The 213,037-nt window shown below is 70.7% G+C and carries 178 protein-coding genes, 14 tRNA genes, 3 rRNA genes, 1 other RNA gene and 1 pseudogene (1 of these 197 cut by a window edge); 93 read left to right on the top strand and 104 right to left on the bottom strand.

Annotated features, from left to right (window positions below):
- Window positions 1–218: 218 nt before the first annotated feature.
- On the bottom strand, window positions 219–1,481 hold the full coding sequence (locus tag OHA81_RS17145; RefSeq protein WP_329196950.1) for an MFS transporter: 1,263 nt from the start codon (window positions 1,479–1,481) through the stop codon (window positions 219–221).
- Between the two features lie 337 nt (window positions 1,482–1,818).
- Here OHA81_RS17145 and OHA81_RS17140 point away from each other — a divergent pair, with 337 nt between their 5' ends.
- Complete coding sequence (locus OHA81_RS17140) at window positions 1,819–2,370, top strand: YceI family protein (RefSeq protein ID WP_329196948.1); 552 nt, start codon at window positions 1,819–1,821, stop codon at window positions 2,368–2,370.
- Here OHA81_RS17140 and OHA81_RS17135 read toward each other — a convergent pair.
- The 7 genes from OHA81_RS17135 to OHA81_RS17105 all read right to left on the bottom strand — a co-directional run bounded on the left by OHA81_RS17135 (window position 2,357) and on the right by OHA81_RS17105 (window position 9,932).
- Window positions 2,357–2,866 (bottom strand): NUDIX hydrolase, encoded by a 510-nt coding sequence (locus OHA81_RS17135; protein ID WP_329196946.1) that lies wholly within the window; start codon window positions 2,864–2,866, stop codon window positions 2,357–2,359. The genes OHA81_RS17140 and OHA81_RS17135 overlap by 14 nt on opposite strands.
- 66 nt (window positions 2,867–2,932) lie before the next feature.
- A complete protein-coding gene (locus OHA81_RS17130; RefSeq protein ID WP_329196944.1) occupies window positions 2,933–3,223 on the bottom strand; it encodes a hypothetical protein in 291 nt (96 codons plus the stop codon).
- Entirely contained in the window at window positions 3,220–3,576 is a 357-nt protein-coding gene (locus OHA81_RS17125; RefSeq protein WP_329196942.1) for a hypothetical protein, read from the bottom strand. The genes OHA81_RS17130 and OHA81_RS17125 overlap by 4 nt, the downstream gene beginning before the upstream one ends.
- Before the next feature lie 155 nt (window positions 3,577–3,731).
- Window positions 3,732–3,848 (bottom strand): 5S ribosomal RNA (rrf, locus tag OHA81_RS17120).
- A 73-nt stretch (window positions 3,849–3,921) separates the two neighbouring features.
- Window positions 3,922–7,044, bottom strand: a 23S ribosomal RNA gene (locus OHA81_RS17115).
- Between the two features lie 285 nt (window positions 7,045–7,329).
- Window positions 7,330–8,854, bottom strand: a 16S ribosomal RNA gene (locus OHA81_RS17110).
- The 16S, 23S and 5S rRNA genes sit together here, the layout of an rRNA operon.
- A gap of 544 nt (window positions 8,855–9,398) precedes the next feature.
- Window positions 9,399–9,932 carry a MarR family winged helix-turn-helix transcriptional regulator gene (locus tag OHA81_RS17105; RefSeq protein WP_329196939.1) on the bottom strand — a complete coding sequence of 178 codons (534 nt, stop codon included), beginning with the start codon at window positions 9,930–9,932 and terminating at the stop codon, window positions 9,399–9,401.
- 124 nt (window positions 9,933–10,056) lie between these two features.
- Here OHA81_RS17105 and OHA81_RS17100 point away from each other — a divergent pair, with 124 nt between their 5' ends.
- A complete protein-coding gene (locus OHA81_RS17100) occupies window positions 10,057–11,358 on the top strand; it encodes an MFS transporter (protein ID WP_329202341.1) in 1,302 nt (433 codons plus the stop codon).
- A 107-nt stretch (window positions 11,359–11,465) separates the two neighbouring features.
- Here OHA81_RS17100 and OHA81_RS17095 read toward each other — a convergent pair whose 3' ends face one another.
- Window positions 11,466–13,196: an ATP-binding SpoIIE family protein phosphatase gene (locus OHA81_RS17095; RefSeq protein WP_329202339.1), complete on the bottom strand. Its 1,731-nt coding sequence runs from the start codon at window positions 13,194–13,196 to the stop codon at window positions 11,466–11,468.
- A gap of 156 nt (window positions 13,197–13,352) precedes the next feature.
- Entirely contained in the window at window positions 13,353–14,780 is a 1,428-nt protein-coding gene (locus OHA81_RS17090; protein WP_329196937.1) for an NAD(P)/FAD-dependent oxidoreductase, read from the bottom strand.
- A gap of 342 nt (window positions 14,781–15,122) precedes the next feature.
- Here OHA81_RS17090 and OHA81_RS17085 point away from each other — a divergent pair, with 342 nt between their 5' ends.
- Complete coding sequence (locus OHA81_RS17085; RefSeq protein WP_329196936.1) at window positions 15,123–15,887, top strand: TetR/AcrR family transcriptional regulator; 765 nt, start codon at window positions 15,123–15,125, stop codon at window positions 15,885–15,887.
- Between the two features lie 271 nt (window positions 15,888–16,158).
- Entirely contained in the window at window positions 16,159–18,102 is a 1,944-nt protein-coding gene (locus tag OHA81_RS17080; protein WP_329196934.1) for a sigma-70 family RNA polymerase sigma factor, read from the top strand.
- On the opposite strand, the gene OHA81_RS17075 is transcribed toward OHA81_RS17080, so the two are convergent.
- Together OHA81_RS17075 and OHA81_RS17070 are read right to left on the bottom strand one after the other, a co-directional pair.
- Window positions 18,089–21,259, bottom strand: a complete 3,171-nt coding sequence (locus OHA81_RS17075; protein ID WP_329196932.1) for a BTAD domain-containing putative transcriptional regulator — start codon at window positions 21,257–21,259, stop codon at window positions 18,089–18,091. The two genes, OHA81_RS17080 and OHA81_RS17075, sit on opposite strands and share 14 nt — an antisense overlap.
- 432 nt (window positions 21,260–21,691) lie before the next feature.
- Complete coding sequence (locus OHA81_RS17070) at window positions 21,692–23,950, bottom strand: asparagine synthase-related protein (RefSeq protein WP_329196929.1); 2,259 nt, start codon at window positions 23,948–23,950, stop codon at window positions 21,692–21,694.
- A gap of 654 nt (window positions 23,951–24,604) precedes the next feature.
- Between OHA81_RS17070 and OHA81_RS17065 the strand changes: the two genes are divergently transcribed.
- The 4 genes from OHA81_RS17065 (at window position 24,605) to OHA81_RS17050 (ending at window position 29,983) form a co-directional block, all read left to right on the top strand.
- On the top strand, window positions 24,605–26,281 hold the full coding sequence (locus OHA81_RS17065) for a sporulation protein (RefSeq protein ID WP_329196927.1): 1,677 nt from the start codon (window positions 24,605–24,607) through the stop codon (window positions 26,279–26,281).
- Window positions 26,282–26,348: 67 nt separating this feature from the next.
- Window positions 26,349–27,551, top strand: a complete 1,203-nt coding sequence (lhgO, locus tag OHA81_RS17060) for an L-2-hydroxyglutarate oxidase (RefSeq protein WP_329202337.1) — start codon at window positions 26,349–26,351, stop codon at window positions 27,549–27,551.
- 170 nt (window positions 27,552–27,721) lie between these two features.
- A complete protein-coding gene (gene trmB / locus OHA81_RS17055; protein ID WP_443056564.1) occupies window positions 27,722–28,534 on the top strand; it encodes a tRNA (guanosine(46)-N7)-methyltransferase TrmB in 813 nt (270 codons plus the stop codon).
- 66 nt (window positions 28,535–28,600) lie between these two features.
- Window positions 28,601–29,983, top strand: coding sequence for a PrsW family intramembrane metalloprotease (locus OHA81_RS17050; RefSeq protein WP_329202333.1), 1,383 nt, complete (start codon window positions 28,601–28,603; stop codon window positions 29,981–29,983).
- On the opposite strand, the gene OHA81_RS17045 is transcribed toward OHA81_RS17050, so the two are convergent.
- The 3 genes from OHA81_RS17045 to OHA81_RS17035 all read right to left on the bottom strand — a co-directional run bounded on the left by OHA81_RS17045 (window position 29,892) and on the right by OHA81_RS17035 (window position 32,694).
- Window positions 29,892–30,938 (bottom strand): M23 family metallopeptidase, encoded by a 1,047-nt coding sequence (locus tag OHA81_RS17045; RefSeq protein WP_443056563.1) that lies wholly within the window; start codon window positions 30,936–30,938, stop codon window positions 29,892–29,894. The genes OHA81_RS17050 and OHA81_RS17045 overlap by 92 nt on opposite strands.
- Before the next feature lie 338 nt (window positions 30,939–31,276).
- Window positions 31,277–32,449 (bottom strand): PP2C family protein-serine/threonine phosphatase, encoded by a 1,173-nt coding sequence (locus tag OHA81_RS17040; RefSeq protein ID WP_329196925.1) that lies wholly within the window; start codon window positions 32,447–32,449, stop codon window positions 31,277–31,279.
- A 171-nt stretch (window positions 32,450–32,620) separates the two neighbouring features.
- Window positions 32,621–32,694: transfer RNA gene (locus OHA81_RS17035), tRNA-Met, on the bottom strand.
- 279 nt (window positions 32,695–32,973) lie between these two features.
- Between OHA81_RS17035 and OHA81_RS17030 the strand changes: the two genes are divergently transcribed.
- Window positions 32,974–33,046, top strand: a tRNA-Lys gene (locus OHA81_RS17030).
- A 144-nt stretch (window positions 33,047–33,190) separates the two neighbouring features.
- Here OHA81_RS17030 and OHA81_RS17025 read toward each other — a convergent pair.
- The 5 genes from OHA81_RS17025 to OHA81_RS17005 all read right to left on the bottom strand — a co-directional run bounded on the left by OHA81_RS17025 (window position 33,191) and on the right by OHA81_RS17005 (window position 37,561).
- Window positions 33,191–35,497, bottom strand: a complete 2,307-nt coding sequence (locus tag OHA81_RS17025; RefSeq protein ID WP_329196923.1) for a DEAD/DEAH box helicase — start codon at window positions 35,495–35,497, stop codon at window positions 33,191–33,193.
- Window positions 35,498–35,744: 247 nt separating this feature from the next.
- A complete protein-coding gene (locus OHA81_RS17020) occupies window positions 35,745–36,281 on the bottom strand; it encodes a hypothetical protein (protein ID WP_329196921.1) in 537 nt (178 codons plus the stop codon).
- An 88-nt stretch (window positions 36,282–36,369) separates the two neighbouring features.
- Window positions 36,370–36,744 (bottom strand): fluoride efflux transporter FluC, encoded by a 375-nt coding sequence (locus OHA81_RS17015; RefSeq protein ID WP_329196919.1) that lies wholly within the window; start codon window positions 36,742–36,744, stop codon window positions 36,370–36,372.
- Complete coding sequence (locus OHA81_RS17010) at window positions 36,741–37,214, bottom strand: FluC/FEX family fluoride channel (RefSeq protein ID WP_329196917.1); 474 nt, start codon at window positions 37,212–37,214, stop codon at window positions 36,741–36,743. Before OHA81_RS17010 ends, OHA81_RS17015 begins: the two co-directional genes overlap by 4 nt.
- On the bottom strand, window positions 37,211–37,561 hold the full coding sequence (locus tag OHA81_RS17005) for a metallopeptidase family protein (RefSeq protein WP_190185446.1): 351 nt from the start codon (window positions 37,559–37,561) through the stop codon (window positions 37,211–37,213). The genes OHA81_RS17010 and OHA81_RS17005 overlap by 4 nt, the downstream gene beginning before the upstream one ends.
- Window positions 37,562–37,672: 111 nt before the next feature.
- Between OHA81_RS17005 and OHA81_RS17000 the strand changes: the two genes are divergently transcribed.
- The 3 genes from OHA81_RS17000 (at window position 37,673) to OHA81_RS16990 (ending at window position 37,956) form a co-directional block, all read left to right on the top strand.
- Window positions 37,673–37,745 (top strand) — tRNA-Glu (locus OHA81_RS17000).
- Window positions 37,746–37,783: 38 nt separating this feature from the next.
- Window positions 37,784–37,857, top strand: a tRNA-Asp gene (locus tag OHA81_RS16995).
- Between the two features lie 22 nt (window positions 37,858–37,879).
- Window positions 37,880–37,956: transfer RNA gene (locus OHA81_RS16990), tRNA-Phe, on the top strand.
- A 38-nt stretch (window positions 37,957–37,994) separates the two neighbouring features.
- Here the strand turns inward: OHA81_RS16990 and OHA81_RS16985 are convergent.
- The 3 genes from OHA81_RS16985 to OHA81_RS16975 are packed head-to-tail and all read right to left on the bottom strand — an operon-like array spanning window position 37,995 to window position 40,026.
- Entirely contained in the window at window positions 37,995–38,834 is an 840-nt protein-coding gene (locus OHA81_RS16985; protein WP_329196915.1) for a cytochrome c biogenesis CcdA family protein, read from the bottom strand.
- A complete protein-coding gene (locus tag OHA81_RS16980; protein ID WP_329196913.1) occupies window positions 38,831–39,550 on the bottom strand; it encodes a DsbA family protein in 720 nt (239 codons plus the stop codon). Before OHA81_RS16980 ends, OHA81_RS16985 begins: the two co-directional genes overlap by 4 nt.
- A gap of 59 nt (window positions 39,551–39,609) precedes the next feature.
- Complete coding sequence (locus tag OHA81_RS16975; RefSeq protein WP_329196911.1) at window positions 39,610–40,026, bottom strand: hypothetical protein; 417 nt, start codon at window positions 40,024–40,026, stop codon at window positions 39,610–39,612.
- Window positions 40,027–40,144: 118 nt separating this feature from the next.
- Between OHA81_RS16975 and hrpA the strand changes: the two genes are divergently transcribed.
- Window positions 40,145–44,077 carry an ATP-dependent RNA helicase HrpA gene (gene hrpA, locus OHA81_RS16970; protein ID WP_329196909.1) on the top strand — a complete coding sequence of 1,311 codons (3,933 nt, stop codon included), beginning with the start codon at window positions 40,145–40,147 and terminating at the stop codon, window positions 44,075–44,077.
- 71 nt (window positions 44,078–44,148) lie between these two features.
- A tRNA-Asp gene (locus OHA81_RS16965) sits at window positions 44,149–44,222 on the top strand.
- A 693-nt stretch (window positions 44,223–44,915) separates the two neighbouring features.
- Here OHA81_RS16965 and bldC read toward each other — a convergent pair.
- On the bottom strand, window positions 44,916–45,122 hold the full coding sequence (gene bldC, locus OHA81_RS16960; RefSeq protein ID WP_003949541.1) for a developmental transcriptional regulator BldC: 207 nt from the start codon (window positions 45,120–45,122) through the stop codon (window positions 44,916–44,918).
- Between the two features lie 674 nt (window positions 45,123–45,796).
- The gene (locus OHA81_RS16955; RefSeq protein ID WP_329196908.1) at window positions 45,797–46,651 is read right to left on the bottom strand and encodes a hypothetical protein; all 855 of its coding nucleotides are present in this window, start codon (window positions 46,649–46,651) and stop codon (window positions 45,797–45,799) included.
- A 195-nt stretch (window positions 46,652–46,846) separates the two neighbouring features.
- Here OHA81_RS16955 and OHA81_RS16950 point away from each other — a divergent pair, with 195 nt between their 5' ends.
- Complete coding sequence (locus tag OHA81_RS16950; RefSeq protein ID WP_329196906.1) at window positions 46,847–47,956, top strand: Leu/Phe/Val dehydrogenase; 1,110 nt, start codon at window positions 46,847–46,849, stop codon at window positions 47,954–47,956.
- Between the two features lie 312 nt (window positions 47,957–48,268).
- On the top strand, window positions 48,269–48,532 hold the full coding sequence (locus OHA81_RS16945; protein WP_136210589.1) for a DUF3073 domain-containing protein: 264 nt from the start codon (window positions 48,269–48,271) through the stop codon (window positions 48,530–48,532).
- Between the two features lie 93 nt (window positions 48,533–48,625).
- Here the strand turns inward: OHA81_RS16945 and purM are convergent, their stop codons facing one another.
- Window positions 48,626–49,696 (bottom strand): phosphoribosylformylglycinamidine cyclo-ligase, encoded by a 1,071-nt coding sequence (gene purM / locus OHA81_RS16940; RefSeq protein ID WP_329196903.1) that lies wholly within the window; start codon window positions 49,694–49,696, stop codon window positions 48,626–48,628.
- Between the two features lie 133 nt (window positions 49,697–49,829).
- Complete coding sequence (purF, locus tag OHA81_RS16935; RefSeq protein WP_329196901.1) at window positions 49,830–51,347, bottom strand: amidophosphoribosyltransferase; 1,518 nt, start codon at window positions 51,345–51,347, stop codon at window positions 49,830–49,832.
- Window positions 51,348–51,494: 147 nt separating this feature from the next.
- Here purF and OHA81_RS34620 point away from each other — a divergent pair, with 147 nt between their 5' ends.
- Together OHA81_RS34620 and OHA81_RS16930 are read left to right on the top strand one after the other, a co-directional pair.
- Window positions 51,495–51,590, top strand: a complete 96-nt coding sequence (locus OHA81_RS34620) for a putative leader peptide (RefSeq protein ID WP_352211348.1) — start codon at window positions 51,495–51,497, stop codon at window positions 51,588–51,590.
- A gap of 163 nt (window positions 51,591–51,753) precedes the next feature.
- Window positions 51,754–53,199, top strand: coding sequence for a sulfatase family protein (locus OHA81_RS16930; protein WP_329196899.1), 1,446 nt, complete (start codon window positions 51,754–51,756; stop codon window positions 53,197–53,199).
- A 4-nt stretch (window positions 53,200–53,203) separates the two neighbouring features.
- Here OHA81_RS16930 and OHA81_RS16925 read toward each other — a convergent pair whose 3' ends face one another.
- From OHA81_RS16925 to purS, 5 genes are all read right to left on the bottom strand, one after another.
- Window positions 53,204–53,716 (bottom strand): META domain-containing protein, encoded by a 513-nt coding sequence (locus OHA81_RS16925; RefSeq protein ID WP_329196897.1) that lies wholly within the window; start codon window positions 53,714–53,716, stop codon window positions 53,204–53,206.
- Window positions 53,717–53,754: 38 nt separating this feature from the next.
- A complete protein-coding gene (locus OHA81_RS16920) occupies window positions 53,755–54,546 on the bottom strand; it encodes a maleylpyruvate isomerase family mycothiol-dependent enzyme (protein WP_329196894.1) in 792 nt (263 codons plus the stop codon).
- A gap of 82 nt (window positions 54,547–54,628) precedes the next feature.
- A complete protein-coding gene (purL, locus tag OHA81_RS16915; protein ID WP_329196892.1) occupies window positions 54,629–56,878 on the bottom strand; it encodes a phosphoribosylformylglycinamidine synthase subunit PurL in 2,250 nt (749 codons plus the stop codon).
- Window positions 56,875–57,555 carry a phosphoribosylformylglycinamidine synthase subunit PurQ gene (purQ, locus tag OHA81_RS16910; protein ID WP_329196890.1) on the bottom strand — a complete coding sequence of 227 codons (681 nt, stop codon included), beginning with the start codon at window positions 57,553–57,555 and terminating at the stop codon, window positions 56,875–56,877. The genes purL and purQ overlap by 4 nt, the downstream gene beginning before the upstream one ends.
- A 2-nt stretch (window positions 57,556–57,557) precedes the next feature.
- Entirely contained in the window at window positions 57,558–57,803 is a 246-nt protein-coding gene (gene purS / locus OHA81_RS16905) for a phosphoribosylformylglycinamidine synthase subunit PurS (RefSeq protein ID WP_042801325.1), read from the bottom strand.
- Between the two features lie 327 nt (window positions 57,804–58,130).
- Here purS and OHA81_RS16900 point away from each other — a divergent pair, with 327 nt between their 5' ends.
- From OHA81_RS16900 to OHA81_RS16875, 6 genes are all read left to right on the top strand, one after another.
- Window positions 58,131–58,448: a histone-like nucleoid-structuring protein Lsr2 gene (locus tag OHA81_RS16900; protein ID WP_329196887.1), complete on the top strand. Its 318-nt coding sequence runs from the start codon at window positions 58,131–58,133 to the stop codon at window positions 58,446–58,448.
- 87 nt (window positions 58,449–58,535) lie between these two features.
- A tRNA-Gly gene (locus OHA81_RS16895) sits at window positions 58,536–58,607 on the top strand.
- Between the two features lie 80 nt (window positions 58,608–58,687).
- Window positions 58,688–58,760 (top strand) — tRNA-Gly (locus OHA81_RS16890).
- A gap of 68 nt (window positions 58,761–58,828) precedes the next feature.
- A complete protein-coding gene (locus OHA81_RS16885; RefSeq protein WP_443056562.1) occupies window positions 58,829–60,085 on the top strand; it encodes a sensor histidine kinase in 1,257 nt (418 codons plus the stop codon).
- Window positions 60,082–60,693, top strand: coding sequence for a response regulator transcription factor (locus tag OHA81_RS16880; RefSeq protein WP_329196885.1), 612 nt, complete (start codon window positions 60,082–60,084; stop codon window positions 60,691–60,693). Before OHA81_RS16885 ends, OHA81_RS16880 begins: the two co-directional genes overlap by 4 nt.
- 22 nt (window positions 60,694–60,715) lie before the next feature.
- Window positions 60,716–60,788: transfer RNA gene (locus tag OHA81_RS16875), tRNA-Gly, on the top strand.
- Between the two features lie 45 nt (window positions 60,789–60,833).
- Here the strand turns inward: OHA81_RS16875 and OHA81_RS16870 are convergent.
- The 6 genes from OHA81_RS16870 to ffs all read right to left on the bottom strand — a co-directional run bounded on the left by OHA81_RS16870 (window position 60,834) and on the right by ffs (window position 69,145).
- Window positions 60,834–61,778 carry a phosphoribosylaminoimidazolesuccinocarboxamide synthase gene (locus OHA81_RS16870; protein WP_329196883.1) on the bottom strand — a complete coding sequence of 315 codons (945 nt, stop codon included), beginning with the start codon at window positions 61,776–61,778 and terminating at the stop codon, window positions 60,834–60,836.
- 77 nt (window positions 61,779–61,855) lie between these two features.
- Window positions 61,856–63,334, bottom strand: a complete 1,479-nt coding sequence (locus OHA81_RS16865; protein WP_329196881.1) for a N,N-dimethylformamidase beta subunit family domain-containing protein — start codon at window positions 63,332–63,334, stop codon at window positions 61,856–61,858.
- Window positions 63,335–63,645: 311 nt separating this feature from the next.
- The gene (locus OHA81_RS16860) at window positions 63,646–65,241 is read right to left on the bottom strand and encodes a hypothetical protein (RefSeq protein WP_329196880.1); all 1,596 of its coding nucleotides are present in this window, start codon (window positions 65,239–65,241) and stop codon (window positions 63,646–63,648) included.
- A 277-nt stretch (window positions 65,242–65,518) separates the two neighbouring features.
- Window positions 65,519–66,772, bottom strand: coding sequence for a phosphoribosylamine--glycine ligase (purD, locus tag OHA81_RS16855; RefSeq protein WP_329196878.1), 1,254 nt, complete (start codon window positions 66,770–66,772; stop codon window positions 65,519–65,521).
- Window positions 66,773–66,832: 60 nt separating this feature from the next.
- Complete coding sequence (locus OHA81_RS16850; protein WP_329196876.1) at window positions 66,833–68,980, bottom strand: DNA polymerase III subunit gamma and tau; 2,148 nt, start codon at window positions 68,978–68,980, stop codon at window positions 66,833–66,835.
- Between the two features lie 66 nt (window positions 68,981–69,046).
- Window positions 69,047–69,145: signal recognition particle sRNA small type (ffs, locus tag OHA81_RS16845), an RNA gene on the bottom strand.
- Between the two features lie 108 nt (window positions 69,146–69,253).
- Between ffs and OHA81_RS16840 the strand changes: the two genes are divergently transcribed.
- Window positions 69,254–69,341 (top strand) — tRNA-Ser (locus OHA81_RS16840).
- 724 nt (window positions 69,342–70,065) lie between these two features.
- Entirely contained in the window at window positions 70,066–70,764 is a 699-nt protein-coding gene (locus OHA81_RS16835; RefSeq protein ID WP_329196874.1) for a scabin-related ADP-ribosyltransferase, read from the top strand.
- 120 nt (window positions 70,765–70,884) lie between these two features.
- On the opposite strand, the gene OHA81_RS16830 is transcribed toward OHA81_RS16835, so the two are convergent.
- Entirely contained in the window at window positions 70,885–71,697 is an 813-nt protein-coding gene (locus tag OHA81_RS16830) for a VOC family protein (RefSeq protein WP_329196872.1), read from the bottom strand.
- Window positions 71,698–71,808: 111 nt separating this feature from the next.
- Here OHA81_RS16830 and OHA81_RS16825 point away from each other — a divergent pair, with 111 nt between their 5' ends.
- A complete protein-coding gene (locus OHA81_RS16825; protein WP_329196870.1) occupies window positions 71,809–72,423 on the top strand; it encodes an HhH-GPD-type base excision DNA repair protein in 615 nt (204 codons plus the stop codon).
- A gap of 125 nt (window positions 72,424–72,548) precedes the next feature.
- The gene (locus OHA81_RS16820; RefSeq protein WP_329196868.1) at window positions 72,549–73,022 is read left to right on the top strand and encodes a cupin domain-containing protein; all 474 of its coding nucleotides are present in this window, start codon (window positions 72,549–72,551) and stop codon (window positions 73,020–73,022) included.
- On the opposite strand, the gene opcA is transcribed toward OHA81_RS16820, so the two are convergent.
- Complete coding sequence (gene opcA, locus OHA81_RS16815) at window positions 72,971–73,903, bottom strand: glucose-6-phosphate dehydrogenase assembly protein OpcA (protein WP_329196867.1); 933 nt, start codon at window positions 73,901–73,903, stop codon at window positions 72,971–72,973. The two genes, OHA81_RS16820 and opcA, sit on opposite strands and share 52 nt — an antisense overlap.
- A 109-nt stretch (window positions 73,904–74,012) precedes the next feature.
- Window positions 74,013–75,593 (bottom strand): helicase HerA-like domain-containing protein, encoded by a 1,581-nt coding sequence (locus OHA81_RS16810; RefSeq protein WP_329196866.1) that lies wholly within the window; start codon window positions 75,591–75,593, stop codon window positions 74,013–74,015.
- Between the two features lie 89 nt (window positions 75,594–75,682).
- Between OHA81_RS16810 and OHA81_RS16805 the strand changes: the two genes are divergently transcribed.
- Both OHA81_RS16805 and OHA81_RS16800 read left to right on the top strand, forming a co-directional pair.
- A complete protein-coding gene (locus OHA81_RS16805) occupies window positions 75,683–75,979 on the top strand; it encodes a type II toxin-antitoxin system VapB family antitoxin (RefSeq protein ID WP_008740979.1) in 297 nt (98 codons plus the stop codon).
- 135 nt (window positions 75,980–76,114) lie between these two features.
- Window positions 76,115–76,759 (top strand): LytR C-terminal domain-containing protein, encoded by a 645-nt coding sequence (locus OHA81_RS16800; RefSeq protein ID WP_329196865.1) that lies wholly within the window; start codon window positions 76,115–76,117, stop codon window positions 76,757–76,759.
- Between the two features lie 51 nt (window positions 76,760–76,810).
- Here OHA81_RS16800 and upp read toward each other — a convergent pair whose 3' ends face one another.
- Window positions 76,811–77,446, bottom strand: coding sequence for a uracil phosphoribosyltransferase (gene upp, locus OHA81_RS16795; protein ID WP_190185477.1), 636 nt, complete (start codon window positions 77,444–77,446; stop codon window positions 76,811–76,813).
- 188 nt (window positions 77,447–77,634) lie between these two features.
- Between upp and OHA81_RS16790 the strand changes: the two genes are divergently transcribed.
- From OHA81_RS16790 to OHA81_RS16745, 9 genes are all read left to right on the top strand, one after another.
- Complete coding sequence (locus OHA81_RS16790) at window positions 77,635–78,567, top strand: universal stress protein (RefSeq protein WP_329196862.1); 933 nt, start codon at window positions 77,635–77,637, stop codon at window positions 78,565–78,567.
- 761 nt (window positions 78,568–79,328) lie between these two features.
- A complete protein-coding gene (locus OHA81_RS16780) occupies window positions 79,329–79,877 on the top strand; it encodes a tRNA adenosine deaminase-associated protein (RefSeq protein WP_329196858.1) in 549 nt (182 codons plus the stop codon).
- Window positions 79,878–79,942: 65 nt separating this feature from the next.
- Entirely contained in the window at window positions 79,943–80,371 is a 429-nt protein-coding gene (tadA, locus tag OHA81_RS16775) for a tRNA adenosine(34) deaminase TadA (protein WP_329202327.1), read from the top strand.
- A gap of 81 nt (window positions 80,372–80,452) precedes the next feature.
- A tRNA-Ser gene (locus OHA81_RS16770) sits at window positions 80,453–80,539 on the top strand.
- Window positions 80,540–80,792: 253 nt separating this feature from the next.
- Window positions 80,793–81,080, top strand: coding sequence for a hypothetical protein (locus tag OHA81_RS16765; protein WP_329196856.1), 288 nt, complete (start codon window positions 80,793–80,795; stop codon window positions 81,078–81,080).
- A 463-nt stretch (window positions 81,081–81,543) separates the two neighbouring features.
- Window positions 81,544–81,705 (top strand): hypothetical protein, encoded by a 162-nt coding sequence (locus OHA81_RS16760; protein WP_329202660.1) that lies wholly within the window; start codon window positions 81,544–81,546, stop codon window positions 81,703–81,705.
- A gap of 240 nt (window positions 81,706–81,945) precedes the next feature.
- A complete protein-coding gene (locus OHA81_RS16755; RefSeq protein ID WP_443056561.1) occupies window positions 81,946–82,890 on the top strand; it encodes an RNA polymerase sigma factor SigF in 945 nt (314 codons plus the stop codon).
- A gap of 224 nt (window positions 82,891–83,114) precedes the next feature.
- On the top strand, window positions 83,115–83,954 hold the full coding sequence (locus OHA81_RS16750) for an RNA polymerase sigma factor SigF (protein WP_329196854.1): 840 nt from the start codon (window positions 83,115–83,117) through the stop codon (window positions 83,952–83,954).
- Between the two features lie 70 nt (window positions 83,955–84,024).
- Window positions 84,025–84,771 carry a hypothetical protein gene (locus OHA81_RS16745; protein ID WP_329196852.1) on the top strand — a complete coding sequence of 249 codons (747 nt, stop codon included), beginning with the start codon at window positions 84,025–84,027 and terminating at the stop codon, window positions 84,769–84,771.
- 109 nt (window positions 84,772–84,880) lie between these two features.
- Here OHA81_RS16745 and OHA81_RS16740 read toward each other — a convergent pair whose 3' ends face one another.
- Window positions 84,881–85,108, bottom strand: coding sequence for a hypothetical protein (locus OHA81_RS16740; protein WP_329196851.1), 228 nt, complete (start codon window positions 85,106–85,108; stop codon window positions 84,881–84,883).
- Between the two features lie 116 nt (window positions 85,109–85,224).
- Between OHA81_RS16740 and OHA81_RS16735 the strand changes: the two genes are divergently transcribed.
- The gene (locus OHA81_RS16735; protein ID WP_329196850.1) at window positions 85,225–85,674 is read left to right on the top strand and encodes a MarR family winged helix-turn-helix transcriptional regulator; all 450 of its coding nucleotides are present in this window, start codon (window positions 85,225–85,227) and stop codon (window positions 85,672–85,674) included.
- 15 nt (window positions 85,675–85,689) lie between these two features.
- Window positions 85,690–87,324, top strand: coding sequence for an MDR family MFS transporter (locus OHA81_RS16730; RefSeq protein ID WP_329196848.1), 1,635 nt, complete (start codon window positions 85,690–85,692; stop codon window positions 87,322–87,324).
- 108 nt (window positions 87,325–87,432) lie between these two features.
- Here OHA81_RS16730 and OHA81_RS16725 read toward each other — a convergent pair whose 3' ends face one another.
- From OHA81_RS16725 to OHA81_RS16690, 8 genes are all read right to left on the bottom strand, one after another.
- Entirely contained in the window at window positions 87,433–89,628 is a 2,196-nt protein-coding gene (locus OHA81_RS16725; protein WP_329196846.1) for a glycosyltransferase family 39 protein, read from the bottom strand.
- Window positions 89,625–90,899 (bottom strand): glycosyltransferase, encoded by a 1,275-nt coding sequence (locus OHA81_RS16720; RefSeq protein WP_329196844.1) that lies wholly within the window; start codon window positions 90,897–90,899, stop codon window positions 89,625–89,627. The genes OHA81_RS16725 and OHA81_RS16720 overlap by 4 nt, the downstream gene beginning before the upstream one ends.
- Window positions 90,900–90,924: 25 nt before the next feature.
- Window positions 90,925–92,481, bottom strand: coding sequence for a sensor histidine kinase (locus OHA81_RS16715; RefSeq protein ID WP_329196842.1), 1,557 nt, complete (start codon window positions 92,479–92,481; stop codon window positions 90,925–90,927).
- A 98-nt stretch (window positions 92,482–92,579) separates the two neighbouring features.
- The gene (locus OHA81_RS16710) at window positions 92,580–93,347 is read right to left on the bottom strand and encodes a response regulator transcription factor (RefSeq protein WP_329196840.1); all 768 of its coding nucleotides are present in this window, start codon (window positions 93,345–93,347) and stop codon (window positions 92,580–92,582) included.
- Window positions 93,348–93,441: 94 nt separating this feature from the next.
- Window positions 93,442–94,323, bottom strand: coding sequence for an amidohydrolase family protein (locus OHA81_RS16705; protein WP_329196838.1), 882 nt, complete (start codon window positions 94,321–94,323; stop codon window positions 93,442–93,444).
- Window positions 94,304–94,645, bottom strand: a complete 342-nt coding sequence (locus OHA81_RS16700) for an antibiotic biosynthesis monooxygenase family protein (RefSeq protein WP_329196836.1) — start codon at window positions 94,643–94,645, stop codon at window positions 94,304–94,306. Before OHA81_RS16700 ends, OHA81_RS16705 begins: the two co-directional genes overlap by 20 nt.
- 105 nt (window positions 94,646–94,750) lie before the next feature.
- On the bottom strand, window positions 94,751–95,629 hold the full coding sequence (locus tag OHA81_RS16695) for a DUF2797 domain-containing protein (RefSeq protein ID WP_329196833.1): 879 nt from the start codon (window positions 95,627–95,629) through the stop codon (window positions 94,751–94,753).
- Window positions 95,626–96,060, bottom strand: coding sequence for an Lrp/AsnC family transcriptional regulator (locus OHA81_RS16690; RefSeq protein WP_329196831.1), 435 nt, complete (start codon window positions 96,058–96,060; stop codon window positions 95,626–95,628). The genes OHA81_RS16695 and OHA81_RS16690 overlap by 4 nt, the downstream gene beginning before the upstream one ends.
- Window positions 96,061–96,168: 108 nt before the next feature.
- Between OHA81_RS16690 and OHA81_RS16685 the strand changes: the two genes are divergently transcribed.
- On the top strand, window positions 96,169–97,086 hold the full coding sequence (locus tag OHA81_RS16685; protein ID WP_329196828.1) for an SMP-30/gluconolactonase/LRE family protein: 918 nt from the start codon (window positions 96,169–96,171) through the stop codon (window positions 97,084–97,086).
- A 50-nt stretch (window positions 97,087–97,136) separates the two neighbouring features.
- Here OHA81_RS16685 and OHA81_RS16680 read toward each other — a convergent pair.
- Together OHA81_RS16680 and OHA81_RS16675 are read right to left on the bottom strand one after the other, a co-directional pair.
- Window positions 97,137–97,209 (bottom strand) — tRNA-Arg (locus OHA81_RS16680).
- Between the two features lie 231 nt (window positions 97,210–97,440).
- Window positions 97,441–97,531: transfer RNA gene (locus tag OHA81_RS16675), tRNA-Ser, on the bottom strand.
- Window positions 97,532–97,779: 248 nt separating this feature from the next.
- Between OHA81_RS16675 and OHA81_RS16670 the strand changes: the two genes are divergently transcribed.
- From OHA81_RS16670 to OHA81_RS16660, 3 genes are all read left to right on the top strand, one after another.
- Window positions 97,780–98,205: an SSI family serine proteinase inhibitor gene (locus OHA81_RS16670; protein WP_329196826.1), complete on the top strand. Its 426-nt coding sequence runs from the start codon at window positions 97,780–97,782 to the stop codon at window positions 98,203–98,205.
- 119 nt (window positions 98,206–98,324) lie between these two features.
- Window positions 98,325–101,774, top strand: a complete 3,450-nt coding sequence (locus OHA81_RS16665; RefSeq protein WP_329196824.1) for a PAS domain-containing protein — start codon at window positions 98,325–98,327, stop codon at window positions 101,772–101,774.
- Window positions 101,775–101,787: 13 nt separating this feature from the next.
- Window positions 101,788–102,363, top strand: coding sequence for an antibiotic biosynthesis monooxygenase (locus tag OHA81_RS16660; protein WP_329196822.1), 576 nt, complete (start codon window positions 101,788–101,790; stop codon window positions 102,361–102,363).
- Window positions 102,364–102,381: 18 nt separating this feature from the next.
- Here the strand turns inward: OHA81_RS16660 and OHA81_RS16655 are convergent, their stop codons facing one another.
- The 14 genes from OHA81_RS16655 to OHA81_RS16590 form a co-directional block, all read right to left on the bottom strand.
- On the bottom strand, window positions 102,382–104,031 hold the full coding sequence (locus OHA81_RS16655) for a long-chain fatty acid--CoA ligase (RefSeq protein WP_329196819.1): 1,650 nt from the start codon (window positions 104,029–104,031) through the stop codon (window positions 102,382–102,384).
- A 177-nt stretch (window positions 104,032–104,208) separates the two neighbouring features.
- The gene (locus OHA81_RS16650; protein ID WP_329196817.1) at window positions 104,209–104,742 is read right to left on the bottom strand and encodes a SigE family RNA polymerase sigma factor; all 534 of its coding nucleotides are present in this window, start codon (window positions 104,740–104,742) and stop codon (window positions 104,209–104,211) included.
- A 135-nt stretch (window positions 104,743–104,877) separates the two neighbouring features.
- On the bottom strand, window positions 104,878–106,044 hold the full coding sequence (locus OHA81_RS16645; protein WP_329196815.1) for a lipid-transfer protein: 1,167 nt from the start codon (window positions 106,042–106,044) through the stop codon (window positions 104,878–104,880).
- Entirely contained in the window at window positions 106,041–106,439 is a 399-nt protein-coding gene (locus OHA81_RS16640; protein WP_329196813.1) for a MaoC family dehydratase, read from the bottom strand. Before OHA81_RS16640 ends, OHA81_RS16645 begins: the two co-directional genes overlap by 4 nt.
- A complete protein-coding gene (locus tag OHA81_RS16635) occupies window positions 106,436–107,512 on the bottom strand; it encodes an acyl-CoA dehydrogenase family protein (RefSeq protein WP_329196811.1) in 1,077 nt (358 codons plus the stop codon). Before OHA81_RS16635 ends, OHA81_RS16640 begins: the two co-directional genes overlap by 4 nt.
- Window positions 107,512–108,447: a bifunctional MaoC family dehydratase N-terminal/OB-fold nucleic acid binding domain-containing protein gene (locus tag OHA81_RS16630; RefSeq protein WP_329196808.1), complete on the bottom strand. Its 936-nt coding sequence runs from the start codon at window positions 108,445–108,447 to the stop codon at window positions 107,512–107,514. The genes OHA81_RS16635 and OHA81_RS16630 overlap by 1 nt, the downstream gene beginning before the upstream one ends.
- Entirely contained in the window at window positions 108,444–109,604 is a 1,161-nt protein-coding gene (locus tag OHA81_RS16625; protein WP_329196806.1) for an acyl-CoA dehydrogenase family protein, read from the bottom strand. Before OHA81_RS16625 ends, OHA81_RS16630 begins: the two co-directional genes overlap by 4 nt.
- Before the next feature lie 319 nt (window positions 109,605–109,923).
- Window positions 109,924–110,343 (bottom strand): DUF6344 domain-containing protein, encoded by a 420-nt coding sequence (locus OHA81_RS16620; protein WP_329196804.1) that lies wholly within the window; start codon window positions 110,341–110,343, stop codon window positions 109,924–109,926.
- 231 nt (window positions 110,344–110,574) lie between these two features.
- Window positions 110,575–110,659 (bottom strand) — tRNA-Ser (locus tag OHA81_RS16615).
- Between the two features lie 45 nt (window positions 110,660–110,704).
- On the bottom strand, window positions 110,705–111,661 hold the full coding sequence (locus OHA81_RS16610; protein ID WP_329196802.1) for a trypsin-like serine peptidase: 957 nt from the start codon (window positions 111,659–111,661) through the stop codon (window positions 110,705–110,707).
- Between the two features lie 172 nt (window positions 111,662–111,833).
- Window positions 111,834–112,916 carry a YeiH family protein gene (locus tag OHA81_RS16605; RefSeq protein WP_329196800.1) on the bottom strand — a complete coding sequence of 361 codons (1,083 nt, stop codon included), beginning with the start codon at window positions 112,914–112,916 and terminating at the stop codon, window positions 111,834–111,836.
- Window positions 112,916–113,470, bottom strand: a complete 555-nt coding sequence (locus tag OHA81_RS16600; RefSeq protein ID WP_329196799.1) for a cysteine dioxygenase family protein — start codon at window positions 113,468–113,470, stop codon at window positions 112,916–112,918. Before OHA81_RS16600 ends, OHA81_RS16605 begins: the two co-directional genes overlap by 1 nt.
- A gap of 100 nt (window positions 113,471–113,570) precedes the next feature.
- A complete protein-coding gene (locus OHA81_RS16595) occupies window positions 113,571–114,476 on the bottom strand; it encodes a LysR family transcriptional regulator (protein ID WP_329196797.1) in 906 nt (301 codons plus the stop codon).
- Window positions 114,477–114,713: 237 nt separating this feature from the next.
- Window positions 114,714–116,246 carry a S1C family serine protease gene (locus OHA81_RS16590; RefSeq protein ID WP_329196795.1) on the bottom strand — a complete coding sequence of 511 codons (1,533 nt, stop codon included), beginning with the start codon at window positions 116,244–116,246 and terminating at the stop codon, window positions 114,714–114,716.
- A gap of 245 nt (window positions 116,247–116,491) precedes the next feature.
- Here OHA81_RS16590 and OHA81_RS16585 point away from each other — a divergent pair, with 245 nt between their 5' ends.
- From OHA81_RS16585 to OHA81_RS16575, 3 genes are all read left to right on the top strand, one after another.
- Window positions 116,492–117,280, top strand: a complete 789-nt coding sequence (locus tag OHA81_RS16585) for a glycerophosphodiester phosphodiesterase (RefSeq protein WP_329202323.1) — start codon at window positions 116,492–116,494, stop codon at window positions 117,278–117,280.
- Window positions 117,281–117,365: 85 nt separating this feature from the next.
- Window positions 117,366–117,968, top strand: coding sequence for an ATP-binding protein (locus OHA81_RS16580; protein WP_329196793.1), 603 nt, complete (start codon window positions 117,366–117,368; stop codon window positions 117,966–117,968).
- A 132-nt stretch (window positions 117,969–118,100) separates the two neighbouring features.
- Window positions 118,101–119,075, top strand: a complete 975-nt coding sequence (locus tag OHA81_RS16575) for a DUF5926 family protein (protein ID WP_190185513.1) — start codon at window positions 118,101–118,103, stop codon at window positions 119,073–119,075.
- A gap of 183 nt (window positions 119,076–119,258) precedes the next feature.
- On the opposite strand, the gene OHA81_RS16570 is transcribed toward OHA81_RS16575, so the two are convergent.
- Both OHA81_RS16570 and OHA81_RS16565 read right to left on the bottom strand, forming a co-directional pair.
- Window positions 119,259–119,819 (bottom strand): hypothetical protein, encoded by a 561-nt coding sequence (locus OHA81_RS16570; RefSeq protein WP_329196790.1) that lies wholly within the window; start codon window positions 119,817–119,819, stop codon window positions 119,259–119,261.
- 108 nt (window positions 119,820–119,927) lie between these two features.
- The gene (locus OHA81_RS16565; protein WP_329196788.1) at window positions 119,928–120,644 is read right to left on the bottom strand and encodes a bifunctional DNA primase/polymerase; all 717 of its coding nucleotides are present in this window, start codon (window positions 120,642–120,644) and stop codon (window positions 119,928–119,930) included.
- Window positions 120,645–121,051: 407 nt separating this feature from the next.
- On the opposite strand from OHA81_RS16565, the gene OHA81_RS16560 reads away from it, so the two are divergent.
- Both OHA81_RS16560 and OHA81_RS16555 read left to right on the top strand, forming a co-directional pair.
- The gene (locus OHA81_RS16560) at window positions 121,052–122,617 is read left to right on the top strand and encodes a PP2C family protein-serine/threonine phosphatase (protein WP_329196785.1); all 1,566 of its coding nucleotides are present in this window, start codon (window positions 121,052–121,054) and stop codon (window positions 122,615–122,617) included.
- 91 nt (window positions 122,618–122,708) lie between these two features.
- Window positions 122,709–124,175, top strand: coding sequence for an aminopeptidase P family protein (locus OHA81_RS16555; protein ID WP_329196783.1), 1,467 nt, complete (start codon window positions 122,709–122,711; stop codon window positions 124,173–124,175).
- 79 nt (window positions 124,176–124,254) lie between these two features.
- Here the strand turns inward: OHA81_RS16555 and OHA81_RS16550 are convergent, their stop codons facing one another.
- On the bottom strand, window positions 124,255–124,737 hold the full coding sequence (locus tag OHA81_RS16550; protein WP_329196782.1) for an ATP-binding protein: 483 nt from the start codon (window positions 124,735–124,737) through the stop codon (window positions 124,255–124,257).
- A gap of 242 nt (window positions 124,738–124,979) precedes the next feature.
- On the opposite strand from OHA81_RS16550, the gene OHA81_RS16545 reads away from it, so the two are divergent.
- From OHA81_RS16545 to OHA81_RS16505, 9 genes are all read left to right on the top strand, one after another.
- Complete coding sequence (locus OHA81_RS16545; RefSeq protein WP_329196781.1) at window positions 124,980–125,771, top strand: hypothetical protein; 792 nt, start codon at window positions 124,980–124,982, stop codon at window positions 125,769–125,771.
- 112 nt (window positions 125,772–125,883) lie between these two features.
- The gene (locus tag OHA81_RS16540) at window positions 125,884–126,597 is read left to right on the top strand and encodes a YcnI family copper-binding membrane protein (protein WP_329196779.1); all 714 of its coding nucleotides are present in this window, start codon (window positions 125,884–125,886) and stop codon (window positions 126,595–126,597) included.
- 66 nt (window positions 126,598–126,663) lie between these two features.
- Window positions 126,664–127,317: an SCO family protein gene (locus tag OHA81_RS16535; protein WP_329196777.1), complete on the top strand. Its 654-nt coding sequence runs from the start codon at window positions 126,664–126,666 to the stop codon at window positions 127,315–127,317.
- Window positions 127,314–127,799, top strand: coding sequence for a copper chaperone PCu(A)C (locus OHA81_RS16530; RefSeq protein ID WP_329196775.1), 486 nt, complete (start codon window positions 127,314–127,316; stop codon window positions 127,797–127,799). Before OHA81_RS16535 ends, OHA81_RS16530 begins: the two co-directional genes overlap by 4 nt.
- Window positions 127,800–127,821: 22 nt before the next feature.
- A complete protein-coding gene (locus OHA81_RS16525) occupies window positions 127,822–129,876 on the top strand; it encodes a copper resistance CopC/CopD family protein (protein ID WP_329196773.1) in 2,055 nt (684 codons plus the stop codon).
- Window positions 129,873–131,168, top strand: a complete 1,296-nt coding sequence (gene efeB / locus OHA81_RS16520; RefSeq protein ID WP_443056773.1) for an iron uptake transporter deferrochelatase/peroxidase subunit — start codon at window positions 129,873–129,875, stop codon at window positions 131,166–131,168. The genes OHA81_RS16525 and efeB overlap by 4 nt, the downstream gene beginning before the upstream one ends.
- A gap of 42 nt (window positions 131,169–131,210) precedes the next feature.
- Window positions 131,211–132,146: a prephenate dehydratase gene (pheA, locus tag OHA81_RS16515; RefSeq protein WP_329196769.1), complete on the top strand. Its 936-nt coding sequence runs from the start codon at window positions 131,211–131,213 to the stop codon at window positions 132,144–132,146.
- Between the two features lie 536 nt (window positions 132,147–132,682).
- Window positions 132,683–133,960, top strand: coding sequence for a serine--tRNA ligase (serS, locus tag OHA81_RS16510; protein WP_329196767.1), 1,278 nt, complete (start codon window positions 132,683–132,685; stop codon window positions 133,958–133,960).
- Entirely contained in the window at window positions 133,957–134,769 is an 813-nt protein-coding gene (locus OHA81_RS16505) for an HAD family hydrolase (protein WP_329196765.1), read from the top strand. Before serS ends, OHA81_RS16505 begins: the two co-directional genes overlap by 4 nt.
- A 149-nt stretch (window positions 134,770–134,918) precedes the next feature.
- Here the strand turns inward: OHA81_RS16505 and OHA81_RS16500 are convergent, their stop codons facing one another.
- The 5 genes from OHA81_RS16500 to OHA81_RS16480 all read right to left on the bottom strand — a co-directional run bounded on the left by OHA81_RS16500 (window position 134,919) and on the right by OHA81_RS16480 (window position 139,173).
- The gene (locus tag OHA81_RS16500; protein WP_329196763.1) at window positions 134,919–135,584 is read right to left on the bottom strand and encodes a rhomboid-like protein; all 666 of its coding nucleotides are present in this window, start codon (window positions 135,582–135,584) and stop codon (window positions 134,919–134,921) included.
- 84 nt (window positions 135,585–135,668) lie between these two features.
- Window positions 135,669–136,388 carry an ABC transporter permease gene (locus OHA81_RS16495; protein WP_329196761.1) on the bottom strand — a complete coding sequence of 240 codons (720 nt, stop codon included), beginning with the start codon at window positions 136,386–136,388 and terminating at the stop codon, window positions 135,669–135,671.
- Window positions 136,389–136,401: 13 nt separating this feature from the next.
- Window positions 136,402–137,313, bottom strand: a complete 912-nt coding sequence (locus OHA81_RS16490) for an ABC transporter ATP-binding protein (protein ID WP_329196760.1) — start codon at window positions 137,311–137,313, stop codon at window positions 136,402–136,404.
- Window positions 137,310–138,197: an ABC transporter permease gene (locus OHA81_RS16485; protein WP_329196759.1), complete on the bottom strand. Its 888-nt coding sequence runs from the start codon at window positions 138,195–138,197 to the stop codon at window positions 137,310–137,312. Before OHA81_RS16485 ends, OHA81_RS16490 begins: the two co-directional genes overlap by 4 nt.
- Window positions 138,187–139,173 carry an ABC transporter ATP-binding protein gene (locus tag OHA81_RS16480; protein ID WP_329196757.1) on the bottom strand — a complete coding sequence of 329 codons (987 nt, stop codon included), beginning with the start codon at window positions 139,171–139,173 and terminating at the stop codon, window positions 138,187–138,189. Before OHA81_RS16480 ends, OHA81_RS16485 begins: the two co-directional genes overlap by 11 nt.
- A gap of 245 nt (window positions 139,174–139,418) precedes the next feature.
- On the opposite strand from OHA81_RS16480, the gene OHA81_RS16475 reads away from it, so the two are divergent.
- The 4 genes and pseudogenes from OHA81_RS16475 (at window position 139,419) to OHA81_RS16460 (ending at window position 143,188) form a co-directional block, all read left to right on the top strand.
- On the top strand, window positions 139,419–140,309 hold the full coding sequence (locus OHA81_RS16475; protein WP_329196756.1) for a M24 family metallopeptidase: 891 nt from the start codon (window positions 139,419–139,421) through the stop codon (window positions 140,307–140,309).
- Between the two features lie 5 nt (window positions 140,310–140,314).
- Entirely contained in the window at window positions 140,315–142,087 is a 1,773-nt protein-coding gene (locus tag OHA81_RS16470; RefSeq protein WP_329202321.1) for an SDR family oxidoreductase, read from the top strand.
- 32 nt (window positions 142,088–142,119) lie between these two features.
- A pseudogene (locus OHA81_RS16465) lies at window positions 142,120–142,260 on the top strand (metal-dependent hydrolase); the annotation flags it as partial.
- 10 nt (window positions 142,261–142,270) lie between these two features.
- Window positions 142,271–143,188: a MerR family transcriptional regulator gene (locus OHA81_RS16460; protein WP_329196752.1), complete on the top strand. Its 918-nt coding sequence runs from the start codon at window positions 142,271–142,273 to the stop codon at window positions 143,186–143,188.
- Between the two features lie 104 nt (window positions 143,189–143,292).
- On the opposite strand, the gene OHA81_RS16455 is transcribed toward OHA81_RS16460, so the two are convergent.
- A complete protein-coding gene (locus tag OHA81_RS16455; RefSeq protein WP_329196750.1) occupies window positions 143,293–144,105 on the bottom strand; it encodes an aquaporin in 813 nt (270 codons plus the stop codon).
- Between the two features lie 132 nt (window positions 144,106–144,237).
- Between OHA81_RS16455 and OHA81_RS16450 the strand changes: the two genes are divergently transcribed.
- The 3 genes from OHA81_RS16450 (at window position 144,238) to OHA81_RS16440 (ending at window position 149,831) form a co-directional block, all read left to right on the top strand.
- Window positions 144,238–144,777: an RNA 2'-phosphotransferase gene (locus OHA81_RS16450; RefSeq protein ID WP_329196749.1), complete on the top strand. Its 540-nt coding sequence runs from the start codon at window positions 144,238–144,240 to the stop codon at window positions 144,775–144,777.
- A gap of 144 nt (window positions 144,778–144,921) precedes the next feature.
- Window positions 144,922–146,790 carry an HSP90 family protein gene (locus OHA81_RS16445; RefSeq protein WP_329196747.1) on the top strand — a complete coding sequence of 623 codons (1,869 nt, stop codon included), beginning with the start codon at window positions 144,922–144,924 and terminating at the stop codon, window positions 146,788–146,790.
- Window positions 146,787–149,831 (top strand): hypothetical protein, encoded by a 3,045-nt coding sequence (locus tag OHA81_RS16440; protein ID WP_329196745.1) that lies wholly within the window; start codon window positions 146,787–146,789, stop codon window positions 149,829–149,831. Before OHA81_RS16445 ends, OHA81_RS16440 begins: the two co-directional genes overlap by 4 nt.
- 85 nt (window positions 149,832–149,916) lie before the next feature.
- On the opposite strand, the gene OHA81_RS16435 is transcribed toward OHA81_RS16440, so the two are convergent.
- Window positions 149,917–150,822, bottom strand: coding sequence for an LLM class flavin-dependent oxidoreductase (locus tag OHA81_RS16435; RefSeq protein WP_329196744.1), 906 nt, complete (start codon window positions 150,820–150,822; stop codon window positions 149,917–149,919).
- A gap of 153 nt (window positions 150,823–150,975) precedes the next feature.
- Between OHA81_RS16435 and OHA81_RS16430 the strand changes: the two genes are divergently transcribed.
- Window positions 150,976–151,866 (top strand): Cof-type HAD-IIB family hydrolase, encoded by an 891-nt coding sequence (locus OHA81_RS16430; protein ID WP_329196742.1) that lies wholly within the window; start codon window positions 150,976–150,978, stop codon window positions 151,864–151,866.
- Between the two features lie 54 nt (window positions 151,867–151,920).
- On the opposite strand, the gene OHA81_RS16425 is transcribed toward OHA81_RS16430, so the two are convergent.
- The 4 genes from OHA81_RS16425 to OHA81_RS16410 are packed head-to-tail and all read right to left on the bottom strand — an operon-like array spanning window position 151,921 to window position 159,862.
- Window positions 151,921–153,657 carry a sensor histidine kinase gene (locus tag OHA81_RS16425; RefSeq protein ID WP_329196740.1) on the bottom strand — a complete coding sequence of 579 codons (1,737 nt, stop codon included), beginning with the start codon at window positions 153,655–153,657 and terminating at the stop codon, window positions 151,921–151,923.
- 24 nt (window positions 153,658–153,681) lie between these two features.
- The gene (cydD, locus tag OHA81_RS16420) at window positions 153,682–157,284 is read right to left on the bottom strand and encodes a thiol reductant ABC exporter subunit CydD (RefSeq protein WP_329196738.1); all 3,603 of its coding nucleotides are present in this window, start codon (window positions 157,282–157,284) and stop codon (window positions 153,682–153,684) included.
- A gap of 52 nt (window positions 157,285–157,336) precedes the next feature.
- A complete protein-coding gene (gene cydB / locus OHA81_RS16415) occupies window positions 157,337–158,338 on the bottom strand; it encodes a cytochrome d ubiquinol oxidase subunit II (protein WP_329196736.1) in 1,002 nt (333 codons plus the stop codon).
- 18 nt (window positions 158,339–158,356) lie between these two features.
- Window positions 158,357–159,862: a cytochrome ubiquinol oxidase subunit I gene (locus tag OHA81_RS16410; protein WP_329196734.1), complete on the bottom strand. Its 1,506-nt coding sequence runs from the start codon at window positions 159,860–159,862 to the stop codon at window positions 158,357–158,359.
- A 193-nt stretch (window positions 159,863–160,055) separates the two neighbouring features.
- On the opposite strand from OHA81_RS16410, the gene OHA81_RS16405 reads away from it, so the two are divergent.
- Window positions 160,056–160,424: a cyclophilin-like fold protein gene (locus OHA81_RS16405; protein ID WP_329196732.1), complete on the top strand. Its 369-nt coding sequence runs from the start codon at window positions 160,056–160,058 to the stop codon at window positions 160,422–160,424.
- Between the two features lie 26 nt (window positions 160,425–160,450).
- Here OHA81_RS16405 and hisC read toward each other — a convergent pair whose 3' ends face one another.
- Window positions 160,451–161,533 (bottom strand): histidinol-phosphate transaminase, encoded by a 1,083-nt coding sequence (gene hisC / locus OHA81_RS16400; protein WP_329196731.1) that lies wholly within the window; start codon window positions 161,531–161,533, stop codon window positions 160,451–160,453.
- Window positions 161,534–161,896: 363 nt separating this feature from the next.
- On the opposite strand from hisC, the gene OHA81_RS16395 reads away from it, so the two are divergent.
- The 3 genes from OHA81_RS16395 (at window position 161,897) to OHA81_RS16385 (ending at window position 165,433) form a co-directional block, all read left to right on the top strand.
- Window positions 161,897–163,012 (top strand): LacI family DNA-binding transcriptional regulator, encoded by a 1,116-nt coding sequence (locus OHA81_RS16395; RefSeq protein ID WP_190185544.1) that lies wholly within the window; start codon window positions 161,897–161,899, stop codon window positions 163,010–163,012.
- 234 nt (window positions 163,013–163,246) lie between these two features.
- Window positions 163,247–164,470: a metallophosphoesterase gene (locus OHA81_RS16390; RefSeq protein ID WP_443056772.1), complete on the top strand. Its 1,224-nt coding sequence runs from the start codon at window positions 163,247–163,249 to the stop codon at window positions 164,468–164,470.
- 147 nt (window positions 164,471–164,617) lie between these two features.
- The gene (locus OHA81_RS16385) at window positions 164,618–165,433 is read left to right on the top strand and encodes a hypothetical protein (protein WP_329196726.1); all 816 of its coding nucleotides are present in this window, start codon (window positions 164,618–164,620) and stop codon (window positions 165,431–165,433) included.
- A 122-nt stretch (window positions 165,434–165,555) separates the two neighbouring features.
- Here OHA81_RS16385 and thiC read toward each other — a convergent pair whose 3' ends face one another.
- Window positions 165,556–167,343 carry a phosphomethylpyrimidine synthase ThiC gene (gene thiC, locus OHA81_RS16380; protein ID WP_329196724.1) on the bottom strand — a complete coding sequence of 596 codons (1,788 nt, stop codon included), beginning with the start codon at window positions 167,341–167,343 and terminating at the stop codon, window positions 165,556–165,558.
- 179 nt (window positions 167,344–167,522) lie between these two features.
- Between thiC and OHA81_RS16375 the strand changes: the two genes are divergently transcribed.
- Entirely contained in the window at window positions 167,523–169,007 is a 1,485-nt protein-coding gene (locus tag OHA81_RS16375; RefSeq protein WP_443056559.1) for a YibE/F family protein, read from the top strand.
- Window positions 169,008–169,046: 39 nt separating this feature from the next.
- Here the strand turns inward: OHA81_RS16375 and OHA81_RS16370 are convergent, their stop codons facing one another.
- From OHA81_RS16370 to OHA81_RS16355, 4 genes are all read right to left on the bottom strand, one after another.
- Complete coding sequence (locus OHA81_RS16370) at window positions 169,047–169,496, bottom strand: SsgA family sporulation/cell division regulator (protein ID WP_190185547.1); 450 nt, start codon at window positions 169,494–169,496, stop codon at window positions 169,047–169,049.
- 99 nt (window positions 169,497–169,595) lie between these two features.
- Window positions 169,596–170,342 carry an IclR family transcriptional regulator gene (locus tag OHA81_RS16365; protein WP_329196720.1) on the bottom strand — a complete coding sequence of 249 codons (747 nt, stop codon included), beginning with the start codon at window positions 170,340–170,342 and terminating at the stop codon, window positions 169,596–169,598.
- 277 nt (window positions 170,343–170,619) lie between these two features.
- The gene (locus OHA81_RS16360) at window positions 170,620–170,847 is read right to left on the bottom strand and encodes a DUF5326 family protein (RefSeq protein WP_443056558.1); all 228 of its coding nucleotides are present in this window, start codon (window positions 170,845–170,847) and stop codon (window positions 170,620–170,622) included.
- A 126-nt stretch (window positions 170,848–170,973) separates the two neighbouring features.
- The gene (locus OHA81_RS16355) at window positions 170,974–171,291 is read right to left on the bottom strand and encodes a cupin domain-containing protein (RefSeq protein WP_329196718.1); all 318 of its coding nucleotides are present in this window, start codon (window positions 171,289–171,291) and stop codon (window positions 170,974–170,976) included.
- A gap of 87 nt (window positions 171,292–171,378) precedes the next feature.
- Here OHA81_RS16355 and OHA81_RS16350 point away from each other — a divergent pair, with 87 nt between their 5' ends.
- From OHA81_RS16350 to OHA81_RS16335, 4 genes are all read left to right on the top strand, one after another.
- Window positions 171,379–171,762 carry a phage holin family protein gene (locus tag OHA81_RS16350; protein WP_329196716.1) on the top strand — a complete coding sequence of 128 codons (384 nt, stop codon included), beginning with the start codon at window positions 171,379–171,381 and terminating at the stop codon, window positions 171,760–171,762.
- Between the two features lie 39 nt (window positions 171,763–171,801).
- A complete protein-coding gene (locus OHA81_RS16345) occupies window positions 171,802–172,959 on the top strand; it encodes a cystathionine gamma-lyase (RefSeq protein ID WP_329196714.1) in 1,158 nt (385 codons plus the stop codon).
- 176 nt (window positions 172,960–173,135) lie between these two features.
- Window positions 173,136–174,041, top strand: coding sequence for a LysR family transcriptional regulator (locus OHA81_RS16340; RefSeq protein WP_329196713.1), 906 nt, complete (start codon window positions 173,136–173,138; stop codon window positions 174,039–174,041).
- A gap of 86 nt (window positions 174,042–174,127) precedes the next feature.
- On the top strand, window positions 174,128–174,607 hold the full coding sequence (locus tag OHA81_RS16335; RefSeq protein WP_329196711.1) for an NUDIX hydrolase: 480 nt from the start codon (window positions 174,128–174,130) through the stop codon (window positions 174,605–174,607).
- Between the two features lie 34 nt (window positions 174,608–174,641).
- On the opposite strand, the gene OHA81_RS16330 is transcribed toward OHA81_RS16335, so the two are convergent.
- Together OHA81_RS16330 and OHA81_RS16325 are read right to left on the bottom strand one after the other, a co-directional pair.
- Complete coding sequence (locus OHA81_RS16330) at window positions 174,642–175,829, bottom strand: globin domain-containing protein (protein ID WP_329196709.1); 1,188 nt, start codon at window positions 175,827–175,829, stop codon at window positions 174,642–174,644.
- Between the two features lie 139 nt (window positions 175,830–175,968).
- Window positions 175,969–176,619: an HAD family hydrolase gene (locus OHA81_RS16325; RefSeq protein WP_329202318.1), complete on the bottom strand. Its 651-nt coding sequence runs from the start codon at window positions 176,617–176,619 to the stop codon at window positions 175,969–175,971.
- Window positions 176,620–176,795: 176 nt separating this feature from the next.
- Between OHA81_RS16325 and OHA81_RS16320 the strand changes: the two genes are divergently transcribed.
- From OHA81_RS16320 to OHA81_RS16310, 3 genes are read left to right on the top strand one after another with little or no spacing between them, the layout of a single operon-like run.
- The gene (locus tag OHA81_RS16320; RefSeq protein WP_329196708.1) at window positions 176,796–177,701 is read left to right on the top strand and encodes a GNAT family N-acetyltransferase; all 906 of its coding nucleotides are present in this window, start codon (window positions 176,796–176,798) and stop codon (window positions 177,699–177,701) included.
- A gap of 13 nt (window positions 177,702–177,714) precedes the next feature.
- Entirely contained in the window at window positions 177,715–178,176 is a 462-nt protein-coding gene (locus tag OHA81_RS16315) for a GNAT family N-acetyltransferase (RefSeq protein WP_329196706.1), read from the top strand.
- Between the two features lie 53 nt (window positions 178,177–178,229).
- Window positions 178,230–179,405: a winged helix DNA-binding domain-containing protein gene (locus tag OHA81_RS16310; RefSeq protein ID WP_329196704.1), complete on the top strand. Its 1,176-nt coding sequence runs from the start codon at window positions 178,230–178,232 to the stop codon at window positions 179,403–179,405.
- A gap of 62 nt (window positions 179,406–179,467) precedes the next feature.
- Here OHA81_RS16310 and OHA81_RS16305 read toward each other — a convergent pair whose 3' ends face one another.
- The gene (locus OHA81_RS16305) at window positions 179,468–180,865 is read right to left on the bottom strand and encodes a serine hydrolase domain-containing protein (protein WP_329196702.1); all 1,398 of its coding nucleotides are present in this window, start codon (window positions 180,863–180,865) and stop codon (window positions 179,468–179,470) included.
- 9 nt (window positions 180,866–180,874) lie between these two features.
- Window positions 180,875–182,350, bottom strand: coding sequence for a replicative DNA helicase (gene dnaB / locus OHA81_RS16300; protein ID WP_329196701.1), 1,476 nt, complete (start codon window positions 182,348–182,350; stop codon window positions 180,875–180,877).
- Between the two features lie 434 nt (window positions 182,351–182,784).
- On the opposite strand from dnaB, the gene OHA81_RS16295 reads away from it, so the two are divergent.
- On the top strand, window positions 182,785–184,122 hold the full coding sequence (locus OHA81_RS16295) for an MATE family efflux transporter (protein WP_329196699.1): 1,338 nt from the start codon (window positions 182,785–182,787) through the stop codon (window positions 184,120–184,122).
- 133 nt (window positions 184,123–184,255) lie between these two features.
- Here the strand turns inward: OHA81_RS16295 and rplI are convergent, their stop codons facing one another.
- The 4 genes from rplI to rpsF form a co-directional block, all read right to left on the bottom strand.
- Window positions 184,256–184,702 (bottom strand): 50S ribosomal protein L9, encoded by a 447-nt coding sequence (gene rplI / locus OHA81_RS16290; protein WP_136210369.1) that lies wholly within the window; start codon window positions 184,700–184,702, stop codon window positions 184,256–184,258.
- A gap of 18 nt (window positions 184,703–184,720) precedes the next feature.
- Window positions 184,721–184,957, bottom strand: coding sequence for a 30S ribosomal protein S18 (gene rpsR, locus OHA81_RS16285; RefSeq protein ID WP_005315025.1), 237 nt, complete (start codon window positions 184,955–184,957; stop codon window positions 184,721–184,723).
- 43 nt (window positions 184,958–185,000) lie between these two features.
- Window positions 185,001–185,591, bottom strand: a complete 591-nt coding sequence (locus OHA81_RS16280) for a single-stranded DNA-binding protein (protein WP_329196696.1) — start codon at window positions 185,589–185,591, stop codon at window positions 185,001–185,003.
- Between the two features lie 73 nt (window positions 185,592–185,664).
- Complete coding sequence (gene rpsF / locus OHA81_RS16275) at window positions 185,665–185,955, bottom strand: 30S ribosomal protein S6 (RefSeq protein WP_004950685.1); 291 nt, start codon at window positions 185,953–185,955, stop codon at window positions 185,665–185,667.
- A 251-nt stretch (window positions 185,956–186,206) separates the two neighbouring features.
- On the opposite strand from rpsF, the gene OHA81_RS16270 reads away from it, so the two are divergent.
- From OHA81_RS16270 to OHA81_RS16260, 3 genes are all read left to right on the top strand, one after another.
- Window positions 186,207–186,521 (top strand): hypothetical protein, encoded by a 315-nt coding sequence (locus OHA81_RS16270; protein ID WP_329196694.1) that lies wholly within the window; start codon window positions 186,207–186,209, stop codon window positions 186,519–186,521.
- Window positions 186,522–186,649: 128 nt separating this feature from the next.
- Entirely contained in the window at window positions 186,650–187,768 is a 1,119-nt protein-coding gene (locus tag OHA81_RS16265) for a lipid II:glycine glycyltransferase FemX (protein WP_329196693.1), read from the top strand.
- 70 nt (window positions 187,769–187,838) lie between these two features.
- Window positions 187,839–188,870, top strand: a complete 1,032-nt coding sequence (locus OHA81_RS16260) for an alanine racemase (RefSeq protein ID WP_329196691.1) — start codon at window positions 187,839–187,841, stop codon at window positions 188,868–188,870.
- Between the two features lie 6 nt (window positions 188,871–188,876).
- Here the strand turns inward: OHA81_RS16260 and OHA81_RS16255 are convergent, their stop codons facing one another.
- Window positions 188,877–190,337, bottom strand: coding sequence for a glycosyltransferase family 87 protein (locus tag OHA81_RS16255; RefSeq protein WP_329196690.1), 1,461 nt, complete (start codon window positions 190,335–190,337; stop codon window positions 188,877–188,879).
- 85 nt (window positions 190,338–190,422) lie between these two features.
- The gene (locus OHA81_RS16250) at window positions 190,423–193,020 is read right to left on the bottom strand and encodes a transglycosylase domain-containing protein (RefSeq protein WP_329196689.1); all 2,598 of its coding nucleotides are present in this window, start codon (window positions 193,018–193,020) and stop codon (window positions 190,423–190,425) included.
- Window positions 193,021–193,292: 272 nt separating this feature from the next.
- Here OHA81_RS16250 and OHA81_RS16245 point away from each other — a divergent pair, with 272 nt between their 5' ends.
- From OHA81_RS16245 to OHA81_RS16235, 3 genes are all read left to right on the top strand, one after another.
- Window positions 193,293–193,895, top strand: a complete 603-nt coding sequence (locus tag OHA81_RS16245; RefSeq protein WP_136210355.1) for a PadR family transcriptional regulator — start codon at window positions 193,293–193,295, stop codon at window positions 193,893–193,895.
- A 49-nt stretch (window positions 193,896–193,944) separates the two neighbouring features.
- Window positions 193,945–195,027: an inositol-3-phosphate synthase gene (locus tag OHA81_RS16240; protein WP_136210353.1), complete on the top strand. Its 1,083-nt coding sequence runs from the start codon at window positions 193,945–193,947 to the stop codon at window positions 195,025–195,027.
- Window positions 195,028–195,164: 137 nt separating this feature from the next.
- Entirely contained in the window at window positions 195,165–196,451 is a 1,287-nt protein-coding gene (locus OHA81_RS16235; RefSeq protein WP_329196685.1) for an MFS transporter, read from the top strand.
- Between the two features lie 106 nt (window positions 196,452–196,557).
- On the opposite strand, the gene OHA81_RS16230 is transcribed toward OHA81_RS16235, so the two are convergent.
- Window positions 196,558–198,024, bottom strand: coding sequence for a CCA tRNA nucleotidyltransferase (locus OHA81_RS16230; protein ID WP_329196683.1), 1,467 nt, complete (start codon window positions 198,022–198,024; stop codon window positions 196,558–196,560).
- A gap of 187 nt (window positions 198,025–198,211) precedes the next feature.
- Here OHA81_RS16230 and OHA81_RS16225 point away from each other — a divergent pair, with 187 nt between their 5' ends.
- From OHA81_RS16225 to trxA, 7 genes are all read left to right on the top strand, one after another.
- The gene (locus OHA81_RS16225) at window positions 198,212–200,476 is read left to right on the top strand and encodes a DUF6049 family protein (RefSeq protein WP_329196681.1); all 2,265 of its coding nucleotides are present in this window, start codon (window positions 198,212–198,214) and stop codon (window positions 200,474–200,476) included.
- Window positions 200,477–200,523: 47 nt separating this feature from the next.
- The gene (gene murJ, locus OHA81_RS16220) at window positions 200,524–202,704 is read left to right on the top strand and encodes a murein biosynthesis integral membrane protein MurJ (RefSeq protein WP_329196679.1); all 2,181 of its coding nucleotides are present in this window, start codon (window positions 200,524–200,526) and stop codon (window positions 202,702–202,704) included.
- Between the two features lie 123 nt (window positions 202,705–202,827).
- On the top strand, window positions 202,828–204,549 hold the full coding sequence (locus OHA81_RS16215) for a protein kinase family protein (protein WP_329196677.1): 1,722 nt from the start codon (window positions 202,828–202,830) through the stop codon (window positions 204,547–204,549).
- A gap of 102 nt (window positions 204,550–204,651) precedes the next feature.
- Window positions 204,652–205,344 (top strand): RNA polymerase sigma factor SigM, encoded by a 693-nt coding sequence (sigM, locus tag OHA81_RS16210; RefSeq protein ID WP_329196675.1) that lies wholly within the window; start codon window positions 204,652–204,654, stop codon window positions 205,342–205,344.
- Window positions 205,341–206,270 carry an anti-sigma factor family protein gene (locus tag OHA81_RS16205; RefSeq protein WP_329196673.1) on the top strand — a complete coding sequence of 310 codons (930 nt, stop codon included), beginning with the start codon at window positions 205,341–205,343 and terminating at the stop codon, window positions 206,268–206,270. Before sigM ends, OHA81_RS16205 begins: the two co-directional genes overlap by 4 nt.
- 125 nt (window positions 206,271–206,395) lie before the next feature.
- Entirely contained in the window at window positions 206,396–207,361 is a 966-nt protein-coding gene (gene trxB / locus OHA81_RS16200) for a thioredoxin-disulfide reductase (RefSeq protein WP_329196671.1), read from the top strand.
- 53 nt (window positions 207,362–207,414) lie between these two features.
- On the top strand, window positions 207,415–207,756 hold the full coding sequence (trxA, locus tag OHA81_RS16195) for a thioredoxin (RefSeq protein ID WP_329196669.1): 342 nt from the start codon (window positions 207,415–207,417) through the stop codon (window positions 207,754–207,756).
- A 63-nt stretch (window positions 207,757–207,819) separates the two neighbouring features.
- Here trxA and OHA81_RS16190 read toward each other — a convergent pair whose 3' ends face one another.
- The 6 genes from OHA81_RS16190 to yidC form a co-directional block, all read right to left on the bottom strand.
- On the bottom strand, window positions 207,820–208,443 hold the full coding sequence (locus tag OHA81_RS16190; RefSeq protein WP_190185576.1) for a GNAT family N-acetyltransferase: 624 nt from the start codon (window positions 208,441–208,443) through the stop codon (window positions 207,820–207,822).
- 90 nt (window positions 208,444–208,533) lie between these two features.
- On the bottom strand, window positions 208,534–209,634 hold the full coding sequence (locus OHA81_RS16185) for a ParB/RepB/Spo0J family partition protein (RefSeq protein WP_329196667.1): 1,101 nt from the start codon (window positions 209,632–209,634) through the stop codon (window positions 208,534–208,536).
- Window positions 209,631–210,740: a ParA family protein gene (locus OHA81_RS16180; RefSeq protein ID WP_329196666.1), complete on the bottom strand. Its 1,110-nt coding sequence runs from the start codon at window positions 210,738–210,740 to the stop codon at window positions 209,631–209,633. Before OHA81_RS16180 ends, OHA81_RS16185 begins: the two co-directional genes overlap by 4 nt.
- A 265-nt stretch (window positions 210,741–211,005) precedes the next feature.
- Complete coding sequence (gene rsmG / locus OHA81_RS16175) at window positions 211,006–211,722, bottom strand: 16S rRNA (guanine(527)-N(7))-methyltransferase RsmG (RefSeq protein WP_190185579.1); 717 nt, start codon at window positions 211,720–211,722, stop codon at window positions 211,006–211,008.
- A 109-nt stretch (window positions 211,723–211,831) separates the two neighbouring features.
- Window positions 211,832–212,344, bottom strand: coding sequence for a Jag family protein (locus OHA81_RS16170; RefSeq protein ID WP_136210325.1), 513 nt, complete (start codon window positions 212,342–212,344; stop codon window positions 211,832–211,834).
- A gap of 30 nt (window positions 212,345–212,374) precedes the next feature.
- Window positions 212,375–213,037: the 3' portion of a membrane protein insertase YidC gene (gene yidC / locus OHA81_RS16165; RefSeq protein ID WP_329196662.1), read on the bottom strand. It continues 444 nt past the right edge of the window; 663 of the gene's 1,107 nt are visible here — the last part of the coding sequence; its start codon lies beyond the right edge, outside the window — the gene reads right to left on this strand; its stop codon occupies window positions 212,375–212,377.

The following is a 213,037-nucleotide window of genomic DNA, read 5'->3' as shown; positions in this document are numbered from 1 at the left end:
ACTCTATCAGACTCTTTCGTGTCCGATTCCCGGTCGAAGCGGGTTCCTTCCAGGAATTCGCTTTCGCGTTTCCCTTTCCGGCGAGACCGACTCTATCAGAACTTTTCCACCGGATTTCCCGGCTTCTGAATCCCGATTGAGGAGTCGAGGTGCCCCGGTCGGAATTGCGTCCTCGGGGGCGTGTGCCGAGCCGTTCAGCTCCAGGCAACCGTTCTACTCTACAGCTCCCCCGCCACACCGTCAAAACGGCTCGGCTCCTCCTCGGCCCGGGGCGTCCGGTCCTGCCGGGGCAGCAGGAAGGGGGTCGTCATGATGAGGAGTCCGGCGAGCGCGATCGCGAGGCGCGGGCTGGTGAGCCCGGCCAGCAGCCCCCAGAGAGCGGTCAGTGCGGCGATCGTGGCCTTGCTGGAGACGGACCACGCGGACAGGGTGCGGGCGACCCGGCCTGCCGGGGTCCGCTCGAGCCGGAAGGTGGCGAACACCGGGTTGAACACTCCCATGCAGGTGATCAGCCCGAACTCGACGACCATGACGAGCACCAGCCCGGCCGTGCCGGGGCCGATGAAGACCAGCCCGAGCAGCCAGCACGCCCTCAGCACCCCGGTCGTGAACATGACCCTGTGGCGCCCGTACCGGGCGACGAGCCGCGGGGCGAGGCGTGAGCCGATCAGACCGCCGATGCAGGGCACGGCGAAGGCCAGACCGTACTGCCAGGGTGCGAACCCGAGGCGTCCGAGCATGAGGACGGCGAGCAGCGGCTGGGTCGCCATGATCAGGCCGCTGACCAGGATGGTGTTGGCGAACAGCGGCCGCAGCGCGGAGTCGCGCAGGATGTACCGCCACCCGTCGAGCAGGTCGCCGACGCGCAACCGCGGTGGTACCGCGGTCTGCCTGGGCGGCGGCTCCTGGCCGCCGATCGCGCGGATCCCCACCGCCGAGAGCAGGTAGCTCACCGCGTTGGCCGTCACGGTCATCACCGGACCGAGCAACCCGATCGCGGCACCACCGAGGGGCGGACCGAGCACGGAGGCGGTCCAGTTCGTCGACTCGAACCGCCCGTTGGCAACGAGCAGGTCCTCCGGCCCCACGAGCGATTTCAAGCATGCGCCGCCGGCCGCGGTGAAGGCGATGTCGGCCGCCCCGACGAGGATCGACACGACCAGGAGCTGGGCGAAGCTCAGCCAACCGAGCGCGAACGCCGCGGGGACACTCATCAACGCCGCGAACCGGACCAGGTCCATCGCGACCATCACCGGCCGCTTCCGCCGGAACTCCACCCACGGGCCGAGCGGCACCGCCACCACCGCACCGACCGCCAGTCCCGCGGCCGCCAGCACCGACACCTGGGTCGTCCCGGCGTGCAGAACGAGGACCGCGATCAGGGGAAACGCGTCGAACGCGAGCCACGTCCCGAGGGTGCTGACCGCGTACGCCGCCCACAACCACCCGAACTGCCGCCCCAAAGCCCGCCCGGCCCCCATGCCCCACACCCCCGTCGCCTCACGCAGTTGGCCATCATGGCACTGCACCGCACCCCGTCGCTGCACACGCCGGCCGACCGGGCGGCCCCAGCAGTCGTACCGGTCGTCCGCGGACGACAGCGACCCGCTCGACCCGCTCGACCCGCTAGGCCGGACGGGCGCACTGGACGGCTGGTTCGTCGTACCGGCGTGACGTCCCGGGTCGCTGGTCTGAGTGCACTCTGCCGTCGCCCCGTGCGTCCGACGCGGACCGGTACCGGTTGCGCCCTAGCGTGGGTCCGGAACAATCCGGGCATACCGCGCCCGGAGATCCCGGGCTTTCGGAGGCACCCTCACCATGACCACCGGCATCGCAGAGCTCACCGGGGACTACGTCCTCGACCCGGCCCACACCCGAATCGGCTTTGTCGCCCGCCACGCCATGGTGACGAAGGTCCGCGGAGCATTCCACCAGTTCGAGGGCACCGCTCACCTGGACGGCACCGATCCGGCCCGCTCCAGTGGCCAGGTGGCGGTGAAGGTCGAGAGCATCGACACCGGCGTCGAACAGCGCGACCAGCACCTGCGCACCAACGACTTCCTGGACGCTCCCAACTACCCCGAGATCACGTTCCGCAGCACCTCGGTCGAGCCGCGCTCCGACAACGAATACCGCGTCACCGGCGACCTGACCATCAAGGACACCACCCGCCCGGTCACCATCGACTTCGAGTACACCGGCCATGCCGTCGATCCCTACGGCAACCTCCGCGTCGGCCTGGAGGGATCGGTGACCATCTCCCGTCAGGAGTTCGGGGTGACCTGGAACGCGGCCTTGGAAGGCGGCGGTGTCCTGGTCGGCGACAAGGTCGTCCTGGAGTTCGACATCTCCGCGATCAAGCAGGGGTAACAGCCCTGCGGAACCCGGCTAGGGGCTTGTGCGGGCGACCTTGCAGGGCTCGGGCGATGAGATCATGGACCAGGAACTCTCCGGGCAGGCGGTTCTCCTTGAGCGGTTCAAGGTTGTCGGGGCCGAACCACCCGTAGGCGGAGTGCTTGGACCATTCCAGCCTGGGATGGTCCAGGTCGCCCTCGACCTCGACGAGATAGTCGGCTTCGTGACGGACTCCGGCGCCGTCGTCTCCGGTCCAGGTGCTGGTACCGAGGAAACGCCGCACGTGGCGAAGGCGCCAACCGGTCTCTTCCTCGATCTCCCGCGCCAGAGCCTCCAGCAGGGTCTCGCCGTCCTCGACGTGACCTCCCACGATGTCCCAGGTATGGGGGAAGAGCCGGCGATGGGGACTTCGCCTTTGGGCGAAGGCTTTGCCGCTGTGATTGAGGATGACGGCCCCTACGGTCCAGACCTCCCCAGGTACGCCGAGGGGTAGCTCGACGTCGTGTTCCACGCTGAACGACCGTTTGTGTCCGGGCACGGTCGACAGGGTAGGCCGGGTGTTCCCGTCGGACGGGTGCTACAGGTTGACCCGTTTGAGGTACACGCGGCTGCGGTGCGGGACGGTCTGGTACCAGAGCAGCAGGTGCTCGTCCTCGTACGTACGCAGCCGCATCGGGTGGGGGTCCTCGTAGAGGCTGCCGTCCTTGGGGTCGATGGCCAGGGAGGCCAGGTCGACCAGGCCGTCCATGACGGCCTCGACGAGGCTCAACTGCTCCGCCGGCATGTCGCCGAGCACCCACACCCGGCCGGGATCGCACTCCCACGCCCAGCCGCCGTCGTTCTCGACGCCCTCGCCGCGCGAGGTCACTGACCGATCTCCGCCTGGGCCTCGGCGAGGATGCGGCTGCTCGTCTCCATGGCGGTCCGGAACTCCTGTTCCGTCGCTCGCGGATCACCGGCGACGCGTTCCGCCTCCAGGAGCGCCGCGGACCGCGCCGGCCATCGATGGATCGCCACGTGTGTGGCCCACTTGATCAGGAAGAACCGCAGCGGGTTGATCCCGCCGGTCTCCGCGGCCCGGTCGAACGCCTCGTTGCATTCCTTGTCGAGCACGGGGAGGCTCGCCATGTCGATCCGCCGCACGGCATCCCGCAGCGCTTCGCGCGTCATGGCCGGCTGGGGAATGAGCGGACCGCCGGCATCCAGCTGCTGTGCTGTCATCTGCCCTCCAGGGGAACGCGGCCAGGATACCCAGCCCGACCCACGGCCGAGCGGTTTCGGCCCCGTACGTCCGGGGAACTCGGGCGAACTCCGGTAAACGCAGAAAAGCCCCGCACCGGCCCCGAAGGGCTGGTGCGGGGCTTCCCGCAATGATTGTTCGGCGGCGTCCTACTCTCCCACAGGGTCCCCCCTGCAGTACCATCGGCGCTGAAAGGCTTAGCTTCCGGGTTCGGAATGTAACCGGGCGTTTCCCTAACGCTATGACCACCGAAACACTATGAAGTTGACCAACCGGATGACAACACGGTCGTTACTTCAGAACTAACACAGTGGACGCGAGCAACTGAGGACAAGCCCTCGGCCTATTAGTACCAGTCAGCTCCACCCGTTACCGGGCTTCCACATCTGGCCTATCAACCCAGTCGTCTACTGGGAGCCTTACCCTCTCAAGGAGGTGGGAATACTCATCTTGAAGCAGGCTTCCCGCTTAGATGCTTTCAGCGGTTATCCCTCCCGAACGTAGCCAACCAGCCATGCCCTTGGCAGGACAACTGGCACACCAGAGGTTCGTCCGTCCCGGTCCTCTCGTACTAGGGACAGCCCTTCTCAATATTCCTACGCGCACAGCGGATAGGGACCGAACTGTCTCACGACGTTCTAAACCCAGCTCGCGTACCGCTTTAATGGGCGAACAGCCCAACCCTTGGGACCGACTCCAGCCCCAGGATGCGACGAGCCGACATCGAGGTGCCAAACCATCCCGTCGATATGGACTCTTGGGGAAGATCAGCCTGTTATCCCCGGGGTACCTTTTATCCGTTGAGCGACGGCGCTTCCACAAGCCACCGCCGGATCACTAGTCCCGACTTTCGTCCCTGCTCGACCCGTCGGTCTCACAGTCAAGCTCCCTTGTGCACTTACACTCAACACCTGATTGCCAACCAGGCTGAGGGAACCTTTGGGCGCCTCCGTTACTCTTTGGGAGGCAACCGCCCCAGTTAAACTACCCATCAGACACTGTCCCTGATCCGGATCACGGACCGAGGTTAGACATCCAGCACGACCAGAGTGGTATTTCAACGGCGACTCCACCATGACTGGCGTCACGGCTTCAAAGTCTCCCACCTATCCTACACAAGCCGAACCGAACACCAATATCAAACTGTAGTAAAGGTCCCGGGGTCTTTCCGTCCTGCTGCGCGAAACGAGCATCTTTACTCGTAGTGCAATTTCACCGGGCCTATGGTTGAGACAGTCGAGAAGTCGTTACGCCATTCGTGCAGGTCGGAACTTACCCGACAAGGAATTTCGCTACCTTAGGATGGTTATAGTTACCACCGCCGTTTACTGGCGCTTAAGTTCTCAGCTTCGCACGCCCGAAAGCGCACTAACCGGTCCCCTTAACGTTCCAGCACCGGGCAGGCGTCAGTCCGTATACATCGCCTTACGGCTTCGCACGGACCTGTGTTTTTAGTAAACAGTCGCTTCTCGCTGGTCTCTGCGGCCACCCCCAGCTCAGGAAGCAAGTTCCTTCACCAGTGATGGCCCCCCTTCTCCCGAAGTTACGGGGGCATTTTGCCGAGTTCCTTAACCATAGTTCACCCGAACGCCTCGGTATTCTCTACCTGACCACCTGAGTCGGTTTAGGGTACGGGCCGCCATGAAACTCGCTAGAGGCTTTTCTCGACAGCATAGGATCATCCACTTCACCACAATCGGCTCGGCATCAGGTCTCAGCCTTAATGAGGGACGGATTTGCCTACCCCTCGGCCTACACCCTTACCCCGGGACAACCACCGCCCGGGCTGGACTACCTTCCTGCGTCACCCCATCGCTTACCTACTACAAGTCTGGTTCGTCGGCTCCACCACTTTCCTTTCCCCGAAGGGTCCGGAACGGCTTCACGGACTTAGCATCGCCTGATTCGATATTGGGCGTTTCAAAGCGGGTACCGGAATATCAACCGGTTGTCCATCGACTACGCCTGTCGGCCTCGCCTTAGGTCCCGACTTACCCTGGGCAGATCAGCTTGACCCAGGAACCCTTAGTCAATCGGCGCACACGTTTCTCACGTGTGTATCGCTACTCATGCCTGCATTCTCACTCGTGAACCGTCCACAACTAGCTTCCGCTGCTGCTTCACCCGGCACACGACGCTCCCCTACCCATCACAGCGGGCGTTGGCCCTATTGCTGCAATGACACGACTTCGGCGGTACGCTTGAGCCCCGCTACATTGTCGGCGCGGAATCACTTGACCAGTGAGCTATTACGCACTCTTTCAAGGGTGGCTGCTTCTAAGCCAACCTCCTGGTTGTCTCTGCGACTCCACATCCTTTCCCACTTAGCGTACGCTTAGGGGCCTTAGTCGATGCTCTGGGCTGTTTCCCTCTCGACCATGGAGCTTATCCCCCACAGTCTCACTGCCGTGCTCTCACTTACCGGCATTCGGAGTTTGGCTAAGGTCAGTAACCCGGTAGGGCCCATCGCCTATCCAGTGCTCTACCTCCGGCAAGAAACACACGACGCTGCACCTAAATGCATTTCGGGGAGAACCAGCTATCACGGAGTTTGATTGGCCTTTCACCCCTAACCACAGGTCATCCCCCAGGTTTTCAACCCTGGTGGGTTCGGTCCTCCACGAAGTCTTACCTCCGCTTCAACCTGCCCATGGCTAGATCACTCCGCTTCGGGTCTAGAGCGTGCAACTCAATCGCCCTATTCGGACTCGCTTTCGCTACGGCTTCCCCACACGGGTTAACCTCGCTACACACCGCTAACTCGCAGGCTCATTCTTCAAAAGGCACGCAGTCACGACCCATTGGGTAAACCCAATGAGCGACGCTCCCACGGCTTGTAGGCACACGGTTTCAGGTACTATTTCACTCCGCTCCCGCGGTACTTTTCACCATTCCCTCACGGTACTATCCGCTATCGGTCACCAGGGAATATTTAGGCTTAGCGGGTGGTCCCGCCAGATTCACACGGGATTTCTCGGGCCCCGTGCTACTTGGGAGATGAGCAAGCAAGCCGCTGATGTTTCGTCTACGGGGGTCTTACCCTCTACGCCGGACCTTTCGCATGTCCTTCGACTACATCAACGGTTTCTGACTCGCCGACCGGCCGGCAGACCGATCAAGCTCATTCCCACAACCCCGCATGCGCAACCCCTGCCGGGTATCACACGCATACGGTTTGGCCTCATCCGGTTTCGCTCGCCACTACTCCCGGAATCACGGTTGTTTTCTCTTCCTGAGGGTACTGAGATGTTTCACTTCCCCTCGTTCCCTCCACACTGCCTATGTGTTCAGCAGTGGGTGACAGCCCATGACGACTGCCGGGTTTCCCCATTCGGACACCCCCGGATCAAAGCTCAGTTGGCAGCTCCCCGGGGCCTATCGCGGCCTCTCACGTCCTTCATCGGTTCCTGGTGCCAAGGCATCCACCGTGCGCCCTTAAAAACTTGGCCACAGATGCTCGCGTCCACTGTGTAGTTCTCAAGCAACGACCAGCCACCCATCACCCTGCACTCGAAAGCACAAGTTCACTGGGGCCGGCATCGCAGAAGGACAGCCATACGGCCGTACCCTCAGACACCCAACAACGTGCCAAGCACGATCATTTGAGATCCGCACACTTTCCACGCCGAAGCAGTACTCGTGAGGGCCTTCCATGACCGTGCCAACTAATCAACGTTCCACCCATGAGCTGACCGTGCAGAACATTTGCCTGCAATCGGTACTGTGCTCCTTAGAAAGGAGGTGATCCAGCCGCACCTTCCGGTACGGCTACCTTGTTACGACTTCGTCCCAATCGCCAGTCCCACCTTCGACAGCTCCCTCCCTTACGGGTTGGGCCACCGGCTTCGGGTGTTACCGACTTTCGTGACGTGACGGGCGGTGTGTACAAGGCCCGGGAACGTATTCACCGCAGCAATGCTGATCTGCGATTACTAGCGACTCCGACTTCATGGGGTCGAGTTGCAGACCCCAATCCGAACTGAGACCGGCTTTTTGAGATTCGCTCCACCTCACGGTATCGCAGCTCATTGTACCGGCCATTGTAGCACGTGTGCAGCCCAAGACATAAGGGGCATGATGACTTGACGTCGTCCCCACCTTCCTCCGAGTTGACCCCGGCGGTCTCCTGTGAGTCCCCATCACCCCGAAGGGCATGCTGGCAACACAGGACAAGGGTTGCGCTCGTTGCGGGACTTAACCCAACATCTCACGACACGAGCTGACGACAGCCATGCACCACCTGTATACCGACCACAAGGGGGGCACTATCTCTAATGCTTTCCGGTATATGTCAAGCCTTGGTAAGGTTCTTCGCGTTGCGTCGAATTAAGCCACATGCTCCGCCGCTTGTGCGGGCCCCCGTCAATTCCTTTGAGTTTTAGCCTTGCGGCCGTACTCCCCAGGCGGGGAACTTAATGCGTTAGCTGCGGCACCGACGACGTGGAATGTCGCCAACACCTAGTTCCCAACGTTTACGGCGTGGACTACCAGGGTATCTAATCCTGTTCGCTCCCCACGCTTTCGCTCCTCAGCGTCAGTAATGGCCCAGAGATCCGCCTTCGCCACCGGTGTTCCTCCTGATATCTGCGCATTTCACCGCTACACCAGGAATTCCGATCTCCCCTACCACACTCTAGCTAGCCCGTATCGAATGCAGACCCGAGGTTAAGCCTCGGGCTTTCACATCCGACGTGACAAGCCGCCTACGAGCTCTTTACGCCCAATAATTCCGGACAACGCTTGCGCCCTACGTATTACCGCGGCTGCTGGCACGTAGTTAGCCGGCGCTTCTTCTGCAGGTACCGTCACTTTCGCTTCTTCCCTGCTGAAAGAGGTTTACAACCCGAAGGCCGTCATCCCTCACGCGGCGTCGCTGCATCAGGCTTTCGCCCATTGTGCAATATTCCCCACTGCTGCCTCCCGTAGGAGTCTGGGCCGTGTCTCAGTCCCAGTGTGGCCGGTCGCCCTCTCAGGCCGGCTACCCGTCGTCGCCTTGGTGGGCCATTACCCCACCAACAAGCTGATAGGCCGCGGGCTCATCCTTCACCGCCGGAGCTTTCAACCCCCGCCCATGCAGGCAGGAGTATTATCCGGTATTAGACCCCGTTTCCAGGGCTTGTCCCAGAGTGAAGGGCAGATTGCCCACGTGTTACTCACCCGTTCGCCACTAATCCACCCCGAAAGGCTTCATCGTTCGACTTGCATGTGTTAAGCACGCCGCCAGCGTTCGTCCTGAGCCAGGATCAAACTCTCCATGAATGTTTACCCGTAATCGGGTGAAACACACACTTAGAGCGGGTCAGCCAAGGTCGGAATAAGACCGGCTGACCACAACGTCCTCGCTGTGTTCATTGCCTGCCCCGAAAGGCAGGACTTTTTCAAAGGAACCTCATCCACCGGAGTGGACGGGGTATCAACTTCTGGCGTTGATTTTTGGCACGCTGTTGAGTTCTCAAGGAACGGACGCTTCCTTCGTACTCACCCTCGCGGGTTTTCCTCCGGGCGCTTCCTTTGTTCTTCTTTGTTCTTGCGTTTCCGACTCTATCAGATCCTTTCGGGCCTGACCCCCAGTCAGCGGGGTTTGTCTTCCGGGCTGTTGGGCCCTTCCGACTCCCCAAACTCTAGTGGATTTCCCCGGCGATTCATAATCGGCCTTCGGGAATTCATTTCGGGCATGCCGAAATCGTTCCCAGTGGGTGATCGTGCTGAGTTGGATGCCGCAACGAGGCGGCGGGATGTGCTGTCGCCGAACCTTCCGGTCCAGGGACAACTCGAAGAACCTTACGGATCCGTGGGGGGCGTGTCAACCCCTGGCTTGGAGGTCCTCCACGCGGTCCAACAGGCGGGTGAGCATGTCGCCCAACACGCCGCGTTCGGCCGTCGAGAGGTCCTGGAGCAAGTCCTCTTCGAAGACCGTGGCCGCCCGCATCGCGTCGAGCCACTTGCTGCGGCCCTCGTCCGTCAGCTCCACGATCACGCGGACGCGGTTCGACTCGTCCCGCTCCCGGGTGACGAGTCTCTCCGCCGTCATGCGGTCGATCCGGTGCGTCATCGCCGCCGGGGTCAGTCCCAGCTGCTTCGCGAGCTCGCTCGGGCCCATCCGGTACGGGGCTCCGGAGATGACGAGGGCCTTGAGGACCTCCCACTCCGCGTTGCTGATGCCCAGGGCCGCGGTCTGGCGTCCGTACGCGACGTTCATGCGGCGGTTCAGCCGGCTCAGTGCCGAGACCACCTTCTCGACCTGGGGGTCGAGGTCCTGGAACTCGCGCTGGTAGACGGCGATCTGCTCGTCGAGGCTCGGCTCGTGGACGGGGGTCGTGCCGTCGGTTTCACCCATGCCCCGAAGTATCGCACGAGGCCGTTGGCGTCTAACTCCTTCGATGTGTAGAGTTAAGCATCGAACTTTAGGCATGAAGTCTTGAGGCTTCAGTTATCGAGGCAGGTGAGAAGTGACCAAGGTGATGGGCGCTGCGATGCGGCGGATCCAGGCCGGCAACGCGTTGATCGCGTTCGGCATCGGCTTCACGGTTCCGTTCCTCTACATCTATGTGGCGCAGGTGCGAGGTCTGGGCTCCATGGCCGCCACGAGCGCGTTCGTGGCCTTTGCTCTGGGTGCTCTGATCGCGCTGCCCTTCACCGGTCGCGTCATCGACCAGCGAGGGCCGGTCCCGGTCGTGATGGGGGCGGCGGTGGCCGCGTCCGCCGGTGCGCTGTCGCTGGGGCTGTCCACCGGGGTCGTGCCGATCCTGCTGTCGGCCCTGGCGCTCGGCGCCGGGCAGGCCGTGATGCAGCCCGCGCTGGCCACGATGATCGTGTGGTGCTCGACCCCGTCCACCCGGACGCGGGCCTTCGCCCTCCAGTTCTTCATGCAGAACCTGGGGCTGGGCATCGGCGGTCTCATCGGTGGCCAGATCGTGGATGTCGGCCACCCGGACAGCTTCACCCTGCTCTTCGGCATCGAGGCCGTGATGTTCCTGGTGCTGGCGGGCGTGATCGCCACCGTGCGGATGCCGCACGCGCCGAGCATCAAGGACGCCGTGCCGAAGGACCCGGGGGCCGGGGGCGGCTGGAAGCGGATGCTGCGGCACAGGGCCATGGTCAAGCTGCTGGTGCTGGGCTTCGTGATCTTCTTCGCCTGTTACGGGCAGTTCGAGTCCGGGCTCGCCGCCTTCGGGACCGAGGCCGCCGGTATCTCCCCGTCGACCCTGGGCTTCGCGCTCGCCGCCAACACGGGGGCGATCGTCGTCGCGCAGTTCGTGGTGCTCAAGCTGGTCGAGAAGCGCCGCCGTTCCCGGGTCATCGCGCTGGTCGGTGTGATCTGGACCGGGGCCTGGGTCATCGCCGGGTTCTCGGGGCTGGGGCACGGCAGTGCGCTGATGGCAGCCGGTGCGTTCGTCGCGACGTACGCGCTCTTCGGCATCGGTGAGGCCATGCTGTCGCCGACGCTGGCGCCGCTGGTGGCGGATCTGGCGCCGGAGGGTTCCGTGGGTCAGTACAACTCGGCGTTCGCGCTGGTCAAGCAGATGGCGTTGGCGCTCGGGCCGCTGGGTGTACCGCTGGGTGCGGGCGTGCCGATGCTGTACATCGGGGTTTTCATCGCCGTCTCGCTCGGGATCGCGTGGCTGGCGCTGCGGATCGGCACGCAGCTGACTCCGGTGCAGGACAACCCGTCGCTGGCCAAGGTCGCGGTGCCGGCCGGGCCGGTCGTCGATCCGGTCGCCGTGCCGGTCGCCGTGCAGGTGTCCGAGCGCGTGACTGCGTAGGACGTGGTCGTAGAGGTAGACGTGGAGAAGTAGGGGAAGGGCCCGGTCCGTGGGGGACCGGGCCCTTTTCGTTCTGTGCGGTCGGCTGATGGCCGGCTGATGGCCGGCTATTTGTCCGGCAGGGCGAATTCGCACCAGACGGCCTTGCCGCCGCCGGGGGTGCGGCGGGTGCCCCAGCTGGAGGCGATCGTGGCGACGATGGAGATGCCGCGGCCGGTCTCGTCGCCCGGTTCGGCGCGGCGGCGGCGCGGGAGGTGGTCGTCGCCGTCGGTGACCTCGACGATCAGGCGGCGGTCGGTGCGGCGCAGCCGCAGGCGCATGGGTGGGGTTCCGTGCTGGAGGGAGTTGGCCACGAGTTCGCTGGCGGCCAGGACCCCGAGGTCGCACAGCTCGACGGGGAAGCGCCAGGAGGCCAGGACGCCCTGGGCGAAGGCGCGGGCGCGGGGGGCCGCCTCGACTCCGCCGAGCAGTTCGAGGGCGGCGTTGTGGAAGAGCTCGGCGTCCGCGCCGGTGCGGGCGGGCTGCTGGAGGACCATGACGGCGACGTCGTCGTCGTGGTCGGCGTCGACGCCGAGGGCGCGCATCAGGCGGTCGCAGATGACGGCCGGGGTGCCCTGGGCGCCGGAGAGGGCGCGTTCGAGGGCGGCGACGCCCTCGTCGATGTCCTCGCCGCGGCGTTCGACGAGGCCGTCGGTGTAGAGGACGGCGGTGGAGCCGGGGCCGAGCGCGATGGTGCCGGAGGTGTGCAGCCAGCCGCCGGTGCCGAGCGGCGGGCCGGTGGGGTCGGCGGCGCGGCGTACGGTGCCGTCCTCGTCGCGGACCAGGAGGGGGAGGTGGCCGGCGGAGGCGTAGGCGAGCAGGCCTTCGTTGGGGTCGTGGACGGCGTAGACGCAGGTGGCGATCTGGCTGGCGTCGATCTCGGCGGCGAGGCCGTCGAGGAGCTGGAGCACCTCGTGGGGCGGCAGGTCGAGGCGGGCGTAGGCGCGGACGGCGGTGCGCAGCTGGCCCATGACGGCTGCGGCGCGGACGCCGCGGCCCATGACGTCGCCGATGACGAGGGCGGTGCGGCCGGCGCCGAGGGTGATGACGTCGTACCAGTCGCCGCCGACGGCGGCTTCGGTGCCGCCGGGCTGGTAGGTGGCGGCGATGCGCAGGTCGTCGGGCTGTTCCAGTTCCTGGGGGAGGAGGGAGCGCTGGAGGGTGACGGCGGCCTCGCGCTGGCGTCGTTCGCTGGCGCGCAGGCGTTCGGCGGCTTCGGCGTGGTCGGTGACGTCGGCGAGGTGGACCAGGACACCGGTGTGGTGGGGGTCGGTTTCGCCGTCGGGGCCGGCTTTGGGGAAGGCGACGGGGGTGCAGGTGACGGTGTACGAGCTGGCGCCGCCCGGCGCGGAGCGGTTCTTGGCGGTACGGGGCTTGCCGCTGCGCTGGACCTGGTCGAGGAGCGGGAGCAGGCCGAGCTCGCCGAGTTCGGGGAGGGCGACGTGGGCGGGGGCGCCGGTGGTGCGGGCGCCGAAGCCGGTGGTGTAGGCGTCGTTGACGTAGGCGACGCGGTGTTCGGGGCCGTGGACCAGCGCGACGAGGGCGGGGAGCAGGCCGAGGACTTCCCGCGCGGAGAGTTCGTCGAGGGACGGCACGGCGGTGAGGGGGGCGGTTCCGGTACCGCGGACGGTGGGTTCGGCGGGGGCTCCGTCCGGGGGCGCAGGGGAGTGGGCGGCCGCGCCGCGGGCCGCCGGGACGGAGCCCTCACCCCGTTTGGCCTGGGCGGCGGCGTGTTCGGTCCGGGCGGCGGCGCGGCGCTGCGTTCCGGGGAACCGTGCGCTCCAGCGCGTGAAGTTCACTGCGTTCAAGCCTCGTGGTGTCGCAAGTGGTCGCTGTGTCTGCCCCGGCAACGGCCGGGGGCTGCCCCCAGGGTCGAGCGTTGGACGGTGTCACTCTGTGCAGGTGTGAGCCCACCTATGGTCACACGTCCAGTGTGGCCGAGCGCACTGACAGCGTCAGTCCCCTTTGTCCTTCGGGGGGTTGGCGGCGGGGCCGGGCGGGGGCGCGTGCCGGCCCTTGGGGGTGCCACCTGCGGCGAGTTCGAATTCCGCGCGGGGGTGTTCCAGGGAGCCGAGGGAGACGATCTCGCGTTTGAACAGGCCGGAGAGGGTCCATTCGGCGAGGACGCGCATCTTGCGGTTGAAGGTGGGGACGCGGCTGAGGTGGTAGGCGCGGTGCATGAACCAGGCGGGGTATCCCTTGAGCTTGCGGCCGTATACGAACGCGACGCCTTTGTGGAGGCCGAGGGAGGCGACGGAGCCGACGTACTTGTGTGCGTACTCGGTCAGGACTTCGCCGCGCAGTGCGGCGGTGAGGTTGTCCGCGAGGGCCCTGGCCTGGCGGACCGCGTGCTGTGCGTTGGGGGCGCAGTCGCGGCTGTGCTCGCCGGCGGTGATGTCGGGGACGGCGGCCGCGTCGCCGGCGGCCCAGGCGTTCTCGACGCCTTCGACGGTGAGGAAGGCGGTGCAGGCGAGGCGGCCGCGTTCGTTCTTGGGGAGGTCGGTGGCGGCGAGGATCGGGTGCGGTTTGACACCGGCGGTCCACACGACGGTGCGGGTGGGGAAGCGGGAACCGTCGCTGAGGACGGCGACGCGGTCCTCGCAGGATTCGAGGCGGGTTTCGAGGCGGACGTCGATGTTGCGTCTGCGCAGTTCACGGACCGTGTAGACGCCCATCTCGGTGCCGACTTCGGGGAGGATCCGGTCGCTGGCCTCGACCAGCACCCACTTCATGTCCTCGGGCTTGATGTTGTGGTAGTACCGGGCCGCGTAGCGGGCCATGTCCTCCAGTTCGCCGAGGGCCTCGACGCCTGCGTAGCCGCCGCCGACGAAGAGGAAGGTGAGGGCGGCGTCGCGGATCGCGGGATCGCGGGTGGAGGAGGCGATGTCCATCTGTTCGATGACGTGGTTGCGCAGGCCGATGGCTTCTTCGACGCTCTTGAAGCCGATGCCGTAGTCGGCGAGCCCCGGGATGGGGAGCGTGCGGGAGATGGAGCCGGGCGCGAGGACGAGTTCGTCGTACTCGATCTGCAGGGGGCCGGTTCCCTCGTCGGCGGTGGCGAGGGTCGACACGGTCGCGGTGCGCTTGGCGTGGTCGATGTGCTCGGCCTCGCCGATGACGATGCGGCACTTGTCCAGGACGCGGCGCAGCGGGACGACGACGTGGCGGGGGGAGATGGCGCCGGCCGCCGCTTCGGGGAGGAAGGGCTGGTACGTCATGTAGGGGTCCGGGGTGACCACCGTGACCTCGGCCTCGCCCGGTCTGAGCTTCCGCTGGAGCCGGAGGGCCGTGTACATGCCGACGTAGCCGCCGCCGACGACGAGGATGCGCGTGCGGGGCGGGGTGCCGGGTGCCGTGCCCGGGGAGTTAGCAGCCTTCACCATCCCATGACGCAACGTGGCTGGGAGTTTGTCCACAGGCTCTGCAAATTGTGTGACTGGGGGGAGGGGTGGGGCGGGGCTGTTGAGGCCTCCGGATCCGGGTGAAGCGCCGCAGGTCAGGCGGTACGGAGGGGGTGATTCCGGAGGCTTCTGGCGGAAAAGTGGGGGTGAATGCTCCGATCGGGCGGCGCTCCATGGGGGGCTGCCTCTTCTGAATTGACTCTGGCTCAACTATGTTCGTATCTCGTCGAGGAGCAGGACCGGGGCCCACTGACCGTGGCCCACCCTCGGCACGAAGGCGGGGAGTGTCTCCGGGGGGAGACAAATGATCACCGGGGGAAACATATGAACATGTCCGATTTCCATGGTTCTGCGACCGCTCTGTCGACCGACGGCGGCCGCGTGATGACCGGCGCGACGACGCACGGTGTGGGCCGTTCCACGCCCCTGCGCGTCGACGCCCAGCGCAACCTCGAACACGTCCTTCGCGCGGCGCGCGAGGTGTTCGGCGAGCTGGGCTACGGGGCGCCGATGGAAGACGTGGCGCGACGGGCGCGGGTCGGTGTCGGCACCGTGTACCGGCGTTTCCCGAGCAAGGACGTACTGGTCCGGCGGATAGCCGAGGAGGAGACCGCCCGGCTGACCGACCAGGCGAAGGCCGCGCTGGGACAGGAGGAGGAGCCGTGGCAGGCCCTCTCCCGCTTCCTGCGCACCTCGGTGGCCTCGGGGGCGGGGCGGCTGCTGCCGCCGCAGGTGCTACGGGTCGGCTCGGCCGAGGAGGACGGGGTCGAGGAGGCGGAGACCGCCCGCGTCCCGCACCAGCGCCAGGCCGTCGGGACCGGCGGCCCGGACCTGCGTGTCGTCGGTTCGCGCACCGCTCAGGACGAGCCGTCCGAGGACTCCGGGGCGGGCGCGCTGCTGGAGGTCGTGGGCCGGCTCGTGGACCGCGCCCGGGAGGCGGGTGAGCTGCGCGCCGATGTCACGGTGGCCGATGTGCTGCTGGTGATAGCCACCGCCGCTCCGGCGCTGCCGGACCCGGCGCACCAGGCCGCCGCTTCCTCGCGGCTGCTCGACATCCTGCTGGAGGGGCTGCGCTCGCGGACCGCGTGAGCGGGCGGCCGGGCGGCCCGTCACTCTGACGCCGGTCGCCCCGACGCCGGTCACTCGGTCGCCGGTCGCCCTGACGTCGGTCGCCTGACGTCGGCTCCGCGGGCGCCGGTCACTCGAACGTCAGCCACTCGAACGGGTGGGGCACCGTACGGTGATTCGCCGGATCGTCCCCGGATGAGTGGATGGTGCGCGCAGCGGCCCGGGGGTGTACCCGCCGTGTGCCACGCTGAATCGGTGTACCGGTTGAGTGTGGCGTGCGGGGGCTTCCGCGATGGGCGTTGACGGGCGGGGCGAGTCACTCGGTGACGCCGGTGGCAAGGCCGAGGTGGGCGGGTTGCCCGCCCGGCAGGTACCGGCGCAGCGCGACCCCGCCGGCCGGCACGCCGCCGGCGTGTCCGGTGCGGAACTTCCTCCGTCGGACGCCGACCTGGTGGCCCGGATGCGCGGCGGGAACGACAGTGCCTACGAGGAGCTGTACCGCCGGCACGCCGATGCCGTACGGCGCTACGCGCGCACCTGCTGCCGGGACGCGCACACCGCCGACGACCTGACCGCCGAGGTGTTCGCGCGGACGCTGCAGGCAGTACGGGGCGGGGCCGGGCCGGACCACTCGGTGCGGGCGTACCTGCTGACGACCGTGCGGCGGGTCGCCGCCGCCTGGGCGAAGACTGCCAGGCGGGAGCAGCTGGTCGAAGACTTCGCCGTGTTCGCGGAGCAGGCGGCGGCCGGTACGGAGAGCGGCGGGCTGGGCGGGCTGTCGGGGGACGACACCCTTGAGCTGGGCGCGGACGTGCGGGCCATGCACGAGGCGGAGCAGTCGCTGGCGATGCAGGCGTTCCGCAGCCTGCCCGAGCGGTGGCAGGCCGTGCTCTGGCACACCACCGTGGAGGAGTCCTCGCCGAGCGCGATCGCCCCGCTGTTCGGGTTGAGTGCCAACGCGACCGCGGTGCTGGCCAGCCGGGCGCGTGAGGGGCTCAAGCAGGCCTACCTCCAGGCGCACGTGAGCGCGGCGCTGGGTGAGGGCGGCGACTGCGCCCGGTACGCGGACCGGCTGGGCGCGTACGCGCGGGGCGGTCTGCGGATGCGGGCGGAGCGTGGGCTGCGGGGGCACTTGGAGGAGTGCGCCAAGTGCCGGCTGGCCGCGCGGGAGCTCAAGGACGTCAACGCGGGGATTCCCGCGCTGCTGCCGGTCGCGGTGATCGGGTGGTTCGCCGCCGGGTACGCGGCGAAGGCGGCGGGTGTGGTGGCCGGCGGGGCATTTGCCGCCGGTGGGGCCGGGGCCGCCGCCGCGGTGGCCGGGGGGACGGGTGCGGCGGCGGGGGCTTCGGGCGCCGGAGCTGCGGGAGCGGCCGGTTCGGCGGGCGCAGCAGGGGCGGGAGGGGCCGGGGCGGGGGGCGGGCCCGGAGGGGCGGTGCTCTCGGAAGGGCTGGGGATGCCCGCCAAGGCCGCCATCGCCGCGGGGCTCGCGGTGGCAGCGGCCGCGGGGGTGGTGTTCGCCCTCGTCGGGGACGATGCCGGGCAGCAGGCCGGGGCGCAGCCGGTGCCGGGGGTGGTGGCGCCGGTGCGGCCGCTGCCCGGGTCCGCCGCGCCGCCCGTGGCGGAGCCGGAGCCGCCGGAGGCGAAGTCGCCGGTGGTGGAGGCACCCGTACCCGTACCGCCGCGGCGCAGCAGTCCGGCTCCGTCCCGGACGCCGGTGTCCGCGCGGCCGGCCTCCCCGTCACCGCCTGCTTCGACGCCGCCTGCCCCCACCCGGCCCCCGAAGCCCGCGCCGAAGCCGCCGCAGGGGTTCCCGCTGGCCCGGCTGGAGCACTCCGCGTACGGGGAGCACGCCGGTCCCGAGCTGGAGACCTGGCGCAGCAGCTGGGTGTGGCAGCGCTGGGGGCTGGTGGTGGGCGGACAGCGGTTCGGGCAGGGGATCACGGTGAACTCCCGTTCCGCGGTGGAGATCGGCCTCAACCGGCAGTGCGGGGCCTTCTCGGCGCGGGTCGGGGTGGACGGCATGTCCCTGGTGACCGACGCCGAGGTGCGGTTCTCCGTGTACGGGGACGGCCGGCGGCTGTGGCAGTCGGGAGCCCTCGGGTACGACGACGCCCCGGTGCGGGTCGACGTGTCCCTGGCCGGGCACACGACGCTGCGGCTGGTGGTGGAGCGGGCCGGGCCGGGCCGCCTGCCGGCGCTCGTGAGCTGGGCCGACGCGGTGGTCAGCTGCGGGTGAGCAGCGCCGCGACCTCCTGCGGCGTCAGCGCGGCGCCCGCCGTCTCCTCCTCGCCGTAGCGGGCCGGCCCGAGCGCGGCGAGGTTGTCGCCCGGGAGCGCGTGCAGGGCGGCGGTCTCCGGGACCGACCGCGGGTAGCCCGCGCGCCAGGCGGTGGCGGCCGCGAGGACCCGGACGGATGCGGCGTGGTGCCCGGCCGAGGCCAGCATGACGGCCGCGGTCTCGGCGAGCGAGGCCAGTACGCGTTCGGCGCAGTGTGCGGTGACGGCCGCGTCCAGGGCCGGCCCGATACGGTCCAGTCCGGCCTGCGGGCCGTGCTCGCGGGCGGTCAGCATGGCCTCGACGTTGTCGAGTCCGGTGGTGAGCTGGGGGAGCGCCGAGGTCTTCGCGGCTTCGGCGCGGGCGAGCGCGATCAGGCTCCTGGCGTGGTCCTCCTGGCCGCGGAAGAGGGCGATCAGGGCGGTGAGGAGGTGGATGTAGGCCCGTACGTCGTGCATGGCCCCGTACCGCTCGACCTCCCCGGCGGCTTCGGTCAGCGCGCCCTCGGCGCTCACGAAGTCACCGGCGCAGAAGTCGCATTCGGCGAGCCGGGTGAGGACGAAGGGGACTTCGCTGTCCGCCCCGGCCTCGCGGGCGAGGTGCAGGCACTCCTCGTACGTGGTGCGGGCGAGGGCGTACTGACCTCGGGACAGCGCGAACTCACCGGTGACGCCCGCCACTTGGGAGCGGGTCCAACGGTCGCCGACGCGGCGGGCGATGTCGTGGAGCTCGGCGAGGTCGTTTTCGACGGTGGGCAGGCCGCCTGTGGTGTCGATGGCGAAATGGGCGCGGACCAGGAGGGTGACGCCCAATTCCCAGGGTGTGCCGTGACGGCGGCAGTTCTCCACGCTCTCGTCGAGATTGCGCAGGAAGTCGGTGGTGGGGCCGGTGAAGTGGGCCGTCATGGGCCAGAGCATGGCGGGGAAGCGGGTGGACTCCGGTCCGCCGTCCCGCAGGACGCCGGTGGTACGGGCGGCGCGGTCGGCGTATTCGGGGGTGTGGAACTCCTGCGGCGGGTGGCTCTCGGAGGTCAGGAACAGCTCGAGCATGGCGAGGCGGGCTCGGGCGCGGTACGCGGGAGAGCCCTCGGGCACGGCGGTTTCCGGGGTGAGGGCGAGCACCCGGGTGGCCCATTCGGCGCCTTCGGCGCGGTAGTGGCGCAGCCACCAGAACCAGGCGAGGGCGAAGGTGAGGCGCTGTGCGGTCTCGGCGTCGGCGGCGCCCACGGCGTGTTCGAGGGCGGCGCGCAGGTTGTCGAGCTCGGTCTCGATCCGCCGGATCCAGGGGATCTGGGCGGCGGAGCGCAGGTGCGGTTCGGCTTCTTCGGCGAGGGCGAGGAAACGGGCGGTGTGGCGGCGGGCGGTGGCCTCGGCGTCGCCGGGGGCGGCGAGGGCGCGTTCGGCGGCGTACTCGCGGATGGTTTCGAGCATGCGGTAGCGCATGCCGTCGGGGCCGGGTTCGGCGAGGACCAGGGACTTGTCCACGAGGGAACCGAGGGCGTCGGCCACGTCCAGGCCGGGCCCGGCGCAGACGGCCTCGGCCGCGGCGAGGTCGCAGCCGCCGGAGAAGACCGACAGGCGGCGCAGGACGGTGCGCTCGGGCTCCGTGAGGAGTTCCCAGGACCAGTCGACGACGGCGCGCAGGGTCTGCTGGCGGGGCAGGAGGGTGCGGCTGCCGCCGGTCAGGAGCCGGAAGCGGTCGTCCAGGCGGTCGGCGATCTGGCGCGGGGTGAGCAGGCGCAGGCGGGCGGCGGCGAGTTCGATGGCGAGGGGGAGGCCGTCGAGGCGGGCGCAGATCTCGGTGACGGCGTCCGGGTCGTCGGCGGGGTCGAAGCCGGGGCGCGCGGCGGTGGCGCGGTCGGCGAAGAGGCGGTGCGCGGGGGCGGGCGGCAGGGGTTCGAGGGGGCGCAGGGCCTCGCCGGGGACGCCGAGGGGTTCGCGGCTGGTGGCGAGGACGCGCAGGCCGGGGCAGTGGGTGAGGAGCCGGTCGGCGAGTTCGGCGGCGGCGTCGATGACGTGCTCGCAGTTGTCGAGGACGAGGAGCATGCGGCGCTCCGCGCAGTGCTCCACGAGGAGGGTGGCGGGGTCGGCGGAGGCGGTGCCCGTGTCGTGGGCGACCAGGGTGTTCTCGCGCAGGCCGAGGGCGCTGAGGACGGCTCCGGGTACGGCGGCGGGGTGGTCGAGGCGGGCGAGTTCGACGAGCCAGCCGGGTTCGGGGTGGGCGGCGGCGGCGTGCTCGGCGAGGCGGGTCTTTCCGGAACCACCGGGTCCGGTGAGGGTGACCAGGCGGAAGCGGGCCAGGTCGGTGCGGAGCGCGGCGAGTTCGGGTTCCCGACCGACGAAGGAGGTGAGGCGGGGGCGGAGGTTGCCGGTGGGGCGCCGCTGCGCGGGCGGGGGCGGGCTCAGGAGTTCGGCGTGCAGGGCGCGCAGTTCCGGGCCGGGGTCCGTACCGAGGCCTTCGGCGAGGGTGCGGCGGGTGTCCTCGTAGGCGGCGAGGGCCTCGGCGGGGCGGCCGGCGGCGCGCAGGGTGCGCAGGCGCAGGGCGTGGAGGGGTTCGTCGTACGGGTTCTCGTGGATCAGCGCCTCCAGTTCCGGGAGGAGCGTGGCCGGGGCGGGGGTGCCGGCGGCGAGGTCGGCGGCGATCCGGTCGCGGAGGGCGGCGACGCGCAGGGCCTCGGGGGCGGCGGCGTGGGAGGTACGGGCGGGTTCGGGGAGGTCGGCGAGGGCGGGGCCGCGCCAGAGGGCGAGGGCGGAGCGGAGGGTGGCGGCGGGGTCTTGGTGGCGGGCGGCTTCGCGGGTGAGGCGGGTGAAGCGGTGGAGGTCGACGTCGTCGCGGGTGGCGGCGAGGCGGTAGCCGCCGGTGGGGTCGGCGAGGACGGCGTCGCGGGAGCCGAGGGCGCGGCGGAGCCGGGAGACGAGGGCCTGGAGCGCGGCGGGGGCGTCTTGGGGCGGGTCGTCGCCCCAGACCTCGTCGACGAGGTCGGCGACCGGGGCGGCGGCGGGGGCGCCGGCGCGGAGGGCGAGGGCGGCGAGGAGGGCGCGCAGGCGGACGCCGCCGATGGGGAGGGGGGCGCCGGTCGCGTCGTGTGCCTCGGTGGGGCCGAGGATGAGGTACCGCACCGGGCAATTCTGCCTTGCCCCTGGCCGGGGTGGGTGGGGGTTTTTTGGGGGGCCGGGACGGGGTCGCGCCTGGCGGGCACAGGCGGCGGCGGGGCCGGGCCGGGGGTCGCGCCTGGCGGGCACAGGCGGCCGGGTCGGCTGCGGCGCCGCCCCGCGGAGCGGCCCCGGCTGCGCCGGGCTTTCTGGGGCTCCGCCCCAGGCCCCGCGCCTCAAACGCCGGCGGGGCTGAATGTGGTGGCCCGCGCCTCGAACGTCGGCGGGGCTGGATGTGGTGGCTCTGGTCTCAAACGCCGGCTGCATGTGGTGGCCCCGCGCCTCTGACGCGGGGGATGCGGTGGCCCCGCGCGATCGAACGCCGGCGGGCTGGATGTGGGGGCCCTGGTCGGACTTGGTGGGGTGGCGAGGGGGGGCGGCTGGTGGGGTTCCGGGCGGTCAGGAGAGGGCCGGGCGGCGGTCGGGGAGGCCGGTGGGGACGGCGCGGCGGCGGGGGGTGGAGGTGCCCGTCCAGCAGGTGCCGCGGCGGGCCAGGAGGCGGCGGAGCCACAGTTCCATCGAGACGAGTTCCGCCAGCCCGTCCAGCGGGACCGGCCGGCCGTCCGCCGCGTCGAGCAGGGCCTGCCGCACGACCCGGGCCTCGATCAGCCCGGCGTCGGCCAGCAACGGCGCGGTGAACAGGGACAGCAGTGAGGTCAGGGCCGCGCGCAGCCCCAACCGGGTCGCCGTCTCGTGGGGCTCGGGGGAACTCACCCCCCAGCCCGGCGGGAGTTCCCGTACCCCCGAGGCCGACAGCACGCTGCGCAGGATCGCCGCCCGGGCCCCGGGCTGCACCCGCAGGGACTCCGGCAGGGCGCGCGCGGCCCGTACGACCTGGTTGTCCAGGAACGGGGCGTGCAGGCGCTGGCTGCGGACCTCCACGGCCTGCTCGAAGACCCGGTGGTCGGCGGCGTGCCGGGTCAGGGCGGCGCGGGCGCGGGCCTCGCCGGGGCGCAGGGACAGCGGGGGCCGGCCCGCCGCGGTGGCGAGCCGGATCGATACTTCCGCCAGGGCCTCGCCGGTCAGCCAGCCCGCCGCCGGGCCCGGGCGGCACCAGGTCAGGGCGGCCAGCGAGGCGTCCACCGGCCCGGCGGCGGCCGCCGCGACGGCCCCTTCGCGCAGCCGGGCCGCGGCGGTTTCCATGCCCGCCCGGTATGACGTACGGGCGAGCCGTCGGGCCGCCGCGTACACGGTCAGCGGCACCAGCAGGGAGTGGGAGTCCGCGGACGCGGTGCGCGCCAGCGCGGCCACCGGGCGCAGCAGGTGGCGTCTGCGGCGGTCCATCAGGAGGTCGGCCAGCCGGGCGGGGTGCGCGTCGAGGACCTGGCGGGCGCCGTGGCCGGTGAAGTGGTCGGCTGAACCGGCCGCCAGCCGGCGCCGCTCGCGGGCGGCGAACACGAGCGAGGGACCCGGTTCGTCGGTCAGCGGCCCGTCGAGGTCCGCGTACGGGAGCGCTTCCTCGGCGGCGGCCACGACGACGTGGTGCAGCCGGGGATCGGTCGCGAGGGCGTGGGCCCGTTCCAGTTCGGCCTCGCGCCCCTGGGGCGTGGCGAGGTCGTTGAAGGTGACGGCGAGGAGCCGTGAGCCGGATCCGGGCAGGGTCCCCGGTACGCCGGGCAGGCCCGCCGCGAGCAGGGCCAGCGTCGCGGAGGCGCTGCCGCCGGAGAGGTCGGAGCCCACTCCGGGCACCGGGGCGGGGGCTCCGCGCGCCGCGCGCCGGTCGGCGGGGCCCATTCCCGGTACCGGTCCGGGGTCGGGGACCAGGGCGTCGGGGGCATGCCGGGGAGCCGTGAGCCGGGCGCGCACCGCGTCGACCAGTGCTTCCCGTACGCCCTCCACCGCCCGCTCGGGGTCGGCTTCCGGGGCGGCGACCGCGAGGGAGGCGACCGGTTCGTAGCCGGTGATTTCCCGGGAGCCCTCGCGCAGGATCAGCGTGTGGCCGGGCGGGATGCGCCGGACGCCGACGTACGGTGTGCCGTCGCCCAGTGCCTCCGGGCTGTCGGGGCAGGCCAGGAGGGCGGCGAGGTGGCCGATGTCGAGCTGCGCCTCGATGAGGTCGGCGAGCGGGAGCGCGGCGGTGGCGTAGGCGGTGCCGCCCGCCCAGGGCGTGTAGAAGACGGGCCGGGCGCCGGCGAGGTCGCCGAGGACGGTGATGCGGCGGCCGGCCTGGACGACGGCGGTGTAGCTGCCGGACCACTGGGTGAGGTGGCGCAGCGCCCCGCCGCGGGCGGCGTACAGCGCGCGGCGCAGTTCGGCGTCGGTGGCGCCGCAGCAGCCGAGGACGGCGAGCCGGGTGAAGGGGTCGGCGGGGTCGGCGGTGATGGTGCGGATCTCGTCGGGGCGCCAGTCGCCGACGGCCCAGAGCGGGTCGGGGTCGCCCCACAGGAGTTGCGCCCCGACGGGGTGCACCGTGCGCTCGGCGTCCTGGGCGGCCGGGTCGTCGGGGTAGGCGGCGTCCGCGAGGCCGCCGCGGGGGGTGTCCGAGTAAGGGGTCCCGGCGGTGGAGTCGTACGCGGTGGAGGTGTGGGCCGTCGATCCGTACGGGGACCCGCCCGCGGCCCCGTATGTGGACGCGGAGCCGGAAACGCCCTGGCCGGAGACCCTTCCGGCCGTGCCGAAGCTCGCGGCGATACTGCTCCACCCGACCAACCAGCGCACCGCCGCCGCCTCCCCAGCCTGTGGGCAAATGACCGGGGCACGGGCAGTGCGGTCGGCATGCGGGCGCGACCGTCCGGGGCCCCGGGTGGCTCGGGGTCCATGCTGCCACGAGAGAGGGCATGCGAGAGGGGTTCGGGGGGCGCACATGCAGACGAACACGCCCCCGACACACGGTATTTGGCGTTCCGTTCCCACCGCCCCATAGGTCGCTTTCAGCCATTCTTCGGCCGTACTGAGGGTCGGTGACGGCCCGCGACAGCCCCTCGGGGCCGCCGGCGGGGCGCGGCCCGAGGGGCGTGAACCACCCCCCGGACCGTTCCGCCACCCGCGGGGATTGAGGCAGCGGCATCCCCCGGCCCGCCCGGCTCCCACGGGATCCGCGCGACGGGCCGACCCACGCACCGCACATCGAATCGCCGGGCCCGGCGGGCGGCCAGAGCGCACGGCCGGGCGCACGGCACCACGGGCGGAGCACGCGCTGACACGTGCGCCCCGGGCGCGGGACCCTCCCGACTGTGCGTACGGACAACAATCTCGCCATACGGAAGTCGAGGCCTTAACGCTTGGGAGGCGGGGAACTACGCTGGGTTTACGAAATGCCGGGCGCCTATGCCCCGGCGGCGTCTGCGTTCCGCGTGTGACGAGGGGTGGCGCATGTCCAGGGAGCTCCGCGAGCCCAATGAGAAGCTCGGCGCCGTGCTCGCCCTGGCGGGCATCAGCAACGCCGGGCTGGCCCGGCGGGTGAACGACCTCGGCGCGCAGCGCGGCCTGACGCTCCGGTACGACAAGACGTCGGTGGCCCGGTGGGTGTCGAAGGGGATGGTGCCGCAGGGCGCGGCGCCCCATCTGATCGCCGCGGCCATCGGGGCGAAGCTGGGGCGTCCGGTGCCGTTGCACGAGATCGGCCTGGCGGACGCGGACCCGGCGCCGGAGGTCGGACTGTCGTTCCCGCGCGAAGTGGGGGCGGCGGTGCGGTCGGCCACCGATCTGTACCGGCTGGACCTGGCGGGGCGGCGCGGGGGCGGCGGGATCTGGCAGTCGCTGGCCGGTTCGTTCGCCGTGTCGGCGTACGCGACGCCGGCCTCGCGCTGGCTGATATCGCCCGCCGACAGTTCCGTGGCGCGCGAGCCGGGCGGGGCGGGGGTGGCGCGGGAGGCGGCGGAGGCCGCCGTGGCGGCCGGCCCCGCGGCGCCGGCCCGGCAGAGCCCGGGCACCGCACACTCCCCGCGGGAACCGGGCGCCGGGGCGGGCGGCACGGCGGGTACGGGAGCCCCGGCCCCGAACGCGGTACCCCCGAACGCGCCGACGCCGGGCACCGCGACGCCGGGCGTGCCGGTGCCCGGCGTGCCGACGCCGGGCACCACGACGCCGGGCACCACGACGGCGGCCGGCGGCATCCCGGACGCCTCCCCGCAGCGCGTCGGGCACAGCGACGTGGCCAAGCTGCGCGAGGCCGCCGAGGACGCCCGCCGCTGGGACTCCAAGTACGGCGGCGGCGACTGGCGTTCCTCGATGGTGCCGGAGTGCCTGCGCGTGGACGCCGCGCCGCTGCTGCTGGGCTCCTATACGGACGAGGTGGGCCGCGCGCTGTTCGGTGCGACCGCCGAGCTGACCCGGCTGGCCGGGTGGATGGCGTTCGACACCGGCCAGCAGGAGGCCGCCCAGCGCTACTACATCCAGGCGCTGCGGCTGGCCCGCGCGGCCGCCGACGTGCCGCTCGGCGGGTACGTCCTCGCCTCGATGTCCCTCCAGGCCACCTACCGGGACCACCCCGACGAAGGCGTGGACCTCGCGCAGGCGGCGGTGGAACGCAACCGCGGGCTGGCCACCGCCCGCACCATGAGCTTCTTCCGGCTCGTGGAGGCCCGGGCGCACGCGAAGGCGGGTGATTCGGCGGCCGCCGGGTCCGCGCTGCGGGCGGCCGAGGGGTGGCTGGAGCGTGCCCGGGACGGCGACCCGGACCCCACCTGGCTGGGTTTCTACTCGTACGACCGTTTCGCGGCGGATGCGGCGGAATGCTACCGGGACCTCAAACTCCCCCGGCAGGTGCGCCGCTTCACCGAGCAGGCCCTGTCCCGCCCCACGGAGGAGTACGTGCGCTCCCACGGGCTGCGCCTGGTGGTGAGCGCGGTCGCCGAGCTGGAGTCGGGCAACCTCGACGCGGCGTGCGCGGCGGGCACCCGGGCGGTGGAGGTCGCGGGCCGGATCTCCTCGGCCCGGACGAACGAGTACGTACGGGACCTGCTGCACCGGCTGGAACCGTACGGGGACGAACCGCGCGTCGCGGAGCTGCGCGAACGGGCCCGGCCGCTGCTGGTGACACCCGCGTAGCCGCGCTGTCGGTGGCGGGGTGCAGTATGCAGGGGTGGGAGGTGTCGGCTTGGGCGGCGGCGTGGGCATGGGCGTGGGCGTGGACTGTGACGTGCTGGTGATCGGCGGCGGGATCGTCGGTCTGTCGACAGCGCATGCCTTGTCGCGCCTGGCTCCGGGCACCCGGGTGACCGTCCTGGAGAAGGAAGCCGGCCCCGCCCGGCACCAGACGGGCCGCAACAGCGGCGTGATCCACAGCGGCATCTACTACCGCCCGGGCTCGTTGAAGGCGCGATTCGCGGTGCGCGGGGCGGCCGAGATGGTCAAGTTCTGCGCGGAGTACGGCATCGCGCACGAGGTGACCGGGAAGCTGATCGTCGCCACCGAGCGGGAGGAGCTGCCGCGGCTGCACGCGCTGGTGCAGCGGGGTCGCGAAAACGGCATCCCGGTGCGGGAGCTGGGCCCGGCGCAGATCGCGGAGTACGAGCCGGAGGTACGCGGCCTGGCCGCGATCCACGTCGGCACGACCGGGATCGTGGGCTACGGGCAGGTCACGGCGCAGCTCGCGGAGTCCTCGGGTGCGCAGATCGTCTACGGCGGGGCGGTGGACCTGATCTCGCGCCGCCCGGCCGGCGTCGCGGTCCGTACGACGGCCGGCGCGGTGGTGCGCTCCCGGGTGCTGGTGAACTGCGCGGGCCTGCAGTGCGACCGGATCGCCCGGCTGGCCGGCGACGAACCCGGGATGCGGATCATCCCGTTCCGGGGCGAGTACTACGACCTGGCCCGGCCATCGCTGGTGCGCGGCCTGGTCTACCCGGTGCCGGATCCGGCGTTCCCGTTCCTCGGGGTGCACCTGACCCGGGGCATCGGGGGCGGGGTCCACGTCGGGCCGAACGCGGTGCCGGCCCTCGCGCGGGAGGGGTACGGCTGGGGCACGGCCTCGCCGCGGGACCTCGCCGACGAGCTGGCCTGGCCGGGGTCCTGGCGGATGGCCGCGCGGCACTGGCGGTACGGAGCAGGGGAGATCCGCCGCTCCCTGTCGAAGCGGGCCTTCACCGAGGCGGTACGGCGCCTGCTGCCGGAGGTCTCCTCGGCGGACCTGGTCCCGGCGGCGGCCGGGGTGCGGGCGCAGGCCGTCCTGCGGGACGGGACGCTGGTGGACGACTTCCTGATCCGGGAGGCGCCCCGCACGGTGCACGTCCTGAACGCACCCTCACCGGCGGCGACCGCGTCCCTGCCGATCGGGCGCGAGGTCGCCCGCCGCGCCCTGGCGGCCCTCGCGGCGGTCTGACCCGCGGCAGCGGCCCGGCACGCCTGACGCCGCACGCCCGACCACCCCCGACCCGGCACACCCGACCCCGCACGCCTCATCACGCCTCACCACGCCTGACGTCGCTCGACGGGAGCGGTCGCCCGCCGACGCGGAGCGGGCTCGTGCCCGGGTCGTAGAATCGGCACATTGTGTCTGAGTCCCTGAACCCCCAGCCGCCGAGCGCCAGCGCCCCCGCAGAGGGCGCCGCCTCGTACACGCCCCCGAAGTGGCGCACCGAGCCCCGCTTCCCCGACGGGCCCGCCCCCGACCCGGCCGGCTCGCACCACGAGCGCCGCATCCGCAGCTTCCAGCCGCGGCGCAGCCGGGTGACCACCGGTCAGGGCGAGGCCTTGAAGCGGCTCTGGGGCACTTGGGGCCTGGACATCGACGGCCACGAGGTCATCGACCTCAAGGCCATGTTCGACGGCCTCCCGGTCGTCCTGGAGATCGGCTTCGGCATGGGCGAGGCCACCGCCCAGATGGCCGCCGCCGACCCGGACACCGGCATCCTCGCCGCCGACGTTCACACCCCCGGCCAGGGCAACCTCCTCGCGCTGGCCGAGCGGAACGGGCTGACCAACGTCCGCGTGGCCAACGGCGACGCCATCATCCTGCTCCGCGAGATGCTGCCGCCGGACTCCCTCGCCGGGCTGCGCGTCTACTTCCCCGACCCCTGGCCCAAGGCCCGCCACCACAAGCGGCGCCTGATCCAGCCGGAGTTCCTCGACCTGGCCGCCACCCGCCTGGCCCCGGGCGCCATCCTGCACTGCGCGACCGACTGGGAGCCGTACGCCGAGCAGATGCTCGAAGTGCTCAGCGCGCACCCGCGGTTCGAAAACACGCAGCCCGAGGGCGGTTTCGCGCCCCGCCCCGACTTCCGCCCCCTGACCCGCTTCGAGGGCCAGGGCCTCGACAAGGGGCACGTCGTACACGACTTGCTCTTCCGTCGCACGGAGAACTGAGCGACAACCGACCGAACGGGAAACGTCACTCCCCGTGTCAGAGCGGCTCGCTAGGGTGATGACGTGGTGTACCGAGCGCTCTCAGGTGTGCTCGCACGTCCGTCGGACCCGGTCCGGACGCGCGTGCTCGTCGTCCTGCTCGCCGCGCCCGGCGTCGCGATCCTCGAACTCGTACGGCAGCAGACCGGCACGGCCGGCTTCTGCGTGGGGCTCGCACTGGCCGTGCTGCCGGTGCCGCCGCTCATGGCGGCGTTCCGGTGGCTCGGCCGCGCCGCGCCGGGCCCCTGGCGGCAGTTGCTGCTCTGCTGCGGCTGGGGAGCCTGCGCCGCGGCGCTGATGGCCATACTGGCCAACAGCTTCGCCACCCAGTGGATAGCCGCGGCCACCGCCGACCCCTCCGATGCCGACCAGCTCGGCTCGGTGGTGATCGCCCCCGTGGTCGAGGAAAGCGCCAAAGCGGCGGCCCTGCTGCTGGTCTTCGTGTTCAGGAGACGACGGCTGGCCGGGCCCGCCGACGGCTTCGTCATCGCCGGTTTCACCGCCACCGGCTTCGCCTTCACCGAGAACATCCTCTACTTGGGCAACGCCTTCGACGAGGACCTGGCCGACGGTACCGGCGTGCTCGACTCCGTCACGGCGGCGACCTTCTTCGTACGGATAGTGCTCTCGCCGTTCGCGCACCCGCTGTTCACGGTGCTCACCGGACTCGGTTTCGGGCTGGCCGCGCTCAGCCGCCGCAGGCGCGGCCGGATCGGCCTGCCGCTGCTCGGACTGGCCGCCGCCATGGGCCTGCACGCGTTGTGGAACAGCTCCTCCCGCTACGGGGAGTACGGGTTCTACGTGGTCTACGGCTGCGTGATGGTCCCGGCGTTCGGCCTGCTGCTGTGGCTGGCCGTGCGGATACGGCAGCGCCGGCTGCGGGCCGTCGCCGCCGAGCTGGCGGTGTACGCGGCCGCGGGCTGGCTCGGTCCGGCGGAGGTCCCGGCCCTGGCTTCGATCCCGGCCCGCTCGCTGGCGCGTTCCCTGGCCCGGCGCACCGGTGGCCGGGCCGCGGGCAGAGCCGTCGCCCTGTACGAGGCGGACGCGGCCGCCCTGGCCCTCCTGCGCCACCTCGCCCGCCGCGGCGGCCCCGTCCGGGAGCGTGACTTCGTGCTGCACGAGCGGGAGTTGCTGCGCGGCCTGTGGCTGCGCCGGGCGACCGCGGGGCCCGCCCTCTCCCGGGCGGCGGTGATGGAGGAACTCCTGCCGCCGTGGTTCGACCCCGTCCCGGTACCGGCCCGTCCGGGCGTCGTACCGAGCCCCAGGCCGGCGCAGGCCAGGTCCCCGGGCGCCGGCACCCCGGACACCCGGACGGTGTCTAGACGTTCAGGCCCTTGTCGGTCAGCCACGCCAGCGGGTCCATGGTGGAGCCGCCCCGGCGTACTTCCAGGTGGAGATGGGCGCCGGTGACGTTGCCGGTCGCACCGACCCGGCCGATGGTGTCACCCGCACCGACCGGGCCGGAGGTCACCGACATCGAGGACAGGTGGCAGTACCAGATCTCCGTGCCGTCATCGAGGCGGAGCACGATCCGGTAGCCGTACGCGCCGGACCAGCCCGCGGAGATGACGGTCCCGCCGCCCACGGCCTTGACGGGGGTGCCGGTCGGTGCGGCGAAGTCGAGGCCGGTGTGGTGGCCGGAGGACCACATGGAGCCGGAGTCGCCGTAGTGGGAGGTGAGGGTGTAGGCGGAGGTCGGCAGGGCGTAGACCCCGGCGGCCTTCGCCGCCGCGCCGCCCGCGCGGGCCGCTCCGGCTTCGGCCCCGGCCGCCTCCTGCGCGGCGGCAGCCTTCTCCGCGGCCGCCTTCCGGGCCGTTTCCTTCTCCGCCGCCGCCCGCGCTTCCGCCGCCGCCCGGGCCTCGTCGGCCGCCTTCTGGGCCGCCTCCCGCTGCGCCTTGGCCTCCTGGGCGGCCGCCTCGCGCGCCACCCGCTCGGCTTCCGCCCGCGCCTGGTTCTCGGCGGCGTCCTGCTGCGACTCGGCCTGCTGGAGGATCCGGTGGCGCAGCGCCTCGCCGGCGTCGGCGTGCCCGAGACCCTGCGCCGCGGCCGGCGCGTCCGCCACGGCGGCGTGGCCTCCGCCCTGTCCGCTACCGCCGCCGCCCAGCAGATCCGGCAACGAGGGCAGGGACACGGCGGCTTGGGGCCGGTCCTGAGCGGTGGCCATGCCGCCCGCGCCGACCGCCGCTATGACGCCGACGCCGAGCACGGTCGAGCTGCGGGCCAGTCCGCCGCGCGGCTTGGCCACCCGGTGCTTGCCGCGGACCGGGCGGGCCGAGTCCTCGGTCGGGTTCCACTCGCCCCAGGCGCCGGCGGTGGGCGTCTCCTGGATGTCGGTGCCTTCGTGGGCAGGCGAGTTGGAGGCCACGGGGGCACACTCCTCATGAGCGGGAACGCGCACGGCGCCGTCTCTTGCGACGGCTGGGACGACCGCGCTGCGTTATCGAACGGTAATAGACTCGGGGGAGTGATTCCAAGCTGTAGCGATTGATCGTTAATCCCAATCGGCCACCCCCCGCACGGCTTTGGCCTGGACATTAAACCCAATAATGATCATCTCGGGCAAATTTCGGGACAGGGGCAGTCACTTCACGCCACAGCGGCCGAACGGCGCCCCACGCGGAGCCCTCACGCAAGGACGCCGGTCCCCTACGGAGAGCGATCACAGCACCTCGGAACCGGACCTCCACACCGGGGCGCCACCGCCTACACACCGGTGCGCGGCACCACCGGCACCGTGCGGCGGCGCTCCGGCTGGCCCTGCGCCGGGCGGCCCACGGCCAGCAGCGCCATGTCGTCCGTGGCTCTCCCGCCCGTGTGCCGGTGTACGTCGTCGGCCAGCGCGGCCAGCAGCTCGTCCGGCCCCGAGAAGACCCGGCCACGCAGCCGGGCCGCCGGATCGTAGAACTCCCCCGCCGCGTCCCGGGCCTCCGTCAGCCCGTCCGTGTACAGCAACAGCGTGCTGCCCGCCGGGAAGGGCCACTCGTCCGTCCGGTCGGGCCAGCCGCCCAGCTCCCCCATCCCCAGCGGCAGCGCGGGTTCGCTCGGCGCGAGCACCAGGAGACGGCCGTCCGGATGGAGCAGCAGCGGCTCGGGGTGCCCCCGGTTGACGGTCCGCAGCACCGCCGCGTCCGGCGGGACCTCCCCCAGCACGCCCGTCGTGAACCCCTCCACCGCGTCGAGGCGCTCGCGCCGCACGCCCTCACGGGCCAGGGCCCGTTCCAGCCGCCGCGCGAGCGCCTCCAGCGTCGGCTCGGTCTCCGCCGCCTCCCGGAAGGCGCCGAGCACCACCGCCACGGCCTCCACCGCCTCCAGCCCCTTGCCCCGCACGTCGCCCACCACCAGCCGCACCCCGTACGGGGTGTCCTGCACGGCGTAGAGGTCCCCGCCGATGAAGGCGTCGGCCTGCGCGGCCTCGTACCGGGCGGCCACCTGCAACCCCCCGATCCGCTCGGCCGGCACCGGCAGCACGGCCCGCTGGGCGGCCTCGGCGATCTCACGCGCCGAGGCGAGCCGTTCACCGCTGCGCCGCACGACCCGGTTGATCAGCAACGCCAGCCCGGACACGGTGATCACGGTCGCCACCTCCGTCAGCGCCTCTGCCCGCCAGCCGGTGTCGGCGCCGCCGCGCAGCACGACGACGGCGAGCGAGGCGGCACATCCCGTCAGCGCGGTCGTCCTGAACGAGAAGAGCGGAGCCGCGATCAGCGGGGCGGCGGAGAAGAACGGCGAGCCCGTGTAGCTCGGCGGCGAGGTCAGGTCGAAGACGAACCCCAGGGCGAGCAGCACGAACGGCAGCGTCCGGACCACCCGCCGGGCCGTACCGCCACCGGAGCCCGTCGCGCGCCCCTCGCTGCCCTGCCGGCTCCGCCCCGCCACGTCGCTCTCCTGCCGCCCGGTCCCTCGCGGGGCGCGGGCCCACTGCCGCCTCGCCCCCCAAGGCTCGCGCCGGGCAACCCCGTACGGCGACCCGGCCGGGCCGTCCGGGTGACGGCGACGGGGAACGACGAAGGCCCGGCTCCCCAAGGGGAACCGGGCCTTCGTACGGAGTAGCGGGGGCAGGATTTGAACCTACGACCTCTGGGTTATGAGCCCAGCGAGCTACCGAGCTGCTCCACCCCGCGTCGGTAAACACAACTCTACGTCATTCGGGGGACAGCTCCCGCCAATTAGCCTCCGCAACCCCTCTCAACCACCTATCACCGCAGGTCAGAGCCGTATAGAAAGCTTTCGGCGGCCCCGATCACCCCTCCCCGGGACGCCGAACACCGCTCGGCCGGACACGACTTCCCACCCCAGCCGCCCGTCACCACCCCCCACGGGACACCGCCGGGTGCCACTCCGGTCGATACCCGATCGGCCTCGCGCCCCTCTGCGGCTATGCTCTGGGGTGAGCACGCCGAGGGCCATTAGCTCAATTGGCAGAGCAGCGGACTTTTAATCCGTTGGTTGTCGGTTCGAGTCCGACATGGCCTACTGCTCGACGCAGCGCCCCGTCCGGTCCACACCGGGCGGGGCGCTGCGTCGTTTCCCGGCACCTGCGGGGCGCGGGAACGGGCTCGGCCCCCGCAGCACCGGGGTGCTGCGGGGGCCGAGCCTGGGTCAGGGGGCCGTCAGGCCTTAGCCGTTGCGCTTCCAGCGGGGCTTGTCGTCACGACGGCCGCCGAAGGAACCGGTGGAACCGGAGCCGGAGGGGCGGTTGTCGTCACGGCGGCCGTAGGGGCGGTCGCCGCCGCCGGAGCGGAAGCCACCGGACGGGCGGTCGTCACGGCGGAAGCCACCGGAGGGACGGTCGTCGCGGCGGAAGCCACCACGGTCACCGCCACGCTCGCCACCGCGGTCGTCACGGTTGAAACCACCCGACGGACGGTCATCACGACGGAAACCACCGGACGGACGGTCACCACCGGAACGGAACCCACCCGACGGACGGTCATCGCGGCGGAAGCCACCACGGTCACCGCCACGCTCGCCACCGCGGTCGTCACGGTTGAAACCACCCGACGGACGGTCATCACGACGGAAACCACCGGACGGACGGTCACCACCGGAACGGAACCCACCCGACGGACGGTTATCGCGGCGGAAGCCACCACGGTCACCGCCACGCTCGCCACCGCGGTCGTCACGGTTGAAACCACCCGACGGACGGTCATCACGACGGAAACCACCGGACGGACGGTCACCACCGGAACGGAACCCACCCGACGGACGGTCATCGCGGCGGAAGCCACCACGGTCACCGCCACGCTCGCCACCGCGGTCGTCACGACGGTTGTCGCGACGCTCGTAGTTGCCACGCTCGTCACGGCTCTGGAAGGCCGGACGCTCCTCGACGACCGGCTCGGCCGCGACGGCGGCCGCGACCTCGGCGACGGCGGCCTCGGCCACCTCGGCGACAGCGGCCTCCGGGTCCTCGCCGCGCTCACGGGCGGAACGGGCGACGAGGCGGTCGGCCTCCTCGCGCAGCTCGGCGGCGCGACGGGTCGCGCGCTCCAGCTGCTTGGTGAGGTCGGCGACCTCGCGCTCGGCCTGCTTGGCGGCGTTGTTCGCGGAGTCGGCCTGGACCTGCGTCAGCGAACGCGCACCGGTGATCTCGGCGACCTCGGGGTCGAAGGCACCGACGCCCTGGACGATGTGGCGCGAGGCGTCGACGCCCGCGTCCTCCATCAGGCGGAAGATCTGGCGGCGCTGGTGCGGGAGCGCCAGCGACACGACGACACCGGACTTGCCGGCGCGGGCGGTACGGCCCGAGCGGTGCAGGTAGTCCTTGTGGTCACCGGCCGGGTCCACGTTCAGGACCAGGTCGATGCCGTCGACGTGGATGCCGCGGGCGGCGACGTCGGTGGCGACGAGCGCGTTGACGTAGCCGTCCTTGAAGTCGGCGAGGACGCGGGTACGGGCGCCCTGCGTCATGCCGCCGTGCAGCGCGTCGGCCTTCACGCCGGCCTCGATGAGCTGCTCGGCGATGCGGTCGGCGCCCAGCTGGGTGCGGACGAAGATGATGGTGCGGCCCTTGCGGGCGGCGATGGCGGCCGTGACCGGCGCCTTGTCCTTCGGCTTCACGACGAGCACGTGGTGCGTCATGGTCGTGACGTTGCCCTGGGCGCTGTCGACCTCGTGCGTGACGGGGTTGGACAGGTAGCGCTTGACCAGGGTGCCGATCTCGTTCTCCATGGTGGCGGAGAAGAGCATGCGCTGGCCGCCGCCGGGGATCTGGTCGAGCAGCTCGGTGACCTCGGGCAGGAAGCCCAGGTCGGCCATCTGGTCGGCCTCGTCGAGGACGGCGATCTTGACGTTCTCCAGGGAGCAGGCGCCGCGGTTGATGATGTCGCGCAGGCGGCCGGGGGTGGCGACGAGGACGTCGACACCGCGCTCCAGGGCGTAGATCTGGTTGCCCATGGAGGTACCGCCGCAGACGACCTTCATCTTGAGGCCGAGGACGTCGCCGTAGGGCTGGAGGGCGTCCGCGACCTGCATCGCGAGCTCACGCGTCGGCGTGAGGATGATCGCGCGGGGCTTCTTCTTCTCGGTGTGCCCGCCGGCCAGGGAGGCCAGGGTCGGCAGACCGAAGGAGAGGGTCTTGCCGGAGCCGGTGCGGCCACGGCCGAGGATGTCCTTGCCGGCCAGGGCGTCCGGGATCGTCGCGGCCTGGATCGGGAAGGGGGCGGTGACACCGTTCTGGGCGAGCTTGCGCACGATGCCCTCGGGCAGACCGAGGTCGCCGAAGGTGATGGTGGGCTCGGCGTCGCCGGAGGCGGCGTCGGAGGACTGGTCGGTCGTCACATCAGCCTCAAGAGCCTCGATGATGTCGTTCGCCTCGGCGGCCTCGATGGCCTCGGTGACCACAAGGGCCTCAACGGCGTCGACGATCTCGTTGGAGTCGTTCTCGGGCATGACGGCACGGTCAGAACTGGAAATGGACATGCGAAATGCGAAACCTTCCGGAGTCTCGGCACGCGCCCAAACTCCGTGAATCGCAAATCGACCGCCTCAATGCGGTCAGCCACGGCTAGGGAGAGTACGCGCCACACGGCGCTCTTCGGATTCGGCGCCGGGCAATGGGATCAAACGATCTATAACCATACGCACCCTCCCCGGGGTCTGGCAAGTTTCCCCCGAAGAAAGGTTCTGACCTGCGACGATGAGCCGGGGCCGAGTACGGTCGACCCGGCTACTGCGCCGCCGACGTGCTCGGCTCGGGCTGCGGGGAACTGGTGGGCGTCGGAGTGGGTTCCGTCACAGGCGGGCTGCTGGGTGACGGCGTGGGCGGCGTCACGACGGGCCCGCCGGACCCCGACCCCGACCCGCCCGAACCGGAACCGCCCCCGGCTCCCGACCCGCCCCCCGACGGCACCTGCGACCCCTGCCCGCCCGCTCCGCCGCCCGGCCCGGCCGACGGCGAGGGCACCCCGGGCTTCCCCGCCGGCGCACCCGGGCTCGGCGAGGCCCCGGCCCCGCCGGCGGCCTTCCCCGGCTCCCCGGGCTTGCCCGGCGCGTTGCCGACCGCGTCCTTCGTACCGTGGCCGTCGCCGTGCACCCCGGACCCCCGCCCGGTGGTGGTGCCCCCGACGGCGGTGAGGCCCTTGTCGCCCGCCGAGGAGGAAGGACCGGGCTTGGCGGCGTCCTCGCCGACGCTCATGCAGCCGGCCGACGCCGCGACCGCGAGCACGGCGGCGGCCAGTCGGAGGGAAGCGGACAACTGGCGCACGGGGCACCTCCGGAAGGGGACGGGGAGCACGGCCCGCACCGGGCGGGTCAATGTGCCCAACTCCCTTTACCCCATAAGAGACACGCCCTCAGGCGAACAGCGCTCGCGCCACCTGCGACCCGAGGTGTACGGACCCGAGCCCCACCAGCACCGAGGCCGCCACGTTGGCCGCGGCCAGGAACCTCCAGCCGCGCTCGGCCAGCCGCAGCGTCTCGTACGAGAACGTCGAGTACGTGCTGAGCGCCCCGCACAGCCCCGTGCCGAGCAGCAGACCGAGCCGCGAGGAGGCCGCCCCGGTCAGCAGCGCCCCCGTCAACAGGCCGAGCACCAGGCAGGCTCCGGCGTTCACCACGAAGGTCCCCCACGGGAAGACCGAGTCGTGCCGGGCCTGCACGGCCCGGTCGGTGAGGTAGCGCAGCGGGGCCCCGACCACCGCGCCCGTGACCACGAGCAGCCAGTTCACCCGCGCCCCCGCACGGCGAGACGGGTCACCGACGCCGCCGCCCAGACCGCCCCCAGCGCGGCCACCACCGTCAACGCGGCGTACCCGAGCGCGGTGCCGGCCGCCCCCTCGTCCAGCAGCCGCGAGACCTCGACCGCGTAAGTGGAGAAGGTGGTGAAGCCGCCCAGCACCCCCACCCCCAAGAAGGGCCGGACCAACGGGTGCGGCGGCGTCCGGCCGCCCTCGCTGATGAGCACCATGAGCACGCCGATCAGCGCGCAGCCCACCACGTTGGTCCAGAAGGTGGCCCACGGAAAGGCCCCGGGACCGGCCGGCCAGAGCAGGGCGAGCCCGTACCGCGACGACGCGCCCACGGCCCCGCCCGCCGCGACGGCGGCGAGCACCCGCCCCTGCGGCTCGGTGCGCTGCCCCGGCACATGGAGGTCGACGTCCGGGTCGATGGCCTCGACGCCGCGGACCGGCCGGGTCATCCGTACCCCAGGTCGTGGAGTCGCTCGTCGTCGATGCCGAAGTGGTGGGCGATCTCGTGCACGACCGTGACCTCCGTCTCCGCGACCACGCTCTCCCTGTCCTCGCACATCCGCAAGGTGGGGTTGCGGTAGATCGTGATGCGGTCGGGGAGGACCCCGGCGTACCACTCTCCGCGGTCGGTGAGGGGGGTGCCCTCGTAGAGACCGAGCAGCTCCGGGTCCTGCGCGGGCGGCTCGTCCTCGACGAAGACCGCCACGTTGTCCATGAGTCGGGTGAGCTCGGGAGGGATCCGGTCCAGGGCCTCTGCGACGAGTTCCTCGAACTCCTCGCGCGTCATCTCCAGCACCCGGTCATTGTCCCTCGGGGACACTCGCGGAAACCGTTTTGGCGATAGGTCCCGACATCCCATATGCTTCTCACGTCCCCGACGCGCTGAAAAGTGCCCGGCGGGCCTTTAGCCCTCATCGTCTAGTGGCCCAGGACGCCGCCCTTTCAAGGCGGTAGCACGGGTTCGAATCCCGTTGGGGGTACGCAACACCATGTGCAAGACTTGTTCTTGCACAAACCAGGTCCTGTGGAGCAGTTGGTTAGCTCGCCACCCTGTCAAGGTGGAGGTCGCGGGTTCAAGTCCCGTCAGGATCGCTGAGGCTGGAAACAGTCTCGTGGCTGGGTAGCTCAGTTGGTACGAGCGATCGCCTGAAAAGCGATAGGTCGCCGGTTCGACCCCGGCCCCAGCCACCACACGGAAGGCCCCGTCCCTCGGACGGGGCCTTCCTGCGTCACCCGGCCGCCTCCCGGGCCTCCCGGGCCTTGCGGCGCCACCGCGCCAGAGCGGCCGCCGGTGCTCCTACGGCGACCAGCGCCAGCACCGCCCGGTCCGGTACGGCCCGCGCCACCGACTGCACCCACCGCTCGACGGCGAACGAGTCGTCCACGTCCAGCAGCCCGGGCAGGGCGCTCGCCCCGTCGTACAGCAGGAACAGCGCGCCCAGGGTGATGAAGAACAGCCCGGACAGCAGCGAGGTGGTGTGCAGCCGGAGCCGGCCGCACCGGACGGTCCGCCCGCGCAGCCAGCGCCGGCCGCCCAGGTCGAAGCGCTCCCACAGCAGCGCCAGCAGGAACAGCGGCACCGCCATGCCCAGCGCGTACACCGCCAGCAGCAGTCCCCCGTAGACCGGGCTGCCGCTGACCGCCGCCACCGTCAGCACGCTGCCCAGGATCGGCCCGGCGCAGAACCCGGCCAGTCCGTAGACCGCGCCCAGCGCGTACACCGACAGGGCGGTGGTCGGCCGGATCCGCCCCGAGAGCCGCGCGGCCCGCTTGGAGGCGAAGCCGAGGCCCAGGATCTGGGCGAGACCGAGCGCGACGATCAGCCAGCCACCGGCCAGGACGAGCCCGTCCCGGTGGCCGTGGAAGAACCGGCCCGCGTACGAACCGGCCGCGCCCAGCGGTACGAGGGTGCTCGCGAGGCCCGCGTAGAAGATCCCGGTCCGGGCCAGCAGCCGGGAGGCGGAGTCGATCGAGTACGCGAAGAAGGCGGGCAGCAGCAGCGCACTGCAGGGGCTGAGCAGCGCCAGCAGGCCGCCCAGCAGGGCGGCGAGGTATCCGATGCCGTTCACTTCGAGACCTGCGCCCGGGCCTTGGCGCGGGCGATCGCCGCTTCGAAGGCGTCGAGCGGCTGCGCGCCGGCCAGGGGCTCTCCGTTGACCAGGAAGGACGGCGTGGAGGCGACCCCGATGCGGTAGCCCTCCTCCTGGTCCGTGCGCAGGGCGGCCGAGGCCTCCGCGCCGGCCATGTCCTGCCGGAACCGGTCGAGGTCGGGTACGCCGGCCACGCGGGCCAGCTCGGTCAGGCGTTCCTCGCCGAAGCCCTTCTCCTTGGACCCTTCGGCGTACGCGGCCGCGTGGAACTGCGCGAACCGGTCCTGCCGGCCCGCGGCCCAGGCGGCTTTCGCGGCGGCCTCCGACTCGGCGCCGAAGATCGGGAAGTTGCGCCACTCGATGCGCAGGGTGCCGTCCTCGACGTACTTGCGCATCAGCGCGGGTTCGGTGTCGCGGGCGAACTTGCCGCAGTAGCCGCACTTGAAGTCGGAGTACTCGATCAGCACCACGGGAGCGTCGGCGCGCCCGGCGGCCAGCTTGTCGCCGGTGTCCCGGCGGGCGAGCGCCGCCAGCGGGTCCGGGGCCCCGGCGGGTCCGGGCGCGGAGGCCGCCGGAGAGGAGGCGGGCGCGTCCCGGTCCGCGGTGGCCTGCCAGGACACGATCCCGAGGGTGATCGCGGCGAGGGCGGTGGCGGCGGAGTACAGCAGGGGCTTGCGGGAGGGTGCGGAAGGCATACGGGTGCTCCAGAGCGGTGGTACGGGTGGTGTGGGGGACCGGCGTGGGGGCCGGTCCGCTACACCCGCATCACGGACAGCTCCGGCGGTCCCGGTGCGGGGCGGTCCGGGCCGCGTACGCGCACTCCCGCCGGCAGCGTCCGTCCGGCGGTGTCCGGCCCGGCCGGGAGCCGGACCGCCGGGGCGCAGGCGTGGTCCCGCCCGTCGCGCGGCGGCACGGCGGGGGCCTGACCGTGGTCCCCGGCGCCGGGCGCGCAGGCCGGGCCCCGGCCCTCGTCCGCCACGGCGGCGGCCTCCGCGTCCCGCACTGCGGCGGAAGCGGTTCGAGCCGTGGCGACCACGGAAGCGGTTCGAGCCGCGGACGCCGTGGGATGCGCAGGGGCCCCGGACGCCCCGGTGGCCCCCGGCGCCGTCGTCGCCTGCAGCACCGCGAGCACGGCGCCGAGCAGCCACCACACTCCACGGGCGCGGGACATGGCGGGCCTCTCACTCGCGGAACGATGGGTTTAAGGTGATCTCGTCCCGAAATGGTACGGGTAGGTGCGACAAATGCGTTCGCCACCCGACGCTCCCGGGTGAGATCCTCGATCAGGTATGTCTACTTCCTTCGCCGCCCTGCAGACGCTTCTCGGTGAGATCCCCCTCCGTGACGCGCACCGCCTCGGCCGCCGCCTCGAAGGCGCCCGCCGCATCCGCAAGCCCGAGGCCAAGCAGGCCGTGCTCGACGAGATCGCCGCGGAGGCCGAGAAGGCCGCCGCGCGTCTGGCCGACCGTGCCTCGCGCAGACCTGCGGTCACGTATCCCGAGAACCTTCCCGTCAGCCAGAAGAAGGACGAGATCGCCGAGGCGATACGCGACCACCAGGTCGTGATCGTCGCGGGCGAGACCGGCTCCGGCAAGACCACCCAGATCCCCAAGATCTGCATGGAGCTCGGCCGCGGTGTCCGGGGCATGATCGGCCACACCCAGCCCCGCCGGATCGCCGCCCGCACCGTCGCGGAGCGCATCGCCGAGGAGCTGAGGTCCGAGATCGGGCAGACCGTCGGCTGGAAGGTCCGCTTCACCGACCAGGTGGACCAGGACGCCACTTTCGTGAAGCTGATGACGGACGGCATCCTGCTCGCCGAGATCCAGACGGACCGCGAGCTGCGCGCGTACGACACGATCATCATCGACGAGGCGCACGAGCGGTCCCTGAACATCGACTTCCTGCTGGGCTACCTCTCCCAGCTGCTGCCGAAGCGTCCCGACCTCAAGGTCGTGATCACCTCGGCGACCATCGACCCGCAGCGCTTCTCCCGCCACTTCGGGGACGCGCCGATCGTGGAGGTCAGCGGCCGTACGTACCCGGTGGAGGTGCGCTACCGGCCGCTGCTGGAGGAAGCCGACGAGGACGCTGCGGACGCCGACCGCGACCAGATCACCGCGATCTGCGAAGCCGTCGACGAGCTCCAGTCCGAGGGCCCGGGCGACATCCTCGTGTTCCTCTCCGGCGAGCGCGAGATCCGCGACACGGCGGACGCGCTGAACAAGCGGAACCTCAGGTTCACCGAGGTCCTGCCCCTCTACGCCCGCCTCTCGCACGCCGAACAGCACCGCGTGTTCCAGCAGCACACGGGCCGGCGGATCGTCCTCGCGACCAACGTCGCCGAGACCTCCCTCACCGTCCCCGGCATCAAGTACGTGATCGACCCGGGCACCGCCCGGATCTCCCGCTACAGCCACCGCACCAAGGTGCAGCGGCTCCCCATCGAGCGGATCTCGCAGGCCAGCGCCAACCAGCGCAAGGGCCGCTGCGGCCGTACGTCCGACGGCATCTGCATCCGGCTGTACTCCGAGGACGACTTCAACGCCCGCCCGGAGTTCACCGACGCCGAGATCCTGCGCACCAACCTGGCCTCCGTCATCCTGCAGATGACCGCGGCCGGCCTCGGCGAAATCGAGAAGTTCCCCTTCATCGACCCGCCGGACCACCGCAACATCCGCGACGGCGTCCAGCTCCTCCAGGAGCTCGGCGCGCTCGACCCGTCCGAGAAGGACGCGCGCAAGCGGCTCACGCCGATGGGCCGCCAGCTCTCCCAGCTGCCGGTCGACCCGCGCCTGGCCCGCATGGTCGTCGAGGCGGACAAGAACAACTGCGTCCGCGAGGTCATGGTCATCGCGGCGGCCCTGTCCATCCAGGACCCCCGCGAGCGGCCCTCGGACAAGCAGACGCAGGCCGACCAGAACCACGCCCGCTTCAAGGACGAGACGAGCGACTTCCTGTCGTTCCTGAACATGTGGCGCTACATCCGCGAACAGCAGAAGGAGCGCGGCTCCTCGTCCTTCCGCCGGATGTGCAAGCAGGAGTACCTGAACTTCCTGCGGATTCGCGAATGGCAGGACATCTACTCGCAGCTGCGCACGGTCGCCAAGACGATGGGCATCCACGTCAACGAAGCGGACGCCCCCGAGCACAGCGTCCACGTCTCGCTGCTGGCCGGTCTGCTCTCGCACATCGGGCTCAAGGACACCGACAAGAACGAGTACCTCGGGGCCCGCGGCGCCAAGTTCGCGGTCTTCCCCGGTTCGGCGCTGTTCAAGAAGCAGCCCCGGTTCCTGATGTCCGCGGAGCTGGTGGAGACCTCCCGCCTGTGGGCCCGGGTGAACGCCAAGGTGGAGCCGGAGTGGGTGGAACCGCTCGCGCAGCACCTGATCAAGCGCACGTACAGCGAGCCGCACTGGGAGAAGGACCAGGCCGCCGTGATGGCGTACGAGAAGGTCACGCTGTACGGAGTACCGATCGTCGCCCAGCGGAAGATCAACTACGGCCGGATCGACCCCGAGGTCTCGCGGGAGCTGTTCATCCGCAACGCGCTGGTCGAGGGCGACTGGCGCACCCACCACAAGTTCTACGCCGACAACCGCAAGCTCCTCACCGAGGTGGAGGAGCTGGAGAACCGGGCGCGGCGCCGGGACATCGTCGTGGACGACGAGACCCTGTTCGACTTCTACGACCAGCGCATCCCCGAGCACGTGGTGTCGGGGGCGCACTTCGACTCCTGGTGGAAGCACAAGAAGCGCGAGGAGCCCGAACTCCTCGACTTCGAGCGCGAGATGCTGCTGACGGAGAAGGCCGCCGGGGTCACCAAGGCGGACTACCCGGACACCTGGCGGCAGGGGCAGCTGAAGTTCCGGGTGACGTACCAGTTCGAACCGGGTGCGGACGCGGACGGCGTGACCGTGCACATCCCGCTCCAGGTGCTGAACCAGGTCACCGACGAGGGCTTCGACTGGCAGATCCCGGGTCTGCGGGAAGAGGTCGTCACCGAGCTGATCCGCTCGCTGCCCAAGCCGATCCGTCGGCACTACGTACCCGCGCCGAACTTCGCGGCCCGTTTCCTGGCGACGGCTCAGCCCCTCCAGGAGCCGCTGCACGTGACGCTGGCCCGCGAGCTGCACCGGATGGTCGGGGTACCGGTCTCGGCCGAGGACTTCGACCTGAGCCGCATCCCGGACCACTTGAAGATCACCTTCCGGATCGTCGACGAGCGGCGCAAGAAGCTGGCCGAGGCCAAGGACCTGGAGGCGCTGCGCCTCCAGCTGCGGCCGAAGGCCCGTCAGGCGCTGTCCCAGGCCGCGGCGGCCACGGCCGAGCGGGCGGGCGGGGAGTCGGTGGAGCGGACCGGGCTGACGGACTGGACGATCGGGACGCTGAGCAAGGTCTTCGAGACCCGGCGCGCGGGGCAGCCGGTGAAGGCCTACCCGGCGCTGGTGGACGCGGGGGAAAGCGTGTCCGTACGGCTCTTCGACACCGAGGCCGAGCAGCAGCGGGCGATGTGGCTCGGCACCCGGAAGCTGATCCTCCTCGGCATCCCGGTCAACCCGGCCAAGTTCGCCTCGGACAAGCTGACCAACCAGCAGAAGCTGGCCCTCTCGCGGAACCCGCACGGCTCGGTCCAGGCGCTCTTCGACGACTGCGCGACCGCGGCGACGGACAAGCTGATCGCCGACCACGGCGGCCCGGCATGGGACGAGGCCGGCTTCCGGAAGCTGTTCGACGCCGTTCGGTCCGATCTGGTGGACACCACCGTCCGGACCGTCGGGCAGGTGCAGCAGATCCTGGCGGCCTGGCAGGCCTGCGAGCGGCGCGTGAAGTCCACCAACAGCCTGGCGCTGATGGCGAACGTCCAAGACGTGAAGGCGCAGTTGGCGGCGCTGATGCCGGCCGGCTTCGTGACGCTGACGGGGCTGCGGCGCCTCCCGGACCTGATGCGGTACCTGGTGGCGATCGACCGGCGGCTCCAGCAGATGCCCACGGCCGTCCAGCGGGACACCACCCGCATGGAGAAGGTCCACGAGATGCGGGACGAGTACCTGTGGCTGCTGGAGCAGCTGCCCAAGGGCCGTCCGGTGCCGGAGGCGGTCACCGAGATCCGCTGGATGATCGAAGAACTGCGGGTCAGTTACTTCGCGCACGCGCTCGGCACGGCGTACCCGATCTCCGACAAGCGGATCGTGAAGGCGGTGGACGCCGCGGCCCCCTGATCGGTTCGACTGCACCCCCTGAGCTGCTGTACAGTCTGATTCGCAGCCGCCCACCGGGCAGCGCGCATCGAGGACCTGTGGAGCAGTTGGTTAGCTCGCCACCCTGTCAAGGTGGAGGTCGCGGGTTCAAGTCCCGTCAGGTTCGCAGAAACGTCAGGGCCCGCATCCCCCAGGGGATGCGGGCCCTGACGCGTTGTCGGGTCCGGGTGCACGGCGCTGCGGCTCCTGCCGCGGGAGGGCGGCCCGCAGTGCCCGAGGACGGCGGGGAACGGCGGGGAACGGCGGGGGCCGGCCCTGAACGCCTGGGAGTGCCGAAACGGCCGTGAACGCCGCCGGGAGGGCTCGTGGGGATCTTCGGGCGCCCGGAGCGCCGTACGGGCCCCTCCCGGGGCCTGGCGCGCGCAGGGGGCGGACGAGCGGCGTCGCGCTCCCGGACCGCCCCTTCGTGTGAGGCCGGCGAGGGTGACACGTCCCCTTGCGGGTGCATTGCCGGATGTACAAGGGACATCAACTGTGACGGGTGTCACCCCATGAGTTTTCGGGAGTCGTACTTTTATCACACTCATATGCCGACTCAATTTAATATGTGCAATGGCACCTGCCCGGCCGGATCCTCGGACGCCGGCGATTCGGGCCCCTGCTGCGCGCCTTCCGGGCACAAAAAAGATCGCGCTGGACCCGGCGGAGTCCAGCGCGATCGAACGGCGAAACCTGTTGGGGCAGGTTCCACCGTTTGAAGCCTTGTGGGTTTCATCGGATTGGGGGATCCGTTTCATGCCCTCCCCCGGCCGTCAGCCGGGAGCTGCCCCCAAAGGGAATGGGGGTGGTGCTGCGAGCCTCAGGCCTCGCTGCGCTGCTGCGGAATTCCCGCGAGCAGTGCGCGGACCTCAGCCTCGCGGTAACGGCGGTGTCCACCCAGGGTGCGGATGGACGTGAGCTTGCCAGCCTTGGCCCAGCGGGTGACCGTCTTCGGGTCCACGCGGAACATCGTGGCAACCTCAGCCGGGGTCAGCAGCGGCTCGGCATCAGGGGTGCGAGCGGTCATGAGCGGCCTCCTCGGGAGAACCGAACCATCTCGGTTCTTTCCTCTAAATTCTGCACCTTGGCCCACGTTGCCCGAAATGGACACACGCAGGCCGAGTCGGTTATAGGACGAACGGCTTGTCCTCGGCACTACAACTACACCATCCGTCCAGCCTCGACGGCCAAACCGATGGAATTGCCCTCCGAGGTGTTCATCAGCGGCGGAAGCCGATGGACCGTCCCATAACGGACAGTCACCCCACTGTGACGATCAGTCACAGAGCGATCAGGAGTCGTCAGACCCCCCGTAGAGTGCAATACCGAGCATTCCGCCCAAAGTTGGGTGGAAGGAACCCTCCCCGGACTCCTTGTCCTATTTTGGCACGAGGGTAGGGGAAGGGCGCAAGGGTGTGGTTAGTGCGGTCCGTCACGCTTGAGTCAATGGCCCGGATCGGGACGTAGGTCCTGGAACAAAGACCCAAATGCCGCGATCAAGCCGCTGATCTGCGTTTTATGGCCGATCGGACGATACGGGTGACCCGGCGGCCTCCGCTAGGGACATTCCGGGCCGGTTCGGCCGATGCCGCCCCCGGAGGCAGGTCCGGCGGGCGGAACGGACACCTCCACCCGCTTCCGGGGCCGGTTGCGACCCGCCCGGTCCGCCGGATCCCGTCCGGGCGGACCTCCGGACCTGCCCTAGTTCGCGAACAGTCGCTCCCGGACCGCCTTCCAGCGCTCCGCCAGGTCCGTGTACGCGTCGGTCGCGCCCTCCGCGTCCCCCGCCCGCAGCGCCGCGATGCCCATCGCCAGGTCACGGGCCGAGCGGTCGCCGGCCAGGGCGGCCTCCGGCAGCGCGTGCAGCAGCCCGCCGTAGTCCAGCTCCACCATCGAGCGCGGGTGGAACTCCTCCAGCCAGCTCCCGACCTCCACCAGCCCCTCCGCGAGCATCCCGTAGCCCTCGGCGGCCCGCAGCGTCCGCAGCCCGCGCGCCAGCCGCCGCCTGGCCTGCACCATCGGCGTCCGGTAGCGCAGCCGCTCGCCCGGCAGGTACTCCCGCTCCTCGTCCGCCACCAGCACGAACCACCGCAGCGGGACCTGCCACACGGCGGTGCGGATCCACGGCCGCCCGTCCGGGTTCCGCTCCCGCCAGGCCTCGTACTCCTCGGCCGCCCGGCGGCGGGCCGACGGCGGCAGCGCCGCGTCCAGCACCGGACGGGGGAACTCCGCCTCCAGCTCCTGGAGCGCCAGCCAGCCGCGCAGCCTGGTCCGCCACGGGCAGACCAGCAGCACCCCGTCCCGCTCCGCCGTGAACGCGTCCCCGCTCTCGTGCGCCGGGACCCCGACCACCGGAACCCGGACCAGGTCCGACAGCGACCTGCGCAGTTCGTCCTGGGCGGTCGGGGCGTCCCCGCGCTTGGCGTAGCCGGACCAGTGCGCCCGTTCGGCCACGGGGAAGGCCGCCAGGGGCTCGTAGACCCGCAGGTAGGACGCGTACGGCACGGTCGGACCGGTGCGGGCGGAAGGCAGTCGGCGCTCGGGGGATTCGCTCACGTTCTCGTACTCCCCCGACCTGCCCGGCCGTACTCCGGACGAGGGTCCCCAGGTCACGCATAACACGGGAGTGTTCCGATCTACGGACGGGGAGTTCCCATCCGCCTCCCAGGTCTTACGCTGCTCCCAGCGCGCCCTCCCCCACCCGCAGGGCGGGCGTCTTTCCGCCGCATCTCTTCCATGGGAGTCACCACCGTGACCGAAATGACCGACGGCGTCCTGCACACCCTGTTCCGTACGGAACAGGGTGGCCACGAGCAAGTCGTGCTGTGCCAGGACCGGGCCACGGGCCTCAAGGCCGTCATCGCCATCCACTCCACCGCCCTGGGCCCCGCCCTCGGCGGTACGCGCTTCCACGCGTACGCCTCGGACGAGGAAGCAGTCCGCGACGCGCTGAACCTCTCGCGCGGCATGTCGTACAAGAACGCCCTCGCCGGTCTCGACCACGGCGGCGGCAAGGCCGTCATCATCGGTGACCCGGACACCCTCAAGAGCGAGGAACTGCTGCTGGCCTACGGCCGGTTCGTGGACTCCCTCGGCGGCCGTTACGTGACCGCGTGCGACGTCGGCACGTACGTCGCGGACATGGACGTGGTCGCCCGCACCACCCGCTGGGCGACCGGCCGCTCCCCCGAGAACGGCGGCGCCGGCGACTCCTCGGTGCTCACCTCCTTCGGCGTGTTCCAGGGCATGCGCGCCAGCGCCCAGCACCTGTGGGGCGACCCGACGCTGCGCGGCCGCAAGGTCGCCGTCGCGGGGGTCGGCAAGGTCGGCAAGCACCTGGTCGAACACCTGCTGGAGGACGGCGCCGAGGTCGTGATCACCGATGTCCGCCAGGAGTCGGTGCAGGCCATCCTCGACAAGCACGCCACCGGCAAGTACGCGGGCAAGGTCACCGCCGTCGCCGGCACCGACGCACTGATCCGCGTCGAGGGCCTGGACATCTACGCACCGTGCGCGCTGGGCGGTGCGCTGAACGACGAGTCGGTGCCCGCCCTGACCGCCAAGGTCGTGTGCGGCGCCGCGAACAACCAGCTCGCGCACCCGGGCGTGGAGAAGGACCTCGCGGACCGCGGGATCCTCTACGCCCCCGACTACGTGGTGAACGCGGGCGGTGTCATCCAGGTCGCGGACGAGCTGCACGGCTTCGACTTCGACCGCTGCAAGGCGAAGGCGACGAAGATCTTCGACACCACGCTCGCCATATTCGCACGTGCGAAGGCGGACGGTATCCCGCCGGCCGCCGCGGCCGACCGGATCGCCGAGCAGCGGATGTCGGACGCCCGCGCCGCCCGCGCGCTCTGACCCGTCCCCGCCGGGCCCGGGGGACCCTCCGCCACCGCCGGAAGGGTCCCCCGGGCCGCAGGGGAGACGGAACTCACTGCGCTTCGGCGGGTCGCGAGCCGGGAAAGGGCTAAAATCGCAGCTGACCAGCGAGTACGGGGTGTCTCGTTGGTCCTGCACCGGGGCGCGTCATGCGGGCGGCGTACCGTATGGCCGCGGAAGCAGGTACCGTTGAACCCCTACGGACGGTCTCTTCGCGGAGAGCCCGCTCCGAACCATGAACGCGTGTCAGACTCTGGGGCCGTCGAGCCCCGTCACCGAGGGGGTCGAGCCATGGGGCGCGGCCGGGCCAAGGCCAAGCAGACAAAGGTCGCCCGCCAGCTGAAGTACAACAGCGGCGGGACTGACCTCTCGCGTCTGGCCAATGAGCTGGGCGCATCGCCGACAGAGCCGCTGCCTATCAGCGCGCCGGTCGAAGTCGATGACGATCTGGACGACGACGACCCGTACGCCAAGTACGCGGAGCTGTACAACAGCGATGACGACGAGGACGAGGACGAAGAGTCCGGTCCGTCGGCGCACCGTCGCGGCGCTTGACGCACACCGCGTCTGCCACGCTCAGAGTCTTGAGCGACTCGAAGTAGTGAAACCCGGTCCAGGGCATCGCCCCGGACCGGGTTTCAGTGCTGCTCAGCTCGCGTAGGAACCGGTGAGGGTCGCGCCCTCGGAGTGGTCGCCGCGGTCCAGGATCTCGCCGGCGACCCAGGCGTCGACGCCCCGGTCGGCCAGCGCGGTCAGGGCCACGTCCACCGACTCCTGCGGGACGACGGCCATCATGCCGACGCCCATGTTCAGGGTCTTCTCCAGCTCCAGCTGCTCCACCCGGCCGGTCCTGCCGGCCAGGTCGAAGATGGCGCCGGGGGCCCAGGTCGAGCGGTCGACCGTGGCGTGCAGGTGGTCCGGGATCACCCGGGCGAGGTTGGCCGCGAGGCCGCCGCCGGTGATGTGCGAGTACGCGTGGACCTCGGCCGTACGGGTGAGGGCCATGCAGTCCAGCGAGTAGATCTTGGTCGGCTCCAGCAGCTCCTCGCCGAGGGTCCGGCCGAGCTCCTCGACGTGCTGCTCCAGGGCCATCCCCGCCTGGTCGAGCAGGACGTGACGGACCAGCGAGTACCCGTTCGAGTGAAGGCCGGACGATGCCATGGCGATGACGGCGTCACCCGTACGGATGCGATCCGCGCCCAGCAGCCGGTCGTACTCGACCACACCCGTGCCCGCGCCCGCCACGTCGAAGTCGTCCGGGCCCAGCAGACCCGGGTGCTCGGCGGTCTCGCCGCCCACCAGGGCGCAGCCGGCGAGGACACAGCCCTCGGCGATGCCCTTGACGATGGCCGCGACACGCTCGGGGTGCACCTTGCCGACGCAGATGTAGTCGGTCATGAAGAGCGGCTCCGCGCCGCAGACGACGATGTCGTCCATGACCATCGCGACCAGGTCGTGGCCGATGGTGTCGTACACGCCGAGCCGGCGGGCGATGTCCACCTTGGTGCCGACGCCGTCGGTGGCGGAGGCGAGCAGGGGGCGCTCGTACCGCTTGAGGGCGGAGGCGTCGAAGAGGCCGGCGAAACCGCCGAGGCCGCCGAGGACCTCGGGGCGCTGCGTCTTCTTCACCCACTCCTTCATGAGTTCGACGGCGCGGTCTCCCGCTTCGATGTCGACACCTGCTGCTGCGTAGCTGGCACCGGTGGTCTTCTCTGTCATGACAGGAGAGAGCTTTCGTGTCGTTACTGCGGGTGGTGCACGGCCCTGGGAAAAGCCTGAAAGACAGGGCCGGGCGCAGGTTGAACGGGATGGGGCGGGGCGGACCCGTCCGGGGGGACGGGTCCGGCGCGTCCTACGGGCGCCGGAGCGCGTCGGCGGCGTCGGTGCCGCCCGCGAGCTCGGACTCCAGGAGCTGCTTGCCGAGCAGCTGCGGGTCGGGCAGCTCCATCGGGTACTCGCCGTCGAAGCAGGCACGGCAGAGGTTGGGCTTCTGGATGGTGGTCGCCTCGACCATCGCGTCGAGCGAGATGTACGAGAGCGAGTCGGCGCCGAGCGACGTGGCGATCTCGTCGACCGTCATGCCGTTGGCGATCAGCTCGGCCCGGGTGGCGAAGTCGATGCCGAAGAAGCACGGCCACTTCACCGGCGGCGAGGAGATCCGGATGTGGACCTCGGCCGCGCCGGCCTCGCGGAGCATCTTGACCAGGGCGCGCTGGGTGTTGCCGCGGACGATCGAGTCGTCGACGACCACGAGGCGCTTGCCGCGGATGACTTCCTTGAGCGGGTTGAGCTTGAGGCGGATGCCGAGCTGGCGGATCGTCTGCGAGGGCTGGATGAAGGTCCGGCCGACGTAGGCGTTCTTGACCAGGCCGGACCCGTACGGGATCCCGCTGGCCTCCGCGTAGCCGACCGCGGCGGGCGTGCCGGACTCCGGCGTCGCTATCACCAGGTCCGCTTCGACCGGGGCTTCCTTGGCCAGGCGCCGGCCCATCTCGACACGCGAGAGGTAGACGTTCCGGCCCGCGATGTCGGTGTCCGGGCGCGCCAGGTAGACGTACTCGAAGACACAGCCCTTGGGCTTCGCTTCCGCGAATCGGGAGGTCCGCAGGCCGTTCTCGTCGATCGCGATGAGCTCACCCGGCTCGACCTCGCGGACGAAGCTGGCGCCGCAGATGTCGAGGGCGGCGGTCTCGCTGGCGACCACCCAGCCGCGCTCCAGGCGGCCGAGGACCAGCGGGCGGATGCCCTGCGGGTCACGGGCGGTGTAGAGGGTTCCCTCGTCCATGAAGACGAGCGAGAACGCGCCCTTGACCTGCGGGAGGACCTTGGCGGCCGACTCCTCGATGGTCAGGGGCTTGCCGTCGTCATCGGTCTGGCCGGCCAGCAGGGCGGTGACCAGGTCGGTGTCGTTGGTGGCTGCGACCTGGGTGGCACGGCCGTCCTGACGGGGAAGGTCGGCGACCATCTCCGCGAGCTCGGCGGTGTTCACCAGGTTGCCGTTGTGACCCAGGGCGATCGAGCCGTGGGCGGTCGCGCGGAAAGTGGGCTGCGCGTTCTCCCAGACCGAAGCCCCGGTGGTCGAATAGCGGGCGTGACCGACCGCGATATGACCTTGGAGCGATCCGAGAGAGGTTTCGTCGAAGACTTGGGAAACGAGGCCCATGTCCTTGAAGACGAGGATCTGGGAACCGTTGCTCACAGCGATTCCCGCGGACTCTTGTCCACGGTGCTGCAGCGCATACAGTCCGAAGTAGGTGAGCTTGGCGACCTCTTCACCCGGAGCCCAGACACCGAAGACGCCGCAAGCGTCCTGGGGGCCCTTTTCGCCGGGGAGCAGGTCGTGGTTGAGTCGTCCATCACCACGAGGCACGCTTCCGAGTGTAGGCGAGATCGACCACTGGTCCGAATTGGGGACGGCCGGGAAATCTCACAGCACACAGGGTGACCGGACGCTTCCGTCTCGGTATCCGGAACTCATTGTTGACAGGTACGCGGGCATTCGACAGGCTCTCGGCCCATGCAGCCCCTCGGTGACCGCGCCGTCACCCTCGTCGAGCGCCGACACGTGGACCTGGTCCGTGTCGCGAGCGCCATCTGTCGCTGCTCCGCGTAGTCACACGCCGCTGACCCGCGCGCTTCCCTCGCCGCCTTCCGATTCCCTTCGCGCTCCCGTCCGCGCGCCCCCTTACCGCTCCCCGCCGGAGCCCGTTCCGCCGTGCCGTGCGCCGTCCCGCGCCGCCCGGAGCCGGGCCGGCGGGCCGTGCCTTGGAGTACTTGTGACCACGTACGAATCCCCCCTGTCCCGGCGTGCCTTCGGCGGCGCGGTGGGTGTGAGCGCGGCCGCCGCCGCGGTGGGCCTGGGCTCGGCGCCCGCCGCGGCCCGGGCGCGGCAGGACACCGCCGCCGGGACCCCGGAGACCGACCGCGGCGAGCAGGAGTTCCGGGCGGCGCGGGGACGTCACTCCCGGCGCCCGAACATCCTGTTCATCCTCGGTGACGACCTCGGCTGGGCGGACCTGTCCTCCTACGGCTCCCCGCACATCAAGACCCCGAACCTGGACCGGCTGGGCCGCCAGGGCGTCCGCTTCACCGACGCCTACTCGGGCTCCGCGACCTGCTCCCCGACCCGGTTCAGCCTGTACACGGGCCGCTACCCGGGCCGTACGAAGGGCGGCCTGGCGGAGCCGATCGCGGACAAGTCGGCCGGACTGGAGCCCACGCACCCCACGTTGGCCTCGCTGCTGCGCGACCGCGGGTACGCCACGGCGCTGATCGGCAAGTGGCACTGCGGCTACCTGCCCGACTACAGCCCGACCCGTTCGGGCTGGGACGAGTTCTTCGGGAACTTCGGCGGGGCGCTGGAGTACTACTCCAAGCTGGGCCTGAACGGCGAGTACGACCTGTACGAGGGCGACGCCGAGTACAAGGACCTGCGCTACTTCACGCGGATCATCACCGAGCGGGCGAGCGAGTACGTCTCCCGCGACCACCACGGCAAGCCCTGGCTGCTGAACCTCAACTTCACCACCCCGCACTGGCCGTGGATCGCGGAGGGGGACACCGCGGAGAGCGCCGAGATCGTCAGGCGGATCAAGGCGGGCGACCCCCGGGCGCTGTGGCACCAGGACGGCGGGTCGGTCGAGAAGTACCGGCAGATGGTGGAGGACCTGGACCGCTCCGTCGGCGAGGTGTTGAAGGCACTCGAACGGTCGGGGCAACAGGAGGACACCCTGGTCGTCTTCGCCAGCGACAACGGCGGCGAGCGCTTCTCCTACAACTGGCCGCTGTCGGGCAACAAGGCGTCCTTGCAGGAGGGCGGCATCCGGGTGCCGACGCTCGTGCGCTGGCCCGCCCGGCTGGACGGCGGTCAGGTCAGCCGCGTCCCGGTGTTCAGCCCGGACTGGACGGCGACGCTGCTGGAGCTGGCGGGCGCCCGACCGCACCCGGCGTATCCGCTGGACGGGGTGAGCCTCGCCGGGTACCTGCTGCGCGGGGAGCGGCTCGCGGAGCGGGACCTGTTCTGGCGGGTGCGCGGGGAGCGGGCGCTGCGCCGCGGGGACTGGAAGTACTACCAGGGCAAGAGCGGGCGCGACCAGCTCTTCAACCTGGCCGGGGACGTGCGCGAGCAGGCCGACAAGGCGGCCGTGGAACCGGAGCGGCTGGCCCGGTTGCGGGCGGCGTGGGAGAAGACGAACGCGGGGCTGCTGCCGTACCCGGGGTGAGGCGTCACTCCGCCGCGGAGGCCGCCTCGGCGATCAGGCCGGAGCCGTCGGCGCCGGTGAGGGTCAGGGTCCGGCCGTGGACCTGCCAGCCGAGCGGGCCGCCGCCGAACAGGGCGGTCAGGGCCCGTTCGACCTCGCCGGCGCCTCCCGCGCAGGCCATGCGGGTCGAGGCGATCGGCCCGAAGGTGAGGGAGGCGCCCTCGACGGTGGCCTTCGCCGTGAACCGGTTGCAGCCGAGACCGCCGCTCGCCGCGCCGTCGGGGGCGAGGGTGAAGCGGGCCTTCCCGGCGGCTTCGGCGGACACGGGGGAGGCCGCTCCGCCCCGGGTCAGGGCCGTGACGGTCCACCCGGTGGCGGTCAACGGGGCGTCGGCCGGGGGCTCCGGGGAGGATTTCCCGTCGACGGTCCCGGTGTGGACGGGCCGGGGCGCGGCGTCCTGCGCACCGCAGGCGCAGACTCCGACGAGCGCGAGGACGGCGGCCAGGGCGGCGGGGAGCGCGGGACGTTGCGTACGCATGCCCCTGGGACGGACGGCACGCCCGGCCGGTTCCCCGCTCAGCTCATCAGGGGCAGCAGCGCCGACAGGTCCGCCCGCTCACCGCTGGCCCGTACCCGGGCTTCGCGCACCTCCTCGGCCCAGCCGGTCCGGCCCGTCGCCAGCCGCAGCCAGGTCAGCGGGTCGGTCTCGACCACGTTCGGCGGGGTGCCCCGGGTGTGGCGGGGCCCCTCGACGCACTGGACCACCGCGAAGGGCGGGATCCGCACCTCGACCGAGCCGCCGGGCGCGGTGACGGCGAGGGCGTCGGCGAGCAGCCGGGTGCAGGCGGCGAGGGCCTGCCGCTCGATCGGGACGTCCAGTCCGGCGGCCCGGTTCAGGTCATCGGTGTGCACCACGAGTTCAACGGTCCGGGTGACCAGGAAGTCCCCGAGGGTCATGGCCCCGATCCACAGGCTCAGCACCCGGCGGTCCGGGTTGGCTTCGAGCGCCTCGGCCAGCCGCGCCCCGGCGCGCTCGTACAGCTCAGGCAGCGGCGCCCCGGCCAGGGTCTCCTTCGCCGCCTCGGCGATCTTCCCGGCGAGCGACGCGGTGGCGGAGGGCCATTCGACGGCCGTCAGCTCCGGGACGGCGGCGGGCGGCCGGGCCAGACCCGCGGCCAGCGAGTCCGCGATCCACGCGATGTGCGCGGCCAGGTCCCCGACCGTCCACCGGCCGAGCGTGGTGGGCCGGGCCAGCTGCTCGGGAGTCAGCTCCCGTACGGCGTCCGCGACATGGCCGAATTGGGCCGTGACGGCGGCGCGGATCTTCGCGGGGTCGTAGGTGCGCGTTTTCCTCTTCGCGGGCGGCATGGCCCGACCCTACTCGGGGCGGCCGACGCACGAGCCCCCGCCCGCAGGGCGCGGGCGGGGGCTCGTGGGGAAGACGACGGGATCAGGCGAGGAGCGCCGGGATCGTCGCCTCGTGGGCGGTACGCAGTTCCGCGAGCGGGATGGTGAACTCGCCCTGGACCTCGATCTCCTCGCCGTCGACCACGCCGATGCGGGTGGCCGGCAGGCCCCGCGCACCGCACATGTCGGTGAAGCGGAGTTCCTCGCTGCGCGGGACCGCCACGATGGCGCGGCCCGCGGACTCGGAGAACAGGAAGGTGAAGGCGTCCAGGCCTTCCGGGACCACGACCCGCGCGCCGTTGCCGCCGCGCAGGCAGGACTCGGTGAGCGCCTGGATCACGCCGCCGTCCGACAGGTCGTGCGCGGCGTCGATCATGCCGTCGCGCGAGGCCGAGATCAGGATCTCGCCGAGCAGCTTCTCGCGGCCGAGGTCCACCTTGGGCGGCATGCCGCCGAGGTGCTGGTGGACGACCTCGGACCACGCCGAGCCGCCGAACTCCTCGGCCGTGTCGCCGAGCAGGTAGAGCAGCTGGCCGGCCTCCGCGAACGCCATCGGCGTACGGCGGTTGACGTCGTCGATCACACCGAGGACCGCCACGACCGGGGTCGGGTGGATCGCGATGTCACCGGTCTGGTTGTAGAGCGAGACGTTGCCGCCGGTCACCGGCGTGCCCAGCTCCAGGCAGCCGTCGGCGAGACCGCGGGTGGCCTCGGCGAACTGCCACATGACGCCCGGGTCCTCGGGGGAGCCGAAGTTCAGGCAGTCGGAGATGGCCAGCGGCTTGGCGCCGGTCGCGGCGACGTTGCGGTACGCCTCCGCCAGGGCCAGCTGCGCGCCCGTGTACGGGTCGAGCTTCGCGAAGCGGCCGTTGCCGTCGGTGGCCATCGCGACGCCGAGGCCGGTCTCCTCGTCGATGCGGACCATGCCGGCGTCCTCGGGCTGTGCGAGCACCGTGTTGCCCTGCACGAAACGGTCGTACTGGTCGGTGACCCAGGACTTCGAAGCCTGGTTCGGCGACGAGACCAGCGCCAGGACCTGCGCGCGCAGTTCCTCGGAGGTCGCCGGCCGCGGCAGCTTGCCCGCGTCGTCGGCCTGGAGCGCGTCCTGCCACTCGGGGCGGGCGTAGGGGCGGTGGTAGACCGGTCCCTCGTGGGCGACGGTGCCCGGGGGCACGTCCACGATCTGCTCGCCGTGCCAGAAGATCTCCAGGCGTTCGCCGTCGGTGACTTCACCGATGACGGTGGCGATGACGTCCCACTTCTCGCAGATCTCCATGAAGCGGTCGACGTGCTGGGGCTCGACGATCGCGCACATGCGTTCCTGCGACTCGCTCATGAGGATCTCCTCGGGCGAGAGGGTCGCGTCGCGCAGCGGGACGGTGTCCAGCTCGACGCGCATGCCGCCGGAACCGGCGGAGGCCAGCTCGCTCGTGGCGCAGGACAGCCCGGCGCCGCCGAGGTCCTGGATGCCGGCGACCAGCTTCTCCTTGAAGATCTCCAGGGTGCACTCGATGAGGAGCTTCTCCTGGAAGGGGTCGCCGACCTGGACGGCGGGGCGCTTGGTCGGCTTGCTGTCGTCGAACGTCTCGGACGCGAGGACCGAGACGCCGCCGATGCCGTCGCCGCCGGTGCGGGCACCGTAGAGGACGACCTTGTTGCCGGGGCCGGAGGCCTTGGCGAGGTGGATGTCCTCGTGCTTCATCACGCCGATGCAGCCGGCGTTGACCAGCGGGTTGCCCTGGTAGCAGGCGTCGAAGACGACCTCGCCGCCGATGTTGGGCAGGCCCAGGCAGTTGCCGTAGCCGCCGATGCCCGCGACGACGCCCGGCAGTACGCGCTTGGTGTCGGGGTGGTCGGCCGCGCCGAAGCGCAGCGGGTCCACCACGGCGACGGGGCGGGCGCCCATGGCGAGGATGTCGCGGACGATGCCGCCGACGCCGGTGGCCGCGCCCTGGTAGGGCTCGATGTACGAGGGGTGGTTGTGCGACTCGACCTTGAAGGTGACCGCGTAGCCCTGGCCGACGTCGACGACACCGGCGTTCTCGCCGATGCCGACGAGCATGGCCGTGTTCTCGGGGGCCTTGTCGCCGAACTGCTTCAAGTGGACCTTGCTGCTCTTGTACGAGCAGTGCTCGGACCACATGACGGAGTACATGGCGAGCTCGGCGCCGGTGGGACGGCGGCCGAGGATCTCCCGGATCCGGGCGTACTCGTCCTCCTTGAGGCCGAGTTCCTTCCAGGGCTGCGCCGCGTCCGGGGTCTCGGTGGCGTTCTTGATGGTGTCGAGGCTCATGCGCTGACCAGCTTCTTCAGGACCGACGTGAAGAACGGGAGGCCGTCGGTGCGGCCCGTCCCGATCAGCGGCTCGACCGCGTGCTCGGGGTGCGGCATGAGGCCGAGGACGTTGCCGGCGGCGTTGGTGATGCCGGCGATGTCCCGCAGCGAGCCGTTCGGGTTCCCGTCGAGGTACCGGAAGGCCACTCGGCCTTCGGCCTCCAGTTCGTCGAGCGTGCGCTCGTCGGCGGTGTAGCGGCCGTCCATGTTCTTGAGCGGGATGGAGATCTCCTGGCCGGCTTCGTAGTCGCCGGTCCAGGCACCTCCCGCGTTCTCCACGCGCAGCTTCTGCTCGCGGCAGATGAAGTGCAGGTGGTTGTTGCGGAGCATCGCCCCCGGCAGCAGGTGGGCTTCGGTCAGGACCTGGAAGCCGTTGCAGATGCCGAGGACCGGCATGCCGGCCTTGGCCTGCTCGATGATGGTCTCCATCACCGGCGAGAACCGGGAGATGGCCCCGGCGCGCAGGTAGTCCCCGTAGGAGAAGCCGCCCGCGAGGACGACCGCGTCGACCTGGTGGAGGTCCTTGTCGCGGTGCCACAGCGAGACGGGCTCGGCTCCGGCGAGGCGCACGGCGCGCAGTGAGTCACGGTCGTCGAGCGTTCCGGGGAACGTGACGACTCCGATGCGAGTGGTCACCGTCAGGCCTCGACCTTCACGGTGAAGTCTTCGATGACGGTGTTGGCGAGGAACGTTTCGGCCATCTTGTGGATGCGGTCGAGGGCGGCCTGGTCGACCGGTCCCTCCACCTCCAGTTCGAAGCGCTTCCCCTGGCGGACGTCGGCGATCCCGTCGAATCCCAGGCGCGGCAGTGCACGCTGCACCGCCTGGCCCTGGGGGTCGAGGATCTCCGGCTTGAGCATGACGTCGACTACGACGCGTGCCATCGGGCACTCCCGTGTGGTGGTTGGTGCGAAGGCGGTTCCTCCAGCGTACCCGCCCGAAATTTCTACGCGGGTAGATATCCCGGCGCCCCCACAGGTGTGCCGTTTCTGCTTCACCAACGCTTCGCAAAATCCACCGGAAAACCACTCGCCCGCCATTGCGGCCGGACACGCGGAGACAATTAACTGGGCTTCGCAATTCAATGAGAATCGCGGTACAAAGGATTCAGTCGGGATTCCGACCGATTGACGCATTGCTCCGAAACATCCACACAGGCGACATCCCCGCACGTCAGTACGCGGTGACCTCGCACGAAGGGACCGATATCCGTGGCGCAGCGCGTAGTAGTCACGCTCTCCGATGACATCGACGGCGGAGAAGCGGCGGAAACGGTCTCGTTCGCCCTGGACGGTAAGTCGTACGAGATCGACCTCAATCCGGCCAACGCAAAGAAACTGCGGAAGGGCCTGGCGCCTTACGTGGCCGCCGGCCGCCGGCAGGCCCGCTCGGGCAAGGCGTACCGGCACACCAGCATCGCCCCCGACCCGGCCGCCGTACGCGCCTGGGCCCGGTCGAACGACCACGACGTGCCGCCGCGCGGCCGGATCCCGAAGCGGGTCTACGAGGCCTACAACGCTGCCCACTGACCCCGGATTTGCCATCCACCCCCTCTGATCGGCTAGTGTGTGGATCACGCCGAGGGGCCAGACCGCAGGTCAAAGCCCCGAAGTCGTGCGGGTGTAGTTCAGTAGCAGAACACCCCCCTTCCAGGGGGGAGGCGCAGTGTGCAATCCCTGTCACCCGCTCTGCACGCTTTACCGGCCACGGTCGTGGATCAGGTAGAGTGATGCACGCACCGCAACGGCACGTGTGTCGGAGCGAGCATGCGGACGTAGCTCAGTTGGTAGAGCACCACCTTGCCAAGGTGGATGTCGCGCGTTCGAGTCGCGTCGTCCGCTCAGAAGACGAAGGCCCTGATCATCGATCAGGGCCTTCGTCGTTCGTCCAGCAAGCCGGGGGCCCAGACGTGCCGATGATGACCGGGTGGTGGCGCAGCCGCGGCACCGCGGGCAAGGTCGAGCTGTACACCCGCTGGTCGTTCCACTCCTTCGTGGTGCTCGAAATCGCTTCGTTCGGCCTCGGCGCGCTCGCGTCCGCCACCGGGGACGGTCCCGAACGGTCCCCCTGGGCCGTCGCCCTCGCCCTGTTCCTCCTGGTGTGCGTCCAGTCCGTCCTCGTCGGCGCCCTCTCCTCCCAGGCCCTGGACTGGCTCACGGAACGCCGCGACCGCCCCGTACGGCTCGCGGTCTTCACGGCCGCCTTCACGGGCGCGGCCTGCCTGACCACCCTCGTCCTGGTGAGGACCGGGCAGGTGGACGCGGCCGTGGCCCCGCCCCCGGTGCTCGGCATGACCGGATTCGCCTGCGGATCGTTCGCCCTGTGCGTCAGGCGCGTCCGGCACGTGACCTACGGCCCCGTGGCCGCGGCGGCCTTCACCGGCGCGGCGGTGCTCGCCCTGGGCCTCCCGGCGGGCGATGCGCTCGGGTACGTCATAGGGGTGCTGGGCGCCGGATTCTTCCTCTGCGTCACCTGCCGGTTCTCCGCGTGGCTGCTGCAGACCGTGCACGAGCTGGACCGCTCACGGGAGTACCAGGCACGCCTGGCGGTGGCGGAGGAGCGGCTGCGGTTCGGGCGGGACCTGCACGACGTGATGGGCCGCAACCTGGCGGTGATCGCGCTCAAGAGCGAGCTCGCCGTGCAGCTGGCGCGGCGCGAACGTCCCGAGGCGGTGGAGCAGATGATCGAGGTTCAGCGGATCGCGCGCGAGTCCCAGCGGGAGGTACGGGACGTCGTGCGCGGGTACCGGGAGGCAGACCTCGCGGTGGAACTGGAGGGCGCCCGGGGGGTGCTGAGCGCCGCGGGGATGGACTGCCGGGTCGAGTTCGAGTCCGGACGGGCGCTGCCGCCCGAGGTGCAGTCCGCGCTGGGCTGGGTGGTCCGGGAGGCCACCACCAACGTACTGCGGCACGGTGACGCCCGCAGCTGCCTGATCCGGCTGACGGCCGGCGAGGGACCGGACGGCCCCCTGACGCTGCTGGTGGAGAACGACGGCGCCCCGGCCGCGGCTCCCTCCGGGCCGCCCGGGTCGGGCCTGGCCGGGCTGCGCGAGCGGCTCGCGGTCGTCGACGGCTCCCTGCGGGCCGGGCCCGTGGAAGGCGGCCGGTTCCGGCTGGTCGCGCAGGTCCCCGGCCCGCGGACGCGGACGGCGGAGGTGGGTGCGTGAACCCCGTGCGCGTGCTGCTGGCCGACGACGAGCACCTGATCCGCGGGGCGCTGGCCGCGCTGCTGGCCCTGGAGGACGACCTGCTGGTCGTCGCCGAGGCGGCAACGGGGCCGGAGGCGCTCGCCATGGCCCGGGCCCACCGGCCGGACGTGGCGGTCCTGGACCTCCAGATGCCGGGGGCGGACGGTGTGAGCGTGGCCACATCGCTGCGGTCCGAACTCCCGGACTGCAAGGTCATGATCGTGACGAGCCACGGGCGTCCCGGCCACCTCAAGCGGGCCCTGGCGGCGGGCGTACGGGCCTTCGCGCCGAAGACCGTCTCGGCGCAGCGGCTGGCCGAACTGATCCGGACCGTGCACGCCGGAGGGCGTTATGTGGACCCGGAGTTGGCGGCCGACGCGATCAGCGCCGGGGACTCCCCGCTGACCGCGCGCGAGGCGGAGGTCCTGGAACTGGCCGGGGACGGGGCGCCGGTCGCGGAGATCGCGGAGCGGGCGCACCTGTCCCCGGGGACGGTACGCAACTACCTGTCCTCGGCGGCGACGAAGCTGGGAGCGGAGAACCGGCACGCGGCGGTGCGTCTCGCACGCGAGCGGGGTTGGGTATAGTAGGTCTCGCGTTACGGCGCATGCGGACATAGCTCAGTTGGTAGAGCACCACCTTGCCAAGGTGGATGTCGCGCGTTCGAGTCGCGTTGTCCGCTCAGCGTGAGAAGCCCCCGGTCCTCGGACCGGGGGCTTCTTCGTGTTCAGGACTCGGTGGTCGCGGTCTGCGTCGGGGCGCCGTGCTGGGTCGCCCAGCTGAGGCCCGTGAGCCGCTCGTAGGCCTCGATGTACTTCGCGCGGGTCTGCTCGACCACCTCGCGGGGCAGCGGCGGCGGCGGGAGCTCGCCCTTCGGGTCCCAGCCGGATTCGGGGGAGTTCAGCCAGTTCCGCACGTACTGCTTGTCGTACGAGAACTGGGTGCGGCCCGGCTGCCACTGGTCGGCCGGCCAGAAGCGCGAGGAGTCCGGGGTCAGGACCTCGTCGGCGGCGACGAGCGTGCCGTCCGCCGCGTGGCCGAACTCGAACTTGGTGTCGGCGAGGATGATCCCGCGGTCGCGGGCGATGTCGCGGGCGCGGCTGTAAACGGCCAGGGTGAGCTGGCGCAGCGCCGCCGCGGTATCGGCGCCGGCGGTCCGCGCGACCTCCTCGTAGGACACGTTCTCGTCGTGCTCGCCGACCTCGGCCTTGGCCGCCGGGGTGAAGATCGGGGCGGGCAGCTCGGAGCCGTCCACGAGCCCCTCGGGGAGCGCGAGTCCGCAGACGGTACGGGTCTGGCGGTACTCGACGAGCCCGGAGCCGGTGAGGTAGCCGCGCGCCACGCACTCGACGGGGACCATGTCGAGGCTGCGGCAGACCATCGTGCGGCCGGCCCAGTCGGCGGGGGCGCCGGCGGGCAGCTCGGTGCTGATCACGTGGTTGGGGACGAGGTCGGCGAGCTGGTCGAACCACCACAGGGAGAGCTGGGTGAGGACCCGCCCCTTGTCCGGGATCTCGGTGGGCAGCACCCAGTCGAAGGCGGACATCCGGTCGCTGGCGACCATGACGAGGTTGCCGTCCTCGTTGCGGTAGAGGTCGCGCACCTTCCCGGTGTGGAGGTGGACGAGGCCGGGCACCTGAACCGGCTCGGGCTTTTCGACGAATCCGGACACGGGGTCTCCCTGTGGTTCTGTACGAGCGCGACCCCATTGTCCCGTATCCGGCGCAGCGGCCCGACTGCGGGGGCGGGTCAGTCCCGCTTGCAGATCCGGTCGAGGAGGTTGGCGGTGGCCCGCTGCACGCGCTCGTCGACGTGGCCCGGGCGGTCGAGGGCGGGGGACCAGGCGAAGGTGCCGGAGGCGAAGACGAGGGCCCCGCTGGGCGCCCGGTAGAGGGACGTCTCCTGGTGGCGCTTGGCGCCCTCGCTGTCGAGGTACGGGGAGTGCGCGAGCAGGATCCGGTCCTGGTGCTCGGGCAGTTGGGTGCGCGGGAAGTACCGGTCGGCCTCGCCGGCGACCAGGCCGTCGAGCTCGTCGTTCTCGGCGGCCCCGGTGGCGTCCCACAGCCAGTGACCGGCGTTGCGCACCACCAGGGGAGCGGGTTCCGGGACCCGGCCCGCGTACTGGATGCCGAGCAGCTGCTGCTCCGGGCGGTCGACCTCCCGCCAGAGGCTGGGGCGGCCCGGGCCACGGCGTTTTCGGCAGGTGAGGAGCCGGTCGGGGACCCCGGAGGGCGAGGGGCCGAGCTCGACCTGCCAGTACATGGTGTTGGCGGAGAGGAACACCAGGGACGTGCCGTGCTCGCGGGCGCGCTCGACGGTGCGGCGCATGGGGGCCGACCAGTACTCGTCGTGGCCGGGGAAGACCAGGCCCCGGTAGCGGGTCGGGTCGACGCGGCCGGCGTGCAGGTCGCGGGTGTCGGCGTAGGCGAGGTCGTAGCCGTAGCGCTCGGCCCAGCGGATGAAGTCGTAGGCGTGGCCCACGTGCAGGGGCAGGCCCGCGCCCGCGTACGGGCGGTCGAAGGACACGGTGATCGCCGCGTCCTGCTCGCCCAGCAGCCGGCCCTGCTCGTCCCAGGCGTGGTAGAGGCTCGCGCCGGTGTGGCCGTCCTCCGGGTAGAGGTTGTAGGCCTGCCAGGTGATGTCCGGGAGCAGCAGGAGCAGGTCGGCGCGGTGGTCGTCGCGGACCGTGAAGGGGATGTGGGAACGGTAGCCGTCGAGGGTGGTGAGGACGGCGACGTACGCGCCCAGGCGCCAGTACGAGGGCACCTGGAGCCGCCACGACAGCCACCAGTGGTGGCAGGAGACCGTGCGGTCGGCGGTGAGCGGGGCCGGCTGGACGATGCCGGAGAGCCGGGGGCTCGAATGGATCTTGCTGGCGCCGTCCCCGCCGTAGTGGCCGATGCGGTAGATGTCGACCGAGAACTGCTGGGGCGGATCGACGGTGATGTGGAAGTCGATGGCCTCGCCGGGGGCTACGGCTCCGGTGGAGGCGAAGCCCTTGATCTGCCGGTGCACGTCATCGGCGGTGCGCGGGCCGCCGTTGCTGCGGGCGCGGGGGATCTGGCCGGGGGCGACGGCCGGGTCGACGTACCAGGGCACCACGTGGCCGGTGTCGTCGAAGTACAGCTCGCTGCCCCGGAACCAGGGCAGCGGGCCCTGGCCGAAGGGGTCGGTCACCGCGTGCGCGAGCGCACCTGACTCCCACCGCCGGATCTGGTCCGTAGCCATACCGCTGTTCCCCTCCCTCACTCCCCCGAACGCACATACACGGTTCCCCAGCACATCACATAACGCACGCACTCCGTCACCGTTCGTCGCGAAAAGACCTCTCCGAGACCAACTTGGGAGGGAAGCGGCCCGCAGTGCGGCGCCGTCGGCCCCTCTCGGGCCGGCTCCCGGGCCCTCCCGGGGCCACTCCGGGGCCGGCTCCCAGGCCTCGCGCCCGGGCCCGCGCCCGCGCCCGGGCCCGCGCCCGGGCCCGCGGCCGAGCCGTCCGGCGGGCCCGACGGCTGTCCCGTGCTCCGCGGGGGGGGCAGGCCTCAGACGAGCCGGACCGGCTTCTCCGGGCGTACGCCGATGGCCGCGAGCCAGGCCCGCAGGGGCTCGGGGTCGCCGTCCTCCACCAGGCACAGCACGCTCGGCGCGAGGTCCGAGCGGCGCTCGCCCGCCACCCGCAGCACCGGACCGTCCAGCCAGTCCAGGCCGGGCTCCGCGCCTGCCGAGTCCACCGCCGCGCAGCACACCAGCGCCGTCACGTGGTCGGCCAGCAGGTCCCGGCCGCTCCTCGGCGCCTGGAGCGGGAACAGGGGCACCGCGTCCGCGGTGCGCGCCTTGCCCCCGGCGGGCTCCGGGACGCCCGCGGCGGACCGTTCCTCCGCGGCCAGGTGCCCGGCCAGCAACTCCCCGGCGGCGCCCTGCCCAGCGGTGTCGGTGAGGAAGCCCAGGACCCGCTCCACGGGAGGCCCCGCCGGGACGGCCAGCGCGTCGAGGGCCGCGTGCAGCCGGGCCGCCTCCAGGCGCCACTTGCGGTCCACGACCTGCTCCGGGTACTCCGCCCAGTCCACGGGCGACCACTGCGGTCCGGCTTCGGCCGGGCCCCCGTGGAAGAGCCGCGCGGCCAGCAGCGAAGCGGCCTCGTCCACGGCGCCCGGCTGCTCCAGCAGGTCACAGGCGGGCCGCTCGCCCAGCCGCGAGGTGAACCCCTCGGCCAGCCGGTCCCGCCGGGACAGTTCGGTCAGCGCGGAGACCACCCCGGCATCGAGCCGCGCCGGCCAGCGCCCCATCCGCCAGGCCGGCAGCGCGACCCGCGTGAGCAGCCGGTCCCAGCCCGCGTAGGCGAGCCCGACCTGCTCCTGGGCCATGATGCGCAGCCCGTAGTCCACGTCCTGGGCGCGGTCGGAGGCGGCGGCCGCCACCCCGCGCTCCATCTCCGCCGCGTCCACCCGGCACAGGCGCAGCAGCAGTCCGGCCGGCCCGGCGATCCAGCCGAGCCCGCGTCTGGAGCCCACGTCCACCGCGGCGTCCAGCCCCCGGACGAAACCGCGCGCGTCGGCTATGTCGGGGTGCGCGGAGGGACCCGTACCGGCGATGACGGGCGCGAGTACGGCGCGGAGCTCCGCGACCCGCATCCACCACAGGAACGGCGAGCCGATCACCAGCACCGGGGCCGCCCCGGGCTCCGACTCGGGCCGGCCCGCCGCGATGCCGGACCGGCGGTGGGCCGGGTGCGTACGGTCCTCCAGCCAGCTGTCGCAGTCGGGGGTCAGGGCTATCGCGGAGGGCGCGGGCACGTCCATCCGGTCGGCGAGGTCCCGCACGAGCCGGTAGAGGTCGGGCGCGGCCGCCTCCGACAGCGGCACCGTCGGCGTCAGGGCGGGGCCGGCGCGCAGCACCACCGCGGCGAAGGTCCCGCCGACGAGCAGCACCAGCGCGGCGACCACGCAGACGACGAGGATCACGGCGGGCCAGGGGTCCCCGGCCAGCCGGCCGGTCATCCGGGCGGCCACCAGCACCACGGCGACGGCGGCCGGCAGCAGCACGACGGCCGCCGCCCGGCTGCGCACGCGCAGCACGGCGAGGGCACGGGAACGCGCGGACGGCACGCCCACTTCAGCGATCGAACCGATTCCGGACACGGCCGGACCTCACCCCCTCTGCCCTGCGGCGGCTTTGCTCACTCCCCCACTGTGACACCCGCCACTGACATCGCAATGCCGGTGGGCCATGTGCCGGAATGCTTGCGCCGCACCCTAGTTGGGACGCGGCCGGGCGTCAGGCAGACCGCGACACGATCACCCGATGGAATGGCTTTGGGTAAAGCTGGCCGCCTTCGAACGCGGCTGGATGCATTCGCACGCGCGGGCCCGGGCGCGCTCTGCGCACCCGGGCCCGCGGAAGGCGTGGAGCCGCTGCTCAGCGGCCTTCGGCCGCCTTGGCCGCGATGTCCGTACGGTGCTGCGAGCCGTCGAGCCCGATCCGCGCGACGGCCTTATACGCCCGCTCCCGCGCCTGCGCCAGATCGGAACCGGTCGCCGTCACCGACAGCACCCGACCGCCGGCGCTGACGACCGCGTCGCCCTCGCGGCGGGTCCCGGCGTGCAGGACGTAGGCCTCCGGGGCGTCCTCGGCGGCCACCTCGGCCAGGCCCTCGATGGGGTCCCCGGTCCGCGGGGTGTCGGGGTAGTTGTGCGAGGCGATGACGACCGTGACGGCCGCGTCCTCGCGCCAGCTCAGCGGGGGCTCGGCGTGCAGGGTGCCCTGGGCGGCGTTCAGCAGCACGCGCGCCAGCGGCGTGCGCAGCCGGGCCAGGACGACCTGGGTCTCGGGGTCGCCGAACCGGGCGTTGAACTCGATGACCCGCACGCCGCGCGAGGTGATCGCGAGTCCGGCGTAGAGGAGGCCGGAGAAGGGCGTGCCGCGGTGGCGCAGCTCGTCCACGGTCGGCTGCAGGACGCTCTCCATGACCTCGTCGACGAGCTTCGGGTCGGCCCAGGGCAGCGGGGAGTACGCGCCCATGCCCCCGGTGTTGGGACCCTCGTCGCCGTCGAGCGCGCGCTTGAAGTCCTGCGCGGGCTGGAGCGGCAGTACGGTCACGCCGTCGGTGATGGCGAAGAGGGAGACCTCGGGGCCGTCGAGGAACTCCTCGATGACGACGCGGTCGCAGGCCAGCGCGTGGGCGCGGGCCGCGGCCCGGTCCTCGGTGACCACGACGCCCTTGCCGGCCGCCAGGCCGTCGTCCTTGACCACGTACGGCGCGCCGAAGGCGTCGAGGGCGGCGTCCACCTCTTCCGGGGTGGTGCAGACGTAGCTGCGCGCGGTCGGGACCGCGGCCGCCGCCATCACGTCCTTGGCGAAGGCCTTGGAGCCCTCCAGCTGCGCCGCCTCGGCGGACGGGCCGAAGACGGGGATGCCCGCGGTGCGGACGGCGTCGGCGACTCCGGCGACCAGCGGGGCCTCCGGGCCGATGACGACGAGATCGGCGCCGAGCTCGGTGGCCAGGCGGGCCACGGCCCCACCGTCGAGGGCGTCGACCGGGCGCAGCTCGGCCACCTCGGAGATGCCGGCGTTGCCGGGAGCGCAGTACAGCGCGTTGACGTCGGGGTCGAGGGACAGAGAGCGGCACAGGGCGTGTTCGCGGGCGCCGCCGCCGATGACGAGGACCTTCACGACATGCAGCCTAGCCCGGGTGGCCGGGCCCGCTTCGTGCGGCCACCCAATTACGGGCCTCTACTCGTTCGTGTATTCCTCTATAACGGTGGCTCCGAGCTCGCGCACGATCAGGTCGTGTCCCGTCAGTGCGCTCTCGACGAGGTCGGGGTCGTCCTCCTCGGGGACGTCGTCCTCGGGGGCGACCGGCGGGGGCGGCTGGTACGCGGGCTGCTGCGGGGCGGGCGGCGCCTGCTGGTGCTGCTGGGGCGGCTGGTACGCGGGCTGCTGGGGCTGGGTCGGAGGCTGCTGCGACGGGGGCGGGGCAGGAGCCGCGGGCGGCGTGTACGGGCCCGGGCCCGGGCCGACCGGCTGTCCTCCGCCGCCTCCCACCACCGCGTCGATCTTCCAGTGGACCTGGAACTGCTCGGCCAGGACCGCCTTGAGGACGTCTTCGCTGCCGCTGCTCGCGAAGTTGTCGCGGGCGCCGACGTTGGGGAAACCGAGCTGGAGGGTCGTCCCGTCGAAGCCGGTGACCTGGGCGTTCTGGCTGAGCAGGATCCAGGTGAAACGGCGGCGGTTCTTCACGGCCTCCAGCACGCCGGGCCACATCGCCTGCACCTGGCCGACGCCGGCCGCCATCCCGGGGGAGGGCGCGGCGGGCGCCGCCGGTGCGGCGGGCTGCTGCTGCACGGAAGCCGGGGCGGGGGCGGGCGGGGCGGCGGAGGCCGCGGTGGGCCAGGCTCCGGCGGCAGGGGCACCGCCACCCGGCCGTGCCGTCCCGGGCCAAGCGCCGGGCGGGGCGGCGGCGGGGGCCTGCGCGGGTGCCTGGACCGCGGGCTGCGGCTCCGGCCGGGACTCGGGCTGCGGCTGGTGCTGCGGCTCCGGCTCCGGCTCGGGTTCGGGGGTCCGTACGGCGGCACGCGCCGCGGCGACACCCCCGGCGGGACCGGCCGGGGCCATCGGGTGCGCCTCGGGCCCGGGCACGTACCCCATGGCGGGCGCAGCGGGCACGGCGGCCGCGCTCGGCATCCCGGCGGCCGCGGAGGCGCCCGCGGCGGCGGCGGCGAACCCGGTCCTCTCCAGCCGGTCGAGCCGCGCCTGGAAGGACCGCTCGTCATCGAAGGCGGCGGGCAGCAGCACCCGGGCGCAGATCAGCTCCAGCTGGAGCCGGGGCGAGGTGGCCCCGCGCATCTCCGTGAGCCCGGTGTTGACCAGGTCGGCGGCCCGCGACAGCTCGGCCGCGCCGAACACGGAGGCCTGGGCCTGCATGCGCTCGACGACATCGGCCGGGGCGTCGATGAGCCCCTTCTCCCCGGCATCGGGCACGGCCGCCAGGATCACCAGGTCGCGCAGCCGCTCCAGCAGGTCGGCGACGAACCGGCGCGGGTCGTTCCCGCCCTCCACGACGCGGTCCACGACCTCGAAGGCGGCGGCTCCGTCCCCGGCGGCGAAGGCGTCGATGACGGAGTCCAGCAGCGAGCCGTCCGTGTACCCGAGCAGGGAGGTCGCCATGGCGTACGTCACACCCTGGTCGGCGGCGCCCGCGAGCAGCTGGTCCATCACCGACATCGAGTCACGTACCGACCCGGCCCCCGCCCGCACCACGAGCGGCAGCACACCGTCCTCGACGGTGGCCCCCTCCCGCGCGCAGACCTCGCCCAGGTACTCGCGCAGGGTGCCGGGGGGCACGAGCCGGAAGGGGTAGTGGTGCGTCCGGGACCGGATCGTCCCGATGACCTTCTCCGGCTCGGTGGTGGCGAAGATGAATTTCAGGTGCTCCGGGGGCTCCTCGACCACCTTCAGCAGGGCGTTGAAGCCCGCCGAGGTGACCATGTGCGCCTCGTCGATGATGTAGATCTTGTAGCGGCTGGACGCCGGGCCGAAGAACGCCTTTTCCCGCAGGTCACGGGCGTCGTCCACACCACCGTGCGAGGCGGCGTCGATCTCGATGACGTCGATGGACCCGGGGCCGTTGCGCGCGAGGTCGCGGCAGGACTGGCACTGCCCGCAGGGGTCGGGAGTGGGACCTTGCTCACAGTTCAGGCACCGGGCGAGGATCCGCGCGCTGGTGGTCTTGCCGCAGCCGCGTGGCCCGCTGAACAGGTACGCGTGATTGACCCGGTTGTTCCGCAGGGCCTGCATCAGCGGGGCAGTGACATGCTCCTGCCCGATGACCTCGGCGAACGACTCGGGGCGGTAGCGGCGGTACAGCGCAAGGGACGACACGTCTACGAGGTTATCCGGGCCCACCGACAACGGCGGCCCACCGCACCCCCGGGCCCCGGCCCCGGAACGCAAAGCGCCCCCCACGCACCCGCCAGAGCCCACTTACCCTTGCTGCCTTCCGGCCCTGGGGGAGTTGGGTGAGATAGCGCCACGTGAGGGGCTGGGCCCCACCCTAGCGGATGGAACCCCCCGGAATCGACCCGGCCCCCTCGACCGCCCCCGCCCGACGATCACGTTCGCGAGCACCCCTCAACGTCTTGTATTGTTTGCGGCGGAGGATTCGCCTAGTGGCCTAGGGCGCACGCTTGGAAAGCGTGTTGGGGGCAACCCCTCACGAGTTCGAATCTCGTATCCTCCGCCAGTGCCTCACCGGGCACTTGAAGGCCCCGACCGGGAAACCGGCCGGGGCCTTCTGCGTTGCCCGGTCGCGGCTGCGACCCGCCGGGCGTCGCTCCGGAGCCGGGCAGCGGGGGCGCGGTCTCCGGCAGGCCGGCCTTCGCTGCAGCACGCGCTGTCGCCGTAGGGCCACGGCGCGTACGACCACCCCTCACCCCGTGCGATCTACGTCGGTGCACACAGCCACCGCACAGGGGAGAGCCGTGAACCACCGCACCGCCACCGCCGTACTGACCGTCGTCATCGCCGCCGCGGGGCCCACCGCGTGCGGCAGCGCCGAGGAGGACTCCGGCGAGCCGTCGGCGAAGACACCGCCACGCCGCGCCGAGCACGCCCGCTGCCGCACCCGGGGCGACGAGCAGACCGTCGGCTTCCGCCGCGACGCCGCCCGGCAAGGGGATCCCGCCCCAGCCGGGTGCGGCGACACGGGCCGAGTGCGTCCCCACCCTGACCGCCATCGACCCGGACATCGTCAACACCAGGCCCGACCGGGCAGTCGACCGGGCCCGCACCCGACTCGCTTCCTGGTCACGCACCAGTGGGCGACGGCCGGCGGAGCCAAATCCTTTCCCCAGTACGACTGTTCCGCCCGTGTGGGTGGATCAGGGGCCGGGGTCGGCCCGGGGCGGTGGGGGCGCACCTATAAAGGGCGGCGTTCCGTTCGACCGACCTACCGATGGGCTCCCACCATGCTGCAGGCCGCTCTGCGCGTACTCGCCGCCGTATCCGTCGTCTCCGCCGTCGCCGTCTCACCCGCCGTCGCCGCGCCCGCCGCGCCCGCCGCACCGGCCGCCGACCTGACCTCCCCCTGCGGTCCCGTCACCGAGTACCGGGCCTCCGACTGGTGGCGTACGACCACCAACCCGATGATCGCCCAAGCCGTCGCCGCCACCGCCCTGGACGAGAACTGGCAGTGGCGCGACGACACCAACACCCTCTGGCGCGGGGACACCCGGGAGACCGTCGACGAGCTCTTCGAGACCGGCTTCACGCCGCGCGGGGAAGAGCTGATCCCGCTGGCCGAGTACATCGTCAAGGGCGGCGGGCAGAACAGCGCCCACCTCAGCACCAGTTGCGAGAAGTGGGTGGCCCAGAAGTTCGCCACGTACGGAGCGGCCAAGACCGGCTGGGTCTACGAGATCGAGGCCCCCGGCGGCATCGACGTGAACGCCACCGCGCACCTCAACCACTACGACTCGCCGTACCTGTGGAACAAGGAGGTCGACTTCCCCGGCGGGGTGGAAGGCCGCTACATCAAGGGCGCCTGCAAGTACCACCTCGTCTCCACCGACCCGGACACGAAGGTCAGCACCTTCGAGAACCTCGGCTGCAAGACGAACGCCGGTTTCGCGCCCCACGCCCTGGAGCGGACCGCCGCGGCCCGGTAGCGGCCGAGCGGCCGAGCGGCTCGCCCCGGCCTCGTGCGGGCCACACGCACGGGCCGGGGCGCCGGCGCGGGCCTACGGGGGAACCGCCCCCGCGGGTCCACCGGCGCCGAACGGCCGGCGCTACGCGAACTTCGGCATCTCACCGGCCCGTGTCGACATGTCGATCACCGCGAACGCCGCGCCCTGCTGGTCGGTCAGTGCCGCGAACCGGCCGAAGGGGCTGTCGACCGGACCGAAGTGGAGCCGGCCGCCCCGCGCCTGCGCCTTCTCCACCGCCTCGTCACAGTTCGCGACCCCGAAGAACACCTGGATGTACGGCGGGATCTCTTTCGGGAACTCGTCACCCATGTTCATCCGGCCCAGCACCGGGTTCTGCGCGCCGCCGAGGCTGAACACCTTGTAGTCCATCCCCGCCGCCTCGGGGTCGTCGCCCGGGTCCATCTGCAGGGCCTGGTAGGGGAACACCTTCGGCAGGAACCCGTCCACCTTCGCCGCGTCCCGCGTGAAGACCTCCGCCCAGGCGAACGAACCCGCCTCGCCGGTCTTCTCGAAGCCCTTGTGTTCTCCCGGCTGCCAGACGCCGAAGACCGCGCCGCTGGGCTCCTTGGCGATCACCATCGTGCCGAAACCGCCGACCTGCATCGGCCCCATCGCCACCTCGCCGCCCGCCGACCTGATCTTCTCCGCCGTGGCGGCCGCGTCCGGCGAGGCGAAGTACAGGCACCACTGCGACGGGGCGTCGGCGCCCGGCATCGGCGGCACGACGGCGGCGACTGCCTTGCCGTCGGAGTAGGCCTGCGTGTAGTTGCCGTACTCGCCCGCCGAGTCGCCGAACGTCCAGCCCAGCACGTCACCGTAGAAGCCCTTGGCCGCCTCCACGTCGGCGAACATCGCGTCCACCCAGCAAGGGGCGCCTTCCGGGTACCCAGTCATGATCGATCGACTCCCGTGTCGTGTACGTCGTCGTGACCCGTCTCGCTTCACACGCTAGGCGGCCGGTGCGCCGCCCGCGCGCGGAGGACAGCGGCGGGGGAGGCTGGAGCCATGGACAAGGACATCACCATCCGGCTGGCCCAGCAGCCGGAGGCCGACGCGCTGCTCGGCCGGAGCCCGCTCGCCGCGCTCGTCGGGATGCTGCTCGACCAGCAGGTACCCATGGAGTGGGCCTTCTCGGGGCCGTACACGATCGCCCGTCGGATGGACGCGGACGACCTCGACGCCCACACGATCGCCGCCTACGACCCGGAGGCCTTCGCGGCTCTGCTTTCCGAGAAGCCGGCCGTGCACCGCTACCCGGGCTCCATGGCGAAGCGGGTACAGCAGCTGTGCGCGTACCTGGTGGAGCACTACGACGGGGACGCGGAGGGGATCTGGCGGGACGCGGGATCCGGCGCCGAACTGCTGCGGCGGCTGAGGGACCTGCCCGGCTTCGGGGAACAGAAGGCTCAGATCTTCCTGGCCCTGCTGGGCAAGCGGTTCGGGGTGCGCCCGAAGGGCTGGCGGGAGGCGGCCGGCGGCTACGGCGAGGCGGGCGTCCACCGCTCGGCGGCGGACATCACCGGGCCGGAATCACTGGCCAAGGTGCGGGCGTACAAGCAGGAGCACAAGGCCGCCGCGAAGGCCGCGAAGTCGGGGGCCGGCGACGGCGGGACGAGCTGACCGCCCAGAAGCCGCCACGAAAACCGGCCGGTTGACGGCCCCGCAGCCACCTGCGTCAACAGGCGAGTTGACGGATCCGGCCACCCGGACCCGGGCGCCGTCCGCGCCCCGCTTACCCTCGCCCCATGACCTCGAACCTCACGCGCGCGGCCACCGCCGAGTCCATCTCCGACGGCCCGGGCAGCTTCATCACACTGCTCACCGACACCCCCGAACTCACCTGCAACACGGCCATCTTCGAGGTCGGCGCGGCCGGCGCCCCCGTGCACTTCCACACCAAGGCGACCGAGTTCTTCCACGTCACGGAGGGGCGGCTCGACGTCCTCGTCGGCGACGAGATCCACACCCTGGGCAAGGGCGACTTCCTCAGCGTCCCGCCCGGCGTGAAGCACGCCTTCGCCCCGGCGGCCGGCCACACGGCCGAGGTCTTCGTCGGCTTCACCCCCGGCATGGGGCGCTTCGACTACTACCGCCTGCTGGGCCGGGTGCGCGCGGGCGAGGCCACCGTGCAGGACATCATCGACAGCCAGCCCGTCTACGACAACCACTACGCGGAGAGCGAGGCCTGGGCCGGGCGCCCGCGCAGCGCCGAGGCGTAGACGACGTCGGCGTCGAGCCGGCGCAGTTCCTCCGAGATCAGCTCGGCGAGGCTGCGGATCTTGAGGGCGACCTTGCGGTCTGGCCACCCCGGAAGGGAAAGGGTGGCCAGCACCCCGTCGGGCCGGTCCACCCGGATCTCGCCCCCGGTCGTCTCCAGCCGGACCCGCGTCACCACCGGCCCCTCCGTCGCCACCCGCTCCACCGGCACCCCGAGCCGGACCTCCAGCCAGCGCGCCAGCAGCTCGGCACTCGCGTGGCCGGGCTCGCTCTCCACCGCGGCGCCGGTCACCGGCAGCGGCGCCTGCTCCAGGGAGCCGGCCAGCAGCGAACGCCACGGCGTCAGCCGGGTCCAGGCGAGGTCGGTGTCACCGGGGGCGTACGAGGCCGCCCGCTCGCGCAGGACGCCCACCGGGTCGTCGGCCGCCTGGGCATCGGTGATCCGGCGCTGCGCCAGCGCGCCCAGCGGATCGAGGGCCGGTGAGGCGGGGGCGTCGGCCGGCCACCACGCCACCACCGGCGCGTCCGGCGCCAGCAGGGGCAGTACGACCGAACTCGCGTGCTCGGTGAGTTCCCCGTACAGCCGCAGCAGCACGATCTCTCCCGATCCGGCGTCGGATCCGACGCGCAGTTCGGCGTCCAGGCGCGTCCGCTGGAGCTTGCGCGGACCGCGTGCGGTCCGTTTGATCACCGCGATGATCCGGGAGGGGTGCTCGCGCGAGGCTTCGGAGGCCGCGCGGACCGCGTCGTAGGCGTTCTCCTCGTCGGTGACCACGACGAGCGTGAGCACCAGCCCCATGGCGGGGCTGCCGACGGCTCGGCGCGCTTCGAGGAGGGCCCGGTCGATCTTGCCGGACGTGGTGTCGGTGAGGTCTGTCCGCATGGTCCGAGTCTGTCAGCGAAGGCCATGGATATGGCAACCGGTTCAGTGGATTCCGTCTGGACCGTCCGGCTGGGCCGTCCGGGTGAAGGTGGGAACGGGGCGCGGCGGTTCAGCGTCGACGGCGGGCCGTCCCGAAGAGCGAGCGCGAGATCTCCCGCCCCAGCTGGGTGCCGACGGACCGGGCCAGCGAGCGGAAGAGCCCGCTGCCCACCACCTGCTGCGCCAGGGAGGGTTCCTGCCGGGGCGCGCCGCGGCCCGCCTTCGCGGCCGGCCTGCCCTCTTTCTCCCCTTCCCCGGCCGCGGCGGCCCGCTCCGCCGCGGCCTCGGCCGCCGCCTGCTCGGCGCTGATCTTCTCGTAGGCCGACTCGCGGTCGACCGGCTGCGCGTACCGGGGGTACAGGGGCGAGGAGGTCACCGCGCGGTCGAGGGCGGCCGCGTCGAGCGGCCCCATCAGTGACTGCGGGGCGCGCAGCCGGGTCGCCGCCACGGGCGTGGGCGCGCCGTTCTCGCTCAGCACGGTGATCACCGCCTCGCCCGTCCCGAGCTGGGTGAGCAGCTCCTCCAGGTCGTAGGCCGACCGGGGGAAGGTCTTCACCGTCGCCCTGAGCGCCTTCGCGTCGTCGGGGGTGAAGGCGCGCAGCGCGTGCTGCACCCGGTTGCCGAGCTGCGCCAGTACGTCCGCCGGCACGTCCTTCGGGGTCTGCGTCACGAAGAAGACGCCGACGCCCTTGGAACGGATGAGCCGGACCGTCTGGGTGATGGATTCCAGGAACGCCTTCGAGGCGTCGTGGAACAGCAGGTGAGCCTCGTCGAAGAAGAAGACGAGTCCGGGCCGCTCCACGTCCCCCACTTCCGGCAGGTCCGCGTAGAGGTCCGCCAGTAGCCACATCAGGAAGGTGGAGAAGAGCTGCGGTTTGTCCTGGACCGCCGGGAGTTCCAGTACGGAGACCACGCCGCGCCCGTCGGGGGCCGTGCGGAGGAATGCGGAGGTGTCGAATTCCGGCTCTCCGAAGAAATCCGCGGCGCCCTGCTGCTCGAATGCGGTGAGCGATCGCAGGATCACCCCGGCGGTCACCGTGGAAAGGCCGCCGATGCCTTTGAGTTCGGCCTTCCCCTGGTCGGACACGAGGAAGGCCACGACCGCCCGGAGGTCTTTGAGGTCGATCAGCTCCAGGCCCTTGGAGTCGGCGTAATGGAAGATGAGACCGAGTGACTGCTCCTGCGTCTGGTTGAGCCCGAGCACCTTCGACAGCAGGACGGGCCCGAAAGCCGTCACCGTCGCCCGGAGCGGAATACCGGGCCCGATACCGCCCAGGGAGTAGAACTCGGCCGGATATCCGGTCGCCGACCATTCCTGGGACACTTCCCCGGCCCGTCGGCGGATGCGGTCGCTCGGAACACCGGGCGCCGAAATCCCCGAGACGTCGCCTTTGATGTCGGCGAGGAATACGGGCACGCCCGCCGCCGAGAGCTGTTCGGCGATCAGCTGGAGGGTTTTCGTCTTGCCGGTGCCGGTGGCGCCGGCGACCAGCCCGTGCCGGTTGAGCATGGCCAGCGGGATGCGGACCTGCCGGTCCGGCAGGCAGGTGCCCTCCCAGAGCAGGGCCCCCAGATCGAGCGCTGGTCCTGTGAAGGCGTACCCGGCGGCGATCTGGTCGGCCGGGGACACGGGGTCGGTGCTCTCGCTCATGAAGTCACTCCCGGATTGGCCCCGTCTGCCACTTTTGCACTGCGGCTGCGATGCTGCGCCCGCACGCACCGGCCCGGTAGGCTTTCCGTGTGATCTTCAAGCGCATCGGAAGCGGGCGGCCGTACCCCGACCACGGCAGGGAAACCACCCGGCAGTGGGCGGACGTAGCCCCGCGCCCGGTCCGGCTCGACCAGCTCGTGACGACCAAGGGACAGCTGGACCTCGAAACACTGCTCGCCGAGGACTCCACCTTCTACGGGGACCTCTTCGCGCACGTCGTGAAGTGGCAGGGCGACCTGTACCTGGAGGACGGGCTGCACCGCGCCGTGCGCGCGGCCCTCCAGCAGCGCCAGGTGCTGCACGCCCGCGTCCTCGAAATGGACTGACCGGGGCTCCGCACCAGAGCCCGCGCTCGTGAACGTGAGCCGTCCTGACCGGCCGATTGCGCCTTTCGGGTCGGCCTTTGCCGATCAAACGATCATTTAGTAGGCATCGTTCCGGTACGGCACTACGCTGCGCCCATGAGCATGCTCACTCCCCCCGGCATGGGCGGAAAGTACCGCGTCACCGGAGCTGCCTTCCCCCGCATGAGCCGTCCGCGGCGACGCCGCCGGATCATCCTCGCCCTGTTCGGCTCCGCCCTCGTGCTGGCCCTGCTCGGCTACGGGGCACTGCAGCTCATCGACGTCTTCCGCGGCGACACCCGGCACAAGACGGCCGCTGCCAAGGACTGCCCGACCGGCGCCCCCAAGGCCGGCCCGGCGGCGGCCCCCTCCAAACCCGCGGTGGTGCTGCCCCAGCCCGGCCAGATCACGGTCAACGTCTACAACGCGACCCCGCGCGCCGGCCTCGCCAAGGCCGTCGGGGACGAGCTGAAGAAACGCGGCTTCGTGATCGGGCAGGTCGGCAACGCCCCGGCCGACTTCGACAAGAAGGTCCCGGGCACCGGGATAATGCTGGGCTCGCCGAAGACCGACAAGGCGGCCTACTCCGTACTCGGCACCCAGCTGGCCGGCATGACGCAGCACACCGACACCCGCGAGGGCCCGGACATCGACCTGATCCTCGGCGACGGGTTCAAGGAGCTCAGCACGAAGGCGGACGCCGACAAGGCGCTGGCCCTCCTGGCCAACCCCGAGCCCGCGCCCGCCGCGAAGAAGTGCTGACCGGCGCCGGAGCACTCACCGACGCCTGACCACCGGTCCGCGCCCGGGGCGTTACTCGGCCGAGCCGTACATGCGGTCGCCCGCGTCGCCCAGGCCCGGCACGATGTAGCCGTGCTCGTTGAGCCGCTCGTCCACGGCTGCCGTCACCACCGTCACCGGCGTGCCCGCCAGCTCGCGCTCCATGACCTCGACGCCCTCCGGCGCGGCCAGCAGCACCACGGCGGTGACGTCGTCGGCGCCGCGCTTGATGAGCTCCTGGATCGCGGCGACCAGCGTGCCGCCGGTGGCCAGCATCGGGTCGACGACGTAGACCTGCCGGCCGGAGAGGTCCTCGGGCATGCGCGTCGCGTACGTGGAGGCCTCCAGGGTCTCCTCGTTGCGGACCATGCCCAGGAAGCCGACCTCGGCGGTCGGCAGCAGCCGCACCATGCCGTCCAGCATGCCGAGACCGGCGCGCAGGATCGGGACGACCAGCGGGCGCGGGTGGGAGAGCTTCACGCCGGTCGTCGCGGCGACCGGGGTCTCGATGTCGGCCTGCTCGGTGCGCACGTCGCGGGTGGCCTCGTACGCCAGCAGGGTCACCAGTTCGTCGGCGAGGCGACGGAAGGTGGGGGAGTCGGTGCGCTTGTCGCGCAGGGTGGTGAGTTTGTGCGCCACCAAGGGGTGATCGACGACCTGCAAACGCACAACTTCCTCCAAGACCTCAACTGCCGCCAGCTGCCGGGTTTCGACCTGCGACCTGCGAAAACGGCCGCGATGTGCGACCTCCACCCAAAAGGCTACGCGCTGAGCGGCCCCTCCCGTGTCCGAAGGGGCACCCCGGGGGCCCCGGCCCCGGTATTGCGGGCCGCACAGGGGGCCAGCACCCTGGATTGATGAGCAACGGACTGGTGATCGCGGCGGTCGACGGATCCGAGCACAGCCTGGAGGCGCTGGAGTGGGCGAGGCTCGCGGCGCTGCGGCACGGCGCCGGGCTGCTCGTCGCCCATGTGCTCTCCGACAGCGCCCAGTTGTACGCGGGGCGGCGCTCGTCCCTGCACGACGCCTCCGAGCCCGAGGAGTACGCCGATCCGGTGGGGGACCGGGTGCGGGAGGTCCTGGCGGCGGCGCCGGAGCAGCCGGCGCAGGTGCGGTACGAGGCCCTGGAGGGGTCCGTTCCGGAGGCGCTGCGGGTGATCGGGGCCGAGACGCGGCCGCTCGCGCTGGTCATGGGGTCCCGGGGCCGCGGGGGGTTCGCCGCGCTGCTGCTCGGGTCGAACAGCCGGGCCGTGGCCACCACCGCGCCGTGCCCGGTGGTGGTGGTGCCGCGGGCGGGGCGGTCCGGGGCCGGCGGCGCGGTCGTCCTGGGGCTGCACACCGCCGAGACGCATGACGACGTACTGGCCTTCGCGTTCGCGGAGGCCTCCGCGCGGGGGACGGCCGTCCAGGTGGTCTCGGCCTACCCGGTACCGCCGTCCCCGGCGGTCATGCCGCTGGACACGCCGTTCGCGGTGATCACCCCCGAGGAGCTGGCGGGGGGCGACGACCTCGGCCCGGCCGAGCGGGAGGCCCTGCGGGCCCAGCAGGAACGCCTCGCCCCGTTCCGCGAGCGGCACCCCGGGGTGCGGGTGGAGCAGGCCGCGGTGCCGGGTGAGGCGGCGGGGCGGCTGGTGGAGGCGTCGCGCTCGGCGGGGCTGGTGGTGGTCGGGCGCCACCACCCGAAGCGGAGCCTGGGGGCGCTGATGATGGGGTCCGTCGCGCACGCGGTGCTCCAGCACGCGCAGGGCCCGGTGGCGGTCGTCCCGGCGACCCACGACGAACCCGCCTGAGCTGGGACGACCTGGGTGGCATCAATGCGGGGGTCCCGGGGAAGGTGGGTAGCACAACCGCAGAAGAGCAGCCGGGGCGGTGGGCGATGGTGCCAGAGAAAGAGCCGGGGGATCCGGGGGAGCCGGAGAGTACGGCGCAGCGCCGGGCGCGGCGTGCGCAGTTCCTCCGCGACTTGAACGAGGCGCGCGAACTGCGCGACCGCGTCCAGCCCCGCCGCGCCCGCGCGGCCCGTATGCGCCAACAAATGCGCATGCGCACGTTCCGCTGGTAACCGGGTGGTCCACCGGTGACCGGGCGGTCCGCTGGTCATCCGGCGTTCCGGCGGTTCGCTGGTCACCCGGTGATCCGCCGGTCACCCGGCCCGGACCCGGCGCCGCCGGGTTCCACGCGCCGCGGAACCCGGGACAGCCGCCCCGGCCGAAGCCGGCCCCGCCGGCATGCGGGGCGCGGCCCGGGGCGGAGCCCGGGCGCGCGCCGCCGCCGCCTCCCGCGCCCCGGCGCCCCCTCCGGCGGGCCGGGTCCCGGGAGTGACACGCCCACCCCCGGGACCGGGTCCCGCCCGCCCAACGCGGCCCCCGCACAACCCGCGGAGCCCACGGCACGGGACGACGCAAGCGCGGAAGACCTCTCGCAAAGCCGCCGTTTCTGCCACGATGCCGATGGGGCGGGGTACGAACGGCTCGCACACGGCTGTTCAGGCCCCAACCTCAGGCCGGGGGGACCTCCAACCGGCACGCCTACGACCAGTGGGAGAGTCACGGTGTACTTCGCCGCACTGCTCGCGCGCACCGAAGACGGGTGGGAAGCGAGCGACATGGAACTCGACGATGTCGAGTCCTTGAGTGATCTGATCGATCTCGCCCGGTCCGCCGCTGTCGACGACGACACGGTGGTCGCCCTCATCGAGCAGGAGGACGCCTGGTTCGGCGTCGTCCGCGTGGACGGCGAGGAGGACCCTCGGTACTTCGTATCGAACGCCTCCGCGGCCGACCGCAGCTCCTACGGCTCGATGCTGACCAAAGAGCTGCTGGGCAGCGAGGAGGAGGACGACGAACTCGACGAACTCGACCTGGACGGCACCGAGGACGGCGAGGAGGACGCCATCGCCGCCTTCACCACCGAGGACGACGACGCGGACGAAGGGGTCCGCGGCGGCACCGAGCCGGTACCGGCCGGTCCGCTCGGCGACCCCCGGCTGCTCGACGACCTCGGCGTGAGCCACAAGCAACTGATGACCCTCGACGGGGACGCCCTCTCGGAGATCGCCGAGTCGCTCGGTGCGACCGAGGTCCTGGAGGCCGTCCGCTAGTGATCACCGAGCACCACACGCACCACCCCGGTCCCGACCCCGTTCGGGACCCCTGGCGGGACTCCATGCGCCTGGCGCTCCAGGAGGCCGCCCTGGCGGTGCCGGCCGGCGACGTGCCGGTCGGCGCCGTCCTGCTCGGCCCGGACCGGGAGCTCCTCGCCACCGGGCACAACGAGCGCGAGGCGACCGGCGATCCCACGGCCCACGCCGAGGTGCTCGCGCTGCGCCGGGCGGCCGCCGCGCTCGGGGAGTGGCGGCTGACCGGGTGCACCCTGGTGGTGACCTTGGAGCCGTGCGTGATGTGCGCGGGCGCACTGGTGCAGTCCCGGGTGGCCCGGGTCGTCTACGGCGCGGATGACGAGAAGGCGGGCGCGGCGGGGTCGCTCTGGGACCTCGTACGGGACCGCAGGCTCAACCACCGGCCGGAGGTGGTCCGCGGCGTGCTGGCGGACGAGTGCGCCCGGCAGCTGACGGACTTCTTCCGCGACCTCTGACCGACCGTTCCAGGGCGGCTCGTGGCACGGCACCGGATACGGATTTCAGAGCACGGCTCTCTTTGGGCTAAGCTCTCTCTCGGTAGCGTGTCCGAGCGGCCGAAGGAGCACGCCTCGAAAGCGTGTGATGGTGCAAGCTATCCGTGGGTTCAAATCCCACCGCTACCGCTCTGATCGAGAGCCCCGCCCCGCAAGGGTCGGGGCTCTCGTCGTTCCCGCCCGCAACTCGGCCCGCGCGCACCCGTCCACGACTCCGGCCCGCGCGCCCGCACCTCCACTCGGCCCGGCGCCCGGCCCGCGACGCTCCGGATGCCCACCCCGCCCCGCCCCGGCCGCCGCCGCCCCGCGCCCGTAGCGCCCGTACGGCCGCCCTCCGAGGGACCCCCGCGTGACCGGCTGCCCCCTCGGCCGTTGTCACGGCATGACCAAGACCCAGCGCATGCTCGCCGCCTTCGCCCTCGCGGGGGCCGCCGCGGGCCTCGCCGCACCCGCCGCCTCCGCCGCACCGATCGCCCCGCTCACCCTGCCGGACCTGCCGCAGGCCGCCCCGGGCATGCCGAAGGGTGTCGTGCCCGGCTCCGTCCAGGACATCGGCGCCAAGCTGAACGCCCTCAACCAGCTCAACCGGCTGATGGACCTCCCGAACGACCTCGCGCCGGTGATCGCGCCCGTCCAGCCCATCACGGACCTGGCCGGCGCCATCGGCTGACGGGCCCCGCAACGCGGCCGGTACCCGCGGCCCGCCGGCCACCGCGGCCCGCCGGCCACCGCAACGCGGCCGGTAACCCGCAGCTCGTCCGCTCCCGCAACTCACCGGCCCCCGACGCACGGAAGGCCCCGGCCGTGGCCGGGACCTTCACGCGTGGACGGGGGAAGCGGCATCGGGGGGGGGAGAAGCCGCTCCCCCCGAGGAGACCGAACCTGCCGGTCCGAGCCGCGATCGGGGGGAAGCCGCGGCCGGACCCCGCAGCGAGGCCCTTTCCCTCACCCCCCGGCTTCCTGCCAGAACCGGTGGGCTCGTGTCCCATCCTGCGTCTTCCCCTCCCACCCGGGGAGCGACAAAAGGCCCTTACCGACAGGCCATTGGTCCTTAAAGGTCAGGTGAGTGCCCAAACTTGACCGGTTAGACTCACCCGACTCAGCAGGACCGGTTGGGGAGGCCGACACCGCTCGTGGACACCAAGAAGCTCGTCATGGGCGCGCTCGTCGTCTTCGTACTCTTCGTGATCATCACTCAACCCGTCAAAGCCGCCGATATGGTCCAAATAGGCTTCCAGGGGATCTCGGATGCCGCCCATGGGATCGGCGAGTTCATGACCGAACTGGTGCGCTGAACCCGTACGCTGAAGCGGATTCCGGACTTCCCGGCCCCCCACTCCGACGGGTGGGGGGCTTTTTGTGTTATCCGTGTTCAGGGTGAATATCCCGATATGCCCAATCTGGCAAATCTATCCTCAACACGACGTTATCGGGTGCTTGCACACAGTGCGCATCTCTTGTGATGCTATGACCGCTTTTGACGGATAGTTGACTGAAGGGGTGGCGTGACCGTGCCGGCCAGTACTGCGCCTCAGGTGCCACCCCAGCAGGACCCCCAGAGCCCCCAGAGCGCGCAGGAACCCCCGGAACACACCGAGCCGGCCGAGCCGCCCCACGACCCCCAGGTCCCCCTCCAGCAGGAGTCCACGCCGGACCCCCTGCCGGAGTCACCACCGGAGTCCACGCCCGAGCCCCCGCCCGCCCCCAGGCCGCAGAGCCGCGGCGCCGACACCCGCGCGCTGACCCAGGTGCTGTTCGGACAGCTCAAGAACCTCCAGCCCGGCAGCCGCGACCACACCAGGGTCCGCGGGGCCCTCATCGAGGCCAACCTGCCCCTCGTCCGGTACGCGGCGGCCCGCTTCCGCAGCCGCAACGAGCCGATGGAGGATGTCATCCAGGTCGGAACGATCGGACTCATCAACGCGATCGACCGCTTCGACCCCGACCGCGGGGTGCAGTTCCCGACCTTCGCGATGCCGACCGTGGTCGGGGAGATCAAACGGTACTTCCGCGACAACGTGCGAACCGTCCACGTCCCGCGCCGCCTCCACGAGCTGTGGGTGCAGGTCAACGCCGCCACCGAGGACCTCACCACGCTGCACGGCCGCACTCCCACCACCCCCGAGATCGCCGAGCGGCTGCGCATCACCGAGGACGAGGTGCTCTCCTGCATCGAGGCCGGCCGGAGCTACCACGCAACCTCGCTCGAAGCCGCCCAGGAGGGCGACGGAATGCCCGGCCTGCTGGACCGCCTCGGCTACGAGGACCCGGAACTGGCCGGCGTCGAGCACCGGGACCTCGTCAGGCACCTCCTCGTACAGTTGCCCGAGCGCGAACAGCGGATCCTCCTGCTCCGGTACTACAACAACCTGACGCAGTCGCAGATCAGCGCTGAGCTGGGGGTTTCCCAGATGCACGTGTCCCGGCTGCTCGCCCGGAGCTTCGCGCGGCTGCGATCCGCAAACAGGATCGAGGCGTAACCGGAACGGGTGGAGATCACCTGGCGCGTTTCCCGACAGACCGGGCTCATTCCGTTCTGTCGCTGGAGATACATGTCGACATGGCGCTACAGCGTGTTGCCGACATGTGACATTCTGCTGGAACCGCGTTTGCCGCAGCCCCGCCTCCGGTATTCAGGTGGAGGCTGCGTTCCTCCGACGGGCGCGCAGAGAAGCGCGACCGTCCGCGACCTCAAGGGGGTGGCATGTCCGTAGACCAGGGCAGCTCCAAGGTGCTCACGCTCGTCAAGCGTGAGCTGCCGGCAGTGTCCAACCGCTCGGAAGCCATCGACACCCGCACGCTCTCCCGCTCCCTCTTCCAGCGACTTGCCGCCCTGGACGTGGACAGCCCCGACCGCGCGTACGTACGCGACACCCTGATCGAGCTGAACCTCCCCCTCGTGCGCTACGCGGCGGCCCGCTTCCGCAGCCGCAACGAGCCGATGGAAGACATCGTCCAGGTGGGCACCATCGGGCTCATCAAGGCGATCGACCGCTTCGACTGCGAACGCGGTGTCGAGTTCCCGACCTTCGCCATGCCGACGGTCGTGGGCGAGATCAAACGATTCTTTAGGGACACTTCCTGGTCCGTGCGCGTCCCGCGCCGGCTCCAGGAGCTGCGCCTGGCCCTCACCAAGGCCAGTGACGAGCTCGCCCAGAAGCTGGACCGGTCCCCGACCGTTCCCGAACTGGCCGCCGTGCTCGGCGTCTCCGAGGAGGACGTGGTCGACGGCCTGGCCGTCGGCAACGCGTACACCGCTTCCTCGCTCGATTCGCCCTCGCCCGAGGACGAGGGCGGCGAGGGCTCCCTCGCCGATCGCCTCGGGTACGAGGACAGCGCGCTCGAAGGGGTCGAGTACCGGGAGTCGCTCAAGCCGCTGCTGGCCAAACTGCCGCCCCGCGAACGGCAGATCATCATGCTGCGGTTCTTCGCCAACATGACGCAGTCGCAGATCGGAGAGGAGGTCGGCATCTCCCAGATGCACGTCTCCCGGCTGCTCACGCGTACGCTCGCGCAGCTGCGCGTCGGCCTGATCGGCGAGTAGGCCGGCAGGCAGCCCTCCGGGCCGCTGCCGCCCGCTTCCCAACTGACGGATCGTCAGTGACACTGGCGCGATGCGAACGGGAACCCGCCGGGCGGCAGCACTCACCCTCTGCGGCGCCGTCGCCGCCCTGGCCCTCGGCGGCTGCGGCGGTCCGGCCCGCGAGGGCTACGCCGCCGTGGGAGCAGCGCCCTCCGGCACGGGCGGGAACGTACCGCCGCGCGGGGACGTGGAGTTCCAGCAGCTCGGAGCCCCGCCGCCGGGCGGCGCCGCGCCTTCGGCCACCAGTGGTACGTCGACCGGTGCGAGGGACGCGAGGACCCCGGCCGCCTCCGCCCGGGGCGGAGCCCCATCCACCGCCCCCGGCGGCTCCGCGGCCCCGGGCACCTCACCGGACCCCGGCCCCGCCGCCATCCCCGGCACCCCCCACCGCACCGAGCCCCCGGGGCCACCGGGATCCACACCCCCGCCCACGCCGGGCGGGCCGGGCACCCCGGCCCCAGCGCCGGCGACCCCGGCGCGGCTGACGCTCGGCGCCCCGCTCCGCTCGGCGGCCGCCGACCGCTGGTGCGAGCGGGTCACGGTCGCCTTCACCAACACCGGCACCACCGCGGCCCGTTCGGGCACGGTGAACTTCGCGACGCACATCATCGGCGCCCTCGGCATCGACTGGGCCACGATCGCCACGACCCAGCCGCTGCCCGCCCCGATCGCGGGCGGCACGTCGAAGACGCAGACCTACACGGTCTGCGTCGAGGCGTGGCGGGTGCCCCTGGGCATGCACGTCGAGACCCGGAACGTCACCGCCACCTGGAGCTGACGCCCCGGGGCCCCCGAGGGGGCACGGGACCAGCCCGGGGGCACGGACACTAGCGCGGGGGCACGGACACTAGCGCGGGGGCACGGGGACCAGCGCGGGGGCACGGGGACTAGCCCAGCGCCAGCCAGGCCACCGCCACGATCACGACGAGCGCGGCCAGCCCCAGACCCACCCACAGGCCGGTCCTGGGGGCAGCCTTCGCCGACTGGCGCCGACGGGCTCCCGGCACGGTGGCACGCACCGGCTCGGCCTCCTCGACGAACGCGCGGAACATCTGGGTGCTGCCCGCCGGGTCGTAGTTGCCCTCGGGGCCGGGTGAGTTGTGGTTCGCAGCCATGGCTCCGCACCCTAGCGGCTTTTCCGATTCCTTTACCGCTCCACCCCCCCATCCATTTGCCTGTAGCAACCAACCTCTTCTATGGTTGCCCTAAGCAACGAGATTGGGGGCGTCGGATGGCCTCGCACACGGCCCGCAGCGCCGGCACCACGCCGGCCACCCGCTACGAGGAGCTGGCCCGCCAGCTCACCGGCATCGGCGCGGTCAAGCGCGACCTCGCACGGATCCTGCCCGCGGACTGCCCGACCGGCTCCGCCGCCGTCCTCACCGTGCTCGACCGGCACGGCGAGATGCGGCTCAGCCGGCTCGCCGAGTTCATGGCCATCGACATCTCGGTGAGCAGCCGGCACGTCGCCCACGCGGCCGACCGCGGCTGGATCGAACGCGTCCTCGACCCCGGCGACGGCCGCTGCCGGATCCTGCGCCTCACCCCGGCCGGACGCGCCGTCCTCGCCGAGCTCGGCGCCCGGTACACCAACGCCCTGGAAAGGGCGCTGTCCGACTGGTCGGCCGAGGACATCGACGTGCTCAACGCCCTGCTGGCACGGCTCCGATCGAGCTTCTAGTACTGAAGGAACCACATGGCTACGACCACACCCACCGGTGTGCGGGGAGGCGGCCAGTCGGGGACCACGTCCGACGGCGCGCCCATGACGCACCCGCAGATCATGAAAGCGCTGTCCGGGCTGATGCTCGGCATGTTCGTGGCGATCCTGTCCTCCACGATCGTCTCCAACGCACTGCCCCAGATCATCAGCGACCTCGGCGGTACGCAGTCCTCCTACACCTGGGTCGTCACCGCCGCCCTCCTCTCGATGACGGCCGCGACCCCCCTGTGGGGGAAGCTGTCCGACCTGTTAAGCAAGAAGCTGCTGGTCCAGATATCGCTGGTCGTCTACGTCCTCGGCTCCGTCGTCGCCGGCATGTCGCAGAACACCGGCATGCTGATCGCCTGCCGCGTGGTCCAGGGCATCGGCGTCGGCGGCCTGTCCGCCCTCGCCCAGATCGTGATGGCCGCGATGATCTCCCCGCGCGAGCGGGGCCGCTACAGCGGCTACCTCGGCGCGGTGTTCGCCGTCGCCACCGTCGGCGGCCCGCTGCTCGGCGGTGTCATCACCGACACCGACTGGCTCGGCTGGCGCTGGTGCTTCTACGTCGGCGTCCCGTTCGCCGTCATCGCGCTGATCGTGCTCCAGAAGACCCTGCGGCTCCCGGTGGTCCGGCGTGACGTCAAGGTGGACTGGCTGGGCGCGTTCCTGATCAGCGGCGCGGTGTCCCTGCTGCTGATCTGGGTCACCCAGGCGGGGGACTCGTACGACTGGATCTCCTGGACGACGCTGGCGATGACCGGCGGCGCCGTGGCGCTCGGCCTGCTCTTCCTCCTGGTCGAATCCCGGGCGAGCGACCCGATCATCCCGCTGCGCCTGTTCCGCAACAAGACCATCTCCCTCGCCTCGGCGGCCTCGCTGTTCGTCGGCATCGCGATGTTCTCCGGCACGGTCTTTTTCAGCCAGTACTTCCAGCTCGCCCGCGGCGAGTCCCCCACGATGTCCGGAATCCTGACGATTCCGATGATCGGCGGCCTCTTCGTCTCCTCCACCGTTTCCGGTCAGGTGATCACCAAGACCGGTCGTTGGAAGGCCTGGCTGGTGGCCGGCGGGGTGCTGCTGACGGCCGGCCTCGGCCTGCTGGGATCGCTGCGCTACGACACCCCGTACTGGCACATCGCGATCTACATGGCGCTGACCGGTCTCGGCCTCGGCATGATGATGCAGAACCTGGTCCTCGCCACGCAGAACCAGGTGGCCCCGCAGGACCTCGGCGCGGCCAGCTCCGTCGTCACCTTCTTCCGCTCGCTCGGCGGCGCCATGGGCGTCTCGGCGCTCGGCGCGGTGATGGCGAACCGGGTCACCCACTACGTCACGGACGGTCTGACCGCGCTCGGCCCGAAGGCGGCGGCCATGGCGCACGGCGGCTCCGGCGGGGGCGGGATCCCCAACCTCGACAAGCTGCCCGCGCCGCTGCGGACCGTCATCGAGTCCGCGTACGGGCACGGAGTCGGCGACGTCTTCCTCTACGCCGCTCCGTGCGCGCTGCTCGCCCTGTTGTTGGTGCTGTTCATCAAGGAGGTCGCGTTGAAGTCGAAGCCGGCCTCGCACGCCCCGGCCGCGGCGAGCGCCGTCCAGGAGGCGCCGGTGGTCGCCCGGGTCGAGTAGCCGGACGCCCGGTACGACGGTGAAACGGCAGGGTGCCGCAGGCGAGTTCCTCGTCTGCGGCGCCCTGCCGTTTCGTTTCCGCGGGGCCCACCCCCGGTCCGGGCCGGATCAGGGCGTCGTGGTGGCGGGCGCGGTGAGGTCGTAGAAGACGGCCCCGCCGACCGTGGTGGCCTTGAACGTGGCCCTCACCCAGGTCTCGATGGCGCTGCTGGTGCCACCGCCCGGGCCTGCGCCCGCGCGTCGCAGGCCGGTGACCTCACCGCCGGCTCCGCCCTGCGGCTGGGGTCGGCCTTGCGCCTGGCCTTGGGCCTGACCTTGGGCCTGCGGCAGCCCCTGGCCCGGGGGCCGGCCCTGCGCCTGGTTTTCGCTCTGGCCGATGAACCAGTGGATGCGGCCGGCCTTCACATACGCCTTGAACTGCTCCAGGGTCGGCGAGGGATCGCTGCCGTTGAAACCGCCGATCGGCATCACCGGCACGCCGGAGGCCAGCTGGTAGCTCGCCGCGTTCTGCGCACCGATGGCCGCCGCCGCCCACGTGTAGCGGTCGGCGCCGGCCCGCAGTGCCGCCGTGGCCTGCGCGCTCGCCTTCGCGCCGTTCAGCAGCCCGCCGACGCCGCCGGGAGCGTTGCCGCGCGCGTTGCCTCCCGCGTTGCCCCGCGGACCGGTTCCGCCGGGTCGCGCGATGCCGGGGACCCCGGCAGGTCGTCCGCCGGGCTGCATCCCGGGCCCGCCGCCCGGGGGCATGCCACCACCGGGCAGGTAAAACGCGTGCGTGCCGCGGCCGCCCGGGCCGCCACCACCCGCCACCGCCGGGCCGGCCGTCACGATGGAGCCCGTGTGCGGGGTGCTCACCGTGGTCAGGCAGTACGCGAAGGGGCCCGCCAGCGCTGCGCCCAGAGCGACGCCCGCCACTGCCGGCAGCGCCCTGCGACCCAGCCGCGCGGCGAACGGCAGCGCGACGGCCGCGCCGATGCCCGCCGCCAGCACCGTCCACCGCAGCCACGGCAGGTATCCCGGGGCGCGACCGAGCAGCACGAAGGCCCAGTAGGCGGTGAGCGCGAGGGATCCGGCGAGGGTGAGGGACGCCGCCCGGCTTCCCCGCTCCTCCCACAGCACGACGACGCCCATGCCGACGAGTGCGGCCAGGAACGGCGCGAGGGCCACGGTGTAGTACTCGTGGAAGATCCCCTGCATGTAGCTGAAGACCAGCCCGGTGATCAGCAGCGAACCGCCCCAGGCCAGGAAGGAGGCGCGGGCCATGCTCTCCAGCGAATCGGTGGCCCGGCGGGCCTTCCAGGTGATCACCAGTCCGGCGACCAGCATGATCAGGGCCGCCGGGAGCAGCCAGGAGATCTGACCGCCGATGGTGCCCGTGAACAGCCGGTCGATGCCGGTCTCTCCCCAGCCTCCGCCCCCGCCCCCGCCGGGGCGCCCGCCGCCTCCGACGCTGCCGGTCTCGTTCCCGTTGATCCGGCCCAGCCCGTTGTAGCCGAGGGTCAGTTCCAGGAAGGAGTTGTTCTGCGAGCCGCCGATGTAGGGCCGGGACCCGGCGGGCCACAGCTCCACCACGGCCACCCACCAGCCCCCGGCCACCACCATCGCGACTCCGGCGAGCAGCAACTGCCCCAGCCGCCTGCGCAACCGCGTCGGAGCGCAGACCGCGTACAGCACTGCCAGCGGAGGCAGGATGACGAAGGCCTGGAGGGTCTTGGTCAGGAAGGCGAGTCCGACCGCGGCTCCGGCCCCGACGAGCCAGCCGGTGCGGGCTCCGTCCAGTGCCCGCAGGACGCAGGAGACGGTCACGGTCATCAGCAGGGCGAGCAGTGCGTCCGGGTTGTTGAAGCGGAACATCAGGGCCGCGACGGGCGTCAGGGCGAAGGCCACCCCGCTCAGCAGCGCCGCCACGGGGCCGAACTGGCGCCGTACGGCCCCGTAGAGCACCGCGGTGGTACCGACGCCCATCAGGGCCTGGGGTACCAGGATCTGCCAGCCGCCCAGCCCGAAGAGCCGCACCGACAGGGCCATCGGCCACAGGGCGGCCGGGGGCTTGTCGACGGTGATCGAGTTCCCGGCGTCGGAGGACCCGAAGAAGAAGGCCTTCCAGCTCTCGGAACCCGCCTGGACGGCAGCCGAGTAGAAGGAGTTCGCGTAACCCGAGGCACCCAGGTTCCACAACAGCAGAACGGCGGTGAGGAGCAGGAGCGCGGTGTACGAGGGACGTTCCCAACGGGGCCGGCCGGTCACCGCCGTAGTGGTGGCGGTCGGCGGGGCGGGCGGGAACAGGGGTACTGCTGCCGTCGTCATCGGATGTCGTCCTTCGTGGGATTGCCGCGCGGCTCGGGAAAGACCCAGGCGCGGAACAGGAGGAAGCGCAGCACGGTGGCGGCGAGGTTGGCGGTGATCAGTACGGCGAGTTCGGTGCTGTGGGCGGGTTCGGCGGCCGCCGCCCCCAGCGCGGCGAGTGAGCCGCTGGTCAGGGCGAGGCCGATGGCGAAGACCACCAGCCCCTGTGCCTGGTGGCGCACGGCTCGGGTGCGGCCGCGCACCCCGAAGGTGAGCCGGCGGTTGGCGGCGGTGTTGGCGACGGCCGAGAGCAGCAGGGCGGCCGCGTTGGCGATCTGGGGCCCGGCCGCGGTGCGGAACGCCGCGTACAGAGCCAGGTAGAGCAGGGTGCTGAACAGCCCCACCGCGCAGAAGCCGAGGAGTTGGCGGGTCAGCCCGCACGGGACACCGGGCAGTGCGGTCCGGTCCCGTGGGTCGTCGCCGAAGGGGCGGGCGAGCCGGTCGAGCGGGAGTGCGCCGACGGCCAGTGCCCGGCCGACCCGCCAGACGCCCTTGAGGTCCTCGGCTGCGGTACGGACGATGTGGACGGTGGAGTCGGGGTCGTCCACCCAGTCCACCGGTACCTCGTGGATCCGCAGCCCGGCCCGCTCGGCCAGCACCAGCAGTTCGGTGTCGAAGAACCAGCCGGAGTCCTCCACCAACGGCAGCAGCCGCTGGGCGACGTCCCGCCGGATGGCCTTGAACCCGCATTGGGCGTCGGTGAAGCGGGCGGCGAGGGAGGAGCGCAAGAGCAGGTTGTAGGCCCGCGAGACGAACTCCCGCTTGGCTCCCCGCACCACGCGGGAGGAGCGCGCGAGCCGGGTGCCTATGGCGAGGTCCGAGTGACCGGAGATCAGCGGGGCGACCAGGGGCAGCAGGGCGTTGAGGTCGGTGGAGAGGTCCACGTCCATGTAGGCGAGGACGGGTGCCTGTGAACGGGACCAGACGGTGCGCAGGGCGCGGCCCCGCCCCTTCTCCTCCAGCCGGGTGCTGTGGACGTCCTCGACGGCGGCGGCGAGGGCCGCCGCGACGTCGGGGGTCCCGTCGGTGCTGGCGTTGTCGGCGATGGTGATGCGGAAGGGGTACGGGAACGTCTTGGTGAGGTGATCGTGCAGCCGGTGCACGCAGGGGCCGAGGTCCTTCTCCTCGTTGAAGACTGGGATCACCACGTCGAGTACGGGCTCACCGGGCACGGGTGCCAAGTGCACGCGGGCCGGGAGGGCTCCGGAGCCGGGAGAGGTGTCGGTTGGCATGCTCCGACCCTCGCCGGGCGGCCTGTCACCGCTGTGTGCTGAGCCTGTGCTCCGTCTGTGAGTCCGTCCGCTCCTTGGTGTCCGCGAGGGGGAGGAGGACCTCGAAGCAGGTTCGGCCCGGCCGGCTGCGGACCTCGACCCGGCCACCGTGGGCGGTGACGACCGCCTGGACGATGGCGAGCCCGAGGCCGGTGGAGCCGGCGGCCCGGGACCGGGAGGCATCGCCCCGGGCGAAGCGCTCGAAGACATGCGGGACCAACTCGGGCGGTATTCCGGGGCCGTTGTCCTCGACTCGGAGCCGGACGTGTGGTGTTTCACGTGAAACGTCTTGCGCTTCGACGTCTCGTGCTTCGACGTCGGCTGGTTCGACGTCGCATGCTTCGCCGGCTGTTTCACGTGAAACATGCGCGGTGACGGTGGTACCGGGAGGGGTGTGGGTGCGTGCGTTGGCGAGGAGGTTCACCAGGACTTGCTGGATCCGGGCGGCGTCGGCCCGGATGGGCGCCGGTTCGTCCGGGAGTTCCAGCCGCCAGTGGTGCTCCGGCCCGGCGGCCCGCGCATCGCTGACGGCGTCGACGACGAGCGGAGCGAGGTCGGTGGCACAGTCGCCGGTGGCAAGTGGCCGGCCCGCGTCCAGCCGGGCCAGCAACAGCAGGTCTTCGACCAGACCGGTCATCCGGGTGGCTTCGGATTCGATGCGGCTCAGGGCATGGCGGGTGTCGGGGCCGGGTTCCTCGTGGCCGCGGCGGGTCAGCTCGGCATAGCCCCGGATCGAGGCCAGCGGGGTACGCAGCTCGTGGCTGGCGTCGGCCACGAACTGGCGTACCCGCATCTCGCTCTGCTGCCGGGCGGTCAGGGCGGAGGAGACGTGGCCCAGCATTCGGTTGAGGGCTGCGCCGACCTGGCCGATCTCGGTCCGGGGGTCGGCCTCTGCGTCGGGCACCCGCTCGTGCAGAGCGGGTTCACCGCTGTGCAGGGGGAGTTCTGAGACCCGGGTGGCGGTCACGGCCACTCGTCGCAACGGGCGCAGCGCCACACCGACCAGGGCCTGCCCGGCGAGGGAGGCGGCGATCAGGCCGGCCAGGGTCGCGAAGACCTCCACCGCGATCAGCGTCCGGACGGTGGAGTCGACTTCGCCGAGCCGGAAGCCCAGAACGAGGCTCCCGTCGGGAGCGGTGAGCACCCGGTAGCTGCCGAGATCCGGCAGGTCCACGTCCAGCGGTCCGAGCCGGCCCTGGCCTGCCTTGCGGGCGGCCTTCGCCAGAGCCGCGCTCTGGGCTTCGGTGAGGGGCTGACGGTGGTCGAGCTCGGGGCCGCCGACCGCGGCGTTGCGGGCGGTGCCGATGACCTTGCCGTTCTCGTCCAGCCGTATCCCGGCGGCGCCCGGTGGGGTTCCGGCCAGGACGAACCCGAGGCTGCCCTCCCGGGCGGCCTTCCCGGCGCCGGGGCCCCGGGTGGCCATCGTGAGGGAGGCGCGCAGTTGGTCGTCCAGTTGCTCGACCAGGTACTGGCGCAGCGCGAAGGTGGTGACGGCGCCGATGGCCGCGCCGACGACGGCGATCAGCACCACCGCCGCCAGCACGAGCCGGGACCTCAGCGACCAGGGCCGCCGGACCCGAGGCTCCCGAGGCACCCGCTCGGAGCCGGCCCGCGTCGCGCGCCCGGGAGGACGTACGGCCACTACTCGGCCGGCTTGATCAGGTATCCGGCGCCCCGCCGGGTGTGGATCATCGGCGGCCATCCGGGGCCGCTCTCCAGCTTCCGTCGCAGGTAGGAGATGTACAGCTCGACCACATTGGCCTGGCCGCCGAAGTCGTAGGACCACACCCGGTCCAGGATCTGTGCCTTGCTCAGCACCCGGCGCGGGTTGCGCATCAGGTAGCGCAGCAGCTCGAACTCCGTGGCGGTCAGGTGGACCTCCTGGCCGCCTCGGGTCACCTCATGGCTGTCCTCGTCGAGCCGCAGGTCGCCGACCGCCAGTACGGAGCCACCGCGGGCCGCCTGCGCCGCGCCCGAGCGGCGGACCAGGCCGCGCAGCCTGGCCACGACCTCTTCGAGGCTGAACGGCTTGGTGACGTAGTCGTCGCCACCCGCCGTCAGCCCGGCGATGCGGTCCTCGACGGAGTCCTTGGCGGTCAGGAACAGCACGGGCACGTGCGGCAGCTCCCGGCGCAGCCGGCCGAGCACGGTGAGGCCGTCCATGTCCGGGAGCATGATGTCGAGGAGCACCACGTCCGGGCGGAACTCCCGCGCCGCCCGCAGCGCGGTCGCCCCGTCGCCGGCGCTGCGGACCTCGCATCCCTCGTAGCGCAGGGCCATGGACAGGAGTTCGGAGAGCGCGGCCTCGTCGTCGACGACGAGCACCCGGCACGGGCCGCCGTCGGGGCGGATGAGGGCCGTGTGCTTGCCGGTGGACGTGGACGCGTGGGAGGTGGTCGTCGCAGTCATGCGTACACGCTGGACGGCACCTCTGAGAGCGTTCTTGCGCCTACCTGTGAATTTCCTGAGAACCGGTGGTCGGGTCGGCCCGGCCCTCTGGCGCTCAGGTCAGCCGGAAGAGCCGGGCGCCGTTGTCGTGGCAGACCGCCCGCAGCCAGTCGTCCCCGAGGCCGAGCCGTTCGAGGGCTACCAGCTGGTGCTCGTAGGGATAGGGGATGTTCGGGAAGTCGGTGCCGAGCAGGATGCGGTCGCCGAGGTCCGTGAGCCGCCCGAGGTCCTGCGCCGGGAAGCCGCTGAACTGCTCGGAGAAGTCGGTGAAGGCCATGGTGGTGTCGAGGCGGACTTCCGGGTACCGGTCGGCCAGGTCGAGGAAGTCGGCGTACTCGGGCATGCCCATGTGGGCGATGACCAGGGGCAGCCCGGGGTGCCGGGCCAGCAGGCGGGCGATCGGCTCGGGCCCGGTGTACTTGCCCGGCACCGGCCCCGAGCCGCAGTGGATCACGATCGGGACGGCGGCTTCGTCGAGGAGTCCCCAGACCGGTTCGAGCCGCTCGTCGTTCGGGTCGTAGGCGCCGACCTGGAGGTGCGCCTTGAAGATCCGGGCTCCGGCCTCCACGGCCCGGCCGACGTACTCCGACACGCCGTCTTCCGGGAAGAAGGTCGCGGTGTGCAGGCAGTCGGGGGTCCGCGCGGCGAAGTCCGCGGACCACGCGTTGAGCCAGGCGGCCATCGCCGGCTTGTGCGGGTAGAGCATGGCGGTGAAGGCCCGTACCCCGAACTCCCGCAGCAGCGCGACCCGCTGCTCCTCCTCGTGCCGGTAGGTGATGGGCCACTCGACGCCGGTCAACGGACCGACGGCGTCGAAGTAGTCCCACACCTTGTCCAGGACCCGCTCGGGCATGAAGTGCGTGTGCACGTCGACCAGCCCGGGAAGTCCGAGCCGGTCGCGGAAGGCGCGGACCGCCTCAGCCGTTGTCGCGGACAAAACCGTGGCTCCGTTCGACTGTGGCGACGTGCAGCGAGTAGCTCTCGTACCAGTGGGTGCGGCCCTGCTTCATCGCCGCCTGGTGCTCCAGGTCGTCCCGCCACGCGGTGAGGGAGTCGTGGTCGCGGAAGTAGGCGACGGTGATGCCGAGGCCGCCCGGGGTGGCTGCGCAGTCGTAGCCGAGGAAGCCGGGGTTCGCCCGGACGATCTCGTTCAACCGGGTGTCCGTCTCCGCGTAGCCGGTGTCGTCAGAGGTGCGGACGCCGGTGAAAACGGCCATGACGTAAGGCGGTTCGAAGGGGGGTACGGGCTGGATGGTCATGACGACCACCCTCCGCGTGCTGCCCTCGGCGTGTCCACCTGAAAGGGGGCCGCGGAGCCAAAGGGATCCAAGTTTTGACCTTGGTGCCTCCGGGATGCGGGCCGGTCAGAACAGCCCGTCCTGCTCGGCGTCGGCGGGCGGCTCGATCGCGGCCACCGGCACGTCCGTGGCGGCGTCCCCCGGCGCGACGACCAGTTCCCACCCGGCCAGCAGCCGGGTGTCCACGACGAGCCCGTCCGCGAGGTGCAGATCCGGCCCGGCCGCGCCGGCCAGCAACCCTGCCACGGCTCCGCCCGCCACCAGCTGGGTGACCACCCGGGACGGCGTGGGCAGCGCGTCCAGCCCGAAGGCCGCCGCGTGGTCCGCGACTTCACAGCCCACCGGCTCCAGGGACTCCGGCCACCCCGGCAGTGCCACGGCCCGTGCATGCAGCTCGGCGACCTCGCGGGCCCGTTCCGCCGGCGACGGCAGCCGGCCCCGCACCGCGCGCTTGCGGGCGTAGGCGATCCGGTCGGGCACCCCGAGGGCCGCCCGCAGCAGTTCCTCGGTGCGTCGCGCGGCCATCAACGGGCCGCGCCCCAGCCAGGCCCAGGTGATCGCGCCCTGCTCCAGCAGCCGGGCCGGGCCGCGCTCCTCGGCGGTGATGCCGACCTTGATCAGACCGGGCCCGAACCAGGCGAGGTACACCCGGTAGGGGCGCGGATCGGCGGCGTTGGTGTCGGCGGCCACCGAGAAGGACCGGTCCAGCCGGGCGCACTCGGCGCACTGGGCACTCGCGGTCCGGCCGGGCACCGTCCGGCGCGCGGGGCACGGCGTGCGTCTGCCCGCCCGCCGGACCCCGAGGCACTGCCGCTCCCCCCGGGCGACGAAGGCCAGCCGCTGCCCGTACCCGAGCGGGCTGTCGCGCTCCCCCCTTTCGGCTCCGTACCAGCCGATGCCCGGGCCGCCGTCCTGCCACCGGATACCGGTGCACCACCAGGTCACAGCGGGAGCGGTCGCTCGAAGAAGGTGTCCAGTACGACGGTCGCCTGCGTCCCGCTGACCCCGTCGATGGCGTAGAGGCGGCGCAGTACGTCCTGCAGCTGCTCGGTCGAGCCCGTCCGTACCTTGACGAGCACGGAGGCGCTGCCGGCGATGATGTGTGCCTCCTGGATCTCGGCGATGCCCTCGAACGCGGCCTTCGAGTCCCCCATCCAGGCATTCGAGTCGACCATCACGTAGGCCAGGACCCCGCTCCCGACGGCCGCCGGATCCACGTCGACCGTGGTCCGCCGGATGACGCCGCGTTCCCGCAGCTTGCGTACGCGCTCGTGCGTGGCTCCCGCAGACAGCCCGACGGCCGCACCGAGAGCGGCGTACGACTGACCCGCGTCCTCCTGGAGCCGCTGGAGCAGCGCCCGATCGATGTCGTCCACGCGATCTTCCCCTCATCTGCCCGCTCACCCTTGCGGAAACAGTACCTGATCCTGCAATCTCAGCATCACACCGAACAGTCTTCGGTTCACTTGCCACATGGGGGAAATATGTCATCCATCGCCGACCTCACTCTGTACGAGATTCTGGACGATCGTTTCCGTACGGGCCGCTGCGCCAACGGCGACGCCCGTCTGGAGCGGCTCTACGACGACTGCCGCTGGGCGGAAGGTCCCCTCTACCTGCCCGCCTGGCGGCAACTGGTGTGGAGCGACATCCCCAACGACCGGATGCTGCGCTGGGACGAGGCCACCGGCACCGTTTCCGTGTTCCGCACCGCAGCCGGGCACCCCAACGGCAACACCCTCGACCGCGAGGGCCGCCTGATCACCTGCGAGCAGGGCAACCGGCGCGTCACCCGCACGGAGCCGGACGGCACCCTCACCGTCATCGCCGACCGCTGGGAGGGCAAGCGCCTCAACAGCCCGAACGACGCGGTGGTGCGTTCCGACGGCTCGATCTGGTTCTCGGACCCCGACTTCGGCATCACCAGCGACTACGAAGGCCGGCGCGCGCCGAGCGAGATCGGCGCCTGCAACCTCTACCGCGCCGACCCCACGACGGGGGAGGTCCGTCTGGTCGCAGACGGCTTCCTGGGCCCGAACGGCCTCGTCTTCTCCCCCGACGAGAGCGAGCTGTACGCGGCGGACACCCGCGCGGGCCACATCCGCGCCTTCAAGGTCACCGACGCGGGAACCCTGACGGACGACCGCGTCTTCGCCGCCTGCCCCTCGGTGGACAACATCCGCTTCGACGACGGCGGCCGCCTGTGGGCGGCCGCGATGCAGGACGGCGTCCGCTGCTACGCGCCGGACGGCGGCCTGATCGGCCGGCTGCGCGTCCCCGAGCCGGTCTCGAACATCGCCTTCGGCGGTCCGAAGAACAACCGCCTCTTCATCACCGCCACCACCTCGCTCTACTCCCTGGTCCTCGCGGTCACCGGCCTCCCCCGCGTCCACCGCCCCTGACGCACACAACGCAAGAGGCCCCCCGGCGAACCGGGGGGCCTCTTCGGCTGTGCACTCGGCAGGATTCGAACCTGCAACCTTCTGATCCGTAGTCAGATGCTCTATCCGTTAAGCTACGAGTGCTTGGGCTGTTCGGGGTTTTGCGCCCCGTTGGCCTTGCGAGAACAACAATACATGGACCTCGGCGGGACGCGAAATCCATTGGCCCCACCGCGGCTGACCTGCGGAAACAGCGCGGATGGAGATCATCCGCCAGGCCTCGCCCGGCTCGCGGCGACGAGCGCGCTACCCCTCTTGAGTCGTTCGAAACGCACCGAAGCCCCGGTCCGTGAGGACCGGGGCTTCGGTGAGGTGCGGAGGCGGAGGGATTTGAACCCTCGATGGGGGGTAAGCCCCAAACCGCATTAGCAGTGCGGCGCCATAGACCGGACTAGGCGACGCCTCCAGCACACCCTCGCGTACGAAGGTGCGTGCAGATGATGACACAGGCGCGGGGCCGGTCACCAATCCGCTCCCACGGTACAAGGAACGGCGGGCCCGGGGCAAAGCCTTAACGGCATCCTCGGGAGGCTCTACAGGCCGGCGCGCACGCCACGCGGCACGCGTACACACGCACGCGTCGGACCGCACGCAACATCGGGGCGCCCGGGTCGTTTGCCAGGCGTACGACGTACGGACGACCTGGAGTGCCCCATGCTGCGTCTCGCCGCCTTCGCCGTCACCTCAGCCCTGGCCGCCGCGGCCGCCGGACCGCTGCCACCCCTGCCGTTGGAGCGGCTGCTGTCGACACCCGACCGGCTCACCATCGACGTGTCCGACACCGGCAACCCGGGCACCGACGGCGAGTACCGGCTGGAGTGCGACCCGGTCGGCGGGAACCACCCGAAGGCGGAGGACGCCTGCGCCCGCCTCGACGCGCTCGCGAAGGAGGGCAAGGACCCCTTCGCCCCGGTTTCCCAGCGCCGGATCTGCACCATGGTCGACGGGGGTCCGGCCACCGCCCGGATCAAGGGAACGTGGCACGGCAAGAAGGTGGACACCACGTTCCGGCGCAAGAACGGATGCGAGATCGACCGGTGGAACACACTGGAACCTGTGCTTCCGAGTGGACGTTCCTGACCTGGGAGGATGCGGAGGATGTGCCTTATCCGCCCCGCATCGGCCATCCCGCCGCGGGGCGGTGCCCTTAGACTCCTCCCGTGACATGCCGGTAGTCGTGGTCAGGGAGGAAGCTCGTCGTGAGCAGCAGGCCATCCCGAGGCGCTGCTCGCCTCGCAGCAATACTCGACGCGCTTCCTGACGCGCTGTTGCTCGTCAACGCCAACGGCACCGTGGTGAACGCGAATTCGATCGCCCTCGAAATCATGGAGAGCCCCGGCACCGGCCTCGTCGGCCGTGGAGTGCTGGACCTCCTGCCCGAGTTCGACTCGAAGCTCATCCCCGGCTCGATGCGCCGTCCCGGGGACGACGAAGAGGGCAGGGCGAAGCCCAAGAGGATGACGGCCCGGCGCACCGACGGGAGCGAGTTCCCCGTCGAGGTCACCGCCGCACACCTCGACGGCCGCGACGCCTACCGCGAGCCGCAGCCCGCGTACACCGGCGACGAGCTGCTGATGCTGGTCGTACGGGACCTCTCGCAGACCGTGGACACCGAGGCCGAGCTCGCCCGCTCCCAGCGCCAGACCGAGATGATCCTGCGCGCCGCCGCGGAAGGCGTGGTGGGCACGGACACCGACGGCCGGGTCGTGCTCGTCAACCCGGCCGCCGCGCAGATCCTCGGCTACCGGGCCACCGATCTCGGCAACCGCGAGCTGCACGGGCTGATCCAGCACTCGCGCGCGGACGGTTCGCCGTTCCCCTTCGAGGAATCCCCGTTGGCCGACACCCTGCGCAGCGGCCGCAAGCACCGGGTGCGCAGCCAGGTGCTGTGGAACAAGGCCGGGCAGCCGGTCTCCGTCGACCTGACCACCTCGCCCGTACGGGACGGCGAGCTGCTCGTCGGCGCCGTCATGACCTTCACCGACCGGCGCCCGTACGACGCCCTCGCCGCGCGGCACGCCCAGTTGCTGGCGGTCCTCGGCGAGTCGCTGCGCGGGCCGCTGGAGGAACTGCGCGGGGAGCTGGCGACGCTGGCCGCCGATGACGCGGGCCAGCTGTGGCCCGAGGCGAACCAGTTGCTGCACCACCTGGCGGCCGGTTACTCGCGGATGACCACCCTCGTGGACAACGTGCTGGGCTACCAGCGGCTGGACGCGGGCAGCGACAAGCTCGCCAAGGAAAAGACGCTGATCAACAAGGTCGTCGCGGCCGGTGTCGACGGCGCAGTGGAGCTGATCGGCCCCGGCCGGGCGCAGTTCGCCGTGCACGCGCCGACGATCGAGGCCGAGGTGGACGGGGAGCGGATCGCGACGGCGCTCGCGCACCTGGTCGCCGATGTCGCCGGGGTGGACGCCACGGGCAAGACCCGCCAGGGCAGCGGATACAGCGACTCGACGATCGTCGTGGCCGCCGCGCAGCGCGGTGACGTCGTACGGATCGAGGTGCGCGGGCCCTACGAAGGCGGCAACCCGGTGCACGAGCCGATCGTGCGGGGCATCGTGGCCGCGCACGGCGGTGTCCTCCAGACCGTCGACGTGCCCGGTGCGCCGGGCGGCACCTACGTTCTGGAGCTTCCGCTGGGTGCGGGAGCCGGAACGGTGACGCTGCCGGACCCGGAACCCGAGTCCGAGCCCGAGCCGGTGGAGCCTCCGGCCGCCGGGGCCGGGGCGAAGCCGGACGGTGGGGACGGCGCCGGAGCCAGGGGCGAGTCCGGGGGACGACGGGCCCGGCGCGGGGTGGACGCGTTCCTGGACGACGCCGACGGGGCGAAGCCGCGCGAGGGCGGGGGCGCGCTCGCGCTGTCGTCGGGGCGGCGCCGCGCGGACGGCACTCTCGACGGTGCCGGCCCGGGCGGCCCCGAGCTGGCCCAGTCCCCGGTGAACCCGGCCGGGCTGGGTACCGGGCGCAGGCGTGGCCGGGACGGCGACGGCAGTGCGGACCACCACGACGGGCCGGACGCTTCCCGGCGCCCCGGCGGTCCGCAGCCCGTGGCCCCGCAGCCGGCTCCCTCCCAGCCCGTGTCCGCTCAGCCCGCGGTTCCCCAGCCCGCGCCGCAGCAGCCCGTGCCCCCGCAGGGGACCGGGATGCCGGCGCTGCCGCCCGTGCCCCCGGTGCCGCCCGTTCCGCTGACCCAGCATCCGGCGGGCCGCCGCCGCGCGTTGGGCCCGGCGGCGCCGGCCGGCCCGGCAGCGGGACCGTTCGCGCAGCAGGGCGGTCCGGTTCCCGCGACCGGGCTCGCGGCTCCCGTTCCCCAGCGCCCCATCGCCCCGGAAGGCGGCTTCGCGCTGCCCGCCGGACCCACTCCCGCCCCGGCCCCCGGAGCGGTCGCTGCCTCGGCCGCCGGAGCCGTTCCCGCCCCGGCCGAGGCCGGCCCGGATGCTCCGGCCGGCCGCCGTGGGCGTCGCGTGCTCGGTGCCCCCGTGGCCGACGCCCCCGAAGCCGCCCCCGCGGCCGCCCCGGAGGCACCCGGGCCGGTACCGCCGACCGGGCGGCGCCGGGCACTGCCCGAGGCACCCGCCTGGCCGGTGCCCGCGGCCCGTACCGCTTCCGAGGACGGCGGGCCCGAGGCGGGTACGGGCGCGGGCCCCGCCCCCGTACCCGCTGCCCGACAGCCGCAGGACGGTCCGTCGGAGGCCGCGCAGCCGATCAGCGTGCGCGCTCTCGGCACGCTCGGCCAGGGCATCTCGGTGGACGCCGGCGGCTCCGGCCGCCGCCGTCGGCTCTCCGAGCCCGCGCCCCAGGGTCGCGCCTTCGCCATAGGGGCCCCCGAGGCGGGCTCCGCCGAGGGGCCCGAGCCGCTCGACGGCCCCGGCGGCGCGGTCGAGGTGGTCAACCGGCCCGTCCCGCTGCCCGTGGACGACGAACTTCCGCCGGAGCCGCTGGACAACCCGCGGCGGCTGCTGGTGTGGCCCGCGCCCGATGCCCAGACCCAGCAGGCACTCAGCGACCGCGGCTACCGCCCGGTGATCGTGCACTCCCGCGAGGAGGTGGACGCGCAGATCGCGGCGTTCCCCGCCGCCTTGTTCGTGGACCCGCTGACCGGGCCCATCACCCGCACCGCCCTCCAGTCGCTGCGTCAGGCCGCGGTTGCCGCGGAGGTCCCCGTCCTGGTCACGGCCGGGCTCGGGCACGCCACGCGCGAAGCCGCGTACGGCGCCGACCCGGCCGTGCTGCTCAAAGCGCTCGCACCGCGCGACAGCGAGCAGCACCCCTCACGGGTGCTGTTGATCGAGGAGCACGACGAGATCGCCACGGCGCTGACCGCCGCCCTGGAGCGGCGCGGCATGCAGGTCGCCCGGGCGGGCGCCGACACCGACGCCGTGGAGCTGGCCACCCGGGTGCGGCCCAACCTCGTCGTCATGGACCTGATGCAGGTGCGCCGCCGCCGGGCCGGGATCGTGGACTGGCTGCGCGCCAACGGGCAGCTGAACCGCACCCCGCTCGTCGTCTACACGGCCACCGGGATCGACCCGGCCGAACTGCCGCGGCTGGCCTCCGGCGAGAGCGTGCTGTTCCTCGCCGAACGGTCCACGACCGCCGATGTCCAGGGCCGCATCGTGGACCTGCTGGCCAAGATCGGCACCAACTAGTCATCCTGGCCCGATGGCCATCACCGACACGACCGAGCACAGCGTTCCCGCCGACAACGGTGAGGTGAGTCTCCTCATCGCCCGGCAGGTCGAGCCCGGCCACGAGGAGGACTTCGAGGCGTGGGCGCGCGGGATCCTGGAGACCGCCGCGCGCTTCCCGGACCACCTCGGGTACGGGTTGTTCCGGCCCGCGGCGGAGGGTGCTCCCTGGTTCCTGGTGCACCGCTTCCGTCACCAGGCCGCCTTCGAGGCCTGGCAGAAGTCGGCGGAGCGCGCCGCGTTCTTCGCCAACTGCCAAGGTCACCACCACCACGAGATAGCGCGGCGCGAGCTGCACGGCATGGAGACCTGGTTCGCGAAGCCGGGCACGACCCGGCCCGCGCCGCCCCGCTGGAAGATGGTGATCAGCTCGGGGCTGGCCATCTTCCCGATCTCGCTGCTCGGCAACGCGGTGCTGGGTCCGTACCTGGTGGACCTGCCCTTCGTACTGCGGACGGCCGCTTTCACGGTCGTGTTCAGCACCCTGATGACCTACGTGGCCATGCCCGCCGTCAGCAGGCTGCTGCGGCCATGGCTCACGCGCGGCTGAGGCCCCGGGCCGCTCGGGTCAGTCGAGCTTCGTCACGTCCAGCTCGCCGTCCGCGTACTGCCTGCGGATGACCTTCTTGTCGAACTTGCCGACGCTGGTCTTCGGCACGGACTCGATGAACGTCCAGCGCTCGGGCAGCTGCCACCTGGCGATCGACTGGCCCAGGAAGATGCGCAGACCCGTGTAGTCCACGGTCGCGCCGTCCTTGAGGACGACGGTCGCCAGCGGCCGCTCACCCCACTTGTCGTCGGGTACGGCGACCACCGCCGCCTCGGCCACCTCCGGGTGCGCCATCAGTGCGTTCTCCAGCTCGACGCTGGAGATCCACTCGCCGCCCGACTTGATGACGTCCTTGGCCCGGTCGGTCAGCGTCAGGTAGCCGTCGGCGCTGATCACGCCCACATCACCGGTCTTGAGCCAGCCGTCCGCGCTGAACTTGTCCGCCGGGCGCAGCGGTTCGCCGGACACGCCGCCGTAGTAGGCGCCCGCGATCCACGTGCCGCGCACCTCCAGCTCGCCGGCCGACTCGCCGTCCCACGGCAGGCGGTCACCGCCGGGGCCGATCAGACGTGCCTCGACACCCGCGGGGAAGCGGCCCTGGGTGATCCGGTACGGCAACTCCTCCTCGGCGCTCAGGCCGGCCGGAGGGTGCGCCATCGTGCCGAGCGGGGAGGTCTCGGTCATGCCCCACGCGTGGCACAGGCGCACGCCCAGTTTCTCGTACGCCTCCATCAGGGACGGCGGGCAGGCCGCGCCTCCGATGGTGACCTGCTTCATCGAGGTCAGGTCGCGGGGGCGCGCGGTGACCTCGGCGAGCAGCCCCTGCCAGATGGTGGGGACGGCCGCGGCGTGCGTCGGCTTCTCCCGCTCGATCATCTCGGCGAGCGGGGCGGGCTGCAGGAAGCGGTCCGGCATCAGCAGGTTGATCCCGGTCATGAAGGTGGCGTGGGGCAGGCCCCAGGCGTTCACGTGGAACTGGGGGACCACGACCAGGGACGTGTCCCGGTCGGTCAGCCCCATCGACTCCGCCATGTTGACCTGCATGGAGTGCAGGTAGATCGAGCGGTGTGAGTAGACGACACCCTTGGGGTCACCGGTGGTGCCCGAGGTGTAGCACATGGCCGCAGCCTGGCGCTCGTCCAGCTCGGGCCAGTCGTAGTGGTCGGAGCGTCCGGCCAGCAGTTCCTCGTAGTCGTGCACGCGCACGTCGAGGCCGTCGAGCACCGAACGGTCACCGATGCCGGAGACGACCACGTGCTCGACGGTGGGCAGGTGCGGCAGCAGCGGCGCGAGGAGCGGCAGGAGGGTGCCGTTGACGAGCACCACCCGGTCAGCTGCGTGGTTGACGATGAAGACCAGCTGCTCGGGAGGGAGCCGCAGGTTGAGCGTGTGCAGGACGGCGCCCATGGAGGGGATCGCGAAGTACGCCTCGACGTGCTCGGCGTTGTTCCACATCAGTGTCGCCAGAACACTTCCCGGCTCGACGCCCAGCTCATCGCGGAGGGCGTTGGCGAGCTGTGCGGCGCGGTCGCCGATCTCGGCGAACGTCCGGCGGTGGGGCTCTGCCTCCCCGGTCCATGTCGTCACGGTCGACGTGCCGTGGACTCTCCGGCCATGCTCCAGAATCCGGCTGATGTTGAGCTGTACATCCTGCATGGTGCTGAGCACTGGCGTCCTCCCGGTGGGCGCTATCGCTCCGTCGCGACATTGCAAGGATTCTGCGCACGTACCACGCGGTATGTCACTACCCAGGGGTACAAAGCGCGTCACGCCACCCTGCACGTTTCACGTGAAACATCGGGGTACGGCGATCACGTGAAACACCGGACTGGTCCGGGTGGCGGCTCAGCGGACCGGGGCGAGTTCCGGGTCCTCGCGGAGCTTTCCGAGGGCACGGGAGACGGCGCTCTTGACCGTGCCGACGGAGACTCCGAGCAGCTCGGCGGTCTGCGCCTCAGTGAGGTCCTCGTAATAACGCAGGACCACCATCGCCCGCTGTCGGTCCGGCAGCCGGGTCACCGCACGCCACATCGCGTCGCGCAGTGCCTGCGCCTCCGCGGCGTCCGTGGACGGCTCCTGCTCGACTTCCGGGATCTCCTCGCAGCAGAATTCGTCGACCTTGCGCTTGCGCCACTGGGAGGTGCGGGTGTTGACCAGGGCCCGCCTGACGTATCCGTCCAGTGCCCGGTGGTCCTCGATGCGGTCCCAGGCGGCGTAGGTCTTGGCGAGGGCCGTCTGCAGCAGGTCCTCGGCGTCGCAGGGGTTGGCGGTGAGCGAGCGCGCGGTGCGCATCAGGGTCGTGCCGCGGGTCCTGACGTACGCCGAGAACGACGGGTACGACGTCGGGTTCGAGGCGAGCGTGCAGACAGGCGAGGTCATGTCTCCACGCTAGGAGCGCGGGGCGGCCCTGGGATCGGCCGCAGGTGCCGAAACGGGATCCGTCTCAGGTTGTAGTGCCGGGGCCGGCCGCACCACCTGTAGGTGGAGGAGCGGTGCCGGCGACGGGCGCCCGAGTCAGCCGTCGGCGCTCAGGACCAGGCCGGAGGTCGGTACCCCCGTTCCGGCCGTGACCAGGCTGTGAACGGCGCCCGTGACCTGGTTGGACGAGGTGCCGCGCAGCTGCCGGACGGCCTCGGCGATGCCGTTCATACCGTGCAGGTACGCCTCTCCGAGCTGGCCACCGTGGGTGTTGAGCGGGAGGGCGTCGGCGGCCACGAAATCGGCGCCCTCCCCGGGGCCGCAGAATCCGAACTCCTCCAGCTGCATGAGAACGAACGGGGTGAAGTGGTCGTACAGGATGCCGACGTCGATGTCCGAGGGCCGCAGGCCGCTGGTCCGCCACAGCTGACGTGCGACGACGTCCATTTCGGGGAGCCCGGTCAGATCGTCCCGGTAGAAGGAGGTCATGGCCTCCTGGCGGCGGCCGGCGCCCTGCGCCGCCGCGGTGATCACGGCGGGCGTCTGCCGCAGGCTCCGGGCCCGCTCGGTGCTGGTGATGATCAGGGCCTGACCGCCGTCGGTCTCCTGGCAGCAGTCCAGCAGACGCAGGGGTTCCACGATCCAGCGTGATGCGGCGTGGTCGGCCAGGGTGATCGGTTTGCCGTGGAAGTAGGCGGCGGGGTTGTTCGCCGCGTGCCGGCGGCCGGTGACCGCGACGTGCCCGAAGGCCTCGGGGGTCAGGTGGTACGCGTGCAGGTAACGCTGGGCGGCCATGGCCACCCAGGACGCCGGGGTGAGCAGCCCCCAGGGCAGTGACCAGCCGAGTGCCGCGCCTTCCGCGGATGGTTCGCGTTGCTGGACCCCCGACCCGAAGCGGCGCCCGGAACGCTCGTTGAAGGCCCGGTAGCAGACCACCACCTCGGCTACCCCGGTGGCGACTGCAAGGGCGGCCTGCTGGACCGTGGCACAGGCCGCGCCGCCGCCGTAGTGGATCCGGGAGAAGAAGGAGAGCTCCCCGATGCCGGCCGCCTGCGCGACGGTGATCTCGGGGCTGGTGTCCATCGTGAAGGTGACCATCCCGTCGACATCGGCGGGGGTCAGCCCGGCGTCGTCGAGGGCGGTGTGGACGGCTTCGACGGCGAGCTTGAGCTCGCTGCGGCCGGAGTCCTTGGAGAACTCGGTCGCGCCGATGCCGACGATGGCGGCCCGGCCGCCCAGTTCGTCCCTGATCCGGACGCTCACTGCGCTGCCTCCCGTGCGTCCAGGGACACCGTGACGGTGCCGGTGACGTGGTGCCCGATGCCGTTGGCTCCGACCACCCGGATCTCGGCGGTGTCCCCGTCGAGGGCGGTGACGGTTCCGGTGAGGGTCATGGTGTCCCCGGGGTAGTTGGGGGCGCCGAGGCGGATGGCCACCTTGCGCAGGGTGGCTGCCGGCCCGAGGTGGTCGGTGATGTACCGGCCGACCAGGCCGTTGGTGGTCAGGATGTTCATGAAGATGTCCGGGGAGCCCTTCTCGCGCGCGAGCTCGGCGTCGTGGTGCACGTCCTGGTAGTCCCGGGAGGCGATGGCGCCCGCGACGATGAGCGTGCGGGTGATCGCGATCTCCAGCGGCGGCAGTGCGTCACCGACCCTCATGCTTCCTCCCGTTCGTGCGTCTTCCGGGCAGCCCGCGCCTCGGGCGGGGCCTCGGCCAGGAGCGTGCCCAGCTCCGCCAGCAGCTCGCTTCCGCAGCCGAGGTAGGCGTCCAGCTGGCGGCCCCACAGGAAGTGGCGGTGGACGGGGTGGTCCAGGTCGGCGCCCATACCGCCGTGCAGGTGCTGGCCGGCGTGCACGACCCGCTTGCCCGCCTCCGAGGCCCACCAGGCCGCCGTCAGCGCGTGCTCGCCCGCGGGCAGGCCCTCGTCGATGCGCCAGGCCGCCTCGTACGTGGTGACCCGGATCGCCTCCGTGTCCATGTGGGCGTCGGCGGCGCGGAGCATGACGGCCTGGTTGGTGGCCAGCGGCCGGCCGAACTGTTCACGGGTGGATGTGTACGCGACGGCGCGGGCCAGCGAGCCCGCGCAGACGCCCGCCTGGAGCCCGGCGAAGGCGGTACGGGCAACGGCGAGGACGTCCTCGTAGGCCTGGGGGCCCTGCCCGAGCGGTTCGGCCCGCGCACCGGTCAGGGCCAGCCGGCCCGCGGCCCATGGCGCGGTGGTCTCCACCGCCGAGGTTTCCACACCGGGCAGGTCGGTCCGTACGAGCCACAGGGACCGCTCCGCGTCCGGGACCAGTACGTGCGTCGCATCGCGCAGCCAGGGCACGACCGGGACGGTTCCGGTGAGCCGCCCGTCGGGTGCGGCGGTGATCCTGCCCCGGGCGGGGAAGGCCCCGGTAGCCACCGCCTCGCCCGTCCCGAGGGCGGGCAGCAGCCGGGCGCGCTGGTCCGCACTGCCGTGCCGGACCAGGGGGAGGATCCCGTAGGCGCAGGTCACCGCGTACGGCACCTGGGCGGTCGTGCGGCCCTGTTCCTCCAACAGCAGCACGAGGCCGAGCAGGCCGACGTCCTCGACGGCTGCGGTCAGCCCGGCGCTCGTCAGGGCCTTCCACAGTTCGGCGTCGCTGCCGCTGCCCGCCGCCGCGAGGCGCTCGTGGGTGGCGAGGTCGCGGAAGATACGGGCGGCGAGGCCGGCCGCGTCGGCCTGCTCCTCGGTGGGACGGAAGTCCATCAGCCCTCGCTCCCTCGGAAGACGGGCAGTTCCAGGTCCTCGTCCACGCGCAGGAACTCCAGCCGGACCGGCAGGCCGATGCGCACCTTGTCGTAGGGGACACCGGTGATGTTGCTGATGATCCGGACTCCTTCGGCGAGTTCCACGAGTGCGACCGCGTAGGGAGGGTCGAACGCAGGGAAGGGCGGGTGGTGCATGACGACGTAGCTGAAGACCGTGCCGGCCCCGTTCGCCTCGACGGTGTCCCAGTCGGAGCCGGCGCAGGCAGGGCAGCCCGGGAGCCAGGGGAAGCGGAGGGTGGCGCAGGCGGTGCAGCGCTGGATCAGCAGCTTGTGCTCGCGCACCCCGTCCCAGAAGCCCTGGTTGTCGCGGTTGATCACGGGCCGCGGGCGGCGCGCCGCGGGTGGTCGCTCCTGCACGGCCCGCTGGGCGGGCGCGAACTTGAGGATCCGGAAGCGGTGGGTGCCGGCGGGCTCGCCGTTCGCCCGCACGTCCATCCGGGTCGTCACGAAGTGGCCGGTGCCGAGCTTGGTCGTCTTGCGCGGGGAGACCGACTCGATCACTGCGTCGAAGGTGACGGCGTCCCCGGGGCGCAGCGGGCGCAGGTACTCCTGCTCGCAGTCGGTGGCGACCACCGAGGTGCACCCCGCGCCGTCCAGGAGCGCGAAGAGCTCGTCGTAGGCGCAGGAGCGGTCGCCGTGTCCGGAGAGGCCGCCCATCGTCCAGACTTGCAGCATGGTGGGCGGGGCGATCGCGTCCGGGCCGGTGTAGGCGGGATTGGTGTCACCCACCGCCTCGCACCAATGACGGATCATCGGTTCGTTCACGAGGTCCTTGGCGCGGCCTCCGGAGGCGGCGGGGCGCCCTTCGAAGTCTTTCAGCAGCGCGTGGAACCGGGCTGCCTCCTCGGCGTCCCCGGCCGGGTCCGCGGTCATCGCTTCCTCCCCTTCATGCCCAGCCGCATCATGGCGACGATCTCCCGCTGGACCTCGCTGACCCCACCGCCGAAGGTGTTGATCTGGGCGGCCCGGTTCATCCGCTCCAGCTCGCCTCCCGCGAAGCCCCCCGGCCCTCGGACGAGTGCTTCCTCTCCCACCGCCTCCTGGCACATCCGGTACACCTCGACGGTGGACTCGGTGCCCAGGAACTTGACGCCGCTCGCGTCCCCGGGGGCGAGGGTGCCGTCGGCGACGTCCTGGACGAGGCGCCAGTTGAGGAGGCGTACGGCGGCCAGCCGCGCATGGGCCTCGGCGAGGCGGGACCGTACCCAGGGGTGGTCCGCCGGCCGTTCCCCGGTGACGGGGTCCGGGGTGCGGGCGTGGCCGAGGGCGCGCTCGTAGAAGTCCTCGGCCTGCATGCCTATGGCGGCCAGTGCCACGCGCTCGTGGTTGAGCTGGTTGGTGATCAGCCCCCAGCCGCCGTGTTCCGGTCCGACGAGGTGGCCCGCGGGCACGCGGACGGAGTCGTAGTAGGTGGCCGTGGTGGTGAGTCCGCCGACCGTCTCGATCGGGGTCCAGCCGAAGCCGGGCGCGTCGGTGGGCACCAGGATGATCGAGATCCCCTTGTGCTTGGGAGCCTGGGGATCGGTGCGGCAGGCGAGCCAGATCCATTCCGCGTTCTGGGCGTTGGAGGTGAAGATCTTCTGCCCGTCGATCAGCCAGTCGCCTTCGGGACCGCCCTGGCGCACGGCTCTGGTGCGCAGTGAGGCGAGGTCGGTGCCGGCCTCCGGCTCCGAGTAGCCGATGGCGAAGACCAGCTCGCCCTTGAGGATGCCCGGGAGGAACCTGTCCTTCTGTGCCTGCGTCCCGTACCTCATCAGGGTCGGCCCGACGGTGTTGAGGGTGACCATGGAGACGGGGGCGCCGGCGCGGTAGGCCTCGTCGAAGAAGACGAACTGCTCGTCCGCTCCGCGTCCTTGACCGCCGTACTCGACTGGCCAGCCGAGGCCGAGCAGGCCGTCCTCACCGATGCGCCGGAGCAGTGCGCGCTGGGCGGTGGGGTCCTCGGGTGGTCCGTCGGGCATGAGCGCGCGGAAGTACTTCCGCAGTTCGCAGCGGAGCCGCAACTGGCTTCCGGTCGGGGCGAGGTGCACGCGCGGGCCTCCCGGCTTCACATCGACGAGTGGAACTGACTGTCCGTCAGATTTCTGGTCGGTGTCAAGGTGGCCGACGAACGGCCCGGTGAACCCGTTCGGTCCGACATGCAGAAAAGGGCCGCGCCGTCCGGGAATCCCGCCGTCTCCCGGGCCTGCGACCCTGCGATGCCACGCTTCACGCCCCGCGCACCCCGGCGCCGCCGGGGATCAGTCCATCGCGCCCGCTGCCGGGGCGCCTCGGGCGCGATCCGCGGCCGTCACCGGCCGGGCTCCAGCGCCCGCTGTTCCACTCGGACCCGTACTGCGTACTGCCCGTCTACGCGGCGAGCTCCAGCTGCCCGGCGACGACTCGGACGCGCCCACCGGCGGCGACGGCCGCGGTCTGCCGGTCGGGGCCGTCGGCGGCGGGCGGAGCGGTCGGCTGCCCGACGGCTCCGGCGGGCCCACCCGCGGCGAGGGCCGTGGTCGAACGGCGGACGGAAGGGTTCTTGCCGTGCGCTTCGGCCCGGATCCGCTGCTTGATCGTGGGCGGGAGCGAGCCTCCGCGCATCATCGCCCGCCACGTCCGCCGCGCCATCATCGCCGGCCGGCGCCGGGCCGCCGGAACCACCGGAGCGACCAACGTCGCCGGGGCGGCGGAGACGGCCTTCACGTCGAAGCCGAGTGCGGCGAGGATCGCCACGACCGCGGCGAGGACGGTGGTCCAGAACGACGTGACGGTGCTGCGGAGAGCCATGACGGGTCCCTCATTTCGCGATGTTCCGAAGGGCGGATCTGAATACATTCGTCATGATGGTTCCGCAACCGCACGAACCCCACCACGCACGCCGATCTTCCGACAAACACCACTCAAAGGGACCAATGCCTCTCAGGACCGGTGCCGCCCCCTCCCGCCCGCCCCGCTCACGACGAAGGGGCACCCCGGTCCGGGGTGCCCCTTCTGATCAGCGCGTTGTCTGACCTGGTGCGGTGGGTGTGGGATTTGAACCCACGGTGACTCGCGCCACGACGGTTTTCAAGACCGTTCCCTTAGGCCGCTCGGGCAACCCACCTGGCCGGTACAGAGTACCGGGCGGTGGGGGTGGCTGGGGGCCGGCTCAGGCGGACTGGGCCTGGTCGTAGGCCGCCTTGGCCTCGTTGCCGAAGTACGGGCCGTACATGGTGTTCGGCAGGAAGTTGTAGCCGAAGCTGTTGACCGAGACCTGGGTGCCGAGGCCGGTGGCCTCGTTGAAGTCCTGGAACCAGGGGCCGCCGCTGGAGCCGCCCGTCATGTTGCAGGCCAGGCTGTGGTCCTTGGTCAGCAGGAAGTCCTTGCCACTGTTCGCACTGCAGTAGATCAGCTTGGTGCCGTCGTAGGGCGCGGCCGCCGGGAACCCGAAGGAGTACATCTTCTTGTTGTAGCCCCCGTTGAACTGGATGCCCTGGGCACCGACGACCTGGCTGAGCTTCTGGCCGTTCAGGGGCGCGACGACCGCGAGGCCGACGTCCATGTTCATGTCCTCGCTCGCCGCCCACTGGGTGGTCGCGAAGGTCTTGGTCGCCGACCACTGACCGTAGGGCGCGTTGCCGTTGTCGTACGCCGGGACGAAGATCCAGTTGGTGTGCCAGGCACCCTGGTACTTCACGCAGTGCCCTGCCGTGATGACCGTGCTGCCGTTGGCGCTGGTGATCGAGTCGCCGGAGCAGGAAGCGGTCCGGCCGTTGAAGGTGAAGAACACCCGGCCCGAGGTCTTCACGATCGCGCCGCCGCCCGTCCAGGCACCGCCCGGCTGCGGGAACGAAGTGGGGGAGGCCGCCGGCGTCGGAGGGACCGACGTGGGACGGATCGCCGGGGAGGCCGAGCGGGGGGCCCCGGGCCCCGGCGCCGCCGTGACGTCCAGCGCAGTGGCCGCCCGCATGCGCGCGGCGGTCCAGAAGCCCGGCGTCTGCTGCTGCCGGAAAGAGGAGGACGAAGGGGCTTCCACGGCGGCCGAGGGGGTGGCGGCCGTCAGGGCGCCGGCGAGCAAGGCGCCCGCCGCGAGCAGAACGGATGCGGCCGTGCGGTGTCGATTCACGCAGGACTCCTTCTGCCGTGCCCGGTCCGGTCGGAACCGGGCAGGGTGGGGGTGAAGAGTGGTCGGTGCGGATCGGGTGCAGGGTGGCACGACCGGGATGAGATGTCAGGACACAGTCGGAACGCTGGGTCGGTTCCGGCCAGGAAATGGCCAACTCCCTTCTCCGGCTGCGTCATACGGTGAGCAGCACGCCCCCGTAGGAGACCCCGGCCACCACCACCCAGGCACCGAGGCCCAGCACCGCCGCCCGGCCCCCGGTACGGGCCAGGGTGGGCAGGTGGACCGCGGTGCCCAGGCCGAACAGGGCTGCGGCCAGCAGCGCCTCCTGGGCGGTGTGCGCCCAGTCGAGCGCCGCGCCGGGCAGTACGCCGGTGGCGCGCAGCGCTGCCGCCAGCAGGAAGCCGGCCACGAAGAGGGGCACCGGGGCCGGACGTCGTCCCGAGGGCGTGCGCACTCCTCGTCGCCGGGCCCGTACCGAGAACGCCACTGCTGCGACGAGCGGGGCCAGCAGCGCCACGCGCATGAGCTTGACGAGTACCGCCTCGCCGAGCGCGCCGGGCCCGGCGGTCTGAGCGGTCGCCACCACCTGTCCGACATCGTGGACACTCGCGCCCACCCAGCGGCCGAATGCCAGGTCGGACAGGCCCAAGGGCCCCTGCAGTAGGGGGAGTACAGCGATGGCCAACGTTCCACACAGGGTCACCAGGGCAACGGAGGAAGCCACGTCCTCCTCGTCGCTGCCGGACACCTCGCTCACCGCGCCGATCGCCGAGGCCCCACAGATCGAGTACCCGGTGGCGATCAGCAACGGCTGGTCACCCGGCAGCCCCAGGCGCCGGCCCAGCCACAGGGTGCCGATGAAGGTTGCCGTGACCACCCCGCTCACCATGGCCACCGTCGACCAGCCCAGGCGGAGCACCTGGTCCAGGCCCAGGCCCAGCCCGAGCAGGACGATGCCGATCCGCATCAGCCTCCGCCCGGCCAGGGAAAGCCCCGGGCGCGCGGGTCCTCGTACGACGGCCCGGGCACCCGGGAGGTGCGCGACGGAGATGCCCAGCACCACCGACGCGGTCAGCATCGGCACGGCCGGCACCACCACGTGCACGCACCAAGCGAGGAAGGCACCGCAGCCGGCGAGGGTCAGCCCGGGCCAAGGGGAGGCAGAGGGGGAGGGAGCGGGGGCTGAGGTTTCACGTGAAACATGGCGCAGCCGGTGCCAGACCGGGCGATGGGCGGGCCGGTTCAGCAGGGCCATCAGCCGGCCGGGATCGTGTAGACGCGGCGGACGCTGCTGCCCAGGCGGGCCACGTCGGCGCCGTAGACGTGGATGGATATCGCCGTCGTACGACAGGAGTTGCGCACCTTGTGGATGTCGCCGGGCGGAGCGAAACCGCAGACGTCACCGGGTCCGTTGACCACCTCCTCCGTCGGCACCAGCCGAGCACCCGTCGTCGCCGTCGCCGGAGCCAGCCGGTAGCGGAGCTCGCTCTCGGCTCCTTCGTAGACTCCGGCCACGCACCACGCGACGTGGTCGTGGATGGCGGTCTCCTGACCGGGCAACCACACCAGCGCCACGACCGAGAAGCTGCCGTCCGGCTCGGCGTGCAGCACGTGCTGCCGGTACCGGTCCGGGTGCCCCTCGCGCTGCTCCGGGGTGAGCAGGCCCTCCTCACGCAGGTACGGGGCGAGCCGCTCACCGACGAGGTGGGCGGTCAGGTCGGGGATGAGCCCGCGCTCCACGACTGCGCGGATCTCACTGACGAAGGCGGCCATGCTCGTGGTCGTACGTACCGGTGTGGTGGTGGTCATACAGGGAGCGTCCGGCAGCCCATCCATCACGTCCAACGACAGTTCCGACCCGAAATCCCAAGCTGCGCTTATGGGTTGAGGGATCCGCCACGCCTCGGCGTCAGCAGCCGACGCGGTTCTCCGCCACCCGTTTCAGCTCGTCCAGGACCACCGAGGTGGCAGGGATCCGCAGGTGGTCCCGGTACACGTACGCAGCGATGTGGCGGCGCGCGGCCGGCTGGAGCGGTCGGCCGCAGACCCGGGTCAGTGAGAGTGAGGGGAGCACCAGGGCGGGCATCATCGCCACGCCCAGGCCCTGCGCGACGAGGCTCTGCACCACGAGGTTGTCGTCGGTCGCGAACCGGATGTCGGGGACGAAGCCGAGCTCCGCGCACTCGTGCAGCAAGTTGGCCCGGCAGCGCGGGCACCCGGCGATCCACCGCTCCTCGGAAAGGTCGGCCAGGTGGACGGCCCGGCGCCGGGCCAGTGGGTGCCCCGTCGGCAGGAGGACCGTCAGCTGGTCCTCCAGCAGCTTGACCTCGGCGACCTCTTCCGGGATCTCCTCGTGCAGCCCGGGATAGGTGAAGGCCAGCGTGATGTCGCACTCGCCCCGTTGGAGCCGACGCAAGGACTCCGGTGGTTCGCCCTCCAACAGCTCCACCTGGATGCCCGGATGGTCCTTCGCCAGTCCGCTGAGCGCCTCGGGGACGAGCGTGACATTGGCGCTGGGGAACCCGCAGACCCGTACCCGCCCGGTCCGCAGCCGCGCATACGCCTTGAGCTGCGCTTCGGCCGCGGAGAGGCTGCCGAGGATGAATTCGGCGTGCCGGGCCAGGGACTTCCCGGCCTCGGTGAGCTGCATCGTCCGGCCGACCCGGGTGAAGAGCGGGGTGCCCACGGCGCGTTCCAGCGCCTTCATCTGCTGGGTGATCGCGGGCTGGGTGTACCCCAGGACGCGCGCGGCCGCCGAGTAGGACCCGGAGGCGACTACTTCGTGGAATGTCCGTATGTGCCGAGAATCGAACACGAAGGAAGCATAAGCGGACGTTGGGAGGGGCCGTAGGCGGAATCCCGCCCACGGCCCCTCCCCATCAAGCCATCGCCCAGCGTGTGTTGAGCGCCCGCCCGTGCCGCGCCCGGGTCACTGAGGGCCGCGGGGCCGGGGCCTGTTGCCGCCCGGTCGGGGCTCGTCGCCGCCCGGTGAGGGCTCGTCGCCTCGCCGTCAGGGCTGATCGACGCCCGGTCAGGGGTGGTCGCCCCGCCGTCAGGGCTTGTCGCCCACGCGCGAGCCGAGCGTGATGTCCACCGTGTTCGGCTTGCCGTCGCGCAGGTAGGTGAGCTTCACCGTGTCGCCGGGCTTGTACGTCCAGATCTCGCTGATCAGGGTCGGGCCGCTGTCGATCGGCTTGCCGCCGAACTGGGTGATGATGTCGCCGGGCTTGAGGCCCGCCTTGCCTGCCGGCCCGTTGGGGTCGACCAGGTCGTTGGCGGAGGCGCCCTGCTCGGAGATCTTGGCCCCTTCGACCTTGGCCTGGAGGTCCACCGAGACCGAGATGATCGGGTAGACCGGCTTGCCCGTCTTGATCAGCGACTGGGCGACGTTCTTGGCCTGGTTGATCGGGATGGCGAAACCGAGGCCGATCGAACCGGCCTGCCCGCCGCCGAAACCGCTGTTCCCGGCGGACTGGATCGCCGAGTTGATACCGATGACCGCGCCTCGCCCGTCGAGGAGCGGGCCGCCGGAGTTGCCCGGGTTGATCGAGGCGTCGGTCTGGAGCGCGCTCATGTACGAGTTCTTGCTCCCGGAGCCGTCACCGGAGGCCACGGGGCGGTTCTTGGCGCTGATGATGCCGGTGGTGACCGTGTTGGACAGGCCGAAGGGGGCGCCGATCGCGATCGACGAATCCCCGACCGCGACCTTGTCGGAGTCGCCGAGCGGCAGCGGCTTGAGTCCGGCCGGCGCGTTCTTGAGCTTGATCACGGCCACGTCGTAGCCCTGTGCACGGCCGACCACCTCGGCGTCGTACTTCTTGCCGTTGGAGAAGGTCGCGGTCAGCTTGCCGCCGTTGGCGGCGGAGGCGACGACGTGGTTGTTGGTGAGGATGTGGCCCTCTTCGTCGTAGACGAATCCGGTGCCGGTGCCGCCTTCGCCGTCTCCGGCCGAGGCCTCGATGGTGACCACGCTGGGGAGCGCGCCCGCCGCCAGGCCCGCGACCGAGCCGGGCTCGCGCTTGAGGTCCTTGGGGGTGCTGGCGGTGATCGTGGTCGAGCCGACGCCGTCGTTGCCGCGCTCCGCCGCCCAGTAGCCGACGCCACCGCCGACGCCGCCGGCCAGGAGGGCCGCGACGAGTACGCCCGCGATCATGCCGCCCCTGCCCTTGGGCTTGGGGGCCGGGGCACCGTGGGCGGTCAGCGGGGCTCCCCAGGCGCCACCGCCGTGTCCGCCGTCAGCGCCGTAGGCCGGGACGGTGGGGGGCGGCGGGGGCCAGCCCTCCGCGCCGTGCGCCGCCGGGGCCTGACCGTAGGGTGCCTGGCCCTGCGGGGCCTGCCCGTACGCGTCCTGCACCGCCGTCTGGCCGTAGGCCGGAGCGGAGGGCGGCGCGGCCGGGGCCTGCTGGGTCGGCTCGGTGCCGGCCGCATGCGCCGGAGGGTGCACCGGGGGCGCACCGACAGGTGCGGCACCGGGCTCGGCGGCCGACGCGGGCTCGGGGGTGGTGGAAGGGGCCACGGGCACAGGGGGTGCGGACGGGGCCGCGGGGGGCGTCGGGGCCGCGGTGCCCTCGTTCTCGGTGCTCACAGCGCTCTCTCCTCGTTCACACACACGGCTACTGGTGCTGGATATCTGGTGATACCGGTCCGACTGAACGTTCGGCGTGCCGCACAAGTTCCAGTACAGAGCCTTTCCCATGACCCGTCAGAGCACTGTAAGCCGGACCTGTGCATCTCCCACCATTCTTTATATCCGACATTTCACACCCATCGATAGGACTCACCCCGACGCGTGGGCCCCCGCGGTGGCACCATGACCCGGTGACCCACGCAATGCCGCGCCCCATCCAGGTCGTCGCCCACCGCGGCGCCTCGGAGGATGCTCCCGAGCACACCCTGGCCGCCTACCGGAAAGCCATCGAAGACGGCGCCGACGGCCTCGAATGCGATGTCCGGCTCACCGCCGACGGCCACCTCGTGCTCGTCCACGACCGCCGGGTCAACCGCACCTCCAACGGCCGTGGCGCCGTCTCCGCCCTGGAACTGGCCGACCTCGCCGCCCTCGACTTCGGATCCTGGAAGGACCGCGAGGAGGCGCCCGACTGGGACGCCGACCCCGAGCGCACCTCCGTGCTCACCCTGGAGCGGCTGCTGGAGCTGGTTTCCGATGCCGGCCGGCCGGTGCAGCTGGCGATCGAGACGAAACACCCCACCCGCTGGGCCGGACAGGTGGAAGAGCGGCTCCTCTTCCTCCTCAAGCGCTTCGGACTGGACGCCCCGGCCGCGGAGGGCCCCCACCCCGTCCGTGTCATGAGCTTTTCGCCCCGCTCCCTGCACCGGGTGCGGGCGGCCGCTCCGACCATTCCGACCGTCTACCTGATGCAGTTCATCTCGCCGCGCATGCGGGACGGGCGGCTGCCGGCCGGTGTGAGCATCGCCGGGCCGGGGCTGCGGATCGTGCGCAACCATCCCGGCTACATCCGCCGGCTCCAGGCCGCGGGACACCCCGTTCACGTATGGACCGTAAACGAACCCGAGGACGTTCAGCTCTGCGCTGATTTGGGCGTAGAGGCGATCATCACGAACAGACCACGCCAGGTTCTGTCACAGCTGAGCCGCTGACGTCCCGTTTTGCACACCCGCTCCGCCGGACCCTTCCGTAACAGGGTGTGCACCGGCGCATCCGCTCCGCATCTGTCCGTCCTGAGTGCGTCAGAGGGCTCGGCCAGGGCGGTTTCCGGTCCAGGCCATTGGGGCATCCAGACCATGGCGTGGGGCTAAGGAGGTTCCGGGGGTGGCGTTGGTGATGGCACAGGAAGTGCCCACGTCGTCGTGCATGGGCGTACGCCATGGTCCTGCGGGCGTGGGCGAGGCGAGGCACCGGATGCGCCGGGAGCTGCGCATCAGCGGGGTGTCCGAATCGGTCGTGGACGATGCCGTACTGATCCTTTCCGAACTGCTCAGCAATGCCTGCCGACACGGCCGGCCACTGGGCGCGCGGGAGATCGGCGATGGGGAGATCCGCGCCGCATGGCGCGTCGACAAGGCGGGACGGCTGACGGTCGAGGTCACGGACGGCGGCGGTCCCACCCGCCCCATCCCGGCAACGCCCTCGGTCACCGCTCGGGGCGGCCGGGGGCTGAACATCATCAGCGCCCTGGCCCAGGACTGGGGTGTCCGGGACGGTGCGGCGGGTGAGGTCACCGTATGGGTGATCGTCGCCTGCGGGACCCGGCACGAGGATTTCGCTACGCGCGTTGCGTCCCCGGCGATCGATTTCGGGACGGCCTTCGAGGACCTGGACACCTGAGAGGGCGGCAGGCGGCCGTCCGGGAGCGCACGCCGACCGTGCTCCCGGCCGCACCCCACCGGTTCCGGCGGTACCAACGGCTAGGCTCGCGCCCAGAACCCGCCGTACCGCCGCAACCGGGAGACACCCACGATGGCAAAGAAGCGCCCCGCCGCGAAGACCGCGAAGCCGCAGCTCCACAACGGGGAGATCCCGGTGGTGGGTGCACGCGAACCCTGTCCCTGCGGATCCGGGCGCCGCTACAAGGCCTGCCACGGCGCCGCCGCCGCGCACGCCGTCACCGAGCACGTGCAGCGCCCGTTCGAGGGTCTGCCGGGCGAGTGCGACTGGGTGGCGCTGCGCGAGCTCGTCCCGGCGGCCACCGTGCCCCTGACCCTTAAGGGCGGCCTGCCTGAAGGCGTCCCTTCCGTCACGCTGGTCACCGTGCTGCCGATGGCCTGGCCGGCCCTGCGCCGCGAGGACGGTTCCGTACTCCTCGCCCTCCAGAACGACTCGACCACGGGGGACCTCGCCCGTGACATGGCGGACACCCTGGAGCGCGCGCTGACGGCGGAGCCGGGGTCTCCGGTTCCGGCCCGCCGGGTCCCGGCCGAAGGCCCGCGACTCCAGGATCTCCTGGACGTCGACGGCGTTTTCGAGCCGGTTGTGCACAGTGGCTTCGAATTCTGGATTCCGGATGCGGAGAGCGCTCAGAACGCCTCCCCGGAGGTCGCCGCCTCGCTGGAACGCGCCAACGCCGCCGCCATCCCGACGGTCAAGCTGACCGGCGTGGACGCCGCCTACTGGTGCGAGACCCCCGAGAAGAACCACCTGCGCTGGGTCATGCCGCACCCCGAGGAGAAGCTGCTCGACGCCCTGGCGCGGCTGCACGCGGCCGGCACCTCCTCGCTCGGCGAGGGCACCAAGCTCGTCGGGTCGTTCCGCGCCCACGGTCTGATGGTTCCCGTCTGGGACCTGCCCACCGGAGTCTCGGCCGACGACGTGGAGAAGCCCGCCGCGGAGCTCGCGGAGCGCCTGGCCGCGGCCCTGGCGACGGACGCCCCGCTCACCCACGACGAGCGCCGCGCGCGCGGTGGGCTCACCAACCGTCAGGTGACGCTCAGCTGACCGCTCCGGTCCCCGGCGGGAGCGGTGACTGGGGTCACAACTCCCGCTAATCGCCTGCAAATCGCTGTCTGAATATCAGAGATCGAATTTGCGAACAGGCGATCTCTTGTTACCGTTCTTGTAGCCCGGTCGCTGGTGCATCCCCCGTCGCCAGCGACCGGGCCCTTCCATTTACGGTGGTGCTCAACCACCGCTCGGTGCCGGTGCGTTGCTCCCGGACCGCAGTAGCAGTGCACCTTCATCATCCGGAACTGCAAACTCCGCTACGGCCGAGTATCCGTTCACGGCGCCCGCCGAAGCATCCTTCGGCGTCTCGCAGAGTCCCGGCTCGTCCCCGGCGCCCACCGCGCATCTGATCTGCACCGTGCGCCCCGCCGGCCCCATCACGGTCAGCACGGCATCCAGTGGACGGCCGCTGGTGTTGCGGTAGTAGCTGCGGCCCCAGGTGCTGCCCTCGCTCGTCAGGACGCAGGTCTGGGCTTCGAGACCGTGTGGCGAGGTGAGTTCGGGGCCGCACCGCGAGTCCGTGCGGGGCTGCTCCGGCGGACCGGGCTTGGCCGGGCGGGCGGCGGCCCGCGCCTTGTCCGACGTACGCGAAGAGTCGGAAAGGCCGAGCGAGGAGAGCAACCCGCCCCCCTTTCCATCGCCCTGACCGGCGAAATCCGGCCCGGCGATCGCTCCGGCAAGCGGAAGCGACAAGATGATCAGCACACCGGCGCCGATACCGATCAGGCGGAGATTCATTCGCCGAAGATAGCGATACGGGAATGGGGCACGGATCTCCCCGCGCCCAATTCCCCTGCAAACCGGCCCCGCCGACACCCGTAAGAGTGATCCGGCGGGCGCGCGGCATCAGTATGCGAGCCGGCTCCCGCCGCCCGGCGCCCCGCTGCTCGCCTCCACCAACGCGTGTACGAGTTCCTCGACCTCGGGCAGCCGGATGCCCTCCGGCCCGACGGACGGCTCGCGCTCCCAGTGGACGTGCCCACCACCGGACGCGAGCGAGGGCGGCAACAGGAGGTAGCCGCCCTCACCGTGGAAGCGCAGGGAGGAGGGCACGTGGTCCTTCGCGTAAAGGAGTTCGCCGAGCCGCTCCAGCGAATACGGCGCCACCAGCAGCGACCAACGGGTGGGCGTCGCGACGATCGGGCCCAGCCGCATGCCCTGCGCGTCCAGCCGTACGACGGCACGCGCGGCCGCGACGGCGGGGAGGCTGACCGCGCACGGCGCCGCGCCACCGGTGGCCACCAGCACCGGGGCGCCCGGCCGCCTGGCCCACCACCAGGCCACCATCCGGGGGTCGCAGGTCGCCGCGAGCAGCCCGGGGTCGAAGGGGTGCGCGCCGGGCACCACGCAGTCGGGGTCGGGGCAGGCGCACCGGGCGCCGTCGGCGCCGGCCCGGCCCACGCCGGGCAGTACGGGCCATCGCCATACGGTCGCGCAGGTCAGGGCCGCATCGAGCAGGGACGCGGCGTCGCCGTCCGGGTCATGGGCGGCGTGAGGAGTCGAGAACCGGGATTTCAAGCGATCGCGGAGCCGCTGGAGACGCCTTCCGAGGATCTCGCGCATGAGCGCTCGTTCCTTTCCGTTGAACGCCGAGGGCCACATCACACCACGTAAGCGGTGTTTCACCACACGTACACGTTTCGCGTCACTGTCCACTGGAAGCAGGTTCACACGGTTCGTGCAGTTTTCTTACGGGTCCATCCCACGTACGGCGGGGCCGAGCGCGTCCCCCACCGGATGCCGAGACCGGCTGCCGCCGCTTAGGACGACGGCACGCGCCGCGCGGTTCCCGGCGGATGCCGGGAGGCGTCAAGTGACCCCGGGCATCACCGTTTACGTACCCGGGCCCGCTGGGACGCCCGCTCAGTCGATCGCAAAAACCGTCCGCTTCCGGCTTTTTCCAGCCAAGTTATGCCCTTGACCGGACAGCGAGTTGTGGATCTGCGGACACCAGGATTCCCACCAGGGCAATGCTGGACATCGCTCCTCGTGTGCGTGTAGATGTGGATCCATTGATGGCGGCGCAGCACGATCTGGGGGTTTGCGATGCTATATGGCGAATCGCACCAGGTGGAAAGGCGGACGCCATGAGCGCCTCGCATCTGCCGAAAGTGGCTGGAATCGATTCAGCAGTTACCGCGTCACCGCACACTGCCGCGCCCACTGCGGCCGCTCCCGCACGCACCGCCGCCCCCGTACAGACCGTGCCGCCTGCCGCGAGCACCGTCATCCAGGACCGGCTGGCGGGCATGGTCTCCGATCTGACCACCCTCCACGAGCTGACCGAACGCCTCGCCCGGGCCGTCGATCTCGACGCCTCCCTGCGTGAGTTCGTGCGCGCCGGCGCGGCACTCGTGGGCGCCCGGCGCGGCCTGGTCGTCCTGGAGCCGTCCGACGGACTCGGTCCGAGCACCACCATCGGCCTCGGGCTCGGTCACGCGGACCTCGGCCACATCGAGACGGTGCCCCGCAGCGCCACCTCGTACGGCCGCATCCTCGACGGGCTCCCGGACGCGCAGGGCGGCTCCGAACTCCTCCCGGAGGCCGGCGCCGCACCGGGTACGGGCGGGTTCGCCGCCCCCGTCGACCCCCGCCACCGCGAGGTCGCCGCCCGGCTCGGCTACGCCGCCAGCTACGCGCTCCCGCTGGCCGCAGAGGCCACCGGCCGGCTCGGAGCGGCCGTCTGGCTCTACGACGAGCAGGCGGAACCGAGCGAACGCCAGCGCGACCTGGCCGGGCTCTACGTACGGCACGCCGCCGAGCACCTCGCGCGGATGATGGAGGTCGAGCGCTCGCGCTCCCGGCTGGCCACCGTCGCCGAGGAACTGCTGCCCAGCCGGCTGCCCCGCATCGCCGGGGTGCAGCTCGCGGCCCGGCACCACACCGGACCGCGCGGCGGCGGCGACTGGTACGACGCGCTACCGCTGCCCGAGGGGGCCATGGGGCTGGCCGTGGGCTCCGTCAGCGGCTCGGGGCCGAGCGCGGTCGCGGCAATGGGGCGGATGCGCGCCTCGCTGCGCGCGTACGCGGTCATGGAGGGCGAGGACCCCGTCGCCGTGCTGTCCGACCTCGAGCTGCTGCTGCGGCTGACCGAGCCCGCGCGCTCGGCGACCGCCCTGTTCGCCTACTGCGAGCCGGCCTCCCGCAAGATGATCCTGGCCGGGGCCGGCCACGCCCCGCCGCTGCTCATCGGCGAGCGGCGCACCGAGTACGTGGAGACCTCACTGTCCGCGCCGCTGGGGATGCTGGCCTGCTGGGAGGCGCCGAGCGTGGAGATCGAACCCGCGCCCGGAGAAACGGTGCTGCTGTACACCGACGGGCTGCTGCGGCGCACCGGCGACCCCATGGACCGGGCCTACGCGCGGCTGCACGCCGCGGCCGCGGGAGTTCCGCGCAGCGCCCGCGACGACCCGGCGGCCGTCTGCGACCACGTCCTGCGCACGATGTTTCCCCCGGCGGACGGCGACGCGCCGGCCGACGCCGCCGGCGCGGACCCGGCCGAGGACATCGTGCTGCTCGCAGTCCGGTTTGACTGATTTGTCACATGACCCTCCACGGGTCTTCCGCTCACCCATACGATGGACGAGGTCCACACCCGGTCCGTTCTGTCGTAGCTGAGGAGAAGACGTGGCTGACGAGCTCATCCCGGAGACCCCGGAAGAAGAGCAGCCCCAGAAGAAGCACAAGCAGCGCAAGAACGCGCTGTACCCGGGCGTCAGCGAGGAACTCGCGGAGAACATGCGCACCGGCTGGGCCGACACGGAGCTGCGCGGGCTGGAGCCGATCGCCCAGGCCGCGCACACCGCCGCCCGCCGCGCCGCGCTGTCCGCGCGCTTCCCCGGCGAGCGCCTGGTCGTCCCCGCGGGCCGGCTCAAGACCCGCTCGAACGACACCGAGTACCCCTTCCGGGCGTCGACCGAGTACGCGTACCTCACGGGCGACCAGGCCGAGAACGGCGTCCTGGTGCTGGAGCCCGCGGGCGAGAACGGCCACACCGCCACCGTCTACCTGCTGCCCCGCTCCGACCGCGAGAACGGCGAGTTCTGGCTGTCCGGCCAGGGCGAGCTGTGGGTCGGCCGCCGCCACTCCCTCGCCGAGGCCGAGCAGCTGCTGGGCATCCCCGCCAAGGACGTCCGCGAGCTGCCCGAGGCGCTCGCCGAGGCCACCGGCCCGGTCCGCGTCCTGCGGGGCCACGACGCCGTCATCGAGAAGGCGCTGACCGACAAGGTCACGGCCGAGCGCGATGAAGAGCTGCGCGTCTACCTCTCCGAGGCCCGCGCCGTGAAGGACGAGTTCGAGATCGGCGAGCTGCAGAAGGCCGTCGACTCCACCGTCCGCGGCTTCGAGGACGTGGTGAAGGTCCTCGACAAGGCGGAGGCGACGTCCGAGCGCTACATCGAGGGCACCTTCTTCCTGCGTGCCCGTGTCGAGGGCAATGACGTCGGCTACGGCTCCATCTGCGCCGCCGGTCCGCACGCCTGCACCCTGCACTGGGTCCGCAACGACGGCGACGTCCGCTCCGGTGACCTGCTGCTGCTCGACGCCGGTGTGGAGACCCACTCCCTCTACACCGCCGACGTGACGCGCACCCTGCCGATCAACGGCACGTACACCGACATCCAGCGCAAGATCTACGACGCGGTCTACGAGTCCCAGGAAGCCGGCATCGCCGCCGTGAAGCCGGGCGCCAAGTTCCGCGACTTCCACGACGCCTCGCAGCGCGTGCTGGCGGAGAAGCTCGTCGAATGGGGTCTGGTGGAAGGCCCGGTCGAGCGGGTGCTGGAACTCGGCCTCCAGCGCCGCTGGACCCTTCACGGCACCGGTCACATGCTCGGCATGGACGTCCACGACTGCGCCGCCGCCCGCACCGAGGCGTACGTCGACGGCACGCTTGAGCCGGGCATGTGCCTGACCGTGGAGCCCGGTCTGTACTTCCAGGCCGACGACCTGACCGTGCCGGAGGAGTACCGCGGCATCGGCGTCCGGATCGAGGACGACATCCTCGTCACCGAGGACGGCAACCGGAACCTGTCGGCCGGCCTGCCCCGCGCCTCTGACGAGGTCGAGGCGTGGATGGCGCGCCTCAAGGGCTGATCAGCCGCTGCACACGCCGGTGGGCGGGTTCCCGTACGGGGACCCGCCCACCGGCGTATGAGCGAGGAACCGGTCAGGTCTAGGAAACCTTGAGCAGCGCGCCCTCGCGCCACTTGAGGACCTTGTCGAAACTGACCACCGCACCCCGGCCCGGGCGGTTGCGAAAGCGGACCTGGTCGGAAAGCTCCGCGATCAGTCCCAGGCCCCGGCCGTGCTCCTTCTCCGACGGCCCGGCGGGCCGGGGTCTGTGCCCGGCGACCGTCGAGGGCGGGAAGCCCGGACCCGAGTCGGTCACCTCGATGCGGCAGCGGTCCCCGTCCAAATAAGCCGTCACGCGGTATTCGGCGCAGACCGTGGGGTCCGGCTTTCCGGCGCGGGACGGCCCGGCCACCGGCCCGCCGTGCTCGACCGCGTTCGCACAGGCCTCGCTCAACGCCACCGACAGGTCGAAACAGATGTCCGGGTCCACTCCCGCGGTCTCCATCGTCCCGAGCAGCAGTCGCCTGGCGAGCGGCACGCTCGCGGCTTCGCGCCTCAAGTGGAGAGACCACCAGATGCTCATACGGTTACCTATTGCCGCCCCCGGTCACCCGTAAGCCCCTTGCGGCGGTCGGAGCCCTCATTCGGCCGCCGGAGCCCCCGTTCGGCCGATGCGGCCCTTACGGCCGGAGGTGTAGGCGGCCGGGCCCCGGGCACCGCTCCGGGTCGACCGCTCGAACACCGCTCGGGACCCCATGGGGACGCATGGGACGTTCCGGACCTGCCGTACGGCCGTCGCCGGGGCAGTGCGATGATGGCCCGGCCATGACTGCCCCCCACGCGACGCATGCCGGAGCGGGCCTCCGGACGATTCGGGCCGCGGTGTTCACCGCGGTCTGCGTCGTGTTGTCCGCGGTCGGGCATGCCGTGGCGTCCTGCGCCACCGTGCCGTGGTGGGCCCTCGGCCTCGGCTTCCTCGCCCTCTTCACGGTCACCGCGCCGTTGGCGGGGCGTCGGCGTTCGCTGCCCGGCATCGCCGGCGGGCTCGCCGTCGGTCAGGTGGCTCTGCACGCGATGTTCGGCCTCGGCCAGCACGGCGCCGCGGCGCCGGTGGACGCCGCGTCCTCGGACTCCTCGCTCGCCGCGCTCGCCGCTCAGCTGATCTGCGGGGGCAACTCCATACCGCCGAGCCCGGAAGACGCCCGGCTGATCCTGGAGACCGCCGGGCTGGACCCGGCCGCGATGGTCGCGCAAGAGCACATGGCCCACGCGCACATGGCCCACGCCCCGCAGACCGCTCTGCTCAGCCCCGCCATGCTGCTCGGCCACCTGTTGGCCGCGCTCGCCGCCGGCTGGCTGCTCGGGCGCGGCGACGCCGCCCTGTTCCGGCTCGTCGAGTTGTCACGGCTGTCCACGGAGGCGGATCCGGTACGTCCGTTGCGTACCGCCCTTGCGCTGGTACGGGCCCTCGTCTCCGGGCTGCCGGGCGCCCCGGAGCGTCTTGTGCGCTTCCCCCGGAGCACGGCTTCCCCGGAGGTCTCCACCGGTCGTGGAGCGCTCCAGCACACAGTGATCAGGCGCGGGCCGCCGAGGGTGGCACTCACCCTCGCAGCCTGACGCGGCACCTCCACTCCCAGCGCATCACGGGAGCACCGGTGCCGTGCCGTCCCGCGCGCTCGCGCACGCGGAGCCATGTCACTGTTTCCTGCTTCCCTGGAGCGTTCCTGCCATGAAGTCCTCTCGTGTCTCCTTCGCCGCCGCCCTCGCCGCCGGCGCCGTCCTCGTCCTCTCCGGTCCCGCCTTCGCCCACGTCGGCGTACAGCCGGGCGAGGCCGCCAAGGGCGGTTACGCAGTGATCAACTTCAAGGTCCCGAACGAGCGCGACAACGCGTCGACCACCCAGCTCGAGGTCAACTTCCCGATCGACCAGCCGCTCACCTCCGTCATGCCGCAGGACGTTCCCGGATGGACCGTGAACGTCGAGAAGAGCAAGCTCGACAAGCCGCTCACCGTGCACGGCAAGCAGGTCAACGAGGCTGTCACCAAGGTGACGTGGACCGGCGGCAAGATCGAGCCCGGCAAGTTCCAGCAGTTCCCGGTCTCCGTCGGCAAGCTGCCCGACAACGCGGACCAGATGGTCTTCAAGGCGATCCAGACCTACGACAACAACGAGGTCGTGCGCTGGATCGAAGAGACCAAGGCAGGCGCCCCCGAGCCGCAGAACCCGGCGCCCGTCCTCAAGCTGACCGCCGCGGCGGCCTCCGCCGATCACCACGACGCCGGCGCCACGAAGACCGACGACCCCAAGGGCCACGAGGACAGCCACGACGAGGCCGCCGCGAGCGGCTCGGACACGACCGCACGTGCCCTCGGCATCGCCGGCATCGTGCTCGGCCTCGGTGGCGTCGCGTTCGGCTTCGCCTCGCGTCGCCGCGCCTCCTGACCGACGGGCCCCACGAGCCCTGTCATTGAGATCATCTTCCAACCCCGATCCCAGGGATTCCTCCCCATGCGCACCACACGTGTGACGGTCGCCGCCTTCGTGGCGGCGGCCGCGCTCGCCCTCACCGCTTGCGGCGGTGAGCCGGCCAAGTCCAGCGGTTCGGTCACCCAGATCACCGGCACCGACAAGGCCGGGTCGGCGACCGTCCTCGACCGCCCCTTCGACAAGCCGGACCTCGTCCTCACGGACACCACCGGCAAGCCGTGGAACCTGCGCGAGCAGACCAAGGGCCGGCCGACGCTGATCTACTTCGGCTACACCAACTGCCCCGACGTGTGCCCCCTGACCATGAGCAACATCGCGGTCGCGAGGAAGGCACTGCCCAAGGCCGACCAGGACAAGCTCCAGGTCGTCTTCGTCACCACCGACCCCGAACGGGACACCCCCGAATCGCTCGGCACGTGGCTCAAGGCCCAGGACCCGTCCTTCGTCGGACTGACCGGGGACTTCGCCACCATCCAAGCCGCAGCCCGGTCACTCGGCATCGGTATCGAGGCCCCCAAGAAGGAGGCCGACGGCAGCGTCGTCTCCATGCACGGCGCGCAGGTCATCGCGTTCTCTCCCAAGACCGACGAGGGCTACCTCCTCTACGGCGAGAGCACCACCGTCGACGACTACACCAAGGACCTGCCGAAGATCGTCAAGGGAGAGAACCCGTGAACGCCCGCACCACCCGCACCCTCGCCGCCGCACTCTCCTTGACGGCAGCGCTCGCGATATCCGGCTGCTCCTCCGAATCGGAGGGCAAGACCGGGGACGCCACTCCCAAGCTGACGGTCAGCGGGGCCTTCATGCCCGAGCCCGTCGACGAGAAGATGGCCGGCGCCTTCATGGTCATTACCAACGACTCCAAGACGCCCGACAAGCTCACCGGCCTGACCAGCCCGCTCTCCGACGACCTCCAGATCCACGAGACCAAAGACCAGAAGATGCGGCAGGTCGCCTCCCTGGACGTGCCCGCGAACGGCCGGCTCAGCCTGGAGCGCGGCGGCAGCCACGTCATGCTCATGGGGCTGAAGAACAAGCCGAAGGTCGGCGACAAGGTCAAGGTCGAGCTCAAGTTCGCGAAGGCCGACCCGATCACGGTCGAGCTGGACGTGAAGGACCGTACGTACACCGGGCAGAGCTCCAACGCCCACTGACGGACCGAGGAACTGACACGCCATGACGGCCACCGCCCCCACCCCGGCCCGCGCCCGCGCCACGGCATTCCTGCCACGGCTCGCGCTGGTCCTCGCAGCCCTGCTGGCATCCCTGTTCACCGCGGCCGGCCCGGCCACGGCACACGCCGCACTCACCGCGAGCGACCCGAAGGACGGGGCGGTGGTCGCCACGGCACCCGCCCAGGTCACCCTCTCCTTCTCGGAGCAGGTCGCCATGGGCGACGACTCGATCCGCGTGATGGACCCCCAGGGCAAGCGGGTCGACACCGGCGAACTCCGCGACATGTGCAGCGGGTCCACCATCCGCTACGGCACCGCCCTGCATTCCGGGCTGCCCAACGGCACGTACACGGTCGCCTGGCAGGCCGTTTCCGCCGACAGCCACCCTGTTTCCGGTGCCTTCACCTTCTCCGTCGGCGCTCCGTCGGCCACTCAGGTCGCCCTTCCCACGCAGAAGGCGGGCGGCGGACCCGTGGGCATCGCCTACGGCATCGCCCGGTACGCCGCCTACATCGGCTTCACCCTCCTCGTCGGGGGCGCCGCCTTCATCCTGCTGTGCTGGCGGCGGGGCTCGGCCGAGCGACCGTTGCAGAAGCTGGTGATGCGCGGCTGGGTACTGCTCACCGCGGCCACCCTGGCGATGCTGATGCTCCGCAACCCGTACACCGGGTCGGGCAGGTTCGCCGACGCCTTCGACCTCGTCGGACTCAAGGCTGTCCTCGACACCAAGGCCGGCGCCTCGCTCGTGTCGAGGCTGCTGCTGCTCGGGGCAGCGGCGCTCTTCGTGGCGGTGCTCTTTGGTGCTTACGCGCGCCGGCAGCAGGTCGCCGCACAGGACGGGAACGTCGAGCCGGTTGAAGGTGACGGGGCAGGCGGGGCCGAGGGGGCGGTGGACGAACGCAAGGACACGAGCGACCTCGCCTTCGGACTCGGTGTCGGAGGGGCCGTCGTGGCCGGTGGTATCGCCGCCACTTGGGCCCTGTCGGAGCACGCCTCCACCGGTATCCAGCCCGGGATCGCGATGCCGGTCGACATCCTGCACCTGCTCGCTGTCGCCACCTGGCTCGGAGGTCTCGCCGCGCTGCTGGTCGCCCTGTACAAGATCCCCGGCATCGAGCGCGAGGCCGTCCGGCGTTTCTCGCAGGTCGCGTTCCTCAGCGTCCTGGTGCTGGTCGTCACCGGCGTCTACCAGTCCTGGCGGCAGCTGGGCAGCTGGTCCGCCCTGACCGGCACCAGCTACGGGCGGCTTCTACTGATCAAGATCGCGCTCGTCGGCGTCCTCGTCGGCATCGCCTACCTCTCCCGGTCCTGGACCGCTCGGCTCTCGGATGGCCGGACGGAGGCGGCGCAGGGGGATGTTTCACGTGAAACACAGCTGAATGTTTCACGTGAAACATCGAAGCGTGAAGCAGCACCTGCCGAAGCGGAGGTAGCGGAAGCGGAGGTAGCGGAAGCGGCGCTGGTGACGGTCCCCGCCGACCCGAGGCGTGTCGCCCAGTTGGCACGGCAGCGCACCGCCCGTGAGAACGCCCGATCCAGGCAGGTGCGGGACGCCGACCCCGGGCGCGCCGGTCTTCGCCGCTCCGTCCTGGCAGAGGCCGCCGTCGCGATCGCGTTGCTGGCCGTCACCACCGTCCTGACCAACACCGAGCCGGGGCGCACCGCGGAACTGGAGACGGGACGGGGCTCGACGGCGGCCACTGCCGTCCCCAACCGGCCCATCAAGATCACGCTGCCCTTCGACACGGGTGGCCCCCAGGGCAAGGGCACCATCCGGCTGGAGCTCGCTCCGGGCCGGGTCGGCGCCAACGGCCTCCACCTGTGGGCGGAGAATCCCGACGGACAGCCCCTCGACCTCCCCGAGGTGAAGGTCTCCTTCACCCTCCCCTCCAAGGAGATCGGTCCGCTGCCGGCCCTTCCCGACCGCGCGGCTCCGGGACACTGGAGCGCGGACGGCGTACAGCTGCCGCTCGCGGGCGAGTGGCGCATCGACATCACCGTCCGGACCTCCGACATCGACCAGACGACCGTCCAGAAGAACGTGAAGATCGGCTGACCAGCGTGACCCACAGCACCGAGAGCAACCCCGACATCGAGATCTCGCGGCGCCGCCTGCTGGGCACGGTGGGCGCCGCGGGCGCCGCCGGTCTGGCACTCGGCGCCACCGGCGGCGCCCTGGTGCACTCCGCACTGGCCGACTCCCCGGAGGCCGGGTCGAAGGGCGGCGTGGGGACCGCCGCCTCGCTCGGCGCGACCCGGATCGCCTTTCACGGGGACCACCAGGCCGGCATCACCACCCCGCTCCAGGCCAAGGGGCACGTCCTCGCCTTCGACCTCGCGCCCGGCGCCGGGCGTACGGAAGCCGCCGCCCTGATGCGCCGCTGGTCGGACACCGCCCGGCGGCTGATGGCCGGCGAGACCGCCCCCACGGCCGACACCGGGATCGCCCTCGACGCCGGGCCCTCGTCCCTGACCGTCACCTTCGGGTTCGGCCATTCCTTCTTCGAGCGCACCGGACTGGCCTCCCGCCGGCCGACCGCCCTCGACCCGCTGCCGGACTTCTCCTCCGACCGGCTCGACCCCCAGCGCAGCAATGGCGACCTCTGGATCCAGATCGGCGCCGACGACGGGCTCGTCGCCTTCCACGCCCTGCGGGCCCTGCAGAGAGACGCCGGGGAAGCCGCTCGGGTCCGCTGGCAGATGAATGGCTTCAACCGGTCCCCCGGTGCCACGAGCACCCCGATGACCGCCCGGAACCTGATGGGCCAGGTGGACGGCACCGCGAACCCGAAGCCGGCCGACCCCGACTTCGACAAGCGGATCTTCGTGCCGGCCGCGGGCCCCGGCCCGGCCGAGCACTCCTGGATGGCGGGGGGCTCCTACGCCGTCGTGCGCCGGATCCGGATGCTGCTCGACGAGTGGGACAAGCAGTCCACCCTCCAGCAGGAGCAGGTCATCGGCCGTACCAAGGCCACGGGTGCCCCTCTGACCGGCGGAAGCGAGACCTCGAAGATGGACCTCGCGAAGCTGGGCGCCGACGGCAAGCCGGTGATCCCGGCGAACGCGCACGCACGGATCTCAGCCCCCGAACAGAACGGCGGGGCCGCCATGCTCCGCCGACCGTTCTCCTTCCACGACGGCATCGCCCCCGACGGCTCCCCCGACGCCGGTCTGCTGTTCATCTGCTGGCAGGCCGACCCGCTGCGCGGCTTCGTGCCCGTCCAGCGCAAGCTCGACCGGGGTGACGCGCTGTCGGAGTTCATCAGGCACGAGTCCAGCGGCTTGTACGCCGTCCCGCCCGGCCCGCGGCCCGGGGAGTACGTCGGGCAACGGCTGCTCGAAGGGTGAACATCCCGCCGGGCGAGACCGCCCCGGCATTAGGCTGATCGCATGTCGGCCACCCGCTTCACCTATCTCGGTCCCGAGGGCACCTTCACCGAAGCCGCCCTGCGTACGCTGCCGGAAGCCGCCACCAGGGAGCTCGTCCCGATGGTGTCGGTGCCGGCCGCCCTGGACGCCGTCCGCAACGGTGAGGCAGCCGCTGCGCTGGTGCCGATCGAGAACTCGGTGGAGGGCGGGGTGACCTCCACCCTGGACGAGCTGGCTTCCGGCGAGCCGTTGATGATCTACCGCGAGGTCCTGCTGCCCATTGCGTTCGCGCTGCTCGTGCGGCCCGGGACCAAGCTGTCGGACGTCAAGACCGTCACCGGGCACCCGGTGGCGCAGCCGCAGGTCCGCAACTGGCTGCGTGCGCACCTGCCCGACGCGGTGTGGGAGTCGGCCGCCTCGAACGCCGACGGTGCCCGGCTGGTACAGGAGGGCCGCTTCGACGCTGCCTTCGCCGGAGAGTTCGCCGCCGCCACGTACGGGCTGGAGCCGCTGGTCACCGAGATCCACGACGCGGAGAACGCCGAGACCCGCTTCGTGCTCGTCGGCCGCCCCGCGCGGCCGGCCGCTCCCACCGGTGCCGACAAGACCTCGGTCGTACTGTGGCTCGGGGACGACCACCCGGGCGCGCTGCTGGAGCTCCTGCAGGAGTTCGCCGTCCGAGGGGTCAACTTGATGCTGATCCAGTCCCGGCCGACAGGTGCGGGCATCGGCAACTACTGCTTCGCGGTCGACGCCGAGGGCCACATCTCCGACCGTCGGGTCAGTGAGGCGCTGATGGGTCTCAAGCGCACCTGCCCCCAGGTCCGCTTCCTGGGCTCCTACCCCCGCGCCGGGGTTGCTGTGAGTGACGTACGCGCCGCGCGGCCGGGCACCTCGGACAGCGACTTCACCGATGCCTCCGACTGGCTGGGGCGCTGTCTGGACGGGCGGCCGTAGCACTCGTCCACTGTCCACAGAGTTATCCACAGGCCGAGACGCGCGCCTGGGGACAAGTCGACAGTGCAGCGCGACAAGGTCGACAAATCGGCCGGGGACCTCAGGTTTCACGCAAGAGAGCGCTGGGTGAACGGCGTCACCCCGGTATCGCCGATCAACTCTTTGGGGCGAGTCATTCCCACCCGAATGAGTGTGTGAGGGTGGTTTGAACCTTGATTCCCGGCGAGCGCCCACCGGTCGGGAATGATCTATTTCCGTGTCCACAGATCCGGCGCACAGCCTGTGGATAAGACGGCTCCGGAGGGAATTCCTGTGGACAAGGAACGCCCTCCGCCCTGTTCAGGGACTGCCCTTCGCCAGCGGTGTGACCGCTTTCCGGGCAAAGAATCCGCTTTTTACGAGCCGCCCCGGAAGCGCTGAGGCGAACCCGCCCAGCGAGAGGGACGGCAGTTATGCATTCACCTCAATCGGGACATAGTGACCCGCAACGTGATATCGATGTGATCCCCGGAACCCCGGCCCGGTAGCCTGGAGGGGTGATTGACCTCCGGCTGCTCCGTGAAGACCCTGACCGTGTCCGCGCCTCGCAGCGCGCCCGTGGAGAGGACGTCGACCTTGTCGACGCACTGCTCTCCGCCGACGAGCGCCGCAGGTCCTCCGGCATGCGCTTCGACGAACTGCGCAATGAGCAGAAGTCGCTCGGCAAGCTGATCCCCAAGGCCTCGCCGGAGGAGCGGGCCGAGCTGCTGACGAAGGCCGAACAGCTCAAGGCGGACGTCAAGGCTGCGGAGGCCGAGCAGAACGAGGCGGACGAGGCGGCCAAGCAGCTTCTCCTCCAGCTCGGCAACATCGTCCACAGCGACGTACCGGTCGGCGGCGAAGAGGACTTCACCGTACTGGAGACGCACGGCACGATCCGCGACTTCGGAGCCGAGGGCTTCGAACCCAAGGACCACCTCGAACTCGGCGAGTCCCTCGGCGCCATCGACGTCGAGCGCGGCGCCAAGGTGTCGGGCTCCCGCTTCTACTACCTCACCGGCGTCGGCGCCCTGCTGGAACTGGCCCTGGTCAACGCTGCGATCGCCCAGGCCACCGAGGCCGGCTTCATCCCGATGCTGACCCCCGCGCTGGTCCGCCCGCGCGCCATGGAGGGCACCGGCTTCCTCGGCCAGGCCGCGGAGAACGTCTACCACCTGGAGAAGGACGACTACTACCTGGTCGGCACCTCCGAGGTACCGCTCGCCGCGTACCACATGGACGAGATCATCGACGCGGACAAGCTGCCGCTGCGTTACGCCGGCTTCTCGCCGTGCTTCCGCCGCGAGGCCGGCACGTACGGCAAGGACACCCGCGGCATCTTCCGCGTCCACCAGTTCGACAAGGTCGAGATGTTCTCGTACGTCGCACCGGAAGAGGCCGAGGCCGAGCACAAGCGGCTCCTGGAGTGGGAGAAGCAGTGGCTGACCAGCCTGGAACTCCCCTTCCAGGTCATCGACGTCGCCACCGGTGACCTGGGCGCTTCGGCCTCCCGCAAGTTCGACTGCGAGGCCTGGATCCCGACCCAGGGCAAGTACCGCGAGCTGACCTCCGCCTCGAACTGTGACGGCTTCCAGGCCCGCCGCCTGTCGATCCGCTACCGCGACGGCAAGAAGACCCAGCCCCTGTCCACGCTCAACGGCACCCTGTGCGCGGTTCCGCGCACGATCGTGGCCATCTTGGAGAACCACCAGCAGGCTGACGGTTCCGTCCGGGTGCCCCCGGTGCTCCGGCCCTACCTGGGCGGCCGTGAAGTCCTGGAGCCGATCACCAAGTGAGTCCCGCCCCGTTCCCGTACAAGCTCGTCGCGACGGACCTCGACGGCACTCTGCTCCGCAGCGACGACACCGTCTCGGAACGCACCCGTGAAGCGCTCGCCGCGGTCACCGCGGCGGGCGCGGCGCACATCATCGTCACCGGCCGGGCCGTGCCCTGGACCCGGGGCGTACTGGACGACCTCGGATACGACGGGATCGCCGTGTGCGGGCAGGGCGCCCAGGTCTATGACGCGGGCGCGCACCGCCTGCTGACCTCGGCCACGCTGGACCGGCAGCTGGCAGGGCTGGCACTGTCCAAGATCGAGGCCGAGGTGGGTCCGCTGGCCCTCGCCGCCAGCCGGGACGGGGTGGACGGCGAGGTGCTGTTCGGGCCCGGGTACCAGGTGCAGGAGGGCCTGCCGGCGCTCTACCTGGAGGACACCTCCGCCGTGTGGAGCGCCCCGCTGAACAAGCTGTACGTACAGCACCCCGGCATGGACGACGACACGCTCGTCAAGGTGGCCCGGGAGATCGTGGGCAACCTGGTGGACGTCGTGATGGCCGGCCCGGGGATAGTCGAAATACTGCCGCTCGGGCTGACGAAGGCCACCGGCCTGTCGCTGGCCGCACGGCGCCTGGGAGTGAAGGCGGCGGAGACCATCGCCTTCGGCGACATGCCCAACGACATCCCCATGTTCGCCTGGGCGGCGCACGGCGTCGCGATGGCCAACGCCCATCCGGAACTGAAGGCCGTGGCCGACGAGGTCACGACGTCTCACCAGGAGGATGGCATCGCCGTGGTGCTGGAACGCCTGTTGGATGCTGCCTGACGGCGGTGGCCCAAGCAGGGAAGGTCCGGAACGGCCCGCGTCCTGGGACGCGCTCGAAGTGGCTGTTCCGGACCTTTTGTTACTCCCCGCACGCCTCACTCTGCCCCGCCCGCAAGCCGCGTACCAGTGAATTTCCGCAGGTCCCGAGATCATGTTTCACGTGAAACATGCATGGTCGGCCGCGACGCGATCCCGTGCGGGTGACGGGTCAACGGCCAGGCGAGGAGACCGACGGCGAGCGAGATCGCGTGCCCCAGATCGGTGAAGGTGCCGCCCGTGAAGAGCGGGATCCCGAAGAAGGCGACGATCCCGGCGAGATAGAGCCATCTCCACGGGCCGGGCAGCCGGTACGTGAGGACCCCGGCGGCGGCCGCGAGTCCGTAACTCACACCGATGTCGACGACATGGACCATGCTGCGCGGGGCCCGGTGGTCCTGGATGGCCAGGAGGACCACCCTCTGGCTGATCAAGGTGGCGGTGATGTGGGCGGCCGCCACGATCACCAGCCAGCGCAGCGTGCCGAGCCAGCGCTCGACCGGGGCGTGGAAGACCTCGAAGAGAACGGCGTACTGGGCGAGCGAGGCCGGGTTCTCGATCCAGAAGGCGCTGGATACCAGGGCCCGTACCGGGTGCCGGGTGAGTTCGTGGATATTGCTGCTGTTGCGGTGGAGCAGGACGTGCTCCAGGCGGTCGGGCGCGACCACGACGATGACGCTGGTGACGGCGATGATCAGCAGCCAGATGTGCGTACCGGGCGAGGAACGTATCCAGGACCACAAGGGCCTGGACGGCTCGGCCTCTGGGTGAGGCGTCATGCCCCGATGATGCCCGGCGTGCCTGTGCCCCGCCTGGCCGGTGGGCCGGGCGGGGCACAAGGGGGGCGGGATGCGGGGAGAGGGCTACTCCTCGCCGGCCAAGGTCAACCTGCGGAGCTTCTGGCCGGCGTAGACCGTGGCCCCTACGGTGACCACGACGAGCAGGACGGCGGCGGTCGGCAGCGCCACGGTGGCGTCGACGTACCCTTCTCCGGCGATCTTCTCCGCCAGGGACAGGGACCACTGCTGCACGCTCAGCGTCTTCGCGCCGGAGACCAGGCTGCCGAAGAGCGACTCCCAGATCAGGGCGTAGACCAGGCCGAAGACGACCGCATGCCGGCTGACCGTGCCCAGGAGCAGGAACAGCGCGCTGTACGCGATCGAGGCGACCAGGGCGGCGACGGTGTAGGCGACGGCGATCTGCTGGCCGTTGCCGTTGAGGATGAACCCGGCGATCAGCGTGGGGATGGCGGAGAACGCCATGGTGACGGCGATCGCCACGATCAGCTTGGTCATGATGATCGTCGGTCGCTTCACCGGCTTGGAGAGCAAGTAGACGATCGAGCCGTCATCGATCTCGGGGCCGATGGCACCGGTGCCGGCGATGACGCCGATCAGCGGGACCATCGTCGCGAGGGCGAAGCCGCCGAGCAGGTCCGCTGCGACCTTGTCGTCCACGCCGGTGAGGGCGCGGACGGCAACGGAGATGAGGATCAGCAGTGCGGGCAGGGCGAAGAGGATCAGCGCACGCCTTCGGCCGAGCAGGGCACGGTAGGTGAGCCGGGCAACGGTGGGGTTGTACATGAAAGCCAGCTCCTCAGGCCGTGACGAGGTAGGAGAAGACCGACTCGAGGGACTCGTCGGAGGGGGAGACCGTCAGCAGCCGGATGCCGGACGCACGGGCGACCCGCGGCAGCAGTTCGGTGAAGCGGCCGAAGTCGACGGCCTGGATGCGCAGGGCACCTTCCTTGAGGTCTACCTCGATACCGGCCGTGGAGGGGTCGGCGATGAGGGCCGCTGCGAGCGCCCGGTCGTCGGAGGAACGGATGAGGTAGCGGTGGGGGCGGTCCGTCATCAGGCGGCGGATCTTGCGGAAGTCACCGGAGGCGGCGTGCCGGCCGGCGACGACCACCTCGATGTGCGAGGCGAGCTGCTCGACCTCCTCCAGGATGTGGGAGGAGAACAGCACCGTGCGGCCCTCGTCTCCCATCCGCCGCAGCAGTTCCATCAACTGCATGCGCTGGCGGGGGTCCATACCGTTGAACGGCTCGTCGAGGAGCAGCACGGACGGCTCGTGGACGAGGGCGGAGGCCATCTTCACGCGCTGGCGCATGCCCTTGGAGTACGTGGAGATCTTGCGGTCCTGGGCGTACTCCATCTCGACGGTGGCGAGCGCCCGCTGCGCGGCCGCATCGTCAAGCCCGTGGAGTTCGGCGTTGGCGACGACGAACTCGCGACCGGTGAGGAAGTCGTACATCGCTTCGCGTTCGGGCACGACACCGACCTGCTTGTAGACCTGTTCGTTGCGCCAGATCGGCGTGCCGTCGAGGGTGACGGTGCCCGTGGAGGGCGCCAGGAAGCCGCCCATCATGTTGATGAGGGTGGACTTCCCGGCGCCGTTGGGACCGAGCAGTCCGGTGACGCCGGGACCGATGCGCATGGTCACGTCGTTGACGGCGACGACGTTCCCGAACCAGCGGGAGGTGTGGTCGATGTCGATGGTGGTCACAGCCCGGCCTTCCGGTAGCGGGCCATCAGGGCGGCGTAGGAGCCGGCGATGAGGGCGAGGATGACGAGCAGGTAGACGGTGCCGGCGTCGGCGCCGGGGCCCTCACCGCCGGGGAATCCGGAGGTCGCACCGAGGAAGGCCGTCTGGAAGCCGTCGATCAGGGTGATCGGGGAGAACAGGCCCATCCACTCGATGGCGCCGGCGGAGCCGGTGTTCCAGGCGATGCCCTGTACGGCGGTCACCGCACCGTAGGGGATCAGGAGCACGGCGATGATGGCGGCGACGCCGAACCCGCGGCGCGGCGTCAGAGCGGCCATGACCAGGCCCACACCGGCGAACAGCAACGACAGCAGCAGTACGGACACCAGTCCCTGCCCGAATCCCTTGGTCTGGTACCCGAAGTCGAACTTCGCCAGCAGCGAGCCCACGTACATGATCAACAACGGGGTTGCGGTGAGGATGAACAGCGCCGACGCCATGGCCGCGTACTTCGCCACGACGTAGTCGACGCGCTCGATGGGCCGCGAGAAGTAGAGCGGCACCGTCTTGAAACGCAGGTCCCGGGAGACCGACTGCGGCGCCTGGGAGGCGAGGTACAGACCGATCACCACCTGGGTGGTCAGGGCGTACGTCGTGTACTTGACCGGAAGGTCGGTGGAGCCCGGTACCGCGATGGCGACGGCGACGAGGATCAGCGCGGGAACGCACATCACCGCGAAAAGGATCATCGGCAGCACTTTGGACTTGGCGGAACGGCCGAGCCCGTAGGCGCCGCGCAAGGACTGCGAGAACAGCGACTTGCGCCCGTAGGCGCGGCCGAGCCGGGCGCCGTCGTAGGACCGGTAACCGATGTTGTGGATCTGGGTCGAGGTGTCAGGCGCCATCGGAACCGGCTCCCTTCTGCTGGTGGATGTCACTGTGGCCGTTGTCGCGGAAGACCTCCGCGATGTGGTGGCGGCGCTGCTCCATGCGGACCAGGCCGATACCGAGGTCGGCGACGGTGTCGCGGACCTGGTCGTACGTCTGCTCGCCCGTCGCCTCCACGAGGAGGATGTGGCCCGCTCCCGGCAAGCCCTGTTCGTCGGCCGCGTGCAGGGTGAGGCCCGCCTCGGTGAGCGCCTTGCGCAGGGCGGCACTGCCGTCCGGGTGTGCGTCGGAGTCGGTGACCTCCACCGCCAACGTCGCGGTGTTCTGCGTGAAGTCGCTGGTGGAGCTGGAGCGCAGCAGCTTGCCGCCGTCGACCACGACGACGTGGTCGCAGGTCCGCTCCAGTTCCCCGAGGAGGTGCGAGGTGACGAGGACCGAGATGCCGAAGTCGGTGTGGACACGGCGGATGAGGCCGAGCATCTCGTCGCGGCCGACCGGGTCCAGGCCGTTGGTGGGCTCGTCCAGGAGGACCAGCTGGGGGTCGTGGACGAGGGCCTGGGCCAGCTTGACCCGCTGCTTCATGCCCGTGGAGTACCCGCCGATGGGGCGGTAGCGCTCTTCGTAGAGCCCCACGTGGCGCAGCGTGTCAGCGGTCCGCTCCCGCGCCGCGGTCGGCGGCAGCCCGGACATGCGTGCCATGTGCACGACGAACTCGGTGGCCGAGACGTCGGGGGGAAGGCAGTCGTGTTCGGGCATGTAGCCGACGCGTTCGCGGATGGCGCTGCCATGCGTGGCGACGTCGAGTCCGAGTACGGCGGCACGGCCCTCGGTGGCGGGGGACAGTCCCAGCAGAATCTTGATCAGCGTGGACTTGCCGGCTCCGTTGGCGCCCACCAGGCCGGTAACGCCGGGCCCGATGTCCAGGGAGAGCCGGTCGAGAGCGGTCACTCGGGGGTACCGCTTGCTCAGGCTTTCGGTCGCGATGACAGTCACGGCTTCGACGTTAGTGGTGCGGAGCACCGCGATCGTCAGACCTGGAGCGGGACCCCGTCTCCGCCTTGAGGACTACGGACCCTGACAGAAGTCTTACGCGGACGGGGGAGCCCCCGCGCGGTGGCTGCGGGCCCAGGAACTTTATCCACAGGTCTGTGCACGGCCCTTGACGTGACCTCTGGTCATTGTCACATTCATCAGTGTCAAGTTACGGACGCGTACGGCTATACGGACGGGCGGCTGACATGGCTGGGGACACCACGCAACGCACGAGGCACGGCACCACGCTGACACGCTCGTCGCTCACCGCACGTTCCACCGAGCTGCGCGGGTTCCGGGAGGTGCAGCGCCTCGCCTACGAGTGCGCCGAGACCGTCGCGGCGCAGCTGCGTGCCGGGGTGACCGAGCGGGAAGCGGCGCGCATGCAACGGGAATGGCTGCGTGAGCGCGGGGTGCGAGACTGGTTCCACATGCCGTTCGCCTGGTTCGGGGACCGCACCGCCTTCGTGAACTTCAAGATCCCTCTTCAGTTCTTCCCGACGAACCGGAGGCTGGAGCCGGGGATGCCGTTCATCCTCGACATGGCCCCGGTCTACAAGGGGCACGCCGCCGACATCGGCTACTCGGGCAGCCTCGGGCTCAACCCCGTCCAGGACCGCCTGATGTCCGACCTGCGGCCTCATCGAGAGCTGATCTTGAAACAGGTCCGGGAGCGGCGCCCGCTGCGCGAGATATACGAGAACGTCGAGCGGCTCATGACCCGCCAGGGCTACGCCAACCGGCATCGCGCCTACCCCTTCGGCGTGATCGCGCACAAGATCGACCGGGTCAAGGAGCGGCGCTGGTCACCCACCGCCTTCGGATTCGGCACCCAGTCCCTCAAAGGCCTGGCGAGCGACGCCCTGCACGGGCATCGTGAGGGCTGGTCCCCGCTGTGGAGCCCGTACCACTTCTCCGACCACCCGCCGCAGCCCGGACTGTGGGCGGTGGAGCCGCACCTGGGCTTTCGGGGGACCGGCGCGAAGTTCGAGGAGATCCTGGTCGTCACCGACTCCCGGGATCCCGAGGAGAGCGCCTTCTGGCTGGATGACGATCTGCCGCACGTGCGGCGCTGGGCTGAGGAGAACGCGGCATGAGCGGCATGAACGGGGCAGGGCTCACGGGGGCGCGCGAGCGCCGGGTGCGCACCGGCGGCGTCGACCTGTGTGTCGTCGAACTCGGTGAGGCCGGCCGGCCGACCGTGGTGCTCGTGCACGGCTACCCGGACAGCAAGGAGGTCTGGTCGGAGGTCGCCGAAAGGCTGGCCGCGCGCTTCCACGTCGTGCTGTACGACGTACGGGGCCACGGGCACTCCTCGGCACCGGTTCCGCTGCGCGGCGGCTTCACCCTGGAGAAGCTGACGGACGACTTCCTGGCTGTCGCCGACGCGGTCAGTCCGGACCGGCCGGTGCACCTGGTCGGGCACGACTGGGGCTCCGTCCAGGGCTGGGAGTTCGCCACGGTCGCCCGTACCCAGGGCCGGATCGCCTCCTTCACCTCCATGTCGGGACCCTCCCTCGACCACTTCGGGCACTGGGTCAAGGAGCGGATGGCGCGGCCCACCCCGCGGCGGGTCGCCCAGGTCCTGAACCAGGGCCGCAAATCCTGGTACGTGTACGCACTGCACACTCCCCTGCTGCCGGAGCTCGCCTGGCGCGGGCCCCTCGGCAAGCGGTGGCCCGGGATGCTCCAGCGCGTCGAGAAGGTCCCGGCCAGCGACTACCCCACCGCCTCTCTGCCCTCGGACGCCGCGCACGGTGCCTGGCTCTACCGCGACAACGTACGGCCCCGCATGCGCCGGCCGCGCGCCGATGCGTACGCGCACGTACCGGTCCAGCTGATCGTCCCGACCGGGGACGTGTTCCTTTCGGAGAGGCTCTACGACGGGCTCGAACGGTGGGCCCCGGATCTCGTGCGGCGGACACTGGCCGCCCAGCACTGGGTGCCCCGGACCCGTCCGGACCAGGTGACCGCCTGGATCACGGAGTTCGTCACCGCCACGGAGGAGCCCGCGACGCGCGCGCCGGAGCGGAAGGCGCCGGGCAAGTACACCGACCGGTTCGGTGGGCAGTTGGTGCTGGTCACCGGCGCTGCCAGCGGTATCGGACGGGCCACCGCCTTCGCGTTCGCGGAGGCCGGGGCGCGGGTGGTGTGCGTGGACCGGGACGGCGAGGGCGCGGCACGCACCGCCGAGATGGCCCGCCTGGTGGGCGCTCCGCAGGCCTGGGGGGAGTGCGTCGACGTCAGCGACGAGCAGGCGATGGAGAAGTTGGCGGCGCGGACCGCCGCCGAGTACGGGATCGTGGACGTCCTGGTCAACAACGCCGGGATCGGGCTCTCCGGCCCCTTCCTGGAAACCACTTCGGAGGACTGGAAGAAGGTCCTCGACGTCAACCTGTGGGGCGTCATCCACGGCTGCCGGATTTTCGGGAAGCAGATGGCCGAGCGCGGCCAGGGCGGGCACATCGTCAACACCGCTTCCGCCGCCGCCTACCTGCCGTCCAGGACGCTGCCCGCCTACAGCACCTCGAAGGCGGCGGTCCTGATGCTGAGCGAGTGCCTGCGCGCCGAGCTGGCGTCGCAGTCGATCGGCGTCTCGGCGATCTGTCCCGGCATCGTGAACACCAACATCACCGCCACCTCCCGGTTCGCCGGAGTGGACGCGGACGAGGAGAAGCGCCGCCAGGAGCGTTCCTCCCGGCTGTACGGGCTGCGCAACTTCCCGCCGGAGAAGGTCGCCGACGCGATCATGCTCGCCGTGGTGCGGAACGAGGCCGTCGTACCGGTGACCCCGGAGTCCAAGGGTGCCCTGTGGATGTCCCGCTTCGCACCGCGCACCCTGCGGCGGATCGCGAAGCTGGAGCCCCGGCTGTGAGCCCGGCCGGCTTCCCCGCCCGCACGGAGCCCGGCACGGCCGTATCCGGCTACCTGCGGCGGTCGTACCATCCCTCGCAGGAGGGCTCGCTGCGCACGGCGGTCGAGCACCTGGCGGCGTCACCTGCCGCCCGGGCCGCGGCGGGCGCGGCCGGCCGAGCAGCCATGTCGTAGGGAGCCGGGATTGTCCGATCAGGCGCTGGCCGAGTACCGGATCGAGGATCTGGCGCATCACAGCGGGGCGACGGTCCGCACGATCCGCGCCTACCAGGACCGCGGGCTGTTGCCGAAGCCGGAGCGGCGCGGCCGCTCCAACGTCTACCGGGACACCCATCTGGCGCGGCTGCGCCAGATCGCGGACCTGCTGGACCGTGGCTACACCCTCGCGTCCATCAAGGAGTTGCTGGAGGCCTGGGACGCCGGGCGCGGACTGGGCGGCGTACTGGGTCTGGTCGCCGAGGTACACGGGCCCTGGACCGACGAGGAGGCGGCACGGATCAGCCGGGCCGAACTCGACGAGCGGTTCGGGGGCAGGCCCGACGACGACGCGGTGGGGGAGGCGTGCGAGCTGGGGGTGCTGGAACGGATCCCCGGGCGGCCCGATGAGTTCCTCGTCCCTTCCCCACAGGAGCTGGCGGTGGCCGCCGAACTGCACGCGGCCGGGGTGCCCCTGTCAGCGATCACCGGGCATCTGCGGGAGCTCCGCGGCCAGGTGGAGCACATCGCCTCGCGGTTCCTGGAGTTCACCACCGAGCACGTCTTCGCACGCTACCTGGGGCACGTCCCGCCCACGGACGCGGACGCCGCGGAGGCGGCGACGATGGTACGGAGGCTGCGCCCGTTGGCACAGCAGACGGTGGACGCCGAGCTCGCGCGGGCGATGCGGCTGTTCGCCACCCGGCACCTGCAGCGGCACCTGGGCACCGTCGGAACGGCACAGGCACCGGGACCGTCGACGGTGCCGCTGCCCGCCGAGACGGTGCGGGCGGTGCAGGACCTGGTCGGTCCCGAACACGTGGGGGAGTTCGTCCGGGCCGCCACCGAGCGGGAACTCCAGGCGCGGACCATGAACGAGCTGGCCAGCCGGGGCAGCGGCCGGTAGCGCTCGATCAGTAGTCCACAGGGCGAATCGCGCTCTTGCCGCCAAAACCCGCCGAACCGGCTGTGGACAACTCGGCCGTCCCTGTGGGCAACCAGGGCGGCATCTCATATCGCGAGCGACTCCGAGGCATTCGTGCGGGGGAAATCAGCCACCGGCGTGGCCGGTTCGGTCGCATCCGACGCACCGGGGGCGACATCCGGGAGCGCCGTCCCGGCACCACCGCGCCCGGTTCCGCGCCGGGCGCCGTAGAGCAGCGCGGCGAGCGCGAGGCCGAGGGCTCCGCCGAACAGTTGGGCGGCGACGAACCCGGGCAGCGACCGGGGCGCGATCCCGGTGAACGAGTCGCTGAAGGCACGTCCGACGGTGCCGGCCGGATTGGCGAAGGATCCCGAGGAGGTGAACCAGATGGCTGCCGCGATGTACGCGGCGACCGCCGCCGGAATCAGCCGCGGGCGACCGACGTGGCCGAGGCCCTGGATGACCAGCACCAGTCCGGCGGTCGCGACGACCTCACCGACCAGCAGGTGGCCGCCGTCGCGGACCTGGGTGGCGAAGGTTCCCGGGACGCGGCCGAACATGACCTCGGCGAGGACGGCCCCGCCGATCGCGCCGGTGGTCTGGGCCGCGGTGTACACGAGGACCTCCCGGCCGCCCACGCCCTCGCCACCGGACCGCCGCGCCCACCAGGAAGTGAGGGTGACGACCGGGTTGAGATGGGCGCCGGACAGCGGGCCGAGCAGAGTGATGATCAGACCGAGGCCGATGGCGGAGGCGAGCGAGTTGGCGACGAGTGCGACGCCGGCGTCACGACTGAGGGCCTTGGCCTGGATCCCGGAGCCGATCACCACCACCAGCAGTCCGGCGGTGCCGATGAGCTCGGCCGCGGCGCGGCGCGGCAGTGAAGCATCGATTGGCATGGTTCCCTCCCCCTGAGATGCGACTAATCGGAAAATGTATTCCGTATCTTGGAATCGCGGTAGGGGCGTCCGGCTCACGGGACCGGCGAAAACCCGCTGCACACTCCCGCTCGCAAGCGGCACCCTGGGACGATGGACGACAGACGCACCGTGAAGGTGTCCAAATACGTCTCGAAACACCTGCGGCACCGGCCGGAACGGATCGGACTGGTGCTCGATCCACAGGGCTGGGTGGAGATCGACGACCTGCTCCGCGCCGCCACGACCCACGGGTTCCCGTTCAGCCGGGCCGAGCTCGACCACGTCGTCGCAACCAACGACAAGCAACGCTTCGCCGTCGAGGGCACGAGAATCCGGGCCAACCAGGGCCACACCGTCACGGTGGACCTCGGCCTGCCCGAGGCCGAACCGCCCGCGTACCTGTACCACGGCACCGTGGCCACCGCTCTGGACGCGATCCGCTCCGAGGGCCTGCGGCCGATGGCCCGCCACCACGTACACCTCTCGGCCGACCGGGAGACCGCGACCCGGGTGGGCGCCCGGCGCGGTCGGCCGGTCGTCCTCGCCGTGGACGCCGCCGCGATGCGCGCGGCCGGACACGCCTTCCGGATCAGCGCCAACGGCGTATGGCTGGTCGATGCGGTACCGCCGCCGTTCCTGCGCTTCCGGTAGCCGCGGTTCGTGGCGTCCGGTAACCGCGGAATTCGCGCGGAGATTGTCAGATCATCCCCCTACCCTGTTCCTCAATTCCGGGATCGGTGAGGGGGGCACCTCGCGATCGCCGAACCACTCACGCGACACACGAGGTGATGCTGCATGACGTCCACGACCCCGGCGCAATCGTCGGCCCCGCCCGACCCGGCGGCCAACAGCTTCCAGGTAGACCTGCGCGGCCTGGTCGACCTGCTCTCCCACCACCTCTACTCCAGCCCTCGCGTCTACGTGCGCGAGCTCATGCAGAACGCCGTGGACGCCATCACCGCACGTCAGGCCATCGAGCCGGACGCGCAGCCCCGGATCCGGCTGTGGGCCGCGGACGGAGCGGTGGGCATTTCGGACAGCGGCATCGGACTGACCGCCGACGAGGCGCACTCCCTGCTCGCCACCATCGGCAGGAGCTCCAAGCGCGGCGGCGAACACGGCCTGGAGACGGCGCGCAAGGACTTCCTCGGGCAGTTCGGCATCGGTCTGCTCGCCTGCTTCGTCGTGGCCACCGAAATCCGCGTCATCACGCGGTCCGCGCGCGACCTCACCGCGCCGCCCGTCGAGTGGCTGGCAAAGGACGACGGCTCGTACACCGTCCGCGAGCTGGACCACGACGCCGGACACGAACCCGGTACCACCGTCTTGCTGCGTGCCCGCCACGGCGCCGAGGAGTGGATGGTCCCCGCCAAGGTCGAGCAACTCGCCCGGGACTACGGCTCGCTGCTTCCCTACGACATCACCTTCCAGGCGGGACCCGACGCCGAACCGCGCTCCGTCACCGACCGCCCGGCCGTGTGGGACCGCCCCTATCCCACCCCGGCTGCCCGCCGCGTCGCGCTGGCGGCCCACTGCGCACAGGCCTTCGGATTCACCCCGCTCGACAGCATCGACCTCGACCTGCCCGTGGCCGGTGTGCGTGGCGTCGCCTACGTCCTGCCCGAACCGACCAGTCCCGCACACCGGTCCGGCCACCGCGTCCACCTCAAGGGCATGCTCCTCACCGACCAGGCGAGCAACCTGCTGCCGGACTGGGCGTTCTTCGTCCGCGTCGTCCTGGACACCGACACACTGCGTCCCACCGCCTCCCGCGAAAACCTGTACGACGACGAGACCCTGGCCGCCGTACGGGAAGCGCTCGGCTCCCGCATCCGGACCTGGCTCGCCGAGCTGGCCGCGAGCGAACCCGAGCGGCTCGCAACCTTCCTGGGTGTCCACCACCTCGGCGTGAAGTCCCTGGCCCGGCACGACGCCGAACTGCTGGGCCTGATGCTGCCGTGGCTGCCGTTCGAAACCAGCGACGGCTCTATGAGCCTGGAGGAGTTCGCGGCCGCGCACAGCGACATCCACTTCACGCGCACCGTCGAGGAGTTCCGCCAGATCGCTCCGATCGCGGCGGCCCACGGGCTCGGCGTCATCAACGCCGGCTACACCTACGACGCCGACCTGCTGGCCTTGTTGCCCGCCGTACGCCCCGACCTCAAGGTGACGGAACTGGACGCCGGAGCCGTCACCGAGCGCCTCGACCCCGTCCCCACCGACGTCGAACTCGCCCTCGCCGGATTCCTCTCCAGCGCACGCACCCGACTCGAAGCACAGGGCTGTGACGTGGTGTTGCGCGCCTTCCAGCCCGTCGCCGTCCCCGCGCTCTACCTCGACGACCGCCAGGCCCGGCAGGAGCGCGACCGCACCGCGGCCCTGGACAGCGCCGATTCGCTCTGGACCGGGATCCTCGGCGCCCTGCGCGGTTCCGCACCGCGCGCCCGCTTGGTCCTGAACCACAACAACCCGCTGATCCGACGCATCGCCGGCCTCCCCGACGAGGCCCTCACCGGAACCGCCGTCGAGTCGCTGTACGGGCAGGCACTGCTGATGTCCCAGCGACCGCTGCGCCCCGCCGACTCGGCCCTGCTCAACCGGGCGTTCCTGGGGCTTCTGGAATGGGCGACCCACTCCCACGACGCCCAGGAGGGCCACAAGTGACGACCCTGACACGCGAGGAGATCGAGCGCGGCCTGGCGGAGAACCGTCACGCGCCCGGGGGCGCGGCCCGCAATGCCCACGCCGAGGTGCTGGCAGGCGCGGCCGAGGCGAGCGGCGACGCCGCCCTTTTCCGTGAGGCGCTGGACAACCTCATCAACGCCTACCTCTACAGCGCCGAGTCCCCGAAGCTGCTGGTGCCCTTCGCCCGGCTGCTCCAGGAGTACGACAAGGACCCCGGTGCCTTTTCCGAAGGCGCCACGCACTCGCTGTTCTGGCAGTTCAAGTGGGTGGCCACGGCCATCGGCAACTCTCCCGACATTCCTCTCGAGTCCGCCGCCGGCTGGCTGGAGGACATGGAGCGCCGCTACCGGATCGCCGGTTACAGCGAACGCCCCGTACGCGAGGCCGAGATGTGGCTCGCCGACGCGACCGGTGACGACGAGCGGGCCGAACGCGCCTTCCGCGCCTGGCGCGGCACCGATCGCGACCAGATGAGCGACTGCCACGCCTGCGAGGACAACAGCCAGGGTCAGTACGCCGTTCTGCGCGGCGACGACGCCCAGGCCCTGGACGTCTGGAAGTACGTGCTGGAAGGGCAGCGCGTGTGCGCCGAGGAGCCCCACCGGGTCCTGGCCACCTCGTTGCTGCCCTTGCTGCGAGTCGGGCGCTTCGATGAGGCCCGCTCCCACCACCTGCGCGGCTACCGTCTGGTCCGGGGCAACGAGAGCCTGCTGCCCTCGGTCGGGAAGCACATCGAGTTCTGCGCGCTCACCGGCAACGAGTCGCGCGGCCTGGAGATCCTCGCCGAACACGCCCCCCACATGAGCCCGCTCGGCAACGACCGCGACCAGCTGGTCTTCCACGGCGGTGTCCTCGTACTGCTGCGTCGGCTGCGGGAGCTGGGGCACGGACAGAGCCCGGCCGTCGCCTACGACGGCAGACTGCACAGCGTCTCCGAGCTGTACGAGATCCTCCTCGCCGGCTCGCTGCACACTGCCCGGCGCTTCGACGCGCGCAACGGCACGACCCGGGTCTCCGACCGGTTCCTCGCACGGATCGCGCAGGAGCCGCTGGTCGGGATGCTTGCGCTGGGCGTGCGCAGCCCTTCCCTGCCGTCCACGACGGCGGCCGCTCCAGCGCCCGCACCTGCCGGCGCGCGGACCGAGACCGTGACGGGCGACCTCAGCGAGCTCGTCGGCCGGGCCAGGGCGGCACGCGAGCAGGGGCGTCCGGCCGCCGACGGGCTCTGGAGCCAGGTGGCGGTACTGCTGGACGCGGGCCCACAGGATGCAGTCGACCCGCTGGTCTCGGCCGATGTCGCAGACCACCGGGCGCTGACCGCCGCGCGCGCCGGATCGGTCGACGCCGCGGAGCAGCTGACAGCCGTGCGCGATACCTACCGGGCGCTCGGGCAGGCGGAGCGGGCCGCGCTCGCGGAGCTCCGTCTGGCGACCGTGGCCGCGCAGTCGGGCGCCGAGCCCGACAAGATCCGCGCTCTGCTGGGCGTGGCCCTGAGGGCCGCCGAGGCGCTGGACCCGGCGGACCCCGTACGGACCCGCCGGATCGCGCTCGCGGAACTGGCGTCGATCCGCGTGGGCTCGTACCTGCGCTCGGTCGAGGAACCCCGTCAGGGCGCGGGGCACGGCCACGCGCCCGGGGAGGATCACGGGCACGGTGAACTGTCGGCCGAGCTGAACGCCTTCGTCGCCGCCTACGCGCAGGCGGTTCCCGATGTGGTGGCGGAGGCGGAGGAGGTGCTGGGCCGCGTGGCGCTCGCCCAGGACGACCCTGAGCGTGCCCTGCCCCTGCTGGCCTCAGCCGCGGCTCGGGCGATCGGCGCGGGCCGTCCCTGGATCGCCGTTGATCCGCTGGTGCTGCGGGCCGGCGTGCTGTCGTCACTCGGCCGGCCCGGGGAAGCCGAGGAAGCGGCCCGTTCCGCATGGGAGAACGCCGCGGAGGTGACCGACGCCGAGACACAGGGCGTCGTACGGCTCACGCTCGCCGACATCCTTTTGCGCCGCGCCAACGCACAAGAGGGAGCCGCCGAAGACGCACGAAAAGGTGCCGCGGAGCAGGCGGCCGAGCACGCGCTCACGGCGGCCCACTGGTTCGACCAGGCCGGTCTCAGCGCCGATGGCGGCGCCCAGGCCCGGCTGCTGCTTGCCCGCGCCTATGCCCGCACCGGCCGGACCGCCGAAGCGGCGGAGGTACTGCAGTCGGCGATGCCGGATCTGCTGGAGCACGGAGACGGTCAGGCCGTCGCCGCCCACGAGTTCCTCGGTGATCTACTGCGCGAGCTACGGGAATGGCGTGCCTCGGCGGAGCAGTACGTGCAGGCGGCGGAGATCAGCAAGGAGTGGGAGGACCCTCGTCCGCAGGCGCGCTTCGCCCAGTCGGCCGCCGATCAGCTCTCCAGCGCGGAACTGGTGCCCGAAGCGGTCGCCGCCTATGAGCAGGCCCTCCAGCTCCACCGGCAGGCGGGCGGCGCACCGATCGCCGAAGTACGCATCCTGCGTTCGCTGGCCTGGCTGGGACTGCGTCCGGACGTGACCGGGGCGGCCGTGGCCTCTGCCCGGAACCGGATGGACGAGGCGGCCGACGTACTGGTGTCCGCGCTCGCCCTCGACCCCCAGTCTCGGGAACTGCGGGCCGAGCTCGCCCAGACCTGGCATCAGCTGGCGCAGGTGCTGGACCGTTGGGTGACTTCGAGGGAAGCAGCCGCCAGGGAAGCGGCCGGTGCCGACGCCGGCCCGGATGCGGAAGCGCAGGGCGCGGCCGAGGCCGAGACGCTGCGACTGGAGGAGATCCGGCTGTGGGAGCAGGCGGCCGGTCTCTACGCCGAGCTCGGCCCCGACCTCGTCCAGGACCGCCTCCAGTGCCTGAACAACGCCGCTTGGACCGAGCACGAGCGGGGCCGCCCCAAGGCGGGCGCCGAGCGGATTTCGGCCCTGATCGAGGAGATCCGGGCGCTGCCCGAGGGGACCGTGCCGGAGTGGGTGCTGCCGCAGGCTGAACGGATCGTCACAAGCCTGCTCTCCTGACGCGAGCCCCGATGGGTCTGCCCCCGTCACTCATCGGTGGCGGGGGCAGACTGCGGTGTGCGAGCCGGAGGCGCCGTTTGCCGGCTCAGCCGTTCAGCTGGGCCGGTGCCTCGGTGGCGATCCGCTCGAAGACGGCCTCATCGGCCGCGAAGTCGGAGTCCGGAATCGGCGCGTGAATGACCAGCTCGGTGAAGCCCATCTCCTGGTGGCGGCCCGCGAAGTCCACGAACGCGTCGAGGGAATCCAGTACGGCGCTGCCCTCCGGGGTGAACCCGGTGAGGAGGATCTTCTCCATCGAGGCGGGGTCCCGCCCGACCTCGGCGAATGCCTTGTCCAGCTTCTCCAGCTGCCCGCGCAGGGCTTCCCGTGACTGCTCCGGCGTACCGTTCTCCGCCAGCTTCGGGTCGCCGGTGGTCACCCAGGCCTGGCCATGCTGGGCGGCGAGCTTCATACCCCGCGGGCCGGTCGCCGCGACCGCGAAGGGCAGGCGCGGTCCCTGGATGCAGCCCGGGATGTTGCGGGCCTCTTCGGCGGAGTAGAAAGTGCCGTGGTGCGTGACGGCTCCCTCGGTGAGCAGCCGGTCCAGAAGCGGCACGAACTCGGCCAGACGGTCGGCCCGCTCTCGCGGCGTCCAAGGCTCCTGGCCCAGCGCGGTCGCGTCGAAGCCGTTTCCGCCGGCGCCGATACCGAGGGTGATGCGGCCTCCGGAGATGTCGTCCAGCGACATGAGGTCCTTGGCAAGCGTCACCGGGTGCCGGAAATTCGGGGAGGTGACCAGCGTGCCCAGGCGCAGCCGGTCGGTGACGGCGGCCGCCGCGGTCAACGTGGGGACCGCGCCGAACCACGGGCCGTCACGGAAGGTCCGCCAGGACAGGTGGTCGTAGGTGTAGGCGGTGTGGAATCCAAGCCGCTCGGCCCGTACCCACTGGTCACGGCCTCCGGCGTGCCAAGGCCGTACCGGGAGGATCACAGTGCTCAAACGCAGACTCATGCGTTCGAGCGTACGGTGCCCACGCAACAACTACGCATCCCCGCATCAGGGGCCCCATCGATGTTTCACGTGAAACATCGGCTCCGGCGGTGTTTCACGTGAAACATCGCTACAGGCCTCGCCTGGCTGATCTTGGTCTGACCGCCTGCACCCATGGGCGAAGATGGAGCGGTGACCTCGGCTCCCCAGCGCCCGGACGGGCCTCTCTCCGCTCCCCGGCTCATCGCCACAGACCTCGACGGCACCCTGCTGCGCGACGACAAGACCGTCTCTCCCCGCACGGTCGCCGCGCTCGCCGCCGCCGAGCAGGCCGGTATCGAGGTCTTCTTCGTCACGGGCCGCCCGGCCCGCTGGATGGGCGTGGTCAGCGATCACGTCCACGGCCATGGCCTGGCTATCTGCGCCAATGGCGCAGCCGTGGTCGACCTCCACGCCGGCGGTGAATTCGTGCAGGTCCGGTCCCTGCCCAGGGCCACCGCGCTGACGGTCGTGGACGCACTGCGGGCCGCCGCACCCGGTACGTCGTTCGCGGTCGAACTGACCACCGGCATCAATTACGAGCCGTCGTATCCGCCGTTCTTCCAGGACCCCGGAGCCGCCGTCGCCATCGCGGAGAAGCTGCTGAGCGAGGAGCTGGACGACACTGCCGCTCCGGTGCTCAAGCTCCTCGCACACCACTCCGAGCTGGCGCCGGACGATTTCCTGGCTCTGGCCCGCTCCGCGGCCGGCGCTTATGCCTCCATCACCCGCTCCAGCCCTACGTCCTTGCTGGAGATCAGCGGGCTCGGTGTGTCCAAGGCGAGCACGCTGGCCCTGTGCTGCGCCGAGCGTGGCATTTCCCCCGCGGAGGTCGTCGCCTTCGGGGACATGCCGAACGATCTGGAGATGCTGACCTGGGCAGGCACCTCGTACGCGATGGGCAATGCCCACCCCGATGTGCTCGCGAGTGCCTCGGACCGTACCGTCGCCAACAACGAGGACGGGGTCGCCCTCGTCATCGAACGCATCCTGGCCGAAGGCACCGACCCTCAGCCGGGGCTCTGACCAGCGCGACGGGGGCCTGGACGGCCTAGTGCGGGAGACGGGGCCCTGGACGGCCTAGTGCGGGGCCTCCCACACGACCGTGGTTCCGCCTCCGTTCTCGGCGAGGCCAGGGCCGTACCAGCTGGCGCCGCCCAGCGACTCGGCCCGTCGGCGTAGATTGCGCAGACCGCTGCGCCGGCCGCCCTCCGCGATGCCCACTCCATCGTCGGCGACCTCAAGCCGGACGCCCGGTCGCCCGTCGGCCAGATGGATCGTGGAGTCCACCAGGACTTCGATCCGGGATGCCTGCGCGTGCCGGAACGCGTTCGACAGGGCCTCACGCAGGGCCGCGATCAGGTTCTTGCCGACCAGCTCGCCGACGGTCGCGTCGATCGGGCCGATGAACCGGTGCGCGGGCTTGAAGCCCAGCGGTACAGCGGCCATGTTGATCTCGCGCAGGACCCTGGTGCGCAGCCCGGACGGCGCCTCCGCCGGCCCCTGCTGCAGCGCGAAGATCGCGGTGCGGATCTCCTGGATCGTCACGTCCAATTCATCCACCGCCTTGCCGACGCCGTCACGGACCTCGGGGACGATGGACCGGCGCTGAGCGCCCTCCAGCATCATTCCCGTCGCGAACAGCCGCTGGATCACCAGATCGTGCAGGTCGCGGGCGATCCGGTCCCGGTCCTCGAAGACCGCGAGCCGTTCCCTGTCGCGCTGGGCTTCCGCCATCATCAGCGCGAGCGCCGCTTGTGAGGCGAACTGGGTGGCGAGGGTGCGCTCTGCCTCGCTGAAGGGCCGGCCGCCCCTAGCCCTCGGGGTCACCAACGCACCGAGCACCCGCCCGCCGCTCTGTAGCGGCAGCATCATGCAGGGGCCGTACTGACTGGTGAGCCGGCTGATCATGCGGGAGTCCGCGGCGGCGTCCTCGACGAAGACGGGTTCGCCTCGCAGCAACTCGTTCACGACGGGGCTCTCGGGCGGGATCACCAGGCCGAGGGAGGTGGCCGGGTTGTCGGAGGAGACGGCGACGATCTCCATTCCGCCCTCCTCGGCGGGCAGCATCACGATTCCGGCGGCGGAGTCGGCCAGTCGGCGAGCCTGCTCGGCCACCACGGCGAGGGCGTCGTCCGCGTCCCCTCCGGACAGCAAGGCCGTGGTGACGGCCACCGAACCGTCGATCCAGCGCTCGCGCTGTGTGGCGGCCTCGTACAGCCGGGCATTGCCGATGGCGATGCCCGCTTCGGTGGCCAGGACGCGGACCATGTGGACGTCGTAGTCGTTGAACTCGCCGCCACCGTTCTTCTCGGCCAGGTACAGGTTGCCGAAGACCTCTCCCTGCACCCGGATGGGAACGCCGAGGAAGCTCTTCATGGGCGGGTGATGGGCCGGGAAGCCCGCCGAGCGCGGATCCTTCGTGAGGTCCGGGAGCCGCACCGTGTCAGCGTGTGAGATCAGCGCTCCGAGCAGGCCCCGCTTCCCGTCCGGGCGGTGTCCGATCTTCCGGGCCAGCGCCTCGCTGAGGCCGAAAGTGACGAAGTCGGACAGGCCCCGGCGGTCGGTGTCGACGACCCCGATCGCCGCGTAGCGGGCGTGGGCGAGTTCGGCGGCCGTCTCACAGATGCGGTCGAGCGTGGAGTGGAGTTCCAGCCCGGTACCGACCGAGCGCATCGCCTCCAGCAGTTGCGGAACCCGAGCGGTGAGTTCGGTGGACAGCTCCTGCAGACTTCGGGTGGCGTGAGCAGCGGCCTCCAGCGGGTCCGGTGATACCCGTGATGGTTCCGGCGATTCCTGAGACTGCTCCGCTGACATGCCCTTGAGCCTAGTTAGTCCCAATTAGCTGTGAAAGTCGGCCAACGTCCCATCAGTCTCCCGCTCGCGCTCCAGGAGCCGCCGTAGCGGCCCTTCGGCCGTGGCCAGCTCCCCGTACGCACCGCGCTGCACGACACGCCCCCTGTCCAGCACGAGCACCTCGTCCACCGCCTCCAGTCCCGCCAGCCGGTGCGTGATCAAAACTGTGGTGCGGCCCTCGGTGGCGGCCAGCAGGTCCGTCGTCAACGCGTCCGCGGTACGCAGGTCCACATGCTCGGCCGGCTCGTCCAGAACGAGTACCGGGAAGTCCGCGAGCAGTGCCCGGGCCAGGGCCAGCCGTTGGCGCTGACCACCGGACATCCGCTCACCGTGTTCACCGACCAGGGTGTCGAGACCGTCCGGGAGGCTGTCGACCCACTCCAGCAGCCGGGCCGCGGACAACGCGTCCCGCAGCCGGGCATCGCTCGCGTCGGTCCGTGCCAGTCTCAGGTTCTCCCTCAGGGAGCTGTCGAAGAGGTGTGCGTCCTGGGCGCACAGGCCGACGAGGCGGCGTACGTCGTCACTGTCGAGGGAGCGCGCTTGCGTGCCGCCGAGGGTGTACGAGCCTTCGCGCTGGTCCAGGAACCGCAGCAGAACCTGCGCCAGTGTCGTCTTGCCCGATCCGGACGGGCCTACGACGGCGATGCGGCGGCCCGGTTCGAGGGTCAGGTCCAGCCCGTGCAACGCGTCCGTCTCCTGCCCGGGGTGCCGGGCCGCGACGCCCGTGAGTCTCAGGGGGAACGGTGAGGCGGGGCGCGCAGCAGCCTGCTCCGGCTCACCGACCGGCATGGGCGCGTCGATGACCTCGTAGATCCGCTCGGCACTGCGGCGGACCCGCTGCCGGTACTGAACGGCTTGCGGGAGTCCGACCACGGCCTCGAAGGCGGCGAGCGGGGTCAGTACGATCACCGCCATCGCCACTCCCGCCAGTCGGCCCCCGGCCACCGCGTTCGCGCCCAGAGCGGCAGCGCACACCACGGTCAGCCCGCCCACCAGAGCGGACAAGCCGCTGCCCAGCCCGGTCGCGTCCGCGCCCCGCGAGGCGATCATGGTCAGGGTCCGGTCGCCCTGCTTCGCGGCGGCCTTCCGCCCGTCGAGTGCACCGGCCACCGTCAGCTCGGCAGTGCCGGTGAGCAGGTCGGCCACCCGGGTGGCCAGCTCACCCCGCGCGGGCGCGAGCCGGCGCTCCGCCCGGCGGGCGACGGCCCCGCTCACCAGCGGCACTCCCACCCCCGTCGCGAGCAGTCCGAAGGCGAGGGCGGCCCCCGCTTCGGGGAGGAGCCACGCGGTGAAGGCGACCGACCCGGAACCGACGAGCACAGCGGTTCCGACCGGCAGGAGCCAGCGCAGCCAGTAGTCCTGGAGGGCGTCGGCGTCGGCCACCAGCCGGGACAGCAGATCACCTCGCCGCTGCTCCCGCAGTCCGGCAGGCGCGATCCGTTCCAGTCGGCGGTAAACGGAGACTCGCAGGTCCGCAAGCATCCGCAGCACCGCGTCGTGCGACACGAGCCGCTCCGCATAGCGGAAGACAGCCCGGCCGATACCGAAGGTGCGGGTGGCGGTGACGGCCACCATCAGATAGAGCACGGGCGGCTGTTCGGAGGCACGGGAGATGAGCCAGCCCGACACGGCCATGAGCCCGACGCTGCAACCGACAGCCAGCGCCCCGAGCAGCAGTCCGAGCCGGAACCGCCCCTGCCAGGCTTTGGCCACCGCCCTGACGCGGGTGAGGGGATGCGTCCCAGCGCCGCCGGACCCTTGCCCCTTCGCAGTCCGTTCGGGCGCCCTGCCGAGAATCCATTCGCCGGGGCCGGACGGTTCGTCACCGGACCCCACCGCCTCCTGGCCGATCACCACGGCGGAGGCCCGGGCCGGAGCCCTGCCGAACCCTGCCGCCGGGCCGGCTGTCGGGTCGGCCGCCGGGCCGGCTGTCGGGTCGACAGCCGGGTCAGCCGCCGGGAGCTCCACCACCCGGTCCGCGACCGCGAGCAGGGCCGGCCGGTGCACGACCAGCAGCACGGTCCGCCCCACCGCGAGGCGCCGGACGGCCTCCACGACGCCCGCTTCTGTCTCCCCGTCCAGTGCTGCGGTCGGCTCGTCCAGCAGCAGCACCGGCCGGTCCGCGAGGAAAGCCCGCGCCAGCGCCAGCCGCTGGCGCTGGCCCGCGGAAAGCCCCGTACCGCCCTCGCCCAGCGGGGTGTCCAGACCTTGGGGAAGCCCGGTCACGAACTCCAACGCCCCGGCGTCCCGCAACGCCCGGGACACCGCGTCGTCGGAGGCGGCGGGCCTGGCCAGTCGTACGTTCTCGGCGATCGTGCCCGCGAACAGGTGCGGGCGCTGCGGCACCCACGCGATCCGCTCCCGCCACTCCTCCATCGCCAGTTCGGTGAGATCGCTGCCGGCGACCCGTACCCGCCCGGAAGTGGGAGTCACGAAGCCCAGCAGCACCTGGAGCAGAGTGGACTTTCCCGCCCCGCTCGGCCCGGTGAGAGCGACGCATTCCCCCGGCTCGACAGCCAGCGATACGGGCCCGGGCGAATCCGCGCCCCGTCCGGGGTATCGGACAGCCACCTCGTCCAGTTCGATCCTCAGCCCCCGGGCGGGCACTTCACCGGTCCCGCCCGAAGCAGTCACCGGCGTCTCCAGGACCTTGAAGATCTCCTCAGCGGCCGACAGTCCCTCGGCTGCCGCGTGGTACTGCGCTCCCACCTGGCGCAGCGGGAGATAGGCCTCGGGAGCCAGGATCAGGATGACCAGCCCCGTATACAGGTCGAGGTCACCGTGGACGAGCCGCATGCCGATGGTCACCGCCACCAGGGCGACCGAAAGCGTGGCGAGCAGCTCCAGGGCGAACGAGGACAGGAAGGCGATGCGTAGTGTCCGCATCGTGGCTTGGCGGTAGTCGTCGGTGATCTTGCGGATCGATTCGGCCTGGGCCTTGGCCCTGCCGAAGACCTTGAGCGTCGGGAGCCCCGCCACCACGTCCAGGAAGTGCCCCGACAGCCGGGACAGCAGCCGCCACTGGCGGTCCATCCGGGACTGAGTGGCCATACCGATCAGAGTCATGAACAGCGGAATCAGCGGCAGGGTGGCCATGATGATGGCTGCCGAGACCCAGTCCTCGGTGACGATGCGGGCGAGAACCGCCACCGGCACGACCACCGCGAGCCCCAGTTGGGGCAAGTAGCGGGAGAAGTAGTCGTCGAGTGCGTCGACGCCTCGGGTGGCCAGCGCCACCAGCGAGCCGGTCCGCTGCCCGCTCAGCCAACCCGGTCCGAGATCCGCGGCCCGGTCCAGCAGCCGGTCCCGTAGCTCCGACTTGACGGCCGCGCCGGCCCGGTGGGCGGCACGTTCCGTGAGCCAGGCGATCAGAGCGCGCCCCAGCGCCACCGCTGCGAGCAGCAGCAGTGGCGTCCGGAGCGTTTCTGCATCCAGCCCCTTTTCGAAGGCACCGACCACGATCTCGGCGAGGAGCATCGCCTGTCCGACGATCAGCCCCGCACCGGCGAGCCCGAGGGCCACCACCGCAGCCAGGAAGAGGCGGGTGGATCGGGCGTAGCGCAGCAGGCGCGGGTCGATCGGTTTCACGTGAAACATCCCCTCGGCAGGGTCAGGCGGCAGAGTCGGTCAGCGCGCCGGATCAGTGCGCGTCGACGATGTGCTGGGTGCCGATCCGCTTGCGGAACACCCAATAGGTCCAGCCCTGGTAAAGAACGACCACCGGCGTGGCCACTGCGGCGCACCAGGTCATGATCTTCAACGTGTACGGGCTGGATGACGCGTTGGTGACCGTGAGGTTCCAGGAGTCGTTCAGCGAGGAGGGCATGACGTTCGGGAAGAGCGTCAGGAAGAGCATCGCGACGGCTGCCGCGATGGTGACCCCGGACAGTGCGAACGACCAGCCTTCTCGGCCCGCCATATTGCAGCCCAGGGCGGCGAGCAGCGCCGCGACCGCGACGGCCATGGCGATCAGGCTCTCGCCGTCACCGCGCGAGGACTGCGTCCAGAGCAGGAAGACCGCCGCCAGGATGGCGGTGACGACACCCAGCCGGGTCGCGAGCCGGCGCGACCGGTCCCGGATGTCACCGACCGTCTTGAGCGAGGCGAACACGGCGCCGTGGAAGGTGAACAGGGTGAGTGTGACCAGACCGCCGAGGAGCGAGTACACGTTGAGCAGGTCGAGCAAGGTGCCGACGTACTCCTTGTGCTGATCGATCTTGACGCCGCGGACGATGTTGGCGAACGCCACACCCCACAGGAACGCGGGGATCAGTGAGGCCCAGAAGATCGCGTGTTCCCAGTTGGTCTGCCACTTGTCCTCGGGACGCTTGTGCCGGTATTCGAAGGCGACACCGCGGACGATGAGACAGACCAGGATCACCAGCAGCGGCAGGTAGAAGCCGGAGAAGAGGGTGGCGTACCACTCGGGGAAGGCGGCGAAGGTGGCACCGCCGGCTGTGAGCAGCCAGACCTCGTTCCCGTCCCAGACGGGTCCGATCGTATTGATCAGCACCCGCTTCTCCTGACGGTCGCGGGCAAGCAGTTTCGTCAGTACGCCGATACCGAAGTCGAAGCCCTCCAGGAAGAAGTAGCCGATCCACAGGACGGCGATGAGCACGAACCAGACGTCGTGGAGTTGCATGGTGTGGTCTCCTCAGCCTCAGTACGAGAAGGCCATCGGCCGGTCGGAATTCCTGTCGTCCCCGCCGATCTTGGTGGGCGGGTTGAGGTCGGCTTCGGTGAGCTCCGGAGGGCCGGCCTTGACGTACTTCACGAGCAGCCGGACCTCGATCACGGCGAGCACGGCGTAGAGGGCGGTGAAGACGAGCATGGACGTGAGCACCTCGCCCTGCGTGACGCTGGGGGAGACCGCGTCACGGGTGCGCAGGACTCCGTAGACGACCCACGGCTGGCGGCCCATCTCGGTGAAGATCCAGCCCCAGGAGTTGGCGATCAGCGGGAAGCCGAGCGTCCCGATGGCGGTGAGCCAGTACAGGCGGGTCAGGCGCGGGTTCAGGGCCGTCTTGAACAGGACCAGGTGCGGCCGTTCGTCGTCACCGGTGCGCAGGGCGGCCGGAAGCAGGAACTTGCGCCGGGTCAGCCACAACCCCAGGGCGCCGATACCGAAGGACGCCATGCCGAAGCCGATCATCCATCGGAAGCCCCAGTAGGCGACCGGGATCGCGGGCCTGTAGTCGCCGGGGCCGAACTTCTCCTGCTCGGACTTGTTCACGTCGTTGATGCCGGGCACGAAGGAGTCGAAGTCGCTGTCGGCCAGGAAGGACAGCAGGCCGGGCAGCTCCACGGCCACCTTGTTGTGGCCCTTGTCGACGTCGCCGACGGCGAAGACCGAGAAGGGCGCGCTCTTCTCTCCGTCCCAGAGCGCTTCGGCCGCGGCCATCTTCATCGGCTGCTGCTTGAACATGACCTTGGCGAGCGTGTCGCCGCTGATCGCTGTCAGCAGGCCGCCGATGACGACGGCGATCAGACCGAGCCGCAGCGAGGTGCGCATCACGGGGATGTGCTTCTTGCGCAGCAGGTGATAGGAGGCGATGCCGACCATGAAGGCACCGCCGGTCAGCGCGGCCGCCGTGAGGGTGTGGAAGACCTGTGCGACGGCCGTGTTCTGGGTGAGGACCTGGAGGAAGTCGGTCAGCTCGGCGCGCCCGGTCTCCTTGTTCATCCGGTATCCGACCGGGTGCTGCATCCAGGAATTGGCGGCGAGGATGAAGTAGGCGGAGAGGATGGTGCCGATCGAGACCATCCATATGCAGGCCAGATGGATCTTCTTGGGGAGCTTGTCCCAACCGAAGATCCACAGCCCGATGAAGGTGGACTCGAAGAAGAAGGCGATCAGCGCCTCGAAGGCCAGCGGAGCTCCGAAGACGTCACCGACGAACCGCGAGTAGTCGGACCAGTTCATGCCGAACTGGAATTCCTGGACGATGCCGGTGACGACACCCATCGCGATGTTGATCAGGAACAGCTTGCCCCAGAACTTGGTCGCCCTGAGGTACTTCTCCTTCTCGGTGCGCACCCAGGCGGTCTGCAGGATCGCGACGAGCGCGGCGAGCGAGATCGTCAGGGGGACGAAGAGGAAGTGGTAGACGGTGGTGATACCGAACTGCCATCGCGCCAGAGTCTCCGGCGCCAGAGCCAGGTCCACGTCGCATCTCCTTCGGGTCGCCGTGGGTCGACAAAGCCTCACCCCGTCTGTCACATCCCACGCGATACGGGATGAAACAGACGAGCTTGTGAACGCGTTCACATTCACAAGCATTATGGCGCACACCCTTTTCGATCTTTTCGGCGGGGGTCCCCTCTAGCCAGCTAGTTCAACAAATTGTTGAATGTGACCCATGAAGATTCGAATCTCGTGGCCCGCGGGCCAGCTCATCGCCACCCTGGAAGAGACCCCGAGCAGCAAGGCCCTGGCCGAGGCGCTCCCGATCTCCGCCTCTGCCCACACCTGGGGCGAGGAGGTCTACTTCGACACCGGCGTGTCCGTCACGCTGGAGCACGACGCCCGCCAGGTCGTCGAGCCGGGGACCGTCGCCTTCTGGACCGAAGGCGACGCACTCGCGCTGCCGTACGGCCCGACGCCCATTTCCCGTTCGGGCGAGAGCCGCCTCGCGAGCCCCTGCAACGTGCTCGGCTCGTTCGACGGCGACCCCCGCCTGCTGGCCACCGTCCGCGACGGCGACCCGGTCCGCGTCGAACTCGCGTAACCGGGTCGCGCCCTACGGCGGTACGGCTACATCTCCTTGAAGAACGCTTCCGCCGTCTGCAGGAAGATGTCATTCGCCTCGGACTCACCGATCGTGACCCGCAGGCCCTCACCCGGGAACGGCCGGACCACCACACCGGCCTTCTCGCAAGCCGCCGCGAACTCGACGGTCCGCTCCCCCAGCCGCATCCAGACGAAGTTCGCCTGCGTGTCGGGGACCACGGTCCAGCCCTGCGCGAGAAGGGTGTCGTAGACCCGCTTGCGTTCGCATACCAGCGAGCCGACCCGACCGAGCAGCTCGTCCTCGGCCTGCAGCGAGGCGACCGCCGCGTCCTGAGCGAGCTGGCTGACGCCGAAAGGCACCGCGGTCTTGCGCAGCGCCGCTGCCACCGGCTCGTGCGCCACCGCGAAACCGACCCGCAGGCCGGCCAGACCGTACGCCTTGGAGAACGTACGCAGCACGCACACGTTCGGACGGCTCCGGTACAGCTCGATGCCGTCAGGAACGTCCGTGTCGCGGACGAATTCCCGGTACGCCTCGTCCAGCACCACCAGTACGTCCGACGGCACGCGGTCCAGGAACCGCTCCAGCTCGGCCCGGCGCACCGCGGTACCGGTGGGGTTGTTGGGGTTGCATACGAAAATCAGCCGGGTCCGCTCGGTGATCGCGGCCGCCATCGCGTCCAGGTCGTGCACGTCCCCGTCGGTGAGCGGAACCTGCACGGACGTCGCGCCGGAGATCTGGGTGATGATCGGGTACGCCTCGAAGGAGCGCCAGGCGTAGATCACCTCGTCGCCCGGACCGGCCGTCGACTGGATCAGCGACTGCGCCACGCCCACCGAGCCGGTGCCCGTGGCGATGTGCTCGACCGGAACCCCGAAGCGCTCGGCGAGCTCGTTCACCAAGCCCGTGCAGGCCATGTCGGGGTAGCGGTTGAAGTGGCCGGCCGCCGCGACCGCCGTCTCCAGGACCCCCGGCAGCGGCGGGTACGGGTTCTCGTTGGAGGACAGCTTGAAGGCGACGCGCCCGTCCGCCGCCGCGGGCTTGCCGGGCTTGTACGTGGGGATGCCGTCCAGCTCGGCGCGCAGCTTCGGGCTCTTCTCGCTCACCGCAGGTCCTCCTCGACCGTCCCGTCGACGTCGCCGACGACTCAATACTGCTCACCTTATGAGGATTCCGCCGATCAGAGAATGGCGGGCGCCAGGATCACAGGGGGAGCGCGCGCATATATGCGCGCGCCGGTGGCCTGCGCCGTGGCGCGCGTCCCCCGTGCAGGTGAGTTGAGAACTGCGCAGGACGGCACCGTTTTGGCGGGCCCGTCGTCAACGACTAGCGCCTTGGCCGCCCCACACCTCCAAATTGCCTTGTATTGCAAGGTCATTGGGGGTGGCGAACCAAGGAGAATCGTGCCTGTCAACGGGTGCATATGCAGCCGGACCAGCCACCCCTTCGAGCCCTACTATCGGCTCGCCATGACAGCAGCAGGGAAGCATCAGGTGAGCCGGACCGAGACCACCCGGCGCGTCGGCGGCCGACAGGGCCGGGCCGGCATCAGGGACGTGGCCGCCGCGGCGGGCGTCTCGATCACGACCGTCTCCGACGCGCTCAATGGCAAGGGACGGCTGCCCGACGCCACCCGCCGCCACGTTCGCGAAGTCGCCGACCGGCTGGGCTACCGGCCCTCAGCCGCCGCACGCACCCTCCGTACCGGCAAGTCCGGCCTCATCGGCCTGACCGTGACGACGTACGGGGATGAACCTTTCACCTTCACGGAATTCGCGTACTTCGCGGAAATGGCCCGGGCCGCGACGTCCGCCGCGCTCGCCCGCGGCTACGCCCTGGTCATCCTCCCCGCCACCTCACGCCACGACGTGTGGTCCAACGTCGCCCTCGACGGCACCGTCGTCATCGACCCCTCCGACCACGACCCCGTGGTCAGCGAGCTGGTCCGCCAGGGCCTGCCGGTGGTGTCCGACGGCCGGCCCGCCGGATCCCTCCCGGTGACCGCCTGGGTCGACAACGACCACGAGGCCGCCGTCCTCAACCTCCTCGACCACCTCGCCGCCGCGGGAGCCCGCAGGATCGGGCTCCTCACAGGAACCACGACCGACACCTACACCCGGCTCTCGACCACCGCGTACCTCAGCTGGTGCGAGCGCGTCGGCCAGGACCCCGTCTACGAGTCCTACCCCGCCCACGACCCGTGCGCCGGCGCCGTCGCCGCCGATCGGCTGCTCGCCCGGCCCGACCGGCCCGACGCCGTCTACGGGCTCTTCGACCCCAACGGCACGGACCTGCTCGCCGCCGCCCGGCGGTACGGTCTGCGCGTGCCCGAGGACCTGCTGCTCGTCTGCTGCAGCGAATCGACCGTCTACGCCAACACGGAACCCCCCATCACCACGCTCTCCCTCAAGCCCCGCCGTATCGGCACGGCCGTGGTCCAGCTGCTGATCGACGCCATCGAAGGGGTCGACACCGGCCGTCCCGTCGAGCAGGTGGTCCCGACCGAGCTCATCATCCGCACCTCCTCGCAGCGCAGGCAGCCCCGCACGACCGTCAGCCCGCCCCGCTCGCCCGCCCAGGACTGATCACACCGCCTACGCCCGGTACTTGGCGCCACACCGGCGGGGCCGACCGCCCTGCCGGATATTTCAACAACCACCCATACGGGGAGAAAGCGGCAGGAAGGAACGGCTCCGGCCAGGATTCACCACCCCTGGTGCGTCACAGAGCGCGAGCTGCATTCCTATGATGGGCGCACGACATCACGGACCCTCCGCCACGGAGGCCAGGAGGGTCCGCAGGTGTACGGCAGTGCGACGGTGGTGGAGGGGTCGATGACTCAGGGGGCCGGTCAGGGACCCGCGATGCGGACGGACACGCTGCGGGACTTCCGGGTTCCCGTCACCGAACCCGCCCCGTACACCGCGTCCGTCGGCGTGCCCGGTGAGGCTCCCGTGTACGGCGAGTACCCGGCGTACTACGAGGAAGGCGCTCCCGTGCCTCCGCGCCCCGCCTACGCGCCCGAGGCCGCCCCGCCTCCCGCACCCGGGTCGGACGCACCGCCCGCGGCCGCACCTCCCGCAGCCGCACCGGCCGAGGATCCCGATGGCTACACACCCACGCAGCGCGACCTGCCCGTGATCGGCCGCGGTGCGGCCGAAGGTCCCGGGGACACCGTCCAGGTCCACTACGTGCCGCAGGAGCCGGCAGCCACCGGCCCGGGTCCCCTGTACGTCGTCGGCGACGTACACGGGTACCTCGACGAGCTCCTCACCGAACTCCGGGCGCAGGGGCTGATCGACGCCGACGGCCATTGGTCCGCCGGAAACGCCCGGCTGTGGTTCCTCGGCGACTTCACCGACCGCGGTCCGGACGGGATCGGCGTCATCGACCTCGTGATGCGGCTCTCCGCCGAGGCCGCCGCCGCAGGCGGCTACTGCAAGGCCCTGATGGGCAACCACGAGCTGCTGCTCATCGGTGCCAAGCGGTTCGGCGACACCCCCGTCGTCTCCGGCGCCGGGACCGCCACCTTCCAGGCCGCCTGGCTGCTCAACGGCGGTCAGCGAAGCGATATGGAGCGTCTCCAGGACGTCCACCTCCAGTGGATGTCGCGGCTCGACGCCGCCACGCTGGAAGACGGACACCTGCTGCTGCACTCCGACACCACCGCGTACCTGGACTACGGCGACTCCATCGAGGACGTCAACGACACCATCCACGAGCTGCTCACCCGCAACGACGCCGACATCACTTGGGACCTGTTCCGCAAGTTCACCAAGCGGTTCGCCTTCCGTGACGAGGAAACGGGCCCACAGGCCGTACGGGAGCTGCTCGGCACGTACGGCGGCGACCGCGTCGTGCACGGCCACAGCCCCATCCCCTACCTACTCGGCGAGGTGGGCACGGAGGACGGTGACGACGCCCACGGGCCGGAGGCGGTGGACGGCCCGCACGTGTACGCGGACGGTCTGGCGATCGCGATGGACGGCGGCGTGACCATGGCCGGCAAGCTGCTCGTGGTCCAACTACCGCTGAACGACTGAGTCTTCCCCGAGCGGGTATTTCCGGAAAGCCCCTGTCACCTCGTGGCATGGGCGCTCTACCATCGCTCTATCCGTAGCAGGCTCTCCTCCGTTTGTGCCGGCGCCCGAATCTACGCGGGCATACCGGCTTGTACGGAGCATCGGGGGATGCACATGACCAGCGCTCCGCACCTGCTCACCGAAGACCGACCGGAGTTCGATCGGCTCCTCGACGAGGCGCTGCGCACCGCGAACGAACGGCCAGAGCTCGCTTCCATGGGCGAACGGCTGAACGCCGAACAATTGCGCACCATGGCCATGAGTGCCAGCGCCTTGCTGACGGCAGCGGCCGCAGCCGAGTACGACCACTACGTCAAGGTCCGCGCGGAACTCCGCGACGAACACCTCTCCGCCCCCGGTACGACGGACGAGGGCGAGGGCGACGGGCAGAACGACGGCGTGGGCGTGAGCGCCGTGGTCGCAGTCCTCGCGCCGGTCCTGGCCGGCACGGCCATGCTGATCTTCCTGTTGGTCGGCTACAGCCTCAAGATGATCGACCCCGAGCCGGCCTTCGCCCGCACGATGCTGACGGCGGGGTGGCTCTTCGGCGGGCTCACCGTGGCCGCACTGCTCTTCGCCGTGATCGGCCTGCTCGTGACCGCCGTCCGCAACAGCTCCACCGAGGTGGCGGCCGAGGAGGCGGTGGCGGTACCCGACGAGCTCTCGCGCGCGCGGGAGGCCTGGCGCAACGCCCTACTGGAACGAGGCATCATGCCGTTCCTGCGGGACGCACTGGCCGATCCGAGCGCGGGCCCCGGGTATCCGATCCCCCGAACGCCCCACGCCGGCCGCATACCCAGCCTGGGATACACCCGGCCGGACTTCACCAGTCCCGCAGCCACGTCCAAGGGACCCCGCCCGGACTACACCCCGCCCGACTTCACCAGCCCCGACTTCGGAGGCTCCGAAGCCGACCGGGAGTGATGTTTCACGTGAAACACCCAGCGCGGCCGGGCCCGCGACTCCCCCCAATGGGTCGCGGGTCCGTTCCGTGCGGTGCTGTCCTCTCAGGCGGGTGCTGTCTCCTGAGCCGGGTGCCGCCTTCTTCAGTCGGCCAGCGGAAGGTAGACCCGATTGCCCGACGCCGCGAACTCCGCGGACTTCTCCGCCATGCCGGCCTCGATCTCGTCGGCCTTGAGGTCCCCACCGTGCTCGCGGCGGATGTCCTGGGAGATCTTCATCGAGCAGAACTTCGGACCGCACATGGAGCAGAAGTGCGCGGTCTTGGCCGGCTCGGCCGGGAGCGTTTCGTCGTGGAACTCACGCGCGGTGTCCGGGTCGAGGGCCAGGTTGAACTGGTCCTCCCAGCGGAATTCGAAGCGTGCGTCCGACAGGGCGTCGTCCCACTCCTGAGCGCCGGGGTGGCCCTTCGCCAGGTCCGCGGCGTGCGCTGCGATCTTGTACGTGATGACACCGGTCTTCACGTCGTCCCGGTTGGGCAGGCCCAGGTGTTCCTTGGGCGTGACGTAGCAGAGCATCGCGGTGCCCCACCAGGCGATCATCGCGGCGCCGATGCCCGAGGTGATGTGGTCGTAAGCAGGCGCGACGTCCGTGGTCAGCGGGCCGAGGGTGTAGAACGGCGCCTCCTCGCAGATCTCCTGCTGGAGGTCGATGTTCTCCTTGATCTTGTGCATCGGGACGTGCCCCGGGCCCTCGATCATGGTCTGGACGTTGTGCCGCTTGGCGATCGTGTTCAGCTCGCCCAGCGTCTTCAACTCCGCGAACTGCGCGGCGTCGTTGGCGTCCGCGATGGAACCGGGACGCAGTCCGTCACCCAGCGAATAGGTGACGTCGTACGACGCGAGGATCTCGCAGAGCTCCTCGAAGTTCGTGTAGAGGAAGTTCTCCTTGTGGTGGGCGAGACACCACGCGGCCATGATCGAGCCGCCGCGCGAGACGATGCCCGTCTTGCGCCGGGCGGTCAGCGGCACGTACGGCAGCAGCACGCCGGCGTGCACCGTCATGTAGTCGACGCCCTGCTCGGCCTGCTCGATGACGGTGTCCTTGTAGATCTCCCACGTCAGCTCTTCGGCGCGGCCGTCGACCTTTTCGAGCGCCTGGTAGAGCGGCACGGTGCCGATCGGGACCGGGGAGTTGCGCAGCACCCACTCGCGCGTCGTGTGGATGTTGCGGCCGGTGGAGAGGTCCATGACCGTGTCGGCGCCCCACTTGGTCGCCCAGGTCATCTTGTCGACCTCCTCCTCGATCGAGGAAGTGACCGCGGAGTTGCCGATGTTGGCGTTGACCTTCACCAGGAACCGCTTGCCGATGATCATCGGCTCGATCTCCGGGTGGTTGACGTTGGCCGGCAGTACCGCCCGACCTGCGGCGATCTCTTCGCGGACGACCTCGGGAGAGACGTTCTCGCGGATCGCCACGTACTCCATCTCCGGGGTGATCTCGCCCCGGCGGGCGTACGCGAGCTGGGTGACCGCCGCCCCGTCACGGCCCCGCCGGGGCTGGCGCGGGCGGCCCGGGAAGACCGCGTCGAGGTTCTTGAGGCCCCCGCGCGGCGAGGTGTGCTTGATGCCGTCATCCTCGGGGCGCACCGGACGTCCGGCGTACTCCTCGGTGTCTCCGCGCCCGATGATCCAGTTCTCTCGGAGCGGGGCGAGGCCCCGGCGGACATCGGTCTCGATCTGGGGGTCGGTGTACGGACCGGACGTGTCGTAGAGCGTCACGTCCTTGCCGTTGGTGAGGTGGACCTGGCGGACCGGCACCCGGATGTCCGGGCGGGAGCCCGCCACGTATCCCTTGTGCCAGCCCGGCTGGCGCTCGGTCTGGCCGTCAGCGTCCTGGCTGACGGCAGGCGTGCGTGCGTCCTGCATGGTCATGAGACCTATCTCCCTACGCCGGCATTACCCGGTAACAGGTTCGGCGGTCGACGCAGCCTCTTCCCGTACCCGCCTTCCGGCAGGCGTACGGTGATCAGCGCCCTCTCAGCCCGGTGCTCCGAGCTCCCGCGTTGTGCAAAGTAGCCCCCACGCTAGCGTCATCTGTGGCGTGCTGAACAGTGGGCCCCCGCAACTCTTGCGATGATCGGCCGGTGACGTCTTCGCCGCAGTCTCCCAGCCGCCTCCCCGAGCCCAGTGGTCCCAGCGACCACGAGCACGCACACCACGGGCACGACCACGGGCATGACCACGCGCCTTCCCACGGCTCCACGCACGGATCGGCGCACGGGTCCACGCACAAGTCCGCGCACGGTCATTCCCACAGTCACGGTCACGGCCCGGCGGCGCCCGTCTCCCTGCACCTGCGCAAGGTCATCGCCGCCGTGCTGATCCCCTTCGCGGCTGCCGTCTTCGTCGGGATGGTGGTGCTCTGGCCGGGCGGAGCCCCCGCTCACGAGCGGACCGGCGTCGGATTCGACCGACAGACCCAGCAGGGCCAGGTCGTCGCATTGGCGAGCGTCGACTGCAAGTCGGTCAACGCCGCTCAGGTCCCACCCACCGGCGACACTTCGACCCCGTCGGGGCGCGAGGCCACGGCGGAGCAGACCGGCGCGTGCAAGAAGGCGACCGTCGAGGTCGGTACCGGCCCGGACAAGGGCCGCACCTTCGTGGAGATCGTCCAGCCGGGCGCCCCCCGGCAGCTGGCGAAAGGCCAGGAGGTGGTGGTGGCCTACGCGCCGGATGCCCCTCGGGACCTCCAGTACTCGGTCATCGACCTGAACCGGAAACTTCCGTTGGCTCTGCTGGCGCTCATCTTCGCCGTCGCCGTGGTCGTGGTCGGACGGATGCGCGGACTGTTCGCCCTGATCGCGCTGGTCGTCAGCTTCGGCGTGCTGACGCTCTTCATCCTCCCGGCGATCTTGCAGGGCTCCAACCCGCTGATCGTGGCGGTGGTCGGGGCCAGCGCCATCATGCTGATCGCGCTCTACATGTGTCACGGCCTGACCGCACGCACCTCGGTCGCCGTTCTGGGCACGCTGGTGTCGCTGCTGCTGATCGGCCTGCTGGGCTCGCTCTTCATCGGCTGGGCATTCCTCAGCGGCAACACCGACGACAACACCGGGCTGATCCACGGCCTTTACCCGGACATCGACATGAGCGGTTTGCTGCTCGCCGGCGTGATCATCGGATCGCTCGGTGTACTCGACGACGTGACCGTCACCCAGACGTCCGCCGTCTGGGAGCTCCACCAAGCCGATCCCACGATGGGCTCCCGGGCCCTGTACCGGGCCGCCATCAGGATCGGACGCGACCACATCGCCTCGGTGGTCAACACCCTGGTACTCGCCTACGCGGGCGCCGCGCTCCCCCTGTTGCTGCTCTTCTCCATCGCGAACAGCAGCATGGGTGCGGTCGCCAACAGCGAGTTGGTGGCCGAGGAGATCGTCAGGACGCTGGTGGGTTCCATCGGGCTCGTGGCCTCCGTACCGGTGACCACCGCCCTGGCCGCACTGGTGGTTTCCGCCGACCGTCCGGGGACCACGGGGACCGCCCCGCCGGCCGCGCCGGTACGTAGTGGCCGAGGACGTCGGCGCAAGCGCTGAGCCGCGGCGTCCCCGGGTAGGGCCGCGCAGGAGACCCGCTCAGCCGGCGTTCTGCTCGTTGTGCCGGGCTTCGGCGAGGATCTTGTCAAGCGCCTCGTCGAGCGTCCCCTCGAAGTCTCCGAGGTTGCGTTCCTGACCGAGCGGAACCAGCCGGTCGGTGCGGTCGAGAAAGGCGACCAGCGGCGCCGCTCCCGCGCGGAACAGGGCCCGTTCGCCGCCGACCTGCAGGCGGATGTGGACGTCCGACAGTTCATCGGGGTGGGACGGGGCGATGTGCACATCGCCGTCGCCACAGGGCTTGTTGATGCCATCGAGGAGCAGCTCCCGACCGAACGCCCAGGTCACGGGCGCGTCTCCGGGAAGGTGGAAGGTCAGTCGCACTGCGTAGGGGTCGTGAGCGTCGTACCGGAGTTCCACCGGGATCCGGAAGGAGAGCTCCTCGGAGACGAGAAAGCTCATCATGACCTCTGCCTGTACCGACTCGCGCATTGCCTACCCCGATGTTGTGGAAGTGGCCAGGAATGGTCCCCCCAAGGGCCCTCTTGACAAGAGTGGTGTAAGTGCTAGCAGATCACAAGGAGTGAGATTTCAGATACTGATAGAGAACGAGAGGGTGCTCAACAGCGCGCCTACTTCTCTACGCAGCCGGTCAACTGCATAGCGCAAACGGTCCTCTTGGTGCAAAGGGAACGAAATCGCCATGGTTGCAGCAGTATCTCCCGCCGTAATCGGGATCGCGGCGCACACTGTGCCCAATACATATTCCTGACGCTCCGTAACCGGTTCCATTCGCTGGACAGAGGCGAGGCGTTGTTCGAGAGCGCGCTCGTCCCGCACGGTGTAAGGGGTGACCGCACCGACCGGATGCCGGGCGTAGTGGTCCTTGCGCGTCTTCTCATCGAGCTGGCCGAGAAGGCACTGCCCGATGGCGTGCGCGTGGCCGGTCGCGCGGAAATCGGCCCACTCCTCGCAGGCGGGAGCGGCCGGCGTGTCCGATACGCCCACCACCTCGATCTCACCCTCGCGGTAGACCGCGAAGTAGACGGGGGCCCCGACCGCGTCGCGGAAGTGTGCGAGGGAGTCCACGATCATGCTGCGACGTTTCTGCTGCAGTCCACCGCTCGCCAGACGCCAGGCAGCGTCACCGAGCACGAAGACCCCGCCTTCGCGGCGCAGGTAGCCCTCGTGGGTCAGGGTGCGCAGCAGGTGGTACGCGGTCGGCAGCGGGAGGCCGGCCTCACGTGCCAGTTGTTTCGCCGGGGCTCCGTCGCCGTGGGCACTTACCGCTTCGAGCAGCCTCAGCGCCCTCTGCACCGAACCGATCAGCGTCGGCACACCGGCGTTGTGCACTGCGGACAAAGCTCACCCCCAGGCGTGAAGGCGGGCTCAAGGGTGGCCCGCCTTGCGGGGGCCACCCCCGCGTATGCCGTGGATCCTGGGGGTCGCGCTCGACAGCTGATGAAGATGACCGCAGGTCAGAACGGTGATACCGCGAGGGGTACCCAGGGACGGCCCAGATTGGCACTCTATCCGCCGGTTCTGGTCGAGCGAGAGGTTTCCCCCCTCACGTTCCCCCACCTGGGTCAATCCCGGTCGCGCCCGGCCGGGCGTCCTACCACTCACCGGCGGAGGACTTGGATCCGCCGCGGGTGAACTTCTTCACCACGAAGACCAGACCGCCGACGAGGGCCGCGAAGAGCAGCAGCTTGAAGACGAAGGCGATCAGTGTCCCGAGGATGGTAGTGATGACTCCTCCGAAGACGAACAGCGCCAGAAGCGGAACGGCGACCCACTTGACCCACCAGGGCATGCCCTCGAACATCGCTCGGATCCCGTTCATGTCCACAACCTTTTCCTCGTCGGTGACTTCCTGCTTTCGATGCTAGGAGGCGACGGTCTCCACCGGGTGCCCGCGAGCCCTCGGAACCCCCTGATCCGACCCTTAGGGGGATCAGGGCTCCTACCCTCAGCCCTCCGGCGGGGAGAAGACCACCAGCACTTTCAGCGGTTCCGTGATGTGGTGGAACCTGTGCGGCACACCGGCCGGGACATAGACGACGCTCCCGTTCGCCACCGTCGTCGTCTCCTCCCCGACCGTGATCGAGGCCCGGCCGCTCACGACGAAGTACACCTCGTCCTGTCGGTGCGGCTGCTGGGGGTCGGTCTGTCCTGCATCGAGCGCGTACAGCCCGACCGACATGTTCCGCTCCTTCAGGAACTGCAGGTACGCGCCGTCATTGGCAGCCCGTTCCGCTTCGAGCTCGTCCAGCCGGAAGGCTTTCATCCTTGTCCTACCCCTTGTTCCGCGGTGCCGTGGAATCCGCTGATCTGACGATGTCCCACCAGGATCTTCTCTGCAACGATCGGACCCATGACGAACTTCGTAGTCAAGACGCTCGCCAACGCGGCGGCCCTGGCCGTGGCCATATGGCTGGTCGCCGGCATCACGCTCGACGAGGGCGTGGACAGCACCGGCAACCGGGTCCTCACCCTGATCCTGGTCGCTCTGGTCTTCGGCCTGGTCAACTTCATCGTCAAGCCCGTGGTGAAGCTGCTCTCCCTGCCGCTCTTCATCCTCACCCTCGGCCTGTTCACCCTCGTGGTGAACGCCCTCATGCTGCTGCTGACTTCCTGGCTGGCCAAGCAGTTCGACCTCAGCTTCCATGTCGAGGGGTTCTGGACCGCGGTCATCGGCGCTCTGATCATCTCCGTCGTCTCCTGGGCCGTGAACCTCGCCCTGCCCGACAAGAGCTGACCGGCCACCCGTACCGCGCGTGTTGAAGGAGCCCATCCCGTGAACGATCACTCCGAGGCATCGGCCGACCGGTACGGCGACGGGACCCGGGCCGTCCGCGCCGGGCTGCCCGAGCCCGTGAAGAACGAGCCGCCGTTGCCGGGGCCCGTCTTCGCTGCCCACTTCCACCTCCCCGGCGAGGTCGAGGGACCGTACGCCTACGCCCGGGACAGCAACCCGACCTGGACACTGCTGGAACGGGCCATCAGCGAGCTGGAGGCACCCGGCCAGGACGGCGCGGAAACCGTCGTCTTCGCTTCCGGGATGGCCGCCATCTCCGCCGTCCTCCTGTCACAGACCCGGTCGGGGGACACCGTCACCCTTCCCTCCGACGGCTACCAGGCACTGCCGCTGCTCCAGGAGCAGCTCAAGGCCTACGGAATCCGCGTGCGCACGGCCCCGACCGCCGGCGATGCCCAGCTCTCGGAGCTCGACGGCGCCCGGTTGCTGTGGATCGAAACGCCGTCCAACCCGGGCCTCGACGTGTGCGACGTACGCCGCCTCGTCGCCGCCGCGCACGCCGGCTCCACCCTCGTCGCGGTCGACAACACGCTCGCGACGCCGCTCGGGCAGCGTCCACTGCAACTCGGCGCGGACTTCTCCGTCGCCAGCGGCACCAAGGGACTCACCGGTCACGGCGACCTCCTGATCGGCTACGTCACCTGCCGCGACCCCGAGCTGGCCGCCGCGATCCGCCGCTGGCGCAAGATCGTCGGAGCCATCCCGGGCCCGATGGAAACCTGGCTGGCCCACCGCTCCCTGGCAACGATCCAGCTCCGGGCACAGCGCCAGTGGGCCAATGCGCTTGCCGTCGCCGAAGCACTGCGCGAGCGCGCCGACGTGAGCGGACTGCGGTATCCGGGACTGCCGTCGGACCCGTCGCACAAAACGGCCACCTTGCAAATGAGCGGCTATGGGTCGGTGGTCTCGTTCACCCTGTCCGACCGCGCGCACGCGGAACGCTTCATGAACGCCCTGCGCCTGGTGGAGGACGCCACGAGTTTCGGTGGGGTGCGGTCCACCGCGGAGCGGCGCGGACGGTGGGGCGGGGACGCGGTGCCGGAAGGCTTCATCCGCTTCTCGGCCGGCGCCGAGGACACCGACGACCTGGTCGCAGACGTCCTGCGGGCTCTAGATTCCGCGGGCCAATTCAACTGAGTGGATGAGCGGGAGTGGTCCGAGCCTCCCCCCTCTTGGCTCGGACCCCCCGCTGGTTCCCTCGGTGAAGAACCACATCCACAAGGCTAGTTGACTTAGCGTCAGAGTCCAATCACGGTAGCGACAGGGGCCTATCGGCATATTTATAGTTGAAGGCCCCAACGAGAGGGGCCGCCATGGACCTGGCCCTGTTGCGTACCTTCGTCGCGGTGCACCGGGCCGGCTCGTTCACCCGTGCCGCCGCACTGCTCGGGCTGTCCCAGCCCGCCGTCACCTCGCAGATCCGCACCCTCGAACGGCAACTGGGCCGGCCGCTCTTCCACCGCCGGGCTCGTGGGGTAACGCCCACCGCGATCGGTGACGAGCTCGCCCACAAAGCCGCTCCCCACCTCGACGCATTGCTGCGCATCGCCGAGACGGAACGCGAGGCGGCCGGCGGGTTACGCACGCTGCACATCGCCGGTCCCCCCGAGTTCGTGTGCCAGCGCGTGCTCCCGGCCCTGGCGCCTCTCGTGGGACAAGGCCAGACCCTGCGCACCGCCCTCAAGGCCGACGCCGAGGAGGCCCTCGACGGACTGTCCGCCGGGCAGCACGACCTCGTCGTCACCACCGGTCGTCCCCGTGGCGGCCCGGTCACTGCCACCGCCCTGTGCGACGAGGAACAGGTACTCGTCGCCGCGCCCTACTGGGCCGCGCTCGTCGATCCGGTCCTTCTGCGGGCCAAGGGCGGCGGCAGCCCGGCCGCCCTCGAAGGGATCCCGGTCGTGGAGGTCCACGAGAGCCTCCCCCTCATCACGCGCTACTGGGCCGCCGTCTTCGATGCGCTGCCGGAAGCCGCCGCCACCGTCGTCGTGCCCGACCTGAGGGCGGTACGAGAGTGTGTCCGGGCCGGCGCCGGGCTCGCCGTGCTGCCCCGTTACCTCTGCCAGGACGCCATCGACCGCGGCCAGATCGTCTCTCTGCTGGAGCCCGCGGTACCACCCCTGCGTACCTGGTTCGTCGTCGTACGGACTGGCAGTCTGGCGCTCGCCCACCTCGCCCGGGCCCATGACCGGCTGCTGCGCGCCGCCGTGGACTGGTGATCCGCCGCCGCGGAGTACAGACCGCGGAAACCGCGTGTTTCGCGACCACGCGTTTCAGAAGCGGAAGAGTGGGCCACTCTTCTCCCATGACCGAACGTCCCGTCGTCAAACGCACCGCCCGCGCGATCCTGCTCGACGGTGACGACCTGATCCTCATCAAACGCACCAAGCCCGGCCTCGACCCGTACTGGCTCACTCCCGGCGGGGGGGTGGAGCCCACGGACGCCACCGTGGTCGACGCCCTGCACCGGGAAGTCCACGAGGAACTCGGCGCCAAGATCGTCGACGTGGTGCCCTGCTTCGTGGACACCGTCGAGCACATCGCCGACGGCGGAGTGACCGGCGTCAAGGTGCAGCACTTCTTCGTCTGCCGTCTGGAGTCCATGGATCCCGCACAACGGCACGGCCCCGAGATCGACGAGCCCGAGGGCGAATACGAGATCGTCCGTGTGCCGTTCAGCCGGGTCGGCATCGCGGCCGTCCACCTCGTCCCGCTGTCCCTGCGCCACTACCTCGACGGCAACATCGAAGGCGTACGGGCGATGCACGCCCCCGACCTGCGCTGACGATCTGCCGAGGGGCCGAGGGGCAGTCGCCGGGTCAGCCGGCGGCTCCCACCAACTCCTCGACCGAGTCGTAGCGGATCCGCTCCCACGGGATCCCGATCCGCTTGAGGGCGTCCACACCATTGCGGACCATCGCCGGCGGACCCGAGATGAAGGCGTCGTACGAGCTCCAGGGCCCGTTCGCACCGACGGCCTGGGGCAGCTGCCCCGCCAACCCCTCCCCGACGACCGGACGTACCGACAGCCAAGGATGTGACCGCTGCAGCCCGAGCAGCGTGTCCTTGTCGTACAGGTCGGTGTCGCTGCGCGCTCCGAAGAAGACTTCCATGCGGCGTCGTTCACCGTGCTCCGCCACATCCTCGATCAACGCCTTGATCGGGGCGATGCCCGTCCCGCCGCCGAGGCAGAGCATCCCGTTGTCCGTGCTGTGGTCCACCACCATCGATCCGGCCGGAGGGCCCAGGCGCAGGACATCACCCGGCCGGGCGTGACGCACCAGGGCGTTGGAGACCCAACCCGCCGGAACGGCCTTGACGTGGAAAGACAGCAACCCGTCGGCGCGCGGGGCGGAGGCGAAGGAATAGTGCCGCCAGACCCGAGGCCACCACGGGGTCTCCAGGCTCGTGTACTGGCCTGCGAGGAATGCGTACGGCCGGTCCGGGCGCACCGTCAGCACCGCGATGTCCGGTGTCCGCAGATCGTGGGCGACCACCTCCGCGTGCCACCAGGCCGGCGCTTTGAACTCGTCCTCGGCCGCCGCGTCGATCATGATCTGGGAAATCAAGGTGTACGCCCGCACCCATGCGGCCTCGGCTTCCGGCCCCCAGGTCAGCTCCGCGTACCGGGACAGCGCCCCCATCAGCGCCTCGCCCACCAGGGGGTAGTGGCCTGCCATGGTTCCGTACTTGCGGTGGCCGGTGCCGAGCCGACGCAGATAGGGGGTGAGCACCTCGGGATCGTCGATGTGTTCGGCGGCCGTGAGGAGCGCCTTCAGCAGCCGGTCGCGCTGGGTGTCCATGGCCACGGGGAACATCTCCCGCACCTCGGGTTGCCGCGTGAACAGCAGGGCGTAGAAGTACGAAGTGACCTTGTCGGCGATGGGCGCGATCTCCGCGAGCGTGCTGCGGATGAGTACGGCATCGGGGGAGGGCTCGGTCGCCCCGGCACCGGAAGGTATCCGGTCCGTCCCCCGTCTTGCCGGTCTGGTGGACGGAGCGTCCATGCGGTGCCTCGCTTAGAGCATCTCGGTCGGTCTGCACACACCACGGTCGAATCCGTGGTTCCGGGCTTTATAGCGTGCCAGCGGACCGTGTGCCCCGCGGGGGAATGAGGAAACTCGGCGCTCGCATTCCCCTTTCCCCCTAAGATACGGCGACTTCCTGACGTGTCGTCCCGAGGAGCCGGTACGCCTCGCGGAGGTCCCGTCCCTGGTAGATGTATGTGGCCCGCTCCGCCAGGTACTGCTGCGCGTTGACTGCAATCGACGTCGGTACCACCTCGAAGAGCACTGAATCGGTCAGAGAGTCCCCGTAGGCGACACAGTCGTTCCGGCTCACTCCGAACCGGGCGCACAGCCGGTCGGCGACCTCCACCTTCCCCTCCGGGGTGAGGATCCCCGTGACGTCCATGGGCCCGGTGAAGGGGACCGCTGGGTAGACCGACCCGTGCGCGGCATCCGCTCCCCACTCCAGGAGCAACTCCACGAAGAAGGAGGGAGACAGTGAGATCACCGCGCAAAGATCACCACGTTCCTTGATCTCCCGCCACACCTCGCGGATCCCCTCCAGCCACGGGGCACCGTCGAACGCAGCCCGGACATGGGCGGCCGTCAGGTCCGACCACAATGCGTGCGCCGCCAGGGAGAACTCGTGCGGGCCGATCTCCCGGGCAGCGAAGGCCCGTTCCAGCTCGGCGATCTCCTGGCTGACGCCGAGCTGCCGGGAGATCTCTACCGGCGCCGCCGACCCGTACATCAGGGTGCCATCGAGGTCGAAGAGGTGCAGACGCGTCATAGTCATCGAGGCTAGCTTCCATGTTTCACGTGAAACAGCCTGTTTCACGTGAAACACAGACCGGCCTCGACCCGGTGAGGCAGCAGCAGCCGGGCAGGCCGGACGGATGTTTCACGTGAAACGTTCGCCGCGTCGAGCGCCTCGGTCTGCCAAATCCTCTGGACGGCCTCCGCGTCATGATCCAGGCTGAGCCGGTGACACCATCAGAGCTCACCGACCTGCCGATCCGCTCACTGGCCCTGAACGATCTCCGCCACTGCGCCGACCTCTCCGAGGACCGTGGCTGGCTCCGCGAGGACCACAAATGGGGACTCCTCCTTGTGGCCGGGGACGGTTACGGAATCGACGCCCCCGACGGCAACGGACTCGCCGCGGTGTGCGTCGTCACCCGATACGGCCGGCCACATGCCGATCCGGAGCTTGCCGCCATCGGCATGGTCCTCGTCGCCGACCGGTACGCGCGGCAGGGCATGGGGCGCCGCCTCATGACGTACATCTGCAACGACGTCCTCAAGGGCATCCCGCTCACTCTCCACGCCACGCCCTTCGGACGCCCGCTCTATGAGGAACTCGGCTTCGACGCCATTGGCAGCGCCGAGATGTTGCAGGGAAGCTTCCAACCGGATCCCGCACCGCCAGGGTCCGAAGCCGCACTCGTCAGGCCGGCCACCGCCGATGACATCGCCCGGATCGTCGGCTTGGACACGGAGGTGTTCGGTACGGACCGCACCCACCTGTTGACGCGACTGCCGGCCTTCGCAGACAGGTTGTTCGTCGCCGAGGAAAGCACCGGTGAGCTGATCGGTTACGCCGCCATCTGGCCCAACATGGAAACTCATGTGATCGGGCCGCTTGTCGCCCAGGACACAGCCACTGCACGAGCTCTGGTCAACGCACTGGCGGCCACCACCGATCGACCGCTGCGCACCGATGTCGACGTACGCCACGAAGGGCTCATTGCGTGGCTCAAAGCCCGCGGTCTCGGTTCTCTGGCCGTCAACGCCGTGATGACCCGGGACATTTCCCGTCTCCCCGGCGACTGGAAACGGCGCTGGGCCCCGATCACCGTCGCCGCAAGCTGAGGAAGGAACCACCATGGCCGACGACACCGAGCTCACCATCCGCCCCGCGACCGAGGCCGATCTACCCGCCATCGTCTCCCTGCTCGCCGACGACCCGCTCGGGGCGGCCCGCGAATCTCCGGACGATCTCGCCCCCTATGTCGAGGCTCTCAAGCATCTGACGGACGACCCCCACCAACACGTGATGGTGGCCGTCCGCGGTGAGCGTGTCGTGGGTACCCTCCAGCTCACCGTCGTCGCAGGCCTTTCCCGCCGGGGAGCCACCCGCTCCATCATCGAAGGGGTTCGCGTTCACGCCGATGAACGGGGCAGCGGCCTGGGCACCCGATTCATCGAGTGGGCGATCGAGAGGTCCCGCCAAGAGAACTGTGCGCTGGTCCAGCTCACCTCCGACGTCACACGGACCGACGCGCACCGTTTCTATGAACGGCTCGGCTTCACCGCCTCCCACGTCGGATTCAAACTCGCGCTCTGACGGATCGCCCCACGGCCGGGCCGCTGTCCGTAGCCCGGCCTACGATCAGGAGGGTGAATGCCGCCCTCCCTCTGATCACACAGGCCGAGCGTCGCCACCGGCTGGGCCGCCGTCACCGGCTGGCGCCTTCGGCGCGCGCGGCCCTCGTGCCCCAGGCGGCGGACGCCGTCGTCGCCCTGCACGCCACCGACGCCGCGACGGTATTCCTCTCCGCCCGCGCACGGCTCACCGAAAGCGACCCCGCCACGATCGAACAGGCCCTGTACGGGGACGTGAGCCTGGTCCGGCTGCTGAGCATGCGCAACACGCTGTTCGCCGTCTCCACCGAACTCGCGCCCTACGTCGACTCGTCCACGGCCCGGGCCATCGCGGTCAAGGAACGCAGGAGCATCCTCAAGCACCTCGAAGAAGACGGCCAAGGGCTCGATGCCGCCTGGCTGGCCGAGGCGGAGAAGGCCACACTCGACGCACTCGACACCCGTGGTGCTTCCACCGGCGGCCAACTGTCGGCCGCCGTACCCGCTCTGCGCCGGAAGATCACCGTGGGCCGGGGCAAGAATTACGAGGCACAGACCGGCGTCGCGACCCGCGTCATCCGTCTCCTGGCGGCCGACGGGCGGATCCGGCGCGACCGTCCCCGCGGGGCGTGGACCTCCAGCCAGTACCGCTGGGTCCACACCGAGCCCTGGCCGGCCGTCCCGGTTGCCGAGGCCCGCGCCGAGATCGCCCGCCGATGGCTGCGCGCGTACGGGCCGGCCACCGAGGCCGACTTCAAGTGGTGGACCGGCTGGACGCTGACCGACGCGCGCAGGGCCCTGGCCGCCGCCGGTGTGGAACACGTCCGCCTCGAAGGCGGCGCCACCGCCCTCGTCAGCCCTGGCGACACCGTCCCCGAGCCCGCTCCGGAGCCTTGGGCCGCGTTGCTTCCGGCTCTGGACCCCAGTGCAATGGGCTGGGCCGACCGCGGGTTCCACCTGGATCCTGCCTACCGGGCCGCCCTGTTCGACTACGCGGGGAACATCGGCCCGACCGTGTGGTGGAACGGCGAGATCGTCGGTGGCTGGGCTCAGCGCGGCGACGGCCGGATCGTCTGGCGTCTGCTGGGGAGCCCCGGCCGGGCCGCCGAGCGGGCCGTGACCGCCGAGGCCGGCCGCCTCGCGGAGTGGATCGGGGAGGCCCGGATCACCCCTCGTTTCCGGACGCCGCTGGAGCGCGAGCTGGTCTCCTGACGAGTTGGTGTCCGAGCGAGCTGGTCTCCTGAGGGGGCCGGCCGCCCGATCCCCACCCCCTGCTAACCGATGCCGCGCCAGCCCTGCGGGTCCACTCCGCCCGGGACCGGGGCACCGGCGTCGTACGGCTCCCGCGTGAACACGAACGAACCAAGGTCGAGGTGACTCACTGACCCGTCCGCCCGCCGTACCGCGCGCAGTGTCTCACCCGCGTAGTAGCCGTTCAGGCCGGTCCAGCTGCCGTCCTGCTCGGCCCGGAACCTGGCCGTGCGACCCGTCGGCCCCATCGGGCCCAGCTCCAGCAGCCCGTCCGACGTCAGCCGCACCACCTGGGCCGCCGTGCCCCAGTACCAGGGGCCGCACAGCTCAAGGGCCACTGGGTCCGAACCGAGGAAGGGCCGCCACGGCTCGGGGATACGCGGCTCGGCTTCCGCCACGAGGCCGACCAGCTCCACCGCAACGGTCGTGGCGGGCAGTCCCGACGTGCAGTTCGCCAGCACCACCGCGGCCACGTCGTCCGCCTCGCTCAGCCACAGTCCCGCGACGAACCCGGGCAGTGACCCGCCGTGTCCGGCGAGCGCGCGCCCACCGTGGTCCAGTACTTGCAGCCCGAGTCCGTAACCGTTCGCCGGGGCACCCGGCTCGGGGGCGACGGTCGGTGTACGCATTTCGCGCAGTGATTCCGCGCTCAGCACCCCGGCCTCACCCCGAACGAGGAACGCCGCGAACCGGGCCAGGTCCCTGGTGGTGGACCAGAGTTGACCGGCCGAGGCCATGATCCCGAGGTCCTCGACGGGCTCCGGCATCATCACGTCCGCCCAAGGGTGCACCGCCCAGCCGCCGGCGTGCGGTGACTGCGGGCCGACCGTCGTACGGTCCAGCCCCAGTGGCTCCAGCACCTCAGCCCGGAGCACCTCCTCCCAGGGCTTGCCGCGCAGCGCCTCGACGAGCGAACCGAGCAGCGTGTAGCCCGGGTTGGAGTAGTGGTGCCGCAAGCCCGGCTCGAAACGGAAGGGCGCCTCTCCCAGCACGTCACCGAGCGCCGGTCGCAGCGCGGCCGGCGTCCGCTCCCACCACTCGCCCGGCGTCTCGGCCGCCAAACCGCCCGTGTGGGCGAGCAACTGGCGGACGGTCACCTCCCCGGCCCCCGTACCGGGAAGGTGCTTCTCCAGCCGGTCGCCGAGTTCCAGCAGCCCTTCGTCCCGCAGGCGCATCACCAGTACGGCGGTGAACGTCTTGGTGATCGACCCGATCCGGTACTGGACGTCCCCGTCAGGACCGTGCCCTTCGACAGAGGTCCGGGACCCTTCCCAGACCACCTCCCCGCCGCGCACGACAGCAGCGACGACGGACGGCGCACGCCCCTCGCTCTGCGCCAGGGCGATCCGGTGCGTCAGCGCGCGCCGGGTGGCGGGAAGCAGTCGGTGGTCCTCAGGTACGTCCTCAGATACAGCAGCCATGATCGGATGCTACGTGTTGGCCATGTCCACGAACCGCGAATAATGGCCCTGGAAGGCCACGGTGATCGTCGCCGTCGGACCGTTACGGTGCTTGGCCACGATCAGGTCGGCCTCGCCCGCGCGGGGCGACTCCTTCTCGTACGCGTCCTCGCGGTGCAGCAGGATCACCATGTCCGCGTCCTGCTCGATCGAGCCCGACTCACGCAGGTCGGAGACCATCGGCTTCTTGTCCGTGCGCTGCTCGGGTCCACGGTTCAGCTGGGACAGCGCGATGACCGGGACCTCCAGCTCCTTCGCCAGCAGCTTGAGGTTTCGGGACATGTCCGAGACCTCCTGCTGGCGGCTTTCGGGACGGCGCGAGCCGCCGGACTGCATGAGCTGGAGGTAGTCGATGACCACGAGCGAAAGGTCGTTGCGCTGCTTGAGCCGACGGCACTTCGCCCGGATCTCCATCATCGACAGGTTGGGGGAGTCGTCGATGTACAGGGGCGCGGCGGAGACGTCGGGCATCCGACGGGCCAGCCGGGTCCAGTCGTCGTCCGTCATGGTGCCGGAGCGCATGTGGTGCAGCGCGACCCGGGCTTCCGCCGAGAGGAGGCGCATCGCGATCTCGTTGCGGCCCATTTCGAGGGAGAAGATGACGCTGGGCAGGTTGCTCTTGATGGAACAGGCGCGGGCGAAGTCGAGGGCGAGCGTCGACTTTCCCATGGCGGGACGTGCAGCGATGACGATCATCTGACCGGGGTGCAGGCCGTTGGTCAGGGAGTCGAGGTCGGTGAAACCGGTGGGGACGCCGGACATCTGGCCGCTGCGCGAGCCGATCGCCTCGATCTCGTCGAGGGCGCCCTCCATGATGTCGCCCAGCGGCAGATAGTCCTCAGACGTCCGCTGCTCGGTGACCGCGTAGATCTCGGCTTGGGCGCTGTTGACGATCGCGTCGACGTCGCCGTCCGCCGCGTATCCCATCTGCGTGATCTTGGTGCCGGCGGCGACCAGGCGGCGCAGCACGGCTCTCTCGTGGACGATCTCCGCGTAGTACTCGGCGTTGGCCGCCGTCGGTACGGACTGCACCAAGGTGTGCAGGTACGCCGCACCACCCACCTTGCTGATCTCACCGCGCCGGGTCAGCTCGGCGCCGACGGTGATCGGGTCGGCGGGCTCGCCCTTGGCGTACAGGTCGAGGATGGCCTGGTAGATCGTCTCGTGCGACGGACGGTAGAAGTCGTGCCCCTTGAGCACCTCGACCACGTCGGCGATGGCGTCCTTGGACAGCAGCATGCCGCCGAGGACCGACTGCTCGGCATCGAGGTCCTGGGGCGGGACGCGCTCGAAGCCGCCGCCGTCCCACGAGCCGCCCTCGCGCCCGCGGTCCTGCTGGTCGTCTCCACGGCCGCGGCCGTCACCGTTGCGGCGCGAGCGGGCGGGCAGACGGTCACCCGGACCGCTGTCGGCCCAGGGGTCGTCCATGGGCTCGGGCATACTCACCGGGCCGCCTCCTCCCGTCCGCAACGCGGACCTCGCCGTGCCACTCTTTCTAGGGCACGGCTCTGACATTCGGGGACCCCGGACCGGCTGTCGGCGCATCGGGGCAACGCACAACGGTAGGGCCGCGGACGACGTCAGCCAATCTTGTTATCCACAGGCTGTGTGGATGAGATGTGGATGACGGCGCCAATGCTGTGGGTAAGTCGGCCGAAGCTGTGCACGGACCGGGGGACGACGCTGTGGACAAAATCACCTGGCCACCCCTGTTAGCCCACTGACCTGCACTTTCTCCGTCCTCAGGCTGTGAGGGAGAAAATTCTTGGCCACTGTCTCAAGATCGCCTCCAAAGGGGTGCGGAGAACTCCCAAGTCAGCGGCCAAGTAAGGGTCCTAGATATGTTGTGTCCATTACCTGTGGAAGATTAGATTGGGCGTATGAAACTGGCCTCCACAGCACCGGAAGCGGACCCGAGACGACACGACCGCGAGATCCTCGCGCTCGCCCTCCCCGCCTTCGGCGCGCTCGTCGCCGAGCCGCTCTTCGTGATGGCGGACAGCGCCATCGTCGGGCACCTCGGGACCCCCCAGCTGGCCGGCCTGGGCGTCGCAGCCGCGCTGCTCACCACCGCGGTCAGTGTCTTCGTCTTCCTCGCCTACGCCACCACCGCGGCCGTCGCCCGACGGGTCGGCGCGGGTGACCTCCAGGCCGCCATCCGCCAGGGCATGGACGGGATCTGGCTGGCACTGCTGCTCGGGGCTGCCGTCATCGCCGTCGTCCTGCCCACCGCGCCGCGGCTGATCTCCCTGTTCGGGGCTTCCGACACCGTCGCCCCCTACGCGGTCACCTATCTGAGGATCTCCGCCCTGGGCATCCCGGCCATGCTCGTGGTGCTGGCGGCCACCGGTGTCATCCGTGGGCTCCAGGACACGCGCACGCCGCTCTATGTCGCCATCGGCGGCTTCACCCTCAACGGGGCCCTGAACCTGGCGCTCGTCTACGGGGCAGGCCTCGGCATCGCCGGCTCCGCGTGGGGCACGGTGATCGCCCAATGCGCCATGGCGGCCGTCTACCTCGTCGTGGTCATCCGCGGCGCCCGTCGGCACGGAGCCACGCTGCGGCCCGACACGGCAGGCATACGCGCCTGTGCACAGGCCGGCGTGCCCCTACTGGTCCGCACGCTGTCCCTGCGGGCCATTCTGATGATCGCTACTGCCGTAGCCGCTCGGCTGGGGGACGCGGACATCGCCGCTCACCAAATCCTTCTTTCGCTGTGGACACTGCTCGCCTTCGCGCTGGACGCGATCGCGATCGCCGGACAGGCCATCATCGGCCGGTACCTGGGCGCAGGGGACACCGAAGGGGCCAAGGCTCTGTGCCGACGGATGGTGCGGTGGGGCGTCATCGGCGGCCTTGTACTGGGTCTGCTCGTCGTTCTGGCGCGATCCGTCTTCGTGCCGCTCTTCACCAGCGATCCTGTCGTGGAGGACACACTGCTGCCCGCCCTGCTGGTACTCGCCGTCTCCCAGCCGATCTGCGGCATCGTTTTCGTACTCGACGGGGTCCTGATGGGCGCGGGTGACGGCCGCTACCTGGCCGGCGCGATGCTGCTGACCCTGGCCGTCTTCACTCCCGCCGCGCTGCTCCTGCCCAGCCTGGGAGGCGGCCTGACCGCCCTCTGGTGGGCCATGACCTTGATGATGGTGGTCCGTATGGCGACCCTCCAGCTGCGCGCCCGCTCGGGCCGGTGGCTGGTGGCCGGCGCTACCCGCTGACCCCGGGCGGGCGTTGTTTCACGTGAAACATCGCCTGGTCCCACGAGACCCACCGTGTTTCACGTGAAACGAAGAACCCCGGAAACGACGAAGGGCCGCACCCCACTGGGGTGCGGCCCTTCGTGCGCAGCACTTAGGCGGCGACGACCTCGACGCCCACGTTCGCCAGGACCTCGGCGTGCAGACGCACGGAGACCTGGTACGAACCGAGGGTCTTGATCGGCGAGCCGAGCTCAACGCGGCGCTTGTCGACCTTCGGGCCACCAGAAGCCTCGATCGCCGAAGCGATGTCGGACTGCGTGACGGAACCGAAGAGACGGCCGGCGTCACCCGAGCGGGTGGCCAGGCGCACCTTGACGCCCTCGAGCTTGGCCTTGATCTCGTTGGCCTGCTCGATGGTCGCGATCTCGTGGATCTTGCGGGCGCGGCGGATCTGCGCCACGTCCTGCTCGCCACCCTTGGTCCAGCGGATCGCGAAGCGACGCGGGATCAGGTAGTTGCGGGCGTATCCGTCCTTGACGTCGACGACGTCGCCAGCGGCACCGAGGCCATTGACCTCGTGGGTCAGGATGATCTTCATTAGTCGGTCACCCTTTCCTTATCGCGCGGTGGACGTGTAGGGCAGCAGCGCCATCTCACGGCTGTTCTTCACGGCCGTGGCGACGTCACGCTGGTGCTGCGTGCAGTTGCCGGTAACGCGGCGGGCACGGATCTTGCCACGGTCGGAAATGAACTTCCGCAGCATGTTCGTGTCCTTGTAGTCCACGTACGCGGTCTTGTCCTTGCAGAACGCGCAGACCTTCTTCTTAGGCTTGCGCACAGGCGGCTTCGCCATTGTGTCTCTCCTGTGTGATCAAGAAGTGGGGATGCGAGCTGCCCTAGAAGGGCGGCTCGTCCGAGTAGCCACCGCCGGAGCCGCCGGAGCTTCCGCCCCAGCCGCCCCCGCCGCCGCCCTGCTGCTGGCCACCGGCCGGCGCGCTGGACGCCCACGGGTCGTCGGAGGGAGCTCCGCCGCCCTGAGGCGCACCGCCGCTGGGGGCTCCGCCCCAGTTGCCGCCGCCGGCCTGCGGCTGACCGCCGCCGTACCCACCCTGGCCGCCGCGACCCGTGGTCTTGGCGACCTTGGCCGTGGCGTTCTTCAAGCTGGGGCCGACTTCCTCGACGTCCAGCTCGTAGACCGTGCGCTTGACACCCTCACGGTCCTCGTACGACCGCTGCCTCAGCCGGCCCTGCACGATGACGCGCATGCCTCGCTGGAGGGACTCGGCGACGTTCTCCGCCGCCTGCCGCCACACCGAGCAGGTCAGGAACAGGCTCTCGCCGTCCTTCCACTCATTGGTCTGACGGTCGAAGGTGCGGGGGGTGGACGCGACACGGAACTTCGCGACCGCCGCACCCGAGGGGGTGAAGCGCAGCTCGGGGTCGTCGACGAGATTGCCGACGACCGTGATGACGGTCTCGCCTGCCATGGATGAACCTCTCGGCGGGGATTTGCTGCTGGGCTGCTGTGCTACTCGGTCCCGATTACCGCTGAACCGAAGTTCAGTGGGTCTCGGGGCGGAGGACCTTGGTCCGGAGAACCGACTCGTTCAGGTTCATCTGTCGGTCAAGCTCCTTGACGACCGCAGGCTCGGCCTGGAGGTCGATGACCGAGTAGATGCCCTCGGGCTTCTTCTTGATCTCGTAAGCGAGACGACGACGGCCCCAGGTGTCGACCTTCTCGACCTTTCCGTTGCCCTCACGGACGACGGAGAGGAAGTTCTCGATCAGCGGGGAGACAGCGCGCTCCTCGAGATCGGGGTCGAGGATGACCATCACTTCGTAGTGACGCATGTGGAACCCACCTCCTTTGGACTCAGCGGCCACGGTCGTTCCGTGGCAGGAGGGTCGTGATGCGTGCGCACGGCGTCCACAGAGCAGACACCGCGCAGACCGTACAGACTACCTGCTCGACTCCTTCCGGTTGAAATCCGGCAGGAGTGGGCCACACTCTGTATCCATCGGGTGTGCACGGTGCTATGCCCCCGGCTCCCCCGGAGGCGGCCCCGTAGCACCGCTCTGCGGCAGCCAGGAGGTGCCTTCCGATGGCACAGGCAATGCGACCTCAGTCCTCCATCTCGCTCTTCGCGACCGACGGCAAGCCCCACCCGCTACAGGACACCCTGATGGCGGTCACCGTGATCCTCGGCGTCGTGGCGTTCGTCACGGGGTTCTTCGACAACCTGCACCTGCTCAGCTCCTGGACCGGGCTGATCGGGATCATCACCGGCGCCTACGGACAGTTCATCTCGGAGACGACACGCGAACGCTTCGCGCTGATCATCGGGCTTGGTGCCTCAGCCGTGGGCTTCTTCCTCGGCATGGCACACGGCGGCCTCTTCGGCGGCTGGCTGGGCTGACCGGGGTACCTCCGCGACGGGGCGCCGCCCGGCACCGGGCGGGGCCCGACCCGTCCCCCAGTGGGGCGGCGCCCCTGTCGCAGTAGGCTTCGCGCCATAGCAGCGAAGCCGCCGGAGGAGCACCCCGCATGAGCCTGTCCCTGAGGACCATCAGCCGAGAGCAGCATCTGGGTTACCTCCAGAGCCTGCCCTCGGCTAGCCACTGCCAGGTCCCGGCGTGGGCCGACGTCAAGAACGAGTGGCGTTCGGAGAACCTCGGTTGGTTCGGCGCGTCCGGCGAACTCGTCGGTGCCGCCCTCGTCTTGTACCGCCAGCTGCCCAAGGTGAAGCGGTACCTCGCCTACCTGCCCGAGGGACCGATCATCAACTGGTTCGCCCCGAACCTGGAGGAGTGGCTCCAGCCGATGCTGGCCCACCTCAAGCAGCAGGGCGCCTTCACGGTGAAGATGGGTCCGCCCGTCGTCATCCGCCGCTGGAACGCGGCCGCCATCAAGGCCGGCATCCAGGACCCGGACGTCAAGCGCCTGCGGGACGTGGAGGCATCGGTCATCGAGCCCCGCGCCTTCGAGGTTTCCGACAAGCTGCGCCGGATGGGCTGGCAGCAGGCCGAGGACGGCGGAGCCGGCTTCGGAGACGTCCAGCCCCGCTACGTCTTCCAGGTACCGCTGGCCAACCGTTCGCTGGACGACGTCCTCAAGGGCTTCAACCAGCTGTGGCGCCGCAACATCAAGAAGGCCGAGAAGGCCGGTGTCGAGGTCGTCCAGGGCGGTTACGACGACCTGCCGACGTGGCAGCACCTGTACGAGATCACGGCCGAGCGCGACAAGTTCCGCCCGCGCCCGCTCAGTTACTTCCAGCGGCAGTGGACGGCCCTCAACTCCGAGGACCCCAACCGCATGCGGCTGTACATCGCCACGCACGAGGGCGAGCCGCTGGCAGCCGCCACGATGCTCACGGTCGGCCAGCACGTCTGGTACTCCTACGGCGCCTCCGCCAACCACAAGCGCGAGGTCCGCCCCTCGAACGCGATGCAGTGGCGCATGCTGCGCGATTCCTACGCGCTCGGTGCGAGCGTCTACGACCTGCGCGGAATCAGTGACACCCTGGACGAGAACGATCACCTGTTCGGTCTGATCCAGTTCAAGGTCGGCACCGGCGGCGAGGCGGTCGAGTACGTGGGCGAGTGGGACTTCCCGCTGAACAAGGTGCTGCACAAGGCGCTCGACATCTACATGTCGCGCCGCTGACGGCACCCGCCCCATCCACAAACACAGCACCGCCGCACCCAGCGGCTTATCGGAGAGGTTCCGGACGGGCATGGCGCTCACGCTCTACGTCGACACCGCGCGCTGGCGTGCGCACCAGAAGCAGATCGCGGACCAGTTCCCCGGGCTGATCCCGGTCTGCAAGGGCAATGGCTACGGCTTCGGCCACGAGCGGCTGTGCGAGGAGGCGACCCGGATGGGCGCCGACATCCTGGCCGTCGGCACGACGTACGAGGCCGCGAGCATCAAGGACTGGTTCGGCGGTGATCTGCTCGTCCTCACCCCGTTCCGGCGGGGCGAGGAGCCGGTGCCGCTGCCGGACCGCGTGATCAGGTCCGTGTCCTCGGTGGACGGGGTCCGGGGCCTGGTCGGCGCCCGCGTCGTCATCGAGTGCATGAGCTCGATGCGCCGCCACGGTGTTTCGGAGCAGGACCTGGGGCAGCTCCAGTCGGCCATCGAGGACGTGCGCCTGGAGGGCTTCGCCCTGCACCTGCCGCTCGACCGCCCCGACGGCTCCGATGCCGTCGAGGAGGTCATCGGCTGGATGGACCGGCTGCGCGCCGCACGGCTGCCGCTGCACACCATGTTCGTCAGCCACCTGCGGGCCGAGGAGCTGGCCCGGCTCCAGCAGCAGTTCCCGCAGACCCGTTTCAGGGCCCGCATCGGTACCCGGCTGTGGCTGGGCGACCACGAGGCGACCCAGTACCGGGGCGCCGTCCTGGACGTCACGCGTGTGGCCAAGGGCGACCGGTTCGGCTACCGCCAGCAGAAGGCCGCCTCCGACGGCTGGCTCGTCGTGGTCGCCGGGGGTACCTCGCACGGGGTGGGCCTGGAGGCCCCCAAGGCCCTGCACGGGGTGATGCCGCGCGCCAAGGGCGTCGCACGGGCCGGCCTGGCGACGGTCAACCGGAACCTGTCGCCGTTCGTCTGGGCGGGCAAGCAGCGCTGGTTCGCGGAGCCCCCGCACATGCAGGTGTCGATCCTGTTCGTGCCGTCCGACGCCACGGAGCCGAAGGTCGGCGACGAGCTGGTGGCGCACCTGCGGCACACCACCACGCAGTTCGACCGGGTGGTCGACGCCTGAGCCCGCTCAGTGCCGGGGGCGGGTCCCCCATTCCACCCGTTGTGCCTCCGGGGGCGTCGCGTCATGCGGCGCCCCCGCGGCGTTGGACAGCGTGAAGACGTCACGCGCCCCGTCCAGGACCCCGCCCGAAGGGTCGTCGGATCCGTCGCGCCGCACGACGTCACGCTCGGGCAGCAGGACGTCCCGTACGACCACCGCACACAGGTAGAGGGTCGCCAGCAGGTGAAGGGCGATGGCCAGCTGGTAACCCTCGACCGGCAGGCCCTGGTGCTTGTCGCCGCTGGTCGTGTAGGCCAGGTAGAACCAGATCCCGAGGAAGTAAAGGACCTCACCGGCCTGCCAGATCAGGAAGTCCCGCCAGCGCGGCCGGGCGAGCGCGGCGAGGGGGATCAGCCACAGCACGTACTGCGGCGAGTACACCTTGTTGGCCAGGATGAAGGCCGCGACGACGAGGAAGGCCAGCTGTGCGAAGCGCGGACGGCGGGGCGCCTTGAGGGTGAGCAGCGCGATGCCGGCGCACAGCAGCAGGGTGAGGACGGTGGCGTACGTGTTCGCGCCGGTCAGGGGGTTCCCCGACCGCTGGGAGATCAACAGCCACACCGAACCGAAGTCGATGGGCCGCTCCTGGCTGAAGGTGTAGAACTTCTTCCAGCCGTCCCAGGCGAACAGCATGACGGGCAGGTTCACCACGAGCCACGCAGCGGCCGCTCCCGCTGCGGCGCCGCCGAACGCCCGCCATTTCCCGGCCCTCAGGCAGAGGACGAAGAGCACCCCGAGCAGCAGTACCGGGTAGAGCTTGGCCGCGGTGGCCAGCCCGATGAAGACGCCGAAGAGCACCGCGCGGCCGCGGGACCACATCAGCATCGCGACGGCGGTCAGGGCGAGGGCCAGCAGGTCCCAGTTGATCGTCGCGGTGAGGGCGAACGCGGGGGCCAGGGCCAGCAGCAGCGCGTCCCAGGGCCGTCGGCGATGGGTGCGGGCGACGCACACGGCGATGACCGCCGCACAGATCATCAGCATCCCCGCGTTGACCATCCAGTACATCTGCTCGCGGTGCTGCATCGAGCCGCTGCCGGGGGTCATCCAGGAGGCGATCTGCATGAAGAGCCCGGTGAGCACCGGGTATTCCAGGTACTGCATGTCGCCCGGGAGCCGGTCCCAGTAGGGGGTGAGGCCGTCGGCGAAGCCCCGCACCACGTACAGGTGCGGGATGTCGGAGTAGCAGGCGTGGGTGTACTGGGAGCCGGCTCCCCGGAACCACGCCCAGTCGTAGCACGGCACCTTCTGCACCATGCCGAGCGCGAACATGCCGAGCGCGACGAGGACCACCACACGGACCGGCGTCAGCCAGTGGCCGCCCAGCCGGACATGGCGGCCGAACGGGCCACCGATGAGCTCACTGCCGGCGGCGGCGACCTCGTCCTGCTGGGTCGGCAGAACGGGCCGGTCCTCGTGCACCTTCGTCATGGGCTCATCCTGCCGTACCGCCCCGGGCACGCACGAGGGCCGCCGCGGAGTGCGACGGCCCTCGTCGAGTGGGGCGTGGAGGGGATCAGCCCCCGGTGCCGAGACTGGTGCCCCAGCTGGTGCCGCCCGGGCGGCCCGGTTTTCCGCTGGCGGGCGGCGAAGGTGCCCCGGTGGTGCCGCCGTCCGGTCCGCCGTCGACGCCGCTGCTGGTGCCGGTGCTGGTCCCGGTGTCGGTACCCCCGGTGGTGCCGGGCGGGCACAGCTTCCAGGGCGGGCAGCTCGGCTTGCCGCCCTTGGAGGGGGACGGGGAACCCGAGGGCGAGGGGCTCGCCGGAGGCGTGGACTGGGACACCGAGGGGGAGGGTGTGGGCGCCGCCGGCGTGGGGGTGGGGGCTCCGGGAGAGTCCGCGACCACGCCGATGTCCTCCGCCTCCGGGAAGTCCTTGACGGGCTTTCCCTTGAGCGCTTCCTTCATGTACTCGGTCCAGATGGTGGCGGGGATGTCACCACCGTGGATCGAGTCGATGTTGCCCACACCGTTCATGGACAGGAGTCCCTGGTCCGGCTTGCTGGGGTCGCTGCGGAACAGGGTGACCGCGGTGGAGAGCTGCGGGGTGTAGCCGACGAACCAGGCCGACTTGTTCTTGTCGGTCGTACCGGTCTTGCCGGCCACCGGCCGGCCCAGCTTCTTCGCCTTGGTACCGGTTCCCTCGGGGCTCTCTACGACGTTCTTGAGCACCTTGGTGACGTTGTCCGCGACGGAGTTGTCCATGGCGCGCTGCGCCTTGGGTGCCTCGAAGCCCGGCAGGGGCGTGCCGTTCTTCTCTACCTTGGTGACCGAGTAGGGCTCGTGGTGGGTGCCCGAGGCGGCGAAGGTGGCGTAGGAGTCCGCCATCCGGATGGCGCTGGGGGTCGAGGTGCCGAGGGCGAAGGAGGCGTTGTCGTTCGGGTCCATCGAATCCTTGAGGATGCCGGTGGACGCGGCCACGTCCCGGACCTTGCTGTGACCGACGTCGAAGACGAGCTGGGCGAAGGGCACGTTGATGGACTTTTCCATCGCCTCGTTCAGCGTGACGTAGCCGTAGGCCCTTTCGCTCTCGTTCTTCTGCTGGAACGGCTTGCCGTCCTTGCCGAGCAGCGGCCTGCCGTCCCGGTCTTTGATCACCGTCAGGTCGTTGGCGTTGTACTTGCTGTCGGCCGAGATGCCCTCGCCCTTGGACTTCTTGGTGCCGTACTCCATCGCCGCCGCCAGCACGTACGGCTTCCAGGTCGAGCCGACCGGGACACCGCTGGTGTTGGCGTTGTTGTTGAAGTACTTCTTGTCCATGCCCGGGCCGCCGTAGAGGGCCACGATCGCACCCGTGTTCACGTCTACGGAAGCGGCGCCGAACTGGACGAACGTGTCGGTGTCGGGGCGTGCCTTCTCGTTGATGAAACCGTTGCGGGTGTCCTCGACGGCCTTTGTCAGGGCGTCCACTCTCGGCTTCTCGAAGGTGGTGTAGATCTGGTAGCCGCCTCGGGCCAGGTCGTCCGGGGTGATGCGCAAGGTCTTCGTGACGTACTGCTTGGCCGTCTCGACCAGGTAGCCGGTCTGTCCTGACAGGCTGCGGACCTGCTCGGCTTCGATGCGCTCGGGGAACTGCGTGTACTTCGCCCGCTCCGCCGGGTCCATCCGCCCCACCGCGACCTCACGGTCCAGTACCCAGGCCCAGCGCTGGCGGGCGCGCTTGTCGTTCTGCTCTGGAGTCGCAGCCGAGCCGATGCCGCCGTCCGGGTTGTAGAGGTTGGGGCCCTTGAGCATCGACGCCAGGAACGCGCTCTCCGAGGGGTTCAGCTTGTCGCTGTCCTTTCCGAAGTACGCGCGTGCGGCTGCCTGGATGCCATAGGCGTCCCGGCCGTAGTACGCGGTGTTGAGGTAGCCCGCGAGGACCGTGTCCTTGTCCTCCGAGACGCCGAGCTTTATCGCGATGAAGAGCTCGGTCACCTTCCGCTTCAGCGTCTGGTTGGAGTCGAGGTAGGTGTTCTTGACGTACTGCTGGGTGATGGTCGACCCACCCTGGGTGGAGCCGCCCTTGGCCATGTTCACCACGGCCCGGGCGATGCCCATCGGGTCGACGCCCTTGTCCGTCTCGAAGCTCTCGTTCTCCGCCGCGATCACGGCGTTGCGCATCGAGAGGGGGATCTTGTCGATGGGCACGATCTGGCGGTTCATCGAACCGCCGGTCGCGACCATCTGGGTGTTGTCCGCCCAGTAGAAGACGTTGTTCTGTGCCTTCGCCGCCTTGTTCGCGTCCGGGGTGTTGACCATGGCGATACCGATGCCGGCGCCGGCGATGATCACAGCGAAGAACCCGAAGATGGTGCCGCTCACCAGCTTCCAGGACGGCACGAAGCGCATCCAGCCGTCCTTGTCGGAGCGCGGGTAGTTGATGAGCCGCTTGTCCGGCCGTCCGTTGCCTCCCGCCCGCCCACGGCCCGCGGATCCTCGCTGGGCGGCTCTGCGTGTGTCGGCCCGGCTGCCGTGGGGGGCCTGGGGCCCTCCGTGCGGGCCGCTGCGTGAGGCCATGGGGACGTCACGTCCGGCCGCGGCGCCGCGGCCCGGGTGCTGCGGGGCACCCCGGCGGGACGCGGCGCGCCCGCCGCCTTGGGGCTGCTGCGGCGGTTTGCGGCGGTGCTCGCTCATCGAACGACTACTCCTCGGGCAGGCGAGTGGCCTGGAAGCGGCGGTTACATTCCGGTTCCCCCGGTGTCATGCGGCAAAGAGTACGCAGGGTCAAAACCCAATCAGTGCCGAAGTTCACCCCAAATCAGGCAACTTGCCTGGTACGAATTGGTGATGTGACGCCGGTCACCACTCCACCCCTTGTCGCCACGAGCCGCCCGCTCTATCGTCTGGATGTATCGAGTCGATACATCAGCTCGGCATAAACTCGGAGCCGGAAGAGAGGCAGGCGGATGAGCAGGCGCTCAGGCATCCTCGAGTTCGCCGTCCTCGGCCTGCTCCGCGAGTCCCCCATGCACGGTTACGAGCTTCGTAAACGGCTCAACACCTCACTGGGGGTCTTCCGGGCGTTCAGCTACGGGACGCTCTACCCCTGCCTCAAGACGCTGGTCGCCAACGGCTGGTTGATCGAAGAACCGGGCAACGCCCCGGAAGACGCTCTCGCCGCTTCACTCGCGGGGCGCCGGGCCAAGATCGTCTACCGGTTGACGGCCGCGGGCAAGGAGCACTTCGAAGAGCTCCTCTCCCACACCGGCCCGGACACCTGGGAAGACGAGTCCTTCGCCGCCCGGTTCGCCTTCTTCGGTCAGACCGAGCGGGAAGTGCGCATGCGAGTGCTGGAGGGCCGCCGCAGCCGGCTGGAAGAGCGTCTGGAGAAGATGCGCGCCTCACTCGCGCGCACGCGGGAGCGGCTCGACGACTACACCCTTGAGCTGCAGCGACACGGAATGGAATCCGTGGAGCGCGAAGTGCGCTGGCTGAACGAGCTCATTGAGAGCGAGCGGGCGGGACGGGATCAGAGACGACCCGGTCCGTCCGACGAAACTGCAAAGTGAGGCCTGCATCTCGCAGGCCTCGTCCGAGAACAAACAGGGAGCAACCGGAATGGGTTCGGTTCGCGTAGCCATCGTCGGCGTGGGCAACTGCGCCGCCTCGCTGGTGCAGGGCGTCGAGTATTACAAGGACGCCGACCCGGCGGCCAAGGTCCCCGGTCTGATGCACGTCCAGTTCGGCGACTACCACGTGGGTGACGTCGAGTTCGTCGCCGCGTTCGACGTCGACGCGAAGAAGGTCGGCCTCGACCTTTCGGACGCCATCGGCGCCAGCGAGAACAACACCATCAAGATCTGCGACGTCCCGAACACGGGCGTCACCGTGCAGCGCGGCCACACCCTGGACGGCCTGGGCAAGTACTACCGCATGACCATCGAGGAGTCCGCCGAGGCTCCGGTCGACGTGGTGCAGATCCTCAAGGACCGCCAGGTCGACGTCCTGATCTGCTACCTGCCCGTCGGTTCCGAGGAAGCGGCGAAGTTCTACGCCCAGTGCGCCATCGACGCCAAGGTCGCGTTCGTCAACGCCCTCCCGGTCTTCATCGCCGGCACCAAGGAGTGGGCGGACAAGTTCACCGAGGCCGGCGTTCCGATCGTCGGCGACGACATCAAGTCCCAGGTCGGCGCCACCATCACGCACCGCGTGATGGCGAAGCTGTTCGAGGACCGCGGTGTCCGTCTTGAGCGCACCATGCAGCTCAACGTCGGCGGCAACATGGACTTCAAGAACATGCTTGAGCGCGACCGCCTCGAGTCGAAGAAGATCTCCAAGACGCAGGCCGTCACCTCGCAGATCCCCGACCGTGAGCTCGGCGAGAAGAACGTCCACATCGGCCCCTCCGACTACGTCGCGTGGCTCGACGACCGCAAGTGGGCCTACGTCCGCCTTGAGGGCCGTGCCTTCGGCGACGTCCCGCTGAACCTCGAGTACAAGCTCGAGGTGTGGGACTCCCCGAACTCGGCCGGTGTCATCATCGACGCCCTGCGCGCCGCGAAGATCGCCAAGGACCGCGGCATCGGTGGTCCGATCCTGTCGGCTTCGAGCTACTTCATGAAGTCCCCGCCGGTCCAGTACTTCGACGACGAGGCCTACGCGAACGTCGAGAAGTTCATCAAGGGCGAGGTCGAGCGCTAAGCAGCTCCGGCTCGACGCGTTCCACAAGAAAGCACACGAAGCCCGGTCCTTCGGACACCTGGACTTCGACTGTTCTTCCGCCGAGGGTCCCCGGGCAATGTGCCCGGGGACCCTCGGCGTATGTGACCCTTGCCCTCATGCCTGTCGTACGTGATCTGCGCGTACTCCTGCGCCTGAGGGACTTCCGCAATCTGCTGACCGTCCGGCTGTTCTCCCAGGCCGCCGACGGCGTCTACCAGGTCGCGCTCGCCACCTACGTGGTGTTCTCGCCGGAGAAGCAGACCTCACCCGCGGCCATCGCCTCAGCGATGGCCGTGCTGCTCCTGCCCTACTCCGTCATCGGGCCGTTCGCCGGAGTGCTGCTGGACCGCTGGCGCCGCAGGCAAGTCTTCCTCTACGGCAACCTCCTGCGGGCCTTTCTCGCCTGCGTGACGGGTCTGCTCGTGGTGACCCACGTCCCCGACTGGCTGTTCTACGCCTCGGCCCTGTCCGTGACGGCCGTCAACCGCTTCGTACTGGCAGGTCTGGCCGCGTCGCTGCCGCATGTCGTCGGGTCCGGCCAGCTGGTGACAGCGAATGCCCTCTCGCCCACCGCCGGAACCCTGGCGGCGACTGCCGGCGGGGGGCTGGCCTTCCTGGTCAGGTTGCTGGCCGCGGGCTCCGACGCTCTGGTCGTACTGTTCGCCGCCGGGCTGTACCTGTGCGCCGCGCTCGTCTCCCTGCGTCTGGCCGTCGGCCTCCTGGGGCCCGACCACCTCCCTGGACGGTCCCACCCCTCGCTCGCAGAGGGAGCGGCCCTCACCGTACGGGGCATGGCCGAAGGCCTGCGGCACCTGGCCGGACGCCGCGAGGCCGCCCAGGCACTCACCGCGATGACCATGATGCGGTTCTGCTACGGAGCTCTACTGGTCACTCTGCTCATGCTCTGCCGCTACTCCTGGTCGGACGACGAATCCGCCGGCCTGGCCCTCCTGGGCGTTGCCATCGGTGTCTCCGGCGCGGGCTTCTTCGCAGCAGCCGTCGTCACACCGTGGCTGGTGGGCCGGCTGGGCACCCGCGGCTGGATGACCGTGTGTGCGGGTGGCGCGGCCATCCTGGTTCCGGCACTCGGCCTGTTCTTCGCACCCGGACCGATGCTCGTCGCCGCCTTCGCCCTGGGCATCGCAACGCAGGGTGCCAAGATCTCCACCGACACCGTCGTGCAGTTCCAGGTGGACGACGAGTTCCGGGGGCGCGTTTTCTCCGTCTACGACGTGCTCTTCAACGCCGCGTTCGTGGCAGCGGCGGCGGTGGCCTCCCTGATGCTCCCCGCCGACGGCCGGTCCGTCCCGCTGGTGGTGAGCGTGGCCGTCCTCTACGCCGCCACAGCGGCGCTCCTCCAGCGGCAGGGCCGACACCCCGCCGCGGGCGCGGCCGCGCCCTAGCTGAGGGACAGGGCGCCCACCCCGCGATGTTTCACGTGAAACATGACCTCGGTTTCACGTGAAACATCGTGACGTTTCACGTGAAACATCAGCGGCCGGCACCGTCTCAGGCCTGAGACGCCCACCACTCCTTCAATGCCGCCACCGCCGCGTCATGGCCCATCGGCCCGTTCTCCAGCCGCAGCTCCAGCAGGTGCGCGTACGCCTTGCCGATCACCGGACCGGGACCCACACCCAGCACCTGCTGGATCTCGTTGCCGTTCAGGTCGGGCCGGATCGCGTCCAGCTCCTCCTGCTCCTTGAGCTGCGCGATCCGCTCCTCCAGGCCGTCGTACGTACGGGAGAGCGCGCTGGCCTTGCGCTTGTTGCGCGTGGTGCAGTCCGACCGCGTCAGCTTGTGCAGACGCTCCAGCAGCGGGCCCGCGTCTCGGACGTACCGGCGTACGGCCGAGTCGGTCCACTCCCCGTCGCCGTACCCGTGGAAGCGCAGGTGCAGCTCTACCAGCCGGGACACGTCCTTGACCATGTCGTTGGAGTACTTCAACGCGGTCATGCGCTTCTTGGTCATCTTCGCGCCCACCACCTCGTGGTGGTGGAAGGAAACACGGCCGTCGCTCTCGAACCTGCGGGTGCGGGGCTTGCCGATGTCGTGGAACAGGGCAGCCAGGCGCAGCACGAGGTCCGGGCCATCCTCCTCCAGGTCGATCGCCTGCTCCAGGACGATCAGCGAGTGCTCGTAGACGTCCTTGTGGCGGTGGTGCTCGTCACTCTCCAGCCGCAGGGCGGGCAGCTCGGGCAGCACCCGGTCAGCCAGACCGGTGTCCACCAGCAGCCCGAGGCCCTTGCGGGGGTGTGCGGACAGCAGGAGCTTGTTGAGCTCAGCCTGCACCCGCTCCGCCGAGACGATCTCGATCCGTTCGGACATCGCCTTCATCGCCGCCACGACCTCGGGTGCGACCTCGAAGTCCAGCTGTGCGGCGAACCGGGCCGCGCGCAGCATCCGCAGCGGATCGTCCGAGAAGGAGTCCTCAGGGGTGCCGGGAGTACGCAGAATGCCTTCCCTGAGGTCGTCCAAGCCACCGTGCGGGTCCACGAACTCCTTCTCCGGCAGCGCGACGGCCATCGCGTTCACCGTGAAATCGCGGCGGACCAGATCTTCCTCGATGGAGTCGCCGTAGGAGACCTCCGGCTTGCGCGAGGTGCGGTCGTACGACTCCGAGCGGTACGTGGTCACCTCGATCTGGAAGTTCCGGTCGCCGTCCGCGACGCGGGCCAGCTTCTGTGCGCCGACGGTGCCGAAGGCGATTCCGACGTCCCACACCGAGTCGGCCCACGGCCGCATGATCCTCAGCACGTCCTCGGGCCGGGCGTCGGTGGTGAAGTCGAGGTCGTTGCCGAGACGCCCGAGCAGCGCATCGCGCACGGAGCCGCCGACCAGGGCGAGGCGGAAGCCCGCCTCCTGGAAACGGCGGCCGAGCTCGTCGGCGACAGGAGCGACGCGCAGCAGTTCACTGACCGCTCGGCGCTGCACCTGACTCAGGGCACTGGGGGTGTCTTCATTGGCGTTCGGCACAACAGAAAAGGGTACGTGGCCCGCCCGGCGGGGGCCGCCGCGATTTTGTGGCCACCCCGCCCCACCGCGCCCGGGGGGCGGAGCCGATCATGTGGAGCAAGGGGCGGCACTCGCGCACAGCGCGCCTCGTTACCATTCGTGGACGCACAACCGACGACCACTGACACTTCGAGGGACGGGCGAGCGCGTGGCCGAGGCGGCAGACATCCTGGGGGCAGCCGCCCCTGCCCGGCGCCGCTGGCTGCGGCGGGCAGTCGTCCTGCTCGCGGGCACGCCGGTCCTCGCCGCCCTGGTCTACTCCCCTGCCCCGACGGCTCAGGCCGCCGACTCGGCCGTCGACGTCCAGCTGCTTGAGGTCTCGCCCAACGCCCCTGTGAAGAGCGACACCCTCACCATCTCGGGCAGCGTGGTCAACAACAGCCGCGAGCCGATCAAGTCCGCGCACGTGGGGCTGCGCGTCGGTCCCGTCGTGGGGGACCGGGCGTCCATCGACGAGGTGGCGGACCGCACCGGCTTCCGGGCCGGCGTGGACCCGGGGGAGATCGACCCCGCGTACGCGGTGAAGATCGACTCGTTGCCCTCGAAGGCCAGCCGGCCCTTCACCATCAACGTCCCGGTCGGCAAGCTGGACCTGGGCAAGGACGGTGTCTACCAGCTGGGCGTGTCACTGTCGGGAGAGACCGACAGCCGACCGTACGAGCAGGTGCTCGGTATCCGGCGGACCTTCCTGCCGTGGCAGCCCGAGGCCGCCACGAAGCGCTCCTACCTCACCTACGCGTGGCCGCTGATCTCCACCACCCGGGTCACGGCGGAAACCGGCTCGGACGAGACGCAGACGCCCGTCTTCCTCGACGACTCCCTCGCCAGGGAGCTGGCGCCGGGAGGCCGCCTGGAGCGGATGGTCTCCCTCGGCAAGGACCTGCCGATCACCTGGGTCATCGACCCGGACCTGCTCTACACGGTCGACGCCATGGCCAAGGGCTACCGGATCCGCAACCCCGACCCCGACGGAAAGCCCCTGCCGGGCAAGAGCAAGGCCGTCGCCGAGCAGTGGCTGAGCGCCCTGGAAACCGCGGTGCAGGGAAAGAAGGTCGTCGCGCTGCCCTACGCCGACCCCGACCTGGCTTCCCTCGCCCACCACGGCAAGGACGTCTCGGGCACCCTGGGCCAGCTGCGGCCCGCCACCGACAAGGCGAAGCAGGCCGTCGAGACGGTCCTGCACGTCACCCCGTCCACCGACTTCTCCTGGCCCGTGAACGGCGCCATCGACCCGTCGATCGTCAACGTGGCCACCTCGGCGGGCGCCCACAACGTCCTCACCCGCAGCGACAGCCTCCAGGAGACCGGCGCCCTCGGTTACACCCCGACGGCCGCCCGTCCCATCGGCGCGGGCGCCACCGCGATCGTCGCCGACGCCGAACTGTCGACGGCTTTCGAAGGCGACATGCTCAATGCCAGGGATTCCGCGCTCGCCGTGCAGAGGTTCCTGGCCCACAGTCTCGCCCTCAACCTGCAGGGCGGCGACGAGCAGCGCAGCTTCGTCGTCACACCACAGCGGATGCCGTCCGCCAGCCAGGCGGAGTCGATGGCGGCGGCCCTGCGCGGCCTGCAGGGCGGCCGCTGGACGCAGCCCTCCGACCTCGAAGCGGCGGCGTCCGCCAAGCCGGACCCCGGCGCCGCCACCCAGGTCCCGGGGGCCGGTCAGTACCCGGAAGCCCTCAGCCGGCAGGAACTCCCGGTGTCCGCGTTCGAGAAGATCCGGACCACGCAGGACACCCTCGACCGCTTCAAGGTGATCCTCGCGGCGCCCGAGCGCGTCGAGATCCCCTTCGGCAACACCACCAACCGGGAGATGTCCACCTCGTGGCGCGGCCGGCCCGAGGAGGCCGGCGTCTACCGGGACCAGGTGCAGGACTACCTGATCGGCCTCACCGAGAAGGTCAAGGTCGTCCCCAAGTCCGACGCCACCTTGTCCGGGCACAGCGCGATCATCCCGGTCAGCGTCCAGAACAGCCTCGTGCAGGACGTCCACAACCTGGTCCTGCGCGTGAAGTCGGCCAACCCCACCCGGTTGATGTTCGGCGACAGCGGAATGGCCGAGCAGGAAGTCACCGTCCAGGCCGATCACAGCCAGACCCTGAAATTCCCCGCGAACGCCACCGCGAGCGGTCCCGTCGAGGTCACCGCGCAGTTGTTCACGAAGAACGGCGTCCCCTACGGCAAGGAACAGAAGTTCACCGTGGAGGCCACCGAGGTCACTCCCACCGTCATGCTCGTCATCGCGGGCGGCGTTCTCCTCCTCGTCCTCGCGGGCATCAAGATGTACGCGAGCCGCAAGCGCCTGGCGACGCGTGCGGCCTCTGAGGAGAGCACGCAGCCGAGTGACGAGTCCCCGGACACCGGACCGCAAAGCACAAGCGGGTCCGGCACGGGTGAGACAGTGGACCGTTAAAGCGATGCCGTGGCCGGTCGGCCTGGGGACGATGAGGTGGGGTTTCGATGAACGCGCCGTACGACGGTGACCGCGCGCAGGGCACTGGTGGGCCGGCGCCCTCCCAGGGCACCGCGCCGGGTGCCCCGGTGCCCGGGCAGGCCTCCGCGCCCGCATCCGGGCCGGATCACGACCCGTATGTCCAGGATGCCTACGACTACGACCCGTACCGGTCCCAGGACCTTTCGGCCCAGGACCCCGTAGCGGAGGCCCTGTACGACCGGGCTTCACACCCTCCGCCGCCGCCGGGCACCTACCTGGAACCCGGCCCCTTGTACGCGGCCCCGCAGCCGCCTTCGTACGGCGGTCCCGACGCTCGCGTCTGGGCCCAGACCCCGCCGCCCGAGCCCGACGGCCCTTCCCGCCACCTGCCCTACGGTGACCGCCCCACGACCACGGAGTTCGTGGGTGTGGACTCCCTGGTGACCAAGGCCGCGGACGAGCAGCCGGAACCCGATGCCTTCGCCCACCTGTACCGCGACCAGGAGGCGGCCCCGCAGCTTGCCACCGAGGAGCCCCCGGTCGCCGTCCCGGCCCCGGCCAAGCCCGCCGGGCGGGCTTCGGGCCTGTTGAAGTCGAGCGCCCTGATGGCCGCGGGCACGATCGTGTCCCGGATCACCGGCTTCCTGCGCACGCTCGTGATCGGCACCGCGATCGGTGTCACCACCCTCAACGACAGTTACCAGGTCGCCAACACCCTGCCGACGATGATCTACGTGCTGGTCGGCGGCGGCGCGCTCAACGCGGTGTTCATCCCGCAGCTGGTCCGCGCGATGAAGAACGACGAGGACGGCGGCGAGGCATACGCCAACCGCCTCCTGACGCTCGTCGTGGTGCTGCTCGGCGCCGTCACCACCGTCTGCGTGCTCGCGGCCCCGCTGTTCATCGGCATGATGTCGCAGAAGATCGCCGACGACCCGCACCGGATGGACGTCGCGGTCGCCTTCGCCCACTATTGCCTGCCCACCATGTTCTTCATGGGCGTGCACGTGGTGCTCGGTCAGATCCTCAACGCCCGCGGCCGCTTCGGCGCGATGATGTGGACCCCCGTCCTCAACAACATCGTCGTCATCGCCACGTTCGGTGCGTTCATCTGGGCGTTCGGCGGCTTCACCAGCACCGGCGTCGACGAGGCGAGCATCACCCCCGAGGGCGTCCGGCTGCTCGGCCTGGGCACCCTGCTCGGCCTCGCCGTCCAGTCGCTGGCGATGATCCCCTACCTGCGTGACGCCGGCTTCAAGCCGCGCCTGCGCTTCGACTGGAAGGGCCACGGGCTCGGCAAGGCGGCCGGCCTCGCCAAGTGGACGTTCTTCTTCGTCCTGGCCAACCAGCTCGGCCTCATCGTGGTCACCCAGCTCGCGACCTGGGCGGGCGACGTCGCCCACAACCAAGGCCACGACGGCACCGGCATCGCCGCGTACAACTACGCGCTGCTCCTGTGGCAGATGCCCCAGGCCATCATCACCGTCTCGGTCATGACCGCCGTCCTGCCGCGCATCTCCCGCTCGGCCCACGACGGGGACGTCGCCGCCGTCCGCGACGACATCTCCTACGGCCTGCGCACCTCCGCCGTGGCGATCGTGCCCTGCGCCTTCGCGTTCCTCGCGCTCGGCGTCCCGATGTCCACCCTGCTCTACGCCGGATCCGGCTCGGCGACGGCGCAGAACATCGGCTACATCCTGATGGCCTTCGGCCTCGGACTCATCCCGTACTCCGTCCAGTACGTCGTCCTGCGCGGTTTCTACGCCTACGAGGACACCCGGACGCCCTTTTACAACACCGTCATCGTCGCCGCGGTCAACGCCGGCGTCTCGGGGCTCGCCTTCCTCGTCCTCCCCGAGCGCTGGGCCGTCGTCGGCATGGGCGCCGCCTACGGTCTCGGATACACGGTCGGCGTGGGCGTCGCCTGGCGCCGTCTGCGCGCCCGCCTCGGCGGTGACCTCGACGGGGCGCACGTCATGCGCACCTACACCCGCCTCATCGGCGCATGTGTCCCGGCCGCAGTCGTGGCCGGCGCGGCCGCCTACGGGGTCACCAAGTGGCTGGGCAGTGGAGCCGGCGGGTCGCTCGCCGCCCTCGTGGCCGGCTTCATCGCCCTGGTGGCCGTTTTCCTCACCGCCGCGAAGCGCATGCGCGTCGAAGAACTCAACGCGATGGTCGGAATGGTCCGCGGACGTCTGGGGCGTTGACGGGCAGAACCGACGGTTCGCCCCTCCTTCGCGTGTCGTGCGGAGGGCCGGACTGTGGGCACAATTGGCATGGCTTCGCAGACTGGCCGACAGCGCGCAACGGATGGGGAGGCAGGGACGACGGTGGCGGAACGTAGCACAGCTGCCGTCGACGTGGCCGACAACAGCGGCGATGAGCCGCTGACCGCGGAAGCGGTCAAGGCCACGGCCGACGGGGTGGACACCCAGAACGACCGAGCCGCGGACGGATCCATGCGCGAAACGGATGGCGAACGCAGAACGGCCGCGCCCGTGGCGGCGCCCGAACTGCACAGCGGCCACAAGCTGGCCAGGCGCTACCGCCTCGAGGAGTGCGTCACCCGTCTGGACGGATTCAGCAGCTGGCGTGCGATGGACGAAAAGCTGCGCCGCGCCGTCGGCGTGCACCTGCTTCCCGCCGACCACCCCCGGGCCCGGACCGTCCTGTCCGCGGCCCGCTCCTCCGCGCTGCTCGGCGACCCCCGGTTCGTCCAGGTCCTCGACGCCGTGGAAGAGAACGACCTCGTCTACGTCGTGCACGAGTGGCTGCCCGACGCCACCGAACTCACCGCCCTCCTCGCCGTCGGACCCTTGGAGGCCCACGAGGCCTACCAGCTCGTCAGCCAGGTGTCGCAGGCCATGGCCGCGGCCCACCGCGAGGGCCTGGCACACCTGCGCCTGACACCCAGCGCGATACTGCGCACCTCCACCGGCCAGTACCGCATCCGCGGCCTCGCCGTGAACGCCGCCCTGCGCGGCATCACCAGCGACACCCCGCAGCAGGCAGACACCGAGGCGATCGGCGCGCTGCTGTACGCGGCGCTCACCCAGCGCTGGCCCTACGAGACGGACGCCTACGGGCTCACCGGCCTGCCCAAGGGCGTCGGCCTGATCGCCCCCGACCAGGTGCGCGCCGGCGTCCACCGGGGTCTGGGAGAACTGGCCATGCGCGCGCTGGCCAACGACGGGGCCACCGCCTCCCGGCAGGAGCCCGCCTGTACCACCCCGGAGGAGCTGGCCAAGGCCGTCGCCGCGATGCCCCGCATCCGGCCGCCGGAGCCGGCCTTCACCGCCCCGCCCGAGTACCAGCACACCACCTACCAGCAGGGGAGCTACGGCCGGCACCCGGCGACCGGCCTGCCCACCGTGCAGAGCCTCGCCGTCCCGCCGCCGCCCCCGTTGCAGAGCCGTACCGGCCGCGCCCTCAAATGGGGCGTCGCGGCGCTGCTCATCGCCGCCCTCGGCCTCGGCAGCTGGCAGCTCGCCGACGCACTCCTCGACCGCAAACACGGGGGCTCCGGCAACAGCGGCTCCACCCCGCAGACCAAGTCCGACGAGGCCCCCAAGGAGATCAAGCCGGGCAAGCCGCTGCGCATCGGCAAGGCCACGGTCTTCGGAAAGGATCCGATCAAGCCCGGCGACGCGCGCAAGGCCATCGACGGCGACGCCGACACCGGCTGGGTCACCCTGCAGTTCCGCGGCTTCGCCAACTTCGGCAACCTGGACAGCTATGACGACGGCAGCGGCATCATCGTCGACCTCGGCAGCGCCCAGGACGTGGCCGGCCTTGAGGTCGGCCTGCACGCGTCGGGGCAGAAGATCGAGGTGCGGGCCGCTTCCCCGGAAGCCGCCTCAGCGCGCTCCCTCTCGGACTTCCCGCAGGAGATCGTCAAGCTGGGCAACACGGGGAAGAACCTGAACACGACCCTGCAGACCCCGGTCAAGACCCGCTTCCTGCTGATCCACATCACGTCCCTGCCTTCCGAGGGCGGCGATTCCTACCGCGGCGGCATCAACGAGATCAAAGTGCTCGGTACGGCCGAATAGGACCGGACCGCGACACCCGCCGGGCCCGCTGCGCCGCCGACGCGGCGGGCCCTCGTATTCGCCCTGCCCGACCCGTACTCTCCCTTCCGGAGGGGAGGTGTGATGCACGACGCGACGACCAGCGGGGACGGCGACCAGGAGCTGCTGGCGCGGCACGTGGCGGGGGATCCCGACGCCTTCTCGGAACTCGTGCGGCGGCACCGGGACCGGCTGTGGGCCGTGGCGCTGCGCACCCTCGGGGACCGGGAAGAGGCCGCCGACGCCGTACAGGACGCGCTCGTCTCCGCCTACCGGGCCGCACACACCTTCCGCGGGGACTCCGCCGTCACCACCTGGCTCCACCGGATCACCGTCAACGCCTGCCTCGACCGGGCCCGCAAGGCTGCCTCCCGCAGGACGGCGCCCCTCGACGACACGGACCGGCTGGAGCGGCTCATGGAGCCGCACGAGTCCGCCGAGGCCCCCGCCGAGCGCCAGGACCTCCACCGGCAGCTGCTGGCAGCCCTCGGCACCCTCCCGGCAGAGCAGCGGGCCGCGCTCGTCCTGGTCGACATGCAGGGCTACCCCGTGGCCGAAGCCGCGCGCGTCCTCGGCGTCGCCGTCGGAACGGTCAAGAGCCGGTGTGCGCGGGGCCGGGCGAAACTGCTGCCGCTGCTCACTCATCTGCGCTCGAATGCCGCGGATAACACCTCCGCCGGGCGGGGAAGGAACCGGACGCCGGGGTCACCCGTCCCACCCGCAGAACCCAGGCAGCCAGACCCAGACGCAGTGAAGGGCGGAGGTGGACGACCGTGAGCCCCACAACCGGCACGACCGGCACGATCCGGCACCCGGACGTCGCGGAGATCTCCGACCTGACCGAAGGGCTGCTCTCACCGGCCCGCACCGCCGCCGTACGCAGCCACCTCGGCGACTGCGTCCTGTGCGCCGACGTCCTCGCCTCCCTCGAAGAGATCCGCTCCCTGCTGGGCACGCTGCCCGGGCCGAGCCGGATGCCCTCCGACGTCGCGGGCCGTATCGACGCCGCCCTCGCCGCCGAAGCGCTCCTGGACTCCACCTCGCAGCGCGCCCGGCCCACGCCCGGCCCCGCCGTTGCCCCCCGGCAGACGCCGCCGTCCGCCCCGGCACGACCCGCGGGTCACCCGACCGGCCCAACCGGCCCCGGCCGACGCAGGGCACGCCGACGGATCGCCGTCCTCGCCGGCCTCGCGGGCGCGGCCGCCTGCGTACTGGGCCTCGTCCTGTCCGGCGCCTTGGGCGCAGGCGATTCCCGCGACACCGTCGCCCGGACCGGTACCTCCGCCACCGCCACTCCGCCCGCCTCCGACGGCTCCTACACGTCCGAGGGACTCCAGGGCAGCGTCCAGCACCTCCTCGCTTCCGCCGCGAAGCCGCAGAGCAAGCCCGAGGAGAGGAACAACACGTACGGGATGGAGAACACCTCCCCGGGCGTCCCCTCCGACACCTCCCCGGGCGTCGCCCCCGGCGAGCGGCAGGCCCCTCCCGTCCCGCCCTGCGTCCAGCGGGCCACCGGCCGTGCCGACACCCCGCTCGCCGCCGAGCACGGCAGCTACCAGGGCACGGACGTCTACCTCGTCGTCCTCGCGCACCCCGGTGATCCCGGGCGCGTGGACGCCTACCTCGTCCCCAGCGGCTGTGCGGACCCCCCCTCGGCGCCCCCCGGCAAGCCACTGCTCACCGGTACCTACGCCCGCCCCTGACCCGTTCAGGTCTGAGCCGCGCCGGACCGGGAATGCGAGCGCCGTAGGATCCGTTGGGTGGGATGACAGTCCACACCGGCCCCCCGGTAGGCAGCACGCAGTCCGCAGAGACGAGGAACGAACCCGTGAGCGACGTCCGAAACGTGATCATCATCGGCTCCGGGCCGGCCGGTTACACGGCCGCCCTGTACACCGCACGCGCTTCGCTCAGCCCCCTGGTCTTCGAGGGTGCCGTCACCGCCGGCGGTGCGCTGATGAACACCACCGAGGTCGAGAACTTCCCCGGCTTCCAGGACGGCATCATGGGTCCTGACCTGATGGACAACATGCGTGGCCAGGCGGAGCGTTTCGGCGCCGAGCTCGTCCCCGACGACGTCGTGGCCGTGGACCTCACCGGTGAGATCAAGACCGTCACCGACACCGCCGGAACCGTGCACCGCGCCAAGGCCGTGATCGTGACCACCGGTTCGCAGCACCGCAAGCTCGGTCTGCCCAACGAGGACGCGCTCTCCGGCCGAGGCGTCTCCTGGTGCGCCACCTGCGACGGGTTCTTCTTCAAGGACCAGGACATCGCCGTCGTCGGCGGCGGCGACACCGCGATGGAGGAAGCGACCTTCCTCTCCCGGTTCGCCAAGTCGGTCACCATCGTCCACCGCCGCGACAGCCTGCGCGCCTCCAAGGCCATGCAGGACCGCGCCTTCGCCGACCCGAAGATCTCGTTCGCCTGGGACAGCGAGGTCGCCGAGATCCACGGCGAGCAGAAGCTCTCCGGTCTCACCCTGCGCAACACCAAGACCGGTGAGACCTCCGAGCTGCCCGTGACCGGTCTGTTCATCGCCGTCGGACACGACCCGCGTACCGAGCTGTTCACCGGCCAGCTGGACCTGGACGACGAGGGCTACCTCAAGGTCGACGCCCCGTCCACGCGCACCAACCTCACCGGCGTCTTCGGCGCGGGCGACGTCGTGGACCACACCTACCGTCAGGCGATCACCGCCGCCGGTACGGGCTGCTCCGCCGCCCTGGACGCGGAGCGCTACCTCGCCGCCCTCGCGGACGCCGAGCAGGCGCACGCGAACGCGACCGTCTGACCCCCGCACCACCCCCATCCCCACCCACACCCCGCAGGAAAAAGGAGGCCGCTGTGGCCGGCACCCTCAAGAACGTGACCGACGCCAGCTTCGATGCCGACGTCCTCGCCGCCGACAAGCCCGTCCTGGTTGACTTCTGGGCCGCCTGGTGCGGCCCGTGCCGGCAGATCGCCCCGTCGCTGGAGGCCATCGCGGCCGAGTACGGCGACCAGATCGAGATCGTCAAGCTCAACATCGACGAGAACCCGGCCACGGCCGCCAAGTACGGCGTCATGTCCATTCCGACGCTGAACGTCTACCAGGGCGGCGAGGTCGTCAAGACCATCGTCGGTGCCAAGCCGAAGGCTGCCATCCTGCGCGACCTCGATCCTTTCGTCGAGGTCAAGACCGCCTGATGTTTCACGTGAAACGGGGCCGCTCCCTGAGGGAGCGGCCCCGTTCGCACATCCGGCCGCTGCTCACAGCGGGCGCAGGGCCGGTTCCTTCCGCGCCCGCGCCCCGCCCAGCAGGCGGTCCAGGGCGAGTTCCACGTCTTCCTTCCAGGACAACGTCGAGCGCAGTTCCAGTCGGAGCCGGGGATGCACCGGATGCGGTCGTACCGTCTTGAAGCCCACGGACAGCAGGTGGTCTGCCGGGAGCAGACAGGCCGGCCGCTCCCACTGCGCATCGCCGAACGCCTCGATCGCCCGGAAACCACGCCGTAGCAGATCCTTTGCCACCGTCTGGACCATCACCCGTCCCAAACCCTGCCCCTGATACCCCGGCATGATCCACGCCGTGATGAGCTGGACGGCGTCAGGGGAGACCGGGCTCGTCGGGAACGCCGTCGCACGCGGCACGTAGGCCGGGGGCGCGTACAGAACGAAGCCCACGGGGACGTCGTCCACATAGACGACGCGGCCGCACGATCCCCATTCCAACAGGACGGCGGAGATCCAGGCCTCCTTCTCCAGCTCAGCGGTTCCCGCCTTCACGGCGGCCTCACCACTGACCGGATCCAGCTCCCAGAACACGCAGGTCCGGCAACGCCGGGGAAGGTCCTGGAGGTTGTCCAGCGTGAGCGGTACCAACCGACGACCCATACACGCATCGTATCCGCTACGACAAAGAGGCGAGCCATACCGGCTCGCACCGTACGACTCGCCTCCCGACTCCCCGGCCGGACTCCCGGGTCACTCTCCGGAAAGCCCCTGTTCCAGGACCCGGCCCTCGCCCGGCGCCAGCGTCCCGAGGATCCGCTCCAGATCCTCCATCGAGGCGAACTCGACGGTGATCTTGCCCTTCTTCTGACCGAGATCCACCTTCACCCGCGTCTCGAACCGGTCCGACAGCCGCGTCGCCAGTTCACTGAGCGCCGGAGCCACCCGGGCACCCGCCCGCGGGCCCTTCGGCTTCACCGGGCTCTCCGGCTCAGACCCCATCAGCGACACGATCTCCTCGACCGCGCGCACCGACAGGCCCTCGGCCACGATCCGGTGCGCCAGGCGGTCCTGCGCCTCGGAGTCCTCCACCGACAGCAGCGCCCGCGCGTGTCCCGCCGAGAGCACCCCCGCGGCCACCCGCCGCTGCACCGGGGCGGAGAGCCTCAGCAGTCGCAGCGTGTTCGACACCTGCGGACGCGACCGCCCGATCCGGTCCGCCAGCTGGTCGTGGGTGCAGTGGAAGTCCTGCAGCAGCTGGTCGTACGCGGCGGCTTCCTCCAGCGGGTTGAGCTGCGCCCGGTGCAGGTTCTCCAAGAGGGCGTCCAGCAGCAGCTTCTCGTCGTCCGTCGCCCGGATGATCGCCGGAATCCGGTCCAGTCCGGCTTCACGGCACGCGCGCCAGCGGCGCTCACCCATGATCAGCTCGTAACGGCCCGGCCCGGACTGCCTCACGACGACCGGCTGGAGCAGACCCACCTCCCTGATGGAGGTCACCAGTTCGGCCAGCGCGTCCTCGTCGAACACCTCACGAGGCTGCCGCGGGTTGGGCGTGATGGCGTCCATCGGGAGCTCCGCGAACGTCGCCCCCGCCACCTCGTCGGCCGGTGCCGCCGGCTCCGGTACGAGCGTCGGCAGTGCTTCGCCGTCGGCTGCGGCCGGGGGAGCCCCCAGCGCGCCATCGGTCTGTGCCAGCGCCGCCAGCTTCGCCGCAGCGATTCCGCGCTCCGACGTCAGCACCGGCAGCGCCGACGGTGACGTCGACCCGGCACCCACCATGGGCGTCTTCTCCTGGGGAGCGGCGGGAATCAGCGCGCCGAGCCCCCGCCCCAGACCCCTACGTCGCTCACTCACTGGATCCCCTCCGCCATACTCTGTGTGCTGTTCATGCCGGCCCCCAGATGGGCGTGCCGGGCGTCGTAATGGATTCCGGCTCCCCGCAGCGCGATCTCCCGCGCCGCTTCCAGATAGGAGAGGGAGCCGCTGGAACCCGGGTCGTAGGTGAGCACCGTCTGCCCGTAGCTGGGCGCCTCCGAGATGCGTACCGAGCGCGGGATGCTGGTCCGCAGCACCTCCTTGCCGAAGTGCGTGCGGACCTCCTCCGCCACCTGCGAGGCCAGCCGCGTCCTGCCGTCGTACATCGTCAACAGGATCGTGGACACGTGCAGCGACTGGTTCAGGTGGGCCCGCACCAGGTCGACGTTGCGCAGCAGCTGACCCAGGCCCTCCAGCGCGTAGTACTCACACTGGATCGGGATCAGCACCTCCGCTCCCGCCACCAGCGCATTCACCGTGAGCAGTCCCAGCGACGGCGGGCAGTCGATCAGGATGTAGTCGAGCGGCTGCTCGTACGCCTGGATCGCCCGCTGGAGCCGGCTCTCCCGCGCCACCAGCGAGACCAGCTCGATCTCCGCGCCCGCCAGATCGATCGTGGCCGGGGCACAGAACAGGCCCTCCACATCCACCACGGGCTGGACGACCTCCAGCAGCGGCCGGCTGTCCACGAGCACGTCGTAGATGGAGGGCACGTCCGCGTGGTGATCGATGCCGAGTGCCGTGGACGCGTTGCCCTGCGGATCGAGGTCGATGACCAGGACCTTGGCCCCGTGAAGGGCCAGCGAAGCCGCCAGGTTCACGGTCGTCGTGGTCTTGCCGACGCCGCCCTTCTGGTTGGCCACCACCATCACCCGGGTCTGCGCCGGCCGCGGCAGCGGTTCACCCGCCCGTCCCAGGGCGTCCACCGCCAGCTGGGCGGCCCGCCCGGTGGGGGCGTCGTCGTTGTCCACAAGGGGCGGAGGCGGCATCTCTTCCCCAGCGGTAGCGGGGGCAGGAACGTCCTCGCCCGGCGATTCAGAGCGGGGACCGGGGACCGGGTCGGCCATCGGCCCCGCGAGGTTGGCGTCGGACCGCACGGTGTCACTCTCCTCGGCATCAGGCTCGCGATGAACAGAGCCTGCCATGTCACCCGGGTCACGAACCAGCGGGGCCCGAACTCCTGTGGATGAATCCACCGATGTGGACAACTGCGTCACCCCCGCGCCGTCGCGCGGGCGGGGGGACGCGGCCTCACGACCGCGGCTGATGATTCCGTGCAGCAGGGAGCGACGTTTCACGTGAAACACGATGCCCGGACACTGACTTCCGCCCGCTACGACACTCCGAAATCCATACCTATAGGGCCCAACACGCCTGAAATGGCGCGGGCCGACCCCAAAGGGACGATCATCAACGGCGGCGCCGGGTCCGCCCCACACGAGCCGCCTTCGCCCGCTTGGCCGCGAACCTGACCCCGCCGGGGCTCTCGCCCACCTCGACGCGCACCACCGTCGTCAGCGGGTCCACGACACCCTCTCCGACCTGGAGGACCGAGGTCTTCACCACACCCAGCTTCGTCAGCGCCGCCTTGGCCGCCACCAGCTCCTCGTCGGCGGTGTCACCCTTGAGCGCCAGCATCTCCCCGTAAGGACGCAGCAGCGGCACGCCCCAGCCGGCCAGCCGGTCCAGCGGAGCCACCGCACGAGCCGTCACGACATGGACGGGCTGGAGCTTGCCGAGCACCTCTTCGGCCCGACCGCGCACCACGGTGACGTGGTCCAGGCCCAGCAGCTCGACCGCTTCCTGGAGGAAATTGGTCCGCCGCAGCAGGGGCTCCAGCAAGGTGATCTTGAGGTCCCTGCGCACCAGAGCCAGCGGGATGCCCGGCAGCCCGGCGCCCGAGCCCACGTCACACACCGAGACGCCTTCGGGCACGGCCTCCGACAGCACCGCGCAGTTCAGCAGGTGCCTCTCCCAGAGCCGGGGCACCTCACGCGGGCCGATCAGGCCGCGCTTGACCCCCGCGTCCGCCAGCAGCTCCGCATACCGCACGGCTTCCGGGAAAAACTCGCCGAATACCGCACGCGCCTCTTCAGGCGCCGGGGGAAGCTCTGCTGCCTCCGTCACGGGGACCGTCCTTCCGTACAGAACTCACTCTTCACACAACGGGCACTGCCAGGCTTACAAACATCGGCCCCGCCTGCGATACAGACGGGGCCGACCACACGCGTTCCGGTCAGGCCGGGAGCACAACGACGAAGCGCTGCGGCTCCTCGCCCTCGGACTCGCTCTTGAGACCGGCGGCCGCCACGGCGTCGTGGACGACCTTCCGCTCGAACGGCGTCATCGGCGCCAGCTTGAGCGGCTCACCCGAAGCCTTCACATCGGCCGCCGCCTGGGCGCCCAGCGCCGCCAGCTCCTCGCGCTTCTTGGCGCGGAACCCGGCGATGTCCAGCATCAGCCGGCTGCGGTCCCCGGTCTCCCGGTGCACGGCGAGGCGGGTCAGCTCCTGCAGGGCCTCCAGAACCTCACCGTCGCGGCCCACGAGCTTCTGCAGGTCGCGGCCGGCGGAGTCACTGACGATCGACACCGCGGCCCGGTCGGCCTCGACGTCCATGTCGATGTCGCCGTCCAGATCGGCGATGTCCAGCAGGCCCTCAAGGTAGTCGGCCGCGATCTCGCCCTCCTGCTCAAGGCGGGTCAAGGTGTCGCCGCCCTCAGCGGCGGCGGTGGTGGTGCCTTCCGTCACGGGAGGGGCTCCTTCTTGCTTCTTGGAGGGCTACTTCTTGGTGGGCTTGCTGGGAGGCGTCTGACGCTTCGCCTTCGTCTGCCGCTTCGGCTGCTGCCGCTTGGTGGCGACACCGCCGCTCGCCGCATCCGCGTCGGCCGTCGCCTCGACGCTGCTGATCACGGAGCCGTCCGGCTGCGCGGCCATGCCCTGCTTCGTCAGCGCCGTGATGAACTTGCGCTCGTTGTCGTTGCGGTCCGGACCCTTGGCCACGATCGCCGCGACGATCTTCTTCTTGCCCCGGCCCTTGAGCTGACCGTGCGTGCTGACGTGCTTGAGCAGGCGGGTCAGGTACTGGTCCTGGGCCTTGCTGCCCGGCGTCGGGTTCTGGTTGATCACGTACATCTGCTGGCCCATGGTCCACACGTTCGTGGTCAGCCAGTAGACGAGGACGCCGACGGGGAAGTTGATGCCCATGAAGGCGAAGATCAGCGGGAAGATGTACATCAGCATCTTCTGCTGCTGCATGAACGGCGTCTTGACCGAGAGGTCTACGTTCTTCTGCATCAGCTGACGCTGGGTGTAGAACTGCGACAGCGACATCATGATGATCATGACCGCGGTCACGATCCGGACGTCCATCAAGGAGGCGCCGAGCGCGGCGACCTTCTCCTCGCTGTCGGTGAACTTCGCCGCCAGCGGGGCACCGAAGAT

The sequence above is a fragment of the Streptomyces sp. NBC_00667 genome (assembly GCF_036226825.1).
Taxonomy (GTDB): Bacteria; Actinomycetota; Actinomycetes; order Streptomycetales; family Streptomycetaceae; genus Streptomyces.
The sequence above is the reverse complement of the archived record's forward strand: the minus strand, read 5'-3'. Positions and strand labels throughout refer to the sequence as shown.

Excerpts from the sequence above, each read along its gene's own strand:
- OHA81_RS17145 (WP_329196950.1), bottom strand. The coding sequence starts at position 1,481 with ATGGGGGCCGGGCGGGCTTTGGGGCGGCAGTTCGGGTGGTTGTGGGCG.
- OHA81_RS17140 (WP_329196948.1), top strand. The coding sequence starts at position 1,819 with ATGACCACCGGCATCGCAGAGCTCACCGGGGACTACGTCCTCGACCCG.
- OHA81_RS17125 (WP_329196942.1), bottom strand. The coding sequence starts at position 3,576 with ATGACAGCACAGCAGCTGGATGCCGGCGGTCCGCTCATTCCCCAGCCG.
- OHA81_RS17105 (WP_329196939.1), bottom strand. The coding sequence starts at position 9,932 with ATGGGTGAAACCGACGGCACGACCCCCGTCCACGAGCCGAGCCTCGAC.
- OHA81_RS17100 (WP_329202341.1), top strand. The coding sequence starts at position 10,057 with ATGGGCGCTGCGATGCGGCGGATCCAGGCCGGCAACGCGTTGATCGCG.
- OHA81_RS17090 (WP_329196937.1), bottom strand. The coding sequence starts at position 14,780 with ATGGTGAAGGCTGCTAACTCCCCGGGCACGGCACCCGGCACCCCGCCC.
- OHA81_RS17085 (WP_329196936.1), top strand. The coding sequence starts at position 15,123 with ATGAACATGTCCGATTTCCATGGTTCTGCGACCGCTCTGTCGACCGAC.
- OHA81_RS17080 (WP_329196934.1), top strand. The coding sequence starts at position 16,159 with ATGGGCGTTGACGGGCGGGGCGAGTCACTCGGTGACGCCGGTGGCAAG.
- OHA81_RS17065 (WP_329196927.1), top strand. The coding sequence starts at position 24,605 with ATGTCCAGGGAGCTCCGCGAGCCCAATGAGAAGCTCGGCGCCGTGCTC.
- lhgO (WP_329202337.1), top strand. The coding sequence starts at position 26,349 with ATGGGCGTGGGCGTGGACTGTGACGTGCTGGTGATCGGCGGCGGGATC.
- OHA81_RS17025 (WP_329196923.1), bottom strand. The coding sequence starts at position 35,497 with ATGTCCATTTCCAGTTCTGACCGTGCCGTCATGCCCGAGAACGACTCC.
- OHA81_RS17010 (WP_329196917.1), bottom strand. The coding sequence starts at position 37,214 with ATGACCCGGCCGGTCCGCGGCGTCGAGGCCATCGACCCGGACGTCGAC.
- OHA81_RS16980 (WP_329196913.1), bottom strand. The coding sequence starts at position 39,550 with ATGCCTTCCGCACCCTCCCGCAAGCCCCTGCTGTACTCCGCCGCCACC.
- OHA81_RS16975 (WP_329196911.1), bottom strand. The coding sequence starts at position 40,026 with ATGTCCCGCGCCCGTGGAGTGTGGTGGCTGCTCGGCGCCGTGCTCGCG.
- hrpA (WP_329196909.1), top strand. The coding sequence starts at position 40,145 with ATGTCTACTTCCTTCGCCGCCCTGCAGACGCTTCTCGGTGAGATCCCC.
- bldC (WP_003949541.1), bottom strand. The coding sequence starts at position 45,122 with ATGACCGCTCGCACCCCTGATGCCGAGCCGCTGCTGACCCCGGCTGAG.
- OHA81_RS16945 (WP_136210589.1), top strand. The coding sequence starts at position 48,269 with ATGGGGCGCGGCCGGGCCAAGGCCAAGCAGACAAAGGTCGCCCGCCAG.
- purM (WP_329196903.1), bottom strand. The coding sequence starts at position 49,696 with ATGACAGAGAAGACCACCGGTGCCAGCTACGCAGCAGCAGGTGTCGAC.
- OHA81_RS34620 (WP_352211348.1), top strand. The coding sequence starts at position 51,495 with ATGCAGCCCCTCGGTGACCGCGCCGTCACCCTCGTCGAGCGCCGACAC.
- OHA81_RS16925 (WP_329196897.1), bottom strand. The coding sequence starts at position 53,716 with ATGCGTACGCAACGTCCCGCGCTCCCCGCCGCCCTGGCCGCCGTCCTC.
- OHA81_RS16920 (WP_329196894.1), bottom strand. The coding sequence starts at position 54,546 with ATGCCGCCCGCGAAGAGGAAAACGCGCACCTACGACCCCGCGAAGATC.
- purL (WP_329196892.1), bottom strand. The coding sequence starts at position 56,878 with ATGAGCCTCGACACCATCAAGAACGCCACCGAGACCCCGGACGCGGCG.
- purS (WP_042801325.1), bottom strand. The coding sequence starts at position 57,803 with ATGGCACGCGTCGTAGTCGACGTCATGCTCAAGCCGGAGATCCTCGAC.
- OHA81_RS16865 (WP_329196881.1), bottom strand. The coding sequence starts at position 63,334 with ATGGCTACGGACCAGATCCGGCGGTGGGAGTCAGGTGCGCTCGCGCAC.
- OHA81_RS16835 (WP_329196874.1), top strand. The coding sequence starts at position 70,066 with ATGCTGCAGGCCGCTCTGCGCGTACTCGCCGCCGTATCCGTCGTCTCC.
- OHA81_RS16830 (WP_329196872.1), bottom strand. The coding sequence starts at position 71,697 with ATGACTGGGTACCCGGAAGGCGCCCCTTGCTGGGTGGACGCGATGTTC.
- OHA81_RS16825 (WP_329196870.1), top strand. The coding sequence starts at position 71,809 with ATGGACAAGGACATCACCATCCGGCTGGCCCAGCAGCCGGAGGCCGAC.
- OHA81_RS16820 (WP_329196868.1), top strand. The coding sequence starts at position 72,549 with ATGACCTCGAACCTCACGCGCGCGGCCACCGCCGAGTCCATCTCCGAC.
- opcA (WP_329196867.1), bottom strand. The coding sequence starts at position 73,903 with ATGCGGACAGACCTCACCGACACCACGTCCGGCAAGATCGACCGGGCC.
- OHA81_RS16810 (WP_329196866.1), bottom strand. The coding sequence starts at position 75,593 with ATGAGCGAGAGCACCGACCCCGTGTCCCCGGCCGACCAGATCGCCGCC.
- OHA81_RS16800 (WP_329196865.1), top strand. The coding sequence starts at position 76,115 with ATGAGCATGCTCACTCCCCCCGGCATGGGCGGAAAGTACCGCGTCACC.
- OHA81_RS16790 (WP_329196862.1), top strand. The coding sequence starts at position 77,635 with ATGAGCAACGGACTGGTGATCGCGGCGGTCGACGGATCCGAGCACAGC.
- tadA (WP_329202327.1), top strand. The coding sequence starts at position 79,943 with ATGCGCCTGGCGCTCCAGGAGGCCGCCCTGGCGGTGCCGGCCGGCGAC.
- OHA81_RS16765 (WP_329196856.1), top strand. The coding sequence starts at position 80,793 with ATGACCAAGACCCAGCGCATGCTCGCCGCCTTCGCCCTCGCGGGGGCC.
- OHA81_RS16750 (WP_329196854.1), top strand. The coding sequence starts at position 83,115 with ATGTCCGTAGACCAGGGCAGCTCCAAGGTGCTCACGCTCGTCAAGCGT.
- OHA81_RS16745 (WP_329196852.1), top strand. The coding sequence starts at position 84,025 with ATGCGAACGGGAACCCGCCGGGCGGCAGCACTCACCCTCTGCGGCGCC.
- OHA81_RS16740 (WP_329196851.1), bottom strand. The coding sequence starts at position 85,108 with ATGGCTGCGAACCACAACTCACCCGGCCCCGAGGGCAACTACGACCCG.
- OHA81_RS16735 (WP_329196850.1), top strand. The coding sequence starts at position 85,225 with ATGGCCTCGCACACGGCCCGCAGCGCCGGCACCACGCCGGCCACCCGC.
- OHA81_RS16730 (WP_329196848.1), top strand. The coding sequence starts at position 85,690 with ATGGCTACGACCACACCCACCGGTGTGCGGGGAGGCGGCCAGTCGGGG.
- OHA81_RS16725 (WP_329196846.1), bottom strand. The coding sequence starts at position 89,628 with ATGACGACGGCAGCAGTACCCCTGTTCCCGCCCGCCCCGCCGACCGCC.
- OHA81_RS16720 (WP_329196844.1), bottom strand. The coding sequence starts at position 90,899 with ATGCCAACCGACACCTCTCCCGGCTCCGGAGCCCTCCCGGCCCGCGTG.
- OHA81_RS16710 (WP_329196840.1), bottom strand. The coding sequence starts at position 93,347 with ATGACTGCGACGACCACCTCCCACGCGTCCACGTCCACCGGCAAGCAC.
- OHA81_RS16700 (WP_329196836.1), bottom strand. The coding sequence starts at position 94,645 with ATGACCATCCAGCCCGTACCCCCCTTCGAACCGCCTTACGTCATGGCC.
- OHA81_RS16685 (WP_329196828.1), top strand. The coding sequence starts at position 96,169 with ATGTCATCCATCGCCGACCTCACTCTGTACGAGATTCTGGACGATCGT.
- OHA81_RS16670 (WP_329196826.1), top strand. The coding sequence starts at position 97,780 with ATGCTGCGTCTCGCCGCCTTCGCCGTCACCTCAGCCCTGGCCGCCGCG.
- OHA81_RS16660 (WP_329196822.1), top strand. The coding sequence starts at position 101,788 with ATGGCCATCACCGACACGACCGAGCACAGCGTTCCCGCCGACAACGGT.
- OHA81_RS16650 (WP_329196817.1), bottom strand. The coding sequence starts at position 104,742 with ATGACCTCGCCTGTCTGCACGCTCGCCTCGAACCCGACGTCGTACCCG.
- OHA81_RS16640 (WP_329196813.1), bottom strand. The coding sequence starts at position 106,439 with ATGAGGGTCGGTGACGCACTGCCGCCGCTGGAGATCGCGATCACCCGC.
- OHA81_RS16635 (WP_329196811.1), bottom strand. The coding sequence starts at position 107,512 with ATGGACTTCCGTCCCACCGAGGAGCAGGCCGACGCGGCCGGCCTCGCC.
- OHA81_RS16630 (WP_329196808.1), bottom strand. The coding sequence starts at position 108,447 with ATGACCGCGGACCCGGCCGGGGACGCCGAGGAGGCAGCCCGGTTCCAC.
- OHA81_RS16620 (WP_329196804.1), bottom strand. The coding sequence starts at position 110,343 with ATGGCTCTCCGCAGCACCGTCACGTCGTTCTGGACCACCGTCCTCGCC.
- OHA81_RS16605 (WP_329196800.1), bottom strand. The coding sequence starts at position 112,916 with ATGGCCCTGCTGAACCGGCCCGCCCATCGCCCGGTCTGGCACCGGCTG.
- OHA81_RS16600 (WP_329196799.1), bottom strand. The coding sequence starts at position 113,470 with ATGACCACCACCACACCGGTACGTACGACCACGAGCATGGCCGCCTTC.
- OHA81_RS16585 (WP_329202323.1), top strand. The coding sequence starts at position 116,492 with ATGCCGCGCCCCATCCAGGTCGTCGCCCACCGCGGCGCCTCGGAGGAT.
- OHA81_RS16575 (WP_190185513.1), top strand. The coding sequence starts at position 118,101 with ATGGCAAAGAAGCGCCCCGCCGCGAAGACCGCGAAGCCGCAGCTCCAC.
- OHA81_RS16570 (WP_329196790.1), bottom strand. The coding sequence starts at position 119,819 with ATGAATCTCCGCCTGATCGGTATCGGCGCCGGTGTGCTGATCATCTTG.
- OHA81_RS16565 (WP_329196788.1), bottom strand. The coding sequence starts at position 120,644 with ATGCGCGAGATCCTCGGAAGGCGTCTCCAGCGGCTCCGCGATCGCTTG.
- OHA81_RS16560 (WP_329196785.1), top strand. The coding sequence starts at position 121,052 with ATGCTGGACATCGCTCCTCGTGTGCGTGTAGATGTGGATCCATTGATG.
- OHA81_RS16550 (WP_329196782.1), bottom strand. The coding sequence starts at position 124,737 with ATGAGCATCTGGTGGTCTCTCCACTTGAGGCGCGAAGCCGCGAGCGTG.
- OHA81_RS16545 (WP_329196781.1), top strand. The coding sequence starts at position 124,980 with ATGACTGCCCCCCACGCGACGCATGCCGGAGCGGGCCTCCGGACGATT.
- OHA81_RS16540 (WP_329196779.1), top strand. The coding sequence starts at position 125,884 with ATGAAGTCCTCTCGTGTCTCCTTCGCCGCCGCCCTCGCCGCCGGCGCC.
- OHA81_RS16535 (WP_329196777.1), top strand. The coding sequence starts at position 126,664 with ATGCGCACCACACGTGTGACGGTCGCCGCCTTCGTGGCGGCGGCCGCG.
- OHA81_RS16525 (WP_329196773.1), top strand. The coding sequence starts at position 127,822 with ATGACGGCCACCGCCCCCACCCCGGCCCGCGCCCGCGCCACGGCATTC.
- pheA (WP_329196769.1), top strand. The coding sequence starts at position 131,211 with ATGTCGGCCACCCGCTTCACCTATCTCGGTCCCGAGGGCACCTTCACC.
- OHA81_RS16500 (WP_329196763.1), bottom strand. The coding sequence starts at position 135,584 with ATGACGCCTCACCCAGAGGCCGAGCCGTCCAGGCCCTTGTGGTCCTGG.
- OHA81_RS16495 (WP_329196761.1), bottom strand. The coding sequence starts at position 136,388 with ATGTACAACCCCACCGTTGCCCGGCTCACCTACCGTGCCCTGCTCGGC.
- OHA81_RS16485 (WP_329196759.1), bottom strand. The coding sequence starts at position 138,197 with ATGGCGCCTGACACCTCGACCCAGATCCACAACATCGGTTACCGGTCC.
- OHA81_RS16475 (WP_329196756.1), top strand. The coding sequence starts at position 139,419 with ATGGCTGGGGACACCACGCAACGCACGAGGCACGGCACCACGCTGACA.
- OHA81_RS16470 (WP_329202321.1), top strand. The coding sequence starts at position 140,315 with ATGAACGGGGCAGGGCTCACGGGGGCGCGCGAGCGCCGGGTGCGCACC.
- OHA81_RS16455 (WP_329196750.1), bottom strand. The coding sequence starts at position 144,105 with ATGCCAATCGATGCTTCACTGCCGCGCCGCGCCGCGGCCGAGCTCATC.
- OHA81_RS16450 (WP_329196749.1), top strand. The coding sequence starts at position 144,238 with ATGGACGACAGACGCACCGTGAAGGTGTCCAAATACGTCTCGAAACAC.
- OHA81_RS16445 (WP_329196747.1), top strand. The coding sequence starts at position 144,922 with ATGACGTCCACGACCCCGGCGCAATCGTCGGCCCCGCCCGACCCGGCG.
- OHA81_RS16435 (WP_329196744.1), bottom strand. The coding sequence starts at position 150,822 with ATGAGTCTGCGTTTGAGCACTGTGATCCTCCCGGTACGGCCTTGGCAC.
- OHA81_RS16430 (WP_329196742.1), top strand. The coding sequence starts at position 150,976 with ATGGGCGAAGATGGAGCGGTGACCTCGGCTCCCCAGCGCCCGGACGGG.
- OHA81_RS16425 (WP_329196740.1), bottom strand. The coding sequence starts at position 153,657 with ATGTCAGCGGAGCAGTCTCAGGAATCGCCGGAACCATCACGGGTATCA.
- cydB (WP_329196736.1), bottom strand. The coding sequence starts at position 158,338 with ATGCAACTCCACGACGTCTGGTTCGTGCTCATCGCCGTCCTGTGGATC.
- OHA81_RS16405 (WP_329196732.1), top strand. The coding sequence starts at position 160,056 with ATGAAGATTCGAATCTCGTGGCCCGCGGGCCAGCTCATCGCCACCCTG.
- OHA81_RS16395 (WP_190185544.1), top strand. The coding sequence starts at position 161,897 with ATGACAGCAGCAGGGAAGCATCAGGTGAGCCGGACCGAGACCACCCGG.
- OHA81_RS16385 (WP_329196726.1), top strand. The coding sequence starts at position 164,618 with ATGCACATGACCAGCGCTCCGCACCTGCTCACCGAAGACCGACCGGAG.
- thiC (WP_329196724.1), bottom strand. The coding sequence starts at position 167,343 with ATGACCATGCAGGACGCACGCACGCCTGCCGTCAGCCAGGACGCTGAC.
- OHA81_RS16370 (WP_190185547.1), bottom strand. The coding sequence starts at position 169,496 with ATGCGCGAGTCGGTACAGGCAGAGGTCATGATGAGCTTTCTCGTCTCC.
- OHA81_RS16360 (WP_443056558.1), bottom strand. The coding sequence starts at position 170,847 with ATGAACGGGATCCGAGCGATGTTCGAGGGCATGCCCTGGTGGGTCAAG.
- OHA81_RS16355 (WP_329196718.1), bottom strand. The coding sequence starts at position 171,291 with ATGAAAGCCTTCCGGCTGGACGAGCTCGAAGCGGAACGGGCTGCCAAT.
- OHA81_RS16350 (WP_329196716.1), top strand. The coding sequence starts at position 171,379 with ATGACGAACTTCGTAGTCAAGACGCTCGCCAACGCGGCGGCCCTGGCC.
- OHA81_RS16340 (WP_329196713.1), top strand. The coding sequence starts at position 173,136 with ATGGACCTGGCCCTGTTGCGTACCTTCGTCGCGGTGCACCGGGCCGGC.
- OHA81_RS16335 (WP_329196711.1), top strand. The coding sequence starts at position 174,128 with ATGACCGAACGTCCCGTCGTCAAACGCACCGCCCGCGCGATCCTGCTC.
- OHA81_RS16330 (WP_329196709.1), bottom strand. The coding sequence starts at position 175,829 with ATGGACGCTCCGTCCACCAGACCGGCAAGACGGGGGACGGACCGGATA.
- OHA81_RS16325 (WP_329202318.1), bottom strand. The coding sequence starts at position 176,619 with ATGACGCGTCTGCACCTCTTCGACCTCGATGGCACCCTGATGTACGGG.
- OHA81_RS16320 (WP_329196708.1), top strand. The coding sequence starts at position 176,796 with ATGATCCAGGCTGAGCCGGTGACACCATCAGAGCTCACCGACCTGCCG.
- OHA81_RS16315 (WP_329196706.1), top strand. The coding sequence starts at position 177,715 with ATGGCCGACGACACCGAGCTCACCATCCGCCCCGCGACCGAGGCCGAT.
- OHA81_RS16305 (WP_329196702.1), bottom strand. The coding sequence starts at position 180,865 with ATGGCTGCTGTATCTGAGGACGTACCTGAGGACCACCGACTGCTTCCC.
- OHA81_RS16295 (WP_329196699.1), top strand. The coding sequence starts at position 182,785 with ATGAAACTGGCCTCCACAGCACCGGAAGCGGACCCGAGACGACACGAC.
- rplI (WP_136210369.1), bottom strand. The coding sequence starts at position 184,702 with ATGAAGATCATCCTGACCCACGAGGTCAATGGCCTCGGTGCCGCTGGC.
- rpsR (WP_005315025.1), bottom strand. The coding sequence starts at position 184,957 with ATGGCGAAGCCGCCTGTGCGCAAGCCTAAGAAGAAGGTCTGCGCGTTC.
- OHA81_RS16280 (WP_329196696.1), bottom strand. The coding sequence starts at position 185,591 with ATGGCAGGCGAGACCGTCATCACGGTCGTCGGCAATCTCGTCGACGAC.
- rpsF (WP_004950685.1), bottom strand. The coding sequence starts at position 185,955 with ATGCGTCACTACGAAGTGATGGTCATCCTCGACCCCGATCTCGAGGAG.
- OHA81_RS16270 (WP_329196694.1), top strand. The coding sequence starts at position 186,207 with ATGGCACAGGCAATGCGACCTCAGTCCTCCATCTCGCTCTTCGCGACC.
- OHA81_RS16265 (WP_329196693.1), top strand. The coding sequence starts at position 186,650 with ATGAGCCTGTCCCTGAGGACCATCAGCCGAGAGCAGCATCTGGGTTAC.
- OHA81_RS16260 (WP_329196691.1), top strand. The coding sequence starts at position 187,839 with ATGGCGCTCACGCTCTACGTCGACACCGCGCGCTGGCGTGCGCACCAG.
- OHA81_RS16255 (WP_329196690.1), bottom strand. The coding sequence starts at position 190,337 with ATGACGAAGGTGCACGAGGACCGGCCCGTTCTGCCGACCCAGCAGGAC.
- OHA81_RS16250 (WP_329196689.1), bottom strand. The coding sequence starts at position 193,020 with ATGAGCGAGCACCGCCGCAAACCGCCGCAGCAGCCCCAAGGCGGCGGG.
- OHA81_RS16245 (WP_136210355.1), top strand. The coding sequence starts at position 193,293 with ATGAGCAGGCGCTCAGGCATCCTCGAGTTCGCCGTCCTCGGCCTGCTC.
- OHA81_RS16240 (WP_136210353.1), top strand. The coding sequence starts at position 193,945 with ATGGGTTCGGTTCGCGTAGCCATCGTCGGCGTGGGCAACTGCGCCGCC.
- OHA81_RS16235 (WP_329196685.1), top strand. The coding sequence starts at position 195,165 with ATGCCTGTCGTACGTGATCTGCGCGTACTCCTGCGCCTGAGGGACTTC.
- murJ (WP_329196679.1), top strand. The coding sequence starts at position 200,524 with ATGAACGCGCCGTACGACGGTGACCGCGCGCAGGGCACTGGTGGGCCG.
- sigM (WP_329196675.1), top strand. The coding sequence starts at position 204,652 with ATGCACGACGCGACGACCAGCGGGGACGGCGACCAGGAGCTGCTGGCG.
- OHA81_RS16190 (WP_190185576.1), bottom strand. The coding sequence starts at position 208,443 with ATGGGTCGTCGGTTGGTACCGCTCACGCTGGACAACCTCCAGGACCTT.
- OHA81_RS16180 (WP_329196666.1), bottom strand. The coding sequence starts at position 210,740 with ATGGCAGGCTCTGTTCATCGCGAGCCTGATGCCGAGGAGAGTGACACC.